Raw genomic sequence first — 204,897 nt, 5'->3', positions numbered from 1 at the left:
TATTCATACTTTCGCCCATCCAGCGAACGCATCGGCTTCGGCGGCACGTGTGAATGCGAGTGTACAGCAGTGGTATGGGGAATATAGTTTGCCTGCACAGGTGTATGTCGTGCCCAAAGGAACCGATTTGGCGGCATATGCGCGGTCACATGGGGGACTGGATGAGAAGTCACCGATTTTTCTCAAGCAGGGGTTTATTGTCGTCAATTTTAATATGGAAACGATTGTAAATGGCGATATCGCGCACCCGCATTTGCAATATATGCACGCGCCCGGTAGCAATCAATGGTGGGACAAAGAAGGGTATGACCATACAGATGGGAAACGCGATCATATGCTGACCGATCCGTATGGGGTACAGTATGAGGTGGCAGATGGGGATGTATTGTTTTATGATACCGATCATAGTGTGGTAGATGATTATACGAGCCGTGGCACGCATTGAGTGTGGAATTCAAAAGGCTTGATCGCCCATTCGGCATAACAATAATAGAGGAAATCTGATCATATTATCTATTTATGTAACTTATATAAATTTAACACTATAAAATAATATGGAAATTCGATCTGGAATTGACTCGGGAAGTATTGTGAAAATAACAATATATGAGTTTTGAGTTCAATCGAATGAAAGAAAATGATATCGTCATATTTGCATAAGTTTAAAATAAGTACAAAATACTAATAAACAATTTTCTGAATGGAATACTATTCAGAATGTAGATTTTAGAAATAACCGGTTGGTTGATACGTATATGAACGATACAACAGGGCGAAAATGAATCGATTTTCCTTTTAAGTTGATATGACTTAGGTTGCTATGACGTATATGCGTTAATTGTATTGATATGTGTGCTATATAAGTTATATACTTAGCAATAAGATATAGAGCGTTTCGGTGGGGCGATCACGGCGTAGCCTTCCATAAGGAGGTGATGCCATGATCGCACTTGTTTGGATTGAGCTTGTTGATGTGTTAAAGATGATAGCGGCTTTGCTTAGTATTGTACTTAGCGGACGCAAAATGTATCGTCTTTGCCATTTTGTTTATCGCAAGCTTAAAAACAAGCGGAAAAAACCCACCGAGTAAGGTTAGCGACCCTCGGTGGGTTTTCGTAAATTAATCGTCACATAGCACGCCGTGCGTTCTACCATGCTTTGTATCCTATAGCTCTACCGTTGGCGCGGTAGGGCTATTTCTGATTGTGGTTACCGCAATTATATACTAATATTAGTATCCTTTCAATATCGATTTGATTGATTTGTAACACGTTACATTGTGGATATAGATACGATTATTTTAATGTTAAGCCTCGATTCACGTACACATAACGACTGCTGCACCTATCAACCTTTCCAACTTTTCAATTCCTCATACGCCGCCATAATTTGGTCATAATCCTCACTACCTTTAGCAAAACCAGTCACATCGCTCACAACTGCCCCTACGCCTTCGGCTTGGATGCGTCCTTGCAGCTCGGCGGATTGGGGGTCATTGGCATTGTCGTAATGGAAGGCGGCGGCTGCGCCTTGTAGCAGATGGTCGCGACCGAGTCCAAGTTCAGCCGCCATATTGGCAGGGCCGATTAGACGATCAGCAGAGCCGAGCTTGCGCAGTGGCTCGCGTCCGACACGAATCACTTCATCACGGATATACGGATTTTTGAAACGGGTTTCGATTTTGTCGATATAGTTGACATGTTCGTCAGCATCAAAGCCGTGCTTTTTCACCAGCGCCGCACCGCTTTGTTCCATCGCTGGGCGCACGATCGCACGTATCGATTCGTCTTGAATGCTCTGATCGATCGTTTCGATGCTTTTTAGGAAACCAAGATAAGCGGTGATTGCATGACCCGTGTTGAGTGTGAACAGCTTGCGTTGTACGTAGGCAACCAGATTGTCGGTTAATTTCATGCCGTCGATCTGCGGTGTGCCGCCTTTCAGTTTCGGTTCTTCCACAATCCATTCATGGAACGCTTCGACACCAACGTCAAGCAGATGATCGCCCTGGAATGGAGGCACGATCCGATCGACCGAGCAGTTGGCAAAGCCGACATATTCGTGTGCATACGCTTTACCTGCTGCGGACAGATGGGTTTCTACCTGTTCTTGCAAATGGCTCGTTGCACCGACCATATTTTCGCAGGCGATAATATTAAGCGGCCCGGCACCAGCATGACGGCGCGCTTCGATGCCTTGTGCGATCGTTGGCGCGATAAATTTCAGTACATTTGGACCAACCGCTGTTGTGATCATTTGTGCGGTGGCGATCTCGTCTACAATCTCTGTGCTATTGGACAGGCAGCCGGATACGTTTGTAATCGTTTGTACGCTTTTTTCCAGATCGAGAATGTGGATGTTGTAGCTCTTTTGCTCATTGAGCGCAGCGATCATTTTTTCGTTTACATCGGCAAATACGACATGATAACCAGCATTGGCAAGCAATGCTCCGATAAATCCACGACCGATATTGCCTGCTCCAAACTGAATTGCTTTTTTCATAGCGTGCACCTCCATAAGTATAGAGCAGCTTGTCATTTGCAGTAATATTCAGATAACCAGAAGATTGGTTTTCATAAATGATTGCATAGGCAAGCTGCGCTGAAATCAATTGACGATGTGTTGAGTAGCGATGTGATTGAGCTAATGTCTTGGCAATTATTAATTCCGATCATAATCGCACATAGGTTAGCGCATGGACTAGCATTAATCAGAGCTTTGAAGCTGCTGCAATTGCTTACATATGGCAGACAATAGCATCCTATCAACGCTCAGCTTTACAGTAGTTCGCATACTGGACGTTGTACAAAAGAGACAATATTACGGATGCATCAACCAGCGCCCACTATTGAATAAACAGGTTAAATCAGCAGCCATCTCGCTGCTGATTTAACCATTATTGCTCTGTATAATAACAGTAGTTTGATCGTGTAGAGCAGCGATGTTCTCCTGCTATGATTCCAGTGTATCTTTCATAAAGATGGAGTGAATCAGACACTGAATGTAAGCTGGTCAGCCGACTAGCTAAAGTTTGTTCAACCGTGCCGACTACATCCGTTTAAATCGAGAACGTACGATAAATCTCGTTGGCATCCGTTACTTTGGACAGATGCTGTACAACCGATTCGTCTTCGATCGTTTCAGCGATTTTGGTCAAAATTTGCAAATGCTCTCCGCCTGCACCGGCGATGCCGATGACGAGATACGCTTTGCCACCTTCAAACTCAACGCCTTGTGGATATTGCAGCACGACGATACCGGATGTTTGAATTTGCTTTTTCGCTTCACCAACACCGTGTGGAATGGCGACGCCGTTACCGATATAGGTGGTCGCTACTTGTTCACGCTCATGCATAGCAGCTACATAGTCCGGTTTTACATAGCCAGACTTAGCGAGCAGTTCGCCTGCTCTACGAATCGCTTCTTCTTTGGACTCGCTTGCCAGACCGAGTACGATGTTTTCTTGGCGCAGTACACTCGTGCCAGCCGCAGCGTTACTTTGTGTATCTGCGACGATATGCGGCGCGTTATGGCTCAGTACATCGCTCACTTCTTCACGTACACCAGCCGCTTCTTTCGGGATCGAGGAGGCTGCATTGCCAGCCGCAACGTCTTTTAGCTTTTGGATCATTTCATCATAGATCGGGTTGTTAATAAAATTGTCGATCGAGACATGCTGTGCATTAGGCGCTTTACCGCGGGCACGGCTAGTCAAGTTTTGCTGTGTAACGACGATGTCGGCATCGCCTGGGATCGAGTCAATCGCCGAGTTGGTTACTTGAATCGGCAGACCGGCTTGTTGCACTTTTTTGCGGAACGACGATGCGCCCATTGCGCTGGAACCCATACCTGCATCACAAGCGAATACGATTTTGCGAACATTACCGGTTTGCAGATCGTTAGCACTGGACAATGCGGGTGCAGTGGCGCCACCGCCAGTTTTCATACTTTTAGAAGCAGCTTGTGCTTTTTCCAAATCGCCTTCACCTACAGGTGAACGACGCAGGAAAAATGCAGACAGCAGGAACGATACGATAGCAGCCGCTGCAACACCAGCGATAACTTGCAATATGCCACCTTTTGGCGCGAGCGCCAGAATAGCGATAATACTACCTGGAGACGCTGCACTTGTCAGACCGCTACCGAGAATGCTGTTCACAAATACACCAGCCATACCACCAAGCGTAACCGACACGAACAGGATCGGTTTCATCAGTACATAAGGGAAGTAAATTTCGTGAATACCGCCGAAAAATTGGATAATGATTGCGCCTGGTGCAGAAGCTTTGATTGTACCTTTACCAAACAACCAGTAGGCAAGCAGTACGCCAAGACCTGGACCTGGATTCGCTTCCAGCAGGTAGAAAATCGATTTACCTGTTTCCAGCGATTGCTGTGCGCCCAGCGGTGTGAAAATACCGTGGTTGATCGCATTGTTCAGAAACAAGATTTTACCAGGCTCTACGAATAAAGAAACGAGCGGCAGCAGATCATGCGCAACGAGGAAGTTTACGCCTGCTTCAACGAGATGAGTAAAACCTTGTACGAGCGGGCCGATGCCGAGATAGCCGACAATCGCCAGCGCCATCCCGATAATACCGGCGGAAAAGTTGTTAACGAGCATTTCAAAACCAGCTTTAATTTTGCCTTCAATCGCTCTGTCGAATTGTTTGATGACCCAGCCGCCGAGCGGACCCATAATCATCGCACCGATAAACATTGGAATGTCCGCACCGACGATGACACCCATCGCTGCAATCGCACCGAGTACACCACCGCGATGATCGTGTACGACTTTACCGCCTGTATAGGCGATCAGCAGTGGCAGCAGGTAGGTGATCATTGGGCCGACCATTGTGGCAAGGGTCGCGTTTGGTACCCAACCTGTCGGGATAAACAATGCTGTTAACAAACCCCATGCGATAAATGCGCCGATATTCGGCATCACCATCGAGCTAAGAAAGCGTCCAAATCCTTGTACACGGTCGCGTGCACTGCGTTTGGCTGGAGCAGAAGTAGTAACTGTGCTCATAGTTGTTCAACCTCCATCATATATTGTTCAATTTTACGGGTATATAAATCCCGCATCATACCGGATATTTCGGATTTCAGCTCAGACGGTTGTTCCGAGACGAGCCTTGTAACAAAGCCAGGGCGATCGATTAGCGATTTGCTCACTTCATTAACTGCTTCCAAATACGATTTGCTGCTGTCCTTCGGCGCGAGCAGCACGATGGCGGCGTACAGATCAACCGACTGTGTTGCCGCCTGAATCGGTGCAGCGAAACGAATAATACCGAGAAACAGTTTGGACACGACGCTAGAACGGCAGTGCAGCAAAATTAGTCCATCTTGCGATAACACCGTTTCGCCCATGCGCTCACGTTCATGCAGCTCTTGCTCCAATCGATTGGCGCGTTCCGGCGAATTCGTGAACAGAACAGCAAGCTGATGGATCAATTCGGTCACCGACTCGGTACGAAAACCGTCGCGGATGACCAGCCCAGCGGTCAGATCGAGCACACCAGTCACCGTTTCTTTATGCGAGCCGAGTGTGTCGGTGAGCCGTTCTGCCGGATCGGAAGCACGCTGTATTTGCGGACGGTTTGTGCTGCGCAGTTCCAGCCGGGATAGCGTTTTGCGGATATCGTTAATATCTTCCGGCGATAACAGTGGCGATACGCGTACGGTTGGGATGCTGCTATCCACCTCAACGGTCGAGATGATCACATCGGCACGTGTTTCCATTTGTACCGCTTCCGAAGATGAGACGACATCGATAATGTGCAAGGACGGAAACTCGCGTTTGACGCGAATCGAGAGCAGACTGGATGTGCCCATCCCGCTGGCGCAGGCGATAATCGCTTTCAGTGGACGGGTCTGGGCGGCGGCATATTCGGACATCGCACCGATATGCATCGCCAGATAACCAATCTCTGCTTCCGGCACCTCACGCCCGGTAAATTCAGCAAGTAGCCGTGCACATTTGCGAGCGATTTCAAATGTCGGCGCGTATTGCTCTTTGATCTGAGCGAGCAGCGGATTGCGAATGTCGAGTCCAAGCCGCAAGCGCTCAATCGCTGGACCTAGGTGATTAATAAACCCGGCAAACAGCTTGCTATTGTCTTTCAGCTCAAAGCCGGTTTCCGCTTCCGCCATCTTCAAAATGTCACGCGCCAGCTTGACTAGCTCAAAGCTGACATGTTCGTAATATGAATCGGACTCGGCACCAAGCCGTGTCTCTGCTCCTTTGAGATGCATCGTAATATAACCTAGCTCATCTTCAGGAATCGCAATCTGAAACGATTGCTCCAGCCGCTGGGCAAGCTGGCGAGCGATATCAAATTCATTTAATTGCTTCAATTCATCGAGTATGCGCGGAGCGATCGTAATACGTTGCCCACTACGAATGCGCTCAATCGCCAGCGCGAGATGGACGGTTAGCCCGATATAAGCACTGTCGGTCAGTTTCATATGCATATCGCGTTCCAGTAAGCCTAAATACTGCTGAAGCTGATCCATCATGCCGTCATCGACCAGGTTCAGCAGCCGATTGCGGATATGAAATTGCACTCGTCCCGGTTCCTCATCTGGCGGAAAACGATGACGCACGAGATGAGTCAATTGATACTCGTCAACGCTTTCATACAATAAATGTACAAGCGCTGAACGGATACTGCTCTCCGTGCCTTCGATATAGACGCCAAGCCCTGGTTTACGAACAAGTGTAATGTCAAAGGACGATAACCATTGTTCAATGCGATCGAGATCATTGCTTAGTGTGCCTTCTGTGACTTTGAATTGTGAAGCAAAAGCATAAAGTTTAATCGGTTCACGAGAAAGGAGAAGTTCGCTGATGATGAAGTAGTGCCTTTCCTCGCGGGTGTAATCTTTACGCGGGGTTTGCCCTTCCAGCTCATGACGTGCGGCATGTAGTGCATGCGACTCACCATCCAAGGCAAGACCGGTTCCAGGCTTGCGAATCAGTTTGAGCTGATGCTGACGTAACCATTCTTCGACAGCCGGCAACTCGCGCTTGACCGTTTTTTCGCTGACGTCCAGATGATCCGACACATCGCGGATCGTAATGTATTCGCCATGTGCACCAATCAAAAACTGAAGCATCATCGTCAGCCTGTCGGTCAGCTTCTTCAAAATCGACAACCTCCTTTCGAACGATTCGATTGTAAACGATACCAAGAACAAGCTGTGCACAAACAGGAATGTGATTCCTTGTTTCAAATTTTATGCTTTTCACGATTCGACATCAATTGAAAGATGTCATAATTTGTCCTTTGTGCATAAGGGACAAAGGTAAACAAAGCCTTGCAAATCAAGGAAAGTCAGCAGAAAGGAGAGAGAAGGTAAAACGGTCGCATGGCGATATATGTACAACAAAACAAGCGACCTGCAACCAAATCGTTTTTGGAATATGACAAATAACGACATTTTGATCTATGCTGAGTGGAAAGGATACATGTAGCAACGTAGCATTCATAAATTTCCATTGGCAAAAATTCCATAAATTTCATGTATACGCTATGTATTAAACCGTGAACAAAGTTGTTTAAACAGGAATCCGGCAAATTGCCAGCAGCGCAGATGATTGCGCAAATAGTACAATTAGACGGAAAAATGGGGGATTTGATGTTGGAAAGCAATGATGGACAAAAAGCGGAGCAGCCCGTACATGCTGTAATGGCTGCAAAGGAGTGCGCATACAAACAGGAGTACATTGACCAAAAATAATTTAAATTTCCAATCGACTTTAAGGTTGAACTGTAGCAATAGTAGTCCATAATTCAAATTAAAATTCAACCTATTTACGGTAGCCGTTTCGCCATAAAAGTTAATGCCGCAAAGAGGATGACGAGACGACATTGCTTCAACCGGAATACGATAGCGGGCAGCACGGCGAAGCGCGCTTATGCCAACTTACACAGAGCTACCCACTATACACATATGCCGGTTAACGCAACAAGAACAGCTAGCAAGCCGAACTATAATTTACAAAGAGGACGGTCAATGCGATGACTTTACTGTCGTATCCGTGTTTGCCGATTGTTCTTGCTCAACCGCATACCACGGATTCAAATGTACAAGCACTTCGGTCACTTGTGCATCGGATTGCATAATGTTTTTTTTCATCAGTCTGGAAATATCATGTCCTTGCTGGATCGTTAGTGTTGCGTCCACACCGATGCGAATATCGACAACGATATAATGCCCATGCTCACGTGCACGGATACGGTCGATCCGTTTCACTTCCGGCATTGCGCTCAAGACGGCGGTATAGGCGTCGATCTTTTGCGGTTGCACTGCCTTTTCCATCAAAATGTCGATCGATTCGCGTCCGGTCTCGTAAGCGAGCTTTAAAATAAGCAAGGCAACGATCATCCCTGCAATCGGATCGCCGTAAGCGAGCAGTTCATAACCGTAATGTTCCCCGATGAGCGCCAGCCCGATGCCGAGAAAAGCGGCTGCTGACGCATACACATCTGCCAGATGATCTTGCGCCGTCGCGATCAAGCCTTTGCTATTCGCCGCGCGCCCTACTTTCATCGTATACATATACAGCGCCAGCTTCCATAACAACGATACCGCTGCGGCGATCAAAGGAATAATATGTGGCTGTACCGGTGGCTCAAACAGCAGCATAATCGAATGATACCCGATATAAAATGCCGCCAACATCAAAATAACCGCTACCATGCTCGCGCCGATCACCTCTGCTTTGCCATGTCCATACGGATGATCTTCATCCGGCGGTATAGCGGAGATGCGCATCGAACCAAGTGCAGTCGCGGAGGCAATCACATCACCGGCATTGTGAATCCCGTCTGCGATCAATACTTGACTGTTAAACAAAAAGCCGACGATCAGTTTAAGCAGCGTTAGTGCAATATTGCTGAACAGGCTGAGCCATGCCGCCAGCATAGATGAAGCATTGGAAATACTCATACATCAAAGCCCCCTGCCTTGAAAATATCGAAGCGATACACTAATCCGCATCAGTCGCTGCATGGATCGGGATATTGATTTCACGACAGCACCAACGCGGATGAGCTTCGCCTGCACCCGAAAGCCACTTGATTAGGGCGTGTCTTCAAACTACTTTACAGGCAACTCTATCCGGTTTATTTTCATTAGACTATGCATACATGCAACGCAGTTCACTTGAAACATAACCATTTTGACGACTGCAATTTCAACTAATGAAATAAGGAGACGACAAAGTTGACGGTTTGAAGACAACGCCTAGCAGCAACAGCTTGCTCAGCGCAAATTCCGGGTCTGTATGGCGATTGTGCGTATACAACCATATGCCATATGCGCGCTGGAAGCAAGTCCATTTTGGATTCATTTGTAAAAGAAGGTGTAGAACTGTGCTTCATCATACCGCACCTATACGGCACAAGTTTTGCAATCGTACATATAGCATAGAACAGGCAAGACAGCTGCCCTCCTGTTGGAGAAACAGCTGCCTTGCCTGTGTGGGTAGCGAGTGATGGGTAATCCGTCATTTTTATTCCATAAATAGTGTAGTCACATAGCATAGTAGCTTGTCTCGGATAAATTCACGGTATGCCTAGTTTATAATTGCTTGACAATGAACACGTTTAGGTATGTGTGAACCTGATTTTTAATTGAGACAGCCTAATAGTACGCTGACCGTTTTAAATATACAGTTTAAACCGGTGTAGATTACCGCTACAAATAAGGACATAAAGTGGATTCAAAGCGAATATTGAAAGCAATAGTTAATCATGCTATAGCATCGTGTTGCCTCAGTAAGCGGAGTGGCGGAACAATGGATAACGATGCATTGTTCACTTAGGGCATGCCTGTTAGCTAGCTTGATTTAGCCTGGTCATATTACTTATTATGCTATAGACATCAGGATTGCGGCTCCAGACAGCGCAACACTTTGTAACTAAAGCCAGGCAGCTCGTGTCCAAGCTGTCCATTATCGAGCGTTAGCTCTTGTTGCTCCAGCACATCTTCCCAGTGATTTGCGCCCAGATCAAGCTCAACCGTTAGCGGCTGGTCAGAGCTGTTCATCATAATGACAAAGCGTTCTTGCTCATCTGCACGCTCGTACACCAGCTCATTGCTGTCTTTGCGTGAATGGAGGAAGCGGAAGCTGCCTTGACGCAGTGCCGGATGCTGCTTGCGCAAAGCGATCACCTGACGATAATAGTCGAACAGCTCGCGATCTTGCTCCTCCTCATCCCACACCATACAGCGACGGCAATCCGGGTCATGCTCGCCTTCCATTCCAATTTCATCGCCATAATATACGCATGGCGCACCCGTATAGGTCATCTGGAACAACACCGCCAATTTTAGTCGCTCCTTATTGCCTTTAGCTACCGTTAATGCGCGTGCGGTATCATGACTGTCCAGCAGATTGAAGGCAACCTCGGTTACTTGTAATGGATAGCGCGACATTTGCGTACCGATTGCATGCGAGAACGTTAGTGCATCGGTTGTATCTTTAATGAAGAAATCGGTCACCGCGTTTTTAAACGGATAATTCATCACCGAGTCGAATTGATCACCTTGCAGCCACGGACTCGATTCATGCCAAATTTCGCCCAAAATATAAATGTCCGGATTGATCGCTTTTACCGTTTGCCGGAACTCACGCCAAAACTGATGATCGACCTCATCCGCCACATCAAGGCGCCAGCCATCAATACCGTATTCTTCCGCCCAATAACGAGCGACACCGAGCAAATACGCTTTAACTTCGGGATTTTCCGTATTCAGCTTTGGCATAAGCGGTTCAAAATCAAATGTATCGTATGTCGGTACACCATCTTCGACCGCGAGCGGGAATTTGCGCACATGGAACCAGTCTTTATAACGCGAATGCTCCCCTTTTTCCTGCACATCGACAAATGGTTTAAACGTTTTGCCGGAATGATTGAATACCGCGTCAAACATCACACGGATGCCTTTGCTATGGCAGGTGTTAATGAGCTTTTTCAGCGTTTCTTCATCGCCAAAATGCGGATCGATCTGCATATAATCTTCGGTATCGTATTTATGATTGGTCGTCGCTTTGAAGATCGGACAGAGATAGATCGCATTAATGCCTAATTCGGTCAAATGATCCAGATGGTCGATAATGCCTTGCAAATCGCCGCCGAAGAAATTGTACCATTCCGGTTTACCGCCCCACGGCAGCGTGCCTTCCGGATCATTGGAAGGATCACCATTGGCAAAACGCTCGGGGAAAATTTGATAAAACACCGCATCTTTTACCCATTCCGGTGTTGTAAACACATCGACCGGATTAATAAATGGAATATCAAACAGACGATCCATATCCGGCTCATTGGCACCGAATTTGTCCTCATCCATCCAGATCGTGTCATTGCCGTCACTAAGCTTAAACCCGTATTTCAGCCGCCGATACGGCGGTTTTACTTCACAATGCCAATAATCAAACAGCTCGTCAGTGGCAAAGATCGTCATCGGCACAAGCTCTTTCGATTTGTCCCAAATGTATTTATCGCCTACCAGTGCAGAAGCTTCAGTCACATCCTGCTTTTTTGTACGCAAACGCAGATGAATCGTTTCCCGGTCATACGGATAACCCCAGTTTAGCTTTGGACGATGATAAATGGCTTCGATCAGCATAGTGATGCCTCCTGTAATGATTTGATATTCAGATGAACACGCGGTACGTGGGATTGATCATTGTGCTGGTGGCGGTATGTAGATCGGTCGCCCACACTTTCAGTTGAGCATGGGGATCGATAGCACTGATCCTAATCTTATGTATCTTTGCCTATATAAACGCCAGCCGTACACGTATCGACCACATGATCATATATTAACCCTGTCTGCGTAGTTAGTAATCGCTAGGTTGAGCATAAGCTGTATCATCATGAGCGTTCATTCATGTGCTACCGCTCAGATGGAGCTTAATACGACGTATCCTAACCGATCATCTGCTTGTCGAAAAATGAATAGACAGTTATATGAGTGTGATGATTCGATGTAATGTTTGCTCAAACTGAACATGTTAATGAGTTTATCGTTTAGGAAATCGAAATTGCAGTTGCTGGATGCAGTTGATTTGAACGCTAGTGAAAACATTATGATCTAGTTTGTTGTCAAAATGCACATAAACGAAGCTGAAAAATATTCGATTAATTAATACTATGAGTTTAGTCGGGTTTATGTTAAACTGTAACAGTTGTATGGACTCAACTGTAAAAAAGTTAAGAAAAGGAGAAATTTATGGATACTTTATTAATCATCCTTAACGTAGCAGTGCTGGTCGGATTAATCGGCTTGCTCGCCTGGATGCAGAAAAAACATATTTCTTTTACTAAACGTGTATTTACCGGTCTGCTGCTTGGGATCGTATTTGGTGTTATTTTGCAGCTTGTGTACACACCGGACTCTACTATACTATCGGATTCGATCAGTTGGTTTAATCTGGTAGGTAGCGGTTATGTACGTCTGTTGCAAATGATCGTTGTACCGCTGATCATGGTATCGATTATTATGGCGATTCTGAATTTGAATGGACGCCAAAATTTAGGTAAAATTAGCGGTTCGATTTTGCTCGTATTGTTGTTAACGACAGCGATCGCGGCTGGAATCGGTATTGCGTCTGCACTCGGTTTCCATCTGACTGCGCAAGGGATGCCGATTGGCGGTGTAGAAGAACAGCGCGGTGTGTTGTTGCAGGAAAAATTAGGTGATGTGGAAAATAAACCATTGCCAGCGCAGTTACTTGAATTTATCCCAACGAATCCATTTGAAGATATGACGGGTGCACGTCAGTCGTCCACGCTAGCGGTCGTTATTTTCTCCGCATTTGTAGGTGTCGGTGCACTTGGTTTTATGCGTAAAAATCCGAAACAAGGCGAAGTGTTCCAAAATGTTATGGCAGCCGTGTACGGTGTCGTGATGCGGATCGTGACATTGATTTTGCGTCTGACGCCATACGGTATTTTGGCACTGATTACGAAAATGGTCGCTACGACTAGCGGTCAAGATATATTAAACTTGTTCAAATTTGTACTTGCTTCGTATGCGGCTTTAATTGCTATGTTTGTCGTACATCTGGTCATTTTGGCAATCGCTGGTTTGAATCCGGTGCAATATGTCAAAAAGATCATTCCTACGCTCACATTCGCGTTCACTTCGCGCTCTAGCGCAGCAACGATTCCGCTCAATATCGATACACAAACACGTAAGCTCGGTGTGTCAAGCGGCATTGCCAATCTGTCAGCGAGCTTTGGCGCTACGATCGGTCAAAACGGCTGTGCCGGTATTTATCCGGCGATGCTAGCAGTAATGATTGCGCCAACGGTAGGCATTAATCCGCTCGATTGGCAGTTTATTTTAACATTGATTGCGGTCGTTACGATCAGTTCACTGGGCGTAGCCGGTGTAGGTGGCGGCGCTACTTTTGCTGCATTGATCGTATTGTCGACGATGAATCTGCCGGTTGCCCTTGCCGGTCTGTTAATCTCGATTGAACCGTTGATCGATATGGGCAGAACCGCTCTGAATGTAAGCGGCTCGATGGTATCCGGCGTAGTTAGCAGTCGTGTACTAAAGGAACATGATGGGCAAGTGTATAACCAGGATGTAGCGGAACTGGAACCTGCTGAAGCGTCCTGATCAATTTGTTTTTTGATGGAAACTGTGTTGAGAACCTCTGGTTGCATGGATGATGCAATCAGGGGTTTTTATGTTGTTTTCGTTTGAAATAGGGTTAGTCGGTTTGCTTGATCAATAGCTAGTACTTAGACCGAGATTGATTTGAGTTTTAAAGCTAGCTTAATCTATTATAGATGAGGCTATCAGCACACAATCAAAGTTGAAACTTAACTTGGTCTGCCTACTAGGGCATGAGCATACGATGCCTGAAAATGAGACAAATGGTTATCATTTAATTGAATCGATACAGCATTATACGACCCTATAGTGCATAGACAAGGAGGTGTAGACGATTGATCAACGAACGAATCATAGCATTTGTGCAATGGCATCGTGAGCAGGGCTGTGAAATGGAACTTGTTGCTGGGACGATAGGTGAGCGAATGGACGGGATTGCTGTTCCGAGTGTGCTTACTGAGCGATATGGGGTTTTACCAGAATGTTTGTCTGTTTGGATACAGCTTGTTCGCAAATTGGTTGCTCCACAAGAGCAGGCGTGGTTTTTGACTGCTGAGCATTATAATGAACAGCGCGATGACGGATTGTCTGACCGGGATGTCGGATTTGTTTGGAATGAGTGGGAGCGTATCAGTTTGGATGCTGCTGCTGGTGATGTGGAGTGGCAACAGCAGATTCGATCGTTTTGGGATCGGTATGTACCTGTAGTTATGATCGTACAGCCGGAATATGCATTTTATGCGATAGACACGCACAGTGTTGAAGGTGCTGTTATATACGGGCGTGAGCCGGAGTTTGAAGATGGCGATAAGGTGGCAGCATCGTTTGATGAGTTTTTGCAAACTATTGTGCAGGGCACATTAAAATGGTACAGCCAGGAGTGAACACCGGCTGTATCATTATTATTACTGCGTAGCGTAAATGATCGGCTTATAATAGCTATCTTCGTAGTAGGTCTTCTATCATAGTATGCCTTCATCATGCGTTTTCGTTTCCTGCTATATCTGGCTGAATTACAACCACTCCGCCCGTCCTGAAGCGCGTGGCACGAGCACAGTTCGATACGCACCCGGAGTTTCCGACATATGCACTTGATCGGTCACGCCCTGATAATGTCCGCATACGGTATCGGCAGTAAATAGCTCGGGATCAACATACAGATGTTCGTCCGATGAGCCAGCGGTTTGGTGGGCGAATGGTTTATCAAACAGACCGAGTGACATGAGCCATAACGAGACCCGGCTAAGCGAAATATGCACGCGGTAACTACCGCCTTCCGTTGCACGGCGCGCGAGTGCAGCCATTGCGCCTGCTGCGGCAAGCCATGAAATAATATAATCGTTGACGACTAGAATCGGTGGCAGTTCCGGTTGCTCTGGTGTGCCTTCCAGCGCCATTACACCGGTTAATGTGCCTGCCGTTTGGTCAAAACCGATCCGATCTGCCCAGACGCCCTCGTCGCCATTGAGCGATACCGACACATGGATAATGCCCGGACGTAGTGCAGCGCTTTGCTGTGCCCCAAGTCCGAACCGTTCCAGATAAGCAGGACGACGGTTAGCGAAGAAAATGTCCGCATCTTGGAGCAGTTCCATCATCCGTCCGTGAGCCGCTTCATCATTCAGCTCCAACATGGCGGAACGCATACCGACATTAGCGGTGTAATACGTAGTATCCACTTCCCAATCGGACGGACGCCAAATGTTCAGCACATCCGCACCATGTAGCGCCAGCGCACGACCGACACCTGCACCGGCGATCACATGACCCATACCGAGTGCACGAATGCCATCCAGCGGTGCCGATCCGCCTTGTGGTAACGGTTCTGGGGCACTGTCACCGATTTTCTCAATCTCAACGAGTGGTAAGGAGGCAATCGCTTCAAAAGCAGGCTCATTCAGAAATTCCTCGACCGTCCGCGCCATCGGCATGACGACACCGGCTTTTGCACCCGCTGCTTCTAGATCGCGTGCAGTCCACTGTGAAATGGCGTGAGCGACAGCTTCCGGCGTATCGGCACAATTTAGCAGTTTTAAAGTGTTTATTTTCAGCTTAGGATACGGTTCTAGCGGCATTACCCAGCGCTGATCTTTAGTCTGGTAAAAACGGAACTTAAACGATGGACTTGGATCGGATGGGCTGGATGGGGAGTAACCGTTCAGCTTTTCCCATTTGCGATCATAAAAAGGGGACAGGCGATGCAAAATTTGACGCAAATCGAGCGCAATGTCCTGCCCTTTTCCGCCGCGCAATTGCCACAGATGGGCAGCGGCTACCGATTTGGCAACCATACCGATACCCGCTGAGCTGGCAAGCCGTAGTACGCTGGGCACGATCGGGTCTTTGCCGGTAAAGTGAATGTCGCCGCCACTATCTTTTGCTGACAGTCCGATTCCGTTTAATACATCTTCCAGCGCTGCATGGATATCAAACACGGTATGATCGACACGATGGTCGACTGCATCTTGAATGCGCTGTTTGAGCAGCGCAGATTGTTCGTTTCCGAGCGAGTTTGTAGCTAGCATAGGATACACCTCTTTGGATAGGTTAAAAGTAGTTGAAAGCATCATCAGGAACAGAAGCACAAAGGCAGTCTGTATTTATATAAACACTATTATATAAAATTATACATATTATTTTAAACACTTGCACCGTGAAAGCAATGAACAATACAGGGTCAGTTGAGGTTTATGCCACATATGAATTTAAATTGTAGATATAGTGAAGGGATGGTATCCCCCATAAAACGATGACACGCACCACAACTTGCCTCTAAAAACAATAAAAGAGCAGCAAACCCGATGCGAGTTTGTTGCTCTTGATTGGCGTACGTCTGCGTATATTCGCAGGTGATGCTTCTCGTTCAATAGCGTTTTGGCTAGAGCGTGTACGCAAACTCGTAGGCTGCGAGCAGCACGGAACGGAGGGAAGGAATAGGGGTAAGGACGACTTTTGAACACGGGAATCTACCGCCTCTCTCTATTCGTAGATTCCCGTGTGAGACGGGAGTCCGTCCCCTTATTCCGTACCGCAGTGGGAGCTACTATAACACGACAGGTTTGCGTACATGCCCTAGTTACAGTGATCGCTGTCTGGCTACCGTCTCTGTACAGAAATAGAACATAGTGCAGTGACAAAGCAGGCGTGCAGCAACACGGTGATCATTCGCCTATAAGCAAATGATACCTATTCATTACAAGCAACCGCAGCCAATACGATTGCTTTATTGTCACCAGACCGGACAAATTATTAATCCATTACAGCTTTACCGGTTGCCGACTTGCTGCCGAAGCATACGCGGATAGGGCGACTTCGGTCGATCGTTTGCCATCCAGCCCGGTAACTGGCACCGGTTCGCCGTTTAGCAAGGCAGTGACAAACGCTTTGAGCATATAATGATCCATATCATCACCCCAGTAATACCAGTTCGCTTTCATCGTCGTATCGCTGAACAGCTCATTTTTTTGCTCAAAACAGTCGATCCACAAGCTGCCTTTCGTGCCGGTAATCTCCATCGTCACATCGCCCCATGTCGGGAACGAAGCGGTGCGCGACCAGCTTGGATCAAGCACCGCGACTGCGCCGTTATCGTATTTCATATGCACCATACCGGCATCATCGATATCGATATCATAAAATAACGTCTCTGCCAGCGCATACACTTCGGTTACACGCGCTTCTGGCATAAACCAGTTCATCAGATCGGTCACATGCACCGTATGATCAAATACCGCTCCACCACCGGCGAGCTGTTTGTCCGTAAACCACGGAATGTCCGGCTTTGTGCCGCGATTAGTGCCTTTGATCGCTACAATCTCGCCAATCTCGCCACGCTCGATCGCTGCTTTTGCCTCGACTACGGCAGGCACGAAGCGACACGGGAAGGCGGTCATTAGCTGAACGCCGTGGCTGTGTGCGCTAGCGATCATTTGATCCATTTCTTCGATGCTTACACCAAGCGGCTTCTCACACAATATATGTTTGCCATGCTCGGCAGCAGCGATGGCGATCCGAGCGTGGAGCGCATTTTCGGAACAAATAATGACCGCATCGATATCGGTCGCAAGCAAGGCAAGGTAATCGTCATAATACGGAATGCCGTTATGTTTGACCACTTCGGCTACTCTCGTTTGATCTTCATCCGCAATGCCTGCTACATGGACGTTAGGCAGTTGCAGCAATTGCTCCAAATAACTGAACGCATGCGAATGGGCAAAGCTGATCATCCCTATGTTAAGTTTCGTCACAGTCTCGTCCTCCTACAGATAGATCGGCAATCCGGTTGCAGCGGATTGGATCGCAGCACGCACAATCTCGATATTCGTACACGCTTCTTCCGCCGTAATCAGCAGTGGAGTACCGTGTGTAATCGCCGCAATAAAATGTTCCAGTTCCCGATAATACGGATCGGCATACGTTGGACTTTGCGGGACAGCAACCTCTGCCACGCCCGCCGTTTGTGTGTGCGCGCGCTTGATATGCAGCGAGCCTGCACTATTGCTATCAAAGCGCAGTAAACCTTTGCTGCCAGCCAGTTCGATCCCATAACGGAACGCTTCCGGTACGCCCCAACCTGCTTCCAGATTGGCGATCGTTTTGTTGCGGAATTGCAGCGTGACGAGCGCATAATCCAGCTCGGAATTACGATAATTGATCGTATACACCGATTCAACTTCGCCCAATGTCCAGCGCAAAAAGTCGATATCATGGATCATCAAATCCATAATGACACCACCGCTATGTTCAAAATCATGATACCATGCACTCGCAGCCCCTGGATGCGGTCCGACCCGTTTTGTATGCACGACACCGACGCGTCCGATTTCGCCACCATCGACCCGGCGCTTCATATCTTGATAATTCGGGAAAAAGCGCAGCACATGCCCGATGCACAAACGAACGCCTTTTGCCTCACAATACGCCGCCATCGCTCTGCCTTCTTCCGCTTGCAGTGCGATCGGTTTTTCGCAAAATACATGTTTGCCATAATCGGCAATTTGCTGCACATAATCCCGGTGCAGCGGTGTTTGCAACAACACACAGACGATATCCGGGTCCGTCTCCTTCATCATCACATCGAAATCATGGAATGCGGTCGTGCCGTACGTATCGGCAATATGCTGTGCTGCCGCATATTGTACATCAAACGCGCCCACCAGTTCCGCCTCCGGCATTTTTGCCAAATTAGCAGCATGTATACGGCCCATCGTGCCACAGCCTACAATTGCAACTTTCATCCCTGTTCACTCCAATATGCAAAATCGTTTACTTGGAACCTGTCATCGAAATCCCCTCGACAAAATAACGCTGGAAGAAAATAAAGATAATGAGCATCGGGATCGTCGCCATCACCGATCCAGCCATCAACACCGGGAAATTAGTCGTAAACTGCCCTTGCAGCAGCGATAAGCCGACAGCGAGCGTCATTTTATCCGGGCTGCTGTTTACGATCAGCGGCCACATCAGATCATTCCACGACGCCAGCATCGTAAAGATCGCCACCGCCATCAGACCGGGAACGGTCAACGGCAGCATAATGCGCCAGTAAATTTTAAACTGGTTACAACCATCGATTTTCGCCGCTTCTGCCAATTCATTAGGCAATGACATAAAAAACTGGCGCAGCATAAACATCCCAAACGCACTAAACAGACCCGGCACGATCAGCGCCTTCAGCGTATTCAGCCAGTGCAAATCACGCATAATCAAAAACTGGGGCAGCATATACACCTGACCCGGCACCATCAGCACTGCCAGTGACAGCACGAACAATACATGTTTACCCGGGAAATCGATCTTGGCAAACGCATACGCCGCCAGCGAACAGAACGCCAGTTGACCGATAATTTTCGCTGCCGCCACGATAATCGTATTCATAAAAAATTCAAAAAAAGGCAATAACTGCAACACACCGCTATAATTCGCCCAAATCGGCTGCTGCGGGAAAAAGACGATCGGTACGCGTGTAGATTCTTCCATCGTTTTGAGGGACGTGAGTACCATCCATAGAAACGGAAACACCATTGCCACCGCACCGATGATCAAAATAATATGAATGATGATTCGAGCAGCATTCAGCTTGCTGGTCATAGGCTGCTGTCTCCTTTCATTCGTAATGAACCCATTTGCTTTGCAGTTTCATTTGGATAATCGTAACGATCATAATGAGCGTGAACAGCAATACTGCTACCGCCGCCGCATAACCTTCATTGTTCAGCACAAATGCTTGTTGGTAGAAAAAATAGACGAGCGATTGGGTCGTATCGAGCGCGATATTTTTGTCGCCAATCATCATCCAGATCAGGTCGAACACTTGAAACGCATTAATAATCGAAATCAAACTTGCAAAAAACACGGTCGGTGACAAAATCGGCAGCGTAATCGTCCAAAATTTGCGAATAAATCCGGCTCCATCCAAATCGGCTGCTTCATAATACGATTTGGAAATGCCCTGCAAACCTGCCAGGAAAATGACCATATTGTAGCCGATACTGCTCCACACGCCGACGATAATGACCGCAAACGGAGCAACTAGCGGATCGGTCAACCACATCGGCCCTTCAATCGATAGCTTGTGCAGCAGTTGATTGAGCAAGCCGTAATCGCTGTTAAATAGCCATTTCCACACCATCGCCACCGCTGCTGGCATCGTAACGACCGGCAAAAAGTATAATGTACGATACAAATATATAAACTTGATTTTCTGATTTAGCAGTGTCGCGACGACAATCGAGAGCGCAATACTGATCGGTACGGACAAAAACGTGTACAGCAACGTATTGCGCAGCGTATGCCATACATCAGGATCATGTAACATCGTTTCATAATTGCTTAGCCCTGCCCAGTGGTATTTGCCAAAGTCGCCCCACTCGGTAAAGCTGAAATAAAACGTTTGAATTACCGGCCACATGTAAAAAAACATCAATCCGAGCAAGTTAGGCGCAATCATAATGAATGCCCACATCACATCGGTTTTGTTATACTTTCGACCGAGCCACCATCTCATTATGAAAACCTCCTGCACATAACCGATTCAGAGCCCGCACGCAGACGGCGAGCTCTGAATCGAAACGGTCTATTCTTTGGCAAGGATGTCGTTCATTTTGGAAGCTACTTCTTTGGCAGCGTCCGCAACACTCATCTGTCCGTACCATGCTTTTGTGAAATACTCGTCTTCTAATGCAAGCCATGCTGCTGTATTTTTGGACACCGGATACGGTTTGGCGTTAGCTGCCGCATCGATAAACACTTGCAGATTGAACTCAGGCACCGATTTGACCCATGCCGCCTGTGTACCATTAAAAGCAGGAATACCGGAACCAAACGAAGCGAAAATTTCATTAGCTTCTTTGGAACTCAAATACGTCAAAAATTGCTGTGCTTCCTGTGGATGAGCGGTTTTGGCACTAATGACGTTGGCTGCGCCGTGGATGACTTGTGTATCTTCTTTACCTTTAGGCAGCTTCGCTACATTTACGTTAGCTTTTGTATAGGCGTTGTTAGCGTATTCGCCTACATCCCATGAGCCGTCATACAGCATTGCGAGCTTGCCGGATTCAAACATTTTAACCGGATCGGTTTGTGACATTTGCGCAGCGGTTGGTGAATCGCCGGCTTTGATGAAATCCGTCCAATATTCCAAACCTTCAATACTTGCCGGCAGATCATAACCGGATTTTTTGTGATCCGGCGAAATGATATAACCGCCAGCTTGCAAAATCGTATCATAATAGCCCTGCTGGTTTTTCTGTTGTGCACCGATGCCCCAGATGCCTTTATTTTTGTCGGTCAGCTTGGCAGCAGCTTTTTTCACACTATCCCAATCCCATGTATCGTCAGGGATCGCTACATTGGCGTTTTTGAACAATGTTTTGTTGTACCACAGTCCGATTGTAGACATTTCAAATGGAATGCCGTACTGACTGTCATTCGATTTATACAGATCAATCAGACCGCTTGGGAAATTGGAAACTTGAATATCGCCTTTTTTCGTCAGATCGTCCAGCGGCATCAAAATATCATTGGAGATGTACTTTAATGCATTCGGGCCGTTCATCCAGAACACATCTGGCAAACTATCGCCGGTTGCGGCAACATTCAATTTATTCCAGTATTGGTCGAACGGTGTTAATTGAATATCAACGGTAATGTTGGGGTGAGATTGCTCGAACGTGTCGATAATTTTTTGCATGGCGGGTTGGTAATTTTTGTCCCACATTCCATAAGTCAATGTAACTTTCTCGGTGGATGGGGTGGATGCTGTAGTGGTGTCACTGGATGTGCTACCAGAGCTACAGGCACTTAGCGTCATCGTGCACAACAATAGCAAAGCGCTCAAACCTGTCCATTTTTTCATTCTCAATAAATCCCCCTTTAAAATGTAATCCATTACACAGAATGCGACCTACAATTGTCCCCGTTTAGAAGCGTAAAGAAGATGTTAGTTTTGTTAAAATTGTAATCGATTACTGTTAAGGTGATTATAAATTGAATAAATATACATAGTCAATACGATTTTAGACGTTTATTTTAATAAATTTAGCTGTATTCATTCCTTTTTAAGCTGTATTTATGTATAAAATGGAATGAATATAACTGTAATTCGTAAAAAAAGTAGTGTATACTGTTATCGATTACATTAATTACAGCGTTTCGGGAAGGTGAAGAAATATGGCGTCAATTCAGGAGGTAGCCAGGGAAGCAGGCGTTTCAACGGCGACAGTGTCGCGTGTCATAAATAATCATCCATTTGTATCAGACAAATCGAGACAATCGGTGGAAAAAGCGATTCGCAAACTGAATTATGAGCCGAATATGATGGGGCGTAATTTGCGTACAGCGAGCACGAATATGCTGCTCGTCTTGCTGCCGAGCATTTCCAATCCGTTTTATTCCAAAATATTGCAAGGTATTCAGGATACCGCCCGTCGCAAAGGCTATTATATCCTTGTCTGCGAAACGGATGCGTCATCGGAAATCCAGAGCTTTTTTATTAATACAGCGAAGCAGCAGCTTGCCGCCGGTATTATATCACTCGACCCAAGCTTGGATTTGGAAGATGTGTTGCTGCCGCAATTGCAAGACGGCTACCCGATTATTCAATGCGGCGATTCTCCGCAAAACGATAGCATCCCCTATGTGAGCATCGATAATACGATGGCAGCATACAAAGCGGTCAAATATTTGCTCGCTACCGGGCACACCCAAATTGCGCTCATTACCGCCAGCGACGACTTCCGCTATGCGACCGCCCGCCGTGAAGGTTATGCCAAAGCGCTTGCCGAATCCGGCATCGAACTAAGCGAGGAATTGATCAGTCGTGGTGAAGTCGATTACGAAGGCGGCAGACTGGCGATGCAAAAGCTGCTTACACTCGATCAGTTGCCAACCGCCGTGTTCGCGATCGGGGATATTATGGCAATCGGCGCCCTCAAAGCGATCCGCGAGGCTGGACTACATACCCCATCCGATATTGCGGTAATCGGGTTCGACAATATTCCATTTTCCAATATGACGACACCGACACTAACGACCGTATCGCAACCGATGTACGATATGGGCTGTAGCGCCGCCCAGATGATGATCGACAAGCTAAATCAGAAGGAAAAGACGATTAAAAGTTTGATTTTGTCGCATGAGTTGATGATTCGGGAGTCGACGGAGTTGTAGGTGAGGGACGAGGATTGGCGTTGGATGGAGCGATGATCGTAGTATTCGTTTTATAGTATGAGTATGGATGGCAAGGTTGAGGTAGACAACAGAATGATGAGGGGATATCCGATGAATGTGATGTATCGGATATCCCGTTTTTGCGTTATTTGCTAATGAAAGTAGTATCTTTAAAAACTCCACTAACGTATTTTAATTTATTATTCATGCAGGAAAAGAGCACTACATAGTTGGAGGATTTTAGAATGATTGTTAAGTAGATAGAGTCAATGTGTATATTATTACAATTAATGTTATTTTTATCTTTTTAGATTAATATATTGAAATAAAAGTAATCTAATGATATATTTGCTAATGAAACTATCAATGGGTTGTCGACATCAAGCTTTACTAAAATACATATATACTCAGGAAGAACAAATGAAAAAAAATGCTGCAACGTTGATTTTATTTGTCTCTATATTTCTATCAAGTATGAGTATGGTTTCTGCACAAAGTTCTACAGAAAATACATATAATACGAATTCAGCAACGAATCCTACAGTACTGAATCCTGTAACTCCAGGCAGTTTTAATAGTCCTTTGACTCCTGCTCCAACCAAAAATTCAGGCATTGGTATTCTAGCTACGGATGGACAGAATATGTCCTATTCGTTTAATAATCTTACAAATCGAATCATATCAAACAGTCCACTGCCGGGGCATCGATATGGTACGATCAGTTTAAACATCGTTCAGGATACGGGATTAAGACAATCTCCAGCAGATATTACGTATCGCTTTATGTCGACTGATGGGAGTTTGGCTTCTAGCTCTGTACAAGTTGCAGGTAATATTAACGGGAAAACAATTACGATCAGAAATGTACCTAAAGCTACATCAGACAAACCTATTTATCTTTTTATTTTTAACAACCGTTCAGATAAGTTAATCACATCTGGGAACGGCTACACTCTTTGAATTTAGAAAGGATGATCCCCATGATTCATAAAGCTTGGAAAACAGGAAGTATTGTTGTTGCCGCAGCATGTGTGCTTGGTAGTGGTATATTCTTTTTGAACAATGTCGGTAAAAATGCGAATGCTGCTAGTCAGGAAGCTTCTACAACTCCGGTGGATGTATCTCCTGCAATCCTCAATGAGGTAAAGAATGATGTTGCTACTATTTATGTAGGTGATTACTACTTTAATCGCACGAAACAGACGACAAATGATCTGCCTGCCGACCAAGTTGCACATGGAGTGGAACAAGTCACAGACAAAACCATATTGATTATTGATGAGTATGGACATACGTTCATCAAAGCTGGAACAACCAAAACGGAATAGTTCAAAAGGCGATAGAGCAATTGACTCTATCGCCTTTTGTTTGTGGTGTAGATTCACTTGTACAGTTGGATGTAAGGCGGGCGGGATGGTTGGTTATATGTATTATGTGTTTGCTAGAGGATGCCTTCATTTGAATCCACGCCCTCGCACGGAGAGCGACCGGGGATACCGGATGAGCCTGGAACGAGATATTTTTATATTTCAATCCACGCTCTCGCACGGAGAGCGACGCGTGATACGGGAAGCGGTTGTAGTGGATACCTATTTCAATCCACGCTCTCGCACGGAGAGCGACTTTTACACAATTATAAAGCGTGCTACCAGTAGTCCATTTCAATCCACGCTCTCGCACGGAGAGCGACTGATACATTAATTGGTGTTTTTCCTGCTCTAAGCATTTCAATCCACGCTCTCGCACGGAGAGCGACAATGGCTGGCGTTAAACCCTTTTGCAATGCCGTAATATTTCAATCCACGCTCTCGCACGGAGAGCGACAAAATAAAGATAGATTAGCTAACTTCTAAGCAATTATTTCAATCCACGCTCTCGCACGGAGAGCGACGTATCTCCGCGCCAAGAGCAGGTAGACAAGTTCCAATTTCAATCCACGCTCTCGCACGGAGAGCGACTAGATACGGATTCTGGTACTACAAAGTGACCGAACGCATTTCAATCCACGCTCTCGCACGGAGAGCGACGTAGTCATCGTGGATTAATTCTTGCGATCCCCGACTAATTTCAATCCACGCTCTCGCACGGAGAGCGACATTGGATTGAGCGGTTGTCCAGCCTTTTCAATCTGATTTCAATCCACGCTCTCGCACGGAGAGCGACCCGATCTGTTATTTGCCTCATACCAATCTGGAGCATTTCAATCCACGCTCTCGCACGGAGAGCGACCAGCCTCACCACTTCATTTTTCGCTTGCATCATTTATTTCAATCCACGCTCTCGCACGGAGAGCGACAAGCACATTATCGGTGTGCTTCCGAATCATTTAATCATTTCAATCCACGCTCTCGCACGGAGAGCGACAAGATGAAAAAAGGCCCACGTCTAAAACGAGGGCATTTCAATCCACGCTCTCGCACGGAGAGCGACCGCAGGCACTTTCAACCCTTACCCCACAACGCTTTTCACACCAAAAAGCGCGAACCCCATTTTCAGCGTAGCCGAAAAGGGCACAAAATACAACCAAAACGCCGAAATCCCTTGCCCAGCAAGGAGCGCGAACCTCCCAGGGATTTGATGTGAGCTTGGGGTTCGCGCTAAATGCGCATGTAAACGCCCAAGTCCGTTGTAGTACGATGATTGCAAATACACAACCAGATGGTTTAAAACTGTCTCGTTTGGCGCTCCTCATTAATTCGCTATCATGCAATCCATAAGCGTTTATTCTCTTAATTCTACATCCATATAAAATATGTAAAAAAGCCGTGTCGGAACAGAATTTTTTTCCGCACGGCTTCTTATGTGTTATCCTTTATATTTTTATTCCAATGACTTCGATAACAAATGAACTTCATCTTCCGACAGCCCGGTTGCTTCGGCAATCGCAGAGATGGCGACATGTAAACGAAGCAGTCGGAGAGCAGTTTGCCTTTTTTCTTCCTCTCGTCCCTGCTGTATCCCCTGTTCGATCCCCTGTTCGATTCCTTGTTTGATCCCTTTTTCGATCCCTCGCTCGATGCCTTCTTCTATCCCTGCTTTAAATCCATAAATCTCTGCATTTTTGGCGGCTTCCATTAGCGAAGCCTGATCATGCAAAAATTTCTGTCTGGCTTCATATCGCATACGGGCTTCGCGATCCTGGCTGAGAAATTCCAGCGTCGTCATCGCTTTTTTCAATTTCGGCTCATTCATCGTTAGCACCTCCCATTGGTCTGGTGTTGCGCCTTGTAAAAATAACAGCCAATTTGCTAATCCGCCCTGTTCTAACGGGAGCGATCTCGCATCCAATTTGGGTAATTCCAAAAAATGAATCTCAATATCGTCGATCAGCTCGATTCCGGTTCGATCCTCACGTAGATGAAATACGTTGTGATACAGCTCATTTTTTAGCAACTTGAAATTTACGATATTGATCGTTACACAGCGTTGCAGCGTGTTGTAAGATTGTGCTTCAACTAGCTGTGAAGTATACAGCTTGCTCCAATAAAAAAGCGTTCGTTTCTCCATATCATAACGGTTAAAAAGCTGCATTTCCACATTAATTAGTTCACCTTCGGTCGTCCGTGCGCGCACATCCATAATCGACTGTTTGTCCGTGGGTGAGTCTTTATCGGTGTATGGATTGAGTAAAATGATTTCGCGTAGCAATGGTTTATTCGCTTCCATAAAGGTGCGATTAAGAAATGTTAGCAGCACATCACGATTTTCTTCACTACCAAAAATGCGCTTAAATAAAAAGTCATTTCGCGGATCAAGCAACTCTGTCATCGGCAATCCTCCACTTATGCGTTTGGGATTTATAATAACTTAAAAAAGTATTAATTTCAAATAGATTGCTGGGTAGTAGAGGATGGGTAGTTATTTTTATTTTAGTAGAAAAAGTGTAGTTTAACAAGATTTTTAACTCGTTTTTTCGGAAAATAAAAGTGTTGGGAATCCATTTGACTTGGAGCGAAAACACTTTTATTCGTGCTTTTTGAAGTGGAGGGATTTATTGTGGTTTTGCTATAGGCGAAGATAAATGATTGTGACTTTTATTCTTGCATGTAGAACGATTATTTTTAGTATTCCTAGTGTTAATTCTAATGAATTTTAATCTATGCTCTCGTACGGAGAGCGACGACAGAGGTGAAGAAATTAGGGGACGAAATGCCGATTTCAATCCACGCTCTCGCACGGAGAGCGACCGAAGTGCTTTTTTGTGATGAAGACTAAATTTTCGATTTCAATCCACGCTCTCGCACGGAGAGCGACATCAGCCGATTAAGTAGGTGAGTTATGGACACAGATTTCAATCCACGCCCTCGCACGGAGAGCGACGATTTAAATTTTTTTATTCTTCTGATTTCAAATAATTTCAATCCACGCCCTCGCACGGAGAGCGACGACGGTATCATGCGCTACGTCGATCCGGCGACTGGCATTTCAATCCACGCCCTCGCACGGAGAGCGACCAGAATCACATACTCGCTGCCCAGTTTCGCTACATATTTCAATCCACGCCCTCGCACGGAGAGCGACGGTGCAGAGACGCTTGGTTCATCTGGCACAATGTTATTTCAATCCACGCCCTCGCACGGAGAGCGACCGCAGGCACTTTCAACCCTTACCCCACAACGCTTTTCACACCAAAAAGCGCGAACCCCATTTTCAGCGTAGCCGAAAAGGGCACAAAATACAACCAAAACGCCGAAATCCCTTGCCCAGCAAGGAGCGCGAACCTCCCAGGGATTTGATGTGAGCTTGGGGTTCGCGCTGGAATGTGTAAAATCAACCCATTCGCCTGCTTAGCTAATAACAACCGATCTGGCTCCAAACTAGACGGTTACAGTGAATTCCCCGATCGTTTGCTTAGGCATCATAGCAAACCCCAGTTTACCGCTATACGCCCACCCACCGTAACAACTTCAAAAAGCTATCTCCATACCCTAAAAAAGGTATTGCTAACTATCTAAGTTATAAAGTAATATTATCCCATCTATACCAGATGGGATGTGGAATCTTGTATCGTGATGATGAATTGTTGATGTTGTCGGGAATTCAGCATTTTGCGTTTTGTCGTCGTCAGTGGGCACTGATTCATCTGGAGCAGCAGTGGGCGGATAATTTACGTACATATGAAGGGCAGGAGCTGCATCATAAAGCGGATCAGCCGGACATTAAGGAAAAGCGTGGCAAGCTGATCATTTCCAGGGCGATGCCGTTAGTATCGTACCGGCTCGGCGTGAGCGGGATTGCCGATGTCGTGGAATTTCATCAAATGGAAACGGCTACAGACGAGCGTTATTCCACTCCATTACCGAATCGGAATGGGCGCTGGATACCTTACCCGGTGGAATACAAACGTGGCAAACCGAAGCCGGATGATTGGGATCATGTGCAGTTATGTGCGCAGGCGATGTGTTTGGAAGAAATGATGGATGTGCAAATTGAGCAAGGGGCTTTATTTTACGGGCAGCCTGAGCGACGCGAACGAGTCACCTTTACGCCGGATTTGCGTGAGCGTGTGCATTATTATTTGGAGCAAATGAGGATATGTATGCAGCAAGGCATGACTCCACCTGCCGCATACACAAAAGGCTGCCAATCGTGCTCATTGCAAGACATCTGCATGCCACAGATGAAAAACAGCTCGGTATCCCGGTACATTCAGTCGTATTTAAACTAACCAATGGAGAAGGCAATGCCTTACTATGCTCGGAGGTGTAGGATGCGAAAGTTACTCAATACATTGTATGTGACTTCAGCAGACAGCTATTTGGCGCGCGATGGGGAAAATGTGCTCATTTTAAAAGGACAGCGAGAAAGTGAACAACAGGAGAAATCCCGTATTCCGATTCACAATTTGGAGCAAATCGTTACCTTTGGTTATACAGGTGCAAGCCCGGCGTTATTTCATCTATGTGCGGAACGCGGGGTTTCTTTGTCGTTTCTGAGTGAGAGCGGACGCTTTCGTGCGCGTATTCAAGGCAAAGTGTCCGGCAATGTATTGCTGCGGCGCAAACAATATCGGCTGGCAGATGACCCCGAGCAGTCGGCAAAGCTGGCGGTACAAATGGTGCAGGGGAAAATCATTAACTCGCGCTCGGTATTGCAGCGTGCACTTCGCGATCATAGTGTGCATATGCAGACGGCACAGGTGCAGCAGGCGGTCGATTCACTCAAACAGAGCGCCCAGCGCCTGCCTTCGTTTACAAATGTCGATTCCATTCGTGGCAAAGAAGGCGAAGCGGCAAAAATTTATTTTTCGGCGTTTAATGAACTGATTTTAACCGAACGGGATACGTTTCATATGCAGACACGCAACCGCCGTCCGCCGCTTGATCCGGTTAATGCGCTCTTGTCGCTGTTGTACACTTTTTTGCGGCTGGATGTGCAAGCGGCGCTAGAGACGGTTGGGCTTGATCCGGCGGTAGGGTTTTTGCATCGTGATCGTCCGGGGCGTGCTAGTCTGGCGCTCGATATGATGGAGGAATTGCGTGCGTATATGGCGGATCGGTTGGTGTTAACGCTCATTAATCGCAAACAGCTAACAGCAGCTTCGTTTATCTACAAGGAAAATGGAGCGGTATTGTTAACAGACGAGGCGCGCAAAACGGTCATCGGTGCTTGGCAACAACGCAAACAGGAAGCGATTAACCATCCTTATTTACAAGAGAAAATTTCGCTCGGTCTGTTGCCGTATGCGCAGGCATTATTGATGGCACGCCATATTCGCGGCGATCTGGACGACTATCCGCCATTTTTATGGAAATGAGGGCTGACGATGATGGTGCTGATTACGTACGATGTGCAAACATCTACACCTGCTGGGCGCAAACGGCTGCGCAATATTGCGAAAATCTGCCAAAATTACGGACAGCGTGTGCAAAATTCAGTGTTTGAATGCCTTGTCGATCCGGTGCAATTCAAGCGTCTACGCACACAGCTAGAGCAAGAAATGGAAATTACCGAGGACAGTTTGCGTTATTATATGTTAGGAGCGAATTGGAAAAGGCGGGTGGAGCATATTGGGGTGAAACCGGGCTATGACCCAGAAGGCTTGTTGCTGCTGGAATAAAAGACGCTGTTTGGCAGCGATGTATATTGAATTACGGTGAGAATATAGCGTGGATAGATGATCGTTCGTGTTGATCATTTTTAAAAGTGTAATCATATAAACCATTTTACGAAGGAGGCAGCCTGATGGATTATATTGCACATATTCGCAAACACGACAAACAAATTCAAACCGTCGATGATCATCTGCGCGAGGTGAAGCAGCTTTGCGAGCATTATGGAGCCAAAATCGGGGTAGTACATCTGGCTGGATTGTCCGGTTGGCTGCATGATTTGGGGAAAAATACGATTCGTTTTTACGATTATATTCAAGCTGCGGTGTTTGATCCGGAACATGCCCCAAGCAAAGGTTCTGTCGATCATTCGACCGCAGGCGGCAAGCTGCTGTACGATCGCTATGTTCAGCAGCAGGGAATTTCTGCGCGCAGTGTAGCGGCAGAATGGATCGGAAACTGTATCATTTCGCATCATCAAGGGCTACGGAATTTTGTGGATGGAGAACAAACATCACCTTATCTAGATCGTGTACAATGGAGCAAGCGGGACGAACAGAAGCGGTGGCAACTGCAACAGGACTATGAGCAAGCTTGTCGCGTATTTTGGGAGCGTGAATCGGTCGATACATTCGATCACTATGTCACTCAGGCGGCAAACGAATTTGCTAGTGTGATGGAGAAAATCCACCACTCTTTACAGGTACAACATCGTCCGATTGTGGAAGCACTGACGACCAAATACATATTTAGTTGCCTGATCGATGCAGATCGTCACAATAGTCGTTTGTTTGAAGAAGGAAAGCCGTCTGCTCCGACCGATGAGTTGGAAATAGCACAGTCTTTTTTTCAGCGGGCATATGATCATTTGCTGGCTCATCTTGCCAAGCTGGAGCAGACAGCAAAAGCGGGCGAGCCAATTAATCGGTTGCGCCGGGAAATGTCGCGGCAATGCGAGCAATTTGCTGCCAAACCGTCAAATGTGTACACATTATCGATTCCAACAGGCGGCGGCAAAACATTAGCCAGTTTACGTTATGGGTTACGTCATGCGCTCGATCATGGCAAAGAACGGATTATTTATATCGTTCCGTACACGACCATTATCGAGCAAAATGCGCAGGAAATTCGCAAATTGCTGCCAGAAGCGGATCGAGATTTGATTTTGGAGCATCATTCCAATGTCGTGGATGAGATCGATCCGCAGCATGATGATGTGGACGAACAGCAGCAACGGATTCGGCTCGCCAGAGATTATTGGGATCGACCGATTATTTTTACGACGATGGTGCAGTTTTTAAATACGTTTTATGCGAAAGGCACGCGGAATACACGGCGTTTGCATCGGCTAGCGAATGCGGTGTTGATTTTTGACGAGGTGCAAGCGGTGCCGATTAAATGTATTTCGCTGTTTAATATGGCACTGAATTTTCTGCAAACGATCGGGCGATCTAGCATCGTATTGTGTACTGCGACCCAACCGGCACTGGATGTAGTGGAAAATCCGATTACACTGCCGCCTGACAGTGAGATCGTATCCAATCTGGCTGAAGTGAATACGAGTTTTAAACGAGTCGAGATTATTGATCGCACGACCGTAAGCGGCTGGGATGCGAGTGAAATTAGTGATTTTGTGGGCGAGTGTATGGAGCAGGCGAATAGCTGTCTCATTATTTTGAATACAAAAATAGCGGTACGGCGCCTGTATGATCAGTTAAAACAGACGTATGCTGAACAAGGACGACAAGTGGCGCTATTTCATTTGAGTACGAATATGTGTGCAGCGCATCGAAAAGAAATGCTGGAAAAGATGAAAAAGAAACTGGAAGCTAGCAGAAAGCATCCGCAACACAGCGAGCAAGTCATCTGCGTCAGTACACAGTTGATTGAAGCAGGTGTGGATATTAGTTTTGAGTGTGTTATTCGTTCGCTTGCCGGGCTCGATTCGATCGCTCAGGCGGCGGGGCGCTGCAATCGTCATGGGGAAGATCGGTTGCGACAAGTTTATATTATTCGTGCACAGGATGAAGTGTTGTCCAGACTCCCGGAAATTCGCATCGGTGGCGAGCAGACGAATCGTATTTTGGATGAGATAAGGCGCGGGGTGGCGCAAGATGTTGAAATTTTGTCGCCTGCCAATCTACGTATGTATTTTCAATATTATTACCAGCAGATTAAGAACGATATGGATTATACTGTCAATAAGCTGGAACAGTCATTGTTTACGTTGATGAATAGTAATGCAGATTATGTAGGAGCTTATGTGAACAAGCATGGGGTTAAATTTCCGTTATATAGTAAAGCATCGTTTGCGACGGTGGAGCAGTATTTTGAAGTGATTGACAGTAAGACCTATTCGATTATTGCTCCGTACAATGAAAATGCGCGCGAGTTGATCGCTGATCTGATGGGCGAACGAAGAAGGATCGATCTCGGTGCAGTATTTCGAGAATTACAGCAGTATATGGTCAATGTATATGATCAGGCATTCAAAAAGCTCTCTGACGAAGGCTATATCAAACCTGTATTTGAAGGTCAAGTATTGATTTTATTAGAGAATGCCTATTCTGACGAGTATGGTATTGATCTTGAAGGCACAGCCGATTTGTCAGTGCTGATTGGCTAAAGTGCAATAGGGCTAAGTCTACAGGCAACATATGTTATATGAAAACATGCAAACTTAAGCAATAATAGGGATCGAATGGATTCATAAACCGATGTTCATCACGTTAACAAGTACTGTGACTGTCCTATCACTACTCTTAACATCAATCCCCCTCTAGCGGGAAAAGAAGGTGAATCGTTTGCGTAATCAAATTGAGTTTGAAGTGTATGGCAACTATGCGCTGTTCACTGATCCGCTGACTCGGATTGGTGGGGAGAAATTTAGTTACCAAGTGCCTACGTATCAGGCGCTCAAAGGCATTACCGAAAGCATCTATTGGAAGCCGACCATTACGTGGTATGTCGATGAAGTGCGGATTATGAATCCGATTCAAACCGAATCGAAAGGCATTCGACCGATCGAATATCAAAGCGCCAAAAACACGCTTTCCTATTACACCTATTTGAAAGATGTACGTTACCAGGTGCGCGCGCATTTTGAGTTTAATATGCACCGGGAAGACCTTGCTTTTGATCGCAACGAGCACAAACATCATAATATCGCCCGCCGTGCGGTAAAGGCAGGCGGACGACGGGATATTTTTCTCGGCACACGTGAATGTCAAGCGTATGTGGAGCCGACTGTATTTGGCGAAGGTAAAGGGGCGTATGATGATGTGAATGAGCTGCATTTTGGCGTGATGTTGCATGGGATTAGTTATCCTGATGAGACGGGCGGCAATGAGCTGCAAACCCGTTTATGGCACGTCAATATGAAGCGTGGCATTATTCAGTTTGATCGTCCGGAAGACTGTCCGTATGTGCGTAAAAGCGGGAGCGGCATCATTAAACCTTTTGCCGCCAACATGATTCAGTCGGCAGATGAACTGTATGCGGAATGGTTTGGCGAGGAGGAGGGCTGATGAATTGGTTGCAAAGTTTGTATGCTACGTTTGAGAATAATAAGCAGGTTGTCGGACAATTTCAAACGAATAAGCGTGGACGTGAATATGCGCTTATTCCAGTGGCACATACAACACAGGCAGCTCATATCGAGATTATGCTTAATGAAAATGGAGATTTACTGTCGGCTAAAGTTATTGAAAAAGCTTTAAACAGTACAATTCTTCCTACTACAGAAGATTCAGCTAGCAGAGGTAATGGAATTAATCCATTTCCTTTGCATGATAAGTTGCAATACATTTCAGTAGATTTTAACAAGTATTGTCCAAACAACGAGAAGAAAGAAAAAAATAAAGATATATCAAAATATAATGATATTAATCTTCATCATCAACATTATATGGAAAATCTAAAAGCATGGTGTGATTCGCCATTTGCCCACCCTAAAGTGCAGGCGGTATATCGCTATCTTGCCAAAGGCACACTGATTCATGATCTAGTGCAGCGCGAGATACTGCATGTTGGCGAAGATGGTAAATTGCTGGACAAGTGGACGACTGAAATGGGCGAAAAGCCCGCTATTTTTAAAGTGATCGCTGGTGATCAAAGCGCGGCGTTTGTGCGTTTTGCGGTAAATGTGCCTGGTGAACCGGAAAGCCGACTATGGCGTGATCCGTCGGTACAGCAGTCATTTATCGCCTTTTATGAGCAGCAGCTTGGTCAACCGGAATTATGTTATGTGACTGGCAAGATGCTGCCCTACGCGGACAAACATACGTCCCGTATTCGTAATTCCGGCGATAAAGCGAAGCTGATTTCGGCTAACGATACATCCGGCTTTACGTATCGCGGCAGATTTCACCATAGCACCGATGCAGCAGTCGTCAGCTATGAAGTATCGCAAAAGGCGCATAATGCCTTAAAATGGCTAGTCGAGCGACAAGGCATCCCGGTAGACAGTAAAGTATTTCTCGTCTGGGGAACCGATCGACCGGACGTGCCGGAAGCATTTGCAGACTCATACGATGTGTGTGTACAAGCGCATGAAGTGAATCATACGGAGTTGAACACGCATAGTACGGAAATAAATAAATGGACAGCGGATACATGGCAGCCTGACGCGGAGCGAGACACTGCCAGCCAACATGCTGCATTAGGTGGAGATCGTACACATAGCGCCTTTGCGCAGCAAATACGCAAGGCGATTAATGGGTTTCGTTATGACGCGCAGTATGAATCCGATATTATCGTTATGATTTTGGATGCGGCGACACCAGGGCGTTTGTCGATTGTATATTATCAGGATTTGAAACGAAACCAGTTTCTCGATCAGTTGTTAGACTGGCATGAGACGTGCTTTTGGCAACATGCGTATCGCAAAGATGACCATAAACAAAGACTGATTTTTAGCGGCGCACCGTCTACACGCGATATCGCCTGGGCAGCATATGGCGCGCAGGCTAGTGACAAATTGATCAAAGAATTAATGGAGCGCATGTTGCCTTCGATCATTCAAGGTCGTGCCATTCCGCAAGATATCGTACGCAGTGCGATGCAGCGCGCCTCCAATCCGGTGAGCATGGATTATTGGGAATGGGAAAAGACGCTTAGTATTACATGTGCGCTAATTAACAAACAATCTATTGACCAGCAACGTCGCCAAGCTAGCAGTACAACCGGAAACGAACATACTGACACATTCCATTCGTCACATATCAACGATAAACAGGAGGGCTTTAGCGTGGCAATCGATACAGAATTGGAAGATCGAAGTTATCTGTTTGGACGTATGCTTGCGATCGCTGATGTATTGGAACGCAGAGCATTGGGCAAAGAGGAAAAACGAGCGACCAATGCGATCCGGTATATGAATGCGTTTGCCAGACACCCGATGCGGACGTGGAGCATTATTCAACAAAATTTACAGCCGTATCAAGCACGATTAGGGCTGGCGGCAACGTATTATAATATGCTGCTAGATGAAGTCGGTTCCAAGTTGCGTCCGCAAGATTTTAATAATGAGCCGTTAACCGGACTGTATTTGCTCGGATTTTATAGCCAGCGTCATGACCTGTACACGAGCAAAAAAGCGAAAGATGCCGCGCTAACCGACGATGAACAAACTGCGAGTGACCAAGATGAACAAGGGAGCGAATAAACGATGAGTACACTGGATCATAAAATCGATTTTGCTGTTGTATTGTCTGTCCATAATGCCAATCCGAACGGTGATCCATTAAACGGCAATCGTCCGCGTCAAAATTACGACGGCTACGGTGAAATTTCGGATGTATGTCTGAAGCGCAAAATTCGCAATCGTCTGCAAGATATGGGCTTGTCATTGCTCGTGCAATCGGATGAGCGCCGCAGCGACGGTCATCGCAGCATTAAGGATCGGGTCGATGCGAATGCAGCCGTACAGGAATTTGCCAAAGGCAAAAAAACAAACATTGAACTGTATGCACAAGTCGCCTGTAAAGAGTGGATCGATGTGCGCAGTTTTGGGCAAGTGTTTGCTTTTAGCGGAGGTGGTGAAGCGGGTGGGGGCGTCTCGATTGGTGTGCGCGGCCCGGTATCGATTCATGCGGCAGTGAGCGTCGACCCGATCGATATTTCCAGTTTGCAAATTACGAAAAGCGTAAACTCGACCACACCAGCAGGCGACCCTAACAAAAAAGGTTCCGATACGATGGGCATGAAACACCGCGTCGACTTCGGTCTGTACGTCTTTTACGGTAGCATCAACACCCAACTCGCTGAAAAAACAGGTTTTACCGAAGAAGATGCACAACATATCCGCCAGGCATTAACGACTTTGTTCGAAAATGACACTTCCTCTGCACGACCGGACGGCAGCATGGAAGTACACCATGTATATTGGTGGGAGCACAATTCCAAATTAGGGCAATATTCCTCCGCCAAAGTCCATCGTTCATTGCAATTGAAGAAAAAAGAACAGGTCGAGACAGCGCGTAGTTATGACGATTACGAAGTGATCGTACAGCCGCTGGACGGGCTTGAGGTGCAAACGTACGAAGGGTTGTAAAGGGTTGTAAATGAAGATTGTTGTTTGTAGTTGTAGTTGTTTGTAAATGAATATGGGACTGAAAAATAAGTATAGATAATAAGCAGCGCGAACGCCAAGCTCACATCAAATCCCTGGGAGGTTCGCGCTCCTTGCTACGTAAGGGATTTCGGCGTTTTTGTTGTTTTTGGAGCAGTTTTGAAGTAGGCTAAAAGAGAGGTTCGCGGAAATCCCCCGTTTTTCCCTTGTAGGATAAGGGCTGGAAGGGTTGGCAGTCGCTCCCCGTGCGGGAGTCGCTCCCCGTGCGGGAGTGTGGATTGAAAGTATTGGTTCAGGTGGTGATACAGGCGGTACAGGTAGTCGCTCCCCGTGCGGGAGTGTGGATTGAAAGAATCGTCTAAGTTTTTGAGACAATATCGTATTAAGTCGCTCCCCGTGCGGGAGTGTGGATTGAAAGTCAATCAACTGGAAGCGGAAGACCAGTCGTCGAACGTCGCTCCCCGTGCGGGAGTGTGGATTGAAAGCCTTCGTTAGCGCTGCGTTCGGCGGCGTTCTAACGTCGCTCCCCGTGCGGGAGTGTGGATTGAAAGACAACAGAACGCAGTGTGTCACCTTGGGAACCCACTGTCGCTCCCCGTGAGGGAGTGTGGATTGAAAGTTTATATACTAAGTATATCATAGATAAATTTAGAAGTCGTCGCTCCCCGTGCGGGAGTGTGGATTGAAAGCAAGCCGCCCCCGGCTCGGTTAACATCATCATTTGGTGTCGCTCCCCGTGCGGGAGTGTGGATTGAAAGAAAAAATTGACGTAGAGTGGGATTATATAATCAGTCGCTCCCCGTGCGGGAGTGTGGATTGAAAGTCTCATAGTCTATTCATCTCCTTTCAGGATACGTGGTCGCTCCCCGTGCGGGAGTGTGGATTGAAAGTGCCGAATCGGCTGATTTTGGGTATAGAAGTCCCTGTCGCTCCCCGTGCGGGAGTGTGGATTGAAAGCATAAGAACTTTTAAGATAGATTCATATAATTTGGTCGCTCCCCGTGCGGGAGTGTGGATTGAAAGAGATAAAAAAGAAGTGGAAGCAAAATTGTTTTTCGTCGCTCCCCGTGCGGGAGTGTGGATTGAAAGAGATATGAGTTTTGGAAGTTCTCTGAGCGTCTTTGGTCGCTCCCCGTGCGGGAGTGTGGATTGAAAGTCAAAACCCGTAAATGCGATGCCGTCGTCCGAATAGGGTCGCTCCCCGTGCGGGAGTGTGGATTGAAAGGTCATGATGATCGCAACTACGATAATAATCGCTACAGTCGCTCCCCATGCAGAAGTGTCGATTGAAAGTCACCAAGCTGTTGCTGAGCATCAGTCTTTGTAGTGACACTCCGATTTCAGCCATGTAGGTAATAACCCATTTAGCTCAAGCGGCTGCCATCAAGCTTAACTACCTGTAACAGCACAGAGCACCAATCCGCCCTCCAACCCATCAACTAAACCAAAAAGCAGCAGCCCCTTCACACAGGCTGCTGCTTTTTCCCATTCCATCATCCTGCTATCCCTACTTACTCCAACCCACTCACAAATTCCGCTTCAGCACACTTTTATGATGCGAGAACACTTCAAAACTTTGCTGACCATGATACGACCCCATCCCACTTTCACCGACCCCGCCAAATGGCAAATAGTGAGACGTCATATGCGATAACGTTTCATTAACACAGCCGCCGCCAAATGATACCGTGCTTAACACTTCGTCGATTAGCGCTTCAGTTTGCGTAAACAAATACAATGCCAGCGGTTTAGGACGGTTAACGATTTCATCCAACAGTGGCTGTAACTCGTCATATGCAATCACAGGTAGAATCGGGCCGAAAATTTCTTCCTGCATAATCGGCGCATCCCAACTTACCTGATCCAGCAGTGTTGGCTCGATCAGCAGTTCATCGCGTTTGGAACGTCCGCCGAGCAGCACCTGTTCATTTTCCATCAATCCGGTCAAACGATCAAAATTGCGTGTATTTACGATATGAGGGAAGTGCGGGTTGTGCAGCACATCGTCGCTGTATTTGTCGGCAATTTCGGCTTGCAGCAATTCGGTAAATTTAGCTTTGACGCTGCTATGAATGAGCAAATAGTCCGGTGCCACACACGTCTGTCCGGCATTCAGGAACTTACCGCGTGCCAAGCGCTCCGCCGCCAGTTTTAGGTCGGCATCTTCATGTACGATCGCTGGACTTTTGCCGCCGAGTTCAAGTGTGACCGGGGTCAAATGCTCGGCGGCGGCACGCATGACAACACGTCCGACATGGGTGCTGCCGGTGAAAAAGATATAGTCAAACTTTTCCTTAAGCAAAGCAGTGCTCACTTCCACTTCGCCTTCCACGACAGCGATATAAGCAGCGGGAAACAGATCGGTTACCAGTTCAAAAATGAGGTGCGATACAGTTGGTGTCAGCTCGGACGGTTTGAGCACAACCGTATTACCGGCAGCAATCGCACCGATTAGCGGGCCAAAAGCGAGTTGAAACGGATAGTTCCACGGCGCAATAACCAATGTGGTGCCATACGGTTCGGGATAAATAGTGCTGGTCGCATCCGGCAACGCGGCTGCGGTTGGCACAGTGCGTGGAGCTGCCCAAGCGGTTAAATGTTCTAGCGCAAAGTCCAACTCGCCCAGCACGATCCGAATTTCGGAGCCAAATGCTTCCGGTTCCGATTTGTTCAGATCGGTATGCAGCGCATCTATAATACGCTGTTGATAACGCTCAATACCACTGCGCAATGTACGCAATGCTTCCATACGATAAGCGAGATCACGCGCTTGTCCGGTTTTGAAAAAGCGACGCTGTTCTGCAATTAATTGTTGTATCGATTCCATCTGGATTCACTCCTGTAGGTTATATCGTTTATCTATTTTGCTTGTTGTGAGTTGTAATAAACATTGCTCGCAATATGTTTGTTTTTGAAATAATTATATACAACATAAAGCATTATATGATAGCCGTTTGGCGGTTACAATAACCAGAACAATTACTGATGCGGCTTATGCCTCATTTGTGGTATAAATAAGTGTGAAGATGTTGAATTTTCGATCTGCATGCAACTATAAACGATACAGGAGTGTGATCCCGATGCCTGATTCATTTTCTGCCACACCTCAACCTGCCGGAACCGTACCGTCACCGATTCATCATCCGGCGCAGACGCCGCGCATCGATCCGCGTATTGTACGTACACGAGCGCTGTTGCGTGATGCACTCATCGAGCTAATGGAACAACAATCGTACGACAAAATTACGATTCAACAGCTTGCCAATCTTGCTACTGTCAATCGGAAAACGTTTTATTTGCATTACGAAACGAAAGATCATTTGCTGTATGCAGTGACAGATGAGTTGTTAGGTGAACTGTTTGGGGAGGCACGTGATGCGAATTCATTTGACCAAGCGGTAGAGGAATTGCAGCGCTATATTGCCGACCGGATTTTCACGTACATTATCCGGTATAAACGATTTTTTGAAGTGATGTTTGAACGGCAGGCGATGTCCAATTTTGTGCAATATATGAAGCAGTATATCGCACGTTTTTACGAGGAAAAATTTGCCGAGCTAGCGGACGATAAATTGCCAGTACACAAAGATGTAATTGCAAGCTATATTAGCTCCGCTTATGTTGGGGTCATTCATTGGTGGCTACGCGAAGGGATGCCGTACACGCCGGCGGAAATGACCGAGCAGATGATCGCCCTGAATTCAAACGGCCCGATTCGGTTGATTCAGCAGGCGAATCCACCAATTGACCTTAACTAGTAGATTCGCCTTGTTATGCTTATTCTGTACTGGATGGGTAGCTAATCAATCATATTAGCTAGCGTAAACACCCTAGTGAAAATTAAAGTTGGGCTAATTTTTGATACGTTTGCTTAAAAAACAGATTGCAATGAGAACTCACTATATCTGGTTCAATAGCTTCCAGCATCTGTGCTCCATGTGTTTTTTTACTGTAGCGAAGACCGAATTTAACATTTTCTATACCGTATAATTGAATAAATGGTTTTAGAAAATCTTGATCTGAAAATATATTGATCAATTCATTACTTAGTTTTATAGTACATGCTTCGTTAATACATGGACCACCAAATTGTTCGATATGCGCGCCGCAAAGAATTTGATTTTTGATATACTGCGACATTTGATGCCCAAAACCAGGAAAGTTACTGTATAATTTTTCGAAAGAATGAATAGGATCAGCAATAAACCAAGCTTCTACTTCCGGAGAAGCAATAAGCACATAAACAGGAATAGGTTTACCAAGAATAGTTTGTACATCCGTTTGTAATCTATTCATCCAAGCGTTAAAATCTGTATCTAAAAACCTACAATCAGCATCATCAATCAGTAAAATTCCATCACTATTTATAAAATTTTGAGAGTACTCTTTAAGCACTTTGTGCATTTTGGCTACAAGGTTTTTTCCGGTTGTGCCAGTATGGGCATTATACATAGTTGGTGAGGTAACATCAGATCGTGTCGGTTTTGCACCTTTATTTAAAGCTGGGAATTGTCTTGACCAATTAATATTAGCGTTTATTTTTAAAAGAAATTTTTGCATTCCACCTACTTCTGTTTCTCCACCTGTGCAAAAATAATGAATGGTTTTCATTTACCAAGGCCAACCTCCTAATCTAGGTTCACCAATTCGATATAAATCTCCCAGTTCCCAACCTTGCTCTAGTTGTGTAATTAAACTTTCTTTTTTTACAATATTAACTTGGTTATTTATATCTTTTTCTTGTTTAGAGTTTGTTACATTAAAAACAAGTAACGACAATAAATCTTCTGAAAAATAATCAGTAAACCCATCTAGGAAATCAGGGGAGTGAGAACTAACGAAAATTTGCTCATAGGAATTAGAGAGTTTGATCCAATTGGCTAACTTTCTTAACCAAGCAGGATGAATATTCAATTCAGGTTCATCTAGGCTTAATAAAGAATATTTTTCCGGAGACCATAAAATTAATGCCATTAAAAGCATTTTGATAGTGCCATCAGACATTTCAGATAATTTGAAGTGGCGTTTATTTATAGTGAGCTGCAAATATGAATAAGTATCATCAATTTGTTCTATGGTGATTTTATCGAGATCAGGCAATATTTCTTTTATTATTTGTTCATATTTTTTTAAAAAAGAATATTTTTTTTCTAGAAAAGCTAGTACATTAACAAAATTTTTAGCATCAAATTCTAGCCAATTTGAATTTAAGTTAGATTTGATAGGTTTTTTAACTTCAGATAAGTTGAAATCGGTACTGCGGTAAGACCTAAATCTAGTGAAAAAATTAGTGACATGAGTAGCTGTTTTTTTGAAATTTGGATACAAATCCAGTCGAAAAACTTCTTCTTCTAAAAGAGATTCCAATTGATTTAAGACAGAATCTTTATTGGATACGTTAAGTGAAACCGTTTTTGGCGCGCTAGTTAAAGTTCTTTGTTTAACAGAGAATTTACCGATTCCTTGTTTTTTACTGTGACATGAGATGAATTCAAAAGGAGCCAATTGACCTTCTTGTGGGCTGGCATAATTTAATTTTTCGGAAGTGATTTCAAAATCTTCTGGTGGTGTATGGTGATCTGAAGGGACTTTAAATTTCAAACTATATTTTAAAGCGGGTAGGTTCTCAAATGTACTTAAAACCCAGCTAAGTTCAATGGAGTTAGGTTTTTTAGAATGTCTATCTAAAATATCATTCCAGCCGCGCTTTTGTAATTCGTTAAGAAAGGAAGTTTTATAATAAGAAAACTTTTTTGAGTTATTATCATGCTCATTCGTCATAACACTGGAAGAAAAATTTAATGCGTCTATCAAATTACTTTTACCAGCATTATTAGGACCTATAATCAAATTCAATTTACCGAAGTTTAAGTTGTTTATATTTAAATTTCTATATTTTTTAACAGTAAAGGATTTTAGCATTAGATCACTCCCTTGTTTTTTCGAACCAGTTAATGAGCAACTAAATAATTGTAGCATAATTTTTTATGAATCAAAAAAATCAGTATAAACCTTTAGCCTATACTGATTTTGATATTTAAATGTTACATAATGACTTTTAAGCGTATTAGAGAATCGGCAGTGCGGCGAGCGTTTCATCGGTTTGGGCGTTTTGTTTAATCCGGCTCAGCAGTCGATGCAGTACGACCCGTTCATCTTCAGCGATACCGTCCATCAGATTGCGTCCGGCTTCTTCCATAATTTCACAGACGGCTGGTTCCAGCTTGGCACCTGCGGGAGTTAGGTAAATTTTAAAGCAGCGGCGGTCGTCGGTGCAGGTGATTTTACGAATAAATCCTTTATTTTCCAGATTGGACAGCATACGTGTAATATTCGTTTTGTCTTTGCCGAGCCGTTCACCGATTTCATTTTGCGTCAGACCATCCTTTTTCCAGAGCAGCATCATTACAAATGTTTGCTCTGGCGCGAGGTTGAATGGCGCTAGCTTTTGTTTAATATAACCTGCGATGGCGAGTTGCACATCGCGAATGAAGACGGTATAACTCTTTTCTACGTCATATGGCATAACATTCACCCTTATTTATTAATCGCTGGATTCGTTAGTACGTATATGCAAACTCGTAGGCTACGAGATGCACTTCACTACGGGAAGGAAATAAGGGGGAAGGACGGATTTCAGTGTTTGCGACTTTCAAACACGGGGCGCAATGAAAAAAGGTTTCTGCGTAGCAAAATACTTTACCTTTTTTGAGCACGGGAATCCATCTTCTCTCCCACTTCTTAGATTCCTGTGCGAGACGGAAGTCTGTCCCCTTGTTTTGTACCGCAGTAGTGGATGCCTCAACCTACCAGGTTTGCGTACACGTCTAGCGCTGACTGTTCAGTTCTGTTTATGATCATTTTGCCGTCTAATCGCTTATTATGTGGTGCTGTAGTAAGATGATCGTCTATTATAATCATCGTACAAATCAAGGGAACAAATCAAATGTACTGTAATACTTGGAAGCCTGTATGATACCATTACCTACATACCTACATACCTACATACCGTACGTATGCAGCCTATTACGCTGACCGTTTTAACTATAACTATATTATATAGTTTGTTCTTGCCTAGATTTCCGCTATGAATAAGGAGACAGCACGGATATAAAGCCAATCTTGAAAGCAGTCAAGATACTATATGCATACGAGTGGGTATAGTTGGTGTAGCAACCTTTGCTGCAACCGCTGTATGCTGTTGCAAAGCATAACTTAAACTGTATCAAGGCGTTGAATCGACGTTAGACTATCACTTTTACCGAAAGCTGTCAACGAGATCAGCGCACGGAGAGAAGCGGAAAAATGATTGGAGTGTTTTCATTATTCTCTGTAAACTCTTGAGGCAGGCACGCAAATTCGGATGATGCAAACGGTGGTTGATGTTCCAACACGCCATGTTTGCCTATATGTCCTAGCTAAAGCGTATTAAGCGAAACGGCAAGCTGCAAAAATGTAATGTAAGCGGTAATATTCAATGTGAAAGTTTCATTTTCATCTTGACATTGTTCGACACAAGGTCTATTGTAATTTTTGTGAGCTTGGCTGTCACAAAAGAGACACAATGGCAGATTGACTTTATGACGATGCTTGGATATTTGATATGTATTTTAATTTATATGAAATGGATACGAGATGGATATCTAAGACGAGCATTCGTTTATTTTTTTGTCGATATAGTTGCTATATCAACCGTATACTGTAGGCAATTATTATGTTTGTACGATAACTAGCCCATATGCCAGCAGCATCGTTTGATGCTGGATAGAGAAAAGGGATAGGTACATTTTGGAGGAGAAACGATATGGAAGCTATGACATTTGTGTTGTTTGGTTCAACCGGGGATTTGGCAAAACGCAAAATTTTCCCTGCTTTGTACAACCTGTATGTGGATCGCAAAATGCCGGAAGCCTTCTCGATCATTGGATTGGGCCGCAAATCATTTAATGATGCGACATTCCAAACATATGTCGAGCAGTCGCTGCAACAATTTTCCCGCAATACACCGAAGGATCGCAAGACCGTTGACGCTTTCCTGCGTTCGATTCGCTATCATATTTTGAATGTGGATGATACAGCAGGTTATCAAGAGCTGCTGAAGCTGGTGGAGCAACGTGAATCCGAGCTGAATATCCCGCAAAACCGTATGTTTTATATGTCGGTCGCACCGGAATTTTTCGGCGTGATCGCTGACAATATTAATGCAAGTGGTCTAGGTAACACGACCGGCTGGAAACGCCTGATCATTGAAAAGCCATTTGGACATGATCTGGAATCTGCACGTCAACTGAACAAACATCTAAGCAAAACATTCGCTGAAGAAGAAGTGTTCCGTATCGACCACTATTTAGGTAAACCGATGGTGCAAAATATGGAATCGTTCACGTCTGCGAATCCGGTCATTCAGTCGCTGTGGAACAATCGCCACATCGCTAACGTACAAATTACCGCTTCCGAAGTCGTCGGCGTAGAAGAACGTGCTGGTTATTACGATCATACCGGAGCGATCCGCGATATGGTGCAAAATCATATGCTGCAAGTGCTGATGATGACCGCGATGACGCTGCCGGGCGGACATACAGCCGACGATGTACGCTCCCACAAAAAATATATCGCCAAAGCGCTGCGTCCGATCGCCAAAGAAGATGCCCATAAACATATCGTGCGTGCACAATATGATGCTGGTGTCGTATCCGGTCGTGAAGTGCAAGGCTATCAAGATGAGCCGGGCATCGAGCTTGGTTCCAATACCGATACATTTGTGGCGGCGCGCATTTGGGTAGATGATTTCTCTTGGGAAGGTGTGCCATTCTACATTCGTACCGGTAAACGGATGAAAGAGAAATCGACTCGCATTGTGATCGAATTTAAAAATACGATGCAAAACAGCGAAATTTGTGTCGATTGCGACGGTCAACCGAATATGCTGACGATTAGCATCAACCCGGACGAGAAAATTACGCTGCAACTGAATCGTCGCAACGTAAAAACCGGTGTGTTAGAGCCGATGACATCAGAGTTTGTGATGGGTACGGACAATGATCCGGAAGCGTATGAACTACTGATCGGTGATGCGCTGAACGGTGACGGTACATTTTTCGCTCACTGGGATGAAGTTGAACTGTCCTGGCAATGGGTGCAGCCGATTTTGGAAGCTTTTGCCGACAATAGCCTGCCGCTGCATGATTATGCTGCCGGCACCTATGGCCCGCAAGCGTCTGACGCATTGCTTGCCGAGCAAGGTTTCCGCTGGTTGGGCGATCAAAATGCCGCGCCTGTACGTGCCGGTGTCGCCGCTGCGCGTTAAGTGAAAGTAGCTGTTCTTGTATAAATGAATGGTTGGCTTACGCTCTGGTTAATGATAAACAGAGCGTATTCACCATGCCTGCAAAGCCGGATAAGTGGCTTTGCAGCATGCCAGACTGTGCTAGAATGAATAGCATTAGTAGCTTGTCTTGGATGACGATGTGGTGTAGCTGTTATATGTACACTTAACCCGTATGCAAATGATTTCAATACGTACTTTATTTGTGCTGAAGACAAGCTACTGGGACTGGCGATAGATGAAGTAGACAAGCTAGAGATAAAAAAGGGATATTCCATCCCAAACACACGGAGGGCTATACTATGAAAATCGGTTTGATTGGCTTAGGTAAAATGGGTATGAATTTGGCGCAAAACTTGATGGATCACCAACATGAGGTTGTCGCTTTTGATTTGAACAAAGAAGCGGTAAAAGAAATTACCGGTCTTGGCGCACAAGGCGTCGAAACGATTGCCGATATGGTGAGCAAGCTGGAAGCGCCACGCATCGTCTGGGTGATGGTACCACACGGTGTAGTCGATTCTGTACTGGGCGAGATCGCTCCACTGCTGTCCGAACACGATATCGTAATCGAAGCAGGTAACTCTCACTACAAAGAATCCGTACGTCGCTACAACGAAATGAAGCAAAAAGGCATCCATTACATGGACGCAGGCACATCCGGCGGTATGAGCGGTGCGCGTAACGGTGCTTGTTATATGATCGGTGGCGATAAAGAAGCATGGGCTGTCGTTGAACCGATCTTCCGCGACACCGCTGTTGAAAATGGCTATTTGTATGCCGGTGAAGCGGGTAGCGGTCACTACTTGAAAATGGTGCACAACGGTATCGAGTACGGTATGATGGCAGCGATCGGTGAAGGCTTCGAAGTATTGGAAAAAAGCCCGTACGACTTTAACTACGAAAAAGTCGCTCGCGTTTGGAACAACGGTTCTGTCATCCGCTCATGGCTGATGGAACTGACCGAAAATGCATTCGCTAAAGACGGTCGCCTGGAAGAAATCCAAGGCATTATGCATTCCTCCGGCGAAGGCAAATGGACGGTAGAAGAAGCGATGGACTTGCAAATGGCAACACCGGTTATTGCACTGTCCTTGCTGATGCGTTATCGTTCCCTTGATAACGATACATTTACAGGTAAAGTCGTTGCCGCACTGCGTAACGAATTTGGCGGTCACGCGGTAGAGAAATCGAGCAAGTAATTTATAAATGCACAAACGATCTTTGGTATGATCGCTACGTAGCGACTATTTAAATCTAATCTAACTACAAAAGAGCTGCAAACCTGGCACGAATTCGGGTTTTGCAGCTCTTTTGTGTATGTAATCTCCATTTCTCTCCTTCCGCCCTCACCCCAATTTTATTTTTTAGCTCTCGCTCCAGCTCCTAATTATATTTTGTGCTGTAGTTTACATTCTTGTTTGAGTCTGTAAGTACAGTTGCAGCAACCCATATCAGTCTGCTAAATCTAACAAATTAATGCACGAGCAAGTGATTTTTTTCTGAAAACCTACAAAAATATGAAAAACTATTAGTATAACGTTGACGTTAACGTTAAATAGTTGTAATATATTCATATAAGATATGTAATTATTTAAATAAAGAATGGAGTGAGACCATGACATTGTACAAAATCGATGAAGTTGCCAGTGCATGCAATCTGACCAAACGAACGATTCGGTACTATGAGGAGATTGGTCTGCTGTCCCCACAACGCAGTGAGGGCAATACCCGCTTGTACACACAACACGATATCGATCGGCTCAAAAAGATTATTAGTGCACGCGATGTGCTTGGCTTTTCGTTACAGGAGCTGCACGGCTATATCGAAATCGTCGAAGTGCTCAAAGGACAGCGCGAACGCTATCGGAATATTACCGATCTGGAAGAACGCAGGCAGCAACTGGAACAGATCGATAATACGCTGGGCAAACAACTTGATATGATGGAAAGCAAAATTCGCACCATTTATAGCTTCAAAGCAGAAGCAGAGCAGCTGCGTCAGCAAGTACGTGACGGTATGGAGAGGCTGGGGCGTGAAGCAGCAGCGCATAGAGAACTATAACAGTAAGCAAACAATACGAGGAGGACCATACGATTATGAGTACGAAAACAGCTTCAATTAAAGAGTTACCTCATCAGGGCGGGTTGCTGTCACAGCCGAAAGCGGTGTGGGCGGTTGCTTTTGCCTGTGTGATTTCATTTATGGGTCTTGGTCTAGTTGACCCGATTTTGCCGGCGATTGCGAAACAGCTTAATGCAACGCCGAGTCAAGTATCGCTATTGTTTACTAGCTACAATCTGGTAACCGGTCTGGCGATGCTAATCACCGGCTTTGTGTCTAGCCGGATTGGGGTCAAATGGACGCTGCTGAGCGGCGTTGTGTTAATCGTTATTTTCTCAGCATTGGGCGGGATGTCTGATACGATCGCTCAAATCGTCGGTTTCCGTGGTGGCTGGGGGCTTGGCAATGCGCTCTTTATTGCGACCGCATTGTCCGCGATTGTCGGTCTGTCCACTTCGGGTACAGCTAAAGCGATTATTTTGTATGAAGCAGCACTCGGTCTCGGTATTTCGGTTGGCCCGCTGCTCGGTGGTGAACTCGGTTCGATCTCTTGGCGTGGCCCGTTCTTCGGTGTGAGTGTATTGATGTTGATCGGATTTGTATTTATTTTGGTAATGCTACCTAAAATTCCGAAGCCGAAAACACGCAGTTCGCTATCTGATCCGTTTAAAGCATTAAAATTCCCGGCGCTCAAAACATTGGCGATTGTTGCCTTTCTGTATAACTTTGGCTTCTTTACGTTAATGGCGTATTCGCCGTATGTGATGGGTTTGGATGAGCACGGTCTTGGTTATGTATTTTTCGGTTGGGGTATTTTGCTAGCGATTACGTCGGTATTCGTAGCACCAAAGCTGCAAGCGCGCTTTAATCTCGCCGGCTCAATGGGTGTGATGTTGACGCTATTTGCACTTGATCTTGTGTTTATGGGTCTCGGTGCGGCGCTCGGTTCGCCAGTACTCGTTATTGTCGGTGTAATCGTCGCCGGTATTTTCCTCGGTATTAACAATACGCTAATTACGACTGCGGTGATGGAATCGGCTCCGGTGGAACGTTCGGTCGCATCGGCGGCATACAGCTTTGTTCGTTTCCTCGGTGGTGCAGTATCGCCGTTTTTGGCAGGGAAGCTGGCGGAATGGTACAACTCGGCAACACCGTTTTATTTTGGCGGCTTAATGGTATTGATCGCTGTCATTGTACTGGCTGTCCGTCGGCGCCATCTGGCAAGCATCGATGTATCGCATGGACATTAATAATGTATACAAACGAATGAATGGAGGACGAGTTCATGTCAGAAGTACACGGAAATTTAGCATATGAGCGGATACTTATCGCTGTGGACGGTTCTGAACATGCACAGCGTGCCTTGGAGCATGCGGTAACATTGGCGCAAGCCATGCACATAGCACCGCATTTGACTGTGCTGCATGTAAATCCGACGATGATGGTTGCCGAGCCGCCGCTTGGCGTGGACATCGGTCAACGTTTGGATGAGGAAGGGCGCGAGGTAACAGAGCCTTATCGTCAGTATCTGGATACAACCGGGGTGGCGTACGATGTGCGTTATCATACCGGTGATCCGGCAACGGTCATTTGTGATATAGCAAACGAGCACAGGAGCGATCTAATCGTGATCGGGACGCGTGGCATGAGCACGATGTCAGAGTTGTTTCTTGGCAGTGTGAGCCATAAAGTGATTCAACATGCGCATTGCCCAGTGCTAACGGTGAAGTGAAAATACGTTCGGTATGGATGTGCATTTGAATCGTAATTTTTGTATCGTTTCAATTAGCAAACAAGCATGAATAGATAAGCGAGCATAGCTGTTAGCGTATCGTTGCTCATACGTATGTACAGAGAGGCAATTGCACAATGCTTAGTTCGATTGTACTCGGTTCAGCTGGCATGGATGTTTGTTATAGGCGTACAACTAAAAATTAGCCAGCAGTAGCAGCTTGAATCCGGCGGAGGATAAGCGGCTATTGCTGGCTTTGTTGTCGTTTATTAGGTAGTGACCATTGCGTATCTATTTGTATTAGCCTATAAGTTTATAGATAAAACCTATAAAATGCCGTGTCCAAAATGCATAAAACTACGCGTTCCGACATGCTTATACGGTGCTCGATTACCTTAAACAAGCTGGATTATAAATTTTGCTACAACGAAATGACAATTTTTACTGCCACTGGCTTTCGCAAGTGAATTTGTCACTATCATGTCAGCTCACACTGTAACTTGCACTTGTTCGATCGCACTGCGTATTACATTGCAAGAATGCTCTAGCTGGCGTTGTTCGTCTTCGTCTAGCCGCAATTCGATCAGTTCCTGAATGCCATCGCCGCTAATGATAGCCGGTACGCCGGTACATACGTCCTTTTGTCCATATTCGCCGTCCAAAATGGCAGAGACTGCGATAATCCGATGTTCATCGTACAAGATGGAGCGAGCGATATGAGCGAGTGCGTTGCCGATCCCAAACTGTGTATGCCCTTTGCGCAGGAAAATTTCCCAGCCTGCATCACGCGTTTTGAGTGCGACATCGTCCATGCTTAGTTCAGGGAAGCGCTCGGCATGCTGTTCCAAAATATGCAGCAACGGCTTACCGCCGATCGTTACGTGCGACCAAGCGACAAATTGGGATTCGCCATGTTCGCCTAGTACATAGCCGTGTACGCTGCGTGGGTCGATGGAGAAAATGTCCGACAAAATCGTTTTTAGACGGGAGGAATCGATCGATGTGCCGGTGCCGATCACGCGTTCACGTGGTAGCCCGGAAAATTGCCATGCCAGATACGTAACGACATCGACCGGATTGGCGGCAATAATCAAGATGCCATCAAATCCGCTTGCCATAATCGGATCGATAATTTCCTGTGTAATGGCAGCCGCTTCATGCAAAATCGTCATCCGGTTTTGTCCTGGCTTCGGATTAGCGCCTGCGGTAATGATAACGATATCCATATCACCGCAATCGGCAAGTGCACCTGCATACACTTTAGTACGATGTGAGGTAAAGTCCATACAGTGTGACAGGTCAAGCGCCTGTGCGACCGCTTTCTCATGCGTACGCCCTACCATCATAATTTCGTCAGCGATCGACTGGTTGATCATGGAATAAGCGCAACCTGCACCGACCATTCCAACCCCAACAATGGCTACTTTTCTGTTCTTTCTGCCCAAATGCACAGCCTCCACTCTTTATAAATTTCACGTTACCCGTTGGCATTCAGGCAGCAGCCAGCCGGTAATCGGATCGATAACTCCACGATACGACAAATGAAGCGATGTTAAAATACTTTCCACACTTGCCATTATACATGCTTTTTAGCACTGTGTAACTGTTAAATATGTCATGTAAGTTAACTCTTTTGCTATGAATAACTGTATGTGAAGCTTTAAAGGTTTTTACGTAGCAAAATAACCTATATAAGTAAGCAGCACATAGATCACACAGGATAGTTATAGTGGATAACATATGTATAAGCGATGCTACTAGCAGCAGTATTATCGCTAATAGCAACGATCGTGAGCATACTTCAAAGTCAGTTTGCCAGCAGGATGTCATAAATAGGCAGATTGGGGTAAATAATAAAGTGGGCTGGAGTTATTACATGGTCGCGCGCTCATAGGGGATAGATATATTCCCTGATCGCTTGACTAGTAGCTTGTCTCAAATTTATTCAGGGATTGCGTTCGTCTGAATGCTGCACGGTTCAAGCAGAGTTCAGATGGACGAAACCTTACATCTTCTTGAGACAAGTCACTAGTACCTTGACCAAGTTCAATGTTAATTTTGACCATGCACTGGAATCCTGATAAATAATAGCTTGTTCCAGCTTCCACACTTAAATTAATCTCGGTCAGAGTAGTAGTAGCTTGTATCCAATACATTTACAGTTTATCGATCTAACCATTGCTTGCTGATGAATAGGTTAAGGTACGTTCAAACACAATTTCTATTTGAGACAGACTACTAGTAGCTTGTGTTAAGTACCTTTACAGTGTGTCGATCTAACGATCGCTTGTTGATGAATCGATTAAGGTACGTTCAAACACGATGTTTACGTGAGACAGCTTACAGTAGTTTGACCGCGTTAAATTAAGCAGTTTGCTATTGTATAGCAGCGATGTGCTCAAGCTACGATTCCAGTGTATGTTTCGTAAGAGGTAGTCAGTCAGACACTGAATGTAAGCGGGTTAAGGTACTATGAAGAAATGAATAACAGCAATTATAGCTAAGGAGGAATGCACAATGGCAGAACAATTTAATGAATATTTCGCGCTGGCAAGTCGTCCGGAGGGGACACCTGCGTTGGAACATTTTACAGTGAAAAAGGAAGAACTGAATATGCCGGACGACGGGCAATTGCTCGTTAAAACGTTGTATGTGTCGGTCGATCCGTATATGCGCGGACGGATGAAAGACGCCAAATCGTATGCGGCACCGTATGCAATCGGTGAGCCGATTACGGGTGGCTCGATCGGACGTGTGCTGCATAGCCGTGCGCAAGGATTTGCCGAGGGCGATATCGTCGTTGGCGGCTGGGGCTGGCAACGGTATGGCATTATCGATGGCAAAAGCTGCCGTCGCATTGATCCTGAACTGGCACCGATCACTACCGCACTCGGTGTGTTAGGCATGACCGGACTGACCGCTTACTTTGGCACATTGCGCATCGGCAATCCACAGCCAGGCGAAACGCTAGTCGTATCCGGTGCTGGCGGTGCGGTTGGCATGGTCGTCGGTCAGATCGGTAAAATCAAAGGCGCCCGTGTCGTCGGTATCTCCGGCTCGGATGAGAAAAATCGCTATCTTAAAGAAGAACTCGGCTTTGACGAAGTGATCAATTACAAAACCGATCAGCCACTGGCACAGGCGCTTGAGCGTGCTTGCCCGGACGGAATTGATGTGTATTTTGACAATGTAGGCGGTGACATTACCGATGCGGTCATTCCGCTGCTTAATCGCAATGCACGCATTCCGCTGTGCGGGCAGATTTCGCTTTACAATCAAGAGCAACCAGAGCTTGGGCCACGCATTTTGCCGATGCTGCTCACACGCACCGTTTTGCTCAAAGGATTTCTCGTAGGCGACTATGCTGCCGAACAAGAGGAAGGATTGCATGAACTGGGACAATGGGTACGCGAAGGTCGTTTGAAATATCGTGAAAATATTATCGACGGTTTCGACCACATTCCAGAAGCATTTATCGGATTGTTCAGCGGCGAAAATCTCGGTAAGCAGCTTGTGCGTGTAGCTGAGGAATGAGAGAAGTTAAACCTATACTAATACTGTGCTGACAATCAAAAAACAAAAAGCTAAAGTCAATTCACCGATGCCTGTAAAGACGCTGTTAATGTACAGTAGCCATGTTACAAATCGGAACTGAGCTTTAGCTTTTTTGTTGTATAGTATATCGACGCATCATCAACTGCCGAACTAAGCTTATCCAACCGAGCGACCGGATTCAACCTGTTCGCGAATGGCGCGGTATTTACGATACATATCGAGGCGCCAGTGTAGCAGCGTACCAAAAGCAAGAATAAAAAACACACCTGCCGTCTGCGGAATCGTAATGTAATGCTCGATAAAGCGGTGCAACAGCAGACGAATAAGCAGCAGCCCAAGCAAAATGAACAAAAAGCTTTTCGAGCGCTGAACGACCACATCGGTGCCATTATGCTCAAAACGTGTACCGCGAATGAGCGGATACGAGAAAATAAACCACCCGATCAAAAATGCCCCGACTACCCATAACCACGATACGCGAAAATCCGGCACGACAAACATAAAAAAACCGGTGCTCATACCGAGTGGCGGAATCAAAATCTTTTTGGCGTTTACAGGTCTATGATTCGTACGTGAGCGCACCAAAATCGCCGTCAAAGCGATCACGAGCAGTCCGACGGTCGAACCTATTTGTAAAAAGGAGGGACTGAATTGTAGCATAATTGTCGTAAAACCCCTCTCCATCATGTAAATTCAACTCCATATGTAGGTAGTATACCATATTCATTGTTTTGCGCATCGTGCAGCAAGCTTAAAATTTATATATTTTGCAAAACGTTTGCTCGTATCGCGAACGTATAACAACGCCAATTGTCATCCATTTATGTGTGAAACGCGAATAAGAGATGACATTCGCGGTTAAAAATCCATATAAATATGAATATAATGAATAGTAAGAAGTTATTCGTCCAGATGTGTAATATATGGGTACAGTTTAAGTTTATTCATGGGATGGATGATTGTGGTAATATACAATAGTTATTGTTTTAAACGATTTCAATATGATGTGAAAAGTACGAAGTTTGCGGAATTGTCGTATAGACATGGATGACGGATCATTCCGATGATCCGCCGATATGTGGCACAAAGCGACCGAAAACTGACGGATGCGGAGGCGGAAGGAATGACGGATAAGAAAATTTTGATTGCTGAGGATGAACCAGCGCTGCGCTTTTTGCTTATGGAAACGCTTGAGGATGAAGGATACGACATGACCGAAGCGGAGGATGGACAGCTTGCCAAAGATCGTCTCGCTGCAGCGGAATACGATCTGATTGTGCTTGATTATATGATGCCGGAAGCGACAGGCATCGAAGTATGCGAATGGCTGCGTGCCAGCGGCAATGCCAATGCGGACAAGCCGGTCATTTTGCTGACTGCGAAGGCGCAGGAGCAGGATCGTTTGCGAGCGCAACAGGCGGGTGTGACATTGTTTATGTCCAAGCCATTTAGCCCGCTCGCGCTGATCGATGCCGCAGAGGAGTTGCTGGCAGGGGAGGGCGCCTGATGCAAACTGGCGGTCTTGCTCGGCGTGTGACCCGCTGGACGATCATTGCCTTTTTGATTTTTGGGTTGATTATTTTCGCGGTCGAATGGGTGTTTAAGCAACAAGTTACCGCTATTAATACCGGCATTAATAACCACCTGAACCAGCAAAATCGATTGCAGACGATCGAGGAATCGTATCGTTCGGCAGTATCGAATTTTCGAGCCTATCTTGCTTTTGATGCTGCTAATTTTCGGGTGCAGGCAGATGCGGATCGAGATCGCTTTTTGCAGGAGTTGGAGCAATATCGGCTTGATTCTGCCAATCGCACCGACAATAAAGATGCGATTACTGAGCTGGATGAGCAAAGCCGAGCCTATTTTAGTTATTTTCCGCTAATTGAAGGCTATAAAAAGCAAGGACAGCAAGCTGAGATTGAGCGTACGTCACGTACGATTACGACGCCGCTCGTACGCTCGGTCAATGCCGGACTAGATGAGTTGATCAGCAAGGAACGCGCGGAAGTGAATCGGTTAATGACGCAAAGTCAGCAGCTGAATTCGATCGTGCTGTTTATTCCGATTGTGTTTATCATGCTCGGTCTGATTGCGGCGCTACTGCTTGTGCGCTATTTGCGTAAATCGATGATTGAACCTGTTACCCGTCTGGAATCGGCGGTACGCCGGATTAGCAATGGCGAATATTTACAGGTGGAACAAAGCCGTTCGGCGGACGAGATTTCTAGCTTGATTAACGGCATCAATCATATGTCCGATCAATTGTGTGAACGCGATCAACAGCATGAGCATAGTTTGCAACAATTGGAGCAGCAAAATGACGAGATGGAAGCGCAAAATGAAGAAATTTTGGCGCAACAACATGAACAAGCGGTCATTTTGGAAAAGTTAACCGAGCGTGAAACACAGTTGCAGTTGATCAATTCGTATCAGGAGAAGTTGACCGGGTTTAGCAGTATGGGGGATTTTTTGGAACATAGTTTGCGTGCGTTAATGCAGGCTACCCATCATGATGCAGTGATGCTCGTCGTGCGCGATCAGAGCGAGTCAGCCCGTCCATTTCGGATGGTGTATGCGGTCGGTTGGCCACAGCATGATACCGAGCGCCGTGTGGAACAATTGTATGGCCCGGCGCTGGAAGTGATAGAGGAGCGCCGACCGGTCGTGCGCAGTCGCTCACTGAGCGGTGAAGAAGTTGGTCTGCATCAAGGATATGAGCGTGCAGATGATCATTATTATCCGCTGTTTGATGAACATATGCAGGCGATCGGGTATTTGCTGTTTACGACGTATGGCAGTCTGGCGGTTAATATTAAAGACCGTATGTTGACCGAAGGCTTAATTAATCAATTCGGACTGGCATATCAGGCGCAGCTTGCTGGAGAAGCTCGCCGCAAGCAGAGCATACGCTTGGAAGAATTGAATGCCGAGCTGGAAACGGAAAAGTTGATGATCAAGCAGCAGCGGGATACGGTACAGGAAATTATCGATTCACTGCATGAAGGTTTGGTGCTGTGCGATCATAACGGGATCATTTCGTTTTGCAATGCACAGGTGAGTGCGGTATTGCCGGATTTAAAAACCGGTGCTTCGATCGATAGTTTGAATGCGTTTCTCGATCAGCAACATATGGGCAGCTACAAGCTAAGCGAGCAGGTGTTGCATGCGATTAAGCAACATCTGAACAATTGGAAAACACAGTTCAGTCTGCGTGCGCGTGACGGTAGTATTCATCATATGGAAATGTATATCAATGTAATTACCGGCGCTGATTTACAACAATACCATCTGCTCGTGCTGCGTGATCGTACCGAAGAAGAACAGGCAAACCAGCTGAAAAATGAGTTTGTCAGCATCGTATCGCATGAATTGCGGACGCCGCTGGCGAGCATTCTCGGTTTTGTTGAGATTTTGCTGAACCGTGAGGTCAAGCCGGAGAAGGCGAAGCGCTATATGGAAACGATCCATCGTGAAGCGAATCGTCTGTCTAACTTGATTAACGATTTTCTTGATTTGCAGCGGATGGAGTCGGGCAAGCAGACATATACGCTCGTTCCGTTTGATCTGCGCACGATCATTGGTGATGTAGCGGTACAATGGGATGGCAAGCAGGAGCATCATGTGTATACAGAGTTGCCGGAACGGACGGCATTGGTGCGTGCTGACCAAGACCGTATTACCCAGGTGATGCACAATCTGATCAGCAATGCGATCAAATATTCGCCAGGCAAAGAACGGGTCGATGTACGACTGCGTGAGCAAGGGAATCATTGGCTCATTGAGGTGCAAGATTACGGATTGGGCATTCCGGACGAAGCGAAAGATAAAATGTTCAGCAAGTTTTATCGGGTCGACAATTCCGATCGCCGCCAGATTGGTGGTACCGGTCTTGGGTTGGCGATCGTACGCGAAATTTTGAACGATCTTGGCGGCGAGATTACATTTGAGTCTACGCTTGGTGCAGGCAGTATATTTACGGTACGACTGCCCAAGCTGAATGTGCCTGTGCTGGACAATCATATTGTCGTGATTGAAGACGAGGAGAATCTGTCCCGCCTGATTGCCGCTACTTTTGAGGAGCAGCAATATGAAATTTTGACGCTGAACAATGCCGAAGAAGCGCTGCTTGGCTTACAACAAGTAAAACGCCCACCATTGCTCTGTATCGTGGACATTCATCTGCAAGGGCCCCAAAGCGGCTGGGATTTTATTACCGCCTTGAAAAGTAATGCGTTAACCCGTGACGTACCGGTAATCGTCTCGTCGGCACTGGATCAGCCGCAAGATTTTGCCGAAAAGGTAGATGAGAAATATTTGCAAAAACCATTTACGGTTGAGCGTTTATTGGAACTGGGCGTATCGCTAATGGGTGAGGAAACCCCAACCATGCGCACCGATATGATCTTGCCAAGCGGCGATCAGGATGCACAGTTAGTACAACAAGTGTTGCAGCGTAGCGGTCTCGGTGCTGCTGAATTGAAGCTGGTCGACGATGTAATCAAGGTCGATCTGTTAGGCGACAGCTTTAACGATAAAAGGTGAACGCGTCCATTCAGCCGGTGTACTCGCTTTTTACATGAACGTATAGCATCATGCTTGTTGTGGTGATTAGTGTTTTATCTCCCAATAAAGGAAATCGCATCCTGACTATCGAATGTGATGCATGCAAGCTTATAGCGTAGCGGCTAAGCTATTTCGATATCGACAATCTATTTTATTTATACAGGGCTGTATCACATGTGCCGCTATGGCAGCCGGGGAGGATGTTATGGACAAATACCAGCGGTTATTTATAACGCAAATGAAGGACAAAATCAAAGCTGCGACCACATCCGGGCAATCTAGCAGTGAAGCGGAATTGTATCGATTACTGCATTCCGCCAAAGGTACGGCAGGCACAATCGGACTGGATGATTGGTTTCGTGCCGCTTCCAAACTGTTGGAACATGTTGAAGCGGAAAGCACCAAAGTATGGAATGCTGCACAAGCGCGTGAACTGCTGGCACCGCTCGCTTTTTTGTTGTTAAACATTGCGGATGAGCCGGAAGGAGAACAGACGGCAGAGCAGTCGGAGATGACTGAAGCAGCAGAAGTGGAATTGCCGCCGTATAAGGGCACCGTGCTTGTTGTCGATGATGATCTAAGCCTGCTGCTTGTCATTAAAGAGCATTTGGAGCGACTTGGTTATATGGTGCTTGCCACGTCGGATGGCGAGCGGGCGATGGAACTGTTTTACAATATGAAGCCGGATTGTGTCGTACTCGATATTATGTTGGACAAACAAAACGGCTTGGACATATTACAAGAAATGCAGTCTCGCAGTGAGCAGTATTTGATTCCGTTTATCGTTATGAGTACGAATCGTAACCGTTCAACCCGAATTCGCGCATATGAATTAGGTGCGGATGATTTTATCGGCAAGCCATTTAATATGAATGAATTTGCGGTGCGGGTGAAACGACAAGTGTGTCGCCGCTTGCAACTGAACCGTTTGCTAATGATGGATGAGCTGACCGGGGCGTACAACAGTACTTTTTTGGCACAGGAACTCGTTCGTCAATTGCAATTGCAGCTGGAACGACCACAACCGGCGACATTGACGTTGTTCGATCTGGACAGCTTCCGTTATATTAATGAACGTTTTGGTTATACGGAAGGCGATCGGCTGTTAAAGTATTTCTCCGATCTGGTCAAGCAGGCGCTTGGTCCGCAAGATATTTGGGCGCGCGATCGGCATGATCGTTTTTATTTGTTGCAGCCGGGAATTGGTGAGAAGGAAGCTTCTTCTTTTGCCCGTCAGTTGTTAGAACGGCTTGGACAGGATGAACAAGCAGGACTGGACGGATACCATTTATCATTTTCGGCTGGTGTGCTTGAGCTTAAGCCGGGTATGACGGCAGCTGTCTGTTATGACCAGATGATGCGCATTGTAGCGGAAGCGAAGCGCAGTCGCGAAGGGGTTATGATCGTTCCTGAACGACGTAGAACGGTGGAAAACGGACAGGCGACGCGCTTGGTGGAGATGATGCTGGATGCGGCTACGTATTTCAAACAGCATCATACCGAGCTGAACGAGACAGGTGCAGCTGAATCCGTCGCCGCACCAGCGCCAGTCAGCGCCGAGTTTGCCAAGCCAGTCCCACCACAAACACAATCCTCTCGGCAACAGGAACAGACAGCTACGCAGCGCCAGCAAGCGGCTAAACCGGCTACGGCATTTGCCCAGGACGAGCACGATTATTTGTCATTAAAAAAAATGAATGATCTGATCTCATCGTTGTCTTCCCGTCTCAAAAGACATGAATCCGCTCGTTCATCATGGTTGGATCATGATGACGATGATAATGTTACCGAACCGATGACTACACAGTCTTCAGCGCCTGTACAGTCAGAAGCGCGGTCGCAATCGCCGTCTGCTCAGGTTCCACCTGCTGCTGACGATAGTAGAAGTGCTGCTCAAGTACTGCCTGCTGCTGACGATAGTAGAAGTGCTGCTCAAGTGCCACCTGCTGCTGACGATAGTAGACGTGCTACTCAAGTGCCACCTGCTGCTGCTGACGATAGTAGAAGCGCTGCCCAAGTACCGCCTGTTTCTGCCAGCAACAGTAAGCATGCTGGCACAGCCGCTCCGTCTGCACCGGTATTTCGTGCCGATACGATTCGTGAGGTGACCGCGCGGGACGGTTCGGGTCGACGGCTGGAATGGGTAGATCGCGATGAAAAGGCGTTGCTGAGCCAACAGACTGTCGAGATTCAGCAAGCGCCTGTGCCGCCGGTTGACATTAGCGTTTGGAGACTGGCGATTATCGATGATGATGATCTGATTCGCAATATGCTGACGAAGCGTTTGTCGGCATTGCAAGCGGAGCATGAGCTTGATATTCGCGCCTTTAGTGATGGCGAGGAATTTTTTAGTGATCCGTGGCATGGGGAGGATGCCAAATATTTGCTCATATTGGATCGCATGATGCCACGCATGAACGGCATGGAAGTGCTACGTCGTTTGCGCAGCTCCAATCGGCGCAATCGGTATACGGTGCTCATGTTAACCGGTGTAGGCGATGATCGTGAAGTGGCGGATGCGATCAGTGCAGGTACGGATGATTATTTGACCAAGCCGTTCAGTGTAGTGGAACTGGAGGCGCGTATTCGGCGGTTGCTAGGGAGGATGAAAGCATGATGACGCTGGATACAAACGAGGCACTGCTCGTGTTTATGGTGCTAAGCGCGTGTATGCTGTTGCTGTTATGTTTACTATATGCGTATTTGGCGTATCGCAAAGCAATGTACAATAAACGGCAGCTTGCTGTCGAGGAAATGGTGCGTGAGCTGGAGCAGCCGGATTCGCCGTTAGAAGCATATTTGGCGACCGGTGAAGCGTCACGGCGTCTGTCCACACGCGAGCCGTTTCGGATGGAAGCGGTACAAGAGGCGTTGCAGCATCGGTTATCGATCAGCAATACGCCGGAGGAACGCAAGCTCATTTACGAATTTGCCGAACGTTATTTCTCTGCACATTATCGGAAGACGCTGCACCATCGGCGCTGGAGTACACGTATGAATACGCTGCTCTGGATCGAGCAGTTTCGGATTCGCTCGTTAGAGCCGGAGCTGCTAGGCTGGATGGAAGCGCCGCGCTGCACGGATGAGGAATATTTTCAAATTTTGCGTATTTTGTCCAAGCTGAACAATGAGCGGATCGTGGCTGTGTTAAGTGATAATGAACATGAGCTATCAGAAAGTCAGTTGTTACAGCTTATGTTGCCGCTCGGTCAGCAATTGTTCGACGAGCTGCTTGAGCGCTTTGATTTGTTGCCGCAGCGTGTTCGATACAGTTTGCTCGATGCGTTGCGCATTAACAATATTCGTTCTGCGGCTGTGCTGTCGCTGCTGGAACGTCAGCTAGGCAGCGAGGACGGTGAGCAGCGCATTCGGACGCTCAAAACGATTTCCAATTTTGGATATATGTCACCTGAAGCGACACACAAGCTTGTGGAGACGCTGGAAGATGAGCATGATCACCCTGAACGCGCTGCATCTTCGTGGCCGGAGCGCTTAATGCGTGCCAGAGTGATGGGCAATATACAAGAGGATGTGTTTGTGCCCTATTTGTTAGAGATGCTAGGCGATTCTTCGTATCGAGTACGACAGCAGGCAGCCGATTCGCTGTCCGGTTACAAAAATGGACTGGAGCTGCTCGGAAAAGTAGCTGCCGGTGAACATGCGGACCGCTATGCACGCGAGATGGCGGAGGAGACGCTGGAAAGGAAACAATATGAACGCAACCTGGCTTGAGTGGATCGGTACGATTTTTGAAATCATTAATATCATTATTGCGGTGTATGTCGTGGTCGTCAGCCTCGTCTATATCGTGCTCTTTTTCGTTGCGGCACGTAAGCTGAATCGGGAAAAGGATGTCAACGAAAGCCAGTATGAACAAGTGTTGCAGGAAGAACTTGCGCCGCCGTTATCGATTATCGTGCCTGCGTATAACGAAGAATTGAACATTGTATGGAGCGTACGTTCATTGCTTGGTATTAACTACAAGCAGTTCGAAATCGTCGTCGTTAATGATGGCTCCAAAGACCGCACCGCACAACAACTGATCGATGAATTTGATATGGTGGAAATTAAAAGTCGTGTGCGCTGGTCAGGATTAGGCAAAGAAACGAAGCCGATTCGCGGCATCTACCGTTCGCTTCAGCATAGTAATCTGGTGCTGGTCGATAAGGAAAATGGCGGGAAGGCGGATGCGCTAAATGTCGGCATCAATGTGTGTCAGTATCCGTATTTTGCTTCACTCGATGGCGATACGGTACTCGACCAAGATGCGTTTATCAAAGTGATGAAGCCGATTATGGATGCCGGGCAGGATGAGGAAATCGTTGCGACCGGCGGCAGTGTCGGTATCGCCAACGGCAGTTATGTAGATAGCGGCTATTTGAGCCGAGACAGTGTGCGGCTGTCGCATAAGCCGCTTGTCGTTATGCAGGTGATCGAGTATTTGCGCGCGTTTCTGATGGGGCGGATCGGGCTAAGTCGCTACAATCTGCTGCTGATCGTATCGGGCGCATTCGGTATTTTCAAAAAAAGCTGGGTAATCGAGGTGGGCGGTTATGAAGTGAATACGATCGGTGAAGATATGGAGCTGGTCGTACGCCTGCATCGCCGTATTCAAGAAAAGAACAGCAAAGCCCGCATCGTCTATGTGCCTGATCCGGTTTGTTGGACAGAAGCGCCGGAGCATGCCAAAATTTTGCGTCGTCAGCGTACACGTTGGCATCGCGGATTGTTTGAAAGTTTATGGAAAAATCGCAAGATGATGCTTAATCCACGCTATGGCAAAATCGGCATGATCTCGATGCCGTATTTTCTGTTCGTTGAGCTGCTTGGGCCTGTAGTGGAATTGTTCGGGATCGTGACCGTGCTAGTCGGCTTGTTTCTCGATACGATCGATATTCGTATTACGCTTATTTTGGCATTGCTCATGTTGTTGTATGGGTCGTTGTTATCGATGGGAGCGGTGCTATTTGAAGAATGGTGCTTTAAACGGTATAAACGGGTCAGTGATTTGACGCGTCTGTTTCTGTACGCATTATCGGAAACGTTTTGGTATCGCCCGTTGATGACGCTCTGGCGCTTTGAAGGGCTCATTCGTATCGCGGCACGCAAAAAGCATAGCTGGGGCGATATGGCGCGCGGCGGTGTAATGAACTCCAAAAAACCGGATAATCGCGCAGATGGAGGTGGCACATGAAAGGCAGAAAGGCATGGACATTTTGGCTCATCCCGCTGCTGATTGTGGCGCTGCTGTTAACGCCGTGGGTATGGTGGGAAGTAAAGCCGGCTACGCCTCTGCAAGTGACGATCCTCGATAAAACGGTGCCCAATACGACCTATCGGGAGCATAAAGGATTAGTTTGGCTACTCAATCAGCAAAAGTATACAAAAGCCGATGGACAGCGTTATGACTATACGACCGATTATTATGGATTTTTCCCGCAAAATAATGAGCAATACAAAGTGACCGGATTGCCGCAAAATATGCGTAATACCGATATGATCTATGTCGCCGATACGTATGGCGTTGAAAGGGCACAATATGGCAAGACGGCTGACGGCAGCAGCGTCGGTACGGATGATGGCGATCTGTCACAAGGCATGCTGTATGGCGGGCTTGATTTGTCGGATGTGCAGCGTATTCGCACCGGTGTGACCGAGCAGGGCGTGAAGACGCTGATCGCGGAGTTTAACAGTCTGGCGACACCGACACCAGCGAGCGTGCGCAATCAGATGTATCCGCTGCTCGGGGTGGAGTGGACGGGCTGGACAGGGCGTTATTTTGGCGAGTTGGCGCGTGGCGGTGAGGTGCCAGCATTTCTGACTGGTGACGGCAGCGACCCGAATCGTTGGCCATATACCGGGCGGGGTGTCGTGCTGGTGAATGAGGATGGACGTGTCGTCGTATTGCAAGAAGGCAAGCAGATCGGAACGGAGGGCGTGCAGACGGTGCTGACGACGCAAGGGAAGGCGCTGCTCGGCTCTGATCCAACGGTGCGCTACAATTACTGGTTTGACATTATGAAGCCAGCGGCACGCACCGAAATTTTGGCGAATTATGATCTTGGTTTGACCGCAGACGGCAAGCAAAAGCTGCAAGAGGCAGGCATTGGCGATACGTTCCCAGCGGTTATTCGGCAGCAGCATGCGACGTATACATCGTATTATTTTGCCGGCGATTATGCCGATCATGATCAATATCCATTTTGGCGTCGTTATGCAGGCTGGGAGACGATCAAACGTTGGTTCACGCTCGATCAGCCTGGCAGTGAGGATGCGTTTTACTGGCATCTGTATGTGCCGATGATGAAGGCGATTTTGACGCAAACTGTTGCTGCGGAGCGGCGTTAAATGAGCATAACAATGAATGACAAACAACCCTGTACTGTATCGTAAAGTGCAGGGTTGTTCGTATGCATCATAGCGGGCGACGGTTGTCACAATCCAAGCTTATCGCATGTAAGCTCATTCCATTGTAGCAAAACGGTCATCCGGCGGCGGAACGGCAAGTGTAAGCTGGCGAAAGCGCACTTCGCAGCCTGTGCCTACCGGCGATTGTGCCACCACCCCGGCGCTGGCGGGCAGCGAGCCGTTCATGCCAAAGTAACGAATGAGTCGCCAGTCGATGATGCCTAGCTACACTTGTGCAACCATAAAAGTCCGCTCTACATTCACGATAAACTGTATAAATATATTGTCAGTATAAAGATCGATCGATTGTTTTAAAATATAAGATAACGTGCCTTGTGCATAATAATAGAGAGGAGTTAATATAATGATACGAGCGACACATACCCATTTGCTTGTGCGTATCATATATAACAAGTCAGCTAGCGAGCGGTAAATGATGTTATCGTGCTCGTTAATAACACCGTTTGGCTATACATGCTAGAACACAATTGCTAGAATAGAGAATCGTGATATATCGTTTCAGCGTAATCAGCATGACCAACCTCCAGACGTTTATATCGCTTAGGCACATTTTATTTTGACCGAACGATAAAAAAAGTTTCTAAAGGAGGACACATATGGATCAGGTTGATGAGCAAATATTGCTGCAATTACAACGTCATGCCCGTATTTCCATGACCGATCTGGGCAAAGAAGTAGGCTTGTCGCAGCCTGCTGTGACAGAAAGGGTACGCAGGTTGGAAGATAACGGTTTGATTTGCGAATATCGAGCCGTCGTTTCACCGGAAAAATTAGGATATCAGGCGTCTGCATATTATCTTTTTCATACGAATAACGGGGTTAATTTTGTGGAAGTGTGCCGGGAAGCGCCGGAGATTGTAGAATGTCATCGGACGAGCGGTGAGTACAATTATTTGCTTAAAGTGCTTACGCCCTCCATTCGCGAATTGGAAACGTTTGAAAACCGGATTAGTCATTATGGGGATTATACGACATTGATCGTCCTGTCGACACCGATTGAGCATCGGCTGCTCGCGCCGACAAGTGCCAATAAGCTGTAAAATTAGACGGCACATATGAACGATCTAACGACAATCACCCCTGCGGTAGCCGGATGGCAGTGGACAGGGGTGCAGTGTACACGGGCATCGGCAATATGAGCTGCCGAATCCTATTCATTACATAAAATAAGGCAGCGCAAACGCACCGTACGCAAACGCGGCAATAATGACAAAAGCAGGATGGATTTTGCGAATTTGCATTGCCCAGAAAGCGACTAGCGCGATCGCCAGCGTTTGCCATAGACCGATCGACCTGTACGATTCCTCGCCAAGCTGCCATGTCAGCAAGAGCATCATCACCGCAATGACCGGTTGCACAAGCAATGTAAGCCCTTTGACGACCGCAGAGGTGCGATATTTTTGCAGCAGGCGCAGCAGCACGATCATCGCTACCGCGGATGGCACGATTGTAGCGACCAGCGCGATTAGCAGACCCGGAATGCCGGACACGTCAAACCCGACAAATGCCGCAATCTTGGTGGCGATCGGGCCGGGCAGTGCATTGCCAAGCGCCAACACATTGGAAAATTGAGTATCATTCAACCAGTGAAAATGGGTTACGATCTCGTTATACATGAGCGGGATCGAGGCAGGCCCCCCACCATAACCGAGCACATTTGCTAGAAAAAAGCCCCATAACAGCTTCAGCCAGTTCAGCCAGTCCACATTCCACATTATGCTTCACCTCCACCATGACGTCGCTTTTGCAGCCAGTTCACCAAGCGGAAATGAAAGGCGCCATACAATAGGAACAGCGCGATCACAATCGCGGCATGCACGTGTACGACTTGCAACAGCAGCAGTACGATCACAAATAGAACAATCCCAAGCGGAAGCCCTAGCCCTTTGACCGCTTTGTCGCCAAATTCATATGCCATAACGCCGAGCATAACGGCAATGACCGGTACGACCGCGGCGATCATACCTTGAATCATTTTCGATTCACTCAAAAAAGCGACCGCTGACAGCAGCACGATCATCGCGATCGACGATGGTAAAATATGCGCCAAAATAGCGACGATCGCACCGGGCACGCCTTTGCTGCGATAGCCGAGATAAGCCGCCATTTTGGTTGCAATCGGGCCTGGTAACGCATTGCCAAGCGCCAAAATTTCGCCGAATTCATCGTCGCTAATCCAGCGATAACGAGTTACCGCCTCATAGCGAAATAGCGGCATCACCGACGGCCCGCCACCATAGCCGAGCACACCGGTACGAATCATCGCCCATGATAGCTCGCTATAAGTCGCATCACGAAATGGAGTTTGTTGCTGTGAATCAGCTGGTGGAGCTACAGATTGGTTCGTCATTTACAGCCTCATTCCCATCCGGCTTTTGTAGCGTGTGATGAGTACCTGACAATCGACACTCATAATTCCCGGCATTGTGTATAGTTTATCTTTCAAAAACGTCTCCATCTCCTGATTATCACGAAACAGCCCGTGCATATGCAGCTTGCTCGGCCCGGTCATATGATACAGGCTTGTCACGGCAGGTTCTTCGGCAAGTTTGTCCGCCGTTTCTTGCAAATGTTTAGGTTCGATCTCCACATTAAAAAACGCCGATACTGCAATGCCGATTTTGGCTGGATTGATGACGGCGGCGAAGCGCTCGATCGTACCGTTTTCGATCAATGCATTGACACGCGCCTGTACAGCGACACGGGACAGCCCGATATCTTTGGCAAGATCGGTGTAAGAAATACGCCCGTTTTGATTCAAAATGGCGATAATCCGGCGATCGATATCGTCAATATGCACCGGCTGCATATCGCCGGGAAGTTTGGAAGAATGCATGCTATTCACTCCTTGATTGGGGTAGGATGCAAGGCAAGCAGAGCAAGCTATGATGATCACGTACCGGAAACAAGCCGCTAACGCTTGCTGTATCGTATACGATCATAGCGGATCGAACCGACTTGCGTACGGTTTGAATGGATGCTACGGGATAATTTGTAATCCGTAACAACTTTCTTTTTGTCTGCAAAATAATGCTTTTAATTGCAATATGAATAAATATATAATGGTTAATAATCGATTTCAACAAGAAAATAATAATTTGCTTACGATAATAAAAGAACGCAGCATCGGGATGCTGCCGTCTGACCAATAGAGGGGGAGTCGCAATGACACAAAAATGGAATGCATTTGTAAATGAGCAATGGACGATGACAGGTGAGGGAACAGGCGGAACGCTTGCCGGGCTGCGTTTTGGCGTAAAAGATGTATTCGAACTGGAAGGACACACCGCTAGTGCAGGCAATCCGGACTGGCTGCGTACCCATGCTGCTGCAACCGCGACAGCACCGGCGTTACAGCGTTTGCTAGCTGCGGGAGCGGTGCTGCACGGCACGACACAGACGGATGAGCTGATGTATAGCTTGAACGGGCAAAATGTGCACTATGGCACACCGGTTAATCCGGCTGCACCGGATCGCATTCCTGGCGGTTCCTCAAGCGGTTCGGCGGTTGTCGTTGCCGCCGGGCTGCGCGAGTTTGCGATTGGCACCGATACGGGTGGCTCGGTGCGTATTCCGGCTTCGTATTGCGGCATATATGGCATGCGTCCAACTCACGGTGCGATCGATATGAACGGTGTAATTCCGCTGGCACCGGGTTTTGATACGATTGGCTGGATGGCGAATAGTGCTGAGCTGTTATATCGGATTGGCAGCGTACTGCTTAGTGCAGGGCAGGAGCATAATGCTGGGACAGTGGATTTTGAGCACGTATACATACCGGAGGAAGCATGGGCTGCAACCGAGCTACAGACGGCGGAGCTGCTGCGTGCAGCTGCGGCTCGGTTGTTGGAGCAAAGGGATGGTGCGGCATTGCAACCGCAGTCTGTTTCGATCGCACCGGAAGGGCTGCCCGCCTGGATGACGGCATTTCGCACCGTGCAAGCGATAGAAATATGGGAGCAGCATGGGCAATGGGTCGAAACGGTACAGCCGGTATTTGCCGAAGATATCGATGGACGCTTTCGCTGGGCAAGCACATTGCGTCGTCATGATCACGCAGACGCGTTTATGCTCAAACAGACTGTGCGTGAGCGTTTGCGCGGTTTGCTCGGTCATAATGGATTGTTGATGTTGCCGACAGCGACTGGCCCAGCGCCGCAACTGCATATTGACGGAGCAGCAAATGAACAGCGCCGCTCCCAAACGATGCAGCTTTCTTCCATCGCAGGTCTGTCCGGCTTGCCGCAAATTACGATTCCAGCAGGTACAATCGACGGTGCACCGGTAGGATTATCGGTGATCGCTGGTGCCGGTCAGGACTTGCGTTTATTGCAATGGGTGCAAGCGGCGCTGCATAGTCATAGTTTGATTTAAGATGATACTGATTTCGGAAAAATAACAGTTAACTATATACAAAAAATAACAGTATAACCGCAGTTGACACGCTATTGATGCGATCGTATAATCACAGTGGAATGTATATAAGATTACTATTCATAAGTCGTAAAGGATGCTCTGTGTAACTGTGCACAGTTGCTATAATCGGCGCTTCTTCCGACTATTGTCGCTTGCTGTACAGGCTGCTTGCATTCAGGTAATTATTCATTTTTCAAAGGAGTGCTGTTCATGTCTAACGCAATCAAACCGGAAACGATTCAGGTTATCGAAGACCGTCATGCCGTAAAAGTGTACGAAAAAGGTTATGTGATCCCACAAGAGGATGTCGACATGATTTTGTCTGCGGCTAATGCGGCTCCATCCGGCTGGAATTTGCAACATTGGAAATTCCTTGTGATCGACGATGAAGCGAAAAAGCAAGAGCTGCTACCGATCGCTTACAATCAAAATCAAGTCGTGGACAGCTCGTTTACCGTAGCCATTTTGGGCGATTTGGAAGCGAACAAAAACGCTGCTCCTGTCTATGATGCACTCGTGGAAGCTGGTGCGATGAGCCCGGAAATTCGCGATACACTAATCAGCCAAATCGATGGTGCTTACGGACATCCAGGCGTAGCACGCGATGGCGCACTGTCCAATGCATCGCTCGCAGCGATGAATTTGATGCTGGCTGCACGTGCGCTTGGCTATGATACATGCCCAATGGGCGGTTTTGACAAAAATGCGTTTGTAGCGCATTTCAACGTACCCGAGCGCTACATTCCGGTGATGCTGATCACGGTCGGTAAAGCAGGCAAGCCTGCGTACGCTTCCGGACGTTTCCCGCTAAGCGAAGCTGTGATCAAAAACTCGTTCTGATGCCGCTAGCGATCGCTGATGTAAGGGCGATGAATAGACGATAGTGAGTGTGAGCCGTTGCTATGTATGTATGGCAACGGTTGGATAGACGATGGAGTTAGCGTACAAGTCTACCCACATGCCAAAAAACGACTTCCAACAGGGAGTCGTTTTTTGGCGTATACCTGCAAATACATAAGCTTAAATTAAGCATTTGGTAAAAGCTCAGCAGTACGAATGCCTTTTTCATTAAGCTCTTGTTCCGCATCTTTAGTTAAATGTTCTGCGACCCAACTGTTCAGGCTGTTTCCATTAGACATGGCAGCGAGCGATACAAGTTTATGTTGTTCAGCAGTCAGTCGGACGAGAAATTTACCCGAAAAAGGCTTTTCCGGTTCTTCTCCTTCGGATTGGCAAAAATCGAGATAATCGTCGATACAATTACGAAAAGCTTGTTGAATTTCGGTAGGTGTTTCTCCTTGAAACGTAATAACGTCTCGGAGATACAGTACTTCTCCGTGAAGAATTCCAGCATCCCAATCGACATCGACTTTTCCAATATATCCTTTATACTGCAATAAGTTATTTATTAGTTACACCTGCCTCTGCCAAAAATCTTCTAACCGATTTCAATGCTCCTTTATCGGTTACTCGTTGTGGATGTGGACGATCATATGATTATTATTCATTTGCATAGTATCGCTTGTTGATACTATAGTAAATTTTTTTGCTGTGTTGTCAAAACAGATAAGTCAAAAAACTAATAGGTTGTCTCAAATGAAAATTGTGTTTAAACGTCCCTAAATCGATTTAGCACCAAGCCATTGTTGGATCGACAAACTGTAAATGTATTCGAGACAAGCTACTAGTAATAACACACCCTGATGCGATCGATCCGGTCTTTGTATCGCCATTTAGCTTAAACTGCTGTAAAAGTTAGGAATTTAGCTCTAAGTCCCTATGAATTACAAAGGTATTTTGTCCGTAATTATATAATATAGTAGCTTAATCAATTTATTGTTCAAAGCTGCTGTTATCGGTTGCCGAAGCGGTGGGGCGATTTCTGCATAGACCAGGCATCATAACCGATTTAGGCGAAAGGGCTGGTTGTATGATTAACCTTATTAACAATCTGACAATGGTAACAACTTTTCTATTTTTTACTAATTTATTGTTAAATAAATTCAAAGATTCCTTTCCGCAATACAGTCATCTGTATCCGTATGTATCCGGTATGCTGCATGGTTGTCTTGGGGTCGTTTTAATGCTGTTTGGTGAGGCAACAAAAGACGGTTTTCATCTTGATTTGCGCACACTTGCCATTATAAGCGCTGTATATATGGGCGGCAGAGCAGCGGGCTTGATTGCCTTGTTGTTCATTTTGATATCTCGTTTTTGGCTGCTTGATCTGAGTAATGATGTAGCGATCGTGGCGGGTAGTGTGATGATTGTGCTGTCATACGTATTGTCCGCATGGTTACTTGATCGTCAGCATCGCAAATCGATTGGTCGCTGGAGTATCATTATCGGAAGCAGTATGGTCATCCCATGTATAGCGGCATATTTTTTGTCTCCGATCGCGGAGGTTTACGGAACGATCATGGTCATTATCATGTATACGATCGGCGGTTTGTTTACGTATTTGCTGCTCACTCATCTAAGCCGCTCTAACCGTTCTCTGTATTTACTCAAAGAAAAAGCGAGCAGGGATCATCTGACCGGGCTGTACAATCCGCGCGCATTTGAAAGTATTTTTGAGCAGAAAATGATGGAAACGGAAAAGACACAGGAACCGTTTTCGCTATTAATGCTAGATATCGATTATTTTAAAACGATTAACGATACGTACGGGCATTCTGCAGGTGACGCTGTGCTCGTATGTTTTAGCGAACTGCTGCATCGTTCAGTGCGCTTTTCCGATCATTGTGCTCGTAAAGGCGGTGAGGAATTTGTCGTGTTGCTGAACGGATGCGGGGCAGAGCAGGCGTCACAGACTGCGGAGAAACTGCGTCGTCTCGTGGAAGAACAGCAATTTACGCTTGCTAACGGAGAGCGCATTCAAGTGACGGTATCGATCGGCGTATCTACGTATCCGTTGACCGAAGCACAATTGCTGCTTGAGCAGGCAGATCAAGCATTGTACCGGGCGAAACGAGAAGGACGAAACCGGGTCGTTTATTATTAGCCGGATAGATGGAGTGGGCGACTATCCGGTTGTTTTATATGAATGTATATACACAATACATGTGCTAACAATTTTGACAATCCTACCTGGAAAGCATAATAATACATATACGAAGAAATCATCCCCAATGCGCAGGAGGTGGACTGAAGCCTGTATGAACAGGTTTTCGGACAAACATGAATATTACGCAACAGATTGAAGTATTGGAATTGAAGCTAGAAGCAGGCGGGAATCCGATCGTGCTGCATCCGTTTGTCATTTATGAGCAAGGGCAGGCGATTTTGTTTGATACCGGCTTTCCGGGCAGTTATGAGGCGCTGCAAGCGTTGATCCATCCGAGCTATCCGGTACGTAGCGTCGTGTTAACTCATCAGGATATCGATCATATCGGATCATTGCCGCAATTTATGGCGCAGGAGCCGCAGCTTGCAGTGTATGCCCATGAGCATGATCGTGCAGCTATCGATGGCACTGCCCCATTTGTTAAAGGTTCACCTGAGCGTTTAAATATGCTGCTGTCCAGTGTGTCACAGGAGGATGCGGATGAATTTCGCCGCGTATTTTCGGCAGCGACGCCAGCAAATGTAAATCATGTTGTACACGATGGTGAAGTGTTGCCATTTGCCGGTGGTATGCAGGTCATTCATACGCCAGGTCACACACCAGGGCATATTAGTTTATACCATATTAACAGCAAAACGCTGTTTGCCGGCGATGCGATGAATGTGATAGATGGTGAGCTGGTCGGACCGATTCCACAATTCACACCGAATTTCGAGCAAGCTATTCAATCGCTGAACAAGTTGCGCACGCTGGCTGTGGACAAAGTGATTTGTTATCATGGCGGCATCTTTACAGGCGATTTTCAGCAGCGGTTAGATGAGCTGGTGAGCAGATCGTGACCATATCTTCGCAGCTCCCCGGACAGGCTGTCGTGCTCCTCTCCGGCTTGAGCGGTGGGCTGCTGTTTTATGTGCTGCATTTGCCGGTTCCGTGGCTGCTAGGCCCGATGATTGCGGTATTTATCGGAACACGTTTGTTGCGACGGTTACGCCCATCGTGGCCTGCTGTCGCCAAAAACATCGGCATTATGATCGTCGGCTATTCCATCGGCTTATCACTGACGATGGCGACGCTCTCTCGTATTGGGCAGCAGTTACCGTCGATGATTACACTGACGGTATTACTGCTGCTTTTTTGCGGTGGTCTGGCGTATATGCTGTCCCGCTGGACGGGTATTCCTTTTCAAACGATGCTGATCGCTAGCATTCCCGGCGGGTTAAGCCAAATTGTCGTGCTAGCTGAGGAGCAGGAAGGAATTGATATTACGATTGTGACCTTTTTGCAGGTGTCCCGTCTGATGATGATCGTTATCGTTGTGCCATTGCTCGTCTTTAGCCCATTGTTTGCGACTGAAGTAAGCGCACTGACAGAACCGCTAACCCGGTCGGCGGGCAGTTGGAGCGCATTATTTCCGTCCATAGTGCCATTTCTCATACTGTGCCCTGCGGCAGCATTGTTTGGCAAAAAGATCAATTTCCCGACCGCTTATTTGCTGCTGCCGATGATCGTTACATGTGGATTGCAACTGGTCGGTTTGCATGCACCGGCGCTTCCGCTATCAGTGCTAGATGTGGCACAGTTACTAATCGGCAGCTCGGTCGGTTTGATGCTGCACCCGGAACAACTTCAGCATAAGCTGCGTATCGTATTGCTAGCGCTGGGCAGCGGTCTAATCCTGATGCTGTTTGCGTGCGGTACGACGCTTATTTTGATGAAATGGCATGATCTGTCTGCGGCAACAGCACTGCTAAGTATGGCACCTGGCGGTATGGATCAAATGAGTCTGATCGCGCATGAAGTCAATGCAGATGTAGCAACGGTAAGCTGCTATCAGTTGTTTCGTACACTGCTCATTTTCCTTATTGTGCCTCCGCTCGTACGCACTATACTGGGACGCTGGCAGCATAAACCTGAACATCGATCACCAAAATACTGATTCACTATCGCCCTGATTCGGTATTAATGTAGAGAGTAAGCCTGCGCTAGGGCAGGCTTTTTCTGTTGCTAGTGTTAGTGAATTTCTAACACGAGGTGAAATGAGAAAGGATTTTTGTGCAGCAAAGATCGTACTGCTTCTCGTGTCTGTAATATCCAAACACGAGTTGAAATGAAAAAGGATTTTTGCACAGCAAAATATTATACCTGTTCCACTGTTTACAGTAATCAAACTTTAGTATTAGCGGAGAGGGGAATGAGCATGTCAGTGATCGATCGCAAAGTATGGCTGTATATCGGTACGTATGCAAGCGTGGAGGAAAACGGCATTTATGTGGCGGTCATGAATCGGGATACCGGTGAGCTGGAGCTTGTTTCAAGCATTAAAGGAGTGGACAATCCGTCCTATTTGGCGCTATCGCCGGATAGTTCATATCTGTATGCGGCAAGTGAAACGGACGAAGGTGAAGTGCTTGTGTATGCGGTAGACGCAAACACACATGAACTGCATTTGCTAGAACGTCAGTCTACAGGCGGCGGTGCGCCCTGTTATGTGGAGTTGACGCCGGATGGTCGTTATTTGCTCGCAGCGAACTATACCGGAGCGAATGTATGCGTCTTTCCAATCCGGGCGGATGGTACGCTGGAACCGATGAGCGGGCATGCGCAACATGAAGGTAGCGGCCCGAATGCCGAGCGTCAAGATCATGCGCACACGCATTCGATTGTACCGTCACTGGATGGGCAGATGGTATACGTATCCGATCTCGGCACTGATCGTATTACCGCTTATCATTTGGATGAGGCAGGGGGTTTACGGGAGGTAGGGCATACGTCTAGTGCGGCGGCAGCAGGCCCACGTCATCTCGCCTTTCATCCCAACGGGCAACTGGCGTATGGAGTGAATGAGCTGGACAGCACAGTGACCGCTTATATGCGACATGTGGAAACCGGCATTTTGGAAGCGCTCGGTACAGTTTCTACATTGCCAGACGATTTTGCAGGCGAAAATACCGGTGGCGATATTCGACTGTCACTGTGCGGACGATATGTGTATGCGTCCAATCGTGGACATGACAGCATCGTGCAATACCGGATCGACGAACAATCCGGTGAGTTGGAAACGGTAGAATGGATGCCGGTCAAAGGACGCACACCGCGCAATCTGGCAGTGTTGCCAGGCGGCTATGTGCTGGCAAGCAATCAAGACACGAACAATATCGTTCAGTTTGCCACCGATCCGGATTCCGGTCGTCTGACCGCAACCGGTCATGAACTGACGATCGATCGCCCGGTATGTGTGATGGCAGATCGACTCGAGATTGAGGACTAAACGGAACGTTCACGATGTGGGCAGCAGCTAGTAGCTTGTCTTAAGTATTTTACAGTATGTCGATCTAATCATCGCTTGAGTATGAATAGATTAAGGCATGTTCGAACGTACTTAAACACGTTCATGATCAAGCGATGATACAAAGACATACCCTGAATGTATCTGAGACAAGTTACTGGTAGGCTGACCGAGCTAAATATGGAGCTTAAGGTCGCCTAGCCTAGAGAAGTTTATGGTGTGATGCAGGTACATGTGCATACGTTAAAGTCGATCAGACAGCACATACATTTAAGCTGATCAAGCTACTAACCTCGATAGTGAACGCAATGATACACGCAACAGCAAAGGTGTACCTTCCTCATCATAAAGCAGCGATGGGAAGGTACACCTTTTTGGCGAAGGATCGGCTGTTTTTGTGCAAAATTGATTATGCAGGCAAAATAGGCACATATTCATCGCTCGTTACTATGTTAACGCAACTAACACATAATCTAACAGCGATATACAACATACACTGCTCTATAATTCACAACAACGTCTGCGCGCCAACTTTATTCGTATTCACCTGCATACGGACGTTCCTTGCGCTTCGGCTCACGTGTAAAACGGTAACCGACCACAAACATCAGCACTTGCACGAGCAAAATATACGGTGCCGCCGTCCATCCAATCAGGTGCAGCAAACTAAGCGCAGCAATCAGCAATGCTATGATCACAAATGAAGCACGACGCCCGCTTTCACGAAATGCGGCACTGAGCACACCGTACAACAGCAACAATGAACCTGTACACGAGATAAAACGTACGATGGCGAAAAATGGAATAGGTGGCCCTGCTGTATAGGCATTATGTAGATCGTACAGACTGTATAGCAGCAGTGCGCCTTCCAACAGCAAGACGAGAACAGGCAATAGCGGCCGCAGTGTCAAGCCAAACAACATGCCCCACTGCGGCTGTTCACCGCGTGCTAGCAAATTGTGACGCTCCCGGGTCAGACGGCTAATTTGCAATTGCAGTGTACGATACAACAGCAACATCGATTGTCGACTGCGCTCATCCAAGTACTGGTCGATGCGCTCGATCAGCTCCCGATCGGCATAAGGAGCTGCTTTGCAAGCAAGTATCCGCTCCGCCAGCAACGGCAGAGCAGCACCTGGCGGTTGCGCTACATAGGACGCTGTAGTGTCTGGTGTAACGAGCGGATACAAATGCCCCGCTGCCCGTGTCCAGTAGTCCAGACTGATCTCAATACGGCGCATGCGTTCCCGCTCTGCTAGCCTGCGCTGAGCGGCGGAAAAGCCGTATACGCTCGCTAGTAACGCTAGCGCAGTGATCAATGCCCCGATGAGCACAGCCGGGCTCTGCTGAAAAAGGGTTGATTGCAGAGCTTCCACCCGCTTCACTCCTTTACGATGAAATTTTGTAGTATACACGCACATCTGCCCAAACGATGCCTTTCAGCGCTCGTTTATGACAAACTGTGCACGATGATATCACTATTACACAACGTTGCCAACGATTCAAGCACTGCGCAAACTTCTATTAGCGCCTGTTAACGATTGTAGCGGTCATAACGATCATTATAATTGCGATCATAGCGTCGTCCGGTGACCGCAATCGATTCCACCAGCAGTACGAGTGCGGTGATCGTATGCATCACCCAACCGATGAGCGGAATCCAGGCGATCGCTGATGTGACGATGCCAAGCGCATTACCAAATGGTGAGCGCCGCGCACGTACAGCTAGCACAAGCGCAATCAGATGCAGCACAAATGCTACAAATAGCGGCACATATCCATAGCTGATCACAAACGTTCCCCCGATCAGCGGAATCGCCATCAGCGCCTCCAGCGCAAATGTAAGCCATTTGAGCACAGCAAGTGTATTGTCGTTTTGCATGTTTTTGCCTCCTTCGTTTAGTGTCGTTTTTTATTCGTAGCTTTCGTAACTTGGATGAGCAGCAACAGGATGCTATAGCGTGCATGCACGTCCATTGCACATACGGCGTTCAGGTATGGCAATTTGTTTGAATAGGCTGCCAATTCCGTCCCCCTATGTAAATGCAGTGGCATAGCGATATGCATACATGCTCTAATGTATTATTAAACGAAAAATAGACGTTTGCGCCGTTACGGATCATTTTCCTTACCGATTACTTTGCTGAATTATTTTACTGCGTTTGTTGTGTAGTCATACATAAAATTCAGATACGAAGGGGTTCGTTTTAGGTGAATTATTGGTATACTTAAGTATGGACTGACGTCATTTGTAATTGTCATTAGGACAGATACTATATAGCGGGAATACGTTTGCTTTCTGGACAATAAAAAGGTTGAAAAGGAGGGATTCGCATGGCATACAATAGCCGTTTTGCGGTGGCGATTCATACATTATCGCTGCTGGACAGTACCGAAGGGCGGATCACCTCAGAGTTGATCGCCGGCAGTGTAAATACGAATCCGGTCGTCATTCGTCGTATGATCAGCCTGCTAACTAAAGCGGGAATTTTACGTACACAGCCGGGTGTAGCTGGCGCGCAATTAACGCGCTGTGCAAGTGAGATCACACTGCTGGACGTGTATCGGGCGGTGCAAAATGATAGCCGTGACGATCTGTTTGCAATTCACGAAAATCCGAATCCAAACTGTGACATTGGGCGCAATATTCAGCAGGAGCTAGAGCAGGTATTTGCCCGTGCGCAGCGTGCGATGGAAAGCGAGCTGGAACAAATTACGCTGCAACAGGTGACGACCGATTTGCAACAATTGGAACAAATTCGCCAGGCGATTCACCAGCAAGGCTGAATCAGGGGCGACTGTACCGGGTATTAAAACACAGAAACCGGCACAGCGAAGCTGTCATGACCGAAAGGATGAATACAGATGAAAATTATTATTATCGGCGCGAGCGGCATGATCGGGCAGCGCCTCGTACAGGAAGGGCTACGCCGCAAATTTGAGATTACGGCAGCCGGACGTGACCTGTCCAAATTTGATAACTCCAACGAAAAGCTGCATCTGATGCGTGTGAACGTACTCGACCCGGCAAGCGTAGAAGCTGCCGTGTCTGGGCATGATGTCGTCATTAGCGCTTATGGCCCGCAGCTTGGTCAAGAAGACGAGCTGGCAGAAGCGGCACGCTGCATTAGCGAAGGCGTACGCAATGCCGGCATTCGCCGTCTGCTAATCGTAGGCGGCGCAGGCAGTCTGGAAGTGGAACCAGGGGTGCGTCTGATGGATACAGAGCAATTTCCGGACGAAATTCGTCCGATGGCACAGGCGCATGCTGATGCGTATGAAATTTATCGTCACACCGATCTGGACTGGACATACGTTAGCCCGGCAAGCTGGATTGAACCGGGTAAACGTACAGGCAATTTCCGTATTGGCACCTCTCGTTTGATTACCGATGAAGAAGGGGCAAGCCGTATTTCTGCTGAAGATTATGCTGCTGCTCTGTTTGATGAGGTGGAGGAGCCTGCGTTTGTACGCGATCGATTTACGGTAGCCTATTGATCATAAATAATGATCCAAACTTTCAATAGGCAATACTTGTAGTTTGATCCTCATGATGAATCGGTACGACCGGCTTCTTGTACTTGCGATCCGTTATACGATTATGATGAAATGATAGATAAACAAGCATCGCTAATAAGGCGATGCTTTTGTTTTGTGTTACGGATCGTTTGGGCAGTAGATTCACCAGCATGCCCAGGCAACCGTCTGAAAATATAAATGATGTGCCGATTCAGCACTCATTTCGGTTAATAAAAGCATAGACCGTTTTGCAGATCAGTTGACTTAAGAAAGGAGTGTATTGTATGCATATCGTAACTGCACAGCAAATGCGCGAACTGGATCATTATACGATACAGGAGCTAGGCATACCGTCATTGTCGCTGATGGAAGTAGCAGGTAAGGCGATTGCCGAGCAGGTGCTCGACTGGTGTCATGGGCAGCGTGAAGTGGCGGATATCCCGTCCGGTTCAGCGGTTACGCATCGCAGTGGCATTTATGGCGATGCGCATGTGTTGCCAGAGCAGGAACAACACTGGCTCGTTCTAGTGGGCAAAGGCAATAATGGGGGCGATGGGCTTGTTGCCGCCCGTTATTTGCAAGATGCGGGCGTTAAGGTGACATTGTTATATGCGATGCCACCGGAGCAATGCAGCGGGGATGCCGCCGTCCAGCGCGATGCTGCCAAACGTTGCGGTATCGAGTATGCCGTCTGGGATGCCGAATGGGATTGTTCTGCTGCTTTGCGGCAAGAGGAGCTGTCTGCGCCGAACAGCGGCGATGTTGCCGCGAAGCTATCGCAAACGGCTCGATCGGTTTCTGAGCGTTGGAGACCGTATACCGGCATTATTGATGCGTTGCTCGGAACTGGCAGCAAGGGCGAGCCACGTGAGCCGTATGGCGCGATGATTCGCTCTGCCAACGCTTCGGGCAAGCCGATTGTGGCGGCGGACATTCCGAGCGGTCTGAATGCAGACACCGGACAAGTGGCGGAAAGCTGTATTCAAGCGAGCCGCACCGTCTGCCTTGCTTTTCTGAAACAAGGTTTAACTCAATATCCGGGTGCGAGTGCGGCAGGTGAAGTCATCGTGCGCGCGATTGGCATTCCACGCATCGCCGCCCAGCGTGCCGGTGTGTCCGCCTATCTGATTACCGATTCGGTATTGCAGCAAGAACTGCGTATCGATATTACACGTGCTCGTGCGGTCGATGGGCATAAAGGAACGTATGGTCATGTGATGATCGTCGGCGGCAGCATGAATATGAGCGGTGCCGGATTGATGGCTTCACGGGCTGCTTTACGCATCGGTAGCGGGCTAGTCACCTGGTTGCTGCCAGAACAGCTAATGAAGCATATGGTCGGTCATGTGCCTGAGCTGATGATGGCACCGGTAGCGGAGCAGGCAGACGGGCAATGGACGGCAACGACGACAGACGCTATTTTGCAGCAGACGACCAAAGCCGATGCCGTGGCGATCGGTCCCGGATTAGGTCGCTTCCAGCATGATGGCGAATGGTTGCGCACATTATGGGAGCAATTGGAGCAGCCGCTTGTTATCGATGCGGATGGTTTGAATATTTTGGCAGAAGCGAACGGTCTTGCGTCTTGGGGGAAACGTGCTGCCGTGACGATTTTGACGCCACATCCAGGTGAGATGGCGCGTCTGTCCGGTCTATCGACCCAAGAAGTGCAGCGTGATCGATTAGGGCTGGCACGGCGGTTTGCGATGGAACATAATATCATTCTAGTACTCAAAGGCGCACGTACCGTCATCGCCGCACCGGACGGCACCGTGCTCGTCAATACAACCGGTCACCCGGCTATGGCAAGCGGAGGCTCTGGCGACGTATTAACCGGCGTTATTGCCGGTTTGCTTGCACAACGGTTAAACGGTTTACAAGCCGCTGCGTTTGGCGTTCATCTACACGGTCATGCAGGTGAGGTCGCCGCTCGATCACGTTCCGGTTACCCGGCATCGATGCTGGCGGGCGATATGATCGAACATCTGTAAGCAATGGCAATGCCAGCATTGTCAAATGATAGCGACAACATGCCAAAAGACTGTCTGGCATCATGCCCAGACAGTCTTTTTCAATCGCTCTCATCCGCTCTCACTCGCTTTAGTATACGCTGTTCAAACCGATGTAACAGATCGATCTGCTGCAAACAAACGATCCTGTAACGAACTAACAAAACGAGTCGACTGCTATACTGTGTTACAAAACCGTGTTACAACATAGACTTACAAATCTTCCTTAATCTCCTGCTTCACTTCTTTGACAGCATTGTCTTCTTCAGGCACTTCACGTTTGCTGGACAGGAACCAACCAGCAAGCGCGATTCCGACAAGCACGATGTAGAAGCTGAGCTTCCAAAGCTTGTTCTCTGGGAAATGTTCCGAAATGACTGCCAGTGAAGGATGAGCAAGTGTAATGACGGTCAATTTAACACCGACCCAGCCGACGATGACAAAAGCGGCAATTTCCAGACCCGGACGCTCTTGCAGCAATTTGACGAAAAACGAAGCGGCAAAACGCATAATGATCAATCCGATCAAACCGCCCAGGAAGATGACGATAAACTGACCGCCATCAAGACCGCCAATTGGCGGCAAACCACTTGCCGGAAGCGCAACAGCAAGCGCTACAGCAGCAAGGATGGAATCGACAGCAAAAGCGATATCGGCAACTTCGACTTTAAATACGGTCATCCAGAAGCCGGACTGCTTTTTCGGATTGGCGGCAGGGCCTTTATCCCCGGCAGCTTCTTCCGTCTGCGGCTTAGCAAACACATGACGCACGATATGATTAATGGAAATGTACAACAGGTAAAGTGCACCGATCGCTTGCACTTGCCATACGTCCACGAGGAACGAAATGAGGAACAATGAACCAAAACGGAACACAAATGCTCCGAACAAACCGTAAAACAACGCCTTTTTACGCTGCTCCTCTGGCAAATGCTTAACCATAATCGCCAGTACGAGCGCGTTATCGGCGGCAAGCAAGCCTTCAAGGGCGATGAGTACGAGCAATACCCAGCCATACTCTAACAATAATGCTGCATCCATAAGATTCCTCCTAAAATAAAGTGATAGGACTGACTCCAAAGAAGCCATATATATAAAAGAGACCTTTACCACAAAGGTAAAGGTCTCCAAAAGATAGCGAGTCTTCACCAAATTTGTGGTAAAGGTCTCGCTAACAATGAGTTTAAATTCATTTTCATTGCCAAGCAGAGCCGGGGTTATTCACCCGTAATGACGACGTTGCCTGTACAGCTACTCCCCTTTAACAGGAATAGAATTATGAGGTTAGGTGCTACGATCAACGATCTGTAACCGATCCGGTACAGCTCACCTTGCAGACAAATTGCCAAATGGTTACGTATTATATAAACACCGACTATGGCAGTTGAAGCATCTGTTATGATGCTAGATAAATCATATGCAAATTAATCGCATAAGTCAATATTTTATTCAATAAAATTTTGCATTAACGGAAAAGTTTAATTCATTTTACAATTGCTGCGCGATAATAGCGTATCAGCTTATTCACATTTCCAGCCGATCACCTGCTGCTTCGTCAGACTGGACGGCACATCGATCACACGCTGATTGGAACTTCCACGATACGGAAGCGCTACATCTCGCAGCTCCTGAACGAACCTTCCGTCAATCAATACGTCGCATAAGTTTAAAAGTTTCAAATATTTATTAGGCTCTGCACATAATTGTTCCCACGTATAACCGGTATACGCCCAAATCGAAAAATAGGGCAAGCGCGCCCGTACACGTCCCGCAAAATCAGCCACCTCATTTGCCGCCTCAAAAGGATCACCACCTGCGATCGTCAGCCCGTCCAATAGCGGATTGGCTGCCATCTCAGCGATCAGCTCCTGCTGCCGTTCCAGCGTAAACGATGCGCCTGCACGAAACGACCATGTATGCGGGCTAAAACAACCGGGACAGCGATGATGACAACCGCTAATAAATACAACCGCACGCAGCCCGTCGCCTTCATTGATCGATTCCGGAACATAGCCGCAAATATTCATCATGTGCCTCCATTCGATACTAGGGCGTGTCTTCAAACTGCTTTACAGATCGTTCGATCCGGGTAATTTGCGTCAGACTAAGCTGTACAGGGTCTTATTTCTAACCTTTGTGAACAATAAATGATACGTAGGACAGTTTGAAGACACCACCTAGTAGCTTTTCTTAAGTACATGTACAGTTTGTCGATCTAACCATTGCTTGATGATCAATAGGTTAACGTACGTTCAAACACAATTTCTATTTGAGACAGCCTAAATATGCTGTCTGCTCGACTCCATCATATGCATATATACCTTTAGCACACCATGCACGTGTTTAGGCGATATCACATTAAATTCCACATTTAGCTCGGTCAGCTATTACTCTAACTGCTTTCGATATAGTTTGCTGTTGCCTAGATTCACGCTATCAATCAGTATACAGCGGATTTAAATCGAACATTTAAAGCAGCCAATGTACTACCTCATCCGACAGCAACTTTAAAAATGCTTCAGCCGCTCACGCACTTCAGCTTGTTTGGCAGGATTAAAACGAGTCTGATAATCCCCTGTCAAATAGCCTGTCACCCGCCGCAGCCGGGCGATAGGCACATCCTGCTCGGAAGCGCCACAGGATGGACAATGCGAACCGATCATGCCTTCATACCCGCATGCTGTGCAGCGATCGATCGGATGATTAATACTAAAATAGCTAATGTCCTGTGCCAACGCATAACAGATGATCGCCATCATTGCGCTCGTATTATGGCGTGCATTGCCGTCCAGCTCGATATACGAGATTGCCCCGGCATTGCAGTAGTGGTGAAATGGCGCTTCTAGCCGAATTTTGCGCGCCGCACTCATCTCATAATAGACCGGAATGTGGAAAGAATTCGTATAATATGCACGGTCGGTTACACCTGCAATGCTGCCATATTGCTGGCGATCCCGGCGTACAAATTTGCCGGACAACCCTTCCGCTGGCGTAGCTATTAGCGAGAAATTAAGATCATATCGTTCACTGAATTGATCGCATCGTTGTCGCATATGATGGATTAGCGCTAGCGCCTTTGCATGAATCGACTCCTCCTCACCGTGATGTTTGCCGTAGAGCGCCTTCATACATTCCGCTAGCCCGATAAAACCGATCGACAATGTGCCATGCTTCAGCAGTTCCCCGACCGGCTCATCCGGCGCAAGCTGTTCGCCGCCTTCCCATACCCCTTCTCGCATCATAAAATCGGACGCTTTGGCAGGCTGGGCAGCTTGAATTCGGTAACGATGTAACAGCGCCTCCGCCGCCAGCTCCATACACTCATCCAGCGCCTGTCGAAATCCGTGCTCATCCGCTTGTCCAGCGCTGCCGTGCAGTACGCCGTAATCGATGCCAAGCTTCACCAAATTGATCGTATTAAACGACAAATTGCCTTTGCCGGACAGATGATTGCGCCCAAATCGATCCGCGATCACACGTGTGCGACAGCCCATCGTAGCAAATTCGGTATCAGGATCGTCAGGCACACGATGTTGCAAATTGAGCGGTGCATCCAAATTGGCAAAGTTCGGGTACAGCCGTTTGGATGAGCAATCGATCGCTTTTACGAACAGATCATAGTTCGGATCGCTCGGTTGCTGATTAATACCACGTTTGCATTTAAAAATTTGAATCGGGAAAATCGGCGTCTCCCCATGTCCGAGACCACGCACCGTAGCTGCTAGCAAACTTTCCACTACTAGCCTGCCAGCCAGCGAAGTGCATGTACCGTAATTAATGCTCGTAAACGGAATTTGCCCACCGCCCCGGCTCGACATCGTATTCAGATTGTGGATCAAACTTTCCGCAGCCTGAAACGTCTCGCTGCGCGTTTCTTCCAATGCATAACTATAAGCAAGCGGGTATTGTGTGGCGATGTGTGTATCGCCCAGCTCAGCATTAGCCAATAGGCGTTCCAGCGCCTCGTCAGCAGCCTGCGCTAGCTCTGGTAAATGGGCGGTATTGTGCTGCCATTCGCCAACATAGCGCAGTCCTTTGCGCAAATGTTTACGGAACGAGCGTGTCACATACGGGGCAAGATCATAATCGAGCTTGTTGGCAGCTACACCGCCGAACTGCGCATTTTGCTGACATTGGAAAATAATCGCCACTTGCGCCATCGCCGTCATAATCGAATTAGGCGTACGCAAACTGCCATGACCGCTGCTGTATCCGTTACGTAATAATCGCTCAAACGGAATAAAAATACAGTTGGTCGTACCAAGTGCATAATGATCCAGATCGTGTATGTACAGCCGATTGGCTTGCACTGCTGCTGCAATTGCGGTCGGCAACAGATGCTGCTCGCTATACCATTTGGAATATTCGCTGCCAAGTCGACTCATTTTGCCGGAAAAACTGTTACCGTTCAGATTAGCATTTTCACGTGCTGATTCATGCTGCCCGTAAATAATATGCCGCCCTAGCTCCACCAGTGGATGAGTGGGGGAGTGAGCGCTAGCTTGTTCTGTTTGCTGCCCGGTTACAGTATTGGTTATGTCCAGTTCAAAGGGTCGAACTGTCATGGCAATCATTCCTTTCTGTGTGTGAGCGGAGGATTGGGTAAGGGAATACGTTATTTTGTTGTCTGTAATTTTTTAGTCATTAGGGTTAGCTCATGTCAAACGTAGCAAACGGATTGATAAATAAATGCAGGCGGCTCCCAAGCTAACGTGAAGCATACCATTTACCGTTACTTTGATCATCACTAGTAGGTTGTCTCAAGTACATTTACAGTTTGTCGATCCAACCATTGCTTGGTACTGAATCGATTTAAGTACGTTAAACAAAATTTTCATTTGAGACAGCCTACTAATAGCTTGACTGTTTTCAATATTGGTTTTAATTCTACTGCCTGTCCTGATGAATAGCGGGAACCTGTGCAACATCAAACTTTATATTTAAAACGGTCAAGCTACTATTTTAAAATTTGCAGCCGCTTCAATTGTTTATTTAAGGCGACATAAATAGGATAGCAGCGTCAACATTTTACCCGAAGCTGTTGCAGCTTGCAGCGTGTAATAAAGCAAATGTATGTATATATCCTACATATAGGTGTTCGAATGAGTATATGACACAATATATTGACATTTAACGCGAAATCGATATGATTGACATTCAAGATCGCTACCGCTGATGTTAAAAGAAGCAGCCGGGTCAGCTGGCACTATATTGGAAATTGGGTAAAACAGGGGTAGAATACAATCAAAGCAAAGGAGGAATGTAAAATGGCAATTGCAGAAGTAACGGTCATTCCAATCGGCACAGGTAGTACGAGTTTGAGTGAGTATGTGGCGGATATGCAGCGTGTATTGGATGTTCAGCACGGTATTACAGTACAGCTGACACCGATGAGTACGATTATTGAAGGCGACATCGCTGATGTGATGCGGGCGATTCATGCGCTGCACGAAAGCCCCTTTCAGGCAGGAGCAGGACGTGTATCCACCGCCGTCAAAATCGACGATCGCCGCGATCACCCAACATCGGCGCAATACAAACTGGATTCGGTACGGCAAAAGCTGGCGGATGGCATCGGCGCAAACACATCGGTAAAGCCGCAATAGTGGAAATTCGCAGGCAAGTTTACAACACAAACGGGAAAATTAATAACATTTTTAGGTCAGGTTCATAAACTTTTAAGATAACCCGGTTATAGTTATGTCATACCCCTTTTTGAATATATAAACAAATGGAACGTTACGGACTGCGACCGTAACGTTCTCTTTTTGGGCAAATATTATAATGGAAGATACCTAAAAATATAAAATTAATGTTTCTTTAAGGTTGTTATCAGGTAATTTTAAGATGAGCAGGCTATAATGTCTGTAATAACCCCTTTTGAATTACTATACCTTGAACCCTATCAACTGCGAATGATAGGGTTCCTTTTTTTGTCCAAAAGCGCGAACCGCAAGCGCACATGAAATCCCTGGGAGGTTCGCGCTGCTTGCTGTGTAAGGGCTGCGAGGTTTTTGGTTGTAGTTTGGTGCGATTTTCGGTAGGGTAAAAGAGGGGTTCGCGATTTGGGTAGTTTGAGCCGTTGCTACATAAGGGGGGAGAAGCCCCGCGGTTACTCTCCGTGCGAGGGTGTGGATTGAAAGCTATGCTCCAAAAATATTACTCTGCACAGTATGGGTTACTCTCCGTGCGAGGGTGTGGATTGAAAGATTGCTTAAGAGCTACTTGGCGCTGATCCAGTACACGTTACTCTCCGTGCGAGGGTGTGGATTGAAAGGTAGTCTCGTACGAAATCCCACACGTCTTCCTGCGTTACTCTCCGTGCGAGGGTGTGGATTGAAAGTGTGGCTGTACGCTTAGGGGGTTGTGTTTGGGTTTGTTACTCTCCGTGCGAGGGTGTGGATTGAAAGTGTGGCTGTACGCTTAGGGGGTTGTGTTTGGGTTTGTTACTCTCCGTGCGAGGGTGTGGATTGAAAGATGATTTGAATTTTACAGCAATAAAACAGTGTATAGTTACTCTCCGTGCGAGGGTGTGGATTGAAAGGTCATCGGGTACGTACGCGCCGCAATACGATCCATGTTACTCTCCGTGCGAGGGTGTGGATTGAAAGTTCTAAATGATTTAGCACTGTATCATGAGTTTTTAGTCACTCTCCGTGCGAGGGTGTGGATTGAAAGTTTTCTTGGAGACGTGTGCGACGCAATGTTCGCGTTACTCTCCGTGCGAGAGGGTAGATTGAAAGCGATCGCTTGCAGAATATTAACGCGATCTAAAGTATCGTTCTCTTTGCAAGGGTGTGGATTGAAAGAGGAAGTGTTCGTTTTAATAAGTCCCAAACCCCATAACATTGGACGAGCCTCGGTCATGTTCACCATTCAGGTGAGCACAGCCGAGGCTCTTTAGTTTGTTGCGTCTTATGTTTATCGTTTCATGTCATAAGCCAATCATGCAGCTTACGAGCCATATGTGAAATGCTTCATGTGCGTCTGTTATACGTGAACAAGACCGGTTCAAGTCGAACGTGGGCGTTATGCCGGTTCGAGCGCTGGGATCGACCAGCGTGCGTAGAGTTGGGCTGCGTAGACCCGCTCTCCGGTTTCATATGGCTGCCTGCTGCAGCTATTTATTAACCCGTAACCTCGTGTGTGCGGTGAAAAAGCAATGTGGACGAGGACGGTTTTGGTTCGCTTGCTTGTAATGTATGCGCATAACCGTACATGGAATAAGAGATGTCAGCATACAAGGTGAATCCAAAACAACAAAAGCCCTACCTCTCTTTTGTCCTTGCGGCTCCGATGACCGCGCCAGTGTGAATCAGATCGTCAAATTTCAGTGAGTTTAGGAAAAAAGGAAATTTGAAATGATTCCGGCAGCATCCGGAAAATTGCGAAGGATAAAACCGAGGGTTAAAAATAACATCTTTTATCATAGCGCATATCGATTCGGAAGTCAAATTTTACAATAGACAGAACAAAAAAGCGAACGAATAGAGTGTAGACAGTACTTCACTACGCCCACTTTGCCTACTGTAAATGTCTATTGTAATTCTCGCATTTGTTGCTAAACGAGCAAAACGATCTGACCACAAGCTGCGCTCATCCGCACGAAGCCAATTCATAATACGAAGCCAACAACAAAACCCGAAGCGTCTACATAGTGTAGAGGCTTCGGGTTTGGAGCGCAGCTTCCGGCGGGCGTTTAGCACCAACCGATCGTACTGCTGTCTGTTTATACGTGCAAATGATATCATTTGCCGCTAAACAGCATAGTAAGCATTATGTGTGCAAAATGCGCGGGTAATTAATACACTTTTGTCATCGTGATCATACCGTTGCTGTATGTCAGGTTCCAATCGAAGTTGTCAGCGAACCAGCGAACCGGAACGAGTGTGTGACCGTTCATGGAAATAATCGGATCATTCAGCGCTTTGCGCATATTGTCCACTTTGTATACTTTGGCGTTAGCGCCTTTTGTCCAGAACTCGTAACGTGCCAGACCGGTATCGAGCCATGTTGTCTCGGTCATTGGATCGTACCATGTTTTCATGCTTGCATTGGCAGCCAGGTAACGAAGTGGCAAGTACGTTGTACCCATGTAAGTTACCGGCTTCATCGGCAGCATCATGGACATGCCGTTAGCGGTATACATTTTGCTGCTCAAGTTAAATTGAAGGGTGTGATTTTGCAGCTCTGGATTAAAATCAGCACTTGTGCCTTCAGCGGCGAATGCGCCAGCCGCAGGCATCATCAGGGAGAATCCAAGAACAGGTGCAAGCAGTTTTCTCATTTTCATTGTCGATTACCCCTTTACTGAAAGTTAATTTGGTTGCCTGACCATGAGGAAATATAGCGCTTCCACTAATCAGAAATAGCGCCACCGATCTCCATTGAAGTTCTTATATCATCGGGTAAACACCTATCGGAGAATCGTGTGCTACTATTGTTGCTGTCTATGTATTGTATAAACGGATTCCAAAGTAATTAATCAGATAGTACCAAAAAAGGATGGATATTGACTGCTGGCATGAGTTGAAATGTCCAACAAGGCAGGACTATGGAAATAGATTCCAGTTTTTAAAAGCAGGCGGAATGGCGTAGAAGCAAGCGAGCAGAGCGGTTACGGTTGTTGATACGCTAGACGAATTAGTAGCATCAGCAGAAGCATACGGTAGCGCTTCACAATCATCCGTCTGAAGTATACGTAGCTTTCCTCATTCTTATATGTTTTTATGCTTAACTATCCTCCCAAACATCCCTTAGCAACAAGCAACCCAAAAAACCAGTCGCATCAGCTGGCGCTAAACCGCCTTGATGCGACTGGCATCTATCCAAGTCTGTCTGCTTACACAAGCCTACACAGATTCGGAGAAATTAATATGTTTTGCTCAATGTGACCATGCCGTTGCTCATATACGATACATTCCAATTGAATGTTTCCGCGATAAAGCGAACAGGTACCAGTGTACGTCCGTCTCTGGAAATGGTCATCGAATCGGTCGTCTGCAACATATTGTTGAGTTTGTAACGGCTCGAATTGTTCCACAGTTCCAGCACATCACTGCCTGTGTTCAGTGTCGTCGATTTCATTTTGTTGTCGAAGGAAATTTTGGCACCGATATTGGCAGCCAAGTAACGCAGTGGAATATACGTTCTACCGTTGTACATAATCGCCGCAGTCGTCATATTCATCGACTCGCCGTTCACCATGTACATTTTGCTGCCTACGGTAAACTGGATTGTTTTCGTTTGCAGCTCAGGGCTTGCATCGGCAGAAGTTGTACCGCTCATGCCACCATGATTCATACCGCTATGATCTACACCTGTGGAAGGTGTCGTTGTGCCACCAGTCGAAGGTGTAGTGGAACCACCGCTCGATGTACCGCCGAATTTCTCAGGGAATTGCATCACGATCGCTTCACTCAATATGTCGGCAAACATAAACATATGGGCATATGCCATACGTTCTTGGCTGTACGCTTTGGTATAATCTTTGGCAACATAATCGTCAAATGCCATCAGCAGCATATTAATATGCTCAGCTAGTCCTGCTTCCAGCGCGGATTGTGGCAGATTCGGATTCGCATCAGCAAAAAATTTCGCTTGGATTACTTTATACTCGGCAAGCTCGTCTTTTGCTTTTTGCTTGGCAGCATTGTCTTTTGCCGCTGTCGCTTTCACATAATCGACAAAGTAGCCGATATGGGACGACCAGATTTTGTTAAACGCGTCACCGGCAGCATTGCCGTATACGCTCGCTACCGCTGCGGACAGTTCATCCGTATTTTTGTTCAGCAAACCGGCAACTTGCGTGAAGTCTGGTGCACCATCGATCCCTTTTTGCATCGCCCACACAGCCAGTGTGGCATGCTCGCCCAAAATGATGCCCAGTGCGGAGCGCAGGTCAGACGCTTGTGTAGTGGACATGTCGCTAGTAAATTTGTCCGGGAACTGCTTTTCGATCGCAGCGCTCAAAATATCACCGAACATAAACATATGTTTATAGGCTTGATCTGCTGTATCATATGCTTTGGCATAGTCTTTGGCTACATACGCATCAAAAGCGGTTAGCAGCATATCGATATGCTCTTGCAGTCCTGCTTCCAATGCTGCTTGTGGCAAATTCGGGTTCGCATCGGCAAAAAATTTCGCTTGTTTGACTTTGTACTCGGCAAGCTCATCTTTTGCTTTTTGTTTGGCGGCATTATCTTTTGCCGCGGTCGCTTTGACATAATCGACAAAATAGCCGATATGAGACGACCAGATCGTTTTAAACGATTCGCCAGCGGCATTACCGTAGACGCTTGCAACCGCAGCGCTTAGCTCATCGGTATTCGCATTCAAAGCGGCGGCAGCTTGAGTGAAATCGGGTTTGCCGTCAATTCCCTTTTGCATGGCGATAATGGCGAGCAATGCGTGTTCGCCCAAAATTTGTCCCAGTGTTGCGCGCAGATCAGCGCCAGCCCCTTTGGTTGTTGCCGCAGCACCTGCTGTTGTTGGTACGATCAACACAACAGCCATCAGCAATATGCCGATTTTGGATAGAACCGATTTGAACATCATTCCACACTCCTTCAAAAGTGATGAATAGACGACAGCCAGTAACAGCTTGTCTATCCGATAAAACGCGCAAAACAAACAGGTGGATCATCCGACAGTACAAAATGAATCTCAGGTCATGAAAAGGCTTACCGTTATAGCATAAAGCGGTATTTCCTGGATATATCCAGCCCATTATGTAAATTCTAGGTGGTACAAAAGGGCTATAGGCAGTTATTAAACCGTATGCGATCATTTCATGCAGATATAACAGTATAAAATTAAGGAAATATTTTATTCAGATATATAATAATGTGTAATTAACAATGTAATATGTTTATTAAATAGCTAATCGTCTTAAATTTAAGATAGAGCTATAAATATACATAAAACGCCAGATCACAATGCAGCAATTGACGCTTGTGGGATGAACATCTGGTGTTACCCAATTCCAATTTGGGCAAATACTATAAAAAATGTGCTTCCATCCTCTCTACAATGAATATGCACACGGATGAACGACGGCATGTAGGCAAACTGCGAACGAGTTTGTTTAAGCGGCTTACGTTCAACTAGCGGCAGATTTTCGCTCCGATTCGGATCATTTATGCCAAACTATGATCGATCGTTGTCATCTGACCGCTGTAAATTCGTTTATGTAACCATGTATATAGCGTACACAAAAAAATATTTGCGTATAAAAGTCATCCATCGCAAATTTTTGTGCGAACGCTATAATAGAGGGGAATGGGAAAGGAGCCCTTGGATGAATGAATTGATGGACGATAGAGAATTAATGCGTCGGATTGCTGCAAAGGACCCGACGGCGTTGGAACAAGTATATGATCGTTATGAACGTGCGATCTATTCGTTTGCTTATCGGATCGTGCACGATGCGATGGCGGCGGAAGAAGTCGTACAGGAGTTATTTTTGCGAGTATGGAATCACGCGGAACGCTATGATCGGAGCCAGGGGAAGCTTTCGACATGGATGTTCACAATTGCACGAAATATAGCCGTAGATATGCTGCGGCGCAAAGCATCGCGAGCTGTAGCCGACCCGGTCGGTGATGAGGCTCTGCAGGTTCTTCCGGATACCAGCGCCGATGTGGAGCAAGAGGTGGCGCTAAATTTTGAGCGCCAGCGCATTCGTGAAGCAATGATGGAACTCCGTGAAGAACAGCAGCAAGTCATCGAGTCGATCTATTTTCACGGATTGACGCAGCATGAAGTGTCCGAGAAATTCAGCATTCCGCTTGGAACCGTGAAAAGCAGGGTTAGACTTGCGATCCGGCAGCTTCATGGGAAGCTTGCTGAAGCGGTAAAGGGGGGAAACGCATATGAGTAATGACAATGAAAATAAACAGAACAAATGGATGGACATGGTCGACATGTATGTACTCGGCGGACTGGATGAGAAAGAACAGGAGCGATTTGAGGCGTATATGAGACATAACCGAAAATGCCGCCGCGCCGTCAAGGAGCTGCAGGAAGTTATCGGCTTGTTGCCATTAGCCGTTGAAAGCATACAGCCACCACAAGGCATGAAAAATCGTATTTTGGGACGTGTCTTTGACGAAGGAGGGCATGATAGCCCAGTCGTTGATGACGCTGTAGATCAGCCGTTTATCGCGCCGGTCATTCCGTTGCATCAACCTGAAACAGAACTTGACGTGGATACGAAGCAGAACGATATACCGACTGCTCCCGTAACTGCCAGCGTATCAAGCGCATCATTGGAAAAAGAGGAACAAGAAACGTCACGCCCGCTTGTAGCAGCATCGACGCCGCCTGTGACAACACCGAGACGCACGACCACGCCAGCCCCCCGTTTCTCCGATGTAGCTTCACCGTCCCGGATGGACAAAAGTATCAAAAAACGACGTCATGGTGAACGAAACAAGCATACGCTCTGGCAAATTATGACCGCTGTATCGGTCGCTGCTGTCGTATTGATCGGATTATATTCCAATACGCTGCGCGGTGAGATCGGCAGTTTACAACAGCAATTAGCGATGACGAGCAGCGAGGTTGGCAGTCTGCAACAGCAGATTACATCGGCATCGATGCCAAGCCAAGGATTGCGTGTAGATGATGCGGTCAAACTAAGTCCAGCTACCAAAAATATCGTAGCACAAGGACTGGCTACAATCGTCATTGATGCCAAAGGTACGCATTTGCTCGTACAGGCGGATAATTTGCCTAAATTGCAAGGCACAGAGGCATTTCAAGTTTGGCTGATCAAAGGTGATATTAAGCAGAGCGCCGGTACATTCCTAACGAGGGACGGTACAGGAGCGATGTATTATACGTTTAAGCCGGAAAATTACGATACGATTGCGATTACGCTGGAGCCAGATGACAAAGGCAGTCAGCCACGCGGGCCAGTCATTCTCGCCGCTAACATTGCCAAGCAAGGCTAATGTTGCATCCAATGGCGCCAATGGAGTGCTCGAGCACAAGCTGATGAGATGCTGCTGAGCCGGCTCAATCATGCCGACAGCACAAAGCCTGGAGTGGTGCTTTGTGCAAGGTCGCTATAAGCTATTGGATAATGTGGTTGTTGCAGTATACGATCTAAAAGGCAGTGTATCTCTGGATAAGAGATACACTGCCTTTTGTGTACAGTATGATGATGAAGTGGTAACACGATAGTGAGAGTGCTATATTTTTATAAAGGCTCGTGTGTGCCGATTTGCCCGATTGCGACAACGACAATCGTTGATCGCTGCCAGTCCTACCGATCATACGGCGATTATAAGGCTAATCGTTCAGGAGACGGACGGTGCCGATTTGCCGTCGCTAGTGAACAAACGCCGGATATCTTCGCGTTTGTCTTTTGGCCCGAGTAAATAAATTTTATCGCCTGGCAGCAGCACTGTATCCCCGCGCGGGGTGACGATATCTTCGTTGCGCAGCACCGCCGTAATGAGCACGCTAGGCGGCAGATCGATCTCCTGCAACTGACGGTTGATCAAGCGGCTGCGCGGTGTCAGTGTCATATGGCTAATTTCTGAATGGGTGCGTCCGGTAGCGACTAGCTCCATAATCGATGGCTGCTCATAGTTATTTGTTTCGGTCAGCCCAAGCCGTTGCGCAAGTGGCGAGATCGTCGTGCCCTGAATGAGCGCCGAGGTGAGCACAACGAAGAAAATGACATTGAAAAATAATTGCCCATGCTCCACGCCCGCCAGCAGTGGATAGGTGGCAAGCACGATCGGCACCGCTCCACGCAAGCCTGCCCATGACAGCAGCGTTTTTTCGGTAAAATTAAACTGGCTGAACAGCAAGCTAACAAACACACCGATCGGACGTGCCACGATCATGAGCAGCAGCGATAACGCCAGCCCTTGCCAGATGATCGACGGCAATTGCTCCGGAAAGACGAGCAAGCCAAGCAATACAAACATCAAAATTTGCATAATCCAGCCAAAACCTTGATTAAACTGCAAAATCGTCCGCCGATACGTCAGATCGGAATTGCCCATCACTAGCGCCATCACATACACGCCCAGAAAGCCGCTCGCATGGGTAAGCGAGCTGACGCCATACGTAAATAGTGCGCTGGAAATGGCGAGTACCGGATACAAGCTGGACGTCTCAAAATTGATTTTGTTAATAAGCCAGACGGCGAGTTTACCGCAAATGAGTCCGAGCACCAACCCGAAGCCCATCTCCCAAAAAAACGATAGTATTTTGCCGATAATGCTCGTTGTCGGTGACTGGATTAGCTCAATAAACATAATCGTCAAAAAGACAGCCATCGGATCGTTGCTGCCCGACTCGGCTTCCAATGTCGAGGTGAGCGAACTGCGTACATTTTTGCCGCCCAGTACGGAAAAGACGGCGGCTGCGTCGGTGGAGCCGACAATCGAACCGAACAGCATCCCCTCCAGCAAACTTACACCGAGAATCAGATGCGCAAAATATCCGATCACAAATGCCGTCAGCAATACGCCGATCGTGGCGAGTGACAGCGAAGGACGAATAATCGGACGAATTTGCCGAAATTCCGTCTGCATCCCGCCTTCAAACAAAATGATGACGAGCGCGAGCACGCCAAACCATTGCGTTACAAACGCATTGTCATAATAAATAAATCTGCCCAACAGCATCCCGGCGATAATAAAAAAGACGAGTGCTGGCATACCGAAGCGTGAAGAAATTTTGGCGGATAGCACGCCGAGCAACAGCAATGTGCCCAGCAGCAAAATGAGATCGCTTGTCAGTTCGGTTGCTTCCATGCGAAGTCCTCCTGTAAGTGTAGTCTATTTTCCGATAACTAAAGCATCAACTTTTGACTGTAGTTGCCGACATATAATAGTGAGATAGTACATGTAAAATAACGCGCCACATGTTCGACGGCAACTCATATGCATTACTCTCATAACTTGAGCGAATCATTCAGGTAGCAGGCAACTGAAATGCTGGCTACTTACGAATACAGGTTCTAACGTGCGGAAAAGAGGAGCCTTCTGTGAACGAATATCAAAAATTTCTGCGGGAAATGGTTGCCAATTATATCATCGGTTCCGTACTGGCTGTCGCCGTTGTCGGTGGTCTGATGATTATGACGACGATCAGTGCGACGATGCTGCAAAATCTAGTGTTAATCGGCATTATGTTTGTGTCGTTTTTGATTATGCTGCTGCTTGAAGGCATGACATTTCGTCATCATGTCGCTCCGATTCGGCAAGCGTTGCTGACGGATAAGCCTACTATTCAACAATTGGAACAGGCGTACATTCAATTGCATCGTTTTCCGAAGCTGGCGATTTACCGTATTATGCTGCCCCATTTTGTCGGTTTGACTGTGCCTGCAATTGCACTTGTTAGTCTGGCAATTGTACAGCAATGGATTGCGCTGCCGTGGTATTACATCGGCATCGGCATTGCCGGAGCGATTATGGTCGCTAGTATGCATGCATTTATCGAATTTTTCTTGACCTCGATGACGATTCGCCCATTGCTGCGTGTTGTCAAACAAAAGCTGTACAATCTGCACGGTCGCGACACAGTGGGATTGGAGCGCGTTTATTTGACAGTGCGCAAAAAGTATCAACTTAGCATTTTCCTGATCGGTGTTTTTCCGGTAGCATTATTCAGCCTTGCCGCGCAAATTCGTCTGCAAGAGATGACCGGGATCAATGCGCTGGAATATTGGAAATGGGCAGGGCTTGTGATCGTCGTTAGCATCGTGTTCAGCTTGTGCGGCGCATTGCTGCTGGCGCGCGATGTAGAGCATCCGATCAACAATTTGTTTGAGGCGATGTCCCGCGTCGAAGACGGGGATTTCGGCGTCGTCGCCCATGATGATTATTCCGATGACTTTTCCCGCCTGATCGTCGGTTTTAACAATATGGTCAAAGGATTGAACATGCGCGATCGCCGCAATCAGCAGTTGCTGGACAGCTATTTTGCCACACTTGCGGCGGCGCTAGATGCGCGTGACCCGTATACTGCCGGACATTCGCAACGCGTAGCGAAGTATGCGGTCGAGATCGGACGACGTGCCGGTCTGTGCGAATACGATATTGACCAGTTGCGCAAAACAGCACTGCTGCACGATATCGGCAAAATCGGTGTCAAAGATGCCGTACTGCTGAAAGATGGCAAGCTGACTGACGAGGAATTTGACCAAATTAAAAAGCATCCAGCAATGGGCGAAAGTATCCTTCGTCAGGTGGAGCCTGCCGATGCGATGCGGCCATATTTGCCGGGTGTACGTTCCCATCATGAACGCTTTGATGGCAAAGGGTACCCGGACGGGCTGAAAGGCAACAGCATTCCGCTGTTCGGACGCATTATCGCGGTCGCGGATGCATTTGATGCGATGACATCGGATCGTCCATACCGTCAAGGCATGCCCAAAGAGCGTGCGATTGCGATTTTGGAAGAAGGACGTGGTACGCAATGGGACCCGCAGCTTGCGACACTGTTTATCGACGACTACCGACGCAAACAGCAAGAGCAAGCACAAGCGAATAATAGGGGCGCACCGTAAGACAGCAATGGAAGCAAATGCAAGTATGCGTAATCATTCAATTCAAAATTCGCTCTGATGACATGCTGTATATCGATGGTGTGGAACATGCAGTTTAGGCTGCATGTTACGATTACACGATCATGCAGACTGCTAGCCAGTTTGCGATCGATTGCTTGTAACGTATAGTGTACGCCTTGCTTAGGATTGGATGATTCCATTGCTGCCTATACATAGTTGTTAGCTCGCCAGCTGCATCCCTGTATAGTATGACAACCTCATTTGCGGTATAACGAAACAACGAAACCGCTGTACGCGATAACGAAACAGCAAAAAGGTCTGATGACATATAGCATCAGACCAGCATAGCCGCGGCAGCGCTTATTCGCTGAAGCGGCTATTTGTAGTTTACATACGATGCTAATGATGGGGGAGCTTATGCCCGCCTACAGTAGCCGTTTTAGCAGGCTGTCTCGATTGGAAATCAGGCTCGAACACACTTTAACATGTTCACAATGAAGCGATCATAACATCGGCATACGATGAATTTAATGAAGATGAAGTTCCAGCGCATTCGAGCGGACGGATCAACACCGCGGATACATTTGCTGCGGACTCGGTATTCAGGTTGATTGGCATGGACAGTCGTGCCTTATGATCAGCTTATTCGCCAACGATCGTTCATACGTATAACTGGCATGTTCGCACCAGCATCTGGCATGATCTGTTCGCTGGCAATTCGGCAGCTCTGATTACGGAATAAGCTTAGTTTTTTTCGCTTTTTGCGCCATTTTCTCGGTTAGTGGGGCGAGCGGCTTTTTGAGCAGCAATGCGAACAGAATAAATAGTAGCATAAAGCCGATCAAGTACAACATATCCCGATACACGATCGACATTAACATACCTCCAACCGTTTCACGCAACAGCTCAACCGCATACGTAAATGGAAACCACGGATGAATCGCCTGGAAAAATGCACCGGTCATACTTACCGGGAACGTGCCGCCAGAGCTGGAAAATTGCAATACGAGCAAAATGATTGCCAGCCCTTTCCCGATATTGCCAAATACCGATACAAGCGTGTACACCATCGTCACAAACACCATGCTGATCAGCATACTCATCGTCACAAACCAGATCGGGTCGGCAACATACGTACCGAGAATAAACAGATCACCCATCGAAATAATAAACGCCTGCACGAGCCCGATCGTCATAAAGGTGGCAAGCCGTCCAAAATAAACTTGATACGGACGGAAACGACGCTCCGGATCATCGACCTCAGCTTTGAACATGGAGATGAGCAGCATACCGCCGACCCAGATCGACAATGTAGTATAAAATGGCGACATCGACGAACCGTAGTTCGGAATCGGATACGTGCGCACTTGTTTTAGCTCGACCGGGCTGGACAGGAAGTTGCTTTCCTGCTGAATATCGCCTTTAAGCCATTTAATAATTTGCGACAGCTCGCTATCGCTATTTTTGAGCACACGCACTTTATCGGCGGCGCTGCGCACGGATTTTTCCAGTCCGGGCAGGTCATTACGTACAAAATCTCCGACTTGATGCACCGCCGTTTCCGCTTGTGGCAGCTTATTTTGGATCAAATCGGTAATTTTGTTTAATTCCTTTTCGGCGCGTGGCAGATCATTGCGCACAAAGTTTGCTGCTGCATGCACTTTGTTTTCGATGCCTGGCAGATCATTATGCACAAAACCGGCGGCGGTATTGACCATTTCGGTAAACTGGCTCATACGGTTTTGAATGAGTTCATTGGCATCGTGCAGCTTGGCGCGAATTTGCGGCAAATCTTGCTTAATGCGTGCCAGCTCCTGTTGTCCAAACGTTACGCCACTTTGTGCATCGTTTAAAATAGCAGCGATATCAGGCAGCGTCGTATTCGCCGTATGCAGCACATCGGATGCGTCGCGGGCGACTGTTTTCAAATTGTCCAGCCCTTTGTTAATGTCGGGTACGATCTCGGCATCGTACACCGAGATCAGCTTGCCGAGCGCATCGCTTGTCTGTGTAGACAGCTGCCGCAAATTGTTCAAAATAGCGCGCGCTGGCTGCTGCCCGTTACGAATCGCTTCGCCAATGCCTTGTAACAAGGCAATTTGCCGCTCCATTAGCTCATGGATGCTGTTTAGACGGTTAATGCGATCGCTCAGTGGATGATTCGGCAGCACATCGTTTAGCCTTGTGAGCAGATCGGTAATACGCTCAACAATCGCCGCGCCGCGTGTTAACCGTGTCTCGGCAAACGAGAGCGTATCGAGCGCTGTCTGCGGATCGAGATTCGCATTGTCGATCGCATCGACAAGCTGTGTCGTTGCATCCGCCGTTTGTTGCAATAGCACCAGATTTTGGCGAATTACCGGTGCAATCGCCTCAAATGCACCATCATTGTCGTTCAAAAACGTATCGACCCGATCGGCAAAATCGGAGCCGATATTCGTAATTTGCTGTACTTTAGGCAATGTTTGCTGGGCGGTTTGGATAATGCCGGCGAGCTTGTCCGCATCGGTAATCGCCTGTTTAAGCGCATCTTCCACTTTGTAAAAGTTAGCATCCAGCTCGTTTACTTTGGCGGCGGCTTGGCGAATTTCCGGTAACCGTTTTTGCAGCTCCAAAATCGCATTGCCCGCTTCCTTAAGCTTCGGCAAATTGTTTTCAACTTTCAAAATCATCTGCCCTGCCTGCTCGATCTCTGGCAGTCGCTTTTGCAGCTCAACGATTTTTTGCGCTTGCGCATTAATTTCTGGCAGCTTCTTTTCCAGCACGAGCGCTTGCTCGGCAAACTGGTTAATTTCCGGCAAACGCGCTTCCAGCGTCAAAATTTTATTTTCGATATTACGGATCGTCGGCAGTTGTTCCTCCAGCTTGATGCCAGCGTCTTTCATTTTGGTCAATACCGCTTCACTGGCGGTTTCGATAAATTCTTCGCTAATTTCCTGGGTAAGCGTCGTTGCGCCTTTATCGGTAATTTTCGGGGCGATGGCGCTAATCTTCTCATTGACTGTATATACGATTTGCGGCTTGACCGGGTTATCGGTCAAAATGCTGCCGATTTTCTCGGAAAAGTCCGGCGGAATTAACAGTGTAGCATAATAATCACCATGATCCAGCCCCCGCTTCGCCTGTGCTTCATCCACAAATGTCCAGCCAAGCTTGTTGTTATGTTTCAAATTAGCGACAACTTGATCACCGACATTGACCGATTTGCCCTGAATTTGAGTACCTTTATCTTCATTTGTCACGGCGATGACAATGCCGGACGTATTGCTGTACGGGTCCCACATCGCTTTGATGTTAAACCAGGCGTACACCGACGGTAGCAACATAATCGCCACAACGAGCAAAATGCCGGTCGAAACGCTAAACAGGTTCTTCCAGTCGGATTTGTAAATCGTCCATATATTTTTCATTGATTCCTATAACCACCCGGTTTTGTAGTATGGGTCGCGCCGTATCAATTGGCAGCAATATGTTCCATTACCCAAAAAGCTTGGTTTGTCGTTTGTGTTTGATCCGGTAGCAGGATTGTTCCCATAGTAAGATAATGCGGTATACGGCACTTGCGCTCCCTGGTCGTAAACGTTTGCTTCTAAAAATAATGAAAGACGAAAATAATTAGGCATACTATCTAATTATAGGGCAATATTCATTATTTTGCACGGGTTAATCTGTTTGTGTACAACAATCATTACAGGCAACGACTACTCCGCCACTAAATAAGCGAGCAGATGCCGATTGTGCCGAACAATCATCCTGGTCGCTTGTTTTTAGCAACTAGGTAATATCTGCAAACTGTCCGGATGATAATATGGTCATTTGAAATGTTTGTTTTTAAACGAAATTGAGTCTAATGTACAGTACCAGCCGGTAAAAATAAATTGGATTTAGTTATTGTTCAAATTGAGCGATGACGTCGATCGACTGCCATATCGCTTACCCGCCATGTCGTTTACGATGAAACACCGCCCATACTAACCCGAGCACGATAACCATCACGATTATGACGATCCAGATGGCGATGAGCGGAATACGCTGTTCTACAACGGTGGCGATGACTGCGCCGCCACCGTAAATGAAGATGGCGATTACACGCAGCAATGTTTCGGCAGCAGGCCAACTTTCGCGTTGGGCAGTGCCGTCGCGCCTTGCCAACTGCCGCAGCCGTGCGGTCACGTCTTCCACGATACTCGCCATATTGTTCGTCAGCACAGTGGTCGAAATGCCGGCGATACCGAGCCGCCGCGCCATCGTCGTCTGCATACCCATCGTAAAGCTAAGCAGGATGATCAGGCTATATTCGATTGCAGGAATAAGCAGCCCTTTGGCGAGCAATGCAAATAGCAGAAAAAAGACGATTTGCAACACAACCAGTATCGTTAGCCGCGAAGACCACGGCCCATCCGGCTTGCGGCTGCCGAGAAGCAAGCGGGCGACCGCATTGCCTGCGATAAAACCGGCAAACGCGACACCGGAACGTAGAAAGGATACCGTGTGCAGATTGCCAATCGCCATCCCCATCACAATAATATTGCCGGTCATATTGGCGGTAAATACACGCCCCAAATTCAGATAGCCGATCACATCGACAATACCTGCCACAAAGCAGAGCAACACAATAATCAGCTTACGATAAAAATCAATTTTCAACGTTTATTCTCCTTCCGACAACGGTAAACTTACCTTCACATTCCAACACATTGCCCAATTCAATGCAATATGAGCGCTATTACTCGATCCCTGCCATGAGCAACGCTTCGCTATACAAGTATGGATGTTCACTATTACGATATTGAGCACGTATGATCAAAAAGCGCATAGCATCAGCATGTACATCCATTTATGCACCTGTTCAAATCCATTATATTGGGACACAAATAGGAAGGTAAAGATGATCTAAAGAAGTGGCAATACGCTTGCGACGGATGCGGCGGCTCACTTGTCGCTTGCGTACACTCCGTAATTGTCTCTGTTATGTTACCATATTTGGCACTTTGAGTTGGCTGTACAATATGTATATTTGATTGCTTAAAATTCAATTGTCCTATCACTTATTACAATTATGTAATATTTACCAAATGGCAATTTTATTCATAAAAAGGGTTGCATGTTTGTCCAAAGTGGGTTAGTATTACATTGCATGTGACAACGACATAGAAGGCACATAACATAAAGGGCGGCTGTAGATTCCTGGATAGGGACTACAGCCGTCTGTTTTTATTTTGGCATCGAAAAGCCCTCTCTATCTTAACAAGATCGGAGAGGGCTTGATTTATTTGATGACATCGTACGCTATTATTCTTATATAATTACCTACACCTACACCTACACCTACACCTACACCTACACCTACACCTACACCTACACCTACACCTACAACGGCAATAACTCAACCTGCTGACGCTTGCCGACTTCGCTTACCATATGCTCCCATGCGTCAGGCTTTTGCGCCAGTACCGCATAATAGCGGCGTAGAAACTTCTCAATCAATGCGCCAGGCAGCGAACCGGTATCTGGATCATAAGCAAGGAAACATAAATCCAATTCGGACACTGCTTCGCCATCATTGTTCCACGATGGATGCACATACGTAAAGTCTAGGCGACGGTAGCCTAGATGCGCCAGCACTTCGCGGCGTACGAACGGGTCCATCGGTTTAACGCCGCCAAATTCATGACGCTCCGCACGATATGGATCATAAATTTCGGCAAACATACCGAATAGCTCGGTGCCATTGGCAGCGGCAAGCTGTTGCAAATCATGCTGGCGATGTTGTGCCAAAAACGGCCCGATGCCAAGCCCAGCTTCCCCGATAATCGTAAAATCGGTCATCGCCACATTATCGTCCTCATAATACCGATATTCCGTAGCACCTACGACACGCCCTTCATGCACCGCCACAAATACACGGATACCTGGGTCTTCCAGCGGCTCGCGCCACAACTCAAACTCCAGCACTTCCTCCGGTGGGAAAATGCGCCCCATCAGACCGTGCATATCGGCAAATAACGGATCATCAATATGAGTAATACGAATATAGTCCATCGTCTATTGTCCTCCTTCGGATTGTGCCGGTGGCAACGGATTGTTCCATTCCATCAATACGGCATAATTTAGCGATTCCTCATCATCCAAATAATTGGCAATGACCGTCAGCGGCGTCCGTCCACAGCGCATTAAAAAGGAAATGACCGGATCGTATAGCTCACCAGACGTAATGCGCGCCACATACTGCTCCGGTGTACAATGATCTGCGACTACATGATAACCTGGCATACGACCTGCGCCGAGCAGACGTTTCAGTCCAAGTGCAGCCGTCACTTCATACATCGACTGCATTAACAGCTTACCAAGCCCCCATTGCCGGTAAGCGGGATGCACACACAGATCGGCAACGTATAATGTATCGCCATGCGGATCATGGTTGCGAATATAGCCGTGATCGGTCATCTGCTCCCATGTATGCTGCGGCTGCGACTCATCAAAGGCGACGATCAGCCCGGTCATCGATCCTGCCAGCTTGCCGTCGATCTCTACGCAAAGTGCTCCTTGCGGGAAGCGTGTATGATGCTCATGCAATTGTTCCCTGTTCCACCATAGTTCTGCTGGATACGGAGGCGGGAAAGCAGCAGCCTGGATCGCGATCAATGACTCAAAATCATGCTCGTTATAAGAGCGCACACTTGCCGGATATGGCTGCCGATTATGGTACACATAACACGTTTTGGCATAATGTTGCACCGTCTTGTTCATTACGGTTCAGCTCCAGTCGGTGTACAGATCGGTACGGCGGTCGCGCCAAGTCGTGACCGAGCCTTGTTCGCGCACATTGTATAGCAATTCCAGATCAAGATCAGCGGTAATGATCATATCGTCGTTAAGCTCGCCTTCTGCCAAAATGCCACGCGGTGGGAACGGTACATCATTAGGCGTAATGACAGCTGCCTGTCCGAAGTTGCCACGCATAAAATCGACCGTTGGCAGTGAACCGATCGTACCCGTTGTCACTACATACACTTGATTTTCGACCGCACGGGCATGGCTTGTATAACGCACACGATGGAAGCCGTGGCGGTCATCGGTGCATGATGGACAGAAGATCACATCGGCACCGCGTGCTTTAGCCATCCGCACAATTTCGGGAAATTCGATATCATAGCAGGTGAGCAGTGCAATTGTGCCTTTGTCTGTTTCAAACACGTTCAGCTCATCGCCAGCCGACATATTCCATTCCGTTACCTCGGTCGGTGTAATATGTAACTTCGGCTGAGTAGCGACCTGTCCATCGGGATAAAACAGATGGGCGGTATTGTACAGCTTGCCTTCTTTTTCAATCACATGGGTACCACCGATAATATGCGTTTTGCTGTCGGCAGCGAGACGGCGGAACAGCTCGATATATGCTTCAGTAAATTCTGGTAACCGCTCAATGCCAAGCGCAGCGCCGGATTCATCACCGATCGACAGCAATTGGGTCGTAAAAAATTCAGGAAACAAAATAAAGTCAACTGCAAATTCCTGCGCAGTCCGCACATAATGCGTCACCTGCGCCGCAAATTCGTCGAAGGAAGATATCGTATGAAGATGATATTGTACAGCAGATACACGGAATTTCATTGTCGTATTACAGCCCCCTATGCAGGCATCCAACGAGCAGACACCGCTTTTAAAATGAATGTGTACCGATTGCATACACTTCCCTCATCATAACAGAACCGGTATAACGGCAAAAGAGAGGAATACGGGCGATTGTATGGTATGATGAACGAGGGACATTACCAATTATTTTACAAATAATCCAAACTCACGTATATCAATACATACAGCAAGATTACCATCTACTACCTATCCTATCCTAATGCAGGAGTGAGCACATGGAATTTGTAAAGAACTTTCTAATGAATGCCGGTATGATGATCACGCTAGCCTACTTGGCGAATTTGTTATACAAGTATGGGCTGACTCGTCTATCACCGCGATTTAAATATATCCTTTCCGTAATTTTGCTCGTTTTTGCCGGTTGGCTTAGCTCGTTTTTTGGTTTTCGGTTGCCAGATCATATTATCTTTGATCTGCGCTTTGTGCCGTTAATCGTGGCGGCTGTCATCTATGCACGTCCGTCGATCATTATGCTCGTCGGTCTCGGTATCGGTTTGACGAGGTTTACGTTTGGGTTTACCGAGGCGGCGCTAATCGGTTGTATCAATGTTACAATGCTTGGCGTCGTTTGTGCGCTACTGAATTGGTGGATGCGTCAAAGTCACGCCAAACTAGCGGTCAAAGGGCTGGTGACCGTGCTTACGGTCAATCTGGTCAATGTGATCAATTTGGCGGTGATCGGCATTTTGCCACTCAAACAATATGTATTGGAAATTGTGCCGATTATGCTGCCGACATCGATCTTTCTAAGTACAGTCATGCTGCTGTTATTGCGTGAATTTCATCTCGAACAACAGCGCCGACTGCAAATTGAACATGCGAACCGGTTGTTGTCCAGACAGACGGAACAATTGCAGCAGGCACATAGTGTGCTTGAAGAACGCGCACATCAGTTGCTGTTATCGTCTCAATACAAATCCGAATTTTTGGCGAATATGTCGCATGAGCTGCGCACACCGCTTAATAGCATTATTAATCTCGCCCAGATGATGTCAGAGCAGGAGCAAGAGCGCACACCCGGTGAGACGAAGCTATATAGCGATATGATCTATCGCTCTGGGCTGGATTTGCTGGAACTGATTAACGATGTGCTTGATCTGTCAAAGGTGGAGGCGGGTAAGCTGAAAATTGTGCAGGAAGAAGTGAATGTGAGCGAAATTCCAGAGCTGCTGCATATGCATTTTGAAATGACTGCTGCCCGCAAAGGATTGCAGTTTCACATTACACAGGAGCAGCCATTGCCCGAACTGATCGTGTCCGATTCGCAGCGTGTGCAACAGATTTTGCGCAATTTGCTGGCGAATGCATTCAAATTTACTCAAGAAGGCAGTGTAACGCTGCATATTCATGTAGCTGAAGAAACGGTGGACGACCAAATATTGCACTGGCTTGTGTTCGATGTGACAGACACTGGCATCGGCATTGCCGACACAAAGCATCAATTGATCTTCGAAGCGTTCCAACAGGCAGACGGTTCGATCACACGCCAGTACGGCGGTACCGGTCTCGGCTTATCGATCAGCCGCGATCTTGCCCATTTGTTAGGCGGGCATTTGCGTTTACAGAGTGAGGAGGGCAAAGGCAGTACATTTTCATTGTATTTGCCAATTCCGTGATAGCTGATCGGTTGGGCAGTAGCTAGTAGACAACGGTAGCTTGATCGCGCGAAATGGTTGTTTGAACAACGGAAATAGTTCTCGTTTAAAATAATGAAACGAGATATTTAGGAGTTATTATGATGAAATGATAATCAGGGTAATTTAAAAGTGCGATCTGGTTGTTACATCGACCCAAATGACGTTGAGACTTTATCGAATTTTATGCGAATAAGCCCGAGATGAAGTATAGCTGATAGCTGCGGATCATTTGATGGAAGCAAGCTGCCGACATATCGACTTTTATTCGCTATCTGTTTATGCATAATTGCTAATCGTGATGATTGAGCGGATAAAAGATAGAGGAGCATGATGCATAAACTGAAACTGGATCGGCTAAGCGAATGGTATGATGTACGATGGATGGAACGATCCAGAACGCTATGCGCTTACTGTTTCCAATCATAGTGTTGCCAAAATGGAACGTCCATCCGCTACAATGCAGTGTTGCCAATGCAGCGTCTGCCCGCTAGAATAATGAAGATGATGGATGCGCTGGTTAGTGCATAAGCAGGCGTCAGCCGCTGGCTGGTCGTTCAACTGACCGCATGGCGTTATGTTGCCGAGTGATGATGACATCGATCATGTGGTATAAGCTGCTGCCGGATGATCCTCACACTGATCACATTACTTATTGTGCTACCAGCACGAATTAATTTACGAAAAGAGGGCGTTATGTATGAGCAAACAACCGATTGCAACCGATCGTGCACCGGGCGCACTGGGCCCATATTCCCAAGCGATTGATACAGGTATGTTTATTTTCGCTTCCGGTCAGCTTGGTTTAGACCCGGTTAGCGGCGAATTAGCGGAAGGCGTACAGGAGCAAGCACGTGTCGCTTTGCAAAATGTCGTAGCTGTATTAGAAGCAGCAGGCAGCAGTCTTGATCAAGTCGTGAAAACGACTGTGTTTCTGCACGACATGAACGATTTCGCAGCAATGAACGAAATTTACGGTCAATTTTTCCAAGAGCCATACCCGGCACGCAGTGCGGTACAGGTTGCCCGTCTGCCGAAGGATGCGTTAGTGGAAATTGAAGTGATCGCGCTGAAAAAGTAAGCAGCCACTGTACAGAAGTGAGTATGATCTGGCAGTGCGCATGACGGCAAGCATACAGATGAACGATTCACGATCAGACCGCTCTAACGGATTTAGCAAAAAGTCTGCATCGGAAGCGTAATGTTTAATGTTTGAACCGATCATTGCTGCGCTTATTAAACGATACAACACGAAAAGCTTTGCCTTCAACTATAGCGTCCGGTACGTACAAGCCCGGTTGCTCTGAGGGCAAAGCTTTTAGTTTACACGGAAAAGCAGACATGATGGCATCACGATTGACTTGTGTTATCATCGCTTAAATTTACGTTTGCAGTCATCGGTTAGACGTTGCCGGATAGCAGCTTCAATCCCTGGCGTTATTTCGTACAAAAAACATCCAAATTGCCGACACAAGCAATACAACAGCGATCACGATGGCTGACCACCATACGATTTGCAAATCAGGATGTTTTACCGCAATCGCTACATACGCCCATACAAACACAAGCGGATAAATGCTATCACGGAAACGGTAGCTAATGACGAGCGCAATGAGCGCACCGACGATCAAACCTATGACTGACCAGACAGTCGGTGAAAGCCCGAAACCTGACCATTCATTTTTGTTGAGTGCGATCCCTATGTTTAAAATGGTAGCGACCGATACCCAGCCCATATAAATGCTATATGGCAACTTGACGAACCAGATTTGTGCGATCGTCGGATGGACGATACGGCGGATTTTTACGTACGGTATGATCAGTGTTACGAGCAGCAATACGATCACGAGTACGGCGATCTCCAGCTGCAAGCTATGCCAGAGTAGCAACCAGCCCATATTACAGAGCGAATTCAAAAACAGCCACGGCCCAATCGTCAGCACCGCTTCCTGGCTATCGTCGCGATCGCGGAACTGGTAAATGATAAACCCGATCAGCAGTACATAAATAATCGACCAGATCGAGAACGCATAACCAGCCGGTGTGATATACAGCTCATATTGATCCGATATCTGCCCGGTGTCCCTGCCGAACAGTGTTAGCGCTGATGCCATATAATTGACAACAAGCACCGCAGCAATACCGAGCACGTTCAGCCAGCGATACATATTCAGTTTTCCCAAATGAATTGCCTCCTTGTAAAAAGTTAATAGTGCTGTTAGAGGACAGTACGTTAATTATATACCCTGCATGAAGCTGTTCACCAACATGACCGATTCAGATTTTAAAAGAAAAGTTCTTCTTTAAAATGATAGCGTTACCAAAAAAACGAACATAATCGACATCATTTTGACAATGTTTGGGTATATAACAATATATTGCGATTTGAAATATGGAAATTTTCCATAGATTGACGGCACATCGGTTTGATCACAGCAAGTTGGTTATACATAACGGTGCCGAAGCAAAATGCTCATGCTGAAGGGGTTGAAATGATGAACAATATTGGAGTATCGGAGGCAACACGCGGTGCCGCCAAAAGCGCTGGGCGCAAACGGCTATTGCAATGGCTACATCAAATTGTATTTGTAGGCCCGGCGACATTTTTCTTTATTTTGATTGTTGTGATTCCGTTCTTTTTGGGCTTATATTACTCGTTTACCGATTGGAACGGAATTTCGCGTACAGTAAACTGGATCGGGATCGAGAACTATGCTCATATCTTGACCAAAGACCCCGATTTCCGGAATGCGTTTTGGTTTACAGTTCGCTTTACGGTAGTAGGCATTTTGCTGACCAATCTGCTCGGTTTTGTGCTCGCTTATGTGCTCACCAAACCGATCCGTACACGCAATATGATGCGTACGATCTTTTTTATGCCGAATATGATAGGTGGATTGCTGCTCGGTTTTATCTGGCAGTTTATTTTTATTCGCGGTTTTGCGGCAGTTGGTGAAGCGACGGGAATTAGCTTGTTCAATTTGCCGTGGCTGGGCGATCGGGCGACCTCATTTTGGGGCATTGTGATCGTGTTTGTGTGGCAGACTGCCGGGTATTTGATGGTCATTTACATTTCATCGCTTAATAATATTCCGAAAGATGTGCTGGAATCGGCGGAAATTGATGGCGCCAATCGGATGCAGGTCGTGCGTCATATTATTTTGCCGCTCGTGATGCCAGCGGTAACGATCTGTCTGTTCTTGGCGATCTCGTGGGCGTTCAAAATGTTCGATCTCAATCTGGCGTTAACCGGTGGCGGGCCGTTTAAAGCGACCGAATCGGTAGCACTGGACATTTATAACGAAGCGTTTACGAACAACCGTCTCGGACTCGGCACGGCAAAGGCAATTATTTTCTTCGTAATTGTCGCGATCATTACGACCATTCAGGTACGCGCGACCAAGAGCAGGGAGGTTGAGATGTAATGGACGTACAGAGCAGATATACCGTTCGTACTTTGATTTTGGAAATAATCGTGATCATCGTCGGCTTGATCTTCCTCATTCCATTTTATTTTCTGGCGGTGAATTCGGTAAAGTCGTTCGGGGATATTTTATCCAATTCGGCGTCATGGCCGCAGCAGTTTGTATGGAGTAATTATGCGGAGGCGTGGAAGGCGATCGATTTCCCGTCCGCGCTCGGCAACTCGCTCATTATTACGGTGGTGAGTGATATTTTGCTCGTGTTGATTAGTGCGATGGCGGCGTATCAGATGGTGCGACGGCCGAGTCGTTTTAATCAAATATTGTATTTTGTGTTTGTAGCGGCGATGGTCATTCCGTTTCAATCGATTATGCTGCCACTGGTGGAGATGGCGAGCAAATATGGACTGAACAACAGCCGGATTGGGCTCATTATTAGTTATCTTGGTTTTGGGGCGCCGTTATCGGTGTTTTTGTTCCACGGGTTTGTAAAGACGGTACCACTGGAAATTGAGCAGGCGGCACGGGTGGACGGTTCGAATCGGTACGGTGTCTTTTTCCGGATCGTCTGTCCGCTGATGATGCCGATGTTTGTGACGGTTATTATTTTGAACACATTGTGGATTTGGAATGACTATTTGTTACCATCGCTTATTTTGTCCAGTCCGGAATTGCGGACGATTCCGATTGCAACGTATAGCTTTTTTGGACAGTATACGAAGCAATGGGATATGGCGCTGCCGGCGCTCGTGCTCGGTATTACGCCGATCATTATCTTTTTCCTGTTTTTACAGCGCTATATTATTCAGGGCATTACCGCCGGTTCAGTGAAAGGGTAACGATTGCCGAGCGGCATTGGATTGCGGTGAAATTAGAGCGTATACACTGACCAGCTTACATTCAATGACTGATTAACTACATGTTATGAAAAACACATTAGAAGCGTAACATAAAAACATCTCTGCTCTGCAATATCAAACTACCTATTGAACGTGATCAACCGACTAGCACAATCGGTGAAATTCATCCGATTGAACGACTTGAACGACACGTTACGTCATCTTTACATGGTACAGATAGATCAACAAAGGGTTTACGGATTGGAGGACGTGTATATGAAGAAGCGATGGCTTACTCCACTGCTGCTGTTGACGGTGCTGGCGCTTGTCGTTGCAGGTTGTGGCAATGATAATGACAGTCATTTATCCGCCAGCGGCAAAAAGGTGATTCAGATTTATCAAGGTAAAGTCGAGATTGCCGATGCGCTTGCCCGGCTGAAAGTGGAATATGAGAAACAGCATCCAGATGTGGAGCTGCAAATTCAGTCGGTTGGTGGTGGGGCGGACTATGCGGCATCATTGAAAGCGAAGTTTGCCGCCGGGGATGTACCGGACATTTTCACTAATGGTGGGGATGAAGAAATGAATCTATGGCTGGAATATTTGGAAGATTTATCGGATCAGCCGTGGGTGAATGATCTGGTCGACGGTGCTGCCGCTCAGGTTAGCAAAGACGGGCATATTTACGGTCAACCGAACGGGTTGGAAGGGTTTGGATTTATTTACAATAAAGATATTTTTGCCAAAGTAGGCATTACACAAGTGCCGACGACGATCGATGAGCTGCGCGCCGTCTGTGAGAAGCTGAAGGCGGCAGGGTATACGCCATTTTCGAACGGTTTTCAGGAGTGGTGGGTGCTGGGCAATCACAATGTGACGATTCCGTTCTCGCATCAGCCTGACCCAGACAAATTTATTCAGGAGTTGGATAACGGAACCGCGCAAATTCCGGGCAATGAAAAGTTTAATGAATGGCTGAATTTGCTTGATTTGATGGTGAAGTACGGTAATCCGAATCCGCTGACGACCGATTACAATACACAGGTGACGCTGTTTGCGGACGGCAAAGCGGCGATGATGCAGCAGGGTAACTGGACACAGGTGCAAATCGATGGCATCAAACCAAATATGAATATCGGGTTAATGCCGATGCCGATTAATGATAATAAGGAAGAAAATGACCGCGTATTTGTACGTGTACCAAACAACTGGGTCATTTACAAAGATTCGCCAGTTAAGAAGGAGGCAAAACAGTTCCTCAACTGGCTCGTCACTTCCGACACAGGCAGACATTATATTACCGATGAATTTAAATTCGTACCTGCTTTCAAAAGCATTAAAACAACCGATAAGCAGCTTGGTCCAATCGGTGCCGACATCGTACGTTACAATGAAGCAGGCAAAACGCTGCCGTGGATTTTCCCAAAATTCCCGATGGGGCTGAGCAAAGACTATGCCAGCACGATGCAGGCGTATCTTGCCGGAGAGCTGACCCGCGCGGAAATGTTACAGCAAATGCAAGAGCAATGGGTGAATTTGCAATTGCGGTAAGGGGAGTACAGGCTGGGAAATGGGCGATGATTAGGCAAATACGAGCTTGATACGCAGCAAGCAAATTATCGTGGCACAGGTTAATTGTTGGCGTAGTAAATTAGCAATCCGTCAGTAGTCAGCTTATAATAACAAGTAGGCAAGTTGAACGATAGGAATAGTTTAAAGACGAGCTGCGCTAAGCGATAAGTTTGATGTGACAACATCGCTTAGCTTCAGCGCATCCGCATATTCAACCGCAGCAGAGGCGCCAGCTTAACAGGCGCGCCGTCAGCCATTTTTACATTATGAACAGCCGGGCGATCGCATGAATACGATCGTTCCGGCTATTGTTTATTGAATGTAAATAGATATGGTGCAAACGTTAGCACTAATGCTATGATACTTGATAGCAGACAGAAATTTTCTGTGGCGGCAGATTGAAGGCAGGACAGACGGCTTATATACATTTTATACTTTATCGTCGCCCCGCTCTTGAAGAAACCTTCACCCAGATACATACATCGTACGTTCATGCGGGCGGCTTGTCCCAATCTGTGCCCATCTCAAAATACCAGTCATGGAGGGAACAACAAATGATGGAAGATACGAGCGAAGCGATACACCCCGACAAAGCGGATGCACCGGTCATACAGGAAGTCTGGAATACATTCGGACAACTGCGCGATTGGCGTGAATATGATGGCGCTTACTTGTGTCACGGTCAGAAAGCGGGCGCAGCGTTAGTCTTTTTTTCGCCAACTGAATTTCGGTTTAAAGTGTTTGGAGAAGGTGTAATCGATCTGACGACGACGATCGCTGTACTGCCGCCAAAGGAAATTTTCAAGCCGGAAATTGAGGAAAATGAGCAGCAACTTCAGTTTTTGACAGGTGAGCTGACGGTATCGATTGAGAAGCAAACGTTTGCACTGACGGTGACCAACAAAGAGGGCATCGAAGTGGCACGGCAGGACAGTCTGAGTTGGAGCCCGCGTGGAGCAATGAGTGCGTTGTTTACTATGCAGGATGATTCGCATTTTTATGGTCTAGGTGAGAAATCGAGCTTTCTGGACAAACGCGGTGAACGGTATACGATGTGGAATACGGATGTGTATGCACCGCATATGCCGGAAATTGAAGCGTTATATGAATCGATTCCGTTGCTAATCCATATGCACAGCGGTATCAATTATGGCATTTTCCTCGATAACCCGGGTCGTTCGGAGTTTGATATGCGTTCACACGGTGTAGCGTATACGATCGGCTGTATGACAGGTGCGTATGATATTTATTTTATTTATGGCCCGGAATTGAAACAGGTCGTCAGTCGGTATACAGCGCTGACCGGACGGATTACGCTGCCGCCCAAATGGTCGCTTGGCTATCATCAGTCCCGCTACAGTTATATGAGTCAGACGGAAGTGATGACGCTGGCGCGTACGTTCCGTGAAAAACAAATTCCGTGTGATGTGATCTATCTGGATATTCATTATATGGATGAATATCGTGTGTTTACGTTTGATAAAATTCGTTTCCCCGATCCGAAAGGGATGATTGCCGAGCTGCGTGAAATGGGCATTCGGATCGTACCGATCGTCGACCCAGGCGTGAAAAAAGACCCAAAATATAAAATCTACCGTGAAGGTGTGCAGGAGGAACATTTCTGTCGCCGGTTAGAAGGGGATATTTATTTTGGCGATGTGTGGCCGGGCACGAGTGCATTTCCAGACTTTACCGAGACACGTACAGCCAAATGGTGGGGCGATTTGCATGAATTTTATACATCGCTCGGTATCGATGGCATTTGGAACGATATGAACGAGCCAGCGATATTTAATACGCTCAAAACGATGGACCCGGATGTGATGCATCTAAACGATGGCGATCCGGTCACCCATGAGGAAATTCACAATTTGTACGGTATGTATATGTCGCGGGCGACGTATGAAGGGATGAAAAGTCATATGAACGGGCGCCGTCCGTTTGTGCTGACCCGTGCTGGTTATTCCGGCATTCAGCGTTATGCGGCGATTTGGACAGGTGACAACCGCAGTTTCTGGGAGCATATGGCGATGGCGATGCCGATGGTGCTGAATATGGGGCTGTCCGGGCTGCCGTTTGCCGGGCCGGATATCGGCGGTTTTGCGTATCATACGTCAGCACAGTTGCTTGTACGCTGGACGCAAATGGGTGTGTTTTTCCCGTATTGTCGTAACCATTCGGCGCTAGGCACGACCCGCCAGGAACCGTGGTCGTTTGGCGAAAAGGTAGAGGAAATTGTGCGTGAATATATCAGTTTGCGTTATCGCTGGATGCCGCATCTGTACAATCTGTTTTATGAATCGTCCCAGACGGGGATGCCGATTATGCGTCCGCTGCTGCTGGAATATCCGCATGATCCGAAAGTGACTAATCTGTGCGATCAGTTTCTGCTGGGACCGAACGTGATTATCGCGCCGGTATATCGTCCGGATACGGATTATCGGGCGGTCTATTTGCCGGAAGGGGTATGGCATGATTATTGGACAGGTGAGAAACATGCAGGCGGACGCACGATTTTAGCCGATGCACCGCTGGATGTGCTGCCAATCTATGTGCGTGCCGGTGGGATTGTCGCTGAAGGGGCGCTACATCAATATAGCGGTGATCATGACAGCGATGATGTGGTCACATTCCATCTGTACGGTGCGGAAGCAAAGCCGGATTTCCGGGCGGAGTATACGCTGTATGAAGATGATGGTGAGACATTTGCGTATGAGAGTGGTAAAACGTCCAAATTGTACATTCGTGCACAAGGGCAATACGATGCGCTGCGGCTGAAGATTCAGTATATCGAGGATACGTATGTGGCAAAACGTCAGCATTTACGGTTTACACTGCGGCAACCGGGTTTTACGCCGTCTGCGATTGAGCAATTAAGCCGGATTACATTGGACGAGCTTGCCGAAGGTGGAATCGGTTGGAGTCTGGATGAGAGCAGCGGGGATATTTTGATCCAGATTGAAGATCGGAAGCTGGATGAGCTAGTGTTGAAGGTGTAGGCGGTGTAGTTGGGAGAGTCATGCAGGAGTTGTATTGCTGAAAAGAAAGTTAGGTCTGATTGTGTTGAGCTTGTTGATTGTGATCGTTTTGATTTCACAAAGTGCTGCTCAACGCTATACAGCGGAAACGATAGCATTTTTATATGTAAACATGACACACAGCGATCGCAAAATTGTTGGGATCGAGTATGTTAGTGCTTTTGATCATGATGTGGTGAGCTTGAAAAGTAAAACAGCGGAAACGAGCAGTTTGTCATTTTCGCCAACTTTTTTCCCGGTTATACTTGATTATGATTCGGAGCATCCGCCGGCTTAAGATTGCATGGGGATGACGGGACTAATGAATACAGACTTGAAAAGCCCACGTAGGTGTAATGTGGGCTTTTCAGCATCGTAACAGGCAGCTTAAGATTCGGAACTATCACTTGTTACGGATTACGATCGATAGATGGCATAAGCTGATGATTAATGTGACTAGTGTGATGGCTAAGGTGATGTAGGATAGCATGGATACACCTCCTTGTAGATCGTTTGGGTGTTGCTTTGGGTTTGCTTTGGATGCTATCGGGGATAGCGTTGTAAAATGTACGTGGTGGATGTTTGAGTTTTTTTGAAACTTTGTTAAAAATAGCTTTTAAACGTTAGTTTAGATAGGTATAATGATGTTAGGGCGAGGGGGAGTAAATCCCCCTCGGTGATTTTAGTTACCGGTCTTCGAGCGCTTGCGACGCTTGGAGACCTTTTTATTTTGGCGCTTTTTGATTTGTGTATACAGATTCATAACTGCAATCGTTAAATAAATAAGCGCCGTCAGAAGTGTAAGCATGTTATCATCTCCTAACGATTTCACTATACAATTAACACTTATTTAAGTCATTAAAATATTGGAGAAATCAGAATATGGATATACACTGCGATGATAGGATTGCTAGTCATCATTAAATATCAGATAAACGTTGTTATTATCTGTGCTCGGTAAGTAAATAGTTGACATGGTATAATCTTTTGTGTGGAAAACATCGATAACATCATAGTGGATAAGATTAGCGTACGATAGAGTTTACCTTGCATTCATGGAGATGATCGACATGCAATCATGCTGGATTGGAATAGATATAGGTGGGACAGCGATCAAAGGCGCGCTCGTGAATGAGCACGGGCAGATGATTGAACGGATGGAGTTGCCAACACGGGCAGAGCAAGGTGCGGATTATATTTTGGGACGGGTGCTGTATATTGCTAATGAGTTAAAAAGTATCGTATATGACAATGTAAAACGCTCTTTTATTACAGTACATGGCATCGGTATCGGTTCGGCTGGGCGTATTGATCGCGAAAGTGGCGTCGTGCTTGAGGCGACCGATAATTTGCCGGGTTGGAAAGGATTGCATTTGACGGAGAAAGTAGCGGAAGCGACCGGATTGCCAGTGTATGCGGTTAATGATGCTCATGCCGCCGCAGCCGGTGAGGATTGGATCGGAGCGGCACGGATGATTGAATCGTGGATTATGTTGACGATCGGGACGGGAATCGGCGGTGCGCTCGTACATTATGGGGAGATTATTTCCGGTCAATATGGTGGTGCAGGAGAATTAGGGCATATGATTTTGCATCCGGGCGGGCTGCCTTGTAATTGTGGTAAACGTGGTTGTGTAGAGCAGTACATATCTGGCACAGCACTCAATCGACTTGCACGTCAATATCAACCGGACTGGACATCCCATACGTTGCTGGAAGCAGCACAATGTGGAGAGACTGGGGCGCATTATATTTTGGATAACTGGTTGAATGATCTAGCCAATACGCTTATTAATCTTGATCAAATCTTTGATCCGCAGGCAATTGTAATTGGTGGCGGCATCATTGTTACACGTGAAACATGGTGGCTGCGACTCATTCAGCGTATCGACGAATTGGGCGGATATCCGGTACAGCTAGAGCCTGCTATGCTTGGCAACCACGCCGGGATGGTTGGTGCAGCGCGAATTGCGATGCAGCGTCATGCGCTGTTATCTAGTTGATGCAGAAACAGGTGCAAAGAGCACAAGCACAGAGTGGTGGTAGTTACGTGATGTGCAGCGATTGTGTACAGGCACTGTAAAAGTGGCGATAATGGTAAAGGTAAATAGGTCGATGTTTATGTACCGATATATGCAGTACGTTGTAGCAACAGCGTTTAGTGTTAAACATATTGTACGATCGTTTCCAACGAAGCCAAGCTGATATAGATGCAAACGGCACAGCAATTCCGAATTAACGGAGTAGCGGTGCCGTTTTGTTTATATAAGAGGGAGGATCGTGAATAGAAAGTTAGCTCGTAAAACGTAATCTCAACGCGGCTCATTTCATTGCTCATTAGACTATAAAATGACGCGTATGACAGTTGGAAGACACCGCCGGGACTGTGTTTATGCTGCACGATTACTTTGCCTGCACAGCTATATTTACTCCACATAAGCGTCCAAAATGTGCCGCGCCTGACGAATGCGGTCGGCATCAAGTGGAAACAGGATGTTTCCTTGCTGGCGTACAGCACTGCCCAGATGAATCTCACGCGTTCCGGTGCGGCGTACAAAGTCGCCCAGCGTCTCCAATGTCAGTCCGGCACCTGCGATAAGCGATAGTGAATGCTGGTCAGCTAACTGGATCAGTTGTGGAAACTCGTCCACCGCTTCCAATACGGAAGGCTGTCCGCCTGATGTAAGAATGCGTGTAATTAGAGGGTACTGACCGAGTGTATGAATGCTCTCGTGCAGATCGGTTGTTTCATCAAAGGCACGGTGAAACGTGATCTGGATCGCGCTTTGTTGCTGCTGAGCGGCATCGATTATACGCTGTAGCGCATGTTCGTCAATTCGTGCGTGCCCATCCAGTACACCAAGCACGAGCGCAGTCGCCCCGCTGCGGGCAACATAGCGCACATCACGTAGCATCATGTCCAAATCGTCCTGACTGTAGGTGAAGTTGCGACTATGTGGGCGAATCATCACGTGAATAGGAATCGTAAGCTGCGCCACGATCTGTTCAACCATGCCGAGGCTTGGCGTTAGCCCGCCTTCGCCTTGTGCACAGATTAGCTCAATCCGATCTGCACCGGCAGCTTCGGCAATGCGTGCATCCTCGGCGGTAGTGGCGATCACTTCAAGCGCTATTCGTTTTCGTTTCATCGATGTGCTCCTTTGCGGTTATGTGCGTTTTGACTTTATTTTACGTGTGTATGCTTTAAACTTCTATAGCTTGTTGTATATTGCATATTCTGGCTAGACTGCTTACAGGATTGTGAAATTATCAACTCAAGCAGGTTCAGCTGTTCCTGATCGTGTGCGGGGACAGCCCTTTTTTCAACAGATCGTAGTGGATGACCGATACATATATGAAGTCGGCAATGTCACCGACTGTATTGGATAGATTTATGATCATATCCCATCAGCATCCGTATTCACTCAAAAGCTTGCGTCTGACCGAAGGCTCGGTAAGAAATTGGAGAGTGTTTTTTACTGGGCATTTCACAGTGATTTATCCAAATATACGTATAAATGACCGAGAAACCGCGTAATTAAACGGTTTTATAAATAAAGGAGGGATGGCATTTTTCCATAAGCAATCTTATAATAGATAAGATACCTGCTGCGGGTGCGACAATTGTGCGCCAGTGCAGGCAAAGCAACAGAGGACCGAGACAAGCTTGCTTTCAAGTGATGAAAGGGAACCCTGTGATGAAATTAAACACTAAATACAACGATCGCAAAGATTTGACCGAGATGGACGGGAGACGATGATGGATCAACCGTTATATGGAATATGGATTGGGGACGTATTTTTTTGTTTTTCCGGCGAGATGTCCGAGCCGAAAGTGGATGCATGGATGAAAGTGATGCGCCGTTTGCAATTGCCAGCGGGTATTCGTCCATTTGCGCAATCCGGTTTACGTTTGGCAGAGTTGAAGTCCGGGCCGGTGAGCGGCAATGGAAATGGAAATGCAACCCGTGAGCCGATCGCACGGCGTGCTGGACGCAACAAACGACTGCCTGGACGGATGGTGGAAGGGCTTGCCCTGTCTGCTGAGCAAGCCTACGATCTGCTGCTCGCCTGGGATGAGCAGGCGATCACCGCACAAGGCGTCAAGCCGGGCGGCGAGATGGCATACTGGCAAACGGTTGCCCGTTTTGCTCGCAAGCTGCTGCGTGACGGCAAAATCGTACCGGATAGCCGCATCGTAGCAGGCACCGGACGGCGCAGTGCGCAGGCGTCATTATATGGCGTATGGAAGCCGCTGCTCGTTGGGGAAGATCGTGAGATGTTCGCACGGCTGGCGGAAGCGATCCCGATGATCGGGTTATCTGCATTATCGCTGTTTGCTTCATCCGAACCGCCGGTCGCTTCACGTGCACGCGCTGAAGTGCTGCATTCATTCCTCGTAGCGATGATGGATGCGGAAGTGCGCCGTATGTTGCGTGATGCTGGTTATGGCAAGTTCCGTATGTATCAGGCGAGTTATCGCCGTGGCACATCGCCGCAGGCGCATTTGTGGTGGAATACGTTATTTGATGCATCCAGTGAGCTGGCGGTACAAGGTACTGCCGAAGATATGGCAGTGCTGGAGCAGGATATTCGGATGCACAGCCATGCGGAAGTGCCGCTGCCTGAAGCGGGTGCAGTAAGCAGCACAGCAGGCGAGCTATCGCTTGTCGTACGGTTGGAACCGCCACAGGAGCAAGGGGCTGCCGGGATGCAACAATGGCGCATGAGCTTCTGGGCGGGCGATGAGTCCGATCCGGCAGTGCTGCTTCCGGCTGCGCTGTTATGGCGTCATGAAGGTGATGATCTGATGGTGCGCGGTCGCACCTATGAACAGGTGCAGCGCTCGCTGCTGTCCCAGCTTGGACAGGCGGCGGAATGCTCACCGATCGTGCGGTATTGGATCGATCATGCACATCCGGTAGGCGGCACGATGGAGGCGGCTGACGTATATGCCTTTTTGAAAAATGATGTATCCCGGCTGCGCAAAGCGGGCATTATCGTACAAATTCCGTCGCGCTGGACGCGGGAAGGTAAACGTCGTACCGGGCTGAAGCTAAAAGTCAAAACGTCACAACTGCATGAAAAGCGCAACCCACACGAATCGGCTCGACTCGGTATGGAACAGATGATATCGTTTGAGCCGGAAGCGGTGCTGGATGGCAGGACGCTTAGCTCGGCAGAGCTTGCCGAGATTGTGAAAAATGGCGTGCCGCTCATTCCGCTTGATGGCGGCTGGGTTGAAGTTGATCTGAACGAAATCAAGCAGGTGCTGCGCTTTATTCGACGCCATGAAGAAGGCGAGATTTCGTTTAATGAACTGATGCATATTTATGCCGAGGAACAGGATGCATTGTGGAATGGACTGCATATTTTTGAAATTGAAACGAATCCGCTACTGAGCAGTCTGATGGAGGGCAGCGCCTGGCGTGATCTGTCCAAGCGCGACGTGCCGGAAGGGCTGCACGGTACACTGCGTCCGTATCAAGAACGCGGTTTCCAATGGCTGGCGACGATGCGTGATCTTGGTTTTGGCGCATGTTTGGCGGACGATATGGGACTTGGCAAAACGGTACAGGTGATTACCTGTATGCTTGATCAGCCGGTGCATGCGCCGCGCCTGATCGTCTGCCCAACATCACTGCTGGGCAATTGGCAGCGGGAGTTGGAGCGATTTGCGCCGGAGATGCAAATGTATATTCATCATGGCAGTCGCCGTCCGCGTGGCGAACAATTTATCGCTGCGGCAAAAGCTCATGACATCGTGCTGACGACTTATCATCTTGCCGGGCGGGATGGCGAAGATTTGCGCCAGGTAGAGTGGTCGTCGATCGTATTAGATGAGGCACAATATATTAAAAACTACCGTACGAAACAGGCGCAAAGCGTGATGAAACTGAATGCGCCGCACCGGATCGCAATGACCGGCACACCGGTGGAAAATCGCTTGAGCGAGTTATGGTCGATTTTCCAATTTCTGAATCCAGGCTATTTGGGCACATCGTCTTCATTCCGGCAAATGTACAATACGGCGGTAGGGCCGGAAGCCGAAGGGCGGCTGTCCACATTGCGCAAGCTGGTCGCGCCATTTATGCTGCGACGTTTGAAAAGCGATCCGGACATTCGCCGCGATCTGCCGGACAAAATTGAGCTGAAATCATATTGTTATATGACGGTTGAGCAGGCGGGCATGTACCAAAGTGTCGTATCGGATATGCTTGGCAAAATGAGCAATAGCGAAGGCATTACACGCAAAGGAATCGTATTGTCGTCGCTGACCAAACTAAAGCAAATTTGCGACCATCCGTATTTGATCGGCGGTACAGGTAAGCAGGATACGGGCAAACAGGAGCGTTCCGGCAAAATGGCACGTCTGATCGAGCTGCTCGATATGATTCGCGACAGCGGCGAGGCGGCGCTTGTATTTACCCAGTATGTGGAGATGGGCGAGCTGCTCACGTCCCGACTGGGCAGACATTATGGGGAGCAACCGTTTTTCCTGCATGGCGGTGTGAGCAAAGCGAGCCGGGACGAGATGATTCGTCTGTTCCAGCAAGGTGAAGGTCCACCGATTTTCGTGTTATCGCTAAAAGCGGGCGGTGTCGGATTAAATCTGACACGGGCAAATCATGTCGTTCACTATGATCGCTGGTGGAATCCGGCGGTTGAAAATCAGGCGACCGACCGTGTATTCCGGATCGGGCAACAGCGCAATGTGCAGGTGCATAAGCTAATCTGTCAAGGGACGCTAGAGGAACGAATCGACGAATTGATCGAAAGCAAAAAAACGCTTGCCGAGCAAGTGGTCGGTGCAGGTGAGCAGTGGTTGACCGAAATGTCGGATGAGGAGCTGAAACAGCTCGTATCGCTGCAAGCGGCAGAATGGGGGACAGAGGAATGAGTATGAAGCAATGGACGATGCAAGATTGGAAAATCGCCCCTGGCTCGATTCAGGCGACCGTTCGCCCGTTATCCGGCACCGATAGCCGTAAGCTGACCGTTCAAGTCGCCGCCCCGGAGCCGCAGCAATTGCAATTAATGTTGGAGCGACTCAGCTTGTCTGCACTAATGGTAGAGTTGCTACTGCGTACAGAACCGCCTGCTCGTGCTGCCAAACATGCTGCGCCAGCGGCACGATTGTCCGTCTGGAATTTGCAGTTGGCGGATAGCGAACAGGAAGATGAAGCGTCTGCGGCGGAGCGGCTGTTATGCTGTACACCGTATGTGAGTGAGCCGCTGGAGCAGTGGCGGCGCTATATAGGTGACATAGAGATGCACGATGAAGCGGGATTGTTTATACTGAAAGAGACGCATGCACGATTGCGGGAACATCCGCTGCTGGCGTGGCGTCTTGCCGGGTTGGAGCGTGAGTCATTGCAAGAGCACATCTGGAAGCTATGGCGCGGTGATATGCTAACTGCACCGGTGCTCTCATCCGATGAGCTGGATGATGCGACAGATGAGAGTGTGCTTTCGGATGAGCCGAGTCTTGGCAGTTTGCTCGCTGAATCGGCAGCAGCGGGAACACTTCATCAGGTGGGCGAACTGCTCGCTGACGTACAGGCGTATTTGGCACAAGATGAAGCGGCATGGCAACCAACGGCGACCAATGCGCCGGTATTCGGCATAAGTGAAGATGAAGCGCACGAATTGCCAGAGCTTGCCGATCTGTTGCCGGATATTCCTGCCGCATCAAATGGCTATGAAGAAATTCGGCGTCGGATCGCGGAACGAACAAGGCAGCGTTATGCAGCCGCTCGGCGCGGCAAAACCTAATGACCATGTTGCAGAGCCGGAGTTTTCCATTGCCGGCTCTATTTATTTCCAGTCAACAAGGTGAATAAAGGAGACGAATGATGAACAAGTCAACTTCTTGGAAATGGGCAGTTCCGGCAGGTATTCTAATGTCGGGTATGATCTTTGCCGGATGCGCGGGAACAGGACAGGACAAGGCAAGTACAGCTGCACAGCCAGGCAATGCGGCGACAGGCAGTACACAAACAGGCAATACGAATACGAGCGCTGACACGACCGCGAGTACGAATACGGGCAAGACAGACAGCACCAACACAGCAAGCACAGACCAAACAACCGGTTCTGAGCAAGCGACAGGCGACAGCGGTAATGCAAGCTCGTCGACAGCAGGCGGATCGTCCGCAACGGACAGTTCATCCAACGGTGCAGAGCAATCGGACAATAGTTCAGCCGCGGCGAGCGATACGAGCAGCAACAGCCAAGCGAGCAGTAATGCCTCCACTAGTGACAATGCGGCAAGCCTGCTGCCAATACGTGAACAAAGTTCACTACAATCCACGATTGCTGAAAAAGGCGGTAAAATGGTCGTAACGAATCCCGAATCGATCACCGTCATCGTCAACAAAAAACGCTCGTTGCCAGACGGTTATATTCCACCTGACCTAGTCGTGCCTAATGTCGCCTTTTCCTATAGCGGTGTATTGGAAAAGAGCCATATGCGCAAGGAAGCAGCGCAAGCGTTGGAGCAAATGTTTGCCGCATCGAAAAAGGCGGGTCTCGATTTACGCGCTGTTTCGGGTTATCGCTCCTACAAACGTCAAGTAGCGATCTACAAAAACAACGTCGCCACCAAAGGTCAAGCCTACACCGACCGTGTGAGCGCACGCCCTGGAACGAGCGAGCATCAGACTGGACTGGCGATCGATGTGTCCGGCCCTGGCATCGGTTATGGATTGGAGCAAAGCTTCGGTTCCACCAAAGAAGGCAAATGGTTAAAACAGCACGCCCCGGAATACGGGTTTATCATTCGATATACAGAAAAAGGACAATCGAGCACCGGCTACACGTGGGAGCCGTGGCATATTCGCTACATCGGCAAAGCGATCGCTGAAGATGTAACGAGCAAAGGGATGACGCTGGAACAATATTTTGACGAGAAAAATATCAAGTCATAAATGATATAGCCTCAATAAAGACGAGTTTGACTATATGCATCCAATACGCTCGATCAGAGAGGGGAATGACGATATGGCAACGATTGAACACTTTCATAAGCTTGATCTGCGCATCGGTACGATTATTAAAGCAGAGCCGTTTGCAAAAGCAAGAGTACCGGCGATCAAGCTGGAAATTGATTTTGGCGAACAAGTGGGCATTAAACGTTCCAGTGCGCAAATTACGAAGCGTTACACAGCGGAACAGCTTGTCGGACGTCAAATTGTCGCTATCGTTAATTTCCCGCCGCGCCGAATTGCTGGCTTTGACTCCGAGGTGTTAGTGCTCGGAGGTGTACCAGGCGCAGGTGATGTCGTATTGCTGCGTGCGGATGAGCAGCTACCTAACGGCACACCGGTTGCCTGAGTTGCAGTGCGATGAATTGCCGGTCACTTCGCGAAATGAAGGACTTTGCGAAATGAAGGACGAGGAGGCAATTTGCATTTCGTATTATGAATGGACAGAACATTTGCCGGGTGCAAACTGTATTGTGTAATACGGGGCGACTATGTATTGTAACTCATAATCTATACAAAGCGCATAACGTTGTTCATGTCCGTTCTGTTAATCCGAACGTATAGCGCAGCTAACGAGTGAAGCGAAAGAGCCTGACAGCGGTAATGGCTGTCAGGCTCTTTTTTGTTAGTATGATACAGACAGGACAAGCATGGATCATAGTATATCGTTCATTTTAAAATGCAGTTACCGCTTCCAGCTTATCGTCGCTACGAATGTCTGTATAGCCGCAGCGAGTGAACCGTCACGACAACAAAGCAAAGAGTGCATCCCTATCCCTGCTACAGGATACCTCGATCCGATCTGGAGCAATCGGGTTCATTTGCAATAGGTGCAGCCTATTTTCCACGAAATGCTTCTAACAAAAAGCGCGATGGCGGCACCGTCTTGCCGTGGTGCATCGCTGGCGAGGATACATACAGCTCATGTTTGGCACGCGTGACCGCCACATAGGCGATACGGCGTTCTTCTTCCAGCGCCGCTTGCATTAATTTGCCATCCGGATCAGGCCCGCTTACGCCTTGACTTGCTTTCACATCTTCCGGCGCTTCCTCCTGCAATGCTGCTTTATGCGGCAAAATACCTTCAGAAGCGCCCAGCAAATACACGCACGGAAATTCTAGCCCTTTGGCACGATGTACGGTCATCAGATGGATGCCTTGCGGGTCAGCCTGTTTCATCAGCTCCATCATTTGCAGCCGTTTGATCGTCAGTTCATCAGCAAAGGTGACCATTTGTTCAACTGTGGCAAATTTGCCTGCCGCACTTTCCAATTCATCCAGTGTTTCGCGCACCGTATCTTTATGCCGGGTCGCTGGCCCGCTAAAGTCAGCGCTGGCAAATTTATCGTAAAAGAGGCGACGAATTTCCCGAATCGCATACAGCGGTTTAAGCTCGCGCAACTTTTTTAAAAAGACGATTCGATCTTTTACTTGCTGGCGCTGGAACGTTTGCAGTCGTTCCCAATGATACAGATGGATCAGCGGGTATTTTTTGGACTGTTTTTGCTCCTGGCTCATAATATGTTCCATGCCGGCATCACGCGCGATGTATAGCGGTCCGATCACACCAGGTAATGCCTCCATCCGGCGCGGATTGACCGCCAGTCGCAAATGATCCATCACCGGGCGAATTAAGGCATGATCATAAAAGATCGGCGCTTCGCCATACTGGATAAACGGAATATTTTCCATCAGCAGCCGCTCTGCAATCGCGCGTGTACCGCTGACTGTACGATGCAAAATTGCAATATCACCGAGCGCATACCCGTCTGCTTGCTGCTGGCGCAACCGTTTGACGATCCAGTCCGCTTCTTCATCGGCATGCGCAGGGCGTAAATAATGCGGGCTTTGCCCTGCTGTCGCACCGGCTTGTAGCGTTTTGGCATGGCGTGCTTCATTATGAGCGATCAGTTGTACACCAAGTCCCAAAATATGCGGATGGCTACGATAATTAATATTAAGCGCAATGATCCGTGTACCCGGATAACGTTGCGGAAAGTCCAAAATATATTCCTGCCGCGCCCCGTTAAACGAATAAATCGTCTGGTCATCATCACCGACGACCATCAAATTGCGATGCTGCTGGGCAAGTTTATCGACCATCCCGTATTGCAGACGATTCGTATCTTGAAATTCATCAACCATAATATAGCGAAAACGTTGTTGTAACGTAGCGAGCAGTTCCTCATTTTCAAGCAATTGCTCGGTTCGCAGCAAAATATCGTCAAAATCGATCCGATTGTAATTGCGTTTCCATTCCTCATACCGGCACAGCAATGCACAGCGGTCGCGTTCCTCCGGTGTATCTGTTGGCAAATCTTCGGCGGTTTTGCCTTCCAGCTTCATCGCGGACAACATCGCCAACAGCGTCTCCGGCGGTGTCGTGCTAGTCGAGTTAATTTCGCGGCGCAATCGCTGAATGACCCCATGCTGAGCGCGCGGTTCACCGAATATGTCCTCGGTCAATTGCCCATAGCGCCGCAGCAGCAACAAACCAAAAGCGTGAAATGTGCGTGCTTCAATCGCTTTGGCAGTGCGTGCGTTCACACCGGGCAGCGCGGCGATCCGAGTTTTCATTTCGGCGGCAGCTTTTGTCGTAAACGTAACGAGCAAAATATGTTTGGGATCGACTTTGCGCACGGACAGCAAATAGCCAGTGCGTGCGGTTAATACGGTCGTTTTGCCGCACCCAGCGCCCGCCAACGTAAGCAGCGGGCCGTCACCATGACGTACCGCCTCAATCTGAGGTGCATTGAGCAGAATGCCTTGCTGTTCCAATGCGCGGAAGAAAAAAGCGTCTTCCATACTGTCCGGTACGAGCGTAATACTTGTATCAGCGGGAGCGATCGCGGCAGCAGGCAGCGTCGTATGCAGAGCGACCCCTTGTGGTCTAATGGTGTCTTTGATGGTGATATTTGTCAAAAGTGATCTTCCTTTCCTTGCAATTCGCAGCGCCACAATAAACAGGACGCAGCGGATGGAAGCTCAATTTTTTTAACTGAGCGAAAATTTTGTTATGATAGGGTTACAAGCCGTTTTGATTGCGGGTATATTCGTTATAACCGATTACTTTTATACATATCCTTCTATTATAATGGAAGTGCACGCGTTGAGTAATCCCCCAATACAGCGCTTGTAAGGATCGGTAACGGGATCATGGTGACGGCAGAGCGATCCGGCTATGCCATTGCCCGGTGGAATCAGAGGAGGAGAACAGTTATGAATTTATTACAACGGCTAAAGAGCGGTGCTGGCAAGGCAACCGAGCGAGCGCAAAATGCGGTAGAGGTCAATCGAATGAACGGCCATATCGTTGATATTGAGCGCGAAATTGGCGTACATTATATGCGTATGGGTGAAGTGTTTTATGAAGGTTATCGTGCAGGTGATATGTCGATTGCCGAGGAAGAAATGACCGAACTGTGCAAAGCATGTGATTTGCTGAATGAGGAAATCGAAGAAATTCGCACACGAATCGCCATTTTGAAAAATGAACGTATTTGCGAATGCGGTACGGTCGTCGCCTTGGAAGCTAACTTTTGCCCAAACTGTGGTCGTAAAATGGAAAAATTGGCTCCACTGCGCCGTGAACAAGCAGCGATGGATGAGCACGAACCATCGTACGAAAGCGGTCTGGATGCGCTCGTCGCTACACCGCATCGGGATGAGGATGAGCTGAATTTGTCCGAGTTGACAGTAGAGGAAGCAGAGCAGCGCCGGGTGGAACGTCTGCGTGAAGATCGCGAACGTCAAGATGAGCTGGATCGCCTTGTCAAAGCATGGAAGCAAGATTTGGGTGTGCCACCAGAGGAAGCACAGTCAGACCCGACCCCAGCGTCCCCATCCGCTGCAACGGCGAAGCCACATGCTAATGTTCATGTACCTCCAGCAGCGCAAGCTCCGGCTACGGCAACAACGCAAGCTGCTGACGAGGCAGGCGATCCGCTCATTGTGGCTGACCCGGTACAAGCGCCAGCGGAGGTAGTGCCAGGCACATTTAACTGCCAAGTGTGTGGCAAAGCACTGCCCAAAGGTTCCAAATGGTGTCCAAGCTGCGGAACCGAGCAGGTAAGTGTATAGTTATAGTATCAAATATAGTTGGCAGTGTAATGCACGTGCAAAGCGCCCACGGTGCAGACGGTAACGGTAGACACAGCGGCTGTATTGCATCATAAATGACCGCTGCTTTTATTTATGTTCATGTTTTATGTTCATGTATTCTACATCATGACGCACATACTAGACGCACAAAGCAGGCTGATCCATATTGATGATCAGCCTGTTGCTGTTTATATACATAGCCCGTTATCGAGCGGCGGAGAGCGCTTATGTGTAATTGCCCAGTTAGCCTTTTATTCGCACCCGTCTGCGTTTGTCTGCCGGGTATCAAAATGATTGCAAAGGACGGTATACATGATGGAACCATTGCTTCAGCATTTGCGTAATCTTGGCTTTACCGAGCTGGAATCCAAAGTCATCGTTTGCCTGGCACAGCAATCGGCTCAGTCAGGTTATGAAGTGGCAAAACGCCTCGGCGTGTCGCGCTCGAATGTGTATGCGACATTGCAACGTCTGCTCACACGCGGTGTTATTCAGCTGTCACCAGGTGAGCCAGCACGTTACAGTATGTTGCCGATCAAAGAATTGACGCGCATGATCGCCGCGCAGATCGATGCGTCACTGTCTTATGTGGAACAGGAAATGCCGAGCAGCCGCGAGGAAAGCCCTTCTTTTCATATTGTGGAAGGAGAGCGCAATGTGATCGAGCTGCTCAATCGGGAACTGGATAAAGCGAGCGAGGAGATTGTAGCTGGCATCTGGCGCGAAGAAGCCGCATCGTTTCGCAGCAAGCTGGAACAAGCGGAGCAGCGAGGAGTTAGAGTATTGTGGTCATTTGAAGGGGGAGAGGAGGATGGGCATCCGGGCATTCGCTTGCTCAAGGGAGGCATCAGCGGACGCAAATTTTGGATGGTCATCGACCGCCATTGGTGCATCGTAGGGATGCGTGGCGATGGCATGCCAGCGCATGCGCTTGTGACCGAACATCCGCTGATGGCAGAGCTGCTATTGCAGCATTTTTCCCAAGAGATTATTTTGTATGAAATGGAAAATGATTTTGGACAAGAGTTCATTCGGCGTTATGGGCATGGGTATACACGCATTTTGGATCGTTATTTGCCCGGTATCGTGCCGACGGATTAAAGTTGCTGTAACGATGTGCATGTCTGCTCATAATACCCATGCGGCTGCGGAACGAACTGTTCCAATGTGACTTGTACATGCACATACGGCTGCTCTGCATCAATCGTGCCATCAGTCTGACCGTACACACCGATCGCTTCGACAGCAGTTCGTTCCCCGTGGAACAATTCGAGCATTTGTGTGAGCGGCGCTTCGAATAGGCCAGCCACTTCATCTGCTTGTAATCGGTACTGCTGCAATGTAAACGGGCTACAAGCGCCAAATACACTGCTAACTTCACGATCGATCAAGCGCCCGCTGGCACCTTCGCCTACCCACTCGTCACGCGTTACAAATAATGGGGTAAGCTGGTTAAACCGCAGCGGCACCCCTAACTCCTCCTCCAATTCACGTACCGCTTGTTCCATCGTTTCGCCTGCCAGCAAATGTCCGGCAGCGGTAATATCGTACAGATCGGGAAATGTATCTTTAGTATGCTGACGCTTTTGGAACACAAGCATCCGACCTGCTTCCGTATCATGGATGAGCCAGCAGTGAAACGTATGATGCCAATGACCGAGCCGATGTACTTCAGCGCGTGTACACACGCCAAGATGACGATCTTGTTCATCGTAAATATCGAGCAATTCATAGGCTGCCATGTAAAATCACATCCTTAAAAGTTAAATATTTAACATTATTTTGATCGAGTTTCTTCTATTATAATGGTAAGCCGTCAAAGATGTACAAAGCGGTTAGCATGACTCGGTGTGACCGGATATGAATACTATGTATGCTTATGATGTTAGCAATGTTAAAATGATGCTGCCGCTACAGCATACGATCCCCTAAATAACCGAAAGGATGGAGAGCCAAATGGAATGTATCGTCAAATTTGATGTCGTCTATGAACAGGAAACCAAATCGCTGCGTGGGCTTGTATTTGTTAAGGGAGATGAGTTACCTACTGTAACTCAATTAACCGAAATGTTCAACGAGATGAACTATGAAGTGCAAACAGATGTGAACGATCCGATGCGTTATGTGCCGACAAATGCGCACGCTACTTTTCAATACATTCATATTCGTGAGCTGGATACAGGTGAGAAGACATATACCGAGGATCGGGACTTAAAGAATATTATATCCAATCTTTTACCTGGTCAAAACCGTCCAATCTAAGCGAAGTCCTAATTATAGCGTTATAAAAATGAGCATACAGCACTTGTTTACCGACAGCGAAGCGCCCTAACCGTATGGTGACGGTTGAAAGGGCGCTTTGGTTTGCGTATTTGCGAAATCGACGCAGATCGGTATGTAAAGTGGCAAAAGCGAGAGTAGTAGAACATTAGAAGTCAGAAATTAGAAGCCAGAAGCCAGAAGTTAGAGGGAAGCGTGAGCGATATGCAATAAGCGCTCATCCGACAAACAACAACGAAACTGGCGCTACGATCTCGATCACTTTGCGAATTGGGGCTGTCCTGTTCCCGGCTATGACTAAACAATATTACTAAGTACAAGCAACTAGCTCAAACAACAAGTAATATAAACGAAAACAACAACCCGTATAAAGGCAAACAGAAAGCCGATCATAACGTTCCCATCCAATTAAGCTATATTAAACGAAGCGGTGCTTACGCATGGATATGTATAGGTTGGACGGCGAGCCGCGAGGCAGCCAAAGGGCTAATTGATCTGTATGCGTGTTGCCCATCGTTTACGCAAATAAAAAGGCTACCAGTGCGACGGTAGCCTTTTTCGGTGTCTTATTCTGTTGAATGCGGCGCTTGTGTAGCATGTATTGCATGTTTGAGCGCATCATCTTATCTGTCTGTGCATACATCGTACAATGTGAACAGTTTGCCATCTACTCCGTCAATTCGCTCCATGCCCTTAGACGGTCGCAGCAGTATCCAGTTGGGACGTGCACTGTGGACAACGTGTCGCTTTGATCGATATTTCAGTTGTGCAATAGGGGCAGGCACGAGTCGTTTTCTCCGCTTCCGGTTTGGCATGCTCTTTGCGTTTGAGCATATTAATACCTTTCACCAATAAAAATACACATAGCGCGACGATCAGAAAGTCGATTACATTGTTAATAAACTGCCCATAAGCAATGACAGCGGCTCCAGCTTGCTGCGCTTCAGCGAGCGAAGCGAAGTGCTTTGTATTCGTGCCGGTTAATTCATCCAGATTGATGAACAGATCGGCAAAGTTGACGCCTCCGAGCAGTTTCCCGACCGGCGGCATAATGATGTCATTGACGAGCGAAGTAACAATTTTACCGAAGGCGGCACCGATAATGACCCCGACGGCAAGGTCGATTACGTTGCCGCGCACGGCAAATTCCTTGAATTCTTTAACTAATCCCATAGTTCTTAGCTCCTTTTTATGCAATGATAGGTCGTTTTGCTGCAATTCACAGTAAAAATTGTCGTATCGGCTGATTTGGAACTTTAGATACAGTAATAAGCCGATTTCATTTTAACATATTTGCCAAAAAAGTTATGAATTCCTGCTTCCCTTTTCAAACAGATTCACGAGGTTAAAGAAATGTAAACGTATACAAAAATTAGTAACAAATAATTAACCAATAGAATTAACAAAAATATACAGTTTCAAGATTAAAATACTGTTTAAATTACCAAGTAAACTTTAAAAGGGGGTGGAACTAGACGGAAAGACCTGTAAATTTTGAAATAACATCATTGTGTGAGTCTAAAGGGAAAGCATCCGACATTTTATGTCCCTTAATGCCCAACACCAAAGATGTACAAAGTCGAAAATTAAAAAAATAAAGTTTTATTTTTATACTAGCTTTCGACATGATTTTCAGATAACCTAAATTATAATTTATTCAAAACGAATAAAGAGTCAACTGGATCAAGAGGAGGGAATTGATGTGAGAAATCAGCATGTCCTTAATCAAACATGGATCGAAAAGAAGAATGAGGTGAAAACATTCTTCCACCGACTTTCCACCGATCCTGCACTACGGGACAGCAAAACTTGCAAATCGGATGGACATCTGGCAGACTGGTTGTCGTTGGCTCGTTACCCGCTAAATCAGGAAATCTCGTACCAACAAGGCGTTTATCACGATAAAACGTACCGTCCGCTCGCTGAACAGAGCGCCAAGAGCATTAATGTGGCATTGTTGATCGATATGATTTTTGAGAAAATGGGGATGCAAAGCAATGTAGATGATCTCATGAACCATATCAACAATGGAGGAACATTGGAAGGATTCATGACAGCAAAGGACAACAAATCACTATGAAAATGGTAAATGAAACCATTTTCGCAAGTGAAGGTGGTTTACAAAGCTTTCATCAGGCAGTATAATGAGCGCATAAGTTATTCAAAACGAATAACTATTGTGATGGGCATTAAGGTGATTCCACAACCGCATATCAAATATGGAATATGGATGTAAGAAGCAACGCATGCGCTTTGGAGCAGTCATCATATACAGAACGGCAATCTCTCTTGGTCTGACATTGAAGTGAACGCCGTTGTTTTCTATTTTTAACATGTTACAAATTTGTAATTTAAAAATGACATAATGTAATATCTAAACGTACATGTTTATTTTTAACTCGGAAAGGAGAATGCCAACCGCATCGTTATGCCACATCGGCAAACACAGGCGGGCTGCAACTGCTGCCTAATTCCATCGTTATGGGAGGAAAGATTGTGGAGATTAAACAGTACTTGAATATTGTTAAAAAACGCCTATGGCTAATTATGCTAATCGTTGTCGTCATTACGGCAGCGACAGCAGCATATGCGTTTATGACCAATGCGCCCAAGTATACAGCGACGGCGAAGCTAGTAGTGAACAGCACACCGAAGTCAACCGATGGTGCGACCGGTAATCAACTTGATCTGGGAACGATCAATTCCAATATTCAATTGATCAAAACCTATCAGGAAATTATTAAAACGCCAGCGATTATGAACAAAGTGGTTCAAGATCATCCTGAGCTTGGCTTGAATGCAACACAGCTGATCAATATGGTTAGCGTCAGCTCCGTGAACGAGACACAGGTCATGTCGCTGACAGTGACGGACGGCTCGTATGAGCGTGCTGCCAAAACGGTTAATGCGATCGCCAAAGTGTTCCAAAGCGAAGTGCCGCAAATTATGAATCTCGACAATATTATCGTGCTTGATCAAGCTGATCCGTCGGCTGGCGGCGTTCCGATCGGCAACAGTCCGATTTTGTTCGTGCTAATTGCGTTAGTGCTGTCAGTTGTGATCGGGATCGCGGTCGCGTTCCTGCTCGAATATATGGACGATTCGATCAAAACGGAAGACGATATCCGCGATGTGCTCGGACTGCCTGTACTCGGTGTCATCGCCAAAATGAATGAAGAAGACATGACGGCGAAAGAGCATGTGCCGGCAAAGCCTTTAGTAGGAGGTGGAGAACGTGCCAACCACACTTAAATGGCCGCTCATTACAAAGCAAAATCCGAAGTCACTCATTGCGGAATCGTATAAAGGGTTGCGCACCAATATCGACTTTTCCCGTCTGGATGCACGGGTTAAGAGTGTACTCGTGACCTCGGCAGCATCCGGTGAAGGTAAAAGCACAACGGTAGCAAACTTGGCGATCGCTTATGCCGAAACCGGACGCAGCGTACTGATCGTTGACGGTGATTTGCGCAATCCGGCGATGCATCGCATCTTCAATCTGTCCAATGAGAAGGGTCTGTCCAATGTGCTGTTTAACACCGCTGATCTGGACAAGAACATTCAACCAAGCCGCACGATGAATTTGAGCGTGCTTACCTCGGGTCCAGTACCACCGAATCCGTCCGAGATTGTCGGCTCACGCCAGATGGAGGCGTTGATGGAAGAAGTGAAATCACAATACGATCTGGTCATTCTCGATACGCCGCCGATGCTGCCATTTACAGATGCACAAGTTGCGACGACGCTCTGCGATGGGGTTGTACTTGTGATCAAGTCCGGCGGTGAAAGTCGTAAAGATATCGTCAAAGCGATTACGAATTTGGAATTTGTCGGTGCGCGCATTTTGGGTGCTGTACTGAATCAGGCGAGTCGCAAAACATTGTCCCCTGCTTATCAAGAGCGTTAATGGACGCTGATGACAGGCGTGCATGTGCACATAAGCAGTTGTGCAATACCGCTGTCCATGTTACTTCATCCGTGTACTGCCGTGCCGTATGATGCTGTCTGGCGAATTTGCCCGGCAGATTTCATAAACATAGGATACAGACCAAGTTTCGGGTAATGCCTCCTGCACCCTTATCACTGGAGACACTCGGTCATGCTGTGGGCTGCATTAGCAGCCTTAGACGTACATCGTCAAGGGCATGAAGATGAGGACGGGTTGAAGGCCCGGTAACGGCTTTGACCGGCGCTGTGTGCAAGCGTCTGAAATGATACGTTATAGCCCATATAGAGCAAGGAGAGAGTATAACGCATCCTTTCAGACTGGCAGACATCGTGTCCGGAAGGCTTTGCCCGTCTCCTGTACTTGTGGGAGCAGGCATAACCTACATACGTGCAACTTGGTCACCATGAATCAAACAAAAAAAGGATAGGATGTGATCTTGTGAAGAAAGTTCGTAAGGCAATCATTCCTGCCGCAGGTCTAGGAACACGTTTCCTGCCCGCTACCAAAGCGATGCCCAAGGAAATGCTTCCGATTGTGGACAAGCCGACCATTCAGTACATCGTGGAAGAAGCGATCGCATCCGGTATCGAAGACATTATTATCGTCACCGGTAAAGGGAAACGCGCGATTGAGGATCATTTTGACAATGCCTTTGAACTGGAAACGACATTGCTGGAAAAAGGCAAGCTCGATTTGCTGGATGAAGTGCAAAAGTCATCCAAAGTCGATATCCACTATATTCGGCAAAAAGAAGCCAAAGGGTTGGGGCACGCCGTCTGGTGTGCGCGCAATTTTATCGGTGATGAGCCATTTGCGGTGCTGCTCGGTGACGATATCGTCGAATCCGATACCCCATGCACACGTCAATTGATCGAACAATACGAAGTGACCGAGAAGTCGGTCATCGGCGTGCAAACCGTACCGGATCAGCATACCCATCGCTACGGCATTATCGATCCGGTTGAGCAATTTGGACGTTTGCATGAAGTGCGGCAATTTGTGGAAAAACCGGCACCTGGCACCGCACCGTCGAATCTCGCCATTATGGGACGGTATGTGCTGACACCGGAAATTTTTGAATTTTTGGGCGAGCAGCAGATCGGCGCTGGCGGCGAAATTCAATTGACCGATGCGATTCAGCGTCTGAACGAATTGCAGCAAGTATTTGCGTATGATTTTCAAGGTACACGTTTTGATGTGGGCGAAAAGCTCGGTTTTATTCAGACGACGATTGAATTTGCCTTGAAAAACGAAGATTTGAAAGCACCGCTGCTGTCTTCTCTCAAAGATGTACTGGAGAGAGAAGCGCAGAAAGAAGTGCTGCTAGCAAGAGGTGAGGCATAATGACTCCAAGACATGGGAGTGAAGCGGAAGCTTTGGCAAGCTACAGCGATTTTTATGCGAGACATGTAGGCAGCATGACGACCAAACTCCGGTTTTATATGCTGGTGAAACGAACGCTCGATATTCTTTGCTCACTGCTAGGGTTAATCGTTCTTTTACCACTCTTTATTGTACTTGGCATTCTGATCAAGCTTGAAGACCCGAAAGGCAAGGTGTTTTTTTATCAAACCCGAGTCGGTAGGGATGAACAACCGTTTCGAATGTACAAATTCAGGTCGATGGTTTCGGATGCGGAGGAGCGGTTAAAAGACCTGCTTGCGCAAAATGAAGTTGAAGGTGCGATGTTTAAAATGAAAAACGACCCTCGCATTACGAGAGTCGGACGTTTTATTCGCAAAACGAGCATTGATGAACTGCCGCAATTGTGGAATGTGCTGCGCGGCGATATGAGTCTCGTTGGTCCTCGTCCGCCATTGCCGCGTGAAGTGGAAGAATACACGCCACGCGACAAGCTGAGACTGAGCGTAACACCGGGGTGCACCGGGTTATGGCAGGTCAGCGGACGGAACGAGCTAAGCTTTGATGAGATGGTTGATCTCGATTTACATTATATCAAAAAAAGAGGAATCATTTTCGATTTATTTATTCTCGTTAAAACGGTCAAAGTGCTGTTTGGAGCGAAAGATGCGTTTTAATGCTAAATTTAACTATTGATGAGGTGAATAATAATGAATAAAAACGCTAAAATTTACGTAGCTGGACATCGCGGTCTGGTCGGTTCGGCAATTGTACGTGCACTTGAAAAACAAGGTTATACGAACCTCATCTATCGCACCAGTGCTGAACTGGATTTGCGGAATTTAAATGCGGTGTACAGTTTTTTTAAAGAGCAGCAGATCGATTATGTGTTTCTCGCTGCCGCTAAGGTAGGCGGAATTGCGGCTAACAACGATTTTCCGGCAGACTTTATTCGCGATAATTTGCTCATTCAGACGAATGTGATCGATGCCGCTTATGTTAATGGTGTACAAAAATTGCTGTTCCTCGGCTCCACTTGCATCTATCCAAAGTATGCACCACAGCCGCTGAAGGAACAATATCTGCTCACTGGTGAGCTGGAACCGACGAATGAACCGTATGCGATCGCCAAAATAGCCGGCATCAAAATGTGCGAATCGTACAACCGACAATATGGCTCCACCTTTATTTCGGCTATGCCAACGAATATGTACGGGCCAAACGACAATTTTGACCTGAAAACTTCCCATGTACTGCCCGCACTCGTCCGCAAAATTCACGAGGCAAAAGAAACTGGCGCTGCCACGGTAGAAATCTGGGGCACAGGTGCACCGAAGCGTGAATTTCTGCACTCCGATGATTTGGCAGATGCGTGCATTTTCCTGATGAACAACTATGATGGCAATGAAATCGTCAACGTCGGTGTAGGCGAAGATATCGCGATCAAAGACTTGGCGCTGCTGATCAAAAATATCGTTGGCTTCCAAGGTGAGCTAGTGTTCAATTCCTCCGTACCGGATGGCACGCCGCGCAAGCTCGTCGATACGACCAAAATTAATGCGCTCGGCTGGAAAGCAAGCATTCCGCTTGAAGAAGGCATTCGTGCTGTATATGCGGATTACCGCAGCAGCCTTGCTGTCAGTCAGTAAGCTCCATCAACAATATCGATCAGTAACACCGAGCGATAACGTACAGATGAACTGTGCAATGTAACCTATACAAATAACATAGATAAGTGGAGGGAATTCATTTATGAAAAGCGCATTGATTACCGGTGTAACAGGACAAGACGGATCATACTTGGCAGAACTGCTGCTGGAAAAAGACTACAAAGTATACGGCATTCGCCGCAGAACAAGCACACCGAACTACGAAAATGTAGAGCATATTAAACACCAGATTGAGTGGATTGCGGCGGATTTAACCGATCTCGGTTCGTTGATCGAAGCGGTACGTGAAGCTGATCCAGATGAAGTGTACAACCTCGGTGCACAATCTTTTGTAGCGTCCTCGTGGCCACAGCCGGTAGCAACCGGTCAAATTACAGCGATTGGCGTCACGAATATGCTGGAAGCGGTGCGGCTGGTGAAGCCGGAAGCGCGCTTTTACCAAGCGTCCAGCAGTGAAATGTTCGGTAAAGTACAGGCGATTCCACAGGCGGAAACGACGCCATTTTATCCGCGTAGCCCATACGGTGTAGCGAAACTGTACGGTCACTGGATCACTGTTAACTATCGTGAAAGCTTCGATATGTTCGCTTGCTCTGGCATTTTGTTCAATCATGAATCCCCGCGCCGCGGACTGGAATTTGTGACACGCAAAGTAACGGACGGTGTAGCACAAATCAAGCTCGGTCTTGCCAAAGAACTACGTCTCGGTAATTTGGATGCGAAGCGTGACTGGGGCTTTGCCGGTGACTACGTAAAAGCGATGTGGCTCATGCTGCAACAAGATACACCGGACGATTATGTTATCTCGACCGGTGAAATGCATACGGTGGAAGAACTCGTACAGATCGCGTTTGATCATGTCGGTCTGAACTGGCGAGATTATGTCGTTATCGATGAGAAATTCGTTCGTCCGGCAGAAGTCGATCTGCTGCTCGGTGATTGCACAAAAGCAAAACAAAAGCTGGGCTGGGAGCTGGAAGTCGGCTTTGAGCAGCTGGTGAAAAACATGGTGGATGCCGATCTGAAGCGTCATTCCTTGAAACCATCGGCTGTACCTGTCTATTAAGCGAGATGATGATGAATGGCTAATGCAATTGCCCGCATCAAACGCAAATTAGCGATGACGCCGGAAAAGCGCAAAATCTTCTTTAATAGCAACTGGCAATTGATGGACAAGTTTCTGCGGCTTGGCATTAACTTGATCGTCAGCATTTGGATTGCGCGCTATCTCGGCCCGGAGCAGTTCGGTCAATATAACTTTGCGATCTCGTTTGTGACTATTATCGCAGCGGTCGTGCCGCTCGGTCTGGCGAACATTATCGTCAAGGAATTGGTCGAACACCCGGATAACAAAAATGAAATTCTTGGCACCGTGTCGACATTGCGCATGTTCAGCGGTGTGATCGCATTTGCGATCACGATCGCACTTGCTTTTGCTATCCCAGGTCAGGATGCGATGGTACGCTGGAGTATCGTCATTATCGCCGCTAATATGCTGTTCCAGCCGCTCGATGTCATTTCACAATGGTTTGATTCGACTGTAGAGGCGAAGTATGCAGTTTACGCCAAAGGGATCGCGTTTGCGATGACATCGGTCATGAAAATATTGTTGATCGTATTCCATTCCTCATTGATCTGGTTTGCCGCATCGTATGCGTTAGAATTGATTCTTGGCTATCTGTTCCTGTTATTTACCCAGATGCAAAGAGTCTCTCTAACGAAGTGGAGCTTTAACTGGAAACTAGGCAAACGACTGACGAACAGCTCATGGCCGCTGATCGTCGCCGGTATTTCCACGATCATCTATTTGAAAATCGATCAGGTCATGCTGAGCTATATGATCAACGATACCGCCGTCGGTATTTATGCGGTCGCTGCACGGTTGTCGGAAGTATGGTACGTCATCCCGACCGTCGTCGCCGCCTCGTATTTTCCAAGCATGATCAAAAACAAAAAGCTTGGCCCAGCAGTCTATCATGCCGAACTGCAAAAACTGTACAATCTGCTGTTCTGGTTCGCACTCGGCATTTGCATTACCGTCACCTTGATGGCAAAACCAGTCATCTCGATCCTGTACGGTAAAGCATATTTGGAATCGATCAGCATTCTCGTCATTCACGTCTGGGCATGCCTGTTCATCTTTATGCGCGCTGCCTTGAACAAATGGATCATTAGCGAAGGATTGTACCGCTTCGAACTGATCAGCCAAGTGATGGGTGCGGTCACCAAAATCATCATCAACTTGATCCTGATCCCACTATTCGGCGGCATGGGCGCTGCGGTCGGCACCGTATTTGCCTTTATCGTATCCAGTTACGCATTCACCTTTATGTTCAAAGAAACACGGGTGTCCGGTGTGATGATGTCAAAAACGCTCATCTCCCCGATCACCGCGGTAATCGCCAGATTGAAAGCAGGCAAAGCCAAACTTTCAACCAATCAGGAATAAGTCAGCGAAACATCAGGTTCCCCGAATGATGGGGAACCGATGCTTTCCTGCTGCTTAAATTGAAAATAAACTTCAAATTTGTGAAAACTGTTCATGAAAAGGCTAATTGCGAAGTCTTAAATATTTTTGAATGTGATGCAGCATAACGACCAGTTGAAAATGTTTTGCCGCAGTGGTTGATGGAACAGCAGAAAAGTTCGCATACACATCAAGGCAAAACTACCTTTACAGCTCGTGTTTCTTTTGCTAATTGCTGGCTGGACGCGTTTAAAGTGCCAAACGCTTACTGGGCGCGTTTAAAGTGCCAAACGCTCTGGACGCGTTTAAAGTGCCAAACGCTTTGTTGGACGCGTTTATAATGCCAAACGCTGGCTGCTTTATATTCAAGTGCATTTAAGCAACTACCATTCACTTTAGTTCCATTCAGCTCAACACCAATCCATCAAGGAGGCGAACGCTTTGAAAAAAGTATTGTATGTTCATCATTCCGGTCATATGGGTGGCGCGCCGAGGAGTTTGACGTATTTAATCAGCCATCTGGATCAGCAAAAGTTTCAAGGCAATGTGCTGACGATCCGCAACGGCCCTGCTGTGAAGCTGCTGGAAACAGGCGGGTTGCCTGTGGAAGTGGCAAAAGGTATGTTTCCATTTCACGGTTCCACCGTATCCGGCATGACGCCAAAGCTGTTTATTCGCAATTTGATCGGCGCATTGCCCACATACTTTCAAGCCAAAAAATACATTCGCAAATACAAACCCGACATTATCCATCTGAACAGCACCTGTCTGTTCCAGGTCGCCAGAGCAGCGAAAAAAGTATCACCGGAAACGAAAGTCGTCTGCCATGTGCGTGAGCCGCTGCTCAATTCATTTGCTGGCAATATACTGAAGCGGATGAATCACAAATACGTGGACGGCTATATCTCGATCGACCAGTTTGATTCCGAAACGGTCGATAGTGATGGACGCGAGCTGGATATCGTATATAACTTCGTTGATTTTAAAGCGTATAACCCGGATGTGAATGGAGCACCGGTACGACGGGAGCTGGGGCTGGCGGACGACGATATCGTCTTCCTGTATATCGGTCGTGTCGTACAGGGCAATGGCGTGCTCGATATGGTCAATGCGTTTAACCGAATCGCCACAGCGAATCCAAAGTTTAAGCTGATCGTCGGCGGGTTTTATTTTAACAAAAACAATGCCTATGAAGACAAAGTGATGCAGGCATGTTCCGGTAATGATCAGATTTATCCGCTTGCTTTCCGCGATGATGTGCCACAGATGATCGCTGCCAGCGATGTGATGATGTGCCCGTTTGTCGAACCGCATTTCTCACGCAGCATTATCGAGGCGGCTTCGATGAAAAAGCCTGCGATTGGAACGAATATCGGTGGGCCGAATGAGCTGATCTTGCAAGGCAAAACGGGTTATCTGTTCGAAGCCGGGGATTATGACGCGATGGCACAATATATGGTGCGGATCGGCAATGACCGCGCACTGCATGAGAAGCTGGGTCAACAGGCGCTTGAATTTGCACAGGAAAACTTTGACGCTCGCAAAAATACGAAACGCACATTTGAATTTTATAATCGCTTGTTTGTTAGGGAGCCGGTATGATCACTTCGTTTATCCGGATCAAACGTAAAATTTCCCGAAAATGCACCACCTGGCTGACCCGCCGTCTGTTCAGCGAACAGCGCATTATGGCTGGAGCGGGCATGATCGCGGTCGGGATGCCGATCGTTGATAAAGAGCCAGGCAGCAGCATTACGATCGGGCGCAACTGCATCCTATGTTCGGCGGATTACAGCAATCCGATCGGGCTGAATCATCGCACCGTCATTCGTACACTGGCAAGTGATGCCAACATTACGATCGGTGATGATGTCGGCATTAGCGGCGCTAGCATTTGCGCGATGTCGAGCGTGAACATCGGCAATGAGGTGATGTTAGGCGTCAATGTGCAAATTAGCGATACCGACTTTCATCCGCTCAAACCGGACGGCAGACGGTTTAACAAAAACAGTGCCGATATCGGTATTGCGCCTACGGCCATCGAAGACAATGTATGGGTAGGTGCGAATTCGATCATTTTGAAAGGCGTAACGATCGGCAAAAATAGCATTATCGGCGCGGGCAGCATCGTCTCAGCATCGATACCGGCGAATTGCATCGCCGCCGGTGTGCCTGCCCGGGTGATCAAACATCTGGATGTGATGGAAACATGATGACGAACCCGTACACATTGTCCGCCCAGCCGGACATTACGGTCAAAAATAAATGGCTTACCTTTATCGCCGTGACGTTAATTGTCGTCACATCAGGTTCGGTACTGTTCGGTAAGCTGCTGTATTCGGATTTTATTATGGTATTGTTCGCGGTGGCGGTCGTATTTTATTTTCCGAAGCGCATTGAACCGCGGCAATTTCTCATTTTGCTGCTTGTGCTGATCGTCATTCTTGGCAATATGCTGCTGTATCGTACGAATATTGGCGGCTATGCCGGGCTGATGTTGAAAATACTGGCGGTCTTTATGGTGTTAAATCGCTTGGATTTGCGGCAAGCTGCCAAAAGTTATCAATGGCTGATTATAGCGCTGGCGCTTCTAGGGATGCCGTTTTATTTGCTCGGCGCGTTCGATGCCGCGCTTGTGCGTGAGCTGGTGCCGCCGACGAGCGTCTGGGGCGGTGCGTATCGGATTACACCATTTCATGTGTATGGACTGTGGAATATGTCGCGTAACCAGGGCATTTTCTGGGAGCCAGGCGCGTATCAGGTGTTTCTAAATTTAGGCATTTTCCTAACGCTATTTATGAACAAAAAGCTGCTCAAATGGCGCTTAATCATTCTAACGGCAACATTGCTGACGACGATGTCAACGTCCGGTTATATGATCTGTGCGCTGCTTTATCTCGCTTATGTTATTCGTAACGGCAAACGCGAGCATATTTCACGTATGATTTTGTCGCTGTTGTTGTTCGTACCGCTGGCGGTGTTTATCGCGCAAAGCGGTGTCATTACGGACAAGTTTCAGGATGGCAATGCTTCGTTCGATCGGCGCTCACTCGATACAAGCTCCAATCTGGAACTGATGATCGAAAAGCCGCTGCTCGGCTGGGGATTTCAAAACAATGAAATATTAATGGAGCGGTACAGCATTCCAGATTCATCCAATTCGCTGCTAACATTTGGTTATCAGTTTGGGTTGCCATTGCTGCTTATTTTAATGATCTATTATTACTTTCAGCTACTGCGTCCAATCGGTGGTGTCGTACAGGCACTGCTCGTCTTTAGCGGGCTGCTGATCGTATTTTCTACCGAAAATATGCTGTTCCAACCGCTGTTTATCGTGCTGATGTTTCTGGACACTAGCCGTTTGCAAGCGCAGGAACGGACAGAGCGAGGTGAAGTTCATGCCAACGAAATCAATCGCCTACGTAGCCCCTTACGTCAACAGCGAGTTGCAACAGAAAAGGGGTTATAGTGCCAAGCATACCGCCGGCAACAAAAAGATCGATTGTATTCTCCATGCACTCGAAGCAGGTGGGAACGACATTACCGTTATCTCACCACTGCTGCTCAAGCGCGGCACATTAAAATGGTTCCGCCGTGATGCCTACCCGATCGGCAAACATAGCCAAGTCGTCTATCCAGGCAATGTGGATATGAAAGGCATAAGCTTGCTCGTGACGTTGTTCACCGTGTTTTTCCAGCTCATGCGCTGGAATCGAGCACATAACCAGCAACCGCGTGCGGTCGTATTTTACAACTATCGGCTTGAAACTGCCTTACCGGCAATTTTGTTCAAAATGTTGTTCCGCGTCCCGCTTGTGATCGAATATGAGGACGGCATTTACGCCGTCACCGAAACGAACCGTCATTACAAAAAAATCTCGGTTGCGGTAGAGAAATTCGCTAATCGACTGCTGGACGGTGCAGTGCTGGTCACCTCGGTCTTGAAAAAGCGCGTCAGCACCGACAATTATACGGTCGTGCGCGGTGGTACCGTGCATCCGGCACAGCTCAAACCGGTGCAGCAAGTCGAGCTTGGCACTGATCGTCCGCTGCGAATGGTCTACTCCGGTCGGCTTGATTATGATCGCGGAATCGAAATTTTGCTCGACGCATTGCCGTATATCCAAACGCCCCGTCCGCTAGAACTGCATATTACCGGCTATGGCCCGATCGAAGACAAGCTCAAACGATTTATTCAGGAGTTTTATCATGATCATATTCAGATCAAATTTCACGGCTTTTTAGATGATCATGAATACGGGCAGTTAATGGAAACGGCTGACTTGTTTGTGAACACACAGCGGGAGCAGATAGCGTTTAGCGAATGCTCCTTCCCGTCCAAAGTCGTTGAATATATCAAATACGGCAAGCTTGTGCTCACATCCGGCGTGTCCGATATTAATACGATCAATCAGCAAATGTTCGTCACCTATGACAACGATGATCCGCGCTCGCTTGCTGCTAGTTTAAACGATATACTGGCACATCCGCAGCAATATAGCCTGTATCCGGTGCGGGCGATGGAATGGCTCGTTAGCGATTGTGCACATGAAGTGGTCGCTAATAAGCTCAATCGCGTACTGAGCAAAGCGATCGATCGCACACCAGACACAACGGTGTATTCATCCGAATCCGCACCGGCGGAGTGAACGTCTAAGCCGTCTAAGCTAACTGCTGGAATAGGCTGCCTGGTACAAATTAAGTTTGAACATACGTTAGCGTATGTATGGGATCGACTCATCTTACACTGATCGAAGACAAGCTACTAGGAGAGCTTATGCTTGTCATTATACGGCAAAGTGTCCCTGTATCACTTGGACACAGCTGTATCTTATTCAAACTACATGACCAATTAGGCAAAAGACAAGCTCATCCGTCGTCAGTATGTCCAATGATCGACCCATGTACCTAAGGAGGAGAACGGATATGACACAAATCCGATTGGATCAATACAGTCAGGCGGAATACTCACGTGGCAAACCAGGTTGGTATTGCTTGATCTGGTGGCTCGTGCAAGGAACGCTGTTCCGTTTCTCGCTGCATAATATGTATGGCTGGAGACGATTTTTGCTTAACCTGTTCGGCGCCAAGCTTGCGCCCGGCGTACGGGTGCGCGCTTCCGCCACATTCACCTATCCGTGGAAAGTGACGATCGGTGAGCATTCGTGGATCGGTGATCATGTGGAGTTTTACAGTTTGGACGAGATTAATATCGGCAGCCAGTGTGTCATTTCGCAACATACGTATCTGTGCACCGGTAGTCACCGTTTGAACGATCCGACATTCGGCTTGATTACGAAGCCGATCGTCATCAAAGACGGCGCATGGGTAGCGAGCGATGTGTTTGTTTATCCTGGCATTACGATTCATGAGCTTGGCGTGGCAGGTGCGCGCAGCACGGTCGTCAAAGATATTCCGCGCAATGAAGTGCATATCGGCTTTCCAGCCGCCTTTTTTAAATACCGTTTTCCAGAGGAGGAAACGCAGCCAGCCGTACACAGAGTGAAATAAGTTCAACGCATGCAGCGAAGGAGGGATACTGTTATGAAAGACAAGCCGAAAATCGTGTTCGTCATCAACTATTTTTATCCTGACTATGCGTCAACCGGGCAGTTGTTGACAGAGCTATGTTTGTATTTGCAACACGATTTCGACATTACCGTTATCGCCGAATGCCCGCCGGGGTATGGCGGTGCGGACGCTAGTAAAGGACGGGTGTTACGTGATCGCTTGGAAAATATCGAAGTCGTACGCATTCGCCTGCCAGAGGTGGACAAGCAAAACAAATTAAGCCGGATCAAATACATCTCCACCTATTTCTGGTTCGCCACTTACGAGTTGCTGAAAGAAAAAAACACCGATTTCATTTATACGATCTCCACACCGCCTGTGCTAGGTGGTCTGATCGGCACGATTGGCAAGCTGCTCAAACGTGCCAAACATATTTACAACATCCAAGATTTCAATCCCGAGCAAGCGGAAGCGGTTGGCTATACTGATCGCAAATGGATTTTTAAGCTGGCGCGGGCAATCGACAATATGAACTGCTCGTTATCTGATCATGTGATTACCGTCGGTAAAGATATGCAGGAGACGCTAGAGCGTCGTTTTGGCGGACGCAAACATATTCCGAGCACGGTCATTAACAACTGGACGAACGAGCAGGAGATCGTACCGCTTGGCAAAGACGATCCGCGTGTTGCCGAATTTCGGCGCCGACATGGTTGGGAACATAAATTCGTCGTCATGTACTCCGGTAATCTCGGTCTGTACTATGATCTGGACAACTTAATTACGATCGTACCGAAGCTGAACGATTGCCCGAATCTAGTATTCGCCTTTATCGGTGAAGGCGCGGTCAAAAGCAAAATGCAGCACTATGCTGCCGAGCACGGATGGATCGAATCCGGTCAAGTTTGCTTCCTGCCGTTTCAGCCGAAGGAAGACTTAAAATATTCGCTCAACGCCGCCGATGTGCATCTAGTCGTCAACCAAAAAGGCATCAAAGGCGTATCCGTGCCAAGCAAAATTTATGGTGTTATGGCAGCTGGCAAGCCGGTTATGGGCGTGTTGGAGGAAGGCAGCGAAGCGCATCGCCTCATTATGGACAGCTATTGCGGCAGCGTTGCCGAGCCGCAGCAGTATGACGAGGTAGCAATACGAATTCGTGAACTGTACGAGCTGGAGCAAACCGAATTGCAGCGTGTCGGTCATAATGGACGCGCTTATTTGGAAAAATATTTACGCCGTGACGTATCGTTAGAGAAATATCGGCAGCTATTGTTATCGATGGTTACACCGTCCTCGTCTCCAAGCATGCTGCCTGAATCTAGGTAACGGCAACGGCAGGCAGACGTCAATCATACGTTCATCACGCCTAAACGCAATACCCAAACTACAGAAAACATAGGAGGGATTGGAGTGAAACTTATCCTTTTATCCGGAGGTTCAGGCAAACGTCTGTGGCCTCTGTCCAATGATGCGAGATCAAAACAATTTTTGCGAGTGCTGGAAAATGAGCAGGGCAAACTCGTTTCAATGGTACAGCGTGTATGGAACCAACTGGAGACGAGCGGTCTGAGCGAGTCGAGTTATATCGCCACCGGTAAATCGCAAGTGGAGATTATGCGCAGTCAGGTCGGAGCGGACGTACCGTTGATCGTAGAGCCGGACAGAAGGGATACGTTTCCCGCGATTGCGCTGGCGGCAACTTATTTATATTCGATCAAAGGGGTTAGCCTGGACGAAGTGGTGACCATTTTGCCGGTTGATCCTTATGTGGACAATCATTTTTTCGAGACGGTGCGCAGTTTGGAAGATGCGATCGCACAATCGCAAGCTGATCTGGCGCTAATCGGTGTAGAGCCGACATATCCGTCTTCCAAATACGGATATATTATCCCTGCTGGTGAAACGAGTGTGACCGGCATCCGCCAAGTAAGCCGTTTTCAGGAAAAGCCGACCGAAGCGTATGCCGAACAATTGATCGCTGAGCAAGCACTTTGGAACTGCGGCGTGTTTGCATTCCGGCTTGGTTACATCATTAGCCTGTTGGAGCAAAAAGGGCTGCCGATTCAGTACGAGCAATTGCTGAAAAATTACAGCGTCCTGCCGAAGATTAGTTTTGACTATGAAGTAGTGGAAAAGGTGGCTAATATCGTTGCCGTACCATACACAGGTTATTGGAAAGACCTCGGCACATGGAACACATTGACCGAGGAAATGAGCAATACCCAAATCGGACGCGGCATCATTAGCGAAGATTGCGAAAATACCCATCTCGTCAATGAAACAAAGGTGCCAGTAACGGTGCTAGGGATGAAAGATGTAGTCGTTGCGGTTAGTCCGGACGGTATTCTTGTCTCCGACAAAGCGAGCAGTCCGAAGTTGAAGGAACTTGTTAATTTTGATCAAGGGCCGATGTTTGAAGAACGGCAATGGGGCTGGGTGCACGTGCTAGATGACCAGACGTATGAAGACGGACGCTGCGTATCGACGAAACGAATCGGACTGAAACGCGATCATAACTTAAGCTACCGTTCCCATACCGAACGAGAAGAAGTATGGACAGTCGTCAAAGGAGAAGGCGAGTTCGTACTGAATGGCAATATGATGCAGGTGAGCGCTGGCAATGTGCTGCACATCCCGGTCAAAGCGATGCACAGTTTGCGCGCGCGCAGTGAGATGGAGTTTATCGTCGTACAAACGGGAATGTTTGAACGCGAAAATAGATTGGTGGAGCTTTTCCATTCATGGGAAGATATCGCGCAAAATTGCATGAAGATTTGACGGTCATTGCTTATTACGTATCCGATTACGGATACGGCCATGCGGCTCGCAGTATTGCGGTCATTCGGAAATTGCTGGCGGACAGTCCCGTGCCGCTGCATCTGGTGATTAATTGCGGCAAGGCGTTAGGTTTTTTGTACGAGTCGTTGCAACCGTTTCAGGGGGGACATCAGCTGGAATTTAGAACGATACGTTCGGATACCGGTTATGTGTTACAACCTAATTCGATCGCAGCCGATGTTGAAGGGCTACAAAAGCAATATAGGCATGATATGTCGTTGTTTGATGAACAGGTAACACGGGAATGTGATTTTTTGCAGCGGTGTCGGGTACAGCTTGTCATTACTGACATTTCACCGGTACCGATCGTCGCGGCAGCACGTGCAGGCATCGAATCGCTCGGCATCTCGAATTTTACATGGTATACCGCTTACCGGGATATGTTGGAGCCGGACGAGCTGAATGTTTTGCGTGCCGCCTATGCACAAATGGATCATTTTATCGGTCTAGCAGGCTGTGCCGAGCCGGCATGGGGCTGTAAAGATCGCATTCAGACCGGATTTTTCTGTCGCCAGCCGGACGAGCAGGAAGTGAAGCGTATTCGGCGTAAGCTGGCTAGTGATGGACGGCAGATCGTATTTTTTGCGCTTGGGATGAGCATTGAAGTGGAGCAACTGGAGTCGTTACCGATCTGGGACAGCGAAAATGTCAGCTTTATCGTATCGTCCAATATGACGATAGAGCGAGATCATATCTATCGGATTCCACCCGATTATAGCGAATCGCAAAATTATGTAGCCGCTGCCGATCTGGTCATTACGAAGCCTGGTTGGGGAACGATCGGCGAAGCGATTGTGCTGAACAAGCCGTTGCTGCTGCTGAATCGCAGCCAATTTTATGAAGATCGGCATACGCTGGATGCGATTCCTGCCCATCATCCAGTACAACTGTTATCCTGGGAGCAGATTAGCCAACTTGAGCTGAATCGTCTGAACTTGAACAGCTTTGACTTCAATCCAACAAAGTTTAATACAGATACAGTAGATAGCTCGCAATCATTGTTCCAAGGAATGTCAGGCAACTGTGCATTGACCCATATTACACGCTATATTCAAAATCTGCTGCTGCATGTGCGCGTCTGACTGAATAATCTATGAACGCATAATGGATGACAGTATCATTTGCTCAAACATTATATCGATCTATCGAGCAACAATGCTACATGATGTCGCGCAACAATGCCATATGGCTGCGCTTGGCGCTCTAGTCTATGCTCTAGTCTATTAGGTGATAGGACATGACTACATGACGAGCCATCCAGTTTACGACGGACGACTCGTTTACCGAAACACCAGTGCAACGGTGACAATCGCTGCCCACAGCAGCACAGACAATGCGGTTCCCCAGAGACAGCCTTTGGCAAATGACGGATTTCCCTGATATTTCATCATAATCAGCCTCCAAATATAGACAAGGTAGGTTGCCTGATTCATCGCTATTGCCGCATGCAATTCGGCTATCGTTTACCGAAATGTGCGTGTGCACTACGAGCCAGGCTATACAAACTATATCGGTTGACATGCATGATCCATGAATAGGTTTTTTCCAGTTTATTGTCAAGTCATTAGAATAAAGGCGACAACGCCAAACTAAATCGGAAACGGGAGTGTGGACAATGAAAATTACGGTTATTGGTACAGGATATGTGGGTCTGGTGTCTGGCGTATGTTTTGCAGAAATCGGTAATACCGTCACCTGTGTCGACAAAATTCCGGCGAAAATCGAAACGCTGAACAATGGTGGCGTGCCGATCTATGAGCCGGGTTTACAAGAGATTATGCTGCGTAATGTGGAAGCAGGTCGGCTGTCGTTTACGACCGATTTGAGCGCTTCGGTGCCGGAATCCGACCTGATCATCATCGCTGTCGGTACACCGCCACTTCCGTCCGGTGAAGCTGATCTGCAATACATTGAAGCTGCCGCACGCGAAATTGCAGTTGCACTTAACGGGTACACGGTCATCGCTGTGAAAAGTACCGTACCTGTCGGTACGAATGAGCGTGTGCACAGCATTATCGCCAGCTTCACCGATCAACCATTTGCAACGGCATCGATGCCGGAGTTTCTACGCGAAGGCTCGGCGGTCAAAGATGCGTTTAACCCGGATCGCCTCGTCATCGGTGTAGAATCGCAACAAGCGGCAGATTTGCTGCTGGAACTGCACAAGCCGTTGACCGAAAATCTAGTCGTGACCGACATCCGTAGCGCCGAGATGATCAAATACGCATCCAACGCTTTCCTCGCCACCAAAATTTCGTTTATTAACGAAATTGCTAACATTTGCGACAAAGTGGGCGCCGATGTTGATCAAGTCGCACGTGGGATGGGGATGGATCGCCGGATCGGTTCTTCGTTCCTGAATGCCGGCATCGGTTATGGTGGTTCTTGCTTCCCCAAAGATACACATGCGCTGATCCAAATTGCCGGTAATGTGGAATATGACTTCAAACTGCTCAAATCGGTCGTTGAAGTGAATCAATCGCAGCGCTGGGCGGTCATCGACAAACTGCTCGATTCACTCGGCACGCTGAAAGACAAAAAGATCGCTGTCTGGGGTCTTGCCTTCAAACCGGATACCGACGATGTGCGCGAAGCACCATCGCTTGAGATCGTACCGAAGCTAGTTGAATTTGGCGCACTGCCACAAGTGTTTGACCCGGTAGCTGCCGACAACTTCCGCCGCGAATATCATCATCCAGCGATCACGTACGCAGACAGCGCATTGGAAGCTGCACGCGATTGCGATGCGATCTGCCTGCTGACCGAATGGGATGAATTCGTCCAAATCGATCTGATCGAAGTGGAAGCGATTATGAACAACCCAGTGTTAATCGATGGACGTAATGTATACAATGCAGAGCGTGTAAAAGCAACCCGGTTTGACTACCATTCGATGGGTCGCCCGGCATTGCTGCGGGATAATGTTATAGTAGCCAAATAACCCAAATTTGAACCAATTTTTGTAAAAATGCCTGTCTTCACGTCTGCTGTCACAGCGGGCAGAAGGCAGGCTTTTTCAACATCATTTTCCGCAATCTTAAAGTGCACCTTCATTACGAAATGAAACTTTACATTCATCCCAGTCAACGTACGTTTGCACTCCACCTTTGCCCAAAAGCTGCCGATGGATTATGTTCATACACGCAATTTACACACACACATGATGCTTTTTTAAGTCTTTTAGTTGTTCTGTATTATTATATAGAGAAAAAGCACGATGACAGCAGCTCTAAGCAAGTGATCATCATCCCTAACCGAGCGTTAAAAAGACGGATATGCGCCATAAGTACCAGTTGATTCGCTGCTTTTTGCAAGCGCTAACCGGGACAACTGCATCCCTGGACAAGTGCTTCCAAAGACACAACAAAACCGACTTCATCTGAGCGTTGAAGCCGGCTTCATTGCGTGAGTCGATACTATGCGTAGCTCCGGAAGTTCGGATACTATAATCGGAAAATAAACATTGCGACAGATGAAATTCCAGAAGTGAGGGTATGAATATAATTAATGATGTTCTTCCTCAGAATGAGCACGATCCCGTACAACCCGTTCTAACAGTTGTCGAATCAATTGCAAATCTTCATCCTCAAGCGGCACGCCATCCCAGTGCAGATGCGCATAATTGAGGAACTCCCGGGCGTTGGTATTGTGTGGGGTAGGGTCATACTGTTCTGTTAAACCAAGCAAGTAATCGGAAGTGGTACTGAGTTTGGTGGCAATCGCCTGGATCGTTTCTAGTGTAGGTTGACGATAGCCTGATTCGTAACCGGCATACGTGCTTTTGGCTACTCCGACATAATCCGCGACTTCCTTCATCGACATATTTCGCCGTTTGCGAAGTTGTTTGAGGCGTTGGGCGAACAATACAAAGACCTCCTAAATGAAGCAATAATGTATGCGACCATATCACAAAGAAATAGGAAAAAAGCCGCAGACAGTAAATAAATTATAGCACGACATGACAGCATTTCCTACTTGGCATATGAATCGCAAAACATGGTACAATTTCCTTATATGTCATTTACATTCATATAAGTCTTATTTTTTACATATAAACAATTTTTTTCAAAAAATAAAATTATATATAAAATAGTGTACTGCATGTTCGTGTAAAATGGGCTTATCTATTTTATGTAAAACCTGTTGGAACAACCCTCATGTTCCGGAACAGTCCCATGCTGTTGAACGATAACGCTGTTATTTCCCGAACTACAATGACGCAGTTAGCACATTATACCTATATATCGGTTATTCTAGCGTAAAATTAAATTAAAATTGGGAAAAAACTGTAATAAATTGATGTGAATTAAAATCATCCCGATGATGGTCGGCATTTCCGCTATTCAGGGATAGCTTGCATCAGGTATAGTGGAATGAATTGAGAAGCTGATATCGCCCTGCTTCACTATATGAGGAACAGCAGAACTATTTTATGCCAAAGGAGCCACAATAATATGGAATTGTTACGTAATAAAGTAATATCAGAAGGCATTGTACTGCCGGGCAATGTGCTCAAAGTCGATTCGTTTTTGAATCACCAGATGGACCCGGTATTAATGCAAGCCATTGGACGCGAGTTCCAGCAGCGTTTTGCCGCTGTAGGCGTGACGCGTGTACTGACCATCGAGTCATCCGGCATCGCTCCAGGTATTATGACTGCGCTGGAGATCGGTGTGCCGCTTATTTTTGCGCGTAAACAAAAGTCGCTTACATTGACCGAGGATATTTTTGTGGAAACCGCTTATTCGTATACAAAACAGCAGAGCAACGATATTACCGTCTCCAAAAAGTTTATTCATCCGAGCGATCGTGTGCTAATTATCGATGACTTTCTGGCGAATGGTGAAGCAGCATTTGCGCTCGCCCGCATCGTACAGCAGGCGGGCGCTGAAGTGGCAGGGATTGGCATTGTAATCGAGAAATCGTTCCAACCTGGAGCGGCGCTGCTGACAGGCGAAGGTTACCGTTTGGAATCGCTCGTCCGCATCGCCGGGCTGGCGGACGGTGCCGTGCAATTTGCCGATTAAGGGGCAAACTAGTAGCTTGACCAAGTTCAATGCTAATTTGGATTGTGTACTGAAATGCTGATCCATGCGATCTTAAAACAGCTTCAACACTCCAATTCATCTTGGTCAAGGTACTAGGCGGTGTCTTCAAACGATGCTACGTATCATTTTATTGTTCACCAAGGTCAGAAATAAAACTAGGCACAGCTTAGTCTGACGCAAACTACCTGTATCGAGCGATCTGTAAAGCAGTTTGAAGACACGCCGTAGTTTGCCTTAAGTACATATACAGTTTGTCGATCTAACTATCGCTTGATGCTGAATGGATCAAAGTACGTTCAAACACGATTTTTACTTGAGACAGCCTAATAGAACATACCAAAACATGCGGCAGCCTGCTCTAGATGATAGGGACAGACTTGCCGCGCGTTTTCGTATTTTTTAGTACTTTAGTATTGTGGCTAATTTTGTATCGCAGTGCCGGTTATCGATCAGCCCATTGCAAGTATTGCTCCCAAGCGTCAGTTTATTACTAGCATCGTTGCCCGCTATTATCGATACGCATAGTTGGAGTGATTTGCTGAAACTGCAATAGAGCCAGCGAGCGTTCCCAATATTATCGATACGCATTGCCTTGCCAGACCGGCATCGGTACAACTTTGGTGCCAGCTGTTGCCGTATGCATATAGCGCATCATTAAATCTTCAGCAATGCGGGAAGCGGCGTCCGGCATTTGCAGACGTTCCATCTGCTGCTGCATCATCGTCAGCCGCTGCGGATGATCAAGCATCTCGCTCAGCGCGGTGGCGAGCAGTGCTGGCGATTGGCACACTTCCGCAATGCCTTGCTGTTGTAGATAGAGCGCATTTGCCAGCTCCTGACCAGGTACAGGGCGCAGCAGGAATACAGGCAGCTCGCAGCGGATACATTCCGACATCGTAATGCCGCCCGGCTTCGTTACCGCGCAATCGCTTAGCAGCATCCATTCGCTCATGCGGCGTGTAAATCCGTACACATGCACATTAGGCAGCGCACCGTACCGTTTGTCCAGATCACGTTGCAATGTTTCGTTTTTGCCGCAAATGATCACGAGCTGGGCATCGGCGCGATGGGCGACCACTTCAGCGATATCGCGTACATTTTTCAGTACGCCATAGGCACCGGCGAGCAGCAATACCGTCTGTTTGTCGACATCAAGCCCTGCTTGCCGCCGCAATTGCGTACGTCTTTGCATACGGGACGACGGATCGGCAGGAATCTGTTCAAAGCTGCTATGCAGCGGAATGCCGGTCACACTAATCCGTGTCGGAGCGATACCGCGCGCAATCGCTTCACTGCGCATATGCTGGGACGGCACATAATAGTGGTCAATATGCGGATGCAGCCAACGTCCGTGCAGATCATAATCGGTCAAAATATTAATTAGCGGTATGTTCAGCCCCCAGCGTGTTTTCAAATGCGGTAACGCTAGCTGTGGAAATGTGTGCACGATTAGCTGTGGTTGCTCCTGTTCCAACACTTCGCGCAGACGGCGAATGCCAAACGAGTGCAGCCAATTGGAAAAAGGAGAACCCGCCTTCATATCACGAGTCATATTGTACACCCAGCCATACAGATGTGGGATCGTTTTGAAACTTTGCATATACACAAAACGAGTAAGCTCATTGATGAGCGGATGCGCCTCCGCCATAAGATCGAGCAAAATGACGCGCTTAACACCTTGCGCTAACAGACTTTCCTGCAGCGAGCGCGCCGCCTGAAGATGGCCATCGCCATAGCTTGCATACAAGATCAACACACAAGAGTTTAGTTGCATACGAATGTCCTCTCCTGGTCAAATGAATTGGCTTCGGTGCCGTGTCTGGGGAAGCCGGATTTAGATAATGGACGTGCAGCGTTTTATACTGCCGAATGGGCATACGGATCGTTCGTATGCAGTTGCAGGCAAGGCTGCGGGTTAGTATAGCTTTATTATAATCGGTTTACGGCATTTGTGACTGCTTTTGGGAGCGATGTTGTAGTGATTTACATAGGTATACATCTCTTTAAACAAAATGCAAACATTTATTCAAAGCGCCCACCGTTTTTTGCGAGCGTATAGGTAGACATAGATTCGCCCGTTCCCGTCCATTTGAACATAAAATGGGAGCGGGTATTACAGGCGGAAGTAAAACAAAACGCTCGTATTGTTGGATCATATGGCATCGTATTCGTAGCTTATTTGTAGTCTGCACACATATTATTGCTAAACGTCCAGTTAAGTATTTTATATTACGGGCTACGACATGACTTGTCTACTCGGTGTCAGCTTTACCGATGGAAGCTTACTTTTCAGACGTAGCATTTCGTTTATTACCCGTTTAATGCTCTTGAAAACGGTGCCTGGTGTTTCGCGATAAATCTTACACTGCCAAATTGCTCGTTTTACAAACTAGGTGTGCTTTTAAGGCACAGAATATGATATGATAAGTGGAGATGGTGCTTAGATAAGTGCTGATAACACAGCAACATTTTTGACCGGTCAGCACGCCAGAGAGGCGCTCTCAAGCTAGACATTGCAGCAATATGAAGGGCAATATCGGCCTTGTATAACCAGATAGGAGCATATGCCGGACTGATTCATAGGTATGAGCCAAGGGTAATTTTTGGGATAAATGCCTGATGGAACATGCCAAGCAGATCACACTACAGACAGATTACTTCATACTATACGACACAGCTACGGATCGTTTCGGCGTCTCACAAACAAGGCACGTTTTGGGGAGGGAATTCCATGGCAACTAAAGGTCACAATGAAGTCAAGGAAAGTCTACGGGAGATGACAAGAATCTTCCGGCCTAAAGATCCAAAAAAATTCGTAAAAGAATATGTGCGCAAGTATCACATTACAGGCGGCTATGAAGAAGAACTCACGCTTCTCGTACAGGATGAGTTAAGCAAAATCAATTCGTCCGTTTCCTAACCAAATGAAGATCGCACATGCATCGGTTATGCTGGCTGGTGCTTACCGTACCTATGAATGATGATGTTTATAATCGCTTTCAATATGTAATATTTAAAATATGATACGTATGAAGATATGTCCTTTGGCGACTCCGCCAGAGGACTTTTTTTCTGCTTTGTTAGCGGTCGCTGTTTGTCTTAATTATGCGATAGAGGGCGATTTGCGGCGGATAAGCGGACAAATGAGCAATGAAGCAGCCAAACAAAAATGCTCGATTTGTAAAAATAAGGTTGCGACAGTGTGCATACTGTGTATATACTGTGTATAAAGATATATACACTATACACACATAATAAATAAAGCATTAACTAGACGTTTTCTTCAAACCGTCAACCTTGTCGTTTCCTTATTTTATTAGTTGAAATTTCAGTCGTTGAAATGGTTATGTTTCAAGTGAACTGCGTTGCCTGTATGCATAGTCTAATGAAAACAAACCGTATAAAGTTGCCTGTAAAGTAGTTTGAAGACATGCCATAGATTAATAAAACGGCAATCGATAACAGAAAGGGTGTCCTTATGATGGATTTCAAGCAAGGCTGGTTGATTACGAAACGAGAGCTAAGTGTCAATCGCGTCATGTTTATCTGGTGCACGGTGATGATGATTTATATGGGCGTGCTGGTCGGATTTTTGTATTATCTCAAAGATGATCAGTTTCTGAACTATGGGCTACTTGATCTGCTAATGCTGGTGACGGCACCGCTGCTTAGCATTGACTATTCGCGCCGTTCGTTCCGTTTAATGAAGGACGATACGTATCGTCAGCAAATGATTTATTTTCGCAGCTTGCCAGTGCCGTTTGCAGCAGTGCTAGGCAGTCGGTTTCAGATGATGGGCATTATGCTGCTGTATAACAGCATGTTGTTTTTTGGCTTGATTTATATGTTTGGCGCGCATACGATTCCGGGCATGACGGCAGGCGCATACATTAGCTTTGCGATTACATGGATCGGTTTAGGGCTTGTGATTAGTGCGATTTATGTATATCTGGAATTGACATCAAGTGCGAAATGGTATCTATTTTGGAGCATCATTAGTGTGATGTTGATGATCGGGGTTGCGATTGCTGGCATGATCTTCAAATGGCATCTTAGCGAGCTGGTGATGACGTTAGCACTGACCGAGCAGCTCGTTTCGCCATTGATGTGGAGTGCGCTCGCACTAGCTATTGTAACGCTATGGCTCGTTTTTCGCTCCATTGATCGCAAGGCAAAGGTGCGTGATCTGGTGTGAACGAGCAGCGGATAGGCAAGGCGTGCAGGAGATGGAGGCTAAATAGATGAGAATACCGGTACACATTAATGAGCATAGCGCAGAGCCTCTCTATCGGCAGGTGGAAGATCAACTGCGTATGCTAATTTTGAGCGGACAGCTGGAAGAAGGAAAGCTGTTACCATCGATTCGCGAATTTGCTGCTGAGCTGAAATGCAGTGTGATTACGATCCGGCGGGTGTATCAGGATTTGGAAAATGAAGGCTTGCTGCGTACCCGCCAAGGAACCGGCACCTTTGTAACCAAAGTGGAGGAAGCACAGCGCGTACGTCTAGGCGAACAGCAACTTCGTCAAATGATCGAAGAAGTGATCACACGGGGCTATAATTTCGGATGGACTCGTCAGCAGCTAAACGAGCTGATGGAACAATTGCTGGATCAACGGGAACCGCTGTAACGAATCAACCATAAGGAGATGAGCGAGCATGAATGGTAACCATACAGTTTCAACAACGTCCACGGCGATGCTGCCGGAGCTTGAAGCGGCGATCGTGCTGGAGCAAGTGTGCAAGCAACGGCGTCAGCATACGGTAGGTCCGATCAACTGGAGCATACCACGCGGCTATGTGACTGCACTTGTCGGTGAAAACGGTACAGGCAAAAGCACATTAATTCATATGCTGCTGCGTACGCTGTACCCGGATAGCGGGCAAATTAGCTGGATGGGCGAAACGTTCACCGGTGAGCTGCCAGTTGAACTGCGGCAGCAAATCGCCTACGTATCCGAGCTGCCGCTGAACGAGGAAAATCGTCTGACCGCACGCAAAGCAGCAGCATTTCGCGCGCATTGGTACCCGGATTGGGATATGCAGCGATTTGAACAGCTGCTGGACAAACTTAAAGTGCCTGGTGATGTACGTTTAGTCAAACTGTCCAAAGGGCAGCGTCAAAAGTTCGTATTTGCCGCGGCATTGGCAGCATCGCCCAAGCTGTTGCTGCTGGATGAACCGTCGTCTGGGCTTGATCCGTTTGCCTGGAAAGAGATGTTGGCAGCACTGCACGAACAAATGGAAAAAGGTGAGCTGACGATTCTAATTACGACACACCGGATGGAAGAAGTTAAACGGCTCGCTGATTATGTTGCGCTCATGTACGAAGGGCAAATATGTGGGATGAAGGAAAAGGATGAACTGTACCAGCAATGGAAGGAAGTATGGCTGGGCCCGGTACAGGATGGACAACTGCTAGACGGCTGGCAGAAGCTGCCAGGCATACTGAATTGGGAAGCGCAGCCGGATGGAACGGTACGTATTTATACGTCGATCACTGCCGAGCTGCAAGCGATCGCAGCAGCAAACGATATTCCGATCCAAGTGCGCGGCTTGGAATGGGAAGAATTGTTGAGCTGCTGGGTAAACGATTATGTAATCCATCATCTTCAGGAGGGGAACGCATGAATCCGTTACAGTTAAATGGAATCGTCAAGCAATATGCAGGGCATACCGCAGTGGATGGATTAACGTTGGAAGTGGAAGCGGGGGAAATTTACGGGCTGCTCGGTGCTAATGGTGCGGGCAAAACAACGACGATGCGCATCGTGCTCGGGTTAATTTATCCTGACGAAGGTAGTATTTTGTACAATGGTAAGCCGTATCATAGCGGTTTGCAGCCGTTGATGGGGTATTTGCCAGAGGAGCGCGGACTGTACCCCAAGGTGAAAATTAACGATCAACTGCTCTATTTGGCAAGTTTGCGCGGGATGAAAACAGCCGCTGCCAAGCAAAGTTTACGCTACTGGCTGGAGCGCTTTGATGCGACGGAGTACGAAAACAAACGGATCGAAGAATTGTCCAAAGGCAATCAGCAAAAGATGGGCTTTATCGCTGCCGTCATCCATCGTCCGCAAATTCTCGTGCTCGATGAAGCGTTTAGCGGACTTGATCCGGTTAATGTGGAGATGCTCAAAGAGGTTGTATTGGAGCTAAGCCGCGAAGGAACGGCGATTCTGTTCTCTACACATCGGATGGAACATGTAGAGGAACTATGCCGCCATTTGACGATGCTACGTCGCTCCAAGCCTGTACTGCAAGGCGACATACGCGAGATCAAACAATCGTATCCGCGTGAGCATGTATTGCTGCGCACAGCACAGACGCTACCGGATTTGGAGCTGCTGGAAGGTGTCGAAGCGGTTGAGCATTTGGATAACGGCAATTATCGGATACGCATTACGCATGAAGCAGCGGCACAGCGAATTTTGCATACTGCGCTCGCACAGGGAGCGGTCGATCGGTTTGAAATACAGGAGCCGACATTAAATGAAATCTTCATTAAGGTGGTGGGTTCATCTCATGAATAAACTCGGAGCTGTAATCGCATTTACGTATCGCAATAAAGTGAGAACAAAATCTTTTCGCTGGACGACATTAATGCTGGCACTGTTGATCATAATCGGGATGAACATCCCATATATTATTCAACTGTTTGCTGGCGGTACGGAAGACGATACATTAAAGCTTGGCATTGCCACAGGTGCATACAATGAGCTGGCACAGCAGATTAGCGCGATGTCTGTGCAAACGCAGCAGCAACAAGCACAAGCGGCAAATGCAGCGGCAACTTCAGCACTGCCCGGCAATTCCGCACAAACATCACAGATCGACTGGCAGACCGAGCCGCGCAGTGAAGCGGAGCTGAATCGTTTGATTGACAATAAGCAACTGGACGGCTATTTGCTGCTTAAGCGCGCGCGCAATGATACATTTCCGACGGTTACGCTCGTAAGCGATAACAGCGCTGCGAGCGTACAATCATTGCTGCAAAGCGCCGCTCAAACCGTCAAATTGCGCAGCGTTGCCGCTGGACAGCTAAGCCAGCAACAGTTGCAAGAGCTAAGCAGCCCGGTCACGATCGTACGGCAGTCGCTCGATCCAGCCGGTAGCAGTAATCAAGGCAACGGTGAGCAAGCGTATTCGCGCGAAAATTTTATCCTCGTCTATATGCTGATGGTTCTATTTTTTATCTCATTGACGATGACCGGCAATATGGTCGCTTCTGAGATTACAGCCGAAAAAAGCTCGCGTGTCATGGAAATTTTGATCACCAGCGTGGCGCCGTTAACGCAGATGTTTGGCAAAATTATCGGTATTTTCCTCGTTGGCTTAACGCAAATTGCGCTGTATGCGACCGTGTTTAGCGCCCATCTGTTTCTGCCTTACTATCAGTCTGTATTGAGTCAATTAGGTTTGCATCTGTCGAATTTGTCATGGCATGTCGCTGTATTCGGATTAGTATACTACATTCTCGGCTATTTCCTATACTCCACACTGTATGCAGCGGTAGGCTCGATCGTCAGCCGTACCGAAGACCTCGGACAAGCGGTATCGCTGCTGACTGTGCTGACATTGGCTGCATTTTATATCGGCATCTTCAGCATTTCCAGCCCTAATTCGTTGTTGATCCGCATCGCTACTTATGTGCCGTTTTTCGCACCGACGACCGCGCTTGTCCGTATCGGACTCGGTACGATCGCATGGTGGGAAATCGCCATTTCGGTCATCATTTTGCTCGTTACGATTTTCCTCTGCGGTTGGTTATCAACGAAAATTTACCGTACTGGCGTATTGATGTACGGCAAACGACCGACGTGGAAGGAACTGCGCCGGGCGATGAAGGCGTATAAGATTTAAGGAGGGGAACGGTCAAGTTTGCTATGCAGTTGTGCGTATCCTTCCATTTCATAGCCATCCATCAATACGTAGCCATAATTAGGTTTGATCATAACGAACAGGAGGGCGATAAACAAAGCGTTGAAATTTATACTGATCGCCATAGCAACGATCGCGCTGTTGCTGGTGTTGTTCGTAGCTACCGTTTATGTCGTTAACGTCGTAGCGAACTATGCCGAACAACAGCAAATCCAGCCTTACGGTCAAGCAGTAATGGTCGCTGGCAAAAAGATGAACGTTTTCATACAAAGTACTAGTGAAGGGAAGATCGTCCTCCTGCCGGGCTTTGCAACCGTGTCACCTGTACTTGATTTCAAGCCATTAATCGAACAATGATCTCCGTATTATCGTGTGGTGGTAGTGGAACCTTTTGGCTTATGGACTTAGCGATGTAACAGACAGGCTGCGTACGGTGGACAATATTACCAATGAAATTCATAGCGCACTACAACAGCTAACGATCGATCACTATGTACTTATCGGTCATTCGTTACCGGTATTTACGGACTGGACTATGTGAACAACTATGCGCAGGAAGTTATAGCTTTTGCAGGGATCGAACAGCATGAACGACAGCTCGAACATTCGGTACACGGGAAAATCGTACCGCTGGCAGGCACGCATTATTTGCATTATACGCAGTCTATAGTAATTGCGGATAAATTACGAAGTTTTTTGGGCAGTATACGATAGTTGCTATCTAAAATAAGCTGGAAGCCGAACGTGACTTTTGGATAAGACATGTATGCCAAATGATAAGGTGTGTAATGACATTTGTTTGGTATATATTCTGTTCGAGGGAATGTGCGGCTTTTTGTCTGTTCGAAAATAACAATAGCTGTGCAACAGTCAACTTTAACAGCGGCGGTACGGTAGTTTATCCAAAGTCATTCCTTCTTGTCATTTCTTATTAAAATGCGGTGGGGTGCGACTGTTTGCGCTTGTATATAGTTGTAATGTACAAAAGTTTAATATTGATTTTTATTCATTCTGATAGTAGCTTAATAATTAACGTAAATAATGAATATAATATCGATTAAGATGTGTACGCAAATATGGCGTGTTGGGGCAGCGACCACTATGGTACGTAATAAGGGGAAGAACTCCCGTCTCGTACGGAATCTACGGACAAGTCATTACAAAAAGCTTTGATCCACCGTTATAAATATAATAAAAGGAAAAATCACTATGAATTTTATACGCAACAAAATCAATACATTCATCACACTGTTCCAAAAAATAGAGGCTACATGCTTGTCCCTAATTTGGTTTGCTGATTCCGGATTAAGAAAAACCGATCTACTCCGACTGCCTGCTGATATTGGAAAAAATAAAATCATGAGTAAATTATTGCTTGAACTATTAAAATGGGCATTAATACTAATCCCCATCGCTTTGATTGATAAGCCGTTTATATGGTTTGTTATTATTGCGCCAGTCGTATTAATTATTATGTCTCGTTTGATGTGGAAACAACTCGGACGATTTTGTCAACAAAAGCGTGTGGTGTCCACGCATCAGCGTTTGCTTTACAATAATGATCTGTATGACCGGAAGCAAAGGATCATAGTGAACCGAACATTTTTAAAACTGACGTTCAATTTGGTGATCATCGGTTTATATGTAACGGTTTTAATTATCGTTTTATGTCAACCGTTATCGATTGTAAAAGCAAAAAGCCTGCTTATCGATTCCATCGGAGCTTATTTGTTTTTTTATATAGGTACCCGATTTTTTATGTATTTTTGTATTAAAGTGAATCATGTATCGGTGTTGATGCTGTTGTTGTTATTCACTAATCCGATCATTCCATTGTTAGTTGCTTTGTTTGTGATTGATTTTGTGAAAATACAAGCAGGCGATGTACCGCTGTTCAATAACAGTTTGGACAGAGTTGTGTATGTTTTTTTTGACATTGGTTTGCAATATGAATTGCCGGTTATTAGTATATTCGCCTCATCGTTATTGCAAATTATTTATGCGTATAATCAGCCGTTATATAAGCTCGAACGTAGTCGGCTTGCACTTGAATTGGTAATAGGCATATTTGCACTTATATCGATTAGCAGCATTATTTATTTTAAAGATATAGCAGAATATGTGTTTACTTATATGAAAAGTAATCTTAGTTTTGGAAAAAGCTTTTTTGAGTATGCGAATGAAGTCAATCAGCCGCAATTAAATGAATTAGAAGGATTCACCACATTTTTTGAACAGACATTTAAGCTAAGTTTAGCACCTTTCTCCATTTGCTCTGCGATTGCGATGCTCGTATTTAAGTATAGAGAAGTGATTGCCAAAACGGCTGCCAGTTCGTATTATCAGCAATTAGCTATGAATATCGAACAATTCACATTGGAGCAGAAGTTGAGTATATTAAGAAAAGCGATGTATTATGGCGGAGCCAATACCAAAAACGATATATCAACGCATCCGCAATTACGCGTCATCACTTTGCATCACCTGATGGATCATTCCAAACACCAAGGCAGATACCGTATCAAATTAATGAGTTTAAAAAAAAGATGGGATCGCAGCCAAAAAGTATCCAAGTCGTTATAAAACAGTTGCGATACTGTACACTGTAGTTCACTCATTTATTGTGATATCCCGATCTTATTGCGATATACCGATCTTATGATGGTAGCAAACCGTATGTTATCGTTGTCAGTGTCGGTGCTGGCAAGCTGCAAATGTGATCACCAAACCGCCTGTTCTCACTTCAGAGAAGGCGGTTTTGGCATGAAGTTCTATCGCTAGCTAGTAGCTTGACCGCGTTAAATAGGATGTTTAATATCGCATAGCAGCGATGTTCTCATGCTATGATTCCAGTGTATCTTTCATAAGATGGAGTGAATCAGGCACTGAATTTAAGCTGTCTCAAATGAAAATCAGGTTTGCATGTACTTAAACGCGTTTGTGATCAAGTCATGATGAGATCGATATACTATGAATGTATCTGAGACAAACTACTAGAGCGTATACGCAAACTCGTAGGCTGCGAGCAGCACTTCACTGCGGGAAGGAAATAAGGGGGAAGGACGGACTTCAGTGTTTGCGTTCTTCAAACACGAGGTGCAATGAAAAAAGGTTTTTGCGTAGCAAAATACCTTACCTCTAGTGTTTGCGTTCTTCAAACACGAGGTGCAATGAAAAAAGGTTTTTGCGTAGCAAAATACCTTACCTCTAGTGTTTGGAGCTTTCAAACACGGGAATCTATATTTATTTCCAAGGTAGTTATTCGATCATTGGACAGATACAATGGAGTAAGCGATACCGTTCACCTTATAATGAAACTGACATGTAACTACTTTGACGATAATTCGTAGGGGTGTTGAAGTGAATTCGAGTTTGTTTGCTAACGATAGCAACCAGAAATCAAATCTAGTAGCCCATAGCTTGTGTCCATTTCATTCAATATAGGTGTTTTTTCATCGCTTGCCTGTAAATCGGTTTATGCTACGCTATAACTTTATTATGCACTCTATAGGGAGAATGATTGTGTATCAGACTACAGCCAAAACGTTAAAGCGGCAAACGTATGAGCGCATTGCTGCACAGGATGACGTTTCCAAGCTTGAATTAATGAAAGATATCGATATTACGAGCAGCAGTTTGAATCGGGTACTTGATGAATTGCTGCATGAAGGCTGGATTGTGGAATCCGGCTTAGGGCAGTCGACAGGCGGACGCAAGCCGGTATTGTATCGGATAAATGCGCATAACCGTTATATTTTTGGTTTGGACATTTCGCGGGTATATTCGGTGCTTGGATTATACGACTTGCGGATGAACACGTTGTTCTCCTATCGCTGGTCGATGGACGAAAGTATGACACCGGAGAAACTGGTCGAAGAAGTGGGGCAGCAAATTGAGCAGGTGCTGGCGGAACGGCATATGAGTCGCCGCCGTATTATGGGCATCGGCGTCGGCGCAGTCGGCCCGCTTGATCATGAAACCGGTATGATTCACCGTCCGCTCTATTTTAATGCACAAGGCTGGCAACAGGTGCCGATCTGCCGTTTGCTACATGAACGCACCGAATTGCCAGCCTTGCTTGATAACGGTACTAATACGGCGCTGTTAGGCGAATATTGGGCGATGCGTGAAGACAATGTACGTCATGTATTGTATGTGAACGCCGGGATGGGCATTCGTTCCGCTTATTTGTCAGATGAACGGCTCATGCGTGGCGCGGTAGACAAAGAAGGCGCAGTCGGGCAAATGATCGTGGAAGCAGGCGGCGCACGTCTGCATGAGCAAGGTAATTATGGCGCGCTGGAAGCGTATGCCTCGATTCAAGCGCTGGAACAGCAAGCGCGTCAGCATAGCCGTATAGGACTAGGGCAGGATCGATCCCACGTTCAGGCGGCAGAACCGATTGGTCCGATCGATATGCTCGATTGGCAGCGACTGACAACTCGTTTGCAGCAAGGCGAAGCGGGTTTACAAGAACTGTTCCATCGTTCGGCAAGCTATATGGGCATCGGGCTTGCCAATTTGGTCAACACATTACAACCGGAACGCGTCATTCTCGGCGGCGCTCTTATTGGGGCAGCCCCCGATTATTATGATACCGCTGTCCATGTGGCTCGCCAGCAAATTTATGGCGAGCCAGCGACATATCCGCAATTTTCACGCGGCTATTTGCAAGAGCATGCCGTATCCGTTGGCGCGGCGGTGATGGTGTTGGAACGGATGGATATGTAATTACGATGTTGGCAACATTAATGAGGATGTTGGCAAAATGAAAGCTCGGAAAACAAATAACAGCCGCTCCGGTTATAGCCACTAAATGGCGACCGGAGCGGCTGTTTGGTGTTAGCCTATCGTTTCGTTTGAGCTAAAGAAGCCGGTAGCTTAACCGTGATTCATCGGCATATAGCAGTGGTACATTAGTTGAATTTAGCGGCATACTTGTTGATCGCTTGTTCATAAGCAGAGGCGAATGTTGCAGCTGATTTGAATTTAGTGCCCGCTTGGCTCAGCAGACTAACATTCAGCTTAGTGCTGGCTGCATATTTTTGCAGCAGTGTGACACCTTCCAGTTGCAGTACATTCGCTTTAACAAACTGGGCATGAATTTGTGCTAGTTCGGCATTGTTTGGCTTGATCTTTTTTAAACCAGCGACAAGTTTGGTGCAGTTTGGAACTACGGTATTCGTTAAGATCGCATACACTTGTTTGCGATTTTTGGCAGTGATATCAGGTAATGTTTGCAATGCGGCAGACGCTTTGTCACTATACGTATTAAGCGGTTTGATCTGTGCTGCATAATCGACGAACACTTGCATTTCAGCGAGCAATGCTGGGTCCAGATCATCTTCTTCTCCAGTTGCAGTGGAGCCGGTAGCTGTATTCGGCTGTGCGGTTTTATTTGTGTTATTACTTGTGGCAGATGCAGTCTTCGTTGTAGTAGACGCTGCTTGTGCAAATGGTGCAGCAGCAGGGGAAGCGAGTCCAAGCATAACGGTTAATGCGATGAGCAGAGCGAGTTTCTTTTTCATTGTTTAATAACTCCTTTAATGTATAAGGGGATAGGTAAGTAGGTAAAGTAAAACGTGTTATATAGATAGTATACGAAGTTCGTTATAGTTGCTAGCTAAAATTATAACAGCGGAACACCAGGGCAATTATACTGCTGCTGCCGAAGCATTCCGCTGCTTTATAATAGTTTGGATCGGTGTAACAATTACACCTATAATTTGTAAAATGAACGGGATACAAATGATCGAATCCGGATGGATATGCCAACTGCTAGGCTGGAACGTACACTTTATGATACGTATGAATTGTAATTGCCACCGCCCAAAAGCTTACATATACGCCCTCAAACGATTAAATGAAATCGTCGAGCGAACTCTGCTCGGTATCATCGCCAGCAGGCTCATCCTCAGCACCTTCTTCACCGGTGTACAATGCGTCAAAGCGCACCGAATATTCGTCGATATCGCTATAATATTGGTCAAGCAGCGCACTGCCTTTGTCCATCTTGGCTTGCACTTGCTTGAGCAACTGGTCATTTCTTTTCGCGGAAGAAACATACTTTTTGTACAGCATAAAGCCTTCTAAATTAGCGGAAGCGCTTTTTACATACTGGGTATGAATTTTGGCGACTTCGGCATTTTCCGGCTTAATCTGCTTCAGTTTGGATAAAAATTTAGTATAGTTCGGGATGACGGTATACGTCATTAGCTGGTATTCCTGCTTCCGATTGATAGCGCTCACATGATCGTTTGTATGGTAAGCTGCCCATGCTGTATCCTCGTACTGTAACACATCAGCCAACTGCCACAAATACTCGTCGAATTGATCGGCTTCTTTTAATAAGGCGGGGTCGATCTGATCCGATCCGTTATCGTCGCTATACGTGTCATCCTCCACATCACCATCTGTATTCGTATCATCATTCAAATTCATCGTGTACGTTCCGTTCGGCGTGTCATCGCTTGCAGCGGCAAAAGTCGGAACGGCAGAAAGGGAACTAGCTCCGGCAAATACAGCAGTCATCGTGAGTGTAAGCCATAATTTTTTCATGGTAAACCCCCTCTAATCTGTATTTTGGTCAATTTTTTTCAATGTAACACGGCATAGTCGCAAAAGAAAGCACAAAAAAATTATAAATTACAATAAATGGAATATTAGAATGGTAATTTCTTAAATTGGTTGAATAGTCGCATATTTATACCGATCTAATCGTTATTGCAGTCCTATACGTTTAATTGTAAATCAGAACAGTGGCAGCTTTACCGCACTATCTTCTCAATCAGCAGTCTGCCTGTTATATACGGATTGCCCAGTAACGTTCAAGGTTAAGAAGTAGATAGAGCTTATTACTATTTTACATGGAACGGGGCGATCCATAATGACAACAAGCTATGATCTGATCGTAATTGGAACCGGAAGCGCAGGCGCATCTGCTGCACAGCTATGCCGTGAACAAGGCTGGGAAGTCGCGATTATCGATGAACGGGAATATGGCGGCACCTGTGCACTGCGCGGCTGTGATCCGAAAAAGATACTTGTCGGAGCCGCTGATCTGGTAGATCGAACAGCGCGGATGCGTGGCAAAGGCATCGATGTATCTGCGGTGATCGATTGGTCGGATTTGATAGCATTTAAGCGTACATTTACCGACCCGATGCCAGAAGCGCATGAGCAAAAGCTGCAAGCAGCAGGGATTCATACATGGCATGGACAAGCGCATTTTACCGATACGCATACGATTGAGGTCGATGGGCAAACATTGACTGGACGCTATATTTTGATCGCTACCGGTGCTGAACCTGCTCCATTAGCGATCGCTGGAGAACAGTATATGACAAACAGCGACGGCTTTCTGGAACTGGATCGTCTGCCGCAGGAGATCGTCTTTGTCGGTGGCGGGTATATTTCATTTGAGTTTGCGCATATTGCGGCTCGTGCGGGAGCCAAAGTGCATATTTTGCATAGCAGTGATCGTCCGCTCCAAGGATTCGATCCCGAGCAGGTCGATGCATTGGTGGATTACTCCAGGCAGATCGGGATTGATGTGCATTTAAATGTTGAGCTGGAATCGATTGAACAACTGAACGCTGACGCATCTGCCGATCATACAAACATGACCGTTTCCGCATCGACATCGATTGCCGAGCCGAATCCATCGCTGTATCGTATAACGGCACGCTATAAAGACAACGATGCGACGCCACAAGAGCCGCCAGCAGACGACTCCAATCCGCTAGTAAACGATCCATCCTCCACTACTGCTGCGGACACATCGGAGCGATTGCAACTGTATTGTGGGCTTGTTGTACATGGAGCCGGACGCAGACCGAATATTTATAAGCTGGAATTGGAACAAAGTAATGTCGAATATGGCAAACAAGGCATCGCTGTAAACCAATATTTGCAAAGTGTCAGCAACCCGTATGTGTATGCTGCCGGCGATTGCGCCGCTTCGCCAGGACTACCATTAACACCGATCGCCGGCTTGGAAGGTCGGATCGCGGCACATAATATGTTGCACGGTCATTCGCAAACTACGGAATATGCTGAAATTCCTAGTGTAGCATTTACGATGCCACGCCTCGCTACCGTCGGTATGTCCGAGCACGATGCTCGCAAGCTAGGGGATGAGGTGAGCATCCAAAGTTATGATATGTCATCCTGGTATACGTACAAACATACCGGCGAACGAACAGCACTCGCCAAAGTGATTGTGCACAAGCAAAAACGTACCGTGCTTGGCGCCCATCTGTTGAGCAGTGCAGCAGACGAACTTATTAATCATTTTGCAGTAGCGATTCGACTCAAACTGACCGTTGATCAGCTTAAAAGTGTCATTTACGCTTACCCGACAGCAGCTTCTGACCTTGGTTATATGTTAGCGTTAAACGACTGATCGGCAATGTGGCTACCGATGCAGATCGCTTATATCGGAAAATAAAGCTAATGCAGCATTATGTACATCACAGTGGTACTAACAAGGCAAAGCGCAACATGGAGCAAAGCCGATCGGGAGCAGCGCGAGCACCATCTGCTGCCTCAAGTGAAAATCGTGTTTGATTGAGCACCATATCATCTATAGACGACATTAAACTCCATATGTAGCGCGGTCAGCCTACTATTTCACCTAGCCCAATCGAACGTTTTTACAGCACAAAATCCCCCTTGCATAAGATGCAAGGGGGATTTTGCCACGATTCAGGGATCACGCACCGCAGCAGTAATGAAATTACCTTGCTATCGGTGTCGCAGATCGAAATGATTTATTTCGATTTATCGCCTGTGCGTGCTTTTTTGCTATTGAGACGGTTAAGCAAGATGCCCAGAGCAAGTAATGAAGTTCCAGCTAACCAGTACGGTGCATTGCTATCTTCGCCGGTTTTTGGCAACATAGACACCGATGGAGTATGGACTGGTGTAGCAGGAGTTGTTCCTTGTGGAATGGGGTCATCTGGTATTGTAATGTCCGGTGTTTTGTCCGGCGTCGTCGTTCCTTGCGGAATCGGATCGTCTGGAATCGTAACATCCGGTGTTTTGTCCGGCGTCGTTGTTCCTTGTGGAACAGGATCATCCGGAATGGTCACGTCCGGCGTTTTCGTTTCATCTGCCGGAGGCACCGACGATTGTTGCGGTGTCACCGTACCTTGTGGTACAGGATTGTCCGGAATTGTAATCGTCGGATCCGTAGCGCCAGGTGATGCATTACCTGAAGGCGTCGTTGGATTTGGTCTTTTTCTGTCTGGTGTTACTGTCGGTGTTGATGTTGGTGGTGGCACAATCACCGACGTTTTCGTATTGGTCAGCGTAAGCTGAAGACCGGTACTACCTTTCAACGTCGTTGCATTAATTGTAATCGAATGGACAGTAGAGTCAAGCACATATCCTGTCGGAGCGGTCATCTCCTGCAAGTTGTATGTGCCATATGGAAGGTTCGTAAAGAGCGCTTCCCCTTGTGCATTAGTAGTGAGGGTTACAGGGACTTGTAAACCTGCACTATCTTGCAGCTTAAATACTGCGCCTGCCAGCGAAACATTGCCATCCAGACTATCGACTTTGTGTACGCGCAGGCTAGCTACCGCTTTCGCATTAGTCAGTGTGATCGTAAGCGGGCCGGATTGTTGATTGGTCGCATCGATCGTCACCGAATGTACGGTACGGTCAAGCACATAACCTGTTGGAGCGGTAACTTCTTGCAAATTGTACGTGCCGTACGGAAGGTTCGTAAAGAGCGCATCCCCTTGTGCGTACGTAGCCACGGTCACAGACGGACGCAAGCCCGCACTGTCTTGCAGTTTAAATACCGCACCTGCCAGTGAGACAGTAGCATCCGCGCTATCCACTTTGTGTACGAGCAGACTGCCAACCGCTTTGGCATTAGTCAGTGTGATCTTAAATGGACCGGATTGTTGATTGGTCGCATCGATCGTCACCGAATGTACGGTAGGATCAAGCACATAACCTGTTGGAGCGGTAACTTCTTGCAAATTGTACGTGCCGTACGGAAGGTTCGTAAACAGCGCATCCCCTTGTGCGTACGTAGCCACGGTCACAGACGGACGCAAACCCGCACTGTCTTGTAGTTTAAATACCGCACCTGCCAATGAGACAGTAGCATCCGCGCTATCGACTTTGTGTACGAGCAGACTGCCAACCGCTTTCGTATTGGTCAGTGTGATCGTAAGCGCACCGGATTGCTGGCTTGCTGCATCAATCTTCACTGTACGCACAGTAGGGTCAAGTGCATAACCTGAAGGAGCAGTAATCTCCTTCAAGGAGTACGTACCATACAGAAGGTTCGTAAACAACGCTCGTCCTTGTGCGTCCGTTGTCAATTGTACAGGTTTACGCAAACCTGCGCTGTCTTGCAGTTGGAATACCGCGCCTGCCAATGTGACAGAAGCATCCGCGCTATCCACTTTGTTCAGGAGCAAATTGCCGACTGCACCCGAGCCTGTACCGCTAGCGGACGAAATGCGAACGATAATGTCTTTGCTCGTTTTCACCGTTCCGGTCGTAACGCCATTACCGGTGAATTGCACACTGTTGCTAACTGTCGCCCGATCGGCGGCAGTAATCAGTGTTGAATATTTAAGCACATAAGGCGATTGAATCGGATTGTTAAAAGATAGTTCAAATTTCTCCGGTGTGCCCGGAATGACAGACAATTTATAGTCTGTCCCTTGAACGGCTTCAGCGCCACGAGTCAATGAGCCATCTGCGGCTACTGTAGCGGCATACAGATGAAATGAATTCGTGAGCAAAATCTGATTCGGTGTTGGCGTGTCCAAAATTTTGGCATTTTCCACATACGATTGTCCGGCATTAATGTTAATCGTCCAATCGATGTTGCCGCCATTTTGTACACCCGATTTGCTTACATACTCGCCGCCATTAGGAATATTCACATTAGCTGACCATGAATAATTGCCTTCATTAGCTTTGAGCGTTGCGGTATTGCTTACACTTTTCGGAATAACCTGTCCGTTCAGTGTTGTTTTGAATGTGATCCAGTACGCGGAGTTGATTGGATTAGCAAAACTTACCTGTACAGTTCCGCCATTCGTTCCAACCGCTGGTGTTGTTGCCGTATACGCGGATGGATTGACGACTGCACCTTGCTGAACACCATTCCACCAGCCAAGCAATGTCATATTATATACGCCAAGCGAACCTGGCACATACGTTTGTCCTGCTTGAATCGCGTCGCTCAGCACCGCATTGGTCAGCGTCTTGTTGTTGTAATTCATTTTGATAACCCAGGTAATTTCCTTCGTTACCGCATTGTACGAGCCTTCTTTGGCACCGTTATGCACAGTCAGATCATCCGGCCAGAAGCGAGCTTCGCTTGGGATGGTCATCGTTTTGCCATTTTCGGTCCAGTACAAAGCAGCGACGTTTTGATAAGACAGATCGGACTTAGCCTTTTTCCAATCTTCGTTAAATGTAGTTCGATACGTAATAGTCAGTGGTTCGGTTGGCGGCTGATTAAAGGTAATTTTGAAGCCTGCACGAACATCCGTTACCGACACGGTATAATTACCGGACGGATAATCACTGCCATCCGCTCTGCTCACTTTTAACGAAGTAGGCAGAAGTTCAAGCCCACCATTCGGGAATTGATCTTCGATGATGGTGTTTTGTAATGCTTGTTTCTGACTGTTAAAAGTCAGCTTCCAACTAGCGGTTTTATCGATATAGTTGGCATCAGTCAAATCTTTTTTGAACGTAAGACCTTTGAGTGTTTGGCTAGCTGTAGCACTAGTACCGTTTGCCGTCACTTTATTAGTAACTGTTCCGTTCTGAATGATCTGTCCGACCGGCGTCGTACTGTATTTGATCGTGTAGGATGATTGAACATCCTTCGCAAATTGCAGATTGAAGCCGGTAATACCATTTTGCGGAGCGACTGCAGTTACCGTGTAGTCCGTGCCTTCGGTCAGCACATTGTTGTTGCTGTCATACACTTTGATCGAACCGTTGACGAGTTGTTGTGTGCTATCGAAGCGGTCTTGCAATACAGCTTGAGTTTGCGAAATCTGCTGCTTGTTCAAGTTGTAACCGATTGACCAGTTAATCGTTCCGGTAGTCGCGTCATAGCTTTCAACCTTTTTACTCAAAATCTGCTTTCGCACCGTAACTTGAGCATCAGCGGTAACAGTGCCGCTGTTGCTACTCAAGCTTGCCGTATTTTTGAATATGGACTGTGTGTTGTCCGTGATGGTCGTCGCGTACGTCACACGGTAAGCAGAGCGAGTAGAACTGTCAAACGATAGTTTGAACTGGCTATCGTCTGCTGTCAGCGTATACCCGGAACTAAGCTGGGAACCGGCAGTTTTGCTGCCATCGACATTTACAGTGAGCGCATAGACCTTAACACTGGACGGGTCAAGCTTAAGTCCAGTCATCATCGGATCGCTCAGAACCGCATTAGTTAGCATTTCGTTCGTCGCGTTTACGTCAACTGTCCAGTTAATTTGGCTGGTGCTCATCAATCTGCCGTATTTGCTAAGCGCAGCAGCTTGGTTTGGCTTCAAATAGATCACGATAAACTGTGAGCTGTCGCCAAGCGGCACCGGAATTTTCACTTCGGTGCTGCCGCTAACCGTTTGCTGACTCAGAGAAGTACGGAACTGCATCGTGCCATGAATGTCTGAATAATGCTCTATCGTAGAGTTGAAAGTGACCGTAACATGGCCGCTTTGCGTAGCGTTAAAGCTACCTACAGATAGATTGCCAAAATCAAGCGATACATTGTTAATATCATTGTAAAGCGTGAAATTGGACGGCAGATCGAATTCAAATGTCGATCCGGCTTTGTAAGAACCATCGTCCGGCAATGCCCACTTGTAGTTCAGGTTGAGCGGTGCATTCGGGTCAATTGCTGCCCCTGTGCCGTCGCCTTTGATCACATTGCCATTTGCATCCGTCAAATAAGCATCCGTTAAAATGCTCTTTTGGGCGGTTGAAGTGGAAGCGGCTGGAGCGACAGCGGACTGCGCCAGTAATGCAGGATCAACGGTCTGTGTAGTCGTGGGAGTTGTCGTTACAACCGTACTTGCAGGCGTTGTCGTGCTAGTTCCACCAGCGGCATTAGGATCAGAAGTCGTCGAAGTACCGGAATTCGGCGCAGTGCCCGAATTGGTTGAAGTACCCGAGCCAGTTGATCCATTACCATAGGTGTTGGATTGTACGGTTGGTGAAGCTGGATTGCCTGATGAGCTGGTGCTGCTGTTCGTCGTGTTAGAAGTGGTGCCTGTATTGCTAGTGCTGGCAGTATTGTCTGCAGCATGCGCCAGTGGTATAGCGGCCGTGGTCATCAGTAAAACGAGGACCAGTGTGAGTACACTAAGTCTCTTGAACAAAAACCTTGCAACCCCTCTCTTCGTAGTATCCTGCCGTGGTCAACTTAACTGCTTCGCCTCATCCTCTATCGCTACGGCCGCGGCGATAAGAAAAATGAGAGTGAACGATTTAACTTTTCTACTAAACTGTAACCGGTTATGATACAACAGTAGCGAGATAAGTTAAATAATGTAAGGTGACAGTTTGATTATACTCTATTTGGATTATTCCGGGCAGATACTAAGTAATGAATTTAGTAAATAATTGTTAGTGATTAAGTAGTTTGACGCTTAATAGGGTACTAAGAGTAGTGATGTCATTGGTAACTGCAATAGTTAATTATAAAGCATATGTTTACGTACCAAATGGATCGTGCCAACGGATCATCCAGACAAAAAGCATTGTTATGACTCGAATTCGGCCGCTTTAATAAATAAAAGATCGAGTGGGATAACAGCACTCGATGAGTATACAATATTTTTCAAATATATCCAATTATTACATAGTCCCAATGATTCATACACTATTCCCCGGCCGCATGAACTAATAAAACAATTTTATTAATGGTGAAACATGGGAAAAAATATACATTTATCCTCAAAAGTAAAGTTCTTCTTGCCTATATTGTGTACAGTTTGTTGAATAGTTAACGAGCATGAGCGACGATTCGTTCAGTTGCAGGTTTGGACAGACCTGTGTTTGGGGTATAAGGTCATATGAGCGATGCAGCATGTTTCCGAATACGGACATTACTAGCGAGAGGAGCTTTTTCTAATGAACAATCGATTATGGATGGGAACTGCGGCGGCGGTTCTGTTGTCAGGCGTGCTTGCCGGATGCGGAAGCACCAATACAAATGAAAGTCAGAGCAGTGATCCAACAGCGTCCGTGCAAAGCGCAAGTGAGGCGAAGCCGGACGACACTGGACAGGCGAATACGAATGCACAAACATTGGAAGGCGACTTCCGTCAATATTCCACCGATCCGAATAAAGACAATTCAAGTTCGGATTATAATGTGGTCGGCAAATATGTATCCGAAAATGGCGATACGATGACGCTTGATGTGAATGGCAATCAGCTCGTCATTCCGAAAAGTAATTCATATGAACCAGCAGCCGATTTACCGACATCGGTCGATTTGCCCGGTAAGCAAATCAGTGTAACTTTAAATGCGCAAGATAGTACGATCGCTACCGCACAGCTTGCCAAAGACGCGGACGATATGGACAATTCACAGCGCGATATGGTCGGACAATTCGTATCTGAGACCGCTACCCAAGTAACGATCAAACAAGGTACAGATGAGAAAACGTACAAAAAAGCAGCCGATTTTGAAGGCACTGACGGCCCAGCCAATGAGCGTGCAGTAGGTACAACCGTACGCTTGGATTTGGATAAAGACGGCAATGTCGTGCGTGTGCGTGGCGAATATCAGGATGGCAGTAGTGTAGGCGATTAAGCCATTGCGACTAACATTTACTATGCTATACCGTGGCGCGCTAGTGCTAAGGCGAACGATGCACTATGAAACGGCTATTACCGCGTTTTATAACGACAAGCGCTGGCTATACTGAATATACGCTCAAACGACAAACGATAGCTGTTGCCCAAAGAAAAAGCCATCACTACACCGAATGCGAGAATTCGCATATAACGGTGCAGCGATGGCTTTTTATTATACAACGTACGGGCATTACAGCTCGTGGACATCCGGTCATTTAGTTATGCGCTGTATAGGTTAGCGATTGATAGCATGTTGACGCCATATTCATAGGTGTATAAAAACGGCTTAATTAGCTGCTAGTACCTTGACCGAGAATAATTTAAGTGTTGAAGCTGGAACAAGCTATTATTTATCAGGATTACAGTGCATGGTCAAAATTAACATTTAACTTGGACAAGCTACTAGTAGCTTGTCTCAAATACATTGACGGTTTGTCGATCTAACAATGGGTTGGTGCTAAATCGATTTAGGGACGTTTAAACAAAATTTTCATTTGAGACAGCCTACTAGGATACCATCTTATCGATCAACGGAGCTAACATAAGGCATGATAACTAAATGACTACCAGGACAAACTAAAATCAAGATCAAGTTAAATTTTAACTTAGCTGGTGTGCTGACGGTCTGATCTATAACAGCTTAAGCGAGCTTTAAAATTCAAATTTATCTCAGTCGAAGTATTGCGGCTTAAACGTGCCCTGTTAAACGTTTAGATCGCTTCCAGCAAAATAGCAGCGAATTGCTCCAAAAATTGCTGGTCTTGCTCATCAAAACGGTTTTTAAGCGGGCTATCGATATCGATTACACCAATCAGCTCATCGCCACGGACAAGCGGAACGACGATCTCGCTGTTGGAAGCCGCATCACAGGCGATATGACCCGGAAATTCATGCACATCTGCGATCAGCAATGTGCGACGCTCGGCGGCAGCCGTTCCGCACACCCCTTTGCCGAGCGGAATGCGAATACATGCCGGCAAACCTTGAAAAGGACCTAATACAAGCTCAGTGCCATCATACAAATAAAATCCAGTCCAGTTCGTATCGTGTAGAAACTGCTTCAACAGCGCAGCGGCGTTGGATAGATTAGCAATGCGGTCGCTTTCGTCATAAATTAGCCCTTTAAGCTGGCTAAGTGCAGTTGCATATTGCTGCTCACGGGAGCCGCTATACGTTATATTTTCAAACATGGAGATCACCTTTTTCATTTAAATTTAGCGCTGCTAGCGGGTTTATTCGCTTGGTTACATACACCAACTAGTATACCGCTGCATCGTTGTTTTGCAAATGCGAAGTGACCAAAATTGGCGGTATGAAGGCGATTCGGCTGACTTATGATGTAAGGTAAAATTTGGAATAAGCGATAGAAATATGTTTACCTGTCAGGCGAGGAGGGTAAGTACAGCTTGAATCAAATCGGTTTACGGTTATTTATACGTTTATTCAGCTCCATATCAACGGGTCGATTGGAAGGAGAAAAACGGATATGCATGCAGAAGTACAAAATTTATTCATTCGGATTCATATGCTGCATCAGGCGAATCAACATAAATTAACGATTGCTGATATGCAGCCTGTGCTGGAAAATTGGGGGTATCGTGTAGGTGATCGCGAGGTCAAGCAGCAGCTTGAACATTTGACCGCCGAAAATATGCTAACTGTGAGCGGTGAAGAATACCGTATTACCGGTACCGGTATCGGCGAACTGCGCGAAATTCGCAAACGTCTTGCCATGCTGTGCGGTGAAGTCGTGCCAGCAAATACCGGCAATGCGCCAGAACGTGCTCGTTCTTCCAAGCCCCAATCTTCCGTCGTCGTTTAAGTGTCTGTCGGATGCAGACTGAAGTGTAACAGCGTCTGTTGTCGGACAGACTGTCTTCCTATGCGCTGCCACTGCAAAGGGCATAACGTTACATAATGTGGTTGGTATTCACGCTGGCAAGTCGCCGGTATTCGTTCCATAAGGGCGGGTACCGGTTTTTGGTATTTGTGCGCGCATTTTTTGGGTGTCTATGGGGGGATTTACAGTTTGTCGATCTAACCAGCGCTTGAGTATGCTTACATGCTATGTGCTCATGGTCGATTTCACTATTGATTGTTCGCCTTGTCCGGGTATCTATTGCGTAAATGCCAGGCATGCGGTATTCTAACACCGATTGTTGCGTACAGGGAGTGAGCAAGCTTGGATTCACAAAAACATAGATGGTTATACCGCATAGACCCATTAACCAAAATCGTACTGCTATTATATGTATCGGTGCTAGCTGTGCATATTGGGCATGCTTTGCCGCAGTTTGTACTGTTTGCCGTCGTATGGCTGGCGATATGGTGGGGATCAGGACAGTTGATCGGTCGTCCGCTATTCAAATTGCTGCTCGTGATCGGTATTCCTTATTTTGTATTATCATTATTGTCGGTTCGCAGTGGGGTCGTATTGTGGCAAACCGGTGCGTTGCAAATGACTTCCGGCGGTTTGGATTATGGGGCGGTGATGACATTGCGCATTTTCATCCTGTGCATGACGTCTGCGGCATTATCGCTCACTACCGATTATCAGGAACTCGTCAGTGCGCTTGTGCAGCAGCTCAAGGTGCCGTATCGATTTGCCTATGGGTTAGCATTGGCACTAACGTTTTTGCCATTGTTACGTGAGGAAGCAAAGCTTGCGCTGGCAGCACGTACATTACGTGGTCAGCGTCGTGGACGTGGCTTGGAGGCAATGCGGCAACAGCGTGAGTATTTCGACTCTGTATTTACTGGAGCAGTGCGCCGGATTCAGCATATTGCTGGAGCGATGGATGCGAAGGGGTTTGGTGCGTATCCGGAGCGTACGTTTTATCGTCCATTTGTGCTTCCCGCAGCAGCGCTACCGACGATGCTGATCGGTCTGCTCTTGACGATCATGGCATGTATTATACTGTAACTCGGAAAAAAGAGATTGACTTCTTTTAATTGTTAACCTAAATTATAATTCGTGGTTAACAATATCGGTATGTTATAGGGCATGCCACAAGGAGAGAATGTATGAGTACCCCAATTCAGAACACAATGAACAAAACATTTCAAGCGTTCACAACGATGGACATCGTACTAATGGCATTGCTCGCTACAGCCAATGCGGTAATGACGATGTATATGTCCGGGGTGAATCAATTGCTTAGCAGTCTGGGCGGACCGATTCTCACCTCGACGATTACCGGATTGTATATGGTATATGGACTGCTCGCTTATTATATTATTCGCAAGCCAGGCACAGCGGTCATTACGTATGCGCTTGGTGCGCTTGTGCAAAGCTTTGTCGGCACATCATACGGCATCATTTCGGCGCTGGCGGCGGCGGTATGTTATATGGTAATTGCAGAGATTATTTTTGCGGTGCTGCGTTATCGTAGCTGGTCTCCGGCGGTAATGATGCTCGTTGGTGGTGCGATGGTACCGATCTGGTTTGTCGTAGCGATTCAGTTGTTTGGTTATAGCAAATTCGGCTTTGCTGTACTAGCGATTGCTATGGTTGTACGCATAATAAGCGGTATGTTGCTCTGTGGCTTGCTGACCGTTGGGCTGGCACGGGCACTCGGTAAAACAGGGCTGTTACGCCGTTTTGCAGCATTTTCCAATGGACGTTAAACGTGCTCTATCGTCGACGACGGCAGCGCTATCGCAACCGGCAATTTTATTAAAAGAGGTACAATATACACATGAGGGAGCGACCGCACCGACAATTCAAGCACTGTCGTTGACCGTTGCGGCAGGCGAATGGGTCGCGATGATCGGAGCGAGCGGTAGCGGCAAATCTACTGTATGCCGCCTCATCAACGGACAGTTTCCACGCATTGCCGGCGGACAGCGTGATGGGGTCGTGCATGTGCATGGATTCGATCCTGCATTGGCACATCCCAGTGAGCTGGTGGACGTGCTCGGCACGCTCGGGCAAGACCCGGATGCCGAGCTGGTCGTAGGCACGGTGGAGGATGAGCTGGCGTTTGGACCGGAAAATTTGCGTTTGTGTGCTGACGAGATCGGCAAACGAATCGATCGCCTGACCGCTGAGCTAGAATTGGAACATGTGCGCTCACAGGCGGTGCATCGTTTGTCTGGCGGACAGCGGCAACGCACTGCACTGGCGGCGGTGTTGGCGATGGAACCGGAATTGCTCCTGCTGGATGAACCAGCGGCAAGTCTTGATCCCGCTGGTAGACAGCGTGTGGCAAAAATGATCTCGCGTTGGCATGATCACGGCAACACGCTTGTTACCGCATCGGCACGCTGGGACGAACTGGCAGATGCAGCAGATCGGGTCATCGTATTGCATGCGGGGAAAATAGTGCTGGATGGTGTGCCATCCGCTATACGAGCGCAGCATACGGCATTGTTGGAACAGCTATTTATTTTGCCTATGGGAAATGGTTTTAATGAAACGCTGCTTATCGAAACAACATCCAGTGAAACATTATCTATGGAAACAGCTTTTCCTCACATAGCTGCTTCTATAGAAGAAACCGTTTCAAAGACGACCGTACAACTAACATCATTAGCAACAGCGCAAGAAACGACTTCAGCAGTAAGGCAACAACCGATGCCAGCGCTAGCAGCGAAAACAGCACCAGCAATCATGCAACAGACAGCTACCGAAATAGCGGGAAAAGCAAAGCGACCACAGCATACGGAGTCACTCCATGCAGAGCCACCACAGGCGATCGCAGAGCTGAGAAATTTAAGTTACACGTATGTCGGTGCACATATGCCAGCGCTTCAGCACATTAATCTAAAGCTATTTCCCGGCGAAATGACACTGTTATGCGGCGCCAACGGCTCCGGCAAAACAACGCTGACCCGCTTGCTGACCGGACTGCTTCAGCCTCCACCAGGTACGATCTACCGTGGCACTCATGATACGACGCGAGATAGATTAGAGCGGCGTGCACAGGATACCGCTTATTTGTTTCAACACCCGGATTACCAGTGGGTGGCGGCAACTGTATGGGAAGAATGTGTATTCGGTCTGCGTGCCGAGCTACGTTTGCGCCGCCGTGATGCATTACCGGAGGCGTACCGGATGCAGGTGGAACAGATGCTGCATCATATCGGTTTGCTAGATCAGCGTGACGCTTCACCGTACAGCCTGAGCGGTGGGCAAAAGCGTCTGCTGGCAGGGGCGGCACAATTTTTGCTGGCACGCCCATTGTACATTTTGGATGAACCTGGCTCGGCAGCGGACTATTTTACGATTACCCGCTTATTGGAGTTATGCCGTGCTGCACTGCGCCGGGGGGCATCGTTGCTCGTGGTTACCCATGAACCGGAGTTGTTCATGAGTGATGCGTCCTGTATTTGTACGTTGGAGCAAGGGAAGATGATTGTGCAGCGGTTATGATGGAATAATGCTAGTACAGATACAAACTACACATCCAAAAGCAAACAGGATGCCCCCAAACAAGCGGGCATCCTTCTTTTACATGCAACTCTGTGACTTACTTACGCATCGACGGTGACAGACGTTCTGCTTCCATACCGAGCTTTTTCAGCAGATAGATCATCTGCTCCTTCTCCTGTACATTCAATCCGCTGAGCGCAAAGTTTAGTCGTTCTTCGTACTTAGGATAAATATCATCCATCATAGCGCGTCCTTGATCGGTCAGTTCGGCATAGATGACGCGGCGGTCGGTTGGGCATGGATGGCGGCGCAGCAAGCCGCCGTGTTCCAGCTTGTCGATCACATACGTCACATTGCCGCTTTGCAGCAGCAGTTTGGCTCCGATCTGCTGAATTGGCTGTGCTCCTTTAAAATACAACACTTCCATCACAGAGAATGCGGTAGAGTTAAAACCTTCAATTTTGCTTCCGGCAACAGCATGCTCACTTAAGCTTTTAAACGCTTTAGCAAAAACGCGGTACAAGTGCATCGACTGCTCGGTGTGGTTCATAGACATATTGATCATCGTACGGTCACCCTTTCTGTAGCGATTTATAACAGCTTTTAATCTATGGAGGCGAATGTTTAATCATGTGTATGTTCTATCTCTATCTTACCTGCAATTCAAACTAAAAAATGTGTGATTTGTCACAATGCCGAGCATTTTAAATATTAAATTTAAGGATTAAATTGCATGTAAACGGTCTAAAAACGAATTTGAATTTTATCATAAACGAAAACGTATCTTTGGATGAGCTAAATCGCTGCACGCTTGTTGTGGATAAATGAATGACGTTCGATTTTCGTACAGCCGATTTTACTGGAAAATACCTGTGTGCAAGCTGTGTATACACTGTGGAAAAGTGGATAAATGCTGTGGATATCACTGTGTACAAATCGTTAAGGGCAGTTTTAAACTCATTTTTTTGCATAACATCCACAGTTTATACATGGGCTGAGGATAAAATGGCAGTGTATCAACTTTTTATACACATGTATAATTGCATAATTATATTTCACCTCGTGAGTTACAACGTCGCTTTACCGAATTCTATCCTCAGCCTGTGTATAACTTGTTAATAACTTGTGCGTAAGCGTTTAATATCTGGTACTAATTTGTGTATAGGATGTGGGTAAACTAATATTTGCGTTTACAAAACGTTTACATAAAAATTGCACAAATATCCAATCCCGTTAATGTTGACGCGCTAAAGTGGATAACAAGCATTCAAAGCGACCGGCTGCGACCGGGAATAACAAAGTGGGGACAACGACAATGAGAGATGACTTCCTGACAACAGACTATGGAGCAAGTCGCACAGGCTGCGATGAGATTTTGTCCAGCTTCCACGATAGTAATGGACGTGTTCTGATCGCAGCCCATCGCGGCGATTGGAGACATGCACCGGAAAATTCGTTGGCAGCGATCCAATATTCGATCGTGGCGCGTGCTGATCTGATTGAGATTGATGTTCAGCGTACACGGGATGGCGCATTTGTGCTTATGCATGATGAGACGGTAGACCGGATGACCGATGGCAGTGGGACGATTGCCGAGATGACGCTGGCGGAGTTGCGCGCGCTACGTTTACGTCAACATCAGGGCGGTGCAGCGCAATTGCTGACTAATTATACGATTGCTACGTTGGAAGAAGTTATGATTTTGACGCGCAATAAAGTGATGATCAACTTGGACAAATGCTGGGTATGGCGAGACGAAGTTTACCGGGTATTGGAACGGACAGGAACGGTGCAGCAAACATTGTTTAAAAGTACGGCTGAGCCGGATGAAGTGCATCGTTTTATCCACAGTGTGTCGGAAAAGCCGCTGTATATGCATATTTTGGATAGCAGCAATGAGCAGCATGCCGATCAAATGAAGGATATTTGCCGGTATGTGAAGCCACAGGCGGTCGAGATTTGTTTTAAGCATATCGATAGCCCGCTCATTGCAACGGATGTAGTGCGCACGATTCGGCAGCATGGTTGCCGGCTGTGGGTCAATACGATGTGGGATTCGTTATGTGGCGGTCGGTCAGAGCTTGGCGAGGCAGAGCTTCATTGGGAAAGCCATATCGAGCGTGGTTTTAATATGATTCAGACGGATGATACGGAGCAGTTGCGGCGTTATTTGGATGAGTGTGAGCGTACACTTGCGGGAAGCCGGCGTTCAGTGAAGGCAGAATGAAACGAATCGGTTAGTATCATCCCAAAGCAAAGACCTCCATCTTACCACGATGTGGTATTGGAGGTCTTTATTAAATAAGTAGTTTGATATTGCAGAGCAGAGATGTTCTGAGGCTGTAATTCCAGTATTTCTTTCATAAGATGTAGTCAATCAGACATCGAATTTAAGCTGGTCAGCATACTACCCTAACGTCTGCACCGACTCGGCAGCACTGCTGCCTGCGGCATGTCCGGTCGTAAAGGCAGCCGTAATATTGTAGCCGCCAGTATAGCCGTGTATATCGAGCACTTCACCGCAAAAATACAGCCCTGGCATCAGCTTCGATTCCATCGTCTGCGGGTGAATTTCTTTTAAATTTACACCGCCGCCGGTCACAAACGCTTCTTTGATCGACAATGTGCCATGAATAGCGACCGGGAATTGTTTGATCAGACGCGCAAGCTCCATCCATTGTTGTTTTGGAATATGATCGTACGTAATATCGCCGGAAATGCCGGATTTTTGCAACAATAACGGGATGAGGCGTTCAGGTACATAACCTTTGATTACATTTTTTACCGCTTTACGGGATTCCTGTTCCGCTAGTGTTAATGTTTCGCGATACACATCGTCTGTACTGCGATCAGGCAGCAGATCGATCGTCAGTTGCACCGCGTTGACCGGGAACTTTTTGAGCGCTTTGACTACATATTGACTACAGCGCAATGCGGCAGGACCGGAAATGCCAAAATGTGTGAACAGCATATCGCCCTCGTGCATAATCAGCTTTTTGCCTTTTGGATTCCAGACGGTCAACGTGACATTGCGTAGCGACAACCCTTGCAGCTCTTTGCTCTGAATAAATGGCTCTGGTGAAGTGAGTGGTACTTCGGTCGGATACAGTTCGGTAATCGTATGCCCGGCTTGTTCTGCCCACGGATAGCCGTCGCCTTCGGAGCCGGTTTGCGGTACGGATTTGCCACCGACCGCGATAATGACCGCTTTGCTACGAATCCGTTCACCAGAGCGCAGCCGTACGCCAGCGGCAGTACCGTGTTCGTACAACACTTCCGCCACCGGGCTATTCGTGCGAATGTCCACACCTTGCGCACGTACACGACTTACTAGCGCGTCGACGACCGTCTTCGCTTTGTCCGATACAGGAAACATACGCCCATGATCTTCCTCTTTCAAAGCAATACCCATCTGTTCAAAAAAGCGCATAATGTCCAAATTGCTAAAATTCGCCAGCGCACTGTACAAAAAGCGTCCGTTACCCGGAATGTATTTGATTAACTCGTCGATTTCTTTTGCATTTGTTACATTACAGCGTCCACCACCGGAAATGCCCAGCTTGCGTCCAAGCTTATCGCCTTTATCGACAAGCAGTACACGCGCGCCATGCTCACTTGCCGCCACACTTGCCATTAGACCGGCGGAACCGCCACCGATCACAATAATATCGTATTTCAAACGTAATCGTTCCTTTATATGCATAATATGAAGACTATCCTTATAGTATACCATGAACGCTGTATAGTCAGGTCTCGATTTGCGCATCCGACAAAATGATTGCTATATTTTGTCGGATTTATCGACTGTTTGTCGTTGAAATCGTTTATACTGAACAGTAACGTGGTATTAGAAAATGAATTGGAAATATTGGTATAGCGACTATATATTGTAATGACAAGCAGGCTATGCTTTAATCGAAATAGGACAGAGACTGAGGGAGGGGCGCATCATTATTATCGCTGTCAAGGAAATCCTACTGCAAATGCTGACTGTAGGTTCCTCCGTATTCGTATTTTCGGCTGTTGTCGAGCGCAGTGGTAACGACTCCTTACATTATGGTCGTTTGGCTTGGCGCGGATTTGCTCCAGTGCTCCTCATCTCGTTTGCATGCAGTATCGTGATCGGTTGGATTTTGACGTTGTATAGTGCGATCGACACGCAGATTTCGCTAGGTGTAATTTCATTTATTGTTGGAGTGTTGTATATAGGTGCCCGTCGTGGGCTATTGTTATTGTTGCTCGGAGTCGCGATGTATTGGTTATTCACGGCAGAGCATAATGTACCGGATTTGTTCATTCAGACCGGCTTGTTATTGTATCCGCTTGCGGGTTGGTGTGCACCGTCATTTCAGCGTGCTTCGTTACGCGGAAAACGGATGATCGTAATGCTGCTCATTTTGATCGGTGCGTTAATTGGAATCATTATGCTGTTAGTAGAACATCGGCTTCAGCATATGAGTAGCATGTGGGGATTAATTGTGCTTATTATAGTAGCAGGTATGATCGTCGGCGATTATTGTGTGCAGGCGATTGAGCGCGTGATTGAGCGCAAGCAGACTAGCCGTCAGATGATGGAGCTATCCAATCGTGTCATGCTAGAAGCGGAGAAATTGCGCCAGTTAATGAATGTGGCGCCGATGATGATTACAGCGATTGATGCAAACGGATGCATTACCGCGATTAATGATGCTGCACTTACCCAGCTTCGGCGGGCAGTGCCCAATTTGACGCGTGAACACATTAGCGACGTCTGCTTGCTTGAGATGAAAGGGTCACAGCTAACGGAAGGAATGGTCGGTACACTGCGGATGATTGAACGTTCGCGGCAAAGTTTGACGACTACGAGCGAGATTTTGCGGCTAGACTATGCGATTGTATATATGAATGTGGCACCGTTATTTTATGAAGCCGACGGTAAATTGACCGGATTTGTAATCGTCGGGCAGGATGTGACCGAGGTGGAGCAACTGCGCAGCGAGCTGAATCATGTGGAACAGCTCAGTCTCGTTGGCAAAATGGCAGCCAGCATCACACACGAAATTCGCAATCCGATGGCGGTCGTACGTGGCTTTTTGCAATTGATGAAAGAGAAAAGCCCGGCATCACTTGATCATTATTACAGAATCGTGATGGAGGAGTTGGATCGTGCGAACAGCATCATTAACGACTTTTTGTCACTTGCTCAGAACCGGATTGTCGAAAAAGAGCCTGGTGATCTGAACGCCGTGATTCAGGAGTTGTTGCCGTTATTGTGGGCGGATGCCAATCTGCGCGGGCAATCGATCGTATTCCGTCCCTATGAGGCGTTGCCGCAACTATATATGAATTCCAGAGAGATCAAGCAATTGATTCTAAATCTAGTGCGCAACGGAATGGAAGCGATGGATGGTAGTGGGGAGATGACGATCGAAACCGAGCTGGTTAACGAGCAAGTCGTGATGCGAATCACAGATACCGGTCCCGGCATTTCCGCAGATCGGATCGACAAGCTATTTGAACCATTTTATACGACCAAATCGAAAGGAACCGGGCTAGGATTGTCGTTATGTTTGAGCATTGCGGAGCGGCATCATGGCAGGATTAACGTCGATTCGGTTGAAGGCAAAGGCACGACCTTTTCGGTTATTTTTGAGCAGGTTGATGTGCAGGTGCAAACGGTCAATCGTTTGGCAAAGAAGCAATCATAAAGCGGTTTTTTATCGCAAATCGCCACTTCGGCGGTGGCATTATGGCTGAACCTGTGTATAATAGAAGTAATGCTTATGAAAAGTAAGGAGTGAACTTCAATGTCAATGTCATTTGATCAATATATGCGCGATATGGTACAACCTATGCGTGACGAGTTAACCAGCATCGGTATTCAAGAGCTGCGTACACCGGAAGAAGTACAGGAAAGTCTGGATAACGCCAAAGGAACAACGTTGATCGTCATTAACTCCGTTTGTGGCTGTGCGGCAGGTCAATGCCGTCCAGGTGTAGCGCATGCGCTGCAAAGCGATGTGAAGCCTGACAATCTGTATACTGTATTTGCCGGTCAAGATAAAGAAGCAACTGCGAAAGCGCGTGAATATTTTGCACCGTATCCGCCATCTTCCCCATCGATCGCACTGCTCAAAGACGGCGAACTCGTTCATTTTATCGAGCGTCATCAAATCGAGAATCATTCCGCAGAAGATATCTCGATCGCACTGCATGATGCGTTTGAAAAATATTGCCTGTAATCGTTAGCCAGCCTTGAATCCTGCAACTGTCACTTCATGTGATGTTGCAGGATTTGCTTGTTTATGGGTATATATAAAGAGGAACGTTCAGAACAGTAGAAGGAGTGGATGACAGTTATGAGTATGCAGCAGCAAATTATTGACGATCTGAAAGTAAAGCCGACGATTGATCCGGCAGCGGAAATTCGCAAACGGGTGGATTTTCTGAAATCATACATCGAGAAGTCCGGTTCGCAAGGTTTGCTAATCGCGATTAGCGGCGGCATTGATAGCGCGGTAGCGACAGGGTTATGCAAACAGGCAACCGATGAGCTGACCGCGGAAAAGGGCACTGAATACAAAACGGTCGGCGTATTCCAGCCATACAGCACACAGTCCGATATCGAAGATAGCTACGCGGTTGCCGAAGCATTCAAGCTGACATATAAAGTGGAAACGAATGTGCACAAAGCGGTTGACGCGATTGAACAAACGGTGAACAGCGTTATGCCACAGCTGGAACAAGACGCCATCAGCCCGCAAGCCAAAGGTAATATTAAAGCGAGAACACGTATGGTCGTACAATATGCGATTGCCAATTCACTCAATCTGCTCGTTGTCGGTACAGATCATGCGTCCGAAGCGATTACCGGTTTCTTTACTAAATACGGCGACGGCGCGGTCGATATTACGCCGCTGAGCACGCTCGATAAACGTCAAGTACGCGAATTGGCTGCCCATTTGAGCGTACCGCAATCGGTATTGGACAAAGCACCATCTGCCGGTCTATGGGAAAATCAAACAGACGAGTCGGAGTTGGGCATTACGTATGCGGATAACTGCGATTATTTGGAAGGCAAATCGGTTGCCCCTGAAGTGGCAGAGCGTCTGGAAAGTTATTACAAACGTACCGCACACAAACGCGATCCGATTCCAGGCATTTAATCATCGGCAGCGATCATCCTCGCAACATAACAGGATGGATCGCCACGGAAGTCAATGGACGCATAATTTAATAAGACGGCAGCAATCGTTCAGTAGATTGCGCCGTCTTATTTGCACTGTAAACGGTGTGCATTTGAACATAAACCTAGTACCTTGACTGCTTTCAATATTGGATTTCAATTCGCTGCATATCCTGATTTATAAAGGGAATCTGTGCAGCATCAACCTATATAATTAAAACGGTCAGAGTACTAGTGACTTGTCTCAAATGAAAATTGTGTTTAAACGCACCTAAATCGATTCAGTACCAAGCGATGTGTACATGTACTTGAGACAAGCTACTAGTCATGAAGCGATGATTGGATGGACAGACTGTAAATGTAATGAAGACAAGTTAGCAGCCTTGTTTCGGGATGAACGAGCATATCGTTGATGAAATGCAGAACACAGTCGTCATATTGGATAAACTGCTCAATCCCATCGCTTGTTGCAAAGGAAGGCAAATATGCTGTTACAGCGCCTACCTCGACTAACCGCAGATTGACAGCAAGCAATTTGGTACAATAGATCATATGCGCAATGTAGGGGCAAATACACATATATACAGGTCGGGAGGTCACAGATTGATCTATGGAATAGGGCATGATGTGCTTGAAATCGAGCGCGTGGCAGCGATTTTGCAGCGTCCGCATGGTGAGCGCTTTATGGCGCGCGTACTGACCGCCGCTGAATGGGACATTGCCCGTAGGCGAGCTGCGCGGCAAGTGGAATTTGTGTCCGGGCGCTTTGCCGCCAAAGAAGCGATTACGAAAGCATTTGGCTGTGGAATCGGCAAAATGATCGGCTTTGACGATATCGAGATTTTACCAGATCGACTCGGCAAGCCGAATGTCGTATTATCAGATGCCGCATGGCAGCGTCTCGGTCTGCAATCAGATCAGCGCTCGTACCGTGTGCATTTGAGCATTTCCCATCAGCCGCATATGGCAGCAGCGTTTGCGGTAGTGGAGCGTTTGGACAGAAATGGAAATGATCTGCCATAGGGATGAAGCGATGTACAAGCGGTATGGAAGCTCGTAAGCGGTAGTCATCGAGCTGGAGCAATATCGACAAAGAAGTAATAAACGAAAACTAATATTTAATATCGCTAACTTACTATTACTCTGTCTCAAATAAAAATCAGGTTCACACATACCTAAACGCGTTCATTGTCAAGCAATTATGAACTAGGTATACCGTAAATGTATTTGAGACAAGATACTATTACCTTGACTGCTTTCAATATTGGCTTTGAATCCATAATCTCTCGTTATTTATAGCGGTAATCTGCATGATTTTAAATTATATATTTAAAGCGGTCAGAGTATTATTATTTTATACTTCGAACAAGTTAAATGTTAATGTTGATTGTGTGCTGAAATCGCTATATTTCAAAACTTAAAGCAGCTTCAAAATTCACATTAATCTCGGTCAAGATAATATTAATTATCTCCATTAAAATTCAGATGTGAACGTATTTAAACGTGTTCCTAATTAAGCGATCATAAGCTAAGCAGAGCCCAAATTAAATTGAGACAAGACACTATACGTGTGAACGAACGATAGGCATAGATGGGATGCATGACAAAGGAGCTGGAGTATGTCCAACGATATAAATGATAAACAGGAAGCGAAACGTTATTTTAGCCGCGAGCTGCTGGCGTGGTATGACGAACATAAGCGTGATCTGCCGTGGCGCCGTAGCCGTAATCCGTATCATATTTGGATATCGGAAATTATGTTGCAGCAAACGAGAGTCGATACGGTTATACCGTACTTTTTGCGGTTTACCAAGCGCTTTCCGACCGTAGAATCGCTTGCTGAGGCACCGGAGGAAGATGTGCTGAAGCATTGGGAAGGGTTAGGTTATTATTCGCGCGCCCGTAACATTCAGGCGGCAGCTAAGCAAGTAGTGGAGCGGCATGGCGGCATCGTGCCAGATACGCCGGAGGAGATATCAGCGCTCAAAGGCATCGGGCCGTATACAGCGGGAGCGGTGCTAAGCATCGCTTACAATGTGCCGGTTCCGGCGGTGGATGGCAATGTGATGCGCGTGCTATCACGTTATTTTTGCCTGAGCGATGATATCGCCAAAAACGCTACCCGTGTCAAAATGGAAAAGCTAGCTGGTGAGTTAATTCCTACCGGTCGTGCTTCCGACTTTAACCAGGCGTTGATGGAGCTAGGTGCGCTCGTCTGTACACCGAAATCGCCGCATTGTCTAACGTGTCCGGTAATGAAACATTGCGAAGGACGTATGAACGGCATGGAGGAACAATTGCCGATCAAAACGAAAGCAAAGCCACCGCGTCCGGAGTATCGTCTGCTGGCAGTTATTGAAGGTCAAGGCGAACATGCCGGCAAAGTGCTCATTCGTCAACGTCCAGCGACCGGTCTGCTAGCACGGATGTGGGAGCTGCCGCATGTGCTGGCATCTGATGCGAAAAAGGCAGGTGCCGGAGCGGAATTGTCCGAAACGGCAGCGATGGAGCGGCTTGGTCATGTGCTGGAAACAGAAGGGGTAGAAGTGCGTCCGCAGCTGGAATGGATGAGTGCTGAGCATACATTTAGCCATATTCAGTGGTATATGCGTGTATTCCGTTGTACGGAGGCAGGGCAGGATCGCCAAGCGGCACTTGCACGTCAGTGTCATAAGGGCGCAGGCGACTTCACGCGCACCGATGACGTTCAAAATACAGCTGTTGCTAAAGGGGAACATGCCGGCAAAGTGGCACATAAGCGTGTTGGCACGTTTGACAATCCACATGATCGCGATGAGGCTGCACTACCGATGTCAGCCAACAAGCATGAGCAACAGGTCGAGCAAGGCATGTTTGATCTGCGACTAAGCGGAGCGACGCCGGAAGTGATGACACGCATTCGTCAGCAGCTCGCTGCAAGTGCGATTGCGGATACGCTAGAGCCAATTGAACACGTTGCCGAGCAGCCGGAAACGTATGCGGCAGTGCCAGGTACACTGCTAGGTGAAGCGTTTGCGTACGATTATCGGTGGATTAGTGCCGACGATATGGGAAAGTATGCGTTCCCGAATTTGTTTTTGAAAATATTGCAGCAGTACTTTGGCATTAAACGGGCGTAGTATAAATAAAGACTAAGTTAAATTTAAATGTTGATTATGTGCTGCGATCGTTATAAATAAGAGCTTGAGCCATCTTCAAAAATCCAATCAATCTCGGTTAAGCTAGTATTAGCTTGTCTCAGATACATGTATAGTGTGTCTATCTCATCATCGCTTGATCATGAATATACTCAGATACGTTCGAACTTGATGTTTACTTGAGACAGCTTATTAGGTGGTGTCTTCAAACGGCTTCATAGACAGTTCGATGCGTTTATTCATTAGATTACGCTTGTATACGCAGCCCAACTCACTTAAAACGCGACCCACTTGAATAATAAAATGACAAGGCTGAAGGTTTGAAGACACTGCCTAGTAGCTCGTCTCAAGTACATTTACAGTTTGTCGATCTAACCATCGCTTGATGATGAATCGGTTAACGTACGTTCAAACACAATTTTCATTTGAGATATCTTACTAGTAGCTTGTCTCAAATACATTGACGGTTTGTCGATCTAACCATTGCTTGATGATGAATAGGTTAAGGTACGTTCAAACACAATTTCCATTTGAGACAGCCTACTAGTACGCTGACCGCTTTAAATATATAGTTTTCTCTTGCCTAGATTTCCACTATGCATAAGAAAGATCGCGGATGTACAGTCCATATTCAAAGCAGTCAATGTCGTAGCATTGGTGGAGACAACCTACTAATAGCAACCAGTATGTATTTGACCGTCAGGAGGGAAGCAGTCATGTCCAGAACGATTGCAATGGTAAAAGGAACGATATGGGCGCCGGAGTGGAAATCGTATAATGACCGTCATACCGGCATACGTGTGCATCAATTGACCGATTATCGCGGACATAGCCGATTGCCGTATTTTACGGAAAAGAGTTTGTACGATGGCGGCAAGCGGCTGTTGTTCATTTCAGATCGTGATAATAGTGCCAACCTGTTTTCGATCCAGCTAGAGACCGGTGAAATGACCCAGCTTACGACCTATACTGGCAATGACGATCTGGATGTGGCATTAACGCCGGATGAGCAATATGCGATCGTTTCCGATGGCAACATCGTTCGTGCACTGCATTTGACCCATTTTCGTGAGCGGATCAAATTTCGCTGCCCGCCTGATCATGTGCTTAGCAATATAACCTGTACAGCGGACGGACAAAGCATTCTCGTCTGTGTATGCGAAGATTTGTCCGGTCAGATCGATACCGATCTTGGCAACGGATATGTAGGGCATGAGCAATGGATGGAGGCGAAGCCGCTTAGCCGGATTATGCAGATTAACCTGAACACCGGTCAGGCGCGTGAAATGTATCGGGAGCATCGTTTTATTACACATTTGAACGCTTCGCCGCGTCTGCCGTGGCTGGCTACATTTTGCCAGGAAGGGCCGTGGCATCTGGTGGAGCAGCGCATATGGGGCATCGATTTGCGCGATGGGCGTGTATGGCGGATTCGCCCACGGTTAATGGCGGGGGAGTCGGTTGGACATGAATGCTTTTTGCCGGATGGGGAACGGATCGGTTATCATGGCATACGTGCGGATGGAAGCAGCTTTTTCGGGCGGATTCGGTATGATAATACAAGTATGGAGGAATGGGAAATGCCGTTTGCGACATGGCATTTATATCAAAATGAACAGCTCGTTGTCGCTGATGGGCAAGGGGAAATGGATCGGTTGACATTATGGCGCCGGCAGTTGGATGCGGCTGATAACGTGACCGTAGCGTATACAGAACCTTATACGGTGTGCGAACTGCGTTGCAGCTTTCATTCGCAAAAGCTGCATGCACATCCGCGTTTGAGTGAAGACGGACGCAAATTGTTTTTTAATAGTGATCGTAATGGGTATGGCAATCTGTATATGGTGGAGTTGCCGGAAGATGTTGCTACATTGCCGCGTTGGGAAAGTTAGGCGGGGGCTGGCGACCTTAAGTGTGCTGTCTGATCGATTCCATCGCATTAACATATACCTTCAGCACACCAGCAACTTCTCTAGGCGATATAACATTAAACTCCACCTTTAGCTCGGTCAGCCTACTAAGTGAATTCGTATGCTGCTGCATGCAACCAACAATTTGATTTAAACAAAAAACACCAGTACCTTAAAGGCACTGGTGTTTCATCATATTACCGCATGCGGTAAGCAAGAAGGGGATCAGCGATCTTACTTTTTCGCAGCAGTGTAACGAGCGTTTACAGCATCCCAGTTTACAACGTTCCAGAAAGCGCCGATGTAATCAGGGCGTTTGTTTTGATATTTCAGGTAGTAAGCATGCTCCCATACGTCCAGACCGAGCAGTGGAGTTTGACCGTCCATGATCGGGCTGTCTTGGTTAGGCGTGCTAGTTACAGCCAGTTTGCCGTCTTGACCGACAACGAGCCATGCCCAGCCGCTACCAAAACGTGTTGTTGCTGCTTTGGTGAAATCTTCTTTGAATTTATCGAAGCCGCCCAGTTCGCTATCGATTGCAGCAGCCAGTTCGCCTGTTGGAGCGCCACCAGCGTCAGGGCCGATAACTTCCCAGAACAGACTATGGTTGTGGTGACCGCCACCGTTGTTGCGTACAGCTGTACGGATGCTTTCCGGTACGCTGTTCAGGTCGGAGATCAGTTCTTCCAAACTTTTGCTTTGCAGTTCAGGAGCGCTTTCCAGAGCGTTATTCAAATTGGTTACGTATGTGTTATGGTGACGATCATGGTGAATCATCATCGTTTGTTCGTCGATGTGTGGTTCCAGAGCGTTGTTAGGGTACGGTAATGCTGGTAATTCGAATGCCATCGTAAAATACCTCCTGAGATTTGGATTTGAAGCGGACGTTTGCAGTAGCAATATCCACTCCATATGTAGATAAACATCTTACCCTATCTATTAAACCGCATATTTTGGACTAAATCAACATTTGTGTTTAGAAAGTACTGCCTATGTTCATTTACAGCGAAAAAATTTTTTTTCATAAATGAGTAATTATTCATGAATTGACCACTGTAATGTGGATCGTATGTTCGTTTTGTGAACAAGATGTGAATCTTTGCACAAAAGCTCACAAGCCTTGTTGGAAAGGGTAAAATGAATGATTTAACATTGTAAACAGATCGTAAGCACAGTTTAAAAACAAGTCATTCATGGCATTTTATGTAAAAACAATATCTGACTTCATTATGATAAAAAGTATAGTGACATCGCCAGAGTAATGATATAATCGTCATTGTCGCCAATATAATTCCGCATTAAGATAATGATTTTTAGCAGAATATTTATCATTTCTAGTTTATATTCATAGATTGTAGTTTGTTTTCACTATGGGTATGAAAATTTGAAAAGCGATTTAATGAAAATTGGATGAAACATCCATTTATAAAGCGCTTTCATCAGAAAATGGATGTAATGTTCAGAAACATGTGGTTTAATTAACACTGCGATTATATTGCGCGATATTCGGTTGTGTTATAGCTAATTCCGAGCAATGTGCCGGAGGGCAGTTTACACAATGGTTGATGTAGGGCTTGTGGCTTGTATATGCAGATGTCCTTCTTTTTTGTGCTTGTCTTATGCGGTCTGTAGTAGGGGTATAATTAGAAACATTGCTTGATTAAGCTGATGAAAAGGGAGTTTGGCTGATGAATATTCGTTCCTTTAAGCTGAGTGATTTGCACCTTGTCCAGGAGCTGCTGAAAGTGGCTTTGTCCGAAGAGTGTTACGAACACACCATGGGACCTTTTGCCAGACAATTGTCTTGGGATTCCGAGTTGATCATCGTTGCGGAGCAAGGAGAAGAGATTATTGGCTTGTTAATTGGTACGATTGATCGCAATTTCGGTTGTTATTACCGTATTGCTGTTCATCCGGATCTGAGAGGCCGTGGCATCGGCAAAGCATTGATCACTTCGATGGAGAAACGCTTCCAGCAACGTAATGTGAGTGGCATCATGGTCGCAGGTGATGAACACAATGAAGCGGTTATGCCGCTGTATGCAGCGCTCGGTTATGATGAGAGTAAAGTGCTGCGCACATATGAGAAGCTAAGCATCGTGGCAGTCAACGCCTGAGAAAGCTTCTACAGAGAGAAAGCACATGATTGTAGATTAGAGACCATATTTGGATTGAATATACACGCTTGCAGGAGCCGACCGTGATGCCTGACGGATCACGGCGCTGCCGGACACATTGTGGCAACAGGACGGCTCTCGGATAGAGCGGCTTGCTGCCTCGCCCCGTTCGGTTGTGATCGATTGGATAGCGTATACGTTGTTAATGGGACACATTTTGTTTTCCGATAGTATTCGGGGAAACGGATGTGTTTTTCTATTTTACACGTATACTATCACGTATACTATATAGAAGAAACACAATGATAGACAGTGGATGGATCGTCGGCAAAGTATGATATAGTGCTGGAATTGGATCGATCATTAAGGAAGCGACAGTAAGGAGGCGGTAACGTGACACGGCAACAGCAATCAACCGCTACCGTAGAGCAACAGCGCTGGGAACGGCTGAAGCAGGAAATTAAAGAGGCAGGGCCGGCGCTCGGTATTGACGATATCGGATTTACGACTGCCGATCCTTTTTTATATTTGCGTGAAGTGTTGGAGGAAAATCGGCGTAAAGGTTATGAGTCTGGCTTTGAGGAGCCTGATTTGGACAAACGTATCGATCCTTCGCTCACGCTCGGTGGTGCGCGCTCGATTATTGCGATTGCGGTAACATATCATTCCAAAATGGAAAACCCACCCAAGTCAGCTCCAGGCGAGTATCGTGGCATTATGGCGCGTTCGGCATGGGGGTTGGATTATCATACCGTGCTGCGCAACCGGATGCAGCGGCTGGAAGATTTTATTCGCGAGCGTGTGCCGGAAGCGCGTATCGAGAGTATGGTCGATACCGGTGCACTGTCTGACCGTGCGGTGGCGCAGCGCGCCGGGATTGGCTTTTACGGGCATAATTGTGCGATTATTTCGCCACGGTTAGGTTCGTGGATTTTCCTCGGTGATATGATTACAGATCTTCCGTTTGCACCGGATACACCGGTGACGGAAGATTGTGGCACATGCACCAAATGTATCGATGCGTGCCCGACCGGTGCGCTTGTCAATCCAGGGCAGCTTAATGCGCAAATTTGCGTTTCTTTTCTGACCCAAACGAAAGGTATGCTGTCGGATGAGCATATGCGCAAAATCGGCAATCGTTTATACGGCTGTGACACATGCCAGATCGTATGCCCGAAAAATAAAGGAAAAATCTGGAACCACCAGCCTGAGCTAAAGCCTGATCCTGAAAAAGCGAAGCCGTTGTTGCTGCCGATTTTGGAGTTAAGCAATAAGCAGTTTAAGCAGGAGTTTGGCGATACATCATCCGCATGGCGCGGTAAAAATCCGATCCAGCGCAACGCGATTATCGCGCTCGGCAATTTTAAAGATAAAAGCGCAGTGCCCAAACTACGCGAATTGCTGCTGAAAGATGTGCGTCCAGTCATTCGCGGCACGACCGCATGGGCGCTGAGCCGGATCGGCGGGGCGGAGGCGCTGGCAGCGGTGCAGGCAGGGCTTGCACGCGAGCAGGAGCATGATGTGATCGAGCGTTTGCTGACGGCACAGCATCTATTGGAGGAAGAACAGCGAAGTGAGCAGGCGGCTGAAGTTCAGTGATATGGGAGATGTTGGCGCTAGGCATGAGGCGGGGATAGATAAGCTGACTGGATCGGGATAGGTGGAAGGTAGAGGTACGGATGAGTGGGAGTTCGAAGTGTAGGTCGGACATTGCGAGTATGGATGAGTGGGAGTTCGAAGCGCAGATGGGTAGGGGACGGATGAGCTGGAAGTCGTGCAGCAAGCGGAATTTGAGGGTGCCAGTCATTTGACTGTAGCTGATCAAATGGGGGTTGAGAGTATGGATAAATGGATGACAGATGAAAATGAGCAAGCGACAAAAGTGCCAATGAAACAGCGTGTAGGCATAATGCCTATGGAACAAAAGGGAAGTGCCGTACACGCCAAGCCTATTCATCGTAACGAACTAACCCGCCTTTATTACGATGAGCTGGCAACACCGCTCGGTACACTCACGCTCGTACACTCGGACAGTGGGTTATGCCATATTAAGTTTAGAGGCTATGCCGATGCGACGGCACGACTGACAGAATGGGGCAATCGCTGGTATGGTGCACATGTATTGGAGCATGCGCCAGCGCGTCTGGCTGCTGCAAAGGAGCAGCTTCAGCAGTATTTTGCCGGAGAACGGCGTGAATTCGAACTGCCACTAGACATGCGCGGCACGGCTTTCCAGCTTCGCGTCTGGGAAGCGCTGCGGACGATTCCGTATAGTAAAGCGGTATCGTACAAACAGATCGCCCTACAAATCGGTAATCCGGCAGCGGTGCGTGCGGTCGGTGGTGCAAACAATCGCAATCCAGTCTCGATTATCGTGCCCTGCCATCGGGTCATCGGAATGAATGGGCAATTGGTCGGTTACGGTGGTGGGTTGGAGCATAAGCAGTTTTTGCTGGAATTGGAAGGCTGGCGTGATGCGGAAGCAGAGCCGGTGTTGTTTTGAGCAGGCGGGTTGAATAGCTTGGAATAGCATGCGTTTGTTGGTAAAAGTGCGAATCGTAAGCGTACATGAAATCCTTGGGAGGTTCGCGCTACGCAAGCGAGCGTGATCGTTCTATATTTTACAAACCGAAATGAATGACCAACAAGACAGTTGATTGAAAATCAACACATCAGTATAATAAACATATAAAGAAGCGCCGTGCTACGAACACGACTCTCCAGCACAACAGCCGCTTTTAAGGGCGTTCGGCTGCAAAAAGCTACAGTCATAAAAAATAGACCAGTGCCTTTTGACCAGGCTGGTCTATTTTTTATTGTTAAATGAGAGGATGAGTACAATCCATGTCGCAAATGAAATCATAAGCGTCAATGTTTGGAACATGTCCACTGGCATCACCTCCTTGTTACAGAGGCTAGCCGACCATCCTTTAAGCCTATTCTATTGTGCTAAATTGAAGTATATCATTCAAAATTCAAGCGAAAGCTCACCATTTTCTTTTTAACATCTCCACTCAAATCCGCATCTCATCTTTCCGCCAGTTCACAATCGCCTCATGAATCTGTTTGCCGGACAGTTGCTCATTGGCAGCACGTTCGCACAATGCTGGAAATTCGGCATCACTCGCATTACGCAGGGCGATAATCTGTTCCCGTGTCAGGCGTGGGTCGATCTCTTGACCAGTCAAACGATAATATCTGAATTGTTCTTCCATCCGCACGATTCGATCCTGCGTTTTGGTTGCATAGACCCGGATGCGCGGAATCGCAAAGCATAAGCAGAGCAGCAGCACAAGCAGCAGCCAGGCGAGTAAAGTATGTTCACCGCTACGCAGTGCGTCGATCCAGTAGCTGATCGTCAGCACGAGCGTAATTAAAAGCAGCGGCAAAGCGACAAAATGATACGACCAATCAAAACGAATCGATTTCTTGTTGGGAGCTGCCATAATCACATATCCTTTCTCTATTCCGTTATGATGTTCACGTATTATTACACCATGTTATGGTCAACCTATCATGAATTATTCGGAACAATCATGCTACCGACTGTCGATAGTCCAATCGAAGGCGATTTTTAGCCAGATTTATTTATCCTTTCATAAAAGTATTGCCAGCTATTACCGTTAGCCAATCCGCATCGTTACTACGCTAATTTTTACTTTTTATTGAAATTGTGCAAAAGTAAAGTAATACTATAATTACATAGCAACTGGACTGCACTTATTTGCTCATTGCGTACAAAGGAGGATATTCATGCGGTACGTCAGCATAGATGATGTGGAAACAGGACAATATTTGGGGAAGTCCATTTATTCGGGGAATGGGACGATTTTGCTGTCTGCGGGTGTACAGCTTACCGTATTTATGATTAATACGCTAAATCGGATTGGCGTGACGATGCTGTATGTGCAAGATGAGCAGTATGATGATGTGGAATTGGTTGAGATTTTAAGTGAAGCGACCAAGCAGCAGATTATGGGTGAGATGAGCGATACATTTGATGCGCTGCGTTCAGGCAAGGAATGGAGCCCGACCCGAATTTCGAAAAGTGTAGAGCAATTGCTCGAAGATGTGCTTAGTACGCGCGAGGTACAATTGCAATTAACCGAAATTAAGACGGCGGACAATGCCGCTTATGTACATGCGATGAATGTATGTCTGCTCAGCTCGATTATTGGCACTAATATTGGACTGAATCGCAATCAGCTTTGGGAGCTGGGCGTCGGGGCGTTGCTGCACGATATCGGTAAACTGGGCGGCACCGATATGCTCGATCAGATTCCCGGCTCTAAACTGCATCATACATGGCGTGGTTTTGAATTGCTCAAATCACGGCGCGAGCTTAATTTGATGATCGCGCATATCGCTTTGCAGCATCATGAACGTATGGATGGAAGTGGGCAGCCACGCGGTTTGCCTGCTGAAGAAATTCACCGCAATGCACGCATCGTAGCGATTGCGAATACGTACGATAATTTGATTACAACGAAAGAGCATGGGGGCAGCGGGCTATTGCCGCATGAAGCGTGTGAGGCGATGATGGCGTTGTCCGAAACGGCGCTTGATCGCGAGTTGTTGGTGGAGTTTAACCGGATTGTGTCTGTTTATCCGAACGGCACGGGGGTTCGCTTGTCTACACGCGAATCCGGTGTTGTCGTCCGCCAGCATCGCGGTTTGCCTGGTCGTCCGGTCGTACGAATCGTGAATGGCAGTGGGGATGCGATGGAGATTAAAGAGATCGATCTTGCCAGTGCAACGACCGTATTTATCGAAGCGGTTATGAACTGAAGTTGCAGCTCGAATAAATAGGAAAATATTTGCCTGTGCCTAGCTGAAAATGGTATGATAACTTCTGTTCATGCCAATGCCAGCATGGAAAGTGAATGCGCTTTTTCATGGACGAACGACAATGAATATACAGGGGTGGCTTTATGATGTGGTGGAATTGGGTCATACCGATTGTAACTCTGATCGTCGGTTTGGTCGGGGGATTTTTTATCGGTGCCTACTATTTGCGCAAACAGTTGGAGAAAATGCAAAACGATCCGCAAATGCTGCAAAAGATGGCCAAACAGATGGGATATAATCTGAACTCGAAGCAAATGCAACAGGCGCAACAGATGATGAAGAACGGTGGCGGCAAGCCTGGACAACAGGGCGGCGCCAAGCCACAAATGCCTCCAATGGGACGCGGTGGCGGCAAACGCAGAAGATAATGAACATGACAGGCGTCAGTACATGAAGGCCTTGAGTGTGGGAGGAGGTCAGCATGGCTGGCATTAAGGATTACACAAACATCAAGGTCGGGGAAAATCGCGACCAGATTGAATATCATGTCAAGGAAATCCTGAAGCTGATCGGTGAAGATACCGACCGGGAAGGATTGCTGGAAACACCTGCACGGGTAACACGGATGTATGAGGAGATTTTTGCCGGATATAGCGTGGATGCGCGCGATGCGTTGGGCGTAACCTTTGACGAGAATCATCAAGAGATGGTCATCGTCAAAGATATCGTTTATTACAGCCAATGCGAACATCATATGGCACCTTTTTTTGGTAAGGTGCATATCGGTTATGTGCCCAGCGGTAAAATTGCCGGTTTGAGCAAATTCGCCCGTCTCGTCGAAGCGGTCACACGTCGCTTGCAAGTGCAAGAGCGGATTACGACCCAAATCGCTGATATTTTAGATGAAGTGTTGGAGCCGACCGGTGTGATGGTTGTCGTAGAAGGCGAGCATCTGTGCATGTGCGCACGCGGCGTCAAAAAGCCGGGCAGCAAAACGATCACTTCCGCCGTACGTGGTGGTTTCCGTCATGATGCTCCACTGCGTGCGGAGTTTATGTCGCTCATTCGTGAGCACTAGTTCCGAGTGAGCTGTATGAAGTGGGATATGGGGATGCAGGCTTATTGTTGATCATGGTGCATCCATCCATATGAAATGGAATGCATCTAACAGTGCAAGGGGACACAAACAAGTGATGCTTTTAAACGGTGTTGTTTTATAAAGCTGTAATCAATTCCAAAAACAGGCGGTTGTCGATGAGACAAGCGCCTGTTTTTTTGTGGCAGTATATCCCAATTTAATTTAGTGACGAAGATAATTTGTATTGTAAAATTGCTATTTATGGTGGTAATATATTCCTGTATAGTACTTAAGATAGGAGAAAGGAATTTTTTAGATTTTTAAATTTTGAAAAAAGACAAAATTGTACATACATCTTTTATGTAGCCGCATCTGTACTTTTGAGCAGCACTGCTTTATGAAAACAATTTGGGGTACGATTGTCTATTAAAAAACAGTTCGTTTCGAAAATTAACCGCGCGTTATCAGACTGATATTCTATCTCTGTTTAGTTATGCTGAATGATGTTCTGCCCTCGCATGATTGATTTTTATTTTTACCTTGCCTGTATGCAAGTTTGTGTAATTCCTATAATCGATTGTGAAGGAGCAAAATTAATGAACAGATGGCTGAAAACATCTTTGATACGCGCGTTATGTATACTGCTCGTAATGAATACGGTGCCGGGAGCGACATTATTTTCTTATGCCGCGAGTGCGACGATTAGTCCGGATGCAAATACACTTGTAACCCATAGCTTTGATAGTTATGGTACGGCGAGCGGCCCGCCTTTGTATATTGGCGGAACGTCAGGCGGCGCCAAATTACTGCATGCTTATGGACAATATTCGATTCCTGCAAGCGGATTCCCCGCTGCTGGGCAGAAAGCGGTATTGTCGCTGACGGTAGATCAAGTGACTAATAATGATCCTTCGACATACCCTCCGATTTTGCAAGTATGGCAATATGTAGGGTCGGCACCGTTTGACAGTACTAGTAATGGTACATGGCCAACTTCAATGTCGACGTTGCGGAGTAGCGCTGATTATAGGCTGTTGGATACTAAAACCGCCTCTGATATTAGTGCTAGTATTAGTAATGGATCGCCTTTGACATTTGATGTGGATCAGGCGGTAAAAGCCACAGCTGGAGGCAAATTGCGGCTTCTGTTTACAGGGCCGGAAAGCTCTAGCGTGACATCGAAAAAAAACCAAATCAAGATTATCAACGCTGCCCCTACATTAACCGAGGTAGCAGGCGGGGCAGTAGCAGATGCCACCCAATCCCAAGTTTCGGTATCCAAAGCGACTGCACTTGCCAATGGATCAGACAGTGCAACCGTTACGGTTACGGTAAAAGATGCTAGCAACAATCCATTGAGCAGCAAGGTAGTTACATTGTCCAAAGGAGCAAGCAGTTCCGTCATCTCACCTGCTCAAGCGACGACAGACAGCAGTGGTGTAGCCACCTTCACCGTAACAAATACAAAAGCAGAGCAAGCGACCTATACCGCCGCCATCGCTGCCGATTCAATCACCGTAGCACAAACCGCCAGCGTAACGTTCCAGCCGGGAGCGGTAAGTGCATCGGTATCGACGGTGGCGGTTTCGAAAGCAAGCGTAAGTGCAGATGGAGTCGATAGCGCGACCGTCACCGTAACGCTGAAAGATGCGAACGGTAACGCCGTCAGCGGCAAAAATGTAACGCTGGCGCAAGCAAGCGGCAGCTCAACGATTACGCCGAACAGTGCAGTGGCAACCGATAGTAACGGACAAGCTACCTTTACAGTCACCAGTCAGAAGATGGAAACGGTCACCTACACCGCGACCGACAGCAGCGATTCCATCCCGATTACACAGACGAAACAAATTACCTTTACCGCAGGTGCAGTAAATGCTGCACAGTCGAACGTCACGGTTTCGAAAGCGAATGTGCTCGCGGACAATAGCGATAGCGCAACCGTCACCGTCACGCTCAAAGACATCAACAGCAATGCGATCAGCGGCAAAACGGTCAGTTTGACGCAAGGAAGTGGCAGCTCGACGATTACCGCGACCCAGGCAATTACCAATGCGAGCGGAATCGCGACCTTTACGGTCAAGAGCACCAAAGCCGAAGCGGTCACGTACACCGCCGCAGTGACTGCCGATGCGGTCACCGTAGCACAAACGGCAAACGTAACGTTCCAGCCGGGAGCGGTGAACGCATCGGTATCGACAGTAGCGGTCTCGAAAGCAAGCGTAAGTGCAGATGGAGTCGATAGCGCGACCGTCACCGTAACGCTGAAAGATGCGAACGGTAACGCCGTCAGCGGCAAAAATGTAACGCTGGCGCAAGCAAGCGGCAGCTCAACGATTACGCCAAATAGTGCAGTGACAACCAATAGTAACGGACAGGCGATCTTTACAGTCACCAGCCAAAAGATGGAAATCGTCACCTACACCGCGACCGACAGCAGCGATTCCATCCCGATTACACAGACGAAACAAATTACCTTTACCGCAGGTGCCGTAAATGCAGCGCAATCAAGCGTAACCGTCTCGAAAGCGAATGTGCTCGCGGACAATAGCGATAGCGCAACCGTAACGGTCACACTCAAAGATATTAACAGCAATGCGATCAGCGGCAAAACGGTCAGTTTGACACAAGGAAGTGGCAGCTCAACGATTACGGCAACGCAGGCAGTTACCGATGCAAGCGGAATCGCGACCTTTACGGTCAAGAGCACCAAAGCCGAAGTGGTCACATACACCGCCGCAGTGACCGCCGATGCGGTCACCGTAGCACAAACGGCAAACGTAACGTTCCA

Annotated in this window: 156 protein-coding genes, 2 pseudogenes and 4 CRISPR repeat arrays; of the genes and pseudogenes, 105 read left to right on the top strand and 53 right to left on the bottom strand. The window is 47.2% G+C overall.

Features of this window, described 5'->3' with window-relative positions; translation table 11 throughout:
• Together U1I11_RS18895 and U1I11_RS18890 are read left to right on the top strand one after the other, a co-directional pair.
• A pseudogene (locus U1I11_RS18895) lies at positions 1 to 445 on the top strand (DUF5704 domain-containing protein); the annotation flags it as partial.
• Positions 446 to 940: 495 nt separating this feature from the next.
• Positions 941 to 1,090: a hypothetical protein gene (locus U1I11_RS18890; protein WP_322907688.1), complete on the top strand. Its 150-nt coding sequence runs from the start codon at positions 941 to 943 to the stop codon at positions 1,088 to 1,090.
• Positions 1,091 to 1,347: 257 nt separating this feature from the next.
• On the opposite strand, the gene U1I11_RS18885 is transcribed toward U1I11_RS18890, so the two are convergent.
• The 3 genes from U1I11_RS18885 to U1I11_RS18875 all read right to left on the bottom strand — a co-directional run bounded on the left by U1I11_RS18885 (position 1,348) and on the right by U1I11_RS18875 (position 7,155).
• Positions 1,348 to 2,502, bottom strand: coding sequence for a mannitol-1-phosphate 5-dehydrogenase (locus U1I11_RS18885; RefSeq protein WP_322907687.1), 1,155 nt, complete (start codon positions 2,500 to 2,502; stop codon positions 1,348 to 1,350).
• A 556-nt stretch (positions 2,503 to 3,058) separates the two neighbouring features.
• Positions 3,059 to 5,032, bottom strand: a complete 1,974-nt coding sequence (locus U1I11_RS18880) for a PTS mannitol transporter subunit IICBA (protein ID WP_322907686.1) — start codon at positions 5,030 to 5,032, stop codon at positions 3,059 to 3,061.
• Positions 5,029 to 7,155 (bottom strand): BglG family transcription antiterminator, encoded by a 2,127-nt coding sequence (locus U1I11_RS18875; RefSeq protein WP_322907685.1) that lies wholly within the window; start codon positions 7,153 to 7,155, stop codon positions 5,029 to 5,031. The genes U1I11_RS18880 and U1I11_RS18875 overlap by 4 nt, the downstream gene beginning before the upstream one ends.
• Before the next feature lie 432 nt (positions 7,156 to 7,587).
• Here U1I11_RS18875 and U1I11_RS18870 point away from each other — a divergent pair, with 432 nt between their 5' ends.
• Positions 7,588 to 7,749: a hypothetical protein gene (locus U1I11_RS18870; RefSeq protein ID WP_322907684.1), complete on the top strand. Its 162-nt coding sequence runs from the start codon at positions 7,588 to 7,590 to the stop codon at positions 7,747 to 7,749.
• Positions 7,750 to 8,022: 273 nt separating this feature from the next.
• Here the strand turns inward: U1I11_RS18870 and U1I11_RS18865 are convergent, their stop codons facing one another.
• Both U1I11_RS18865 and U1I11_RS18860 read right to left on the bottom strand, forming a co-directional pair.
• Positions 8,023 to 8,961: a cation diffusion facilitator family transporter gene (locus U1I11_RS18865; RefSeq protein ID WP_322907683.1), complete on the bottom strand. Its 939-nt coding sequence runs from the start codon at positions 8,959 to 8,961 to the stop codon at positions 8,023 to 8,025.
• A gap of 936 nt (positions 8,962 to 9,897) precedes the next feature.
• Entirely contained in the window at positions 9,898 to 11,649 is a 1,752-nt protein-coding gene (locus U1I11_RS18860; protein WP_322907682.1) for an alpha-glycosidase, read from the bottom strand.
• Between the two features lie 606 nt (positions 11,650 to 12,255).
• Between U1I11_RS18860 and U1I11_RS18855 the strand changes: the two genes are divergently transcribed.
• Together U1I11_RS18855 and U1I11_RS18850 are read left to right on the top strand one after the other, a co-directional pair.
• Positions 12,256 to 13,653 (top strand): L-cystine transporter, encoded by a 1,398-nt coding sequence (locus U1I11_RS18855; RefSeq protein WP_322907681.1) that lies wholly within the window; start codon positions 12,256 to 12,258, stop codon positions 13,651 to 13,653.
• A 332-nt stretch (positions 13,654 to 13,985) separates the two neighbouring features.
• On the top strand, positions 13,986 to 14,534 hold the full coding sequence (locus U1I11_RS18850) for a hypothetical protein (RefSeq protein WP_322907680.1): 549 nt from the start codon (positions 13,986 to 13,988) through the stop codon (positions 14,532 to 14,534).
• A 129-nt stretch (positions 14,535 to 14,663) separates the two neighbouring features.
• On the opposite strand, the gene U1I11_RS18845 is transcribed toward U1I11_RS18850, so the two are convergent.
• The 6 genes from U1I11_RS18845 to U1I11_RS18820 all read right to left on the bottom strand — a co-directional run bounded on the left by U1I11_RS18845 (position 14,664) and on the right by U1I11_RS18820 (position 22,006).
• Positions 14,664 to 16,175: a CoA transferase gene (locus U1I11_RS18845; RefSeq protein WP_322907679.1), complete on the bottom strand. Its 1,512-nt coding sequence runs from the start codon at positions 16,173 to 16,175 to the stop codon at positions 14,664 to 14,666.
• Positions 16,176 to 16,907: 732 nt separating this feature from the next.
• Positions 16,908 to 17,897 (bottom strand): Gfo/Idh/MocA family protein, encoded by a 990-nt coding sequence (locus U1I11_RS18840; RefSeq protein ID WP_322907678.1) that lies wholly within the window; start codon positions 17,895 to 17,897, stop codon positions 16,908 to 16,910.
• A gap of 12 nt (positions 17,898 to 17,909) precedes the next feature.
• Entirely contained in the window at positions 17,910 to 18,887 is a 978-nt protein-coding gene (locus tag U1I11_RS18835; protein ID WP_322907677.1) for a Gfo/Idh/MocA family protein, read from the bottom strand.
• A 28-nt stretch (positions 18,888 to 18,915) separates the two neighbouring features.
• Positions 18,916 to 19,740 carry a carbohydrate ABC transporter permease gene (locus U1I11_RS18830; protein ID WP_322907676.1) on the bottom strand — a complete coding sequence of 275 codons (825 nt, stop codon included), beginning with the start codon at positions 19,738 to 19,740 and terminating at the stop codon, positions 18,916 to 18,918.
• A 16-nt stretch (positions 19,741 to 19,756) separates the two neighbouring features.
• Entirely contained in the window at positions 19,757 to 20,656 is a 900-nt protein-coding gene (locus U1I11_RS18825) for a carbohydrate ABC transporter permease (RefSeq protein WP_322907675.1), read from the bottom strand.
• A gap of 69 nt (positions 20,657 to 20,725) precedes the next feature.
• On the bottom strand, positions 20,726 to 22,006 hold the full coding sequence (locus tag U1I11_RS18820) for an ABC transporter substrate-binding protein (RefSeq protein ID WP_322907674.1): 1,281 nt from the start codon (positions 22,004 to 22,006) through the stop codon (positions 20,726 to 20,728).
• Between the two features lie 314 nt (positions 22,007 to 22,320).
• On the opposite strand from U1I11_RS18820, the gene U1I11_RS18815 reads away from it, so the two are divergent.
• The 3 genes from U1I11_RS18815 to U1I11_RS18805 all read left to right on the top strand — a co-directional run bounded on the left by U1I11_RS18815 (position 22,321) and on the right by U1I11_RS18805 (position 24,647).
• A complete protein-coding gene (locus tag U1I11_RS18815) occupies positions 22,321 to 23,319 on the top strand; it encodes a LacI family DNA-binding transcriptional regulator (protein WP_322907673.1) in 999 nt (332 codons plus the stop codon).
• 420 nt (positions 23,320 to 23,739) lie between these two features.
• The gene (locus U1I11_RS18810; protein WP_322907672.1) at positions 23,740 to 24,279 is read left to right on the top strand and encodes a hypothetical protein; all 540 of its coding nucleotides are present in this window, start codon (positions 23,740 to 23,742) and stop codon (positions 24,277 to 24,279) included.
• Between the two features lie 20 nt (positions 24,280 to 24,299).
• Positions 24,300 to 24,647 (top strand): hypothetical protein, encoded by a 348-nt coding sequence (locus tag U1I11_RS18805; protein WP_322907671.1) that lies wholly within the window; start codon positions 24,300 to 24,302, stop codon positions 24,645 to 24,647.
• A gap of 128 nt (positions 24,648 to 24,775) precedes the next feature.
• Positions 24,776 to 25,749: a CRISPR direct-repeat array (repeat unit 32 nt; unit sequence ATTTCAATCCACGCTCTCGCACGGAGAGCGAC).
• A gap of 390 nt (positions 25,750 to 26,139) precedes the next feature.
• On the opposite strand, the gene U1I11_RS18800 is transcribed toward U1I11_RS18805, so the two are convergent.
• Entirely contained in the window at positions 26,140 to 27,087 is a 948-nt protein-coding gene (locus U1I11_RS18800; RefSeq protein ID WP_322907670.1) for an Rpn family recombination-promoting nuclease/putative transposase, read from the bottom strand.
• Between the two features lie 321 nt (positions 27,088 to 27,408).
• Positions 27,409 to 27,907: a CRISPR direct-repeat array (repeat unit 32 nt; unit sequence ATTTCAATCCACGCCCTCGCACGGAGAGCGAC).
• 414 nt (positions 27,908 to 28,321) lie between these two features.
• Here U1I11_RS18800 and cas4 point away from each other — a divergent pair.
• The 7 genes from cas4 (at position 28,322) to cas7c (ending at position 36,924) form a co-directional block, all read left to right on the top strand.
• Complete coding sequence (gene cas4, locus U1I11_RS18795; RefSeq protein ID WP_322907669.1) at positions 28,322 to 28,987, top strand: CRISPR-associated protein Cas4; 666 nt, start codon at positions 28,322 to 28,324, stop codon at positions 28,985 to 28,987.
• 42 nt (positions 28,988 to 29,029) lie between these two features.
• Positions 29,030 to 30,076, top strand: a complete 1,047-nt coding sequence (gene cas1c / locus U1I11_RS18790) for a type I-C CRISPR-associated endonuclease Cas1c (RefSeq protein ID WP_322907668.1) — start codon at positions 29,030 to 29,032, stop codon at positions 30,074 to 30,076.
• Positions 30,077 to 30,085: 9 nt separating this feature from the next.
• Positions 30,086 to 30,379 carry a CRISPR-associated endonuclease Cas2 gene (gene cas2 / locus U1I11_RS18785; protein ID WP_322907667.1) on the top strand — a complete coding sequence of 98 codons (294 nt, stop codon included), beginning with the start codon at positions 30,086 to 30,088 and terminating at the stop codon, positions 30,377 to 30,379.
• A 125-nt stretch (positions 30,380 to 30,504) separates the two neighbouring features.
• On the top strand, positions 30,505 to 32,997 hold the full coding sequence (gene cas3 / locus U1I11_RS18780) for a CRISPR-associated helicase Cas3' (protein WP_322907666.1): 2,493 nt from the start codon (positions 30,505 to 30,507) through the stop codon (positions 32,995 to 32,997).
• A gap of 178 nt (positions 32,998 to 33,175) precedes the next feature.
• Positions 33,176 to 33,898, top strand: coding sequence for a type I-C CRISPR-associated protein Cas5c (cas5c, locus tag U1I11_RS18775; protein WP_322907665.1), 723 nt, complete (start codon positions 33,176 to 33,178; stop codon positions 33,896 to 33,898).
• On the top strand, positions 33,898 to 36,036 hold the full coding sequence (gene cas8c, locus U1I11_RS18770) for a type I-C CRISPR-associated protein Cas8c/Csd1 (protein WP_322907664.1): 2,139 nt from the start codon (positions 33,898 to 33,900) through the stop codon (positions 36,034 to 36,036). Before cas5c ends, cas8c begins: the two co-directional genes overlap by 1 nt.
• 3 nt (positions 36,037 to 36,039) lie before the next feature.
• The gene (gene cas7c / locus U1I11_RS18765) at positions 36,040 to 36,924 is read left to right on the top strand and encodes a type I-C CRISPR-associated protein Cas7/Csd2 (RefSeq protein WP_322907663.1); all 885 of its coding nucleotides are present in this window, start codon (positions 36,040 to 36,042) and stop codon (positions 36,922 to 36,924) included.
• Positions 36,925 to 37,195: 271 nt separating this feature from the next.
• Positions 37,196 to 38,235: direct repeats of the CRISPR family, unit length 32 nt; unit sequence GTCGCTCCCCGTGCGGGAGTGTGGATTGAAAG.
• Positions 38,236 to 38,467: 232 nt separating this feature from the next.
• On the opposite strand, the gene U1I11_RS18760 is transcribed toward cas7c, so the two are convergent.
• Positions 38,468 to 39,769 carry an aldehyde dehydrogenase gene (locus U1I11_RS18760; RefSeq protein WP_322907662.1) on the bottom strand — a complete coding sequence of 434 codons (1,302 nt, stop codon included), beginning with the start codon at positions 39,767 to 39,769 and terminating at the stop codon, positions 38,468 to 38,470.
• Between the two features lie 253 nt (positions 39,770 to 40,022).
• Between U1I11_RS18760 and U1I11_RS18755 the strand changes: the two genes are divergently transcribed.
• Positions 40,023 to 40,700 carry a TetR/AcrR family transcriptional regulator gene (locus U1I11_RS18755; protein WP_322907661.1) on the top strand — a complete coding sequence of 226 codons (678 nt, stop codon included), beginning with the start codon at positions 40,023 to 40,025 and terminating at the stop codon, positions 40,698 to 40,700.
• Between the two features lie 82 nt (positions 40,701 to 40,782).
• On the opposite strand, the gene U1I11_RS18750 is transcribed toward U1I11_RS18755, so the two are convergent.
• From U1I11_RS18750 to U1I11_RS18740, 3 genes are all read right to left on the bottom strand, one after another.
• Entirely contained in the window at positions 40,783 to 41,553 is a 771-nt protein-coding gene (locus U1I11_RS18750) for a hypothetical protein (RefSeq protein WP_322907660.1), read from the bottom strand.
• Positions 41,554 to 42,864, bottom strand: coding sequence for an AAA family ATPase (locus tag U1I11_RS18745; protein WP_322907659.1), 1,311 nt, complete (start codon positions 42,862 to 42,864; stop codon positions 41,554 to 41,556).
• A 145-nt stretch (positions 42,865 to 43,009) separates the two neighbouring features.
• Positions 43,010 to 43,468, bottom strand: coding sequence for a MarR family winged helix-turn-helix transcriptional regulator (locus U1I11_RS18740; RefSeq protein ID WP_322907658.1), 459 nt, complete (start codon positions 43,466 to 43,468; stop codon positions 43,010 to 43,012).
• 1,278 nt (positions 43,469 to 44,746) lie between these two features.
• Here U1I11_RS18740 and zwf point away from each other — a divergent pair.
• The 5 genes from zwf (at position 44,747) to U1I11_RS18715 (ending at position 50,064) form a co-directional block, all read left to right on the top strand.
• Positions 44,747 to 46,249 (top strand): glucose-6-phosphate dehydrogenase, encoded by a 1,503-nt coding sequence (gene zwf / locus U1I11_RS18735; RefSeq protein WP_322907657.1) that lies wholly within the window; start codon positions 44,747 to 44,749, stop codon positions 46,247 to 46,249.
• 320 nt (positions 46,250 to 46,569) lie between these two features.
• Positions 46,570 to 47,469, top strand: a complete 900-nt coding sequence (gnd, locus tag U1I11_RS18730; RefSeq protein WP_322907656.1) for a phosphogluconate dehydrogenase (NAD(+)-dependent, decarboxylating) — start codon at positions 46,570 to 46,572, stop codon at positions 47,467 to 47,469.
• A 416-nt stretch (positions 47,470 to 47,885) separates the two neighbouring features.
• Positions 47,886 to 48,332 (top strand): MerR family transcriptional regulator, encoded by a 447-nt coding sequence (locus U1I11_RS18725; protein ID WP_322907655.1) that lies wholly within the window; start codon positions 47,886 to 47,888, stop codon positions 48,330 to 48,332.
• A gap of 35 nt (positions 48,333 to 48,367) precedes the next feature.
• Entirely contained in the window at positions 48,368 to 49,582 is a 1,215-nt protein-coding gene (locus U1I11_RS18720; protein ID WP_322907654.1) for an MFS transporter, read from the top strand.
• A 35-nt stretch (positions 49,583 to 49,617) separates the two neighbouring features.
• On the top strand, positions 49,618 to 50,064 hold the full coding sequence (locus tag U1I11_RS18715; protein WP_322907653.1) for a universal stress protein: 447 nt from the start codon (positions 49,618 to 49,620) through the stop codon (positions 50,062 to 50,064).
• Positions 50,065 to 50,552: 488 nt separating this feature from the next.
• Here the strand turns inward: U1I11_RS18715 and U1I11_RS18710 are convergent, their stop codons facing one another.
• Positions 50,553 to 51,509 carry an L-lactate dehydrogenase gene (locus tag U1I11_RS18710; protein WP_322907652.1) on the bottom strand — a complete coding sequence of 319 codons (957 nt, stop codon included), beginning with the start codon at positions 51,507 to 51,509 and terminating at the stop codon, positions 50,553 to 50,555.
• Between the two features lie 1,072 nt (positions 51,510 to 52,581).
• Between U1I11_RS18710 and U1I11_RS18705 the strand changes: the two genes are divergently transcribed.
• Positions 52,582 to 53,598: an NADP-dependent oxidoreductase gene (locus tag U1I11_RS18705; protein ID WP_322907651.1), complete on the top strand. Its 1,017-nt coding sequence runs from the start codon at positions 52,582 to 52,584 to the stop codon at positions 53,596 to 53,598.
• A 177-nt stretch (positions 53,599 to 53,775) separates the two neighbouring features.
• Here the strand turns inward: U1I11_RS18705 and U1I11_RS18700 are convergent, their stop codons facing one another.
• Positions 53,776 to 54,279, bottom strand: coding sequence for a CcdC family protein (locus U1I11_RS18700; RefSeq protein WP_322907694.1), 504 nt, complete (start codon positions 54,277 to 54,279; stop codon positions 53,776 to 53,778).
• Positions 54,280 to 54,742: 463 nt separating this feature from the next.
• Here U1I11_RS18700 and U1I11_RS18695 point away from each other — a divergent pair, with 463 nt between their 5' ends.
• The 6 genes from U1I11_RS18695 (at position 54,743) to U1I11_RS18670 (ending at position 64,533) form a co-directional block, all read left to right on the top strand.
• Positions 54,743 to 55,126 (top strand): response regulator transcription factor, encoded by a 384-nt coding sequence (locus U1I11_RS18695; RefSeq protein ID WP_322907650.1) that lies wholly within the window; start codon positions 54,743 to 54,745, stop codon positions 55,124 to 55,126.
• The gene (locus tag U1I11_RS18690; protein WP_322907649.1) at positions 55,126 to 58,164 is read left to right on the top strand and encodes an ATP-binding protein; all 3,039 of its coding nucleotides are present in this window, start codon (positions 55,126 to 55,128) and stop codon (positions 58,162 to 58,164) included. Before U1I11_RS18695 ends, U1I11_RS18690 begins: the two co-directional genes overlap by 1 nt.
• Before the next feature lie 226 nt (positions 58,165 to 58,390).
• Positions 58,391 to 60,802, top strand: a complete 2,412-nt coding sequence (locus tag U1I11_RS18685; RefSeq protein ID WP_322907648.1) for a response regulator — start codon at positions 58,391 to 58,393, stop codon at positions 60,800 to 60,802.
• Positions 60,799 to 61,917 (top strand): HEAT repeat domain-containing protein, encoded by a 1,119-nt coding sequence (locus tag U1I11_RS18680; RefSeq protein WP_322907647.1) that lies wholly within the window; start codon positions 60,799 to 60,801, stop codon positions 61,915 to 61,917. Before U1I11_RS18685 ends, U1I11_RS18680 begins: the two co-directional genes overlap by 4 nt.
• Complete coding sequence (locus U1I11_RS18675) at positions 61,898 to 63,379, top strand: glycosyltransferase family 2 protein (RefSeq protein WP_322907646.1); 1,482 nt, start codon at positions 61,898 to 61,900, stop codon at positions 63,377 to 63,379. The genes U1I11_RS18680 and U1I11_RS18675 overlap by 20 nt, the downstream gene beginning before the upstream one ends.
• Positions 63,376 to 64,533, top strand: a complete 1,158-nt coding sequence (locus tag U1I11_RS18670; RefSeq protein ID WP_322907645.1) for a hypothetical protein — start codon at positions 63,376 to 63,378, stop codon at positions 64,531 to 64,533. The genes U1I11_RS18675 and U1I11_RS18670 overlap by 4 nt, the downstream gene beginning before the upstream one ends.
• 114 nt (positions 64,534 to 64,647) lie before the next feature.
• Here the strand turns inward: U1I11_RS18670 and U1I11_RS18665 are convergent, their stop codons facing one another.
• Positions 64,648 to 64,779, bottom strand: a complete 132-nt coding sequence (locus tag U1I11_RS18665; protein ID WP_322907644.1) for a hypothetical protein — start codon at positions 64,777 to 64,779, stop codon at positions 64,648 to 64,650.
• A gap of 431 nt (positions 64,780 to 65,210) precedes the next feature.
• Between U1I11_RS18665 and U1I11_RS18660 the strand changes: the two genes are divergently transcribed.
• The gene (locus U1I11_RS18660) at positions 65,211 to 65,654 is read left to right on the top strand and encodes an Lrp/AsnC family transcriptional regulator (RefSeq protein WP_322907643.1); all 444 of its coding nucleotides are present in this window, start codon (positions 65,211 to 65,213) and stop codon (positions 65,652 to 65,654) included.
• Between the two features lie 117 nt (positions 65,655 to 65,771).
• Here U1I11_RS18660 and U1I11_RS18655 read toward each other — a convergent pair whose 3' ends face one another.
• From U1I11_RS18655 to U1I11_RS18645, 3 genes are read right to left on the bottom strand one after another with little or no spacing between them, the layout of a single operon-like run.
• Entirely contained in the window at positions 65,772 to 66,329 is a 558-nt protein-coding gene (locus tag U1I11_RS18655; protein WP_322907642.1) for a chromate efflux transporter ChrA, read from the bottom strand.
• On the bottom strand, positions 66,329 to 66,964 hold the full coding sequence (locus tag U1I11_RS18650) for a chromate efflux transporter ChrB (RefSeq protein ID WP_322907641.1): 636 nt from the start codon (positions 66,962 to 66,964) through the stop codon (positions 66,329 to 66,331). Before U1I11_RS18650 ends, U1I11_RS18655 begins: the two co-directional genes overlap by 1 nt.
• Positions 66,965 to 67,450, bottom strand: coding sequence for a chromate efflux transcriptional regulator ChrS (locus U1I11_RS18645; RefSeq protein ID WP_322907640.1), 486 nt, complete (start codon positions 67,448 to 67,450; stop codon positions 66,965 to 66,967).
• 329 nt (positions 67,451 to 67,779) lie between these two features.
• On the opposite strand from U1I11_RS18645, the gene U1I11_RS18640 reads away from it, so the two are divergent.
• Both U1I11_RS18640 and U1I11_RS18635 read left to right on the top strand, forming a co-directional pair.
• On the top strand, positions 67,780 to 68,988 hold the full coding sequence (locus U1I11_RS18640; protein ID WP_322907639.1) for an amidase: 1,209 nt from the start codon (positions 67,780 to 67,782) through the stop codon (positions 68,986 to 68,988).
• Positions 68,989 to 69,240: 252 nt separating this feature from the next.
• Entirely contained in the window at positions 69,241 to 69,870 is a 630-nt protein-coding gene (locus U1I11_RS18635; protein WP_322907638.1) for a nitroreductase family protein, read from the top strand.
• A 185-nt stretch (positions 69,871 to 70,055) separates the two neighbouring features.
• Here U1I11_RS18635 and U1I11_RS18630 read toward each other — a convergent pair whose 3' ends face one another.
• Entirely contained in the window at positions 70,056 to 70,427 is a 372-nt protein-coding gene (locus U1I11_RS18630) for a type II toxin-antitoxin system HicB family antitoxin (protein WP_322907637.1), read from the bottom strand.
• A gap of 533 nt (positions 70,428 to 70,960) precedes the next feature.
• On the opposite strand from U1I11_RS18630, the gene U1I11_RS18625 reads away from it, so the two are divergent.
• From U1I11_RS18625 to U1I11_RS18610, 4 genes are all read left to right on the top strand, one after another.
• Entirely contained in the window at positions 70,961 to 72,034 is a 1,074-nt protein-coding gene (locus tag U1I11_RS18625) for a GGDEF domain-containing protein (protein ID WP_322907636.1), read from the top strand.
• 176 nt (positions 72,035 to 72,210) lie between these two features.
• Complete coding sequence (locus tag U1I11_RS18620) at positions 72,211 to 72,936, top strand: MBL fold metallo-hydrolase (RefSeq protein ID WP_322907635.1); 726 nt, start codon at positions 72,211 to 72,213, stop codon at positions 72,934 to 72,936.
• Positions 72,933 to 74,033 (top strand): AbrB family transcriptional regulator, encoded by a 1,101-nt coding sequence (locus U1I11_RS18615; RefSeq protein WP_322907634.1) that lies wholly within the window; start codon positions 72,933 to 72,935, stop codon positions 74,031 to 74,033. The genes U1I11_RS18620 and U1I11_RS18615 overlap by 4 nt, the downstream gene beginning before the upstream one ends.
• Positions 74,034 to 74,294: 261 nt before the next feature.
• The gene (locus tag U1I11_RS18610; RefSeq protein ID WP_322907633.1) at positions 74,295 to 75,365 is read left to right on the top strand and encodes a lactonase family protein; all 1,071 of its coding nucleotides are present in this window, start codon (positions 74,295 to 74,297) and stop codon (positions 75,363 to 75,365) included.
• A 551-nt stretch (positions 75,366 to 75,916) separates the two neighbouring features.
• Here the strand turns inward: U1I11_RS18610 and U1I11_RS18605 are convergent.
• Positions 75,917 to 76,759, bottom strand: a complete 843-nt coding sequence (locus tag U1I11_RS18605) for a hypothetical protein (protein WP_322907632.1) — start codon at positions 76,757 to 76,759, stop codon at positions 75,917 to 75,919.
• A 158-nt stretch (positions 76,760 to 76,917) separates the two neighbouring features.
• Positions 76,918 to 77,265, bottom strand: a complete 348-nt coding sequence (locus U1I11_RS18600; RefSeq protein ID WP_322907631.1) for a hypothetical protein — start codon at positions 77,263 to 77,265, stop codon at positions 76,918 to 76,920.
• A 452-nt stretch (positions 77,266 to 77,717) separates the two neighbouring features.
• Between U1I11_RS18600 and U1I11_RS18595 the strand changes: the two genes are divergently transcribed.
• From U1I11_RS18595 to U1I11_RS18585, 3 genes are all read left to right on the top strand, one after another.
• Entirely contained in the window at positions 77,718 to 78,170 is a 453-nt protein-coding gene (locus U1I11_RS18595) for an Rrf2 family transcriptional regulator (RefSeq protein ID WP_322907630.1), read from the top strand.
• Positions 78,171 to 78,248: 78 nt separating this feature from the next.
• Complete coding sequence (locus U1I11_RS18590; RefSeq protein ID WP_322907629.1) at positions 78,249 to 78,881, top strand: NAD(P)-dependent oxidoreductase; 633 nt, start codon at positions 78,249 to 78,251, stop codon at positions 78,879 to 78,881.
• A 305-nt stretch (positions 78,882 to 79,186) separates the two neighbouring features.
• Positions 79,187 to 80,893: an NAD(P)H-hydrate dehydratase gene (locus U1I11_RS18585; RefSeq protein WP_322907628.1), complete on the top strand. Its 1,707-nt coding sequence runs from the start codon at positions 79,187 to 79,189 to the stop codon at positions 80,891 to 80,893.
• A gap of 231 nt (positions 80,894 to 81,124) precedes the next feature.
• On the opposite strand, the gene U1I11_RS18580 is transcribed toward U1I11_RS18585, so the two are convergent.
• From U1I11_RS18580 to U1I11_RS18570, 3 genes are all read right to left on the bottom strand, one after another.
• On the bottom strand, positions 81,125 to 81,952 hold the full coding sequence (locus U1I11_RS18580; RefSeq protein WP_322907627.1) for a TerC family protein: 828 nt from the start codon (positions 81,950 to 81,952) through the stop codon (positions 81,125 to 81,127).
• Positions 81,953 to 82,431: 479 nt separating this feature from the next.
• Positions 82,432 to 82,938 carry an anaerobic ribonucleoside-triphosphate reductase activating protein gene (gene nrdG, locus U1I11_RS18575; RefSeq protein ID WP_322907693.1) on the bottom strand — a complete coding sequence of 169 codons (507 nt, stop codon included), beginning with the start codon at positions 82,936 to 82,938 and terminating at the stop codon, positions 82,432 to 82,434.
• A 480-nt stretch (positions 82,939 to 83,418) separates the two neighbouring features.
• On the bottom strand, positions 83,419 to 85,476 hold the full coding sequence (locus U1I11_RS18570) for an anaerobic ribonucleoside triphosphate reductase (RefSeq protein WP_322907626.1): 2,058 nt from the start codon (positions 85,474 to 85,476) through the stop codon (positions 83,419 to 83,421).
• Positions 85,477 to 86,178: 702 nt separating this feature from the next.
• Here U1I11_RS18570 and U1I11_RS18565 point away from each other — a divergent pair.
• A complete protein-coding gene (locus tag U1I11_RS18565; protein ID WP_322907625.1) occupies positions 86,179 to 86,517 on the top strand; it encodes an MTH1187 family thiamine-binding protein in 339 nt (112 codons plus the stop codon).
• Between the two features lie 505 nt (positions 86,518 to 87,022).
• Positions 87,023 to 87,654: a CRISPR direct-repeat array (repeat unit 32 nt; unit sequence GTTACTCTCCGTGCGAGGGTGTGGATTGAAAG).
• A 1,058-nt stretch (positions 87,655 to 88,712) separates the two neighbouring features.
• Here the strand turns inward: U1I11_RS18565 and U1I11_RS18560 are convergent.
• Positions 88,713 to 89,204, bottom strand: coding sequence for a stalk domain-containing protein (locus U1I11_RS18560; RefSeq protein ID WP_322907624.1), 492 nt, complete (start codon positions 89,202 to 89,204; stop codon positions 88,713 to 88,715).
• A 578-nt stretch (positions 89,205 to 89,782) separates the two neighbouring features.
• Positions 89,783 to 91,471, bottom strand: a complete 1,689-nt coding sequence (locus U1I11_RS18555; protein ID WP_322907623.1) for a copper amine oxidase N-terminal domain-containing protein — start codon at positions 91,469 to 91,471, stop codon at positions 89,783 to 89,785.
• Positions 91,472 to 92,213: 742 nt separating this feature from the next.
• On the opposite strand from U1I11_RS18555, the gene U1I11_RS18550 reads away from it, so the two are divergent.
• Positions 92,214 to 92,795 (top strand): RNA polymerase sigma factor, encoded by a 582-nt coding sequence (locus U1I11_RS18550; protein WP_322907622.1) that lies wholly within the window; start codon positions 92,214 to 92,216, stop codon positions 92,793 to 92,795.
• Positions 92,788 to 93,870 (top strand): anti-sigma factor domain-containing protein, encoded by a 1,083-nt coding sequence (locus U1I11_RS18545; RefSeq protein ID WP_322907621.1) that lies wholly within the window; start codon positions 92,788 to 92,790, stop codon positions 93,868 to 93,870. Before U1I11_RS18550 ends, U1I11_RS18545 begins: the two co-directional genes overlap by 8 nt.
• 348 nt (positions 93,871 to 94,218) lie before the next feature.
• Here U1I11_RS18545 and U1I11_RS18540 read toward each other — a convergent pair whose 3' ends face one another.
• Positions 94,219 to 95,691, bottom strand: coding sequence for a potassium/proton antiporter (locus tag U1I11_RS18540; protein WP_322907620.1), 1,473 nt, complete (start codon positions 95,689 to 95,691; stop codon positions 94,219 to 94,221).
• 233 nt (positions 95,692 to 95,924) lie between these two features.
• On the opposite strand from U1I11_RS18540, the gene U1I11_RS18535 reads away from it, so the two are divergent.
• Positions 95,925 to 97,451, top strand: coding sequence for an HD-GYP domain-containing protein (locus tag U1I11_RS18535; protein WP_322907619.1), 1,527 nt, complete (start codon positions 95,925 to 95,927; stop codon positions 97,449 to 97,451).
• Between the two features lie 731 nt (positions 97,452 to 98,182).
• Here the strand turns inward: U1I11_RS18535 and U1I11_RS18530 are convergent.
• From U1I11_RS18530 to U1I11_RS18510, 5 genes are all read right to left on the bottom strand, one after another.
• Complete coding sequence (locus U1I11_RS18530) at positions 98,183 to 100,861, bottom strand: YhgE/Pip domain-containing protein (protein ID WP_322907618.1); 2,679 nt, start codon at positions 100,859 to 100,861, stop codon at positions 98,183 to 98,185.
• Between the two features lie 523 nt (positions 100,862 to 101,384).
• A complete protein-coding gene (locus U1I11_RS18525; protein WP_322907617.1) occupies positions 101,385 to 102,098 on the bottom strand; it encodes a YoaK family protein in 714 nt (237 codons plus the stop codon).
• Positions 102,099 to 102,821: 723 nt separating this feature from the next.
• Positions 102,822 to 103,493, bottom strand: coding sequence for a GNAT family N-acetyltransferase (locus U1I11_RS18520; protein ID WP_322907616.1), 672 nt, complete (start codon positions 103,491 to 103,493; stop codon positions 102,822 to 102,824).
• Positions 103,494 to 103,496: 3 nt separating this feature from the next.
• Positions 103,497 to 104,201: a GNAT family N-acetyltransferase gene (locus tag U1I11_RS18515; RefSeq protein WP_322907615.1), complete on the bottom strand. Its 705-nt coding sequence runs from the start codon at positions 104,199 to 104,201 to the stop codon at positions 103,497 to 103,499.
• A 6-nt stretch (positions 104,202 to 104,207) separates the two neighbouring features.
• Positions 104,208 to 105,065, bottom strand: coding sequence for a carbon-nitrogen hydrolase family protein (locus U1I11_RS18510; protein WP_322907614.1), 858 nt, complete (start codon positions 105,063 to 105,065; stop codon positions 104,208 to 104,210).
• Between the two features lie 257 nt (positions 105,066 to 105,322).
• On the opposite strand from U1I11_RS18510, the gene U1I11_RS18505 reads away from it, so the two are divergent.
• Together U1I11_RS18505 and U1I11_RS18500 are read left to right on the top strand one after the other, a co-directional pair.
• The gene (locus U1I11_RS18505; RefSeq protein WP_322907613.1) at positions 105,323 to 106,723 is read left to right on the top strand and encodes an ATP-binding protein; all 1,401 of its coding nucleotides are present in this window, start codon (positions 105,323 to 105,325) and stop codon (positions 106,721 to 106,723) included.
• A gap of 718 nt (positions 106,724 to 107,441) precedes the next feature.
• Positions 107,442 to 107,822, top strand: coding sequence for a RidA family protein (locus U1I11_RS18500; protein ID WP_188775782.1), 381 nt, complete (start codon positions 107,442 to 107,444; stop codon positions 107,820 to 107,822).
• A 343-nt stretch (positions 107,823 to 108,165) separates the two neighbouring features.
• On the opposite strand, the gene U1I11_RS18495 is transcribed toward U1I11_RS18500, so the two are convergent.
• The gene (locus U1I11_RS18495; RefSeq protein WP_322907612.1) at positions 108,166 to 108,924 is read right to left on the bottom strand and encodes a tryptophan-rich sensory protein; all 759 of its coding nucleotides are present in this window, start codon (positions 108,922 to 108,924) and stop codon (positions 108,166 to 108,168) included.
• A gap of 312 nt (positions 108,925 to 109,236) precedes the next feature.
• Here U1I11_RS18495 and U1I11_RS18490 point away from each other — a divergent pair, with 312 nt between their 5' ends.
• From U1I11_RS18490 to U1I11_RS18470, 5 genes are all read left to right on the top strand, one after another.
• Entirely contained in the window at positions 109,237 to 110,166 is a 930-nt protein-coding gene (locus tag U1I11_RS18490; RefSeq protein WP_322907692.1) for a carbohydrate ABC transporter permease, read from the top strand.
• The gene (locus U1I11_RS18485) at positions 110,166 to 111,002 is read left to right on the top strand and encodes a carbohydrate ABC transporter permease (protein ID WP_322907611.1); all 837 of its coding nucleotides are present in this window, start codon (positions 110,166 to 110,168) and stop codon (positions 111,000 to 111,002) included. The genes U1I11_RS18490 and U1I11_RS18485 overlap by 1 nt, the downstream gene beginning before the upstream one ends.
• Before the next feature lie 276 nt (positions 111,003 to 111,278).
• Positions 111,279 to 112,553 (top strand): ABC transporter substrate-binding protein, encoded by a 1,275-nt coding sequence (locus U1I11_RS18480; RefSeq protein WP_322907610.1) that lies wholly within the window; start codon positions 111,279 to 111,281, stop codon positions 112,551 to 112,553.
• Between the two features lie 575 nt (positions 112,554 to 113,128).
• The gene (locus U1I11_RS18475; RefSeq protein WP_322907609.1) at positions 113,129 to 115,573 is read left to right on the top strand and encodes a glycoside hydrolase family 31 protein; all 2,445 of its coding nucleotides are present in this window, start codon (positions 113,129 to 113,131) and stop codon (positions 115,571 to 115,573) included.
• Between the two features lie 34 nt (positions 115,574 to 115,607).
• Entirely contained in the window at positions 115,608 to 115,889 is a 282-nt protein-coding gene (locus tag U1I11_RS18470) for a hypothetical protein (RefSeq protein ID WP_322907608.1), read from the top strand.
• Positions 115,890 to 116,273: 384 nt separating this feature from the next.
• Here the strand turns inward: U1I11_RS18470 and U1I11_RS18465 are convergent, their stop codons facing one another.
• A complete protein-coding gene (locus U1I11_RS18465) occupies positions 116,274 to 116,399 on the bottom strand; it encodes a hypothetical protein (RefSeq protein WP_322907607.1) in 126 nt (41 codons plus the stop codon).
• Positions 116,400 to 116,661: 262 nt separating this feature from the next.
• Here U1I11_RS18465 and U1I11_RS18460 point away from each other — a divergent pair, with 262 nt between their 5' ends.
• A complete protein-coding gene (locus U1I11_RS18460; RefSeq protein ID WP_322907606.1) occupies positions 116,662 to 117,594 on the top strand; it encodes an ROK family protein in 933 nt (310 codons plus the stop codon).
• A gap of 423 nt (positions 117,595 to 118,017) precedes the next feature.
• Here the strand turns inward: U1I11_RS18460 and U1I11_RS18455 are convergent, their stop codons facing one another.
• Positions 118,018 to 118,740 carry a copper homeostasis protein CutC gene (locus U1I11_RS18455; RefSeq protein ID WP_322907605.1) on the bottom strand — a complete coding sequence of 241 codons (723 nt, stop codon included), beginning with the start codon at positions 118,738 to 118,740 and terminating at the stop codon, positions 118,018 to 118,020.
• A gap of 611 nt (positions 118,741 to 119,351) precedes the next feature.
• Here U1I11_RS18455 and U1I11_RS18450 point away from each other — a divergent pair.
• The 4 genes from U1I11_RS18450 (at position 119,352) to csaA (ending at position 124,927) form a co-directional block, all read left to right on the top strand.
• Positions 119,352 to 122,492, top strand: coding sequence for a DEAD/DEAH box helicase (locus U1I11_RS18450; RefSeq protein WP_322907691.1), 3,141 nt, complete (start codon positions 119,352 to 119,354; stop codon positions 122,490 to 122,492).
• The gene (locus tag U1I11_RS18445) at positions 122,489 to 123,367 is read left to right on the top strand and encodes a hypothetical protein (protein ID WP_322907604.1); all 879 of its coding nucleotides are present in this window, start codon (positions 122,489 to 122,491) and stop codon (positions 123,365 to 123,367) included. Before U1I11_RS18450 ends, U1I11_RS18445 begins: the two co-directional genes overlap by 4 nt.
• Positions 123,368 to 123,444: 77 nt before the next feature.
• Entirely contained in the window at positions 123,445 to 124,521 is a 1,077-nt protein-coding gene (locus U1I11_RS18440; protein ID WP_322907603.1) for a M15 family metallopeptidase, read from the top strand.
• A 73-nt stretch (positions 124,522 to 124,594) separates the two neighbouring features.
• Entirely contained in the window at positions 124,595 to 124,927 is a 333-nt protein-coding gene (gene csaA, locus U1I11_RS18435) for a chaperone CsaA (RefSeq protein ID WP_322907602.1), read from the top strand.
• A gap of 488 nt (positions 124,928 to 125,415) precedes the next feature.
• On the opposite strand, the gene U1I11_RS18430 is transcribed toward csaA, so the two are convergent.
• Positions 125,416 to 127,500 carry an ATP-dependent helicase gene (locus U1I11_RS18430; protein ID WP_322907601.1) on the bottom strand — a complete coding sequence of 695 codons (2,085 nt, stop codon included), beginning with the start codon at positions 127,498 to 127,500 and terminating at the stop codon, positions 125,416 to 125,418.
• A 297-nt stretch (positions 127,501 to 127,797) separates the two neighbouring features.
• Between U1I11_RS18430 and U1I11_RS18425 the strand changes: the two genes are divergently transcribed.
• Both U1I11_RS18425 and U1I11_RS18420 read left to right on the top strand, forming a co-directional pair.
• Positions 127,798 to 128,658 carry a zinc ribbon domain-containing protein gene (locus U1I11_RS18425; RefSeq protein WP_322907600.1) on the top strand — a complete coding sequence of 287 codons (861 nt, stop codon included), beginning with the start codon at positions 127,798 to 127,800 and terminating at the stop codon, positions 128,656 to 128,658.
• A gap of 333 nt (positions 128,659 to 128,991) precedes the next feature.
• Complete coding sequence (locus U1I11_RS18420; protein WP_322907599.1) at positions 128,992 to 129,780, top strand: TrmB family transcriptional regulator; 789 nt, start codon at positions 128,992 to 128,994, stop codon at positions 129,778 to 129,780.
• On the opposite strand, the gene U1I11_RS18415 is transcribed toward U1I11_RS18420, so the two are convergent.
• A complete protein-coding gene (locus U1I11_RS18415; protein ID WP_322907598.1) occupies positions 129,777 to 130,421 on the bottom strand; it encodes an NUDIX hydrolase in 645 nt (214 codons plus the stop codon). The two genes, U1I11_RS18420 and U1I11_RS18415, sit on opposite strands and share 4 nt — an antisense overlap.
• A 214-nt stretch (positions 130,422 to 130,635) precedes the next feature.
• Here U1I11_RS18415 and U1I11_RS18410 point away from each other — a divergent pair, with 214 nt between their 5' ends.
• On the top strand, positions 130,636 to 130,941 hold the full coding sequence (locus U1I11_RS18410; RefSeq protein WP_322907597.1) for a hypothetical protein: 306 nt from the start codon (positions 130,636 to 130,638) through the stop codon (positions 130,939 to 130,941).
• A gap of 711 nt (positions 130,942 to 131,652) precedes the next feature.
• On the opposite strand, the gene mscL is transcribed toward U1I11_RS18410, so the two are convergent.
• Positions 131,653 to 132,132, bottom strand: a complete 480-nt coding sequence (mscL, locus tag U1I11_RS18405; protein ID WP_322907596.1) for a large conductance mechanosensitive channel protein MscL — start codon at positions 132,130 to 132,132, stop codon at positions 131,653 to 131,655.
• A gap of 529 nt (positions 132,133 to 132,661) precedes the next feature.
• Here mscL and U1I11_RS18400 point away from each other — a divergent pair.
• The 17 genes from U1I11_RS18400 (at position 132,662) to U1I11_RS18320 (ending at position 151,697) form a co-directional block, all read left to right on the top strand.
• Positions 132,662 to 133,039 carry a hypothetical protein gene (locus U1I11_RS18400; protein ID WP_322907595.1) on the top strand — a complete coding sequence of 126 codons (378 nt, stop codon included), beginning with the start codon at positions 132,662 to 132,664 and terminating at the stop codon, positions 133,037 to 133,039.
• 416 nt (positions 133,040 to 133,455) lie between these two features.
• On the top strand, positions 133,456 to 134,211 hold the full coding sequence (locus tag U1I11_RS18395; protein ID WP_322907594.1) for a YveK family protein: 756 nt from the start codon (positions 133,456 to 133,458) through the stop codon (positions 134,209 to 134,211).
• Entirely contained in the window at positions 134,195 to 134,866 is a 672-nt protein-coding gene (locus U1I11_RS18390) for a CpsD/CapB family tyrosine-protein kinase (protein WP_322907593.1), read from the top strand. The genes U1I11_RS18395 and U1I11_RS18390 overlap by 17 nt, the downstream gene beginning before the upstream one ends.
• 480 nt (positions 134,867 to 135,346) lie before the next feature.
• Positions 135,347 to 136,252 (top strand): UTP--glucose-1-phosphate uridylyltransferase GalU, encoded by a 906-nt coding sequence (gene galU / locus U1I11_RS18385; RefSeq protein WP_322907592.1) that lies wholly within the window; start codon positions 135,347 to 135,349, stop codon positions 136,250 to 136,252.
• Positions 136,252 to 136,947 carry a sugar transferase gene (locus U1I11_RS18380; protein WP_416235465.1) on the top strand — a complete coding sequence of 232 codons (696 nt, stop codon included), beginning with the start codon at positions 136,252 to 136,254 and terminating at the stop codon, positions 136,945 to 136,947. The genes galU and U1I11_RS18380 overlap by 1 nt, the downstream gene beginning before the upstream one ends.
• A gap of 33 nt (positions 136,948 to 136,980) precedes the next feature.
• Positions 136,981 to 137,919, top strand: a complete 939-nt coding sequence (locus U1I11_RS18375; RefSeq protein ID WP_322907591.1) for a GDP-L-fucose synthase family protein — start codon at positions 136,981 to 136,983, stop codon at positions 137,917 to 137,919.
• 103 nt (positions 137,920 to 138,022) lie between these two features.
• Positions 138,023 to 139,006, top strand: a complete 984-nt coding sequence (gmd, locus tag U1I11_RS18370; RefSeq protein ID WP_322907590.1) for a GDP-mannose 4,6-dehydratase — start codon at positions 138,023 to 138,025, stop codon at positions 139,004 to 139,006.
• 15 nt (positions 139,007 to 139,021) lie between these two features.
• Complete coding sequence (locus tag U1I11_RS18365; RefSeq protein WP_322907589.1) at positions 139,022 to 140,389, top strand: flippase; 1,368 nt, start codon at positions 139,022 to 139,024, stop codon at positions 140,387 to 140,389.
• Between the two features lie 459 nt (positions 140,390 to 140,848).
• The gene (locus U1I11_RS18360; RefSeq protein ID WP_322907588.1) at positions 140,849 to 142,009 is read left to right on the top strand and encodes a glycosyltransferase family 4 protein; all 1,161 of its coding nucleotides are present in this window, start codon (positions 140,849 to 140,851) and stop codon (positions 142,007 to 142,009) included.
• On the top strand, positions 142,006 to 142,620 hold the full coding sequence (locus tag U1I11_RS18355) for a DapH/DapD/GlmU-related protein (protein ID WP_322907587.1): 615 nt from the start codon (positions 142,006 to 142,008) through the stop codon (positions 142,618 to 142,620). The genes U1I11_RS18360 and U1I11_RS18355 overlap by 4 nt, the downstream gene beginning before the upstream one ends.
• On the top strand, positions 142,617 to 143,876 hold the full coding sequence (locus U1I11_RS18350; protein ID WP_322907586.1) for an O-antigen ligase family protein: 1,260 nt from the start codon (positions 142,617 to 142,619) through the stop codon (positions 143,874 to 143,876). Before U1I11_RS18355 ends, U1I11_RS18350 begins: the two co-directional genes overlap by 4 nt.
• Positions 143,806 to 145,056 carry a glycosyltransferase family 4 protein gene (locus U1I11_RS18345; protein ID WP_322907585.1) on the top strand — a complete coding sequence of 417 codons (1,251 nt, stop codon included), beginning with the start codon at positions 143,806 to 143,808 and terminating at the stop codon, positions 145,054 to 145,056. Before U1I11_RS18350 ends, U1I11_RS18345 begins: the two co-directional genes overlap by 71 nt.
• Before the next feature lie 277 nt (positions 145,057 to 145,333).
• A complete protein-coding gene (locus U1I11_RS18340; RefSeq protein ID WP_322907584.1) occupies positions 145,334 to 145,918 on the top strand; it encodes a WcaF family extracellular polysaccharide biosynthesis acetyltransferase in 585 nt (194 codons plus the stop codon).
• A 33-nt stretch (positions 145,919 to 145,951) separates the two neighbouring features.
• On the top strand, positions 145,952 to 147,244 hold the full coding sequence (locus U1I11_RS18335) for a glycosyltransferase family 4 protein (protein WP_322907583.1): 1,293 nt from the start codon (positions 145,952 to 145,954) through the stop codon (positions 147,242 to 147,244).
• A gap of 84 nt (positions 147,245 to 147,328) precedes the next feature.
• The gene (locus U1I11_RS18330) at positions 147,329 to 148,696 is read left to right on the top strand and encodes a sugar phosphate nucleotidyltransferase (RefSeq protein ID WP_322907582.1); all 1,368 of its coding nucleotides are present in this window, start codon (positions 147,329 to 147,331) and stop codon (positions 148,694 to 148,696) included.
• A complete protein-coding gene (locus tag U1I11_RS18325; RefSeq protein WP_322907581.1) occupies positions 148,660 to 149,838 on the top strand; it encodes a hypothetical protein in 1,179 nt (392 codons plus the stop codon). The genes U1I11_RS18330 and U1I11_RS18325 overlap by 37 nt, the downstream gene beginning before the upstream one ends.
• Positions 149,839 to 150,371: 533 nt before the next feature.
• Complete coding sequence (locus U1I11_RS18320) at positions 150,372 to 151,697, top strand: UDP-glucose dehydrogenase family protein (RefSeq protein ID WP_322907580.1); 1,326 nt, start codon at positions 150,372 to 150,374, stop codon at positions 151,695 to 151,697.
• A 563-nt stretch (positions 151,698 to 152,260) separates the two neighbouring features.
• On the opposite strand, the gene U1I11_RS18315 is transcribed toward U1I11_RS18320, so the two are convergent.
• A complete protein-coding gene (locus U1I11_RS18315; RefSeq protein ID WP_322907579.1) occupies positions 152,261 to 152,620 on the bottom strand; it encodes a helix-turn-helix domain-containing protein in 360 nt (119 codons plus the stop codon).
• 590 nt (positions 152,621 to 153,210) lie between these two features.
• On the opposite strand from U1I11_RS18315, the gene U1I11_RS18310 reads away from it, so the two are divergent.
• The gene (locus U1I11_RS18310) at positions 153,211 to 153,783 is read left to right on the top strand and encodes a xanthine phosphoribosyltransferase (protein WP_322907578.1); all 573 of its coding nucleotides are present in this window, start codon (positions 153,211 to 153,213) and stop codon (positions 153,781 to 153,783) included.
• Between the two features lie 595 nt (positions 153,784 to 154,378).
• On the opposite strand, the gene U1I11_RS18305 is transcribed toward U1I11_RS18310, so the two are convergent.
• Positions 154,379 to 155,578, bottom strand: coding sequence for an MGDG synthase family glycosyltransferase (locus U1I11_RS18305; RefSeq protein WP_322907577.1), 1,200 nt, complete (start codon positions 155,576 to 155,578; stop codon positions 154,379 to 154,381).
• Between the two features lie 957 nt (positions 155,579 to 156,535).
• Between U1I11_RS18305 and U1I11_RS18300 the strand changes: the two genes are divergently transcribed.
• The 10 genes from U1I11_RS18300 to U1I11_RS18255 all read left to right on the top strand — a co-directional run bounded on the left by U1I11_RS18300 (position 156,536) and on the right by U1I11_RS18255 (position 166,416).
• A complete protein-coding gene (locus U1I11_RS18300) occupies positions 156,536 to 156,724 on the top strand; it encodes a hypothetical protein (RefSeq protein ID WP_322907576.1) in 189 nt (62 codons plus the stop codon).
• Between the two features lie 558 nt (positions 156,725 to 157,282).
• The gene (locus U1I11_RS18295) at positions 157,283 to 157,999 is read left to right on the top strand and encodes a hypothetical protein (protein WP_322907575.1); all 717 of its coding nucleotides are present in this window, start codon (positions 157,283 to 157,285) and stop codon (positions 157,997 to 157,999) included.
• Between the two features lie 46 nt (positions 158,000 to 158,045).
• Positions 158,046 to 158,435 (top strand): GntR family transcriptional regulator, encoded by a 390-nt coding sequence (locus U1I11_RS18290; RefSeq protein WP_322907574.1) that lies wholly within the window; start codon positions 158,046 to 158,048, stop codon positions 158,433 to 158,435.
• 28 nt (positions 158,436 to 158,463) lie between these two features.
• On the top strand, positions 158,464 to 159,435 hold the full coding sequence (locus tag U1I11_RS18285) for an ABC transporter ATP-binding protein (RefSeq protein WP_322907573.1): 972 nt from the start codon (positions 158,464 to 158,466) through the stop codon (positions 159,433 to 159,435).
• Positions 159,432 to 160,337, top strand: coding sequence for an ABC transporter ATP-binding protein (locus U1I11_RS18280; protein WP_322907572.1), 906 nt, complete (start codon positions 159,432 to 159,434; stop codon positions 160,335 to 160,337). Before U1I11_RS18285 ends, U1I11_RS18280 begins: the two co-directional genes overlap by 4 nt.
• Positions 160,330 to 161,667, top strand: coding sequence for an ABC transporter permease (locus tag U1I11_RS18275; protein ID WP_322907571.1), 1,338 nt, complete (start codon positions 160,330 to 160,332; stop codon positions 161,665 to 161,667). The genes U1I11_RS18280 and U1I11_RS18275 overlap by 8 nt, the downstream gene beginning before the upstream one ends.
• A 120-nt stretch (positions 161,668 to 161,787) precedes the next feature.
• The gene (locus tag U1I11_RS18270; RefSeq protein ID WP_322907570.1) at positions 161,788 to 162,042 is read left to right on the top strand and encodes a hypothetical protein; all 255 of its coding nucleotides are present in this window, start codon (positions 161,788 to 161,790) and stop codon (positions 162,040 to 162,042) included.
• Between the two features lie 34 nt (positions 162,043 to 162,076).
• Positions 162,077 to 162,226 carry an alpha/beta fold hydrolase gene (locus U1I11_RS18265; protein ID WP_322907569.1) on the top strand — a complete coding sequence of 50 codons (150 nt, stop codon included), beginning with the start codon at positions 162,077 to 162,079 and terminating at the stop codon, positions 162,224 to 162,226.
• A 668-nt stretch (positions 162,227 to 162,894) separates the two neighbouring features.
• A complete protein-coding gene (locus U1I11_RS18260) occupies positions 162,895 to 164,268 on the top strand; it encodes a hypothetical protein (RefSeq protein WP_322907568.1) in 1,374 nt (457 codons plus the stop codon).
• Positions 164,269 to 165,201: 933 nt separating this feature from the next.
• Positions 165,202 to 166,416 carry an ROK family protein gene (locus U1I11_RS18255; RefSeq protein WP_322907567.1) on the top strand — a complete coding sequence of 405 codons (1,215 nt, stop codon included), beginning with the start codon at positions 165,202 to 165,204 and terminating at the stop codon, positions 166,414 to 166,416.
• 185 nt (positions 166,417 to 166,601) lie between these two features.
• On the opposite strand, the gene U1I11_RS18250 is transcribed toward U1I11_RS18255, so the two are convergent.
• Both U1I11_RS18250 and U1I11_RS18245 read right to left on the bottom strand, forming a co-directional pair.
• Positions 166,602 to 167,213, bottom strand: a complete 612-nt coding sequence (locus U1I11_RS18250) for a hypothetical protein (RefSeq protein WP_322907566.1) — start codon at positions 167,211 to 167,213, stop codon at positions 166,602 to 166,604.
• A gap of 331 nt (positions 167,214 to 167,544) precedes the next feature.
• Positions 167,545 to 168,243, bottom strand: a complete 699-nt coding sequence (locus tag U1I11_RS18245; RefSeq protein ID WP_322907565.1) for a hypothetical protein — start codon at positions 168,241 to 168,243, stop codon at positions 167,545 to 167,547.
• A gap of 328 nt (positions 168,244 to 168,571) precedes the next feature.
• Between U1I11_RS18245 and U1I11_RS18240 the strand changes: the two genes are divergently transcribed.
• Positions 168,572 to 170,089 (top strand): dihydrolipoyl dehydrogenase family protein, encoded by a 1,518-nt coding sequence (locus U1I11_RS18240; RefSeq protein ID WP_322907564.1) that lies wholly within the window; start codon positions 168,572 to 168,574, stop codon positions 170,087 to 170,089.
• Between the two features lie 367 nt (positions 170,090 to 170,456).
• Here the strand turns inward: U1I11_RS18240 and U1I11_RS18235 are convergent, their stop codons facing one another.
• Positions 170,457 to 175,010: a collagen binding domain-containing protein gene (locus U1I11_RS18235; RefSeq protein ID WP_322907563.1), complete on the bottom strand. Its 4,554-nt coding sequence runs from the start codon at positions 175,008 to 175,010 to the stop codon at positions 170,457 to 170,459.
• A gap of 799 nt (positions 175,011 to 175,809) precedes the next feature.
• On the opposite strand from U1I11_RS18235, the gene U1I11_RS18230 reads away from it, so the two are divergent.
• On the top strand, positions 175,810 to 176,496 hold the full coding sequence (locus tag U1I11_RS18230) for a hypothetical protein (RefSeq protein ID WP_322907562.1): 687 nt from the start codon (positions 175,810 to 175,812) through the stop codon (positions 176,494 to 176,496).
• Between the two features lie 754 nt (positions 176,497 to 177,250).
• Here U1I11_RS18230 and U1I11_RS18225 read toward each other — a convergent pair.
• Positions 177,251 to 177,730 (bottom strand): GAF domain-containing protein, encoded by a 480-nt coding sequence (locus tag U1I11_RS18225; protein ID WP_322907561.1) that lies wholly within the window; start codon positions 177,728 to 177,730, stop codon positions 177,251 to 177,253.
• Positions 177,731 to 178,026: 296 nt separating this feature from the next.
• Here U1I11_RS18225 and U1I11_RS18220 point away from each other — a divergent pair, with 296 nt between their 5' ends.
• The 4 genes from U1I11_RS18220 to U1I11_RS18205 all read left to right on the top strand — a co-directional run bounded on the left by U1I11_RS18220 (position 178,027) and on the right by U1I11_RS18205 (position 181,914).
• Entirely contained in the window at positions 178,027 to 178,362 is a 336-nt protein-coding gene (locus U1I11_RS18220) for a hypothetical protein (RefSeq protein ID WP_322907560.1), read from the top strand.
• A gap of 360 nt (positions 178,363 to 178,722) precedes the next feature.
• Positions 178,723 to 179,463 (top strand): energy-coupling factor transporter transmembrane component T family protein, encoded by a 741-nt coding sequence (locus U1I11_RS18215; RefSeq protein WP_322907559.1) that lies wholly within the window; start codon positions 178,723 to 178,725, stop codon positions 179,461 to 179,463.
• Between the two features lie 101 nt (positions 179,464 to 179,564).
• The gene (locus U1I11_RS18210) at positions 179,565 to 180,167 is read left to right on the top strand and encodes an ECF transporter S component (RefSeq protein WP_322907558.1); all 603 of its coding nucleotides are present in this window, start codon (positions 179,565 to 179,567) and stop codon (positions 180,165 to 180,167) included.
• Complete coding sequence (locus tag U1I11_RS18205; protein ID WP_322907557.1) at positions 180,157 to 181,914, top strand: ABC transporter ATP-binding protein; 1,758 nt, start codon at positions 180,157 to 180,159, stop codon at positions 181,912 to 181,914. The genes U1I11_RS18210 and U1I11_RS18205 overlap by 11 nt, the downstream gene beginning before the upstream one ends.
• A gap of 97 nt (positions 181,915 to 182,011) precedes the next feature.
• Here the strand turns inward: U1I11_RS18205 and U1I11_RS18200 are convergent, their stop codons facing one another.
• Positions 182,012 to 182,479, bottom strand: coding sequence for a MarR family winged helix-turn-helix transcriptional regulator (locus U1I11_RS18200; RefSeq protein ID WP_322907556.1), 468 nt, complete (start codon positions 182,477 to 182,479; stop codon positions 182,012 to 182,014).
• Positions 182,480 to 183,229: 750 nt separating this feature from the next.
• On the opposite strand from U1I11_RS18200, the gene U1I11_RS18195 reads away from it, so the two are divergent.
• Positions 183,230 to 184,141, top strand: coding sequence for a glycerophosphodiester phosphodiesterase family protein (locus tag U1I11_RS18195; RefSeq protein WP_322907555.1), 912 nt, complete (start codon positions 183,230 to 183,232; stop codon positions 184,139 to 184,141).
• 180 nt (positions 184,142 to 184,321) lie between these two features.
• On the opposite strand, the gene U1I11_RS18190 is transcribed toward U1I11_RS18195, so the two are convergent.
• On the bottom strand, positions 184,322 to 185,593 hold the full coding sequence (locus tag U1I11_RS18190) for a BaiN/RdsA family NAD(P)/FAD-dependent oxidoreductase (protein ID WP_322907554.1): 1,272 nt from the start codon (positions 185,591 to 185,593) through the stop codon (positions 184,322 to 184,324).
• 304 nt (positions 185,594 to 185,897) lie between these two features.
• Between U1I11_RS18190 and U1I11_RS18185 the strand changes: the two genes are divergently transcribed.
• The 6 genes from U1I11_RS18185 to U1I11_RS18160 all read left to right on the top strand — a co-directional run bounded on the left by U1I11_RS18185 (position 185,898) and on the right by U1I11_RS18160 (position 194,108).
• The gene (locus U1I11_RS18185; RefSeq protein WP_322907553.1) at positions 185,898 to 187,601 is read left to right on the top strand and encodes an ATP-binding protein; all 1,704 of its coding nucleotides are present in this window, start codon (positions 185,898 to 185,900) and stop codon (positions 187,599 to 187,601) included.
• Positions 187,602 to 187,700: 99 nt separating this feature from the next.
• Positions 187,701 to 188,135, top strand: coding sequence for a BrxA/BrxB family bacilliredoxin (locus U1I11_RS18180; protein WP_322907552.1), 435 nt, complete (start codon positions 187,701 to 187,703; stop codon positions 188,133 to 188,135).
• A 117-nt stretch (positions 188,136 to 188,252) separates the two neighbouring features.
• Positions 188,253 to 189,059: an ammonia-dependent NAD(+) synthetase gene (nadE, locus tag U1I11_RS18175; RefSeq protein WP_322907551.1), complete on the top strand. Its 807-nt coding sequence runs from the start codon at positions 188,253 to 188,255 to the stop codon at positions 189,057 to 189,059.
• Positions 189,060 to 189,682: 623 nt separating this feature from the next.
• Positions 189,683 to 190,102, top strand: coding sequence for a holo-ACP synthase (gene acpS, locus U1I11_RS18170; RefSeq protein ID WP_322907550.1), 420 nt, complete (start codon positions 189,683 to 189,685; stop codon positions 190,100 to 190,102).
• 596 nt (positions 190,103 to 190,698) lie between these two features.
• A complete protein-coding gene (gene mutY / locus U1I11_RS18165) occupies positions 190,699 to 192,198 on the top strand; it encodes an A/G-specific adenine glycosylase (protein WP_322907549.1) in 1,500 nt (499 codons plus the stop codon).
• Between the two features lie 734 nt (positions 192,199 to 192,932).
• The gene (locus U1I11_RS18160) at positions 192,933 to 194,108 is read left to right on the top strand and encodes an oligogalacturonate lyase family protein (RefSeq protein ID WP_322907548.1); all 1,176 of its coding nucleotides are present in this window, start codon (positions 192,933 to 192,935) and stop codon (positions 194,106 to 194,108) included.
• A 252-nt stretch (positions 194,109 to 194,360) separates the two neighbouring features.
• Here U1I11_RS18160 and U1I11_RS18155 read toward each other — a convergent pair whose 3' ends face one another.
• Positions 194,361 to 194,975 (bottom strand): superoxide dismutase, encoded by a 615-nt coding sequence (locus U1I11_RS18155; protein WP_322907547.1) that lies wholly within the window; start codon positions 194,973 to 194,975, stop codon positions 194,361 to 194,363.
• Between the two features lie 839 nt (positions 194,976 to 195,814).
• Here U1I11_RS18155 and U1I11_RS18150 point away from each other — a divergent pair.
• From U1I11_RS18150 to U1I11_RS18140, 3 genes and pseudogenes are all read left to right on the top strand, one after another.
• Entirely contained in the window at positions 195,815 to 196,243 is a 429-nt protein-coding gene (locus U1I11_RS18150) for a GNAT family N-acetyltransferase (RefSeq protein ID WP_322907546.1), read from the top strand.
• Positions 196,244 to 196,636: 393 nt separating this feature from the next.
• Positions 196,637 to 197,720: pseudogene (gene queG / locus U1I11_RS18145) on the top strand (tRNA epoxyqueuosine(34) reductase QueG); the annotation flags it as partial.
• A gap of 363 nt (positions 197,721 to 198,083) precedes the next feature.
• Positions 198,084 to 198,746, top strand: a complete 663-nt coding sequence (locus U1I11_RS18140) for a methylated-DNA--[protein]-cysteine S-methyltransferase (RefSeq protein ID WP_322907545.1) — start codon at positions 198,084 to 198,086, stop codon at positions 198,744 to 198,746.
• 303 nt (positions 198,747 to 199,049) lie between these two features.
• On the opposite strand, the gene U1I11_RS21700 is transcribed toward U1I11_RS18140, so the two are convergent.
• Together U1I11_RS21700 and U1I11_RS18135 are read right to left on the bottom strand one after the other, a co-directional pair.
• On the bottom strand, positions 199,050 to 199,127 hold the full coding sequence (locus U1I11_RS21700; protein ID WP_416235637.1) for a putative holin-like toxin: 78 nt from the start codon (positions 199,125 to 199,127) through the stop codon (positions 199,050 to 199,052).
• A 130-nt stretch (positions 199,128 to 199,257) separates the two neighbouring features.
• Positions 199,258 to 199,689, bottom strand: a complete 432-nt coding sequence (locus U1I11_RS18135; RefSeq protein ID WP_322907544.1) for a DUF6526 family protein — start codon at positions 199,687 to 199,689, stop codon at positions 199,258 to 199,260.
• Positions 199,690 to 199,996: 307 nt separating this feature from the next.
• On the opposite strand from U1I11_RS18135, the gene U1I11_RS18130 reads away from it, so the two are divergent.
• The 4 genes from U1I11_RS18130 to U1I11_RS18115 all read left to right on the top strand — a co-directional run.
• On the top strand, positions 199,997 to 201,031 hold the full coding sequence (locus U1I11_RS18130) for an HD-GYP domain-containing protein (RefSeq protein ID WP_322907543.1): 1,035 nt from the start codon (positions 199,997 to 199,999) through the stop codon (positions 201,029 to 201,031).
• Positions 201,032 to 201,177: 146 nt separating this feature from the next.
• Positions 201,178 to 201,459, top strand: a complete 282-nt coding sequence (locus U1I11_RS18125; protein ID WP_322907689.1) for a YneF family protein — start codon at positions 201,178 to 201,180, stop codon at positions 201,457 to 201,459.
• Positions 201,460 to 201,512: 53 nt separating this feature from the next.
• Complete coding sequence (gene folE / locus U1I11_RS18120; protein ID WP_322907542.1) at positions 201,513 to 202,109, top strand: GTP cyclohydrolase I FolE; 597 nt, start codon at positions 201,513 to 201,515, stop codon at positions 202,107 to 202,109.
• Positions 202,110 to 202,705: 596 nt separating this feature from the next.
• The coding region (locus U1I11_RS18115; RefSeq protein WP_322907541.1) for an Ig-like domain-containing protein at positions 202,706 to 204,897 on the top strand (2,192 nt) is incomplete at its 3' end.

Origin of the sequence: Paenibacillus campi (genome assembly GCF_034659835.1) — a bacterium.
Classification (GTDB): Bacteria; Bacillota; Bacilli; order Paenibacillales; family Paenibacillaceae; genus Saccharibacillus; species Saccharibacillus campi.
The sequence above is the reverse complement of the archived record's forward strand: the minus strand, read 5'-3'. Positions and strand labels throughout refer to the sequence as shown.

Bases quoted from the DNA above. Each gene is read 5' to 3' on its own strand.
- U1I11_RS18890 (WP_322907688.1), top strand. From the start codon at position 941: ATGATCGCACTTGTTTGGATTGAGCTTGTTGATGTGTTAAAGATGATA.
- U1I11_RS18885 (WP_322907687.1), bottom strand. From the start codon at position 2,502: ATGAAAAAAGCAATTCAGTTTGGAGCAGGCAATATCGGTCGTGGATTT.
- U1I11_RS18880 (WP_322907686.1), bottom strand. From the start codon at position 5,032: ATGAGCACAGTTACTACTTCTGCTCCAGCCAAACGCAGTGCACGCGAC.
- U1I11_RS18865 (WP_322907683.1), bottom strand. From the start codon at position 8,961: ATGAGTATTTCCAATGCTTCATCTATGCTGGCGGCATGGCTCAGCCTG.
- U1I11_RS18860 (WP_322907682.1), bottom strand. From the start codon at position 11,649: ATGCTGATCGAAGCCATTTATCATCGTCCAAAGCTAAACTGGGGTTAT.
- U1I11_RS18855 (WP_322907681.1), top strand. From the start codon at position 12,256: ATGGATACTTTATTAATCATCCTTAACGTAGCAGTGCTGGTCGGATTA.
- U1I11_RS18845 (WP_322907679.1), bottom strand. From the start codon at position 16,175: ATGCTAGCTACAAACTCGCTCGGAAACGAACAATCTGCGCTGCTCAAA.
- U1I11_RS18835 (WP_322907677.1), bottom strand. From the start codon at position 18,887: ATGAAAGTTGCAATTGTAGGCTGTGGCACGATGGGCCGTATACATGCT.
- U1I11_RS18830 (WP_322907676.1), bottom strand. From the start codon at position 19,740: ATGACCAGCAAGCTGAATGCTGCTCGAATCATCATTCATATTATTTTG.
- U1I11_RS18825 (WP_322907675.1), bottom strand. From the start codon at position 20,656: ATGAGATGGTGGCTCGGTCGAAAGTATAACAAAACCGATGTGATGTGG.
- U1I11_RS18820 (WP_322907674.1), bottom strand. From the start codon at position 22,006: ATGAAAAAATGGACAGGTTTGAGCGCTTTGCTATTGTTGTGCACGATG.
- U1I11_RS18815 (WP_322907673.1), top strand. From the start codon at position 22,321: ATGGCGTCAATTCAGGAGGTAGCCAGGGAAGCAGGCGTTTCAACGGCG.
- U1I11_RS18810 (WP_322907672.1), top strand. From the start codon at position 23,740: ATGAAAAAAAATGCTGCAACGTTGATTTTATTTGTCTCTATATTTCTA.
- U1I11_RS18805 (WP_322907671.1), top strand. From the start codon at position 24,300: ATGATTCATAAAGCTTGGAAAACAGGAAGTATTGTTGTTGCCGCAGCA.
- U1I11_RS18800 (WP_322907670.1), bottom strand. From the start codon at position 27,087: ATGACAGAGTTGCTTGATCCGCGAAATGACTTTTTATTTAAGCGCATT.
- cas1c (WP_322907668.1), top strand. From the start codon at position 29,030: ATGCGAAAGTTACTCAATACATTGTATGTGACTTCAGCAGACAGCTAT.
- cas2 (WP_322907667.1), top strand. From the start codon at position 30,086: ATGATGGTGCTGATTACGTACGATGTGCAAACATCTACACCTGCTGGG.
- cas3 (WP_322907666.1), top strand. From the start codon at position 30,505: ATGGATTATATTGCACATATTCGCAAACACGACAAACAAATTCAAACC.
- cas8c (WP_322907664.1), top strand. From the start codon at position 33,898: ATGAATTGGTTGCAAAGTTTGTATGCTACGTTTGAGAATAATAAGCAG.
- cas7c (WP_322907663.1), top strand. From the start codon at position 36,040: ATGAGTACACTGGATCATAAAATCGATTTTGCTGTTGTATTGTCTGTC.
- U1I11_RS18760 (WP_322907662.1), bottom strand. From the start codon at position 39,769: ATGGAATCGATACAACAATTAATTGCAGAACAGCGTCGCTTTTTCAAA.
- U1I11_RS18755 (WP_322907661.1), top strand. From the start codon at position 40,023: ATGCCTGATTCATTTTCTGCCACACCTCAACCTGCCGGAACCGTACCG.
- U1I11_RS18750 (WP_322907660.1), bottom strand. From the start codon at position 41,553: ATGAAAACCATTCATTATTTTTGCACAGGTGGAGAAACAGAAGTAGGT.
- U1I11_RS18745 (WP_322907659.1), bottom strand. From the start codon at position 42,864: ATGCTAAAATCCTTTACTGTTAAAAAATATAGAAATTTAAATATAAAC.
- U1I11_RS18740 (WP_322907658.1), bottom strand. From the start codon at position 43,468: ATGCCATATGACGTAGAAAAGAGTTATACCGTCTTCATTCGCGATGTG.
- zwf (WP_322907657.1), top strand. From the start codon at position 44,747: ATGGAAGCTATGACATTTGTGTTGTTTGGTTCAACCGGGGATTTGGCA.
- gnd (WP_322907656.1), top strand. From the start codon at position 46,570: ATGAAAATCGGTTTGATTGGCTTAGGTAAAATGGGTATGAATTTGGCG.
- U1I11_RS18725 (WP_322907655.1), top strand. From the start codon at position 47,886: ATGACATTGTACAAAATCGATGAAGTTGCCAGTGCATGCAATCTGACC.
- U1I11_RS18720 (WP_322907654.1), top strand. From the start codon at position 48,368: ATGAGTACGAAAACAGCTTCAATTAAAGAGTTACCTCATCAGGGCGGG.
- U1I11_RS18715 (WP_322907653.1), top strand. From the start codon at position 49,618: ATGTCAGAAGTACACGGAAATTTAGCATATGAGCGGATACTTATCGCT.
- U1I11_RS18705 (WP_322907651.1), top strand. From the start codon at position 52,582: ATGGCAGAACAATTTAATGAATATTTCGCGCTGGCAAGTCGTCCGGAG.
- U1I11_RS18700 (WP_322907694.1), bottom strand. From the start codon at position 54,279: ATGCTACAATTCAGTCCCTCCTTTTTACAAATAGGTTCGACCGTCGGA.
- U1I11_RS18695 (WP_322907650.1), top strand. From the start codon at position 54,743: ATGACGGATAAGAAAATTTTGATTGCTGAGGATGAACCAGCGCTGCGC.
- U1I11_RS18690 (WP_322907649.1), top strand. From the start codon at position 55,126: ATGCAAACTGGCGGTCTTGCTCGGCGTGTGACCCGCTGGACGATCATT.
- U1I11_RS18685 (WP_322907648.1), top strand. From the start codon at position 58,391: ATGGACAAATACCAGCGGTTATTTATAACGCAAATGAAGGACAAAATC.
- U1I11_RS18680 (WP_322907647.1), top strand. From the start codon at position 60,799: ATGATGACGCTGGATACAAACGAGGCACTGCTCGTGTTTATGGTGCTA.
- U1I11_RS18675 (WP_322907646.1), top strand. From the start codon at position 61,898: ATGAACGCAACCTGGCTTGAGTGGATCGGTACGATTTTTGAAATCATT.
- U1I11_RS18670 (WP_322907645.1), top strand. From the start codon at position 63,376: ATGAAAGGCAGAAAGGCATGGACATTTTGGCTCATCCCGCTGCTGATT.
- U1I11_RS18665 (WP_322907644.1), bottom strand. From the start codon at position 64,779: ATGAACGGCTCGCTGCCCGCCAGCGCCGGGGTGGTGGCACAATCGCCG.
- U1I11_RS18660 (WP_322907643.1), top strand. From the start codon at position 65,211: ATGGATCAGGTTGATGAGCAAATATTGCTGCAATTACAACGTCATGCC.
- U1I11_RS18655 (WP_322907642.1), bottom strand. From the start codon at position 66,329: ATGTGGAATGTGGACTGGCTGAACTGGCTGAAGCTGTTATGGGGCTTT.
- U1I11_RS18650 (WP_322907641.1), bottom strand. From the start codon at position 66,964: ATGACGAACCAATCTGTAGCTCCACCAGCTGATTCACAGCAACAAACT.
- U1I11_RS18645 (WP_322907640.1), bottom strand. From the start codon at position 67,450: ATGCATTCTTCCAAACTTCCCGGCGATATGCAGCCGGTGCATATTGAC.
- U1I11_RS18640 (WP_322907639.1), top strand. From the start codon at position 67,780: ATGACACAAAAATGGAATGCATTTGTAAATGAGCAATGGACGATGACA.
- U1I11_RS18635 (WP_322907638.1), top strand. From the start codon at position 69,241: ATGTCTAACGCAATCAAACCGGAAACGATTCAGGTTATCGAAGACCGT.
- U1I11_RS18625 (WP_322907636.1), top strand. From the start codon at position 70,961: ATGATTAACCTTATTAACAATCTGACAATGGTAACAACTTTTCTATTT.
- U1I11_RS18620 (WP_322907635.1), top strand. From the start codon at position 72,211: ATGAATATTACGCAACAGATTGAAGTATTGGAATTGAAGCTAGAAGCA.
- U1I11_RS18610 (WP_322907633.1), top strand. From the start codon at position 74,295: ATGTCAGTGATCGATCGCAAAGTATGGCTGTATATCGGTACGTATGCA.
- U1I11_RS18600 (WP_322907631.1), bottom strand. From the start codon at position 77,265: ATGCAAAACGACAATACACTTGCTGTGCTCAAATGGCTTACATTTGCG.
- U1I11_RS18595 (WP_322907630.1), top strand. From the start codon at position 77,718: ATGGCATACAATAGCCGTTTTGCGGTGGCGATTCATACATTATCGCTG.
- U1I11_RS18590 (WP_322907629.1), top strand. From the start codon at position 78,249: ATGAAAATTATTATTATCGGCGCGAGCGGCATGATCGGGCAGCGCCTC.
- U1I11_RS18585 (WP_322907628.1), top strand. From the start codon at position 79,187: ATGCATATCGTAACTGCACAGCAAATGCGCGAACTGGATCATTATACG.
- U1I11_RS18580 (WP_322907627.1), bottom strand. From the start codon at position 81,952: ATGGATGCAGCATTATTGTTAGAGTATGGCTGGGTATTGCTCGTACTC.
- nrdG (WP_322907693.1), bottom strand. From the start codon at position 82,938: ATGAATATTTGCGGCTATGTTCCGGAATCGATCAATGAAGGCGACGGG.
- U1I11_RS18570 (WP_322907626.1), bottom strand. From the start codon at position 85,476: ATGACAGTTCGACCCTTTGAACTGGACATAACCAATACTGTAACCGGG.
- U1I11_RS18565 (WP_322907625.1), top strand. From the start codon at position 86,179: ATGGCAATTGCAGAAGTAACGGTCATTCCAATCGGCACAGGTAGTACG.
- U1I11_RS18560 (WP_322907624.1), bottom strand. From the start codon at position 89,204: ATGAAAATGAGAAAACTGCTTGCACCTGTTCTTGGATTCTCCCTGATG.
- U1I11_RS18555 (WP_322907623.1), bottom strand. From the start codon at position 91,471: ATGATGTTCAAATCGGTTCTATCCAAAATCGGCATATTGCTGATGGCT.
- U1I11_RS18550 (WP_322907622.1), top strand. From the start codon at position 92,214: ATGAATGAATTGATGGACGATAGAGAATTAATGCGTCGGATTGCTGCA.
- U1I11_RS18545 (WP_322907621.1), top strand. From the start codon at position 92,788: ATGAGTAATGACAATGAAAATAAACAGAACAAATGGATGGACATGGTC.
- U1I11_RS18540 (WP_322907620.1), bottom strand. From the start codon at position 95,691: ATGGAAGCAACCGAACTGACAAGCGATCTCATTTTGCTGCTGGGCACA.
- U1I11_RS18530 (WP_322907618.1), bottom strand. From the start codon at position 100,861: ATGAAAAATATATGGACGATTTACAAATCCGACTGGAAGAACCTGTTT.
- U1I11_RS18520 (WP_322907616.1), bottom strand. From the start codon at position 103,493: ATGGACTATATTCGTATTACTCATATTGATGATCCGTTATTTGCCGAT.
- U1I11_RS18515 (WP_322907615.1), bottom strand. From the start codon at position 104,201: ATGAACAAGACGGTGCAACATTATGCCAAAACGTGTTATGTGTACCAT.
- U1I11_RS18510 (WP_322907614.1), bottom strand. From the start codon at position 105,065: ATGAAATTCCGTGTATCTGCTGTACAATATCATCTTCATACGATATCT.
- U1I11_RS18505 (WP_322907613.1), top strand. From the start codon at position 105,323: ATGGAATTTGTAAAGAACTTTCTAATGAATGCCGGTATGATGATCACG.
- U1I11_RS18500 (WP_188775782.1), top strand. From the start codon at position 107,442: ATGAGCAAACAACCGATTGCAACCGATCGTGCACCGGGCGCACTGGGC.
- U1I11_RS18490 (WP_322907692.1), top strand. From the start codon at position 109,237: ATGAACAATATTGGAGTATCGGAGGCAACACGCGGTGCCGCCAAAAGC.
- U1I11_RS18485 (WP_322907611.1), top strand. From the start codon at position 110,166: ATGGACGTACAGAGCAGATATACCGTTCGTACTTTGATTTTGGAAATA.
- U1I11_RS18480 (WP_322907610.1), top strand. From the start codon at position 111,279: ATGAAGAAGCGATGGCTTACTCCACTGCTGCTGTTGACGGTGCTGGCG.
- U1I11_RS18475 (WP_322907609.1), top strand. From the start codon at position 113,129: ATGATGGAAGATACGAGCGAAGCGATACACCCCGACAAAGCGGATGCA.
- U1I11_RS18465 (WP_322907607.1), bottom strand. From the start codon at position 116,399: ATGCTTACACTTCTGACGGCGCTTATTTATTTAACGATTGCAGTTATG.
- U1I11_RS18460 (WP_322907606.1), top strand. From the start codon at position 116,662: ATGCAATCATGCTGGATTGGAATAGATATAGGTGGGACAGCGATCAAA.
- U1I11_RS18455 (WP_322907605.1), bottom strand. From the start codon at position 118,740: ATGAAACGAAAACGAATAGCGCTTGAAGTGATCGCCACTACCGCCGAG.
- U1I11_RS18450 (WP_322907691.1), top strand. From the start codon at position 119,352: ATGGATCAACCGTTATATGGAATATGGATTGGGGACGTATTTTTTTGT.
- U1I11_RS18445 (WP_322907604.1), top strand. From the start codon at position 122,489: ATGAGTATGAAGCAATGGACGATGCAAGATTGGAAAATCGCCCCTGGC.
- U1I11_RS18440 (WP_322907603.1), top strand. From the start codon at position 123,445: ATGATGAACAAGTCAACTTCTTGGAAATGGGCAGTTCCGGCAGGTATT.
- csaA (WP_322907602.1), top strand. From the start codon at position 124,595: ATGGCAACGATTGAACACTTTCATAAGCTTGATCTGCGCATCGGTACG.
- U1I11_RS18425 (WP_322907600.1), top strand. From the start codon at position 127,798: ATGAATTTATTACAACGGCTAAAGAGCGGTGCTGGCAAGGCAACCGAG.
- U1I11_RS18420 (WP_322907599.1), top strand. From the start codon at position 128,992: ATGATGGAACCATTGCTTCAGCATTTGCGTAATCTTGGCTTTACCGAG.
- U1I11_RS18415 (WP_322907598.1), bottom strand. From the start codon at position 130,421: ATGGCAGCCTATGAATTGCTCGATATTTACGATGAACAAGATCGTCAT.
- U1I11_RS18410 (WP_322907597.1), top strand. From the start codon at position 130,636: ATGGAATGTATCGTCAAATTTGATGTCGTCTATGAACAGGAAACCAAA.
- mscL (WP_322907596.1), bottom strand. From the start codon at position 132,132: ATGGGATTAGTTAAAGAATTCAAGGAATTTGCCGTGCGCGGCAACGTA.
- U1I11_RS18380 (WP_416235465.1), top strand. From the start codon at position 136,252: ATGACTCCAAGACATGGGAGTGAAGCGGAAGCTTTGGCAAGCTACAGC.
- U1I11_RS18375 (WP_322907591.1), top strand. From the start codon at position 136,981: ATGAATAAAAACGCTAAAATTTACGTAGCTGGACATCGCGGTCTGGTC.
- gmd (WP_322907590.1), top strand. From the start codon at position 138,023: ATGAAAAGCGCATTGATTACCGGTGTAACAGGACAAGACGGATCATAC.
- U1I11_RS18365 (WP_322907589.1), top strand. From the start codon at position 139,022: ATGGCTAATGCAATTGCCCGCATCAAACGCAAATTAGCGATGACGCCG.
- U1I11_RS18355 (WP_322907587.1), top strand. From the start codon at position 142,006: ATGATCACTTCGTTTATCCGGATCAAACGTAAAATTTCCCGAAAATGC.
- U1I11_RS18350 (WP_322907586.1), top strand. From the start codon at position 142,617: ATGATGACGAACCCGTACACATTGTCCGCCCAGCCGGACATTACGGTC.
- U1I11_RS18345 (WP_322907585.1), top strand. From the start codon at position 143,806: ATGCCAACGAAATCAATCGCCTACGTAGCCCCTTACGTCAACAGCGAG.
- U1I11_RS18340 (WP_322907584.1), top strand. From the start codon at position 145,334: ATGACACAAATCCGATTGGATCAATACAGTCAGGCGGAATACTCACGT.
- U1I11_RS18335 (WP_322907583.1), top strand. From the start codon at position 145,952: ATGAAAGACAAGCCGAAAATCGTGTTCGTCATCAACTATTTTTATCCT.
- U1I11_RS18325 (WP_322907581.1), top strand. From the start codon at position 148,660: ATGGGAAGATATCGCGCAAAATTGCATGAAGATTTGACGGTCATTGCT.
- U1I11_RS18320 (WP_322907580.1), top strand. From the start codon at position 150,372: ATGAAAATTACGGTTATTGGTACAGGATATGTGGGTCTGGTGTCTGGC.
- U1I11_RS18310 (WP_322907578.1), top strand. From the start codon at position 153,211: ATGGAATTGTTACGTAATAAAGTAATATCAGAAGGCATTGTACTGCCG.
- U1I11_RS18305 (WP_322907577.1), bottom strand. From the start codon at position 155,578: ATGCAACTAAACTCTTGTGTGTTGATCTTGTATGCAAGCTATGGCGAT.
- U1I11_RS18300 (WP_322907576.1), top strand. From the start codon at position 156,536: ATGGCAACTAAAGGTCACAATGAAGTCAAGGAAAGTCTACGGGAGATG.
- U1I11_RS18295 (WP_322907575.1), top strand. From the start codon at position 157,283: ATGATGGATTTCAAGCAAGGCTGGTTGATTACGAAACGAGAGCTAAGT.
- U1I11_RS18290 (WP_322907574.1), top strand. From the start codon at position 158,046: ATGAGAATACCGGTACACATTAATGAGCATAGCGCAGAGCCTCTCTAT.
- U1I11_RS18285 (WP_322907573.1), top strand. From the start codon at position 158,464: ATGAATGGTAACCATACAGTTTCAACAACGTCCACGGCGATGCTGCCG.
- U1I11_RS18280 (WP_322907572.1), top strand. From the start codon at position 159,432: ATGAATCCGTTACAGTTAAATGGAATCGTCAAGCAATATGCAGGGCAT.
- U1I11_RS18275 (WP_322907571.1), top strand. From the start codon at position 160,330: ATGAATAAACTCGGAGCTGTAATCGCATTTACGTATCGCAATAAAGTG.
- U1I11_RS18260 (WP_322907568.1), top strand. From the start codon at position 162,895: ATGAATTTTATACGCAACAAAATCAATACATTCATCACACTGTTCCAA.
- U1I11_RS18255 (WP_322907567.1), top strand. From the start codon at position 165,202: ATGATTGTGTATCAGACTACAGCCAAAACGTTAAAGCGGCAAACGTAT.
- U1I11_RS18250 (WP_322907566.1), bottom strand. From the start codon at position 167,213: ATGAAAAAGAAACTCGCTCTGCTCATCGCATTAACCGTTATGCTTGGA.
- U1I11_RS18245 (WP_322907565.1), bottom strand. From the start codon at position 168,243: ATGAAAAAATTATGGCTTACACTCACGATGACTGCTGTATTTGCCGGA.
- U1I11_RS18240 (WP_322907564.1), top strand. From the start codon at position 168,572: ATGACAACAAGCTATGATCTGATCGTAATTGGAACCGGAAGCGCAGGC.
- U1I11_RS18235 (WP_322907563.1), bottom strand. From the start codon at position 175,010: ATGACCACGGCCGCTATACCACTGGCGCATGCTGCAGACAATACTGCC.
- U1I11_RS18230 (WP_322907562.1), top strand. From the start codon at position 175,810: ATGAACAATCGATTATGGATGGGAACTGCGGCGGCGGTTCTGTTGTCA.
- U1I11_RS18225 (WP_322907561.1), bottom strand. From the start codon at position 177,730: ATGTTTGAAAATATAACGTATAGCGGCTCCCGTGAGCAGCAATATGCA.
- U1I11_RS18220 (WP_322907560.1), top strand. From the start codon at position 178,027: ATGCATGCAGAAGTACAAAATTTATTCATTCGGATTCATATGCTGCAT.
- U1I11_RS18210 (WP_322907558.1), top strand. From the start codon at position 179,565: ATGAGTACCCCAATTCAGAACACAATGAACAAAACATTTCAAGCGTTC.
- U1I11_RS18205 (WP_322907557.1), top strand. From the start codon at position 180,157: ATGGACGTTAAACGTGCTCTATCGTCGACGACGGCAGCGCTATCGCAA.
- U1I11_RS18200 (WP_322907556.1), bottom strand. From the start codon at position 182,479: ATGATCAATATGTCTATGAACCACACCGAGCAGTCGATGCACTTGTAC.
- U1I11_RS18195 (WP_322907555.1), top strand. From the start codon at position 183,230: ATGAGAGATGACTTCCTGACAACAGACTATGGAGCAAGTCGCACAGGC.
- U1I11_RS18185 (WP_322907553.1), top strand. From the start codon at position 185,898: ATGCTGACTGTAGGTTCCTCCGTATTCGTATTTTCGGCTGTTGTCGAG.
- U1I11_RS18180 (WP_322907552.1), top strand. From the start codon at position 187,701: ATGTCAATGTCATTTGATCAATATATGCGCGATATGGTACAACCTATG.
- nadE (WP_322907551.1), top strand. From the start codon at position 188,253: ATGAGTATGCAGCAGCAAATTATTGACGATCTGAAAGTAAAGCCGACG.
- mutY (WP_322907549.1), top strand. From the start codon at position 190,699: ATGTCCAACGATATAAATGATAAACAGGAAGCGAAACGTTATTTTAGC.
- U1I11_RS18160 (WP_322907548.1), top strand. From the start codon at position 192,933: ATGTCCAGAACGATTGCAATGGTAAAAGGAACGATATGGGCGCCGGAG.
- U1I11_RS18155 (WP_322907547.1), bottom strand. From the start codon at position 194,975: ATGGCATTCGAATTACCAGCATTACCGTACCCTAACAACGCTCTGGAA.
- U1I11_RS18150 (WP_322907546.1), top strand. From the start codon at position 195,815: ATGAATATTCGTTCCTTTAAGCTGAGTGATTTGCACCTTGTCCAGGAG.
- U1I11_RS18140 (WP_322907545.1), top strand. From the start codon at position 198,084: ATGGATAAATGGATGACAGATGAAAATGAGCAAGCGACAAAAGTGCCA.
- U1I11_RS21700 (WP_416235637.1), bottom strand. From the start codon at position 199,127: ATGTTCCAAACATTGACGCTTATGATTTCATTTGCGACATGGATTGTA.
- U1I11_RS18135 (WP_322907544.1), bottom strand. From the start codon at position 199,689: ATGGCAGCTCCCAACAAGAAATCGATTCGTTTTGATTGGTCGTATCAT.
- U1I11_RS18130 (WP_322907543.1), top strand. From the start codon at position 199,997: ATGCGGTACGTCAGCATAGATGATGTGGAAACAGGACAATATTTGGGG.
- U1I11_RS18125 (WP_322907689.1), top strand. From the start codon at position 201,178: ATGTGGTGGAATTGGGTCATACCGATTGTAACTCTGATCGTCGGTTTG.
- folE (WP_322907542.1), top strand. From the start codon at position 201,513: ATGGCTGGCATTAAGGATTACACAAACATCAAGGTCGGGGAAAATCGC.